The organism is Leptospira mtsangambouensis, assembly GCF_004770475.1.
Classification (GTDB): domain Bacteria; phylum Spirochaetota; class Leptospiria; order Leptospirales; family Leptospiraceae; genus Leptospira_A; species Leptospira_A mtsangambouensis.
Genome location: NZ_RQHK01000017.1, coordinates 173,015 through 403,700, shown reverse-complemented (window position 1 = coordinate 403,700; position 230,686 = coordinate 173,015). Strand labels below are relative to the sequence as shown.

224 protein-coding genes and 2 tRNA genes (2 of these 226 cut by a window edge) are annotated in these 230,686 nt (G+C 37.7%); 130 read left to right on the top strand and 96 right to left on the bottom strand.

Annotated features, from left to right (window positions below):
• The 5 genes from EHR01_RS14310 to EHR01_RS14290 all read right to left on the bottom strand — a co-directional run.
• Nucleotides 1-1,677 carry the 5' portion of an efflux RND transporter permease subunit gene (locus EHR01_RS14310; protein WP_135695608.1) on the bottom strand. 1,524 nt of this gene lie to the left of the window's left edge, so 1,677 of the gene's 3,201 nt are visible here — the first part of the coding sequence; the start codon lies at nucleotides 1,675-1,677; its stop codon lies beyond the left edge, outside the window.
• 11 nt (nucleotides 1,678-1,688) lie between these two features.
• A complete protein-coding gene (locus EHR01_RS14305; RefSeq protein WP_244310127.1) occupies nucleotides 1,689-2,873 on the bottom strand; it encodes an efflux RND transporter periplasmic adaptor subunit in 1,185 nt (394 codons plus the stop codon).
• 29 nt (nucleotides 2,874-2,902) lie between these two features.
• Nucleotides 2,903-3,241, bottom strand: coding sequence for a hypothetical protein (locus EHR01_RS14300; RefSeq protein ID WP_135695607.1), 339 nt, complete (start codon nucleotides 3,239-3,241; stop codon nucleotides 2,903-2,905).
• Nucleotides 3,242-3,378: 137 nt separating this feature from the next.
• Nucleotides 3,379-5,007: an alpha-glucosidase gene (locus EHR01_RS14295; protein ID WP_135695605.1), complete on the bottom strand. Its 1,629-nt coding sequence runs from the start codon at nucleotides 5,005-5,007 to the stop codon at nucleotides 3,379-3,381.
• Between the two features lies 1 nt (nucleotide 5,008).
• A complete protein-coding gene (locus tag EHR01_RS14290) occupies nucleotides 5,009-7,561 on the bottom strand; it encodes a [protein-PII] uridylyltransferase family protein (protein ID WP_135695603.1) in 2,553 nt (850 codons plus the stop codon).
• Between the two features lie 38 nt (nucleotides 7,562-7,599).
• On the opposite strand from EHR01_RS14290, the gene EHR01_RS14285 reads away from it, so the two are divergent.
• The 15 genes from EHR01_RS14285 (at nucleotide 7,600) to EHR01_RS14215 (ending at nucleotide 26,743) form a co-directional block, all read left to right on the top strand.
• Nucleotides 7,600-8,091, top strand: coding sequence for a hypothetical protein (locus tag EHR01_RS14285; protein ID WP_135695601.1), 492 nt, complete (start codon nucleotides 7,600-7,602; stop codon nucleotides 8,089-8,091).
• Between the two features lie 138 nt (nucleotides 8,092-8,229).
• Complete coding sequence (locus EHR01_RS14280; RefSeq protein WP_341867000.1) at nucleotides 8,230-9,393, top strand: glycoside hydrolase family 172 protein; 1,164 nt, start codon at nucleotides 8,230-8,232, stop codon at nucleotides 9,391-9,393.
• Nucleotides 9,386-10,303, top strand: coding sequence for a sensor domain-containing diguanylate cyclase (locus tag EHR01_RS14275; RefSeq protein ID WP_135695598.1), 918 nt, complete (start codon nucleotides 9,386-9,388; stop codon nucleotides 10,301-10,303). The genes EHR01_RS14280 and EHR01_RS14275 overlap by 8 nt, the downstream gene beginning before the upstream one ends.
• 146 nt (nucleotides 10,304-10,449) lie before the next feature.
• On the top strand, nucleotides 10,450-11,481 hold the full coding sequence (gene hrcA / locus EHR01_RS14270; RefSeq protein WP_100743742.1) for a heat-inducible transcriptional repressor HrcA: 1,032 nt from the start codon (nucleotides 10,450-10,452) through the stop codon (nucleotides 11,479-11,481).
• An 11-nt stretch (nucleotides 11,482-11,492) separates the two neighbouring features.
• Entirely contained in the window at nucleotides 11,493-12,065 is a 573-nt protein-coding gene (gene grpE, locus EHR01_RS14265) for a nucleotide exchange factor GrpE (protein WP_135695596.1), read from the top strand.
• Nucleotides 12,066-12,087: 22 nt separating this feature from the next.
• Nucleotides 12,088-14,022, top strand: coding sequence for a molecular chaperone DnaK (dnaK, locus tag EHR01_RS14260; protein WP_135572886.1), 1,935 nt, complete (start codon nucleotides 12,088-12,090; stop codon nucleotides 14,020-14,022).
• Between the two features lie 22 nt (nucleotides 14,023-14,044).
• Nucleotides 14,045-15,169: a molecular chaperone DnaJ gene (gene dnaJ, locus EHR01_RS14255; protein ID WP_135695594.1), complete on the top strand. Its 1,125-nt coding sequence runs from the start codon at nucleotides 14,045-14,047 to the stop codon at nucleotides 15,167-15,169.
• Nucleotides 15,170-15,193: 24 nt separating this feature from the next.
• Nucleotides 15,194-16,156, top strand: coding sequence for a Gfo/Idh/MocA family protein (locus tag EHR01_RS14250; protein WP_135695592.1), 963 nt, complete (start codon nucleotides 15,194-15,196; stop codon nucleotides 16,154-16,156).
• A gap of 8 nt (nucleotides 16,157-16,164) precedes the next feature.
• Entirely contained in the window at nucleotides 16,165-16,722 is a 558-nt protein-coding gene (locus EHR01_RS14245) for a YqgE/AlgH family protein (protein ID WP_208721787.1), read from the top strand.
• A gap of 21 nt (nucleotides 16,723-16,743) precedes the next feature.
• Nucleotides 16,744-17,493 (top strand): SDR family NAD(P)-dependent oxidoreductase, encoded by a 750-nt coding sequence (locus tag EHR01_RS14240; RefSeq protein ID WP_135695588.1) that lies wholly within the window; start codon nucleotides 16,744-16,746, stop codon nucleotides 17,491-17,493.
• A gap of 178 nt (nucleotides 17,494-17,671) precedes the next feature.
• A complete protein-coding gene (locus EHR01_RS14235) occupies nucleotides 17,672-19,096 on the top strand; it encodes a circularly permuted type 2 ATP-grasp protein (protein WP_135695586.1) in 1,425 nt (474 codons plus the stop codon).
• A gap of 9 nt (nucleotides 19,097-19,105) precedes the next feature.
• Nucleotides 19,106-20,074: an alpha-E domain-containing protein gene (locus tag EHR01_RS14230; RefSeq protein WP_135695584.1), complete on the top strand. Its 969-nt coding sequence runs from the start codon at nucleotides 19,106-19,108 to the stop codon at nucleotides 20,072-20,074.
• 2 nt (nucleotides 20,075-20,076) lie between these two features.
• Nucleotides 20,077-23,334 carry a transglutaminase family protein gene (locus tag EHR01_RS14225; protein WP_135695582.1) on the top strand — a complete coding sequence of 1,086 codons (3,258 nt, stop codon included), beginning with the start codon at nucleotides 20,077-20,079 and terminating at the stop codon, nucleotides 23,332-23,334.
• Complete coding sequence (locus EHR01_RS14220) at nucleotides 23,335-25,869, top strand: circularly permuted type 2 ATP-grasp protein (RefSeq protein WP_135695580.1); 2,535 nt, start codon at nucleotides 23,335-23,337, stop codon at nucleotides 25,867-25,869. It begins immediately after the preceding gene.
• A complete protein-coding gene (locus EHR01_RS14215) occupies nucleotides 25,862-26,743 on the top strand; it encodes a transglutaminase family protein (RefSeq protein ID WP_135697363.1) in 882 nt (293 codons plus the stop codon). Before EHR01_RS14220 ends, EHR01_RS14215 begins: the two co-directional genes overlap by 8 nt.
• Nucleotides 26,744-26,882: 139 nt before the next feature.
• Here EHR01_RS14215 and EHR01_RS14210 read toward each other — a convergent pair whose 3' ends face one another.
• A complete protein-coding gene (locus EHR01_RS14210; RefSeq protein WP_135695578.1) occupies nucleotides 26,883-27,245 on the bottom strand; it encodes a Spx/MgsR family RNA polymerase-binding regulatory protein in 363 nt (120 codons plus the stop codon).
• 50 nt (nucleotides 27,246-27,295) lie between these two features.
• Here EHR01_RS14210 and EHR01_RS14205 point away from each other — a divergent pair, with 50 nt between their 5' ends.
• The 6 genes from EHR01_RS14205 to EHR01_RS14180 all read left to right on the top strand — a co-directional run bounded on the left by EHR01_RS14205 (nucleotide 27,296) and on the right by EHR01_RS14180 (nucleotide 35,414).
• The gene (locus tag EHR01_RS14205; RefSeq protein ID WP_135695576.1) at nucleotides 27,296-28,390 is read left to right on the top strand and encodes a UDP-N-acetylmuramate dehydrogenase; all 1,095 of its coding nucleotides are present in this window, start codon (nucleotides 27,296-27,298) and stop codon (nucleotides 28,388-28,390) included.
• A gap of 45 nt (nucleotides 28,391-28,435) precedes the next feature.
• Complete coding sequence (mltG, locus tag EHR01_RS14200) at nucleotides 28,436-29,458, top strand: endolytic transglycosylase MltG (protein WP_135695574.1); 1,023 nt, start codon at nucleotides 28,436-28,438, stop codon at nucleotides 29,456-29,458.
• Between the two features lie 51 nt (nucleotides 29,459-29,509).
• The gene (locus tag EHR01_RS14195; protein WP_135695573.1) at nucleotides 29,510-29,767 is read left to right on the top strand and encodes a hypothetical protein; all 258 of its coding nucleotides are present in this window, start codon (nucleotides 29,510-29,512) and stop codon (nucleotides 29,765-29,767) included.
• Between the two features lie 161 nt (nucleotides 29,768-29,928).
• Nucleotides 29,929-31,701: a hypothetical protein gene (locus EHR01_RS14190; RefSeq protein WP_135695570.1), complete on the top strand. Its 1,773-nt coding sequence runs from the start codon at nucleotides 29,929-29,931 to the stop codon at nucleotides 31,699-31,701.
• A gap of 123 nt (nucleotides 31,702-31,824) precedes the next feature.
• Nucleotides 31,825-32,322: a hypothetical protein gene (locus EHR01_RS14185; protein WP_244310125.1), complete on the top strand. Its 498-nt coding sequence runs from the start codon at nucleotides 31,825-31,827 to the stop codon at nucleotides 32,320-32,322.
• A gap of 107 nt (nucleotides 32,323-32,429) precedes the next feature.
• Entirely contained in the window at nucleotides 32,430-35,414 is a 2,985-nt protein-coding gene (locus EHR01_RS14180) for a TonB-dependent receptor domain-containing protein (protein WP_135695568.1), read from the top strand.
• A 219-nt stretch (nucleotides 35,415-35,633) separates the two neighbouring features.
• On the opposite strand, the gene EHR01_RS14175 is transcribed toward EHR01_RS14180, so the two are convergent.
• Together EHR01_RS14175 and EHR01_RS14170 are read right to left on the bottom strand one after the other, a co-directional pair.
• Entirely contained in the window at nucleotides 35,634-38,366 is a 2,733-nt protein-coding gene (locus tag EHR01_RS14175; RefSeq protein WP_135695566.1) for a hypothetical protein, read from the bottom strand.
• Nucleotides 38,367-38,815: 449 nt separating this feature from the next.
• Nucleotides 38,816-39,643 carry a prohibitin family protein gene (locus EHR01_RS14170; protein WP_135695564.1) on the bottom strand — a complete coding sequence of 276 codons (828 nt, stop codon included), beginning with the start codon at nucleotides 39,641-39,643 and terminating at the stop codon, nucleotides 38,816-38,818.
• A gap of 111 nt (nucleotides 39,644-39,754) precedes the next feature.
• Here EHR01_RS14170 and EHR01_RS14165 point away from each other — a divergent pair, with 111 nt between their 5' ends.
• The 4 genes from EHR01_RS14165 (at nucleotide 39,755) to arsN2 (ending at nucleotide 42,549) form a co-directional block, all read left to right on the top strand.
• The gene (locus EHR01_RS14165) at nucleotides 39,755-40,162 is read left to right on the top strand and encodes an ankyrin repeat domain-containing protein (protein ID WP_135695562.1); all 408 of its coding nucleotides are present in this window, start codon (nucleotides 39,755-39,757) and stop codon (nucleotides 40,160-40,162) included.
• A 71-nt stretch (nucleotides 40,163-40,233) separates the two neighbouring features.
• A complete protein-coding gene (locus EHR01_RS14160; RefSeq protein ID WP_135695560.1) occupies nucleotides 40,234-41,097 on the top strand; it encodes a hypothetical protein in 864 nt (287 codons plus the stop codon).
• A 130-nt stretch (nucleotides 41,098-41,227) separates the two neighbouring features.
• A complete protein-coding gene (locus EHR01_RS14155) occupies nucleotides 41,228-41,929 on the top strand; it encodes a hypothetical protein (protein WP_244310124.1) in 702 nt (233 codons plus the stop codon).
• Between the two features lie 179 nt (nucleotides 41,930-42,108).
• On the top strand, nucleotides 42,109-42,549 hold the full coding sequence (gene arsN2, locus EHR01_RS14150) for an arsenic resistance N-acetyltransferase ArsN2 (protein ID WP_135695558.1): 441 nt from the start codon (nucleotides 42,109-42,111) through the stop codon (nucleotides 42,547-42,549).
• A gap of 138 nt (nucleotides 42,550-42,687) precedes the next feature.
• On the opposite strand, the gene EHR01_RS14145 is transcribed toward arsN2, so the two are convergent.
• The 3 genes from EHR01_RS14145 to EHR01_RS14135 all read right to left on the bottom strand — a co-directional run bounded on the left by EHR01_RS14145 (nucleotide 42,688) and on the right by EHR01_RS14135 (nucleotide 45,561).
• A complete protein-coding gene (locus EHR01_RS14145; protein WP_135695556.1) occupies nucleotides 42,688-44,127 on the bottom strand; it encodes a M20/M25/M40 family metallo-hydrolase in 1,440 nt (479 codons plus the stop codon).
• 69 nt (nucleotides 44,128-44,196) lie between these two features.
• Complete coding sequence (locus tag EHR01_RS14140; RefSeq protein WP_135695554.1) at nucleotides 44,197-44,799, bottom strand: class I SAM-dependent methyltransferase; 603 nt, start codon at nucleotides 44,797-44,799, stop codon at nucleotides 44,197-44,199.
• Nucleotides 44,800-44,868: 69 nt separating this feature from the next.
• Entirely contained in the window at nucleotides 44,869-45,561 is a 693-nt protein-coding gene (locus EHR01_RS14135) for a nitroreductase (protein ID WP_135695552.1), read from the bottom strand.
• 116 nt (nucleotides 45,562-45,677) lie between these two features.
• Between EHR01_RS14135 and EHR01_RS14130 the strand changes: the two genes are divergently transcribed.
• The 4 genes from EHR01_RS14130 (at nucleotide 45,678) to ilvD (ending at nucleotide 51,300) form a co-directional block, all read left to right on the top strand.
• Nucleotides 45,678-46,259, top strand: a complete 582-nt coding sequence (locus tag EHR01_RS14130) for a TetR/AcrR family transcriptional regulator (protein WP_135695550.1) — start codon at nucleotides 45,678-45,680, stop codon at nucleotides 46,257-46,259.
• The gene (locus tag EHR01_RS14125; RefSeq protein WP_135695548.1) at nucleotides 46,256-48,910 is read left to right on the top strand and encodes a TonB-dependent receptor plug domain-containing protein; all 2,655 of its coding nucleotides are present in this window, start codon (nucleotides 46,256-46,258) and stop codon (nucleotides 48,908-48,910) included. Before EHR01_RS14130 ends, EHR01_RS14125 begins: the two co-directional genes overlap by 4 nt.
• Before the next feature lie 32 nt (nucleotides 48,911-48,942).
• Nucleotides 48,943-49,554 (top strand): hypothetical protein, encoded by a 612-nt coding sequence (locus EHR01_RS14120; RefSeq protein ID WP_135697356.1) that lies wholly within the window; start codon nucleotides 48,943-48,945, stop codon nucleotides 49,552-49,554.
• Between the two features lie 69 nt (nucleotides 49,555-49,623).
• Nucleotides 49,624-51,300, top strand: coding sequence for a dihydroxy-acid dehydratase (gene ilvD / locus EHR01_RS14115; RefSeq protein ID WP_135695546.1), 1,677 nt, complete (start codon nucleotides 49,624-49,626; stop codon nucleotides 51,298-51,300).
• A 44-nt stretch (nucleotides 51,301-51,344) separates the two neighbouring features.
• Here ilvD and EHR01_RS14110 read toward each other — a convergent pair whose 3' ends face one another.
• From EHR01_RS14110 to EHR01_RS14100, 3 genes are all read right to left on the bottom strand, one after another.
• Nucleotides 51,345-52,367, bottom strand: a complete 1,023-nt coding sequence (locus tag EHR01_RS14110) for a pirin family protein (RefSeq protein WP_135695544.1) — start codon at nucleotides 52,365-52,367, stop codon at nucleotides 51,345-51,347.
• Nucleotides 52,368-52,422: 55 nt separating this feature from the next.
• Nucleotides 52,423-53,565 (bottom strand): hypothetical protein, encoded by a 1,143-nt coding sequence (locus EHR01_RS14105; RefSeq protein WP_244310123.1) that lies wholly within the window; start codon nucleotides 53,563-53,565, stop codon nucleotides 52,423-52,425.
• An 84-nt stretch (nucleotides 53,566-53,649) separates the two neighbouring features.
• A complete protein-coding gene (locus tag EHR01_RS14100; protein WP_135695542.1) occupies nucleotides 53,650-54,921 on the bottom strand; it encodes a PAS domain-containing sensor histidine kinase in 1,272 nt (423 codons plus the stop codon).
• Nucleotides 54,922-55,053: 132 nt separating this feature from the next.
• Between EHR01_RS14100 and EHR01_RS14095 the strand changes: the two genes are divergently transcribed.
• The 13 genes from EHR01_RS14095 (at nucleotide 55,054) to EHR01_RS14035 (ending at nucleotide 69,252) form a co-directional block, all read left to right on the top strand.
• On the top strand, nucleotides 55,054-56,805 hold the full coding sequence (locus tag EHR01_RS14095) for a hypothetical protein (RefSeq protein ID WP_135695540.1): 1,752 nt from the start codon (nucleotides 55,054-55,056) through the stop codon (nucleotides 56,803-56,805).
• Nucleotides 56,802-58,829, top strand: a complete 2,028-nt coding sequence (locus tag EHR01_RS14090) for a 7TM diverse intracellular signaling domain-containing protein (protein ID WP_208721784.1) — start codon at nucleotides 56,802-56,804, stop codon at nucleotides 58,827-58,829. Before EHR01_RS14095 ends, EHR01_RS14090 begins: the two co-directional genes overlap by 4 nt.
• A gap of 100 nt (nucleotides 58,830-58,929) precedes the next feature.
• Nucleotides 58,930-60,006: an alkene reductase gene (locus EHR01_RS14085; protein WP_135695538.1), complete on the top strand. Its 1,077-nt coding sequence runs from the start codon at nucleotides 58,930-58,932 to the stop codon at nucleotides 60,004-60,006.
• A gap of 302 nt (nucleotides 60,007-60,308) precedes the next feature.
• Complete coding sequence (locus tag EHR01_RS14080) at nucleotides 60,309-60,917, top strand: beta-class carbonic anhydrase (protein WP_135695536.1); 609 nt, start codon at nucleotides 60,309-60,311, stop codon at nucleotides 60,915-60,917.
• Nucleotides 60,918-61,268: 351 nt separating this feature from the next.
• Nucleotides 61,269-61,622 (top strand): ArsR/SmtB family transcription factor, encoded by a 354-nt coding sequence (locus EHR01_RS14075; protein ID WP_004786391.1) that lies wholly within the window; start codon nucleotides 61,269-61,271, stop codon nucleotides 61,620-61,622.
• Between the two features lies 1 nt (nucleotide 61,623).
• Nucleotides 61,624-62,589 carry an SRPBCC domain-containing protein gene (locus EHR01_RS14070; protein ID WP_135695534.1) on the top strand — a complete coding sequence of 322 codons (966 nt, stop codon included), beginning with the start codon at nucleotides 61,624-61,626 and terminating at the stop codon, nucleotides 62,587-62,589.
• 11 nt (nucleotides 62,590-62,600) lie between these two features.
• On the top strand, nucleotides 62,601-62,981 hold the full coding sequence (locus EHR01_RS14065) for a hypothetical protein (protein ID WP_135695532.1): 381 nt from the start codon (nucleotides 62,601-62,603) through the stop codon (nucleotides 62,979-62,981).
• Nucleotides 62,978-64,369: an MATE family efflux transporter gene (locus tag EHR01_RS14060; RefSeq protein WP_135695530.1), complete on the top strand. Its 1,392-nt coding sequence runs from the start codon at nucleotides 62,978-62,980 to the stop codon at nucleotides 64,367-64,369. Before EHR01_RS14065 ends, EHR01_RS14060 begins: the two co-directional genes overlap by 4 nt.
• 13 nt (nucleotides 64,370-64,382) lie before the next feature.
• Nucleotides 64,383-64,802: an iron chaperone gene (locus EHR01_RS14055; protein WP_135695528.1), complete on the top strand. Its 420-nt coding sequence runs from the start codon at nucleotides 64,383-64,385 to the stop codon at nucleotides 64,800-64,802.
• Between the two features lie 197 nt (nucleotides 64,803-64,999).
• Nucleotides 65,000-65,749: a helix-turn-helix transcriptional regulator gene (locus EHR01_RS14050; RefSeq protein ID WP_135695526.1), complete on the top strand. Its 750-nt coding sequence runs from the start codon at nucleotides 65,000-65,002 to the stop codon at nucleotides 65,747-65,749.
• An 80-nt stretch (nucleotides 65,750-65,829) separates the two neighbouring features.
• Nucleotides 65,830-66,717, top strand: coding sequence for a M24 family metallopeptidase (locus tag EHR01_RS14045; protein ID WP_135695524.1), 888 nt, complete (start codon nucleotides 65,830-65,832; stop codon nucleotides 66,715-66,717).
• Nucleotide 66,718: 1 nt separating this feature from the next.
• Nucleotides 66,719-67,954: an SMP-30/gluconolactonase/LRE family protein gene (locus tag EHR01_RS14040; RefSeq protein ID WP_135695522.1), complete on the top strand. Its 1,236-nt coding sequence runs from the start codon at nucleotides 66,719-66,721 to the stop codon at nucleotides 67,952-67,954.
• A 2-nt stretch (nucleotides 67,955-67,956) separates the two neighbouring features.
• Entirely contained in the window at nucleotides 67,957-69,252 is a 1,296-nt protein-coding gene (locus EHR01_RS14035) for an SMP-30/gluconolactonase/LRE family protein (RefSeq protein WP_135695520.1), read from the top strand.
• A gap of 510 nt (nucleotides 69,253-69,762) precedes the next feature.
• Here the strand turns inward: EHR01_RS14035 and EHR01_RS14030 are convergent.
• Nucleotides 69,763-69,833, bottom strand: a tRNA-Gly gene (locus EHR01_RS14030).
• A gap of 83 nt (nucleotides 69,834-69,916) precedes the next feature.
• On the opposite strand from EHR01_RS14030, the gene EHR01_RS14025 reads away from it, so the two are divergent.
• Nucleotides 69,917-71,422, top strand: a complete 1,506-nt coding sequence (locus EHR01_RS14025) for a carboxypeptidase M32 (protein ID WP_135695519.1) — start codon at nucleotides 69,917-69,919, stop codon at nucleotides 71,420-71,422.
• Nucleotides 71,423-71,454: 32 nt separating this feature from the next.
• Nucleotides 71,455-71,781 (top strand): hypothetical protein, encoded by a 327-nt coding sequence (locus EHR01_RS14020; protein WP_135695518.1) that lies wholly within the window; start codon nucleotides 71,455-71,457, stop codon nucleotides 71,779-71,781.
• Here the strand turns inward: EHR01_RS14020 and EHR01_RS14015 are convergent.
• A complete protein-coding gene (locus tag EHR01_RS14015; protein WP_135695516.1) occupies nucleotides 71,757-72,185 on the bottom strand; it encodes a DUF423 domain-containing protein in 429 nt (142 codons plus the stop codon). The two genes, EHR01_RS14020 and EHR01_RS14015, sit on opposite strands and share 25 nt — an antisense overlap.
• Nucleotides 72,186-72,206: 21 nt before the next feature.
• Here EHR01_RS14015 and EHR01_RS14010 point away from each other — a divergent pair, with 21 nt between their 5' ends.
• Nucleotides 72,207-72,542 carry a hypothetical protein gene (locus tag EHR01_RS14010; RefSeq protein ID WP_135695514.1) on the top strand — a complete coding sequence of 112 codons (336 nt, stop codon included), beginning with the start codon at nucleotides 72,207-72,209 and terminating at the stop codon, nucleotides 72,540-72,542.
• Between the two features lie 37 nt (nucleotides 72,543-72,579).
• On the opposite strand, the gene EHR01_RS14005 is transcribed toward EHR01_RS14010, so the two are convergent.
• Nucleotides 72,580-73,341 (bottom strand): hypothetical protein, encoded by a 762-nt coding sequence (locus EHR01_RS14005; RefSeq protein ID WP_135695512.1) that lies wholly within the window; start codon nucleotides 73,339-73,341, stop codon nucleotides 72,580-72,582.
• On the bottom strand, nucleotides 73,338-74,237 hold the full coding sequence (locus EHR01_RS14000; protein WP_135695510.1) for a CPBP family intramembrane glutamic endopeptidase: 900 nt from the start codon (nucleotides 74,235-74,237) through the stop codon (nucleotides 73,338-73,340). The genes EHR01_RS14005 and EHR01_RS14000 overlap by 4 nt, the downstream gene beginning before the upstream one ends.
• A 78-nt stretch (nucleotides 74,238-74,315) precedes the next feature.
• On the opposite strand from EHR01_RS14000, the gene EHR01_RS13995 reads away from it, so the two are divergent.
• From EHR01_RS13995 to EHR01_RS13975, 5 genes are read left to right on the top strand one after another with little or no spacing between them, the layout of a single operon-like run.
• Entirely contained in the window at nucleotides 74,316-75,218 is a 903-nt protein-coding gene (locus EHR01_RS13995; RefSeq protein WP_135695508.1) for a LysM peptidoglycan-binding domain-containing M23 family metallopeptidase, read from the top strand.
• A 46-nt stretch (nucleotides 75,219-75,264) separates the two neighbouring features.
• Nucleotides 75,265-76,440, top strand: coding sequence for an acyl-CoA dehydrogenase family protein (locus tag EHR01_RS13990; protein ID WP_135695506.1), 1,176 nt, complete (start codon nucleotides 75,265-75,267; stop codon nucleotides 76,438-76,440).
• A 5-nt stretch (nucleotides 76,441-76,445) separates the two neighbouring features.
• Entirely contained in the window at nucleotides 76,446-77,477 is a 1,032-nt protein-coding gene (locus EHR01_RS13985) for a phosphotransferase family protein (protein WP_135695504.1), read from the top strand.
• Entirely contained in the window at nucleotides 77,467-77,898 is a 432-nt protein-coding gene (locus EHR01_RS13980; protein ID WP_135695502.1) for a hypothetical protein, read from the top strand. The genes EHR01_RS13985 and EHR01_RS13980 overlap by 11 nt, the downstream gene beginning before the upstream one ends.
• Nucleotides 77,899-78,612, top strand: coding sequence for a histidine phosphatase family protein (locus tag EHR01_RS13975; RefSeq protein ID WP_135695500.1), 714 nt, complete (start codon nucleotides 77,899-77,901; stop codon nucleotides 78,610-78,612).
• A 39-nt stretch (nucleotides 78,613-78,651) separates the two neighbouring features.
• Here EHR01_RS13975 and EHR01_RS13970 read toward each other — a convergent pair whose 3' ends face one another.
• Genes EHR01_RS13970 through EHR01_RS13955 form a run of 4 tightly spaced genes read right to left on the bottom strand, consistent with a single transcriptional unit; the run spans nucleotide 78,652 to nucleotide 81,198 of the window.
• The gene (locus EHR01_RS13970) at nucleotides 78,652-79,338 is read right to left on the bottom strand and encodes a hypothetical protein (RefSeq protein WP_135695499.1); all 687 of its coding nucleotides are present in this window, start codon (nucleotides 79,336-79,338) and stop codon (nucleotides 78,652-78,654) included.
• 14 nt (nucleotides 79,339-79,352) lie between these two features.
• A complete protein-coding gene (locus EHR01_RS13965) occupies nucleotides 79,353-80,369 on the bottom strand; it encodes an aldo/keto reductase (protein ID WP_135695497.1) in 1,017 nt (338 codons plus the stop codon).
• Nucleotide 80,370: 1 nt separating this feature from the next.
• Nucleotides 80,371-80,658, bottom strand: a complete 288-nt coding sequence (locus tag EHR01_RS13960; protein WP_135572996.1) for an acylphosphatase — start codon at nucleotides 80,656-80,658, stop codon at nucleotides 80,371-80,373.
• A gap of 21 nt (nucleotides 80,659-80,679) precedes the next feature.
• Entirely contained in the window at nucleotides 80,680-81,198 is a 519-nt protein-coding gene (locus EHR01_RS13955) for an RNA pyrophosphohydrolase (RefSeq protein ID WP_135695495.1), read from the bottom strand.
• A gap of 72 nt (nucleotides 81,199-81,270) precedes the next feature.
• Here EHR01_RS13955 and sixA point away from each other — a divergent pair, with 72 nt between their 5' ends.
• Both sixA and EHR01_RS13945 read left to right on the top strand, forming a co-directional pair.
• Nucleotides 81,271-81,759 (top strand): phosphohistidine phosphatase SixA, encoded by a 489-nt coding sequence (gene sixA / locus EHR01_RS13950; RefSeq protein WP_135695493.1) that lies wholly within the window; start codon nucleotides 81,271-81,273, stop codon nucleotides 81,757-81,759.
• Nucleotides 81,760-81,822: 63 nt separating this feature from the next.
• Nucleotides 81,823-81,894, top strand: a tRNA-Pro gene (locus tag EHR01_RS13945).
• Nucleotides 81,895-81,989: 95 nt separating this feature from the next.
• Here EHR01_RS13945 and EHR01_RS13940 read toward each other — a convergent pair.
• Complete coding sequence (locus EHR01_RS13940; protein WP_004785337.1) at nucleotides 81,990-82,280, bottom strand: LIMLP_16025 family protein; 291 nt, start codon at nucleotides 82,278-82,280, stop codon at nucleotides 81,990-81,992.
• 134 nt (nucleotides 82,281-82,414) lie between these two features.
• On the opposite strand from EHR01_RS13940, the gene EHR01_RS13935 reads away from it, so the two are divergent.
• From EHR01_RS13935 to EHR01_RS13920, 4 genes are all read left to right on the top strand, one after another.
• Nucleotides 82,415-83,419: an arylesterase gene (locus tag EHR01_RS13935; protein ID WP_244310122.1), complete on the top strand. Its 1,005-nt coding sequence runs from the start codon at nucleotides 82,415-82,417 to the stop codon at nucleotides 83,417-83,419.
• A 240-nt stretch (nucleotides 83,420-83,659) separates the two neighbouring features.
• Entirely contained in the window at nucleotides 83,660-83,938 is a 279-nt protein-coding gene (locus tag EHR01_RS13930; protein ID WP_100743805.1) for a FitA-like ribbon-helix-helix domain-containing protein, read from the top strand.
• Nucleotides 83,922-84,320, top strand: coding sequence for a type II toxin-antitoxin system VapC family toxin (locus tag EHR01_RS13925; protein WP_135695489.1), 399 nt, complete (start codon nucleotides 83,922-83,924; stop codon nucleotides 84,318-84,320). Before EHR01_RS13930 ends, EHR01_RS13925 begins: the two co-directional genes overlap by 17 nt.
• A 38-nt stretch (nucleotides 84,321-84,358) precedes the next feature.
• Complete coding sequence (locus EHR01_RS13920) at nucleotides 84,359-84,889, top strand: DUF1697 domain-containing protein (RefSeq protein ID WP_135695487.1); 531 nt, start codon at nucleotides 84,359-84,361, stop codon at nucleotides 84,887-84,889.
• Between the two features lie 70 nt (nucleotides 84,890-84,959).
• On the opposite strand, the gene EHR01_RS13915 is transcribed toward EHR01_RS13920, so the two are convergent.
• Nucleotides 84,960-85,550, bottom strand: a complete 591-nt coding sequence (locus EHR01_RS13915) for a TetR/AcrR family transcriptional regulator (protein WP_135695485.1) — start codon at nucleotides 85,548-85,550, stop codon at nucleotides 84,960-84,962.
• A 139-nt stretch (nucleotides 85,551-85,689) separates the two neighbouring features.
• Here EHR01_RS13915 and EHR01_RS13910 point away from each other — a divergent pair, with 139 nt between their 5' ends.
• The gene (locus EHR01_RS13910; RefSeq protein WP_135695483.1) at nucleotides 85,690-86,439 is read left to right on the top strand and encodes an SDR family oxidoreductase; all 750 of its coding nucleotides are present in this window, start codon (nucleotides 85,690-85,692) and stop codon (nucleotides 86,437-86,439) included.
• Here the strand turns inward: EHR01_RS13910 and EHR01_RS13905 are convergent.
• A complete protein-coding gene (locus tag EHR01_RS13905; protein WP_135695481.1) occupies nucleotides 86,431-86,907 on the bottom strand; it encodes a crossover junction endodeoxyribonuclease RuvC in 477 nt (158 codons plus the stop codon). The two genes, EHR01_RS13910 and EHR01_RS13905, sit on opposite strands and share 9 nt — an antisense overlap.
• A 132-nt stretch (nucleotides 86,908-87,039) precedes the next feature.
• Between EHR01_RS13905 and EHR01_RS13900 the strand changes: the two genes are divergently transcribed.
• The gene (locus tag EHR01_RS13900) at nucleotides 87,040-88,716 is read left to right on the top strand and encodes an acyl-CoA dehydrogenase family protein (protein WP_135695479.1); all 1,677 of its coding nucleotides are present in this window, start codon (nucleotides 87,040-87,042) and stop codon (nucleotides 88,714-88,716) included.
• Between the two features lie 128 nt (nucleotides 88,717-88,844).
• Here the strand turns inward: EHR01_RS13900 and EHR01_RS13895 are convergent, their stop codons facing one another.
• Nucleotides 88,845-89,099, bottom strand: a complete 255-nt coding sequence (locus tag EHR01_RS13895) for a hypothetical protein (protein ID WP_135695477.1) — start codon at nucleotides 89,097-89,099, stop codon at nucleotides 88,845-88,847.
• A 376-nt stretch (nucleotides 89,100-89,475) separates the two neighbouring features.
• Here EHR01_RS13895 and EHR01_RS13890 point away from each other — a divergent pair, with 376 nt between their 5' ends.
• Together EHR01_RS13890 and EHR01_RS13885 are read left to right on the top strand one after the other, a co-directional pair.
• Nucleotides 89,476-90,258: a hypothetical protein gene (locus tag EHR01_RS13890; protein WP_135695475.1), complete on the top strand. Its 783-nt coding sequence runs from the start codon at nucleotides 89,476-89,478 to the stop codon at nucleotides 90,256-90,258.
• A gap of 17 nt (nucleotides 90,259-90,275) precedes the next feature.
• Complete coding sequence (locus EHR01_RS13885) at nucleotides 90,276-90,938, top strand: hypothetical protein (protein ID WP_135697351.1); 663 nt, start codon at nucleotides 90,276-90,278, stop codon at nucleotides 90,936-90,938.
• A gap of 80 nt (nucleotides 90,939-91,018) precedes the next feature.
• On the opposite strand, the gene EHR01_RS13880 is transcribed toward EHR01_RS13885, so the two are convergent.
• Genes EHR01_RS13880 through EHR01_RS13870 form a run of 3 tightly spaced genes read right to left on the bottom strand, consistent with a single transcriptional unit; the run spans nucleotide 91,019 to nucleotide 93,426 of the window.
• Nucleotides 91,019-91,693 carry an START domain-containing protein gene (locus tag EHR01_RS13880; protein ID WP_135695474.1) on the bottom strand — a complete coding sequence of 225 codons (675 nt, stop codon included), beginning with the start codon at nucleotides 91,691-91,693 and terminating at the stop codon, nucleotides 91,019-91,021.
• A 2-nt stretch (nucleotides 91,694-91,695) separates the two neighbouring features.
• Entirely contained in the window at nucleotides 91,696-92,940 is a 1,245-nt protein-coding gene (locus tag EHR01_RS13875) for a serine hydrolase domain-containing protein (RefSeq protein WP_208721783.1), read from the bottom strand.
• Between the two features lie 12 nt (nucleotides 92,941-92,952).
• Nucleotides 92,953-93,426, bottom strand: a complete 474-nt coding sequence (locus tag EHR01_RS13870) for a TIGR04452 family lipoprotein (RefSeq protein WP_135695470.1) — start codon at nucleotides 93,424-93,426, stop codon at nucleotides 92,953-92,955.
• A 23-nt stretch (nucleotides 93,427-93,449) separates the two neighbouring features.
• On the opposite strand from EHR01_RS13870, the gene EHR01_RS13865 reads away from it, so the two are divergent.
• Complete coding sequence (locus tag EHR01_RS13865; RefSeq protein ID WP_208721782.1) at nucleotides 93,450-94,160, top strand: class I SAM-dependent methyltransferase; 711 nt, start codon at nucleotides 93,450-93,452, stop codon at nucleotides 94,158-94,160.
• 91 nt (nucleotides 94,161-94,251) lie between these two features.
• On the opposite strand, the gene EHR01_RS13860 is transcribed toward EHR01_RS13865, so the two are convergent.
• Complete coding sequence (locus tag EHR01_RS13860) at nucleotides 94,252-94,743, bottom strand: tellurite resistance TerB family protein (protein WP_425269998.1); 492 nt, start codon at nucleotides 94,741-94,743, stop codon at nucleotides 94,252-94,254.
• Nucleotides 94,744-94,863: 120 nt separating this feature from the next.
• Here EHR01_RS13860 and metG point away from each other — a divergent pair, with 120 nt between their 5' ends.
• Genes metG through EHR01_RS13840 form a run of 4 tightly spaced genes read left to right on the top strand, consistent with a single transcriptional unit; the run spans nucleotide 94,864 to nucleotide 99,170 of the window.
• The gene (metG, locus tag EHR01_RS13855) at nucleotides 94,864-96,909 is read left to right on the top strand and encodes a methionine--tRNA ligase (protein ID WP_135695466.1); all 2,046 of its coding nucleotides are present in this window, start codon (nucleotides 94,864-94,866) and stop codon (nucleotides 96,907-96,909) included.
• 4 nt (nucleotides 96,910-96,913) lie between these two features.
• On the top strand, nucleotides 96,914-98,209 hold the full coding sequence (locus tag EHR01_RS13850) for an adenylate/guanylate cyclase domain-containing protein (protein WP_135695464.1): 1,296 nt from the start codon (nucleotides 96,914-96,916) through the stop codon (nucleotides 98,207-98,209).
• A complete protein-coding gene (locus EHR01_RS13845; protein WP_135695461.1) occupies nucleotides 98,209-98,811 on the top strand; it encodes a phosphoribosyl-AMP cyclohydrolase in 603 nt (200 codons plus the stop codon). The genes EHR01_RS13850 and EHR01_RS13845 overlap by 1 nt, the downstream gene beginning before the upstream one ends.
• Before the next feature lie 2 nt (nucleotides 98,812-98,813).
• Nucleotides 98,814-99,170 carry a rhodanese-like domain-containing protein gene (locus EHR01_RS13840; RefSeq protein WP_135695459.1) on the top strand — a complete coding sequence of 119 codons (357 nt, stop codon included), beginning with the start codon at nucleotides 98,814-98,816 and terminating at the stop codon, nucleotides 99,168-99,170.
• Nucleotides 99,171-99,259: 89 nt separating this feature from the next.
• Here EHR01_RS13840 and EHR01_RS13835 read toward each other — a convergent pair whose 3' ends face one another.
• The gene (locus EHR01_RS13835) at nucleotides 99,260-99,733 is read right to left on the bottom strand and encodes a nuclear transport factor 2 family protein (RefSeq protein ID WP_135695457.1); all 474 of its coding nucleotides are present in this window, start codon (nucleotides 99,731-99,733) and stop codon (nucleotides 99,260-99,262) included.
• Nucleotides 99,734-99,784: 51 nt separating this feature from the next.
• On the opposite strand from EHR01_RS13835, the gene EHR01_RS13830 reads away from it, so the two are divergent.
• Complete coding sequence (locus tag EHR01_RS13830; protein ID WP_135695455.1) at nucleotides 99,785-100,306, top strand: SRPBCC family protein; 522 nt, start codon at nucleotides 99,785-99,787, stop codon at nucleotides 100,304-100,306.
• Nucleotides 100,307-100,318: 12 nt separating this feature from the next.
• Here EHR01_RS13830 and EHR01_RS13825 read toward each other — a convergent pair whose 3' ends face one another.
• Nucleotides 100,319-102,196, bottom strand: coding sequence for an alpha/beta fold hydrolase (locus EHR01_RS13825; protein ID WP_135695453.1), 1,878 nt, complete (start codon nucleotides 102,194-102,196; stop codon nucleotides 100,319-100,321).
• A 92-nt stretch (nucleotides 102,197-102,288) separates the two neighbouring features.
• Here EHR01_RS13825 and thyX point away from each other — a divergent pair, with 92 nt between their 5' ends.
• The 4 genes from thyX to EHR01_RS13805 are packed head-to-tail and all read left to right on the top strand — an operon-like array spanning nucleotide 102,289 to nucleotide 106,672.
• Nucleotides 102,289-103,212 carry an FAD-dependent thymidylate synthase gene (thyX, locus tag EHR01_RS13820; protein ID WP_135695451.1) on the top strand — a complete coding sequence of 308 codons (924 nt, stop codon included), beginning with the start codon at nucleotides 102,289-102,291 and terminating at the stop codon, nucleotides 103,210-103,212.
• A gap of 52 nt (nucleotides 103,213-103,264) precedes the next feature.
• The gene (locus EHR01_RS13815) at nucleotides 103,265-103,978 is read left to right on the top strand and encodes a FecR family protein (RefSeq protein WP_135697347.1); all 714 of its coding nucleotides are present in this window, start codon (nucleotides 103,265-103,267) and stop codon (nucleotides 103,976-103,978) included.
• Nucleotides 103,975-105,372, top strand: coding sequence for a hypothetical protein (locus EHR01_RS13810; RefSeq protein ID WP_135695449.1), 1,398 nt, complete (start codon nucleotides 103,975-103,977; stop codon nucleotides 105,370-105,372). Before EHR01_RS13815 ends, EHR01_RS13810 begins: the two co-directional genes overlap by 4 nt.
• 10 nt (nucleotides 105,373-105,382) lie before the next feature.
• Nucleotides 105,383-106,672 carry a protein-disulfide reductase DsbD family protein gene (locus EHR01_RS13805; protein WP_135695447.1) on the top strand — a complete coding sequence of 430 codons (1,290 nt, stop codon included), beginning with the start codon at nucleotides 105,383-105,385 and terminating at the stop codon, nucleotides 106,670-106,672.
• A 111-nt stretch (nucleotides 106,673-106,783) separates the two neighbouring features.
• On the opposite strand, the gene EHR01_RS13800 is transcribed toward EHR01_RS13805, so the two are convergent.
• The gene (locus tag EHR01_RS13800; protein ID WP_135695445.1) at nucleotides 106,784-107,725 is read right to left on the bottom strand and encodes an NAD(P)H-dependent flavin oxidoreductase; all 942 of its coding nucleotides are present in this window, start codon (nucleotides 107,723-107,725) and stop codon (nucleotides 106,784-106,786) included.
• 18 nt (nucleotides 107,726-107,743) lie between these two features.
• Nucleotides 107,744-108,040 (bottom strand): hypothetical protein, encoded by a 297-nt coding sequence (locus tag EHR01_RS13795; protein WP_135695443.1) that lies wholly within the window; start codon nucleotides 108,038-108,040, stop codon nucleotides 107,744-107,746.
• Nucleotides 108,041-108,075: 35 nt separating this feature from the next.
• On the opposite strand from EHR01_RS13795, the gene EHR01_RS13790 reads away from it, so the two are divergent.
• Entirely contained in the window at nucleotides 108,076-110,028 is a 1,953-nt protein-coding gene (locus tag EHR01_RS13790) for a SpoIIE family protein phosphatase (protein ID WP_135695441.1), read from the top strand.
• Between the two features lie 84 nt (nucleotides 110,029-110,112).
• Here the strand turns inward: EHR01_RS13790 and EHR01_RS13785 are convergent, their stop codons facing one another.
• Both EHR01_RS13785 and EHR01_RS13780 read right to left on the bottom strand, forming a co-directional pair.
• Nucleotides 110,113-111,150, bottom strand: coding sequence for a zinc-binding dehydrogenase (locus EHR01_RS13785; protein WP_135695439.1), 1,038 nt, complete (start codon nucleotides 111,148-111,150; stop codon nucleotides 110,113-110,115).
• A complete protein-coding gene (locus tag EHR01_RS13780) occupies nucleotides 111,147-111,752 on the bottom strand; it encodes a hypothetical protein (RefSeq protein ID WP_100720684.1) in 606 nt (201 codons plus the stop codon). Before EHR01_RS13780 ends, EHR01_RS13785 begins: the two co-directional genes overlap by 4 nt.
• Before the next feature lie 99 nt (nucleotides 111,753-111,851).
• Between EHR01_RS13780 and EHR01_RS13775 the strand changes: the two genes are divergently transcribed.
• From EHR01_RS13775 to EHR01_RS13745, 7 genes are all read left to right on the top strand, one after another.
• Entirely contained in the window at nucleotides 111,852-112,670 is an 819-nt protein-coding gene (locus EHR01_RS13775) for an adhesin OmpL37 family surface protein (RefSeq protein ID WP_167482954.1), read from the top strand.
• A 2-nt stretch (nucleotides 112,671-112,672) separates the two neighbouring features.
• Nucleotides 112,673-113,335 (top strand): rhomboid family intramembrane serine protease, encoded by a 663-nt coding sequence (locus tag EHR01_RS13770; protein ID WP_135695437.1) that lies wholly within the window; start codon nucleotides 112,673-112,675, stop codon nucleotides 113,333-113,335.
• Nucleotides 113,335-114,777, top strand: a complete 1,443-nt coding sequence (locus tag EHR01_RS13765; RefSeq protein ID WP_135695435.1) for an MDR/zinc-dependent alcohol dehydrogenase-like family protein — start codon at nucleotides 113,335-113,337, stop codon at nucleotides 114,775-114,777. The genes EHR01_RS13770 and EHR01_RS13765 overlap by 1 nt, the downstream gene beginning before the upstream one ends.
• Before the next feature lie 4 nt (nucleotides 114,778-114,781).
• A complete protein-coding gene (locus EHR01_RS13760) occupies nucleotides 114,782-117,232 on the top strand; it encodes a hypothetical protein (protein WP_135695433.1) in 2,451 nt (816 codons plus the stop codon).
• Nucleotides 117,229-117,651, top strand: coding sequence for an NUDIX domain-containing protein (locus EHR01_RS13755; RefSeq protein WP_135695431.1), 423 nt, complete (start codon nucleotides 117,229-117,231; stop codon nucleotides 117,649-117,651). Before EHR01_RS13760 ends, EHR01_RS13755 begins: the two co-directional genes overlap by 4 nt.
• A complete protein-coding gene (locus tag EHR01_RS13750) occupies nucleotides 117,644-118,783 on the top strand; it encodes a carbon-nitrogen hydrolase family protein (protein WP_135695429.1) in 1,140 nt (379 codons plus the stop codon). Before EHR01_RS13755 ends, EHR01_RS13750 begins: the two co-directional genes overlap by 8 nt.
• Nucleotides 118,784-118,882: 99 nt before the next feature.
• Nucleotides 118,883-119,080 (top strand): hypothetical protein, encoded by a 198-nt coding sequence (locus EHR01_RS13745; protein WP_135695427.1) that lies wholly within the window; start codon nucleotides 118,883-118,885, stop codon nucleotides 119,078-119,080.
• Here EHR01_RS13745 and EHR01_RS13740 read toward each other — a convergent pair.
• Together EHR01_RS13740 and EHR01_RS13735 are read right to left on the bottom strand one after the other, a co-directional pair.
• Nucleotides 119,077-120,204, bottom strand: coding sequence for a hypothetical protein (locus tag EHR01_RS13740; protein WP_135695425.1), 1,128 nt, complete (start codon nucleotides 120,202-120,204; stop codon nucleotides 119,077-119,079). The two genes, EHR01_RS13745 and EHR01_RS13740, sit on opposite strands and share 4 nt — an antisense overlap.
• Nucleotides 120,201-120,821 carry a hypothetical protein gene (locus tag EHR01_RS13735; protein ID WP_135695423.1) on the bottom strand — a complete coding sequence of 207 codons (621 nt, stop codon included), beginning with the start codon at nucleotides 120,819-120,821 and terminating at the stop codon, nucleotides 120,201-120,203. The genes EHR01_RS13740 and EHR01_RS13735 overlap by 4 nt, the downstream gene beginning before the upstream one ends.
• Nucleotides 120,822-120,888: 67 nt before the next feature.
• Between EHR01_RS13735 and prfA the strand changes: the two genes are divergently transcribed.
• The 3 genes from prfA (at nucleotide 120,889) to EHR01_RS13720 (ending at nucleotide 124,305) form a co-directional block, all read left to right on the top strand.
• Complete coding sequence (gene prfA, locus EHR01_RS13730; protein WP_135695421.1) at nucleotides 120,889-121,950, top strand: peptide chain release factor 1; 1,062 nt, start codon at nucleotides 120,889-120,891, stop codon at nucleotides 121,948-121,950.
• A gap of 81 nt (nucleotides 121,951-122,031) precedes the next feature.
• On the top strand, nucleotides 122,032-123,723 hold the full coding sequence (locus tag EHR01_RS13725; protein WP_135695419.1) for a S8 family serine peptidase: 1,692 nt from the start codon (nucleotides 122,032-122,034) through the stop codon (nucleotides 123,721-123,723).
• A 3-nt stretch (nucleotides 123,724-123,726) separates the two neighbouring features.
• Nucleotides 123,727-124,305 carry a hypothetical protein gene (locus EHR01_RS13720; protein WP_135695417.1) on the top strand — a complete coding sequence of 193 codons (579 nt, stop codon included), beginning with the start codon at nucleotides 123,727-123,729 and terminating at the stop codon, nucleotides 124,303-124,305.
• Between the two features lie 25 nt (nucleotides 124,306-124,330).
• On the opposite strand, the gene EHR01_RS13715 is transcribed toward EHR01_RS13720, so the two are convergent.
• The 3 genes from EHR01_RS13715 to EHR01_RS13705 are packed head-to-tail and all read right to left on the bottom strand — an operon-like array spanning nucleotide 124,331 to nucleotide 126,905.
• Complete coding sequence (locus EHR01_RS13715) at nucleotides 124,331-125,941, bottom strand: ATP-binding protein (protein ID WP_135695415.1); 1,611 nt, start codon at nucleotides 125,939-125,941, stop codon at nucleotides 124,331-124,333.
• Nucleotides 125,938-126,543 carry a chemotaxis protein CheX gene (locus EHR01_RS13710; protein WP_135695413.1) on the bottom strand — a complete coding sequence of 202 codons (606 nt, stop codon included), beginning with the start codon at nucleotides 126,541-126,543 and terminating at the stop codon, nucleotides 125,938-125,940. The genes EHR01_RS13715 and EHR01_RS13710 overlap by 4 nt, the downstream gene beginning before the upstream one ends.
• Before the next feature lie 2 nt (nucleotides 126,544-126,545).
• Nucleotides 126,546-126,905 (bottom strand): response regulator transcription factor, encoded by a 360-nt coding sequence (locus EHR01_RS13705; RefSeq protein ID WP_135695411.1) that lies wholly within the window; start codon nucleotides 126,903-126,905, stop codon nucleotides 126,546-126,548.
• Between the two features lie 84 nt (nucleotides 126,906-126,989).
• Between EHR01_RS13705 and EHR01_RS13700 the strand changes: the two genes are divergently transcribed.
• Entirely contained in the window at nucleotides 126,990-127,490 is a 501-nt protein-coding gene (locus tag EHR01_RS13700; protein ID WP_208721781.1) for an MORN repeat-containing protein, read from the top strand.
• Here the strand turns inward: EHR01_RS13700 and metF are convergent.
• Nucleotides 127,455-128,342 (bottom strand): methylenetetrahydrofolate reductase [NAD(P)H], encoded by an 888-nt coding sequence (gene metF / locus EHR01_RS13695; protein WP_135695407.1) that lies wholly within the window; start codon nucleotides 128,340-128,342, stop codon nucleotides 127,455-127,457. The two genes, EHR01_RS13700 and metF, sit on opposite strands and share 36 nt — an antisense overlap.
• A gap of 12 nt (nucleotides 128,343-128,354) precedes the next feature.
• Nucleotides 128,355-129,170, bottom strand: a complete 816-nt coding sequence (locus tag EHR01_RS13690; protein WP_135695405.1) for an SDR family NAD(P)-dependent oxidoreductase — start codon at nucleotides 129,168-129,170, stop codon at nucleotides 128,355-128,357.
• 59 nt (nucleotides 129,171-129,229) lie between these two features.
• Between EHR01_RS13690 and EHR01_RS13685 the strand changes: the two genes are divergently transcribed.
• Both EHR01_RS13685 and EHR01_RS13680 read left to right on the top strand, forming a co-directional pair.
• Nucleotides 129,230-129,985, top strand: coding sequence for a biotin--[acetyl-CoA-carboxylase] ligase (locus EHR01_RS13685; RefSeq protein WP_135695403.1), 756 nt, complete (start codon nucleotides 129,230-129,232; stop codon nucleotides 129,983-129,985).
• Nucleotides 129,986-130,777: a type III pantothenate kinase gene (locus EHR01_RS13680; protein ID WP_004784778.1), complete on the top strand. Its 792-nt coding sequence runs from the start codon at nucleotides 129,986-129,988 to the stop codon at nucleotides 130,775-130,777.
• Here the strand turns inward: EHR01_RS13680 and EHR01_RS13675 are convergent.
• The 4 genes from EHR01_RS13675 to EHR01_RS13660 form a co-directional block, all read right to left on the bottom strand.
• Nucleotides 130,766-131,293: an SGNH/GDSL hydrolase family protein gene (locus EHR01_RS13675; RefSeq protein ID WP_135695401.1), complete on the bottom strand. Its 528-nt coding sequence runs from the start codon at nucleotides 131,291-131,293 to the stop codon at nucleotides 130,766-130,768. The genes EHR01_RS13680 and EHR01_RS13675 overlap by 12 nt on opposite strands.
• Nucleotides 131,294-131,412: 119 nt before the next feature.
• Nucleotides 131,413-132,849, bottom strand: a complete 1,437-nt coding sequence (locus EHR01_RS13670) for a dolichyl-phosphate-mannose--protein mannosyltransferase (RefSeq protein ID WP_135695399.1) — start codon at nucleotides 132,847-132,849, stop codon at nucleotides 131,413-131,415.
• A 7-nt stretch (nucleotides 132,850-132,856) separates the two neighbouring features.
• Nucleotides 132,857-133,195, bottom strand: a complete 339-nt coding sequence (locus tag EHR01_RS13665) for an STAS domain-containing protein (protein ID WP_002975971.1) — start codon at nucleotides 133,193-133,195, stop codon at nucleotides 132,857-132,859.
• 55 nt (nucleotides 133,196-133,250) lie between these two features.
• Nucleotides 133,251-133,868 carry a site-specific integrase gene (locus EHR01_RS13660; protein WP_135695397.1) on the bottom strand — a complete coding sequence of 206 codons (618 nt, stop codon included), beginning with the start codon at nucleotides 133,866-133,868 and terminating at the stop codon, nucleotides 133,251-133,253.
• A 191-nt stretch (nucleotides 133,869-134,059) separates the two neighbouring features.
• Between EHR01_RS13660 and EHR01_RS13655 the strand changes: the two genes are divergently transcribed.
• Genes EHR01_RS13655 through EHR01_RS13645 form a run of 3 tightly spaced genes read left to right on the top strand, consistent with a single transcriptional unit; the run spans nucleotide 134,060 to nucleotide 136,813 of the window.
• The gene (locus EHR01_RS13655) at nucleotides 134,060-135,130 is read left to right on the top strand and encodes a toxic anion resistance protein (protein ID WP_100720714.1); all 1,071 of its coding nucleotides are present in this window, start codon (nucleotides 134,060-134,062) and stop codon (nucleotides 135,128-135,130) included.
• Nucleotide 135,131: 1 nt separating this feature from the next.
• On the top strand, nucleotides 135,132-136,001 hold the full coding sequence (locus EHR01_RS13650) for a magnetosome magnetite crystal formation protein family (RefSeq protein WP_135695395.1): 870 nt from the start codon (nucleotides 135,132-135,134) through the stop codon (nucleotides 135,999-136,001).
• Entirely contained in the window at nucleotides 136,001-136,813 is an 813-nt protein-coding gene (locus EHR01_RS13645) for an inositol monophosphatase family protein (RefSeq protein WP_135695393.1), read from the top strand. Before EHR01_RS13650 ends, EHR01_RS13645 begins: the two co-directional genes overlap by 1 nt.
• On the opposite strand, the gene EHR01_RS13640 is transcribed toward EHR01_RS13645, so the two are convergent.
• Genes EHR01_RS13640 through EHR01_RS13625 form a run of 4 tightly spaced genes read right to left on the bottom strand, consistent with a single transcriptional unit; the run spans nucleotide 136,794 to nucleotide 141,092 of the window.
• A complete protein-coding gene (locus EHR01_RS13640; RefSeq protein ID WP_135695391.1) occupies nucleotides 136,794-137,963 on the bottom strand; it encodes a glycosyltransferase family 4 protein in 1,170 nt (389 codons plus the stop codon). The two genes, EHR01_RS13645 and EHR01_RS13640, sit on opposite strands and share 20 nt — an antisense overlap.
• Nucleotides 137,964-137,965: 2 nt before the next feature.
• On the bottom strand, nucleotides 137,966-139,015 hold the full coding sequence (locus EHR01_RS13635; protein ID WP_135695389.1) for a glycosyltransferase: 1,050 nt from the start codon (nucleotides 139,013-139,015) through the stop codon (nucleotides 137,966-137,968).
• Nucleotides 139,012-140,079, bottom strand: coding sequence for a glycosyltransferase family 4 protein (locus EHR01_RS13630; protein ID WP_135695387.1), 1,068 nt, complete (start codon nucleotides 140,077-140,079; stop codon nucleotides 139,012-139,014). The genes EHR01_RS13635 and EHR01_RS13630 overlap by 4 nt, the downstream gene beginning before the upstream one ends.
• Entirely contained in the window at nucleotides 140,076-141,092 is a 1,017-nt protein-coding gene (locus tag EHR01_RS13625) for an LIC_10202 family protein (RefSeq protein ID WP_135695385.1), read from the bottom strand. The genes EHR01_RS13630 and EHR01_RS13625 overlap by 4 nt, the downstream gene beginning before the upstream one ends.
• A gap of 86 nt (nucleotides 141,093-141,178) precedes the next feature.
• On the opposite strand from EHR01_RS13625, the gene EHR01_RS13620 reads away from it, so the two are divergent.
• Nucleotides 141,179-142,099, top strand: a complete 921-nt coding sequence (locus tag EHR01_RS13620; protein WP_135695383.1) for a GDP-mannose 4,6-dehydratase — start codon at nucleotides 141,179-141,181, stop codon at nucleotides 142,097-142,099.
• On the opposite strand, the gene EHR01_RS13615 is transcribed toward EHR01_RS13620, so the two are convergent.
• A complete protein-coding gene (locus EHR01_RS13615) occupies nucleotides 142,057-143,253 on the bottom strand; it encodes a M48 family metallopeptidase (protein WP_135695381.1) in 1,197 nt (398 codons plus the stop codon). The two genes, EHR01_RS13620 and EHR01_RS13615, sit on opposite strands and share 43 nt — an antisense overlap.
• A gap of 3 nt (nucleotides 143,254-143,256) precedes the next feature.
• Nucleotides 143,257-144,213, bottom strand: a complete 957-nt coding sequence (locus EHR01_RS13610) for a YjgN family protein (protein ID WP_135695379.1) — start codon at nucleotides 144,211-144,213, stop codon at nucleotides 143,257-143,259.
• A 137-nt stretch (nucleotides 144,214-144,350) separates the two neighbouring features.
• On the opposite strand from EHR01_RS13610, the gene EHR01_RS13605 reads away from it, so the two are divergent.
• Together EHR01_RS13605 and EHR01_RS13600 are read left to right on the top strand one after the other, a co-directional pair.
• Nucleotides 144,351-144,671, top strand: a complete 321-nt coding sequence (locus EHR01_RS13605; protein ID WP_135695377.1) for an LIC_11321 family protein — start codon at nucleotides 144,351-144,353, stop codon at nucleotides 144,669-144,671.
• On the top strand, nucleotides 144,647-145,609 hold the full coding sequence (locus tag EHR01_RS13600; protein WP_135695375.1) for a patatin-like phospholipase family protein: 963 nt from the start codon (nucleotides 144,647-144,649) through the stop codon (nucleotides 145,607-145,609). The genes EHR01_RS13605 and EHR01_RS13600 overlap by 25 nt, the downstream gene beginning before the upstream one ends.
• On the opposite strand, the gene EHR01_RS13595 is transcribed toward EHR01_RS13600, so the two are convergent.
• Nucleotides 145,597-146,784 (bottom strand): pyridoxal phosphate-dependent aminotransferase, encoded by a 1,188-nt coding sequence (locus tag EHR01_RS13595; RefSeq protein ID WP_135695373.1) that lies wholly within the window; start codon nucleotides 146,782-146,784, stop codon nucleotides 145,597-145,599. The two genes, EHR01_RS13600 and EHR01_RS13595, sit on opposite strands and share 13 nt — an antisense overlap.
• A 2-nt stretch (nucleotides 146,785-146,786) precedes the next feature.
• Nucleotides 146,787-147,566: an SDR family NAD(P)-dependent oxidoreductase gene (locus tag EHR01_RS13590; protein WP_135695371.1), complete on the bottom strand. Its 780-nt coding sequence runs from the start codon at nucleotides 147,564-147,566 to the stop codon at nucleotides 146,787-146,789.
• 88 nt (nucleotides 147,567-147,654) lie between these two features.
• Between EHR01_RS13590 and EHR01_RS13585 the strand changes: the two genes are divergently transcribed.
• The gene (locus EHR01_RS13585) at nucleotides 147,655-148,878 is read left to right on the top strand and encodes an MFS transporter (protein WP_135695369.1); all 1,224 of its coding nucleotides are present in this window, start codon (nucleotides 147,655-147,657) and stop codon (nucleotides 148,876-148,878) included.
• Between the two features lie 43 nt (nucleotides 148,879-148,921).
• Here the strand turns inward: EHR01_RS13585 and EHR01_RS13580 are convergent, their stop codons facing one another.
• Nucleotides 148,922-149,842, bottom strand: a complete 921-nt coding sequence (locus tag EHR01_RS13580) for a cyclic nucleotide-binding domain-containing protein (RefSeq protein WP_135695366.1) — start codon at nucleotides 149,840-149,842, stop codon at nucleotides 148,922-148,924.
• Between the two features lie 3 nt (nucleotides 149,843-149,845).
• Nucleotides 149,846-150,349, bottom strand: a complete 504-nt coding sequence (locus EHR01_RS13575; protein WP_135695364.1) for a DUF3347 domain-containing protein — start codon at nucleotides 150,347-150,349, stop codon at nucleotides 149,846-149,848.
• Between the two features lie 99 nt (nucleotides 150,350-150,448).
• Here EHR01_RS13575 and EHR01_RS13570 point away from each other — a divergent pair, with 99 nt between their 5' ends.
• The gene (locus EHR01_RS13570) at nucleotides 150,449-150,799 is read left to right on the top strand and encodes a VOC family protein (RefSeq protein ID WP_004784589.1); all 351 of its coding nucleotides are present in this window, start codon (nucleotides 150,449-150,451) and stop codon (nucleotides 150,797-150,799) included.
• A gap of 150 nt (nucleotides 150,800-150,949) precedes the next feature.
• Here EHR01_RS13570 and EHR01_RS13565 read toward each other — a convergent pair whose 3' ends face one another.
• A complete protein-coding gene (locus EHR01_RS13565; protein ID WP_135695362.1) occupies nucleotides 150,950-151,642 on the bottom strand; it encodes an LIC10067 family putative lipoprotein in 693 nt (230 codons plus the stop codon).
• A gap of 69 nt (nucleotides 151,643-151,711) precedes the next feature.
• On the opposite strand from EHR01_RS13565, the gene EHR01_RS13560 reads away from it, so the two are divergent.
• Nucleotides 151,712-152,485 (top strand): enoyl-CoA hydratase-related protein, encoded by a 774-nt coding sequence (locus EHR01_RS13560; RefSeq protein ID WP_135695360.1) that lies wholly within the window; start codon nucleotides 151,712-151,714, stop codon nucleotides 152,483-152,485.
• A gap of 3 nt (nucleotides 152,486-152,488) precedes the next feature.
• Nucleotides 152,489-153,013 (top strand): dCTP deaminase, encoded by a 525-nt coding sequence (dcd, locus tag EHR01_RS13555; protein ID WP_135695358.1) that lies wholly within the window; start codon nucleotides 152,489-152,491, stop codon nucleotides 153,011-153,013.
• A 76-nt stretch (nucleotides 153,014-153,089) separates the two neighbouring features.
• Here the strand turns inward: dcd and EHR01_RS13550 are convergent, their stop codons facing one another.
• Nucleotides 153,090-153,614, bottom strand: a complete 525-nt coding sequence (locus tag EHR01_RS13550) for a DUF2147 domain-containing protein (RefSeq protein ID WP_004785397.1) — start codon at nucleotides 153,612-153,614, stop codon at nucleotides 153,090-153,092.
• Nucleotides 153,615-153,752: 138 nt separating this feature from the next.
• Between EHR01_RS13550 and EHR01_RS13545 the strand changes: the two genes are divergently transcribed.
• A complete protein-coding gene (locus EHR01_RS13545; protein WP_135695356.1) occupies nucleotides 153,753-155,189 on the top strand; it encodes a methyl-accepting chemotaxis protein in 1,437 nt (478 codons plus the stop codon).
• Here the strand turns inward: EHR01_RS13545 and EHR01_RS13540 are convergent.
• Both EHR01_RS13540 and mpl36 read right to left on the bottom strand, forming a co-directional pair.
• On the bottom strand, nucleotides 155,182-158,409 hold the full coding sequence (locus EHR01_RS13540) for a SpoIIE family protein phosphatase (RefSeq protein ID WP_135695354.1): 3,228 nt from the start codon (nucleotides 158,407-158,409) through the stop codon (nucleotides 155,182-155,184). The two genes, EHR01_RS13545 and EHR01_RS13540, sit on opposite strands and share 8 nt — an antisense overlap.
• A 123-nt stretch (nucleotides 158,410-158,532) precedes the next feature.
• The gene (gene mpl36 / locus EHR01_RS13535; RefSeq protein WP_135695352.1) at nucleotides 158,533-159,417 is read right to left on the bottom strand and encodes an RlpA family plasminogen-binding lipoprotein MPL36; all 885 of its coding nucleotides are present in this window, start codon (nucleotides 159,415-159,417) and stop codon (nucleotides 158,533-158,535) included.
• 108 nt (nucleotides 159,418-159,525) lie between these two features.
• Here mpl36 and EHR01_RS13530 point away from each other — a divergent pair, with 108 nt between their 5' ends.
• A complete protein-coding gene (locus EHR01_RS13530) occupies nucleotides 159,526-160,431 on the top strand; it encodes a tetratricopeptide repeat protein (protein ID WP_135695350.1) in 906 nt (301 codons plus the stop codon).
• A gap of 1 nt (nucleotide 160,432) precedes the next feature.
• Nucleotides 160,433-161,356 (top strand): tetratricopeptide repeat protein, encoded by a 924-nt coding sequence (locus EHR01_RS13525; RefSeq protein WP_135695348.1) that lies wholly within the window; start codon nucleotides 160,433-160,435, stop codon nucleotides 161,354-161,356.
• 31 nt (nucleotides 161,357-161,387) lie between these two features.
• On the opposite strand, the gene folP is transcribed toward EHR01_RS13525, so the two are convergent.
• Nucleotides 161,388-162,203, bottom strand: a complete 816-nt coding sequence (gene folP, locus EHR01_RS13520; RefSeq protein WP_135695346.1) for a dihydropteroate synthase — start codon at nucleotides 162,201-162,203, stop codon at nucleotides 161,388-161,390.
• A gap of 94 nt (nucleotides 162,204-162,297) precedes the next feature.
• On the opposite strand from folP, the gene EHR01_RS13515 reads away from it, so the two are divergent.
• The 5 genes from EHR01_RS13515 to EHR01_RS13495 are packed head-to-tail and all read left to right on the top strand — an operon-like array spanning nucleotide 162,298 to nucleotide 168,213.
• Nucleotides 162,298-164,310 (top strand): OmpA family protein, encoded by a 2,013-nt coding sequence (locus tag EHR01_RS13515; protein ID WP_135695344.1) that lies wholly within the window; start codon nucleotides 162,298-162,300, stop codon nucleotides 164,308-164,310.
• A 2-nt stretch (nucleotides 164,311-164,312) separates the two neighbouring features.
• A complete protein-coding gene (locus EHR01_RS13510; protein WP_135695342.1) occupies nucleotides 164,313-165,437 on the top strand; it encodes a DUF1577 domain-containing protein in 1,125 nt (374 codons plus the stop codon).
• 27 nt (nucleotides 165,438-165,464) lie between these two features.
• Nucleotides 165,465-166,778: a histidine--tRNA ligase gene (gene hisS / locus EHR01_RS13505; protein WP_135695340.1), complete on the top strand. Its 1,314-nt coding sequence runs from the start codon at nucleotides 165,465-165,467 to the stop codon at nucleotides 166,776-166,778.
• The gene (locus EHR01_RS13500) at nucleotides 166,775-167,308 is read left to right on the top strand and encodes a phosphatase PAP2 family protein (RefSeq protein ID WP_135695338.1); all 534 of its coding nucleotides are present in this window, start codon (nucleotides 166,775-166,777) and stop codon (nucleotides 167,306-167,308) included. The genes hisS and EHR01_RS13500 overlap by 4 nt, the downstream gene beginning before the upstream one ends.
• On the top strand, nucleotides 167,305-168,213 hold the full coding sequence (locus tag EHR01_RS13495) for a lysophospholipid acyltransferase family protein (protein ID WP_135695336.1): 909 nt from the start codon (nucleotides 167,305-167,307) through the stop codon (nucleotides 168,211-168,213). Before EHR01_RS13500 ends, EHR01_RS13495 begins: the two co-directional genes overlap by 4 nt.
• Nucleotides 168,214-168,278: 65 nt before the next feature.
• On the opposite strand, the gene EHR01_RS13490 is transcribed toward EHR01_RS13495, so the two are convergent.
• The 13 genes from EHR01_RS13490 to EHR01_RS13430 all read right to left on the bottom strand — a co-directional run bounded on the left by EHR01_RS13490 (nucleotide 168,279) and on the right by EHR01_RS13430 (nucleotide 181,079).
• Nucleotides 168,279-169,406 carry a Re/Si-specific NAD(P)(+) transhydrogenase subunit alpha gene (locus EHR01_RS13490; RefSeq protein WP_135695334.1) on the bottom strand — a complete coding sequence of 376 codons (1,128 nt, stop codon included), beginning with the start codon at nucleotides 169,404-169,406 and terminating at the stop codon, nucleotides 168,279-168,281.
• Between the two features lies 1 nt (nucleotide 169,407).
• Nucleotides 169,408-170,340 (bottom strand): UDP-glucuronic acid decarboxylase family protein, encoded by a 933-nt coding sequence (locus EHR01_RS13485; RefSeq protein WP_135695332.1) that lies wholly within the window; start codon nucleotides 170,338-170,340, stop codon nucleotides 169,408-169,410.
• Between the two features lie 57 nt (nucleotides 170,341-170,397).
• On the bottom strand, nucleotides 170,398-171,276 hold the full coding sequence (locus EHR01_RS13480; RefSeq protein ID WP_244310119.1) for a M50 family metallopeptidase: 879 nt from the start codon (nucleotides 171,274-171,276) through the stop codon (nucleotides 170,398-170,400).
• A gap of 18 nt (nucleotides 171,277-171,294) precedes the next feature.
• A complete protein-coding gene (locus EHR01_RS13475) occupies nucleotides 171,295-173,664 on the bottom strand; it encodes a PP2C family protein-serine/threonine phosphatase (protein ID WP_135695328.1) in 2,370 nt (789 codons plus the stop codon).
• Complete coding sequence (locus tag EHR01_RS13470; RefSeq protein ID WP_135695326.1) at nucleotides 173,661-174,929, bottom strand: hypothetical protein; 1,269 nt, start codon at nucleotides 174,927-174,929, stop codon at nucleotides 173,661-173,663. The genes EHR01_RS13475 and EHR01_RS13470 overlap by 4 nt, the downstream gene beginning before the upstream one ends.
• Complete coding sequence (argJ, locus tag EHR01_RS13465) at nucleotides 174,926-176,080, bottom strand: bifunctional glutamate N-acetyltransferase/amino-acid acetyltransferase ArgJ (protein WP_135695324.1); 1,155 nt, start codon at nucleotides 176,078-176,080, stop codon at nucleotides 174,926-174,928. The genes EHR01_RS13470 and argJ overlap by 4 nt, the downstream gene beginning before the upstream one ends.
• A 52-nt stretch (nucleotides 176,081-176,132) precedes the next feature.
• The gene (locus EHR01_RS13460; protein ID WP_135695322.1) at nucleotides 176,133-177,497 is read right to left on the bottom strand and encodes a HAMP domain-containing sensor histidine kinase; all 1,365 of its coding nucleotides are present in this window, start codon (nucleotides 177,495-177,497) and stop codon (nucleotides 176,133-176,135) included.
• Nucleotides 177,490-178,164, bottom strand: coding sequence for a response regulator (locus EHR01_RS13455; protein WP_135695320.1), 675 nt, complete (start codon nucleotides 178,162-178,164; stop codon nucleotides 177,490-177,492). Before EHR01_RS13455 ends, EHR01_RS13460 begins: the two co-directional genes overlap by 8 nt.
• Before the next feature lie 71 nt (nucleotides 178,165-178,235).
• Nucleotides 178,236-178,616 (bottom strand): hypothetical protein, encoded by a 381-nt coding sequence (locus EHR01_RS13450; protein WP_135695318.1) that lies wholly within the window; start codon nucleotides 178,614-178,616, stop codon nucleotides 178,236-178,238.
• 7 nt (nucleotides 178,617-178,623) lie between these two features.
• Entirely contained in the window at nucleotides 178,624-178,983 is a 360-nt protein-coding gene (locus EHR01_RS13445; RefSeq protein ID WP_135695316.1) for a hypothetical protein, read from the bottom strand.
• On the bottom strand, nucleotides 178,967-179,455 hold the full coding sequence (locus tag EHR01_RS13440; RefSeq protein ID WP_279638603.1) for an RNA polymerase sigma factor: 489 nt from the start codon (nucleotides 179,453-179,455) through the stop codon (nucleotides 178,967-178,969). Before EHR01_RS13440 ends, EHR01_RS13445 begins: the two co-directional genes overlap by 17 nt.
• 80 nt (nucleotides 179,456-179,535) lie before the next feature.
• The gene (locus EHR01_RS13435) at nucleotides 179,536-179,910 is read right to left on the bottom strand and encodes a hypothetical protein (protein WP_135695312.1); all 375 of its coding nucleotides are present in this window, start codon (nucleotides 179,908-179,910) and stop codon (nucleotides 179,536-179,538) included.
• A complete protein-coding gene (locus EHR01_RS13430; protein ID WP_135695310.1) occupies nucleotides 179,907-181,079 on the bottom strand; it encodes a PDC sensor domain-containing protein in 1,173 nt (390 codons plus the stop codon). Before EHR01_RS13430 ends, EHR01_RS13435 begins: the two co-directional genes overlap by 4 nt.
• A gap of 12 nt (nucleotides 181,080-181,091) precedes the next feature.
• On the opposite strand from EHR01_RS13430, the gene EHR01_RS13425 reads away from it, so the two are divergent.
• Together EHR01_RS13425 and aat are read left to right on the top strand one after the other, a co-directional pair.
• A complete protein-coding gene (locus tag EHR01_RS13425; RefSeq protein WP_135695307.1) occupies nucleotides 181,092-181,823 on the top strand; it encodes a hypothetical protein in 732 nt (243 codons plus the stop codon).
• On the top strand, nucleotides 181,820-182,485 hold the full coding sequence (gene aat / locus EHR01_RS13420) for a leucyl/phenylalanyl-tRNA--protein transferase (protein ID WP_135695306.1): 666 nt from the start codon (nucleotides 181,820-181,822) through the stop codon (nucleotides 182,483-182,485). Before EHR01_RS13425 ends, aat begins: the two co-directional genes overlap by 4 nt.
• Here aat and EHR01_RS13415 read toward each other — a convergent pair.
• Nucleotides 182,463-183,053 (bottom strand): hypothetical protein, encoded by a 591-nt coding sequence (locus EHR01_RS13415; protein WP_135695304.1) that lies wholly within the window; start codon nucleotides 183,051-183,053, stop codon nucleotides 182,463-182,465. The two genes, aat and EHR01_RS13415, sit on opposite strands and share 23 nt — an antisense overlap.
• Nucleotide 183,054: 1 nt before the next feature.
• On the bottom strand, nucleotides 183,055-183,390 hold the full coding sequence (locus EHR01_RS13410) for an Mpo1-like protein (RefSeq protein WP_135695301.1): 336 nt from the start codon (nucleotides 183,388-183,390) through the stop codon (nucleotides 183,055-183,057).
• Between the two features lie 214 nt (nucleotides 183,391-183,604).
• On the opposite strand from EHR01_RS13410, the gene EHR01_RS13405 reads away from it, so the two are divergent.
• Nucleotides 183,605-183,892 (top strand): LIC10235 family protein, encoded by a 288-nt coding sequence (locus EHR01_RS13405; RefSeq protein WP_004784148.1) that lies wholly within the window; start codon nucleotides 183,605-183,607, stop codon nucleotides 183,890-183,892.
• Between the two features lie 5 nt (nucleotides 183,893-183,897).
• On the opposite strand, the gene EHR01_RS13400 is transcribed toward EHR01_RS13405, so the two are convergent.
• Entirely contained in the window at nucleotides 183,898-184,074 is a 177-nt protein-coding gene (locus EHR01_RS13400) for a DUF1289 domain-containing protein (protein ID WP_135695299.1), read from the bottom strand.
• Nucleotides 184,075-184,160: 86 nt separating this feature from the next.
• Between EHR01_RS13400 and flgN the strand changes: the two genes are divergently transcribed.
• The 7 genes from flgN to EHR01_RS13365 are packed head-to-tail and all read left to right on the top strand — an operon-like array spanning nucleotide 184,161 to nucleotide 189,760.
• The gene (flgN, locus tag EHR01_RS13395; protein ID WP_135695297.1) at nucleotides 184,161-184,673 is read left to right on the top strand and encodes a flagellar export chaperone FlgN; all 513 of its coding nucleotides are present in this window, start codon (nucleotides 184,161-184,163) and stop codon (nucleotides 184,671-184,673) included.
• A gap of 9 nt (nucleotides 184,674-184,682) precedes the next feature.
• On the top strand, nucleotides 184,683-186,596 hold the full coding sequence (gene flgK / locus EHR01_RS13390; RefSeq protein ID WP_100743904.1) for a flagellar hook-associated protein FlgK: 1,914 nt from the start codon (nucleotides 184,683-184,685) through the stop codon (nucleotides 186,594-186,596).
• A gap of 5 nt (nucleotides 186,597-186,601) precedes the next feature.
• Nucleotides 186,602-187,867 carry a flagellar hook-associated protein 3 gene (locus EHR01_RS13385; protein ID WP_231292547.1) on the top strand — a complete coding sequence of 422 codons (1,266 nt, stop codon included), beginning with the start codon at nucleotides 186,602-186,604 and terminating at the stop codon, nucleotides 187,865-187,867.
• A 52-nt stretch (nucleotides 187,868-187,919) separates the two neighbouring features.
• Nucleotides 187,920-188,381 carry a flagellar assembly protein FliW gene (gene fliW, locus EHR01_RS13380; protein WP_208721812.1) on the top strand — a complete coding sequence of 154 codons (462 nt, stop codon included), beginning with the start codon at nucleotides 187,920-187,922 and terminating at the stop codon, nucleotides 188,379-188,381.
• A gap of 3 nt (nucleotides 188,382-188,384) precedes the next feature.
• Entirely contained in the window at nucleotides 188,385-188,624 is a 240-nt protein-coding gene (gene csrA, locus EHR01_RS13375) for a carbon storage regulator CsrA (RefSeq protein WP_012390131.1), read from the top strand.
• A 60-nt stretch (nucleotides 188,625-188,684) separates the two neighbouring features.
• A complete protein-coding gene (locus tag EHR01_RS13370) occupies nucleotides 188,685-189,359 on the top strand; it encodes a lysophospholipid acyltransferase family protein (RefSeq protein ID WP_135695293.1) in 675 nt (224 codons plus the stop codon).
• A complete protein-coding gene (locus tag EHR01_RS13365) occupies nucleotides 189,356-189,760 on the top strand; it encodes an OsmC family protein (RefSeq protein WP_135695291.1) in 405 nt (134 codons plus the stop codon). Before EHR01_RS13370 ends, EHR01_RS13365 begins: the two co-directional genes overlap by 4 nt.
• 10 nt (nucleotides 189,761-189,770) lie before the next feature.
• Here EHR01_RS13365 and EHR01_RS13360 read toward each other — a convergent pair whose 3' ends face one another.
• Genes EHR01_RS13360 through EHR01_RS13350 form a run of 3 tightly spaced genes read right to left on the bottom strand, consistent with a single transcriptional unit; the run spans nucleotide 189,771 to nucleotide 193,761 of the window.
• Entirely contained in the window at nucleotides 189,771-190,598 is an 828-nt protein-coding gene (locus EHR01_RS13360; protein ID WP_135695289.1) for a metallophosphoesterase, read from the bottom strand.
• 20 nt (nucleotides 190,599-190,618) lie between these two features.
• A complete protein-coding gene (locus tag EHR01_RS13355; protein WP_135695287.1) occupies nucleotides 190,619-192,853 on the bottom strand; it encodes an alpha-glucosidase in 2,235 nt (744 codons plus the stop codon).
• 59 nt (nucleotides 192,854-192,912) lie between these two features.
• Nucleotides 192,913-193,761: a sulfurtransferase gene (locus EHR01_RS13350; RefSeq protein ID WP_135695285.1), complete on the bottom strand. Its 849-nt coding sequence runs from the start codon at nucleotides 193,759-193,761 to the stop codon at nucleotides 192,913-192,915.
• Between the two features lie 184 nt (nucleotides 193,762-193,945).
• On the opposite strand from EHR01_RS13350, the gene EHR01_RS13345 reads away from it, so the two are divergent.
• From EHR01_RS13345 to EHR01_RS13330, 4 genes are all read left to right on the top strand, one after another.
• Nucleotides 193,946-194,803, top strand: a complete 858-nt coding sequence (locus EHR01_RS13345; protein ID WP_244310118.1) for an LIC11113 family protein — start codon at nucleotides 193,946-193,948, stop codon at nucleotides 194,801-194,803.
• A 31-nt stretch (nucleotides 194,804-194,834) separates the two neighbouring features.
• A complete protein-coding gene (locus EHR01_RS13340; protein WP_425269997.1) occupies nucleotides 194,835-196,253 on the top strand; it encodes a S1C family serine protease in 1,419 nt (472 codons plus the stop codon).
• Complete coding sequence (locus EHR01_RS13335; protein ID WP_135695281.1) at nucleotides 196,240-197,604, top strand: PDZ domain-containing protein; 1,365 nt, start codon at nucleotides 196,240-196,242, stop codon at nucleotides 197,602-197,604. The genes EHR01_RS13340 and EHR01_RS13335 overlap by 14 nt, the downstream gene beginning before the upstream one ends.
• Nucleotides 197,605-197,667: 63 nt before the next feature.
• The gene (locus tag EHR01_RS13330) at nucleotides 197,668-198,564 is read left to right on the top strand and encodes an ATP-binding response regulator (protein ID WP_135695279.1); all 897 of its coding nucleotides are present in this window, start codon (nucleotides 197,668-197,670) and stop codon (nucleotides 198,562-198,564) included.
• Here the strand turns inward: EHR01_RS13330 and EHR01_RS13325 are convergent.
• Nucleotides 198,561-199,904, bottom strand: a complete 1,344-nt coding sequence (locus EHR01_RS13325) for a hypothetical protein (RefSeq protein WP_135697341.1) — start codon at nucleotides 199,902-199,904, stop codon at nucleotides 198,561-198,563. The two genes, EHR01_RS13330 and EHR01_RS13325, sit on opposite strands and share 4 nt — an antisense overlap.
• A gap of 82 nt (nucleotides 199,905-199,986) precedes the next feature.
• Here EHR01_RS13325 and EHR01_RS13320 point away from each other — a divergent pair, with 82 nt between their 5' ends.
• The gene (locus EHR01_RS13320; protein WP_135695277.1) at nucleotides 199,987-200,613 is read left to right on the top strand and encodes a hypothetical protein; all 627 of its coding nucleotides are present in this window, start codon (nucleotides 199,987-199,989) and stop codon (nucleotides 200,611-200,613) included.
• Here EHR01_RS13320 and EHR01_RS13315 read toward each other — a convergent pair.
• Together EHR01_RS13315 and EHR01_RS13310 are read right to left on the bottom strand one after the other, a co-directional pair.
• Nucleotides 200,591-201,868: an oligosaccharide flippase family protein gene (locus EHR01_RS13315; RefSeq protein ID WP_135695275.1), complete on the bottom strand. Its 1,278-nt coding sequence runs from the start codon at nucleotides 201,866-201,868 to the stop codon at nucleotides 200,591-200,593. The genes EHR01_RS13320 and EHR01_RS13315 overlap by 23 nt on opposite strands.
• 3 nt (nucleotides 201,869-201,871) lie before the next feature.
• Complete coding sequence (locus EHR01_RS13310) at nucleotides 201,872-202,882, bottom strand: phosphatase PAP2 family protein (protein WP_208721780.1); 1,011 nt, start codon at nucleotides 202,880-202,882, stop codon at nucleotides 201,872-201,874.
• 71 nt (nucleotides 202,883-202,953) lie between these two features.
• Here EHR01_RS13310 and EHR01_RS13305 point away from each other — a divergent pair, with 71 nt between their 5' ends.
• The 5 genes from EHR01_RS13305 (at nucleotide 202,954) to EHR01_RS13285 (ending at nucleotide 212,139) form a co-directional block, all read left to right on the top strand.
• Nucleotides 202,954-203,775: a lysophospholipid acyltransferase family protein gene (locus EHR01_RS13305; protein ID WP_208721811.1), complete on the top strand. Its 822-nt coding sequence runs from the start codon at nucleotides 202,954-202,956 to the stop codon at nucleotides 203,773-203,775.
• 103 nt (nucleotides 203,776-203,878) lie between these two features.
• A complete protein-coding gene (locus tag EHR01_RS13300; RefSeq protein ID WP_135695270.1) occupies nucleotides 203,879-207,253 on the top strand; it encodes a methylmalonyl-CoA mutase family protein in 3,375 nt (1,124 codons plus the stop codon).
• 38 nt (nucleotides 207,254-207,291) lie between these two features.
• Complete coding sequence (locus tag EHR01_RS13295) at nucleotides 207,292-208,992, top strand: hypothetical protein (RefSeq protein WP_135695268.1); 1,701 nt, start codon at nucleotides 207,292-207,294, stop codon at nucleotides 208,990-208,992.
• Nucleotides 208,993-209,092: 100 nt separating this feature from the next.
• On the top strand, nucleotides 209,093-209,692 hold the full coding sequence (locus EHR01_RS13290; RefSeq protein ID WP_244310115.1) for a permease: 600 nt from the start codon (nucleotides 209,093-209,095) through the stop codon (nucleotides 209,690-209,692).
• Entirely contained in the window at nucleotides 209,689-212,139 is a 2,451-nt protein-coding gene (locus tag EHR01_RS13285; RefSeq protein WP_135695267.1) for a C1 family peptidase, read from the top strand. Before EHR01_RS13290 ends, EHR01_RS13285 begins: the two co-directional genes overlap by 4 nt.
• A gap of 24 nt (nucleotides 212,140-212,163) precedes the next feature.
• Here EHR01_RS13285 and EHR01_RS13280 read toward each other — a convergent pair whose 3' ends face one another.
• Nucleotides 212,164-212,943 (bottom strand): c-type cytochrome, encoded by a 780-nt coding sequence (locus EHR01_RS13280; protein WP_135697336.1) that lies wholly within the window; start codon nucleotides 212,941-212,943, stop codon nucleotides 212,164-212,166.
• A gap of 897 nt (nucleotides 212,944-213,840) precedes the next feature.
• On the opposite strand from EHR01_RS13280, the gene EHR01_RS13275 reads away from it, so the two are divergent.
• Nucleotides 213,841-214,383: a dihydrofolate reductase family protein gene (locus EHR01_RS13275; protein WP_135695265.1), complete on the top strand. Its 543-nt coding sequence runs from the start codon at nucleotides 213,841-213,843 to the stop codon at nucleotides 214,381-214,383.
• A 121-nt stretch (nucleotides 214,384-214,504) separates the two neighbouring features.
• Here EHR01_RS13275 and EHR01_RS13270 read toward each other — a convergent pair whose 3' ends face one another.
• From EHR01_RS13270 to gcvT, 4 genes are read right to left on the bottom strand one after another with little or no spacing between them, the layout of a single operon-like run.
• Complete coding sequence (locus EHR01_RS13270) at nucleotides 214,505-214,840, bottom strand: (2Fe-2S) ferredoxin domain-containing protein (RefSeq protein ID WP_135695263.1); 336 nt, start codon at nucleotides 214,838-214,840, stop codon at nucleotides 214,505-214,507.
• Between the two features lie 24 nt (nucleotides 214,841-214,864).
• A complete protein-coding gene (gcvP, locus tag EHR01_RS13265; protein ID WP_135695261.1) occupies nucleotides 214,865-217,777 on the bottom strand; it encodes an aminomethyl-transferring glycine dehydrogenase in 2,913 nt (970 codons plus the stop codon).
• Nucleotides 217,778-217,793: 16 nt separating this feature from the next.
• On the bottom strand, nucleotides 217,794-218,186 hold the full coding sequence (gcvH, locus tag EHR01_RS13260) for a glycine cleavage system protein GcvH (RefSeq protein ID WP_135695259.1): 393 nt from the start codon (nucleotides 218,184-218,186) through the stop codon (nucleotides 217,794-217,796).
• Between the two features lie 28 nt (nucleotides 218,187-218,214).
• A complete protein-coding gene (gene gcvT, locus EHR01_RS13255; protein ID WP_135695257.1) occupies nucleotides 218,215-219,357 on the bottom strand; it encodes a glycine cleavage system aminomethyltransferase GcvT in 1,143 nt (380 codons plus the stop codon).
• Nucleotides 219,358-219,404: 47 nt separating this feature from the next.
• Between gcvT and EHR01_RS13250 the strand changes: the two genes are divergently transcribed.
• Nucleotides 219,405-220,424, top strand: coding sequence for a synaptic vesicle VAT-1 family membrane protein (locus EHR01_RS13250; protein ID WP_135695255.1), 1,020 nt, complete (start codon nucleotides 219,405-219,407; stop codon nucleotides 220,422-220,424).
• A 137-nt stretch (nucleotides 220,425-220,561) separates the two neighbouring features.
• On the opposite strand, the gene EHR01_RS19225 is transcribed toward EHR01_RS13250, so the two are convergent.
• From EHR01_RS19225 to EHR01_RS13235, 4 genes are all read right to left on the bottom strand, one after another.
• Nucleotides 220,562-220,732, bottom strand: coding sequence for a hypothetical protein (locus EHR01_RS19225; RefSeq protein WP_167482660.1), 171 nt, complete (start codon nucleotides 220,730-220,732; stop codon nucleotides 220,562-220,564).
• Nucleotides 220,733-220,758: 26 nt separating this feature from the next.
• Nucleotides 220,759-221,340, bottom strand: coding sequence for a hypothetical protein (locus tag EHR01_RS13245; protein WP_100734930.1), 582 nt, complete (start codon nucleotides 221,338-221,340; stop codon nucleotides 220,759-220,761).
• A 67-nt stretch (nucleotides 221,341-221,407) separates the two neighbouring features.
• Nucleotides 221,408-222,550, bottom strand: a complete 1,143-nt coding sequence (locus tag EHR01_RS13240; protein WP_135695252.1) for a suppressor of fused domain protein — start codon at nucleotides 222,548-222,550, stop codon at nucleotides 221,408-221,410.
• Nucleotides 222,550-222,786, bottom strand: a complete 237-nt coding sequence (locus EHR01_RS13235) for a hypothetical protein (protein WP_135634064.1) — start codon at nucleotides 222,784-222,786, stop codon at nucleotides 222,550-222,552. The genes EHR01_RS13240 and EHR01_RS13235 overlap by 1 nt, the downstream gene beginning before the upstream one ends.
• 148 nt (nucleotides 222,787-222,934) lie before the next feature.
• Here EHR01_RS13235 and EHR01_RS13230 point away from each other — a divergent pair, with 148 nt between their 5' ends.
• Complete coding sequence (locus EHR01_RS13230; protein WP_135695250.1) at nucleotides 222,935-223,540, top strand: alpha-ketoglutarate-dependent dioxygenase AlkB family protein; 606 nt, start codon at nucleotides 222,935-222,937, stop codon at nucleotides 223,538-223,540.
• Here EHR01_RS13230 and EHR01_RS13225 read toward each other — a convergent pair.
• Entirely contained in the window at nucleotides 223,522-224,121 is a 600-nt protein-coding gene (locus EHR01_RS13225) for a DUF4269 domain-containing protein (RefSeq protein ID WP_135695248.1), read from the bottom strand. The genes EHR01_RS13230 and EHR01_RS13225 overlap by 19 nt on opposite strands.
• A gap of 198 nt (nucleotides 224,122-224,319) precedes the next feature.
• Entirely contained in the window at nucleotides 224,320-225,372 is a 1,053-nt protein-coding gene (locus EHR01_RS13215) for an SDR family oxidoreductase (protein ID WP_135695244.1), read from the bottom strand.
• Nucleotides 225,373-225,664: 292 nt separating this feature from the next.
• Between EHR01_RS13215 and EHR01_RS13210 the strand changes: the two genes are divergently transcribed.
• Nucleotides 225,665-226,696, top strand: coding sequence for an MBL fold metallo-hydrolase (locus EHR01_RS13210; RefSeq protein WP_135695242.1), 1,032 nt, complete (start codon nucleotides 225,665-225,667; stop codon nucleotides 226,694-226,696).
• Nucleotides 226,697-226,870: 174 nt separating this feature from the next.
• On the top strand, nucleotides 226,871-227,791 hold the full coding sequence (locus EHR01_RS13205; RefSeq protein ID WP_244310114.1) for a type 1 glutamine amidotransferase domain-containing protein: 921 nt from the start codon (nucleotides 226,871-226,873) through the stop codon (nucleotides 227,789-227,791).
• Here the strand turns inward: EHR01_RS13205 and EHR01_RS13200 are convergent.
• The gene (locus tag EHR01_RS13200) at nucleotides 227,760-228,326 is read right to left on the bottom strand and encodes a Crp/Fnr family transcriptional regulator (RefSeq protein WP_135695239.1); all 567 of its coding nucleotides are present in this window, start codon (nucleotides 228,324-228,326) and stop codon (nucleotides 227,760-227,762) included. The two genes, EHR01_RS13205 and EHR01_RS13200, sit on opposite strands and share 32 nt — an antisense overlap.
• Before the next feature lie 198 nt (nucleotides 228,327-228,524).
• Here EHR01_RS13200 and trxA point away from each other — a divergent pair, with 198 nt between their 5' ends.
• The 3 genes from trxA to EHR01_RS13185 form a co-directional block, all read left to right on the top strand.
• A complete protein-coding gene (trxA, locus tag EHR01_RS13195; protein WP_135695237.1) occupies nucleotides 228,525-228,839 on the top strand; it encodes a thioredoxin in 315 nt (104 codons plus the stop codon).
• Between the two features lie 71 nt (nucleotides 228,840-228,910).
• On the top strand, nucleotides 228,911-230,203 hold the full coding sequence (locus EHR01_RS13190; RefSeq protein ID WP_135695235.1) for a discoidin domain-containing protein: 1,293 nt from the start codon (nucleotides 228,911-228,913) through the stop codon (nucleotides 230,201-230,203).
• Between the two features lie 6 nt (nucleotides 230,204-230,209).
• A protein-coding gene (locus tag EHR01_RS13185) for a hypothetical protein (RefSeq protein ID WP_135695233.1) crosses the window boundary here: on the top strand, nucleotides 230,210-230,686 show its 5' end (the start). Its footprint extends 870 nt past the window's final position; only the first 477 of its 1,347 coding nucleotides appear in the window; it begins with the start codon at nucleotides 230,210-230,212; its stop codon lies beyond the right edge, outside the window.

Below are 230,686 nucleotides of genomic sequence, written 5' to 3'. Positions count from 1 at the left end.
TTGTGTTAGTAACAAAAAACCAACCGTAAAACTAAGCAGGATGGATATGATAAAAACTTTTGACCCCGAAAAACGATGCATCAAGTTTACATATTTTTCTGTTAGTTGATCAAAATAATAATTGAACTTATTTAAGAATATATCAATTGGATTGTGTGTTTTTTTATTATGAACATGGGGTTTTAGAATCATTGCGGTTAACACTGGTGTGAGTGTTAAAGCTACAAATCCTGACAATACAATTGAAGTTGCCATTGTTATCGCAAATTGTCGATAGAATACTCCGACTGGCCCTGGTAAAAATGTAACAGGAACAAAAACGGCTGTCATCAAAAGTGTGATGGCAATGACCGCTCCACTAATTTCACCCAAAACACTTTTTACTGATAAGTAAACGCTCAAATGTTCTTCTGACATTTTTGCATGGACTGCTTCGACAACAACGATGGCATCATCTACGACAATTCCGATCGCTAGAACCATTGCAAAGAGTGTAATTAAATTAATAGTGAGACCTAATGCCATCATAAATGAAAAGGCACCTATCAATGACACTGGAACAGCGATAATTGGAATGAGAGTGGAACGCCAGTCTCCGAGAAAAATAAAAACTACAATGGCAACAAGTACAAATGCTTCTACAAGAGTATGGATTACCTTTTCAATCGCTGCATCAATAAAACTTGAGACATCGTAACTGAGTTTGTAATCCATTTGAGGAGGAAATGTTTTTTTAAGTTCTTCTAACTTTGATTTGATGTCCTCGATAACTTCTTTTGCATTACTTCCTTCAGTTTGTTTAAACATAATGGCTGCTGCTGGATGGCCATCAACATCGGAGTAAATATTATAAAACTCACTATCAAGTTCTACTTTAGAAATATCTTTTAAATATAAAACTTCACCACCTGTTTTGGCTCGAATGATAATGTTCTCATACTGGCCAGGTTCGTTGTACCAACCTTCATAGGTGAGAGTGTATTCTAGTGATTGAGCTTGTTTTCCAGAACTTTGTCCAAGTCTGCCTGGTCTTGCAATGATACTTTGGTTTTCAATAGATTTCATCACTTCGGCAGTGGTTACATTGTATGCGCGCATTCGATCAGGATTTAACCAAACACGCATTGCATATTGCCTAGTTCCAAGTATCTTTGCTTGTCCAATTCCATGAATCCGTTTTAGTTCAGGTAGCAAAAAAACTGTAGCGTAGTTATAGAGAAATTTTTCACTCGCATTTGGATCTTTGCTATATAGGTTTACGTACATCAACATACTTGGTTGTACAGGTTGTACAAAAATTCCTTCTAGCCGAACTAACTCAGGAACTCGATACATCATTTGATCTACTCTTGTTTTTACTTGTACTAAGGCATCATTTGGGTTGGTACCAGGATCAAATAAGACTTGTATGATGGCATCACCAGAACTTGTAGATGATGAAATCATGTAGCGCATACCTGCAACACCATTGATAGCTTGTTCAAGAGTAGTAATTGTTGATTGCACTAATACTTGTGCACTCGCACCGGGAAAAGATAAAGTAATGGTAACCCTTGGTGGAGCAATTTCCGGGAATTGTGATACAGGAATATTTTTAATAGAAATTAGTCCTACAAATACAATTAGTACGGATAAGACGATAGCAAGAACTGGTCTTTGGAGAAATTTAGTAAACATAAATGGTTCTCCTAATGTGCAGCTAAATCAAAACTTTTCAGAATTTTTTCACGAGATTCCACTTTGTATTTAATTACATCATCATCATGAACTTTTCCTAGTCCTTCTAAAAGAATGATATCGTTCTCTGTTATTCCTGAATCCACTACGAATAAATGAGGTATTTCATTTGCGATTTTGATCTCAGTGGCTTTGATTTTACCTTTAAGATTTACTATATAAACATAGTGTTTGTCCAAAACTTCAAAGGTTGCTTTTTGAGGAATGATCAATGCGTCATTTAATTTTTCATGAACTACTACATTACCAGTTTCACCGTGGCGCAAAAGTCGATCTGGGTTTGGGAATGTGGCTCGAAATGGTATTGTTCCTGTTTCGCTATCGAATTCTCCTTCGATAGTATCAGCGACACCTTCGTATTTGAAAAGTTGGTTATTCGCCATTAAGAATTTTACTTTTAATGGTTTATCACCTGATTTCCTATCACTTGTAAAATTTAGATAATCTTTCTCGGATACATTAAAGTAGACCCAAAGTTTAGAGATATCAGAGATCGTTGTTAAAAGTGTTCCTTCTTCTACCAAACTTCCCAGACGGACTTGAAAACGGTCGGTAATTCCAGTAAAAGGAGCAGTGACAGTTGCTAAATTGAGATGAATTTGTGCTAAATCCATCGTTGCTTTATTTTTTTTCAATCTAGCTTTAATTAATGATAACTCCGTTTGCGAAACCACGTTTTCCTTAAAAAGTTTTTCTGTATTTTCATACTCGATGGAAGTTGATTCATACTCAGCTTTTGCTTTTTCATATTGTGCATTCACAAGCATAGGCATTACTTGAAATAGTTTTTGTCCTTTTTTGACAACTTTTCCTTCATCCATATAGATGTTGGTTAAGTAACCTTTTTCAAAAGCCCTTACTTCAATGCGTTGAATAGCTTTTACCTGAGCTACATAATTTTTTTCTATCGTTACATCTTGTTTCCAAGGATAAGCAGCTGTTAAGGAATTTTTTTCTTCGTGGTTGCCGGAATGACAGTTTACTAGAATAAAATTTAATAAGAATATACTAATGAAAAATATAGAAAATTTGCGAAATTGCGAGCTCATATGCTCAAAATGAAATTCCATGGTGTCCTCACTTTGCAAACGTAATGTTACAAAAAATGATTTTGATCTAAGATCATCAGGCTGCATAGGTATGCTGCCATTAAAGTGAAAAGATGTTAGATGGAATGGACGGGAGGAGCGCGGTTCTTTGGCTTTTCTAGACTTTCAATTGAAACAGGTTCTAGAGAACCGAAAACAATCATTTCTGAGAAAAAATCAATGGGGAGTGGGAAGTAAGAAGATAAAGCAGAATGAATTTGATTCTGGTGAATAAAATCTAACTTTGCTTCTTCTTCGCTTGGTTCAGAGATACTGTTAACAACACAGTTTAAATCATATAAACTCGATGGATTATATGATTTTGTTTGAACGTTAGAAGTAAAACTAGCCGGGTATCCTTCAGTGTTAGTACTGATGAATATAAGTGAGAATAGTATGATTGCTAATCTACTCATGACAGTTTTTTTCATTCCCCGAACCATCTACTGCCAGGCAATTCCCGAAAGGAGAATTGTCAACAGATTAAAACAATTCTAAATTTGTTCCAAATATTAGAAGAGAATTTGTTCGCTTTGTTATTAAAAAAAAATTTTTATTTCGCAAAAATTACAGCTTCATTTGGGAACAAAACTAAACCACCGAGGTCCAACTCTTTTTCTAATTCAAAAGAGGAAGATCGATTTGCAGAACTAAATAGAATTTCACCTAGAATCCATTTTCGCGGGTAAGATACATTGACGGGCTTTGAAGAAAAGTTCAAAAATATATATGTCTCTTCTTTACCATCTCTTCTCCTGTAATAGAGCGCCTGTTTATCGGGACTTAGAAAAATTTTTAACTTTCCTTTTCTTAAAGACTTTCTATCTTTCCGTAATTGGATTAGTTTTTTATAAGTATAAAACAGCGAATTGGGATCTTCTTTTTGAGATTCTACATTGAGTGTTTGCGCATCCTCATACAATGGCAACCATGGTTTACCTGTCGTAAAACCAGTTGTGTTGGTTCCATCCCAAGGCATAGGAATTCGTTCTGGATCGCGACCAGGATGGAAAGGCCAATAACGTTTTCCTACTGGGTCTTGGATTTTATTGTAAGGAACTTTTTGGCGTTTCATTCCAATTTCTTCGCCATAATAAAGAAAAGGTGTTCCTCGAAGAGTTAACATCATACAGGCGGCCAACTGGGCTCTTGCGATTGTGTCGGTTCCTTTTTCATATCTTGTGATATGTCGTGGAAAATCATGATTGGATAAGGTGTAGTTTGGCCAATTGTCTTCTCCAAGTGCAGATTCAAAATCTTTTACAATTTGATAGAATCGTTCTGCTTTCCAAGGAGAGAAAAGAAACATAAAATTAAATGCTAAGTGTAATTCGTCATTACGGCCACAGTATGTTGCTGGTAGGAGAACGTTTCCTGGAAAATCTTGCATGATCTCACCAACAAACATACGTTTTTCGGAATACGAATCCAAAAGTTTACGCATCCGACGAAGAATTCCATGCATTTCGGGACGATCACGATCGTAAGCATGGACTTGTTTGTCGTATGGTCTTGGCCCTTTCATAAAATATGAGGCATTGTTTCTTAAGAATTCATCTTTCACATATAAGTTGACTACATCCAATCGGAATCCGTCGACTCCCATATCCAACCAATACTTCATCATTTTAAATATAGCATCTTCTACATCGGGGTTTCGCCAATTGAGATCTGGTTGTTCTTTTAAAAAGGAATGGAAATAATATTCTCCAGTTCGTTTGTCATATTCCCATCCAGAACCACCAAAAGCACCTAACCAATTATTTGGTGGACCATTGTGTTTTGGTTCTTTCCAGATGTACCAATCTCTTTTGGGACTATTGACGGAAGATCTGGATTCAATAAACCAAGGATGCAGATGAGAAGTATGATTGACAACAAGGTCCATGATGATCCGAATTCCACGTTTGTGAGCTTCTTTTAACAACCGTTTGAAGGTTTGAGTGTCACCATAAACAGGATCAATTTCTTCATAATCAGAAATATCATAACCAAAATCAAACATTGGAGAAGGGCATACAGGAGATAACCAAATGGCATCAATACCAAGAGAATCCTTGGATCCTGCAAGATAATCCAATCGTTGAATGATTCCTTCTAAATCTCCAATTCCATCGCCATTGGAATCTTGGAAACTACGTGGATAAATTTGATAGATGACTGCTTCTTTCCACCATGCCATATTAAAAATTAATCTCCATGATTCCTTGGTTTTCTTTGACTCTTGCCACCGAAAGGATTCTTTCTTTGATTGCTAAGAGTAATCCTGTATCTTCAATTTTTCTACCATTTTTAGTTTGAATGTGGAATGAGTCATAAGCAAAATCCGCACTGGTTGAGATCCTAACAAAAATGACTTCTAATTCAAAGTCGAGTAATGTTTTAAGAATTCGATACACAAGACCAATGGAATCAGGAACTCTAACTTCTAAAACGGAATAAGACTCAGAAATATCATTAGCAAATTTTACTAGTTCTTCCACCATTCCATCGGGAATTTGTGGAAGGGTTTTCCAAATATTGGTAGTGGATGCTAAATCTTCGATATTGGTTTTTCCTTCGATACATTCGGTTAAAGTAGATTCAATATCGGCAATTTGTTGTTCAGCAATTTCGCCGCTACCATATTCGTCCGTAATTTGTGCCTGTAAGATGAGTTGGTCTTCTTCTGTTCGAAAGAGTCTTAATCCCACCAAACTAAGTCCTAATGAGGATATAGTTCCTGAAAGATAAAGTAACATTTGTTTATCGGGTTTTGCAAAAAGAGATAAAGTTACAAAAGCAGGTTCTCTTTCGGTAATCATACGAAAAGGTAATCCAGAGTTTTGCCATTCATAAAGTAAACTGAAGTGTTGGAAAACACGTCTAGGAGTATTGTAATTTAGATAGGAAGAAGGTCTAATTTTCATTCCAAAGGTTACAATTCGTTCCGCTTCTTCTGCGTTAAGACCTTCTTTTTCGATTAAATAAGTTTCTAAAGTGGTTTCGATCCGTTCTTGGGTGTCAGTTAGATTTTCTTTTTTTTGTAGATAAGTGAGTGTGGAAGTAAAGAGGAAATGTAAAATTTCTTTTTTCCAATTGGTGAGAATCCCTTGGCCCACTGATTTTGTATCAATGATGGTAAGAACATATAAAAGTCTAAGAGTGTTTTCATTAGAAAATTGTTTTGCGAAGGAAGAAATGAGTTTTGGATCGTAAATGTCTCGTTTGGAAGATAACTCAGACATTACAATATGTTCGGCGACAAGGAAACGTAAGAGCTCGGTATCCTCTTCTGACAACCGGAAACGTTCTGCAATGATGAGAGCAAGCTCCGCACCATATTGGCTATGGTCTCCTTCTTTTACTTTTCCCGCATCATGGATGAGAATGGCCAGTGCCAAAATTTCAATTTTTTCACAAACGTTGAATACATCTTGAACCTGTCTATCTTCCCATAAGTCAGCAATGAGAACGTCCAGCTCTCTTAAGATCAAAAGTGTATGTTCATCGACAGTGTATTGGTGGTGGTAACTGAATAGAGGAAAGTTTGTACAGGCTCCAAATTCAGGAATGAGTTTTCCGAGTATATTACATTCATGCATCAAAGTGAGCGTATGTCCAATTCGATTTTTTTTTCGTAACATTTCAAGGAAAGTATCCAAAACAGATTTTTGATTTTTGAAATCATCATCTAAGAAGTGTGATGCGAATCGAATTTGATTTAAATCGATACGAGAAGGTTCTTCTTGGTTACTTTGTGACTCTGCAAAAAATTGAATGATGTCATCATACAAACTGTCAGGATTGGAAAGTTCTTTTTGAATTCGTTTTTTGTTGAAATTGGTTTTTTCGTCTAAATAAGTTCCAATATAAAAATACACATCCTTTTGTGCTTTGTAAAATTGGCTCATAAATGCTTCGAGAGTTTTGATTTCGTTTCTTGCACCAAATCCTAAAAACTCAGCAACTTCAGGTTGGAGTCCTAAATCCAGCCTATCATTTTTTCGGCCACTGATGATATGAAGTGCAGACCTTGTTAATAGCAAAAAATCATAAGCAGACAATAGAGTTAAACTATCACCTATCAAATAAAAATCAAAAATGCCACCATCAGCTGAATCCGCCAGAGGATTGGTTTTTTCAATCCAATACATATGTTGGATATCACGAAGTCCTAATGGATCTGTTTTGATATTAGGTTCAGAAAGTAAAATTGGATTATAAGAATTGATGATTCTTTCTCTAAGATAAGAGAGTTTCCATTCATTAAAAACTTTGATGGTTTTCTCTGGGATTTTTGCTAAAAATTCTGATTTGTATTTTTGAAATAGGATCTCTGAACCTACAAGAAATCGGGAATCAAGAACTGCATGAAAGGTTTCGATTTGGTCTAGATACAAAAATGATTCTTTGATCGTACGACAAGAATGTCCTACTTCCTTTTCATTGTTGTATAAGAATGTATTAATTTTTGAAATAATTTCACCGAGGATTTTTTCAGATAATTTTCCATCGTGAAGATAAAGGATGTCAATGTCGGAGTAGGGAGCAAGTTCCCTGCGACCATATCCACCCACTGCAATGAGACAAAGATGGTCTTTTAATGGGATTCCAGCCGATACCTCGTTGAAAAGAGTTCGAATGGACTCGTCGACAAGATTACTCAACTGGCGTGTGAACAATCGACCGGAAGCAACTGTTTTGGCTTTTGGAAATGTCCGTTGCAGTTTTGCCTTGAGTTCTGATTTCATCATGTTAAGATGGGTTTCCTACCTTATTGGACAACTTTAACATGAATCCGAAGATTAAAATCACAATTCAGTTTATTTTCAGCCATCTTTCCGCTTATCTATTGGTATCAGTCCCTTATTTTCAGTTAGTAATGAAAGAATATTATGAGGGAGAAAACGCTGTATTCCCATTGTTTCTCATTACGGCAAGTGATGGTGCGGCTTGGTCAAGAGCGATGTTTTGGTTGTTTCCGGCACTTATTTTGCAAGCCATCTTAATGGTGAGTTTTGTAATTCTAATTTGGGATTGGTTTCGAACTCAAAGTTTCGGCAAACAGATGTTTGTATTGATTTGGATGAGGACCATGCTTGGAGGTTTTGCTGCCATCTCTCCTGCTGTTGGAAGTTTGGAAGGAATGGTGTTTTTGATTCCAGAGGTATCCATTTCCATTCATTTATATGTAGTTTTCGAAATCTTTTTGCAATCAGTTGTACAGGCAGGGATTTTTTTGATATTAGTGAATCGCGGGAAAACTAATACAAGAACTGGCTAAGGCCATAGGGAAAATAGAATTAAATTTTAAAACTTCAAATAATAAATTAAATTGAGATCTTGTTTTATGCACATTCGTAATTTTCAAATTCCAATTGTTTTGAATCCAAACTTGTTTGGTTTCACAAATAAAAAAATAATGATTCTCTTTTTTGGAATTTTTTACCTTTCCGCTTATCCTTTGTTTGCTGATGGATGGGAGTCTTCTCTTTGGAAAGAGAAATCCTATCGTAACCAAAGAGTATCGAGTGCAGACCCCACAAATGGAAACGATGATTTTATTAAAATTACAAAGAAAAAAACAGTTACCATTGCTGAAATTAAATCTAGGGGAGTGATCAAACATATTTGGATGACACTTGCCAGTAAAGATCCAATGGCCAGAAAAAATGCAGTGATTCGTATCTATTGGGACAATCATCCACATGCTTCCGTAGAAGTTCCGTTAGGTGAATTTTTTGGACAAGGTTGGGGCGAAGAATACATCATGAATTCGGCGCCACTTGTAGCAGCACCCAAAAAAGGAAAGTCAATGAATTCCTACTTCCCAATGCCGTTTGAATCGGGGGCAAGGATAGAAATTGAAAATGAATCTGAGGAAGATATTAGTAATTTTTATTTTTATATTGATTATGAAGAATGGAAAGAACCTTTAAATTCTAATTTACGTTTCCATGCACAATGGAGTCGAAACGTTACAAAATCGAACACAACCAATGGGAAAGAAAACGAATGGGGACTTCTTGGAGAAACAGAAAAAACCGTTTTTAAAAAAGAAAATTACTTCTCGGTTCTCGAAACTGAAGGCAAAGGCCAGTTTGTTGGTCTCAATTTGTATGTAGATTCGCCCACTCCACTTTGGTATGGAGAAGGAGATGATTTGATTTTCATTGATGGGAATCAAACAGAAGCCAATCTAAAGGGAACAGGAACGGAAGATGTTTTTAACACAGCTTGGTCACCGAAAGAAATCTTTATGCATCCTTATTTCGGATATCCACGAGTATCTGATTCTGTTGGTTGGTTAGGCAGAACTCATTTGTATCGGTTTTGGGTGGAATCCCCCATTCGTTTTGAAAAAAATTTCCTATTCTTATTAGAGCATGGGCATGCAAATTCCTTGACCTTAGATTTAATCGCTGTTGCCTATTGGTATCAAGGTCTGAATCCAAAACCAATGAAGGATTTGCCGAAAAAGGATTCTCGGTCGAACAAACCCGAGATTAATTTTCGTCATATCCACAAGTGGCGGGATTCATTCCGAAGCGAAAAAGGTTATGGGGAAATTTGGGGAAATGAATGAGATTAATACGGATGTGTTTGTTAGAGAAATTGTTTCTCAATCAATCGATGCAATTGTCGTTTTAGATACGAATAATAAAATACTATTTAGCAATTTAGCATTACAATCGTTAACTGGTTATTCCAAAGAAGAATTAGAAGAAAAAACTTTTTCTTTTCTCTTTCCTCCGAATGAAAAGGGGGAACAAAACACGATCGAAACATTTGTTAGTTCCAAAGATTCGCATTATATTGCTGGATTTTTAAAAGAGTTGGAACTTGTCACCAAACCAAAAGGTACCATCCCTGTGGAGATTCGGGCCTTTACCATTCGCAACGAAACCCAAATGTTCTATGCTGCCATCATTCGAGATGTTCGCGAACGTAGGCGTCTAGAAGAACAAAAGAATGTTCTCATCAATAGTTTGAAACGTTTGGCTTATATGGATGAACTCACCATGTTGCCAAATCGTCGTTCCTTTTCGGAAAGTTTGCAAAAAACCGTCGCCACGGTCAAACGCCGCAACCGGGAATCCGTACTCGCTGTTCTCGACATCGATCATTTCAAAGTCATCAACGATACCTACGGGCACGATATCGGGGATTTGGTTCTCAAAAAAATGGCCAATATCTTTCTGGATTGCCTTAGGGAAGAAGACACTGTAGGAAGGATTGGGGGAGAAGAGTTTGGTTGTATCCTCCCCGACACAACTACAGAAGGGGCAACCATAGTCCTTGACCGCCTGCGGGAATCGGTAGAAAACCACCGTTTTTTCATCTTTGATAACTATTATCTCAACATCACTCTGAGCATTGGGTACACCAAGGTGCATCCCATCCAAAAGCCAGAAGAGATTTTGAAATTGGCTGACATTGCCCTCTACCAAGCCAAGAACCACGGTCGTAACCAGATCCAAGTTTACCCTGTGTGACATAATTTTAGCAGATCCTAATAAACTCTGCTAAAATTCCAGGCTCTAGTCTTCTTCCTGCTTGACGAAAAAATCCCAAATCCATAAACTTTAAGCATAGTTTAGCACTCTAATCATCAGAGTGCTAAAGGAAGTGCCAGAAGGATATGGATCTATCCCCTAGACATCGATCTATTTTAAAAGCCTTGGTTGAGGAATTTGTATCGGATAACAAACCGGTCGGATCCAAAACCCTTTCTGAAAAATACGATATCGGTGTTTCCCCTGCCACCATCCGCTCTTGTTTGGCGGAACTGGAGGAGATGGGTTTCATCGTGGCAAGGCATACTTCAGGTGGGCGAGTTCCGACAGAACGGGGTTACCGGTTGTATGTGGATAGTTTGGTGACTTTGTTTGAGCTAACCATGCGTGAAAAACAAAGGATCCAGGAAGAGTATCTTCGGATGCAATTTCGTTTGGACCAAGTTCTCATTGCCACATCCAAAGTTTTGGCCTCCCTTTCGCAATCAGCGAGTGTGGTTCTTGGCCCAGAAGGGTCACTGGATACACTCAAACATATTGAACTCATCCATGTAAATGGTGGAGAAGTTCTTATGATTCTTGTGATGCGGTCAGGTACGGTGCTCAATCGAAATATATTTTTCGATTACCATATCTCACAAGAAACCTTGTACCAAATTTCAAGGTATTTGAATGATAACGTCAAAGGTTTTGATGTTCATGAAATTCAAAGTAATCTGATCCCTCAGATGATGATGAAAAAGGAAGGTCCAGAAGGATTTTCCCAATTTGCTCCATCAATTGCGAGAGCAATGGGATCGGACAGTTTGTCCGTTGATAACTTGTATATCGATGGATTAAAAAATTTATACGAAAACTTTAAGGATGAAGAGGAACAATTAGAAAACATCCTGCATCTGTTTGATGAAAAACAGTTCCTCAAAGAGTTTTTTAGCGATTATGTTCCGATGGATGGAGTTTATACCATTATCGGAAAAGACGGTAATGAGAAGTTAGGTGGTGTTACCATCATTACAACCAATTACCGAATGGGAGAAAAGAGGATTGGTTCCATGGGAATCATTGGTCCTCAGAGGATGAATTACAACAAAGCATTACCTTTGATTGAATTCACTTCAAAGTTAGTTTCAGAAATGATTACGAAATTGAGTAGATAGTAGGAGGAAAAATGGCAGAAGAAACAAACGGATCCGTTGATGAACAAAATGTGTCAGTCGAAGAAGGGCAGGCCATTACGGATGAAGCCATTGAACAAGCGGTAGAGGGTGCTGAAAAAGAACTCGATAACGCCAAAAAGGAAATCGAAACTTTAAAAGATTCTTGGTTAAGAGAACGTGCGGAGTTTCAAAACTACAAACGTAGAACCGCAAACGACTTGTTAAATGCAAGAAAGGAATCCATCAAAAAGTTCGCGGAAGGACTCACAGGAGCTCTGGACAACTTGGAACGAGTATCCAATGTTCCTAACCAAACTCCGGAAGTGGTAGCTTTCGTAGAAGGAATCAAGATGGTTCAAAAGGAATTTTATTCCGTATTGGAAAAAGAAGGAATCAAACGTTTAGATCCGAAAGGAATGCCGTTTGATCCTATGCTTATGGAAGCAATTGCTTCTGAGGAAAGTGCAGAGTTTTCGGAGGAGACGGTTGTGGAAACTTACCAAGCTGGTTATTACCATGAAGAAGGTGAGAACAAACAATCCATTCGCCCTGCACGTGTGAAAGTGGGAAAACCACAAAGTTAATATTAGTAAGAAGGAGAAGACTATGTCTAAGGAAAAAATTATAGGTATCGATTTAGGAACCACTAACTCTTGTGTGGCGGTTATGGAAGGTGGAGATCCTGTTGTCATTCAAAACTCAGAAGGGGCAAGAACCACTCCTTCGATTGTTGCCTTTACCGCAAAGGGTGAAACCATTGTGGGCCAGTTCGCAAAGAACCAGGCAATTACGAATGCAGTAAACACAATCCGTTCTGCGAAACGTTTTATCGGTCGTCGTTTTAACGAAGCTGGTGACGAATCCAAGATGGTATCTTACAAAGTGATCCGTGCTGGAAATGATGGTGTGAAATTTGAAACCGTTTCTGGTGAATTCACTCCACAAGAAATTGCAGCACGTGTTCTTCAAAAAATGAAGAAAACTGCGGAAGACTTTCTTGGCCATGAAGTAAAAAAAGCAGTAGTAACTGTTCCTGCTTACTTCAATGACGAACAAAGACAAGCAACAAAAGACGCAGGTCGCATTGCTGGTCTCGAAGTAGAACGTATCATCAATGAACCAACTGCAGCAGCTCTTGCTTATGGTTTTGATAAGAAAAAAACTAGCGCAAAGATCGCCGTATACGACTTAGGTGGTGGAACTTTTGACGTTTCTATCCTAGAACTTGGTGACGGAGTTTTTGAAGTAAAATCCACAAATGGGGACACTCATCTTGGTGGTGACGACTTTGATAACGTAGTTATGCAGTGGATGATCGATGAATTCAAAAAACAAACTGGAATTGATATTTCTGGAGATAAAAACACAGTACAACGATTGAAAGAAGCTGCCGAAAAAGCTAAAATCGAGTTGTCTGGAACATCTTCCACTCAAATCAACCTTCCATTCATCACAGCGGATGCTTCTGGTCCAAAACATTTGGATATGACTCTCACTAAAGCAAAGTTTGATGAAATCACAAGATCTCTTGTAGAAAGAACTCGTATTCCATGTATCAATGCATTAAAAGATGCAGGTCTTTCTGCTAGTGAAATTGATGAAGTCATCCTTGTGGGTGGATCGATTCGTATCCCTGCGGTGCAAGCTCTTGTAAAAGAAATTTTTGGTAAAGAACCAAACAAATCTGTAAACCCGGATGAAGTGGTAGCCGTTGGTGCTGCGATCCAAGGGGGAGTTCTTGCGGGTGATGTAACAGATGTATTGTTACTCGATGTAACTCCACTTTCTCTTGGGATTGAAACTCTCGGTGGTGTGATGACAAAACTCATCGAAAGAAACACAACCATTCCTACAAGAAAGTCACAAGTGTTCTCTACTGCGGCAGACAGCCAAACTACGGTTTCGGTTCATGTATTACAAGGGGAACGTGAGATGGCAAGTGCCAATAGAACCCTCGGTCGTTTTGACTTAGTGGGAATTCCATCGGCACCAAGAGGAGTACCTCAAATCGAAGTGACTTTTGATATCGACGCAAACGGTATTGTTCATGTATCTGCGAAAGATTTAGGAACAGGAAAAGAACAAAAGATTCGTATTGAATCTTCTTCCGGACTCTCTGAAGAAGAAATCAAAAAGATGGTTAAGGATGCAGAAGCTCATGCGGAAGAAGATAAAAAACTTCGCGAAGCTGCTGATACTAAAAACGAATTGGAAGCCATTGTTTACCAATTAGAAAAAACTATCGGTGAATCTGCTGACAAACTCGACGAATCAGAAAAACAAAGAGCACAGGACGAAATCAAACGCGGCCGTGAAGCTATGGAATCTGGTGATGTGGAAAGAATGAAAGCTTCTCGTGATTCCATCCAAGAAGTCGCAATGCAAATTGGACAAAAGATTTATTCACAAGCTGGCCCGGAAGCAGGAGCTCCTGGTGCTGACCAAGCGGGTGCTGCTGGTCAAGGTGCAAGTGAATCTTCTGCTGGTGGCGAAAAGGTCGTTGATGCGGATTACACCGTAGTTGATGAAGATAAAAAATAAATAGAGAAAAAGAAGTAAAACTATGAGCGACCGTGGTTACTACGAAGTATTAGGCGTTTCGAAAGGTGCCTCTGATGATGAGATCAAGAGCGCCTATCGTAAGTTAGCCATCAAGTATCACCCTGATAAAAATAAGGGTGATAAAGAAGCGGAAGAAAAATTCAAAGAGGCTACAGAAGCCTATGAAGTGTTACGTGACGCACAAAAACGTGCAGCCTATGATCAATACGGCAAAGCAGGCGTAAATGCTGGAGCCGGTGGTGGATACGGAGCAGGAGCTTATACAGACTTCTCCGATATCTTTGGCGACTTCGGTGATATCTTCAGTGAATTTTTCGGAGGCGGAGGTGGTGGTAGCCGCGGTGGTGGAAGAAGGTCCGGTCCTCAAAGGGGATCGGATCTCCGTTATAATTTAGAAGTTAGTTTAGAAGATGCCGCTCTTGGAAAAGAATATAAAATTGAAATTCCAAGACTTGAAACCTGTGTGGATTGTTCCGGTTCAGGTGCGTCAAAAGGATCTTCGCCTACCGTTTGTCCTGATTGTTCGGGAACAGGCCAAGTGCGTAGAACCCAAGGTTTTTTTAGTGTAACAACCACTTGCCCTCGTTGTAAAGGAAAAGGAAAAGTCATTTCCAATCCTTGTAAAACTTGTAAAGGCGAGGGCCTAACAGAGAAAAGACGAACCATTCATATTAAAATTCCTGCCGGTGTTGAATCCGGTAGCAGACTCAAAGTTTCTGGTGAAGGAGAGTCTGGCCCGAACGGTGGACCAAGTGGGGATTTGTATGTAGTCACACATATCAAAAAACACCCAACCTTTGAACGCCAAGGGAATGATTTAATTGTTCAAAAAACGATTTCATTGTCTATGGCTTGTCTTGGTGGTGAGATTGAAGTGCCTTCTATTGATGGAAAGACCATCAACTTAAAAATTCCAGAAGGAACAGAGAGTGGACAAATCTTCCGATTGAAAGGACATGGAATTCCTTACCTTGGTTCTTATGGAAAAGGGGACCAACACGTAATCATTAAAGTCGAAATTCCTAAGAAACTTTCTAAAAAACAGAGAGAACTGATGGAAGAATTTGCCCGTGAGTCCGGCGAAAAGGTCGGCAGTGGCGGAAAATCTAAGTTGTTTTTCCGCTGAACTTTTGGAGGATTGAGAGCATCTATGGATAAAAAAGTCCGACTCGGAGTCATCGGTACTGGTCATATGGGCCAATACCACGTAAACGTTGCGAAACAGCTTTCTGATGCTGAACTCATTGGAATATTTGATGCTAACTTGGAACGTGCCACTCAAATTGCTGAGAAACACAAAACAAAAGCGTTTCCAACTGTGGAAGAATTGTTAAAGGAAACGGATGCCATCGTCATCGCAGCACCAACTTTCCTTCATCACAAGATCGCAAAACAGGCGTTAACCGAAAAGAAACATGTTTTGGTAGAAAAACCAATTTCACAAACTGTGGAAGAAGCAAAAGAACTTGTGGCTTTAGCAAAACAAAACAATTTGATTTTGCAAGTAGGTCACGTCGAAAGATTCAATGGAGCGGTATTAGAGCTCGGGAAAATTGCCGAACATCCACTTCTCATTGAATCCAGAAGGATTGCTCCTTACAATAGTCGCATCACTGATGTGGGTGTGGTTTTGGATATGATGATCCATGATATCGACATCGTTCTAAACTTGGTCAAATCAGAAGTGACGAAAGTCAAAGCAGTGGGATCTTCTATTGTTTCCAATCATGAAGATGTGGCTAGTGTGGTTCTTACCTTTGCCAATGGATGTGTGGCTTCCCTAAATGCATCGCGTGCTTCCCAAGCAAAAATTAGAACTCTCAATATTTCTCAAAAAGATTCTTATGTATTTTTAGATTTTACCAACCAAGAAATTGAGTTACATAGACAAGCAAGTTCAACCACTCAACTCGGAACTGGAGAAATCAAATACAGACAAGAATCCATTGTAGAAAAAATCTTTGTTCACAAAGACAATCCACTCAAACAGGAACATGAACACTTCGTAAAATGTATCAAAGGAGAATCCGAACCTATGGTGAAGGGTGATTCTGATATTAAGACATTAGAAGTGGCATATAAAATCCTGGAAGAAATTCACGGAAAGAAATAATGACAGAAATGCCTGATTCAACTCGCGGAAAGTTACTCATTTCCAATTCCAGTGTGATTCAGGATTTTTTTCACAAATCCGTTGTCCTCATGGTGGACCATGACGATGACGGAGCATTTGGTCTGGTTTTAAACAAACCCACCGACCAAACGATGGAATCATTAATCAAAAATCTTCCAGATACCGCTTATTCCAACAAACAAGTGTTTTCTGGTGGACCAGTGGACAATATGTTCGTTTCGATCCTGCATAATGGGAAACAAACTGAAGATCCTGGTGTGGAAATTGTGCCGGGCATTTATATGGCACGTAGTTTTGATACAATGATTGAAGTTCTTTCTTCTGATCAAATTCAATTTCGTGTTTTGCAAGGATATGCAGGTTGGTCTTCTGGCCAATTAGAAAGCGAATTTGAAAGATTGTCTTGGGTTGTGTCTGATTTGGTAGATGAATCAATCGTTTTTAATGAAGACGATTCTGAAGTTGTTTGGAGAGAAGCCCTTCGTAGCAAAGGTGGAATCTACAAATACTTTGTTGACCACACAAAAGATCCATCCCTCAATTGATTCAAACATAGAATCACTCATATGAGACTTTCATCCAAAAAGATAGTGCTTTCTTCTGGTTCCTCTCCTTTAGGAAAGGAACTGTTGCCGCTACTGCTAGCGGAAGGTGCACTGGTTGTCGTTGGTGATTCAAATCCGGAAGAAATTCCAAACCATCCGAATCTTCAAAAATATAAAATTGATCCATCCAAACCCGAACAAATGGAACGTTTGATTGAATCTGCAATTGAAACCTTAGATAAAATTGATGTTTTCATTTTAAACTCAGAACAGATCACGTATGCGGAAGATGAAAAAGAAGATTGGAACAGGTTAAAAATTTTATTCAATGCAAACACTTTAGCACCCATTCACACCATACAACGATTAACCAATTTAATTTCTGTAGGTCTCCACATCATCGTTGTTAGTTCTGATTTAACAAAAGTTCCCACACCAGGATTTGGTCTTTATGGATCTTCCAAATCTGCTTTGGATTATTTTTGGGATTCCTTTCGAGGACAGATGGGAAGAGAGTTCCGATTTTCACGGGTCATTGCGATGGAACCAAAACTTTCGAATGGAAACCGACTGGCAAATCGGGTTTTGCAATCGGTCCTCCGTCCAAAAAAACGTCGGTACGAACATTTTTACCAATTGGGAAATCGGTTTTTATTAAAATTTTTACCTTTTTTAAGTTTTTTCCGAACCTTAGCCTATGCTTTTCGATTAAAACAGGAGAAAAAGAAGAAAATTTCCCAAGTTGATTTGCAAACTTCCTCCGAAAATTAGTCATTTCGTACACATTATAAACACTCACAATCCTTCTCTTCTCCCTCTGCTTAATTTATAAACAGAAATTCGGATCCTCTTTTCTAACTTATGTCTGATGGGGAGGAGATCCATCCTTTCGGGTCATTTCTTCCATTTGGTACAAATATTGCTAACTAAGTAAGCAGAGGGTACCCCTATGTTTATTGCCGACTATAGTGCCAAAAATATATACGATGAGATGTTTTCCAGCGAGGGTTTTCCTCGCAAAAGTTACGACTTTGTAAAAACGAAAATGGAAAGTTTGGGTGGGATCGAACTTGTAAAACGTAGTAGTTCGGCAGAGAGAGCGCTCATGTCGCTTGGGATCACCTTTACTCTGTATGGTGATGGTGGAGAACAAGAACGAATTATGCCATTTGATGTGATTCCTCGTATTGTTCCAAGTGAAGAATGGATCACTATGGAAAAAGGACTGAAACAAAGAATTCAAGCTCTCAATTTATTTTTAACAGATATTTACGGTGAAGGAAAAATTTTAAAAGATAAAATCATTCCTCGGGAATTGATTGAATCGAGTTCTGGATACCTCAAGCAGTGTATCGGAATCAAACCTCCCAAAGATATTTGGATTCATATTACCGGAACAGATTTGGTTCGAGATGGTGCAGGCGCCTTTCATGTGTTAGAAGATAATTTGCGTTGTCCGTCTGGCGTTTCGTATGTATTGGAAAATCGTGAAGTGATGAAACGAACCTTTCCTGAACTTTTTGAAAAGTTAAATATCCGCCAAGTATACGATTATCCTTACCACCTAAGATCCATGTTAGAAAATCTAACGGATGTTGTTGATCCGGTGATTGCCGTTTGGACTCCAGGAGTGTTTAATTCAGCTTATTATGAGCATAGTTTTTTGGCACAAAAGATGGGTGTGTATCTTGTAGAAGGATCCGATCTTATCGTTGAAAATCATAAAGTTTATATGAAAACGACCAAAGGCCTTCGTAAGGTAGATGTGATTTACCGAAGGATCGATGATACCTTTATGGACCAGTCAAGTTTCAGGCCAGACTCTTTACTTGGTGTAAAAGGAATTTTTGAGGCTTTCAAAAGAGGCAATGTAGCTCTTGCCAATGCTCCAGGAACCGGTGTTGCGGATGATAAAGTAATTTATTCTTACGTTCCTAAGATCATTAAATACTACTTAGGTGAAGATCCGATCATTCCTAATGTTCCTACTTATCTATGTTCTGAAGAAGCCGACTTAAAATTTGTTTTGGATAATATTCATAATTTGGTGGTAAAAGCTGCTAACGGTGCCGGTGGTTACGGAATGATCATTGGCCCTAAAGCAAGCAAACAAGAACAAGAGGATTTTAAAGAACTGATCAAAGCGGATCCAAGAAACTACATTGCTCAACCAGTTTTAAATCTATCTACCGTTCCTACTCTCATTGCAGATAAAATTGAATCCCGGCACGTTGATTTAAGACCGTTTATTTTGTACGGAAAGGATATATACGTAATGCCTGGTGGATTAACTCGCGTTGCACTTCGTAAAGGATCACTTGTGGTCAATTCATCCCAGGGAGGCGGTTCAAAAGACACCTGGGTTCTAGGATAAAGGTGTTTTATGTTAAGCCGAGTTGCAGAATCAGTTTTTTGGATGAATCGATACATTGAGAGGGCAGAAAACTACTCAAGGTTTATTGACGTCAATCACCAGTTGTCTTTGGATTTGCATGAAGAGGTTCCGAACCAATGGTTGCCTCTCGTACATACAACAGGAGATATTGAATTATTTGAGAAAAGGTATTCTAGTCCAAGTCCGGTCAATGTCATACGGTTTATGACCTTTGATGAAGAGAATCCGAATTCTATTTTTCAATGTTTATCTAGGGCCAGAGAGAATGCTCGAACCATTCGCGAAAACATTTCTACTTCTATGTGGGAAGTGTTAAATGAGTTTTATCTCTTCGTGAAAGATTATCGTAAAGTGTATTTGGAAAATGCGGAAGCGCATGGGGATACATTATCGATGGGACTTTCTGAGTTCCTGAGTACAGTACGGAAAAGTTGTCAAAGTTTTTATGGATGTTCTGATGCAACGATCTCTCATGATGAAGTATGGAATTTTTCTTTGCTTGGAAGGTTTTTAGAACGAGCCGACAAAACCACAAGAATTCTCGATATGAAGTATTTTATCCTACTTCCTTCTGTTCATGATGTGGGTTCAACATTAGATTTATTACAATGGTTGTCTCTTTTGAAATCGGCCTCTGCACATGAGATGTACAATCAAAAATACAAACGCGTGGATCCAACTGATATTGCTGAGTTTTTGATTTTAAATGAAACCTTTCCCAGATCCATTTTCTTTTGTATTCAAGAGATGCAAGAGGCATTGGAAAAAATATCTGGAATTAAGGAAGGTTTGCCAAGGAACTTAGCGCAAGATGCAACTACAGTTTATTTGAATCGGTTACGATCAGAAAATATCAAATCCATTTTTGATAAAGGTCTACATGAATACCTGGATGATATTCAGATAGAACTCAATCATATAGGTTCCAAAATTGTGGAACGATTTTTTACAAACTAACTATGAGTATACGAGTTGCACTTTCCCATATCACAACCTATCAATATGATAAGTCGATAAAACTGTCACCTCATGTGATACGGTTACGACCGGCCCCACATACAAAGAATCATATTGTTTCTTATTCGTTAAATATCTTACCGGAACAAAAATTTCTGAACTGGCAACAAGATCCATTTGGAAACTATTTGGCGAGGTTAGTATTTCCAGAAAAAACCAATATTTTGCAGGTAGCCGTTGACTTAGTCACCGATTTAAAGGTAATCAATCCCTTTGATTTTTTTGTTGAGGAGTATGCTGAAAATTTTCCTTTCACATACGATAAGGTATTAAAGAAGGAACTAACTCCTTATTTAAAAGTTAAAAAACCAGGGAAGTTACTTGCTCCGTATCTTAAAACAATAGATAAAACGCCGAAAAGAACGGTTGAGTTTTTGGTAGCATTGAATGCAAAAATATACTCTGATGTTGGTTATGTGATCCGAATGGAGCCTGGGATCCAAACTCCAGAGTTAACTCTTTCCTCTAGAATGGGTTCATGCCGTGATTCCGCTTATTTACTAGTTCAAATTCTTAGGAATATGGGCCTTGCTGCCAGATTTGTTTCTGGTTATTTGATCCAATTAAAAGCTGATGTAAAATCTTTAGATGGCCCATCTGGCGCAGAATCTGATTTTACTGATCTACATGCTTGGGCAGAAGTTTATATCCCGGGAGCAGGTTGGGTGGGTCTTGATCCAACTTCTGGTTTATTCACTGGCGAAGGCCATATCCCTTTGGCGGCCACACCAGAACCGGAATCAGCAGGTCCCATTTATGGTTTTGCGGAAAAAGCCAAAGCAGAGTTTTCCTTTCATATGGGAGTGGAACGAATTTTAGAAACTCCTAGAGTCACCTTACCTTACCAAGGTGAAGATTGGGAGCGCATCATTCGATTGGGCGATTCCATTGATAAACGAATTCGAAAAAATGACATACGACTTACGATTGGTGGAGAACCAACTTTTGTTTCCACTGAAAATCGAGAAGCACCGGAATGGAATTTTGATGCCCTAGGTTTTGAAAAATATTCTAAATCAGAACAGCTCATCAAACGACTCGGAAAACATTTTGCCCCGGGTGGACTTTTGCAATATGGACAAGGGAAATGGTATCCAGGAGAACCTGTCCCTCGTTGGGCTATGATTTCTTATTGGCGTAAAGATGGTGAGCCAATTTGGAACCATCCCTATTTACTTGCAGATGATCGTTACACTGGTTCAGCCACAACAGAAGATGCCAGAAGGTTCGTGAGTGCACTTGGAAAATTTTTAAACATTCCTTCCAAATCCATTCATACAGCCTACGAAGATAATTTATATTATCTCTGGCAAGAAGCAAATTTACCTACTGAAACCGAATTGATGTTAGATGGTTTGAATACCTACGATAAAATGGAACGAGAACGTATTTTAAGAGTCATCGATTCTGGTATCCATCGCGAAGTAGGTTATACCATTCCATTGGATTATGATTCCTTTCAGTCTACTTGGATATCGGACGAATGGAGTTTCCGCCGAGGGAAAATGTTTTTGATTCCTGGAGATTCTCCGATTGGTTTAAGACTTCCTTTGCATTCGTTAGGTGGAAAACAATATTATCCTTATTCTGAGGATCCGGCTAATCCCAAGCCAAACTTACCAAAAGCAAAGGAATTGGGCCAATCGCAGTTTCTTTCAACAAACGTTAGTTATTCTATCGATGGGTTTCATACAAGAACCGCACTTTGTGTAGAACCTAGAAATGGGAACATTCGAGTTTTTTTACCACCCATCCGATCATTGGAAGGTTGGCTCAGGCTCATTTATGCGATTGAACAAACTGCTTTAGAAACAGATATTCCTATTGTTTTAGAAGGTTATGAGGCTCCTCATGATCCTAGGCTCAATCGTTTTAAAATCACACCTGATCCAGGAGTGATTGAAGTCAATTTTCATCCTTCTTCTTCATTCGGAGAGATTGTTGAAAAAACCCAAGTGTTATATGAGGAAGCGTATCAACTTCGATTGACTGCTGAAAAATTTTTGATTGATGGTCGTCATTCAGGCACCGGTGGTGGAAATCATATCACTTTAGGTGGGGCCTCTGTTGGAGATAGTCCTTTCTTACGAAAACCTTCGCTTTTACGAAGTTTGGTGGCATATTGGCAAAATCATCCAGGTCTTTCCTATTTGTTCTCTGGAATGTTTATTGGTCCTACCTCACAATCACCACGAATTGATGAAGCACGAAATGATTCTTTACACGAGTTAAAAATTGCATTCCAACAAATTGATTCCAATAGGCATACACCACCTTGGCTTTTGGATCGAGTATTAAGAAATATCTTAATTGATATTACAGGAAATACACATCGAACAGAAATTTCCATCGATAAACTTTTTGATCCTGGATCGCCTACCGGACGTTTGGGGCTGATTGAAATGCGTGCTTTTGAAATGCCGCCGCATTATCAAATGAGTGTAGTCCAACAAGCATTTATGATGGCAATCATCTGTCGTTTTTGGGAAGATCCTTATTATGGAAATCCAATCAATTGGAATACAGAGTTACATGATCGTTTTATGTTACCGTACTTTGTTTACCGAGACTTTAAAGAAGTGATCCAAGATTTACAAAATAGTGGGTTTGGTTTTTTATCAAAAGACTTCGATCCTTTTTTTGAATTTCGATTTCCTCAATATGGAATTTGTTATTTAGATGGAATGGAAATTGAATTACGAATGGCATTGGAGCCTTGGAATGTGCTTGGTGAAGAAAACACTGCACAAGGAACTTCCAGGGGTGTCGATTCGGCCACAGAACGAGTTCAAGTTAAAGTCAAAGGATTTCATCCTGAAAGATATCGTTTGAGTTGTAATGGGTACGAAGTTCCGCTACAACCGACGTCACTTCAAAATGAATTTGTTGCTGGTGTCAGGTTTAAGGCTTGGTCTCCTGTTTTTACTTTACATCCGCAAGTACCTGCACAACAATCCTTAGTGTTTGATGTTTATGATACATGGAATCATAGAGCACTTGGTGGATGTACTTATCATGTTTCTCATCCAGGAGGATTGTCTTACCAAACTATCCCTATCAATGGATATGAAGCAGAATCAAGAAGGATCTCACGTTTTTGGACGCATGGACATAAAATTGGAAAGAGCCTCCCACCAATTCGATTGGAAAATAAAGCCTTCCCATCAACGTTGGATCTTAGGATGGTAACATTCAAGTAGATGATGACACAAGATCCTTATCATTTAATTGGAAATTATAAAACGATTCCTGGAGTTTATGACGAACTCTATGATGCAGAAGGTCAGATTCGAAACAAATATAAGTTCTTAGTCAAATCGTTTCAAGAACTTGGACCAGCAGAACTTGTCAATCGTAGGCGTGATACGGATCGAATCCTTAGAGAAAATGGTGTTACATACAATTTATACCAATCGGACTCGCCAGAAGCAAAAGAAAGACCCTGGGATTTGGATTTGTTTCCTTTGGTTATGGAAAGTGAGGAGTGGCGAGTTTTAGAAAGAGGTTTAAACCAACGCGCGGATTTACTCGACGCCCTTGTGAGAGACGTTTATTCCAAAAGACGTTTGTTATACGAGAAAAAAATTCCTCCAGAAATACTATTAAATGAATCTTCGTTTTTACGAGCTTGTGATGGAATGTATGATTCCAATCATTTCCTAACTAAAAATCCTGCTTTATTATTTTTTGTTTGTGATTTGATTCGTGCGGCAGATGGAAATTTTTATGTTTTAAATGATCGGGTACAAGCTCCTTCAGGTTCTGGTTATTCCCTTGAAAACCGAATTGTTTTATCTCGAATTTTTCCCAGTATGTATCGTGATGCAATGGTTCATAGGGTTGCGGTTTATTTTCGATCTCTCCGCAAATCATTGACTCAGCTTGCGGGTGTTAGTGGGCGTGAACCTGTCATTGTACTTTTAACTCCTGGACCTTCGAATGAAACCTATTTTGAACATGCTTATCTTGCTGGTTATTTGGGTTACACTCTCGTACAAGGTGAAGATTTAACAGTCAGAAAAAATAAAGTGTATATGAAAACCGTAGAAGGTTTACAACAAATCGATTTGATTTTGCGCCGCGTTGATGATGACTTTATGGATCCATTGGAGCTAAGAGGAGATTCTCTTTTAGGAGTTCCAGGACTTTTAGAATCGGTTCGTTCGGGAAATGTTAAAATTGCCAATCCTATTGGAACTGGATTTTTAGAAAACCGAGCACTTTTGCCGTTCTATTCTGATCTATGTCGTTTTTATTTAGGGGAAGATTTAATCCTTCCAATGGCTCCCACGTATTGGATGGGAACAAAAGAACATTTTCAATTGGTATTACAAAATCCAGAGAAATATGTTTTTAAAACCGTATCACGTACTGATGAGGAAAAACCAGTTACCTTTATTGAATTGAGCGGAGAAAGAAAAGATTCTTTTTTGCAAAAACTAAAACTTTCGCCCAATCGTTTTATTGCCCAAGAAATGATTGCATCGGCCACCGTACCTGTATTAGGTGAAAATGGATTTCGGCCAGGAAGAGCCATTATGCGAACCTTTGTTTCCTCCTCCGGCTCTGGTTACCAAACGATGGCAGGCGGTTTAGTAAGAGTTTCCCCTTCTTTGGATGATTTTTTCATTACGAGCCAAAGAGGAGCTTGGAGTAAAGACCTTTGGGTGTTAGCAACGGAAACACAAAAAGAAGAATCCTTACTTGTGGCAAAATCAGACCAAGTGATGATTTCCAGAAAAAGTTCCGGAGTCCCTAGCCGTGTGGCTGATAATTTATTCTGGTTGGCAAGGTATTTGGAACGATCAGAAAATCAAACCAGAGTTATACGAGAAGCAGTTTATAAAATTTTGCAAGTAGAAGATGGGTATGAAAGAGAATCTTTAGAAAATTCATTAAAACTCGTAACCCATGTTACCAATAGTTATCCTGGATTTCTTGGCGATGATGCAGGAGAATTATTTTTAATTCCTTTTTCCGAATTACAACGATTAACTTCAGATCGCGGAGTTGTGGGAAGTTTAGCATTTCATTTACGCAGTTTGGTGATGGCTTCGAAGTCTGTTCGGGATCGCCTTTCCGATGATATGAAAAAGATTCTTTTACATCTTGAAGATCAATCAAACCATCAAATTGAATCTTATGATCAAATCATCGATTTTTTACAAAAAATTGTCGTAAACTTGTCTTCTCTCACCGGTTTATCTTTTGAAAATATGAGTCGGGAAGCCGGTTGGTATTTCCTAAACCTTGGTCGCCGAATTGAAAGATCAATCAATATGATATTGATGTTACAAGGTATGATTCGTTGGGATAGTTTTAGAGACAAAGCCTCATTTGAAACTTTTTTAAGAATTAATGATATTCGTTTAACATATAATAGGCGGTATAGCGGAAAAATTGATCAAGAATCGGTGTTAGATATTCTATTATTTGATACTACAAATCCAAGATCATTCGCATATCAATTGGAACAAATTAATTCTAACATTAAATTTTTACCTGGAAAAAATGACAAGGTTGTGTATTCGGAAGATCGTGCCGCATTACAATTGTATACTCACTTTAAAATGAAAGATATTTCTATTTTCTTTGAATTGGAAAATCCTTTGGAATCTGTTTCGATTTGGTTAGAAGAACTTCATAACTATTTGAAAAATTTATCTGATGCACTGGCATCAAGATACTTTAACTATACCGAAGAACAAACTCGGATCGGTGATGGCAATGGCTGATTTTAAGGTTATTCATAAAACCAAATATAGTTATGATGATACAGTTGCCTATTGTCATAATATGGCACATATGTATCCTTTGACATCGCCACACCAAGATTGTTTTCGGACCCATGTGACTGTGAATCCAAAACCTGTAGTTTCTTCTTTTCGTAGGGATTATTTTGGAAACCAGGTGTTTTTATTTTCAGTAGAAGATCCTCATCGTTTTTTAGAAGTAGTAGTTGAGTCGACAGTACGTACACATCAATCCTTGGGCATTGATTTATACAAATCCACTCCTTGGGAAAATATTTATTCGCTTATCCATGAATCAACTTTAGATGCAGATATTTTATCGATCGAATACATCCTACCTTCTTCGTTTATTGCAGCAAAAGATTCTTATTCGGAATTTGCGCGAATGTTTTTTACTGATGGAAAACCGGTGTTTGTTGCAGCATTGGAGATGACCACATATATCTACCAAACTTTTCAATACGATCCAAAGGCGACGAGTATCAACACTCCCATTGACCAAGTTTTAAACGAAAAAAAAGGTGTTTGTCAGGATTTTTCACATCTAATGATTGCCGCCTTACGTTCATTAAAGATTCCAACTCGTTATGTGAGTGGGTATTTGGAAACGTTACCTCCTCCTGGAACTGAAAAATTACAAGGTAGCGATGCCACTCATGCTTGGGTTTCCGTTTATTGTCCTATGTTTGGTTGGATGGACTTTGACCCAACGAATGGAAAAATCATTACGGAAGAATATATCATTACAGCCATCGGAAGAGATTATGCAGACGTTTCTCCCTTAAAGGGGATTTTGTTTGGCGGTGGAAAACATAAACTAAAAGTCGAAGTGGATGTAATTCGCGAACAAATATGAACTTTCTGGGAGTTTTTTTCGGAAAGTAGGGATTCCGCTTGGGATACTCGATAAGATGTGATAGAAGGAACGCATTGGGTGGCGGGTCTAGTTCCCCACCCTAGTCAGGGCGGGGATACCAAAATCCCATCTGTACCGCTCACCCCAACTTCTCTTTCCATTCCTCTTCCTTAAATCCCACCAAAAACCAACCCTCACCCACAACAAAAGGCCGCTTCACTAAATTTCCATTGGCCGAAAGTTCTTTGTAAACTTGGTCCTCAGACAGATTTCCCAATTTCTCCTTCCAATTTCCCTCTCGGTAATCTTTTCCAGAGGTATTAAAAAGTTTCTTAATATCGCCTAAGTATTGTTTTGCTTTTTTTAATTCAGCCACAGTCGGGGGTGTTTCTCGAATCGGGATTTGTTGGAAATCAACTTTTTTTGATTTCAGATATTTCAGAGCATTGCGACAGGTGCTACATCCTGAATATTCGTAAACTTTGGGATTGGAACGACTCATAAGACTGATTTTCTTACTTACGATTTTTGCGGAAACTTTTTATTGGAACTATGTTGGTCCAGAACAATATTCCGTTGGCCCCGTTCACTACGTTGCGTTTGGGTGGCAAGGCAGATTATTTCATTTCGATCAAAACAAAAGAAGACCTAGCGAAAGCCTTAGATTTTTCTAAAAGCCAAAACCAATCTTTTTATATTTTAGGTGGCGGCTCCAATACAATTTTCCGGGACTCTGGATTTCCTGGAGTTGTGTTTCAAATGAATATTCCGGGAATTCGTTGTTTGGATACAAACGATGAATGTACGTTGTATCAAGTGGGTGCTGGCGTGCCGTGGGATCAATTTGTTGAATATACAGTAAAACAAGGATTAGCTGGAATAGAATGCCTTTCAGGTATCCCTGGGTCTGTTGGTGCATCCCCGATCCAAAATATCGGAGCCTATGGACAAGAAGTAAAAGACTCAATTGTAAACGTTGAATGTATGAACAAATTTGGAGACCTAATGACAATCTCAAATGAAGATTGTAAGTTTCGATATCGAAATAGTGAGTTCAAATCAGGAATTTATAAAGAACATATTGTCGTTTCTGTTACCTTCCAATTATCAAAATTATCTCCACCATGTTTCCGTTATCCGGAAGTTCAAAAAGCATGGGAAAAGATTGAACTAGAAAAGTTTTCTTCTAACAGTTCAAATACGTATAGAATCGACCAAAGAATTGTTCAATTAGAGGCTATTAGAAATTTGGTCATTGACCTACGGAAAAAAAAATCAATGGTATTGGATGAAAATGATCAAAACACCCGTTCGGTGGGATCATTTTTTATGAATCCAATTTTAAATGAAAATGAGATTGTTTTATTTTTAGAAAATGCCAAAAAAAGGGGATTTGACAATCCTCCAATTTATCCAGAATCCGCTGGCTTTAAAAAACTTTCTGCAGCCTGGCTTATTGAAAATTCTGGAATTCAAAAAGGGTCAAAATATCCCGGAGGAGTGGGCATCTCCGAGAACCATTGTTTAGGTCTAATCAATATAAAGGGCACAACTTCTGCACTTTTAGAAATGGCAGAATCAGTGAGACAACGAGTATTTGAAACATTTTTTGTTCAATTGGAAATGGAACCGGTTGTGAGACCCTAAAAAAGATTTGGTAATTGTCGATATAACAAAGAGAATGGGGATGGAATGAATTCGAAACTTAAAAAATACCTGATTCTTTCAGGACTTGGTGTTTCCTTGCTGCTGATTTTAGCTTTGATTGGTTTTTTTGCCGTTGATGAAATCAAAGGTGGGGCTGTCGGCGATGGTCAAAATAAATATGAACTCATCATTGATTCTGGAGAACCATCATCAAGTGTCGTTCGAGAGTTAGCTGCTGCCGGCATGATCAAATCCTCTGTGTATTTTAATTATTTGATGAAGTTCACAAGAGCTGGAAACAAAATCAAACAAGGTGTTTATGATATTAATGATGGGATGAGTTCCCGCAAGATTTTGGATGTCATTATTTCTGGAAAAGTTAAACTAGTTAACTTCACTGTTCCTGAAGGATATAACAACCGTCAGATTGGAGATTTATTAGTCTCAAAAAAACTTGCGATTTCTCGCGAAGAGTTTTTGAAAGTAACCCAAAGTCAGGCACTCCTTACAAAATATAATATCCCTGCAAAAACTTTAGAGGGATACTTATTTCCAGAAACATATTCTGTTCCTTTGAATTATCCCTTAGAAAGAATTACTGAGATGATGATCAAACGATTCTATAAAAAACTAGAATCTATTCCAGAAGCAAAGGATATCAAACCAGCAGATCTTCATTTTCGAGTAGTGTTAGCCTCCATTGTGGAAAGAGAAGCAGTAAGAAAAGAAGAACGACCAATGATGGCAGGTGTTTTCCTCACTCGCATCGAAAAAAATATCAATTTGGAATCATGTGCTACCATTCAGTATTTGTTTGATAAACCTAAAAAAAGGCTTTTTGAATCGGACCTAAAGATTGTTTCCCCTTATAATACTTATATCAATGGTGGATGGCCACCCGGACCAATTTCTAATCCAGGCTTACCGGCGTTAGAGGCCTCTTTTAAACCAATGCAATCAGATAAATTATTTTTCCTTTTAAAACCAGATGGATCTCATTATTTTTCTGCGACATTTAAAGAACATTTGGAAGCAAAAAAAAAGTTTATCGATGTGTTGTATCAATAGAAAAGAAAGATACCATCAAAGTTTTTTTATGTGAATTGAGTATCTTAACTTATGGATGAAAACATAGTTGAACTAAATATCGCAATCGGTGGGATATCGAAGGAACTTTTGGATGTCCAAAAGGCCTTAGATGCCTATCGCGATAAACAAAAATCAAAAGAAGCCGTCGATGAGGAAGCGATTACCTTTGTGAACAAAGCAGAGCTTGTCATCGATAAAGCTGAAAAAGGCGAACTCCAATTAACTGCTGATCAAATTCGTCGCATCAAAAGTAATCTTACAAAAATTCTAAATCGACTCAAGAATTAGCCTCATTCACCAAACCTTCATAAAACCTTCACCAGCTTGTCATTCCCTTGTAATATATAAAGAACATAGTTTTCTATAGCTAGAGGGAGAATTTTTTGCGAATCCCTATCGGGAAGACCCGCTAGCCAAAGAAATTCGATTTTTTCGAAAGAGGATTTAAAATGAAAAATTCATTCAAAAAAAGTCTGGTGCTGCTTTCCATCGTGATGTTGGGATTCACGATGATCAATTGCCCAGGAAAGAAGAAAGATGATACTGCTATGTTTCTTGGCTTAGCAGCATTGCTGAACCAACCAGAATACACTGTTGTCTTAACTGGTACATTGCGTGGAGGGGATACTTTACCTATGAAAGATGGAAAAGTAACCCTTACTGGAGGATACTTATCAAGTGGTCAATCCACTATTTCCGACTTTACTACATGCGCTACAGCTGGTGCACCACCTGCTAGCGGTACAGTAGATGGTGAGTTCACTGTTTTATTTAAAGTTTCATCTCTTACTGGTGTACTAACATTCACTCCAAATGATGCTGCATCTGCATCAAATGCGAATGCGTGTTCGGGGGCAGCTGTGGGGCCGACTTACATATTGGACCTACCTGCTAGTGATTATACAAATGTAACTGGCGCGCCTGGAATATTGTCAGTAAACTTGAACTTAGATGACAGGACAAATACGAACCAAGTCTCCCTATCAGGTAATACTGGTTATTCGATCACTGTTAAAGCAGTTAAAGTCTTTGTTAAAGGAGAATATCCAATTGTTAATCCAACAGTTGGTGAGAATGTTTGTGATGGGCGCAGATTAGCTGGTGGTCCTGCAATTAAATCAGGATCCATTACTGGCTCTGAGACTTGGTCTGGTGGTATCCTTCTCCAAGGAACTGTCACTGTGGAATCTGGTGCAACAATCAATGTTACTCCTGGAACTGCAGTTTTTGGCCAAAGAGGGTCTTCCATATTCTTCAAACAAGGAGCAAAGTTAGTTTCGAACGGAACAGCTGCTGATCCAATTTGTTGGTCTTCTGCAGCAGCACTTGGATCGCGTTTTCCTGGAGACTGGGGTGGAATTGTTGTCATTGGAACAAGTGGTGCATCGAGAAGTTCAAACACAGAGGGAACAAATCCGACCGGTTATGGTGGAAACCTTACTACCGATATTGAAAATTTGAATATGTCTTATAACATTGTAGAATTTGCTGGGAACGAGGTGGCACCAGGAGATGAGTTGAATAACATGTCAATTTATTCTTCTAAGTCTGTCCTTAGTTTTGTGCAAGTCCATAGAGGATTGGATGATGGATTTGAAGCTTGGGGTGGATCTGGGACATGGTCAAACTTATTAGCAACTGGTGGATTGGATGACGACTTCGACTTAGATGAAGCATTCACAGGAACAATGACAAACTTAATTGGTCATAAATACCCATCATCTTGTGGTGGTTCCTTCTCAACCGATCCGCACGGATTTGAAATGGATGGAACTGATGTAACAACTGGCGGTAACTGCGCTACGAATAACCTAGGTCGTTGCACGAACCCAACCATTACGAATGTAACTCTAGTTGGTGCAGGGATATCTGGTGGCCAAGGGATGAGATTGAGAGAAGGATTTGCGGGAACAATCAATCGAGCGATTATCTTCGGTTTTGGTGATGCAGCGGCAGTTAGTACGTCAACATCTGGAACATATCCAGCAGTGACAGCAACCATCTCTAACCTTGCTTACCAAAATGGAAAAACAACTGCGATTACTCCAACTGGTTCGACTACGATCACAGCAACCCCAATTAATTCTGAAGGATCGACAGCAGATTGTGGTTTTGGAGATTCAAAACCTGACTACAGAACGATCAGTTCACTTTCTGGAACTTATGTCGGTGGTGCTTCCACTGAATGGTATAAAGACTGGACTGTTTATCGAGCAAGATAGTTAAATTAAAACTTTACCTAGTGGCCTTACCTAAGGCCACTAGATGTTATGATGCGTAATCTCCTACTTATACTCTCCCTTTTAAGTTTTTCATTTTGTAACCAAGAAGATTGGCGCGAACAAATGGAAGCTGAAAATCAAAAAGTCATTCTTAGAGTCGAAAAAGATCATCAACTTATCAAAGAGAAAGGTTTAAAGAAAGGTGATTGGATTAAGTCTTCTAAATCTAAAGAACTTGCTGTTCAAAATTTTTTGAACGAAGTAATTCAAAATCAATCATTAAACGAATATTATGTGAGCTGGGAAGAAAAACTAAATGTGATTTTTCCGAATACTTTGGGCAAAGGCACTCTTCTCGATACTACACCGTTGGTTGAATATAAAAAAGTTTTAGAAACAAGAGAATCATTTGCGATCACAGAAATCAAGAATCGCATCCAGAGCAAAAAATTTAGAATCTCTTCTATTGATTGGGAAAAACCAAGAATCTATGGTGAGCTTGCAGGTCATAAACCGAAGACAATAAAGATCCTTGTTGGTAATCAAGTTATTGTCCTTGATCAAATCAAAATGGTCTTTGAAACAAAATCAGGTTATAAAGTTGGAGTGATAGGACCTTGATTATTGTAATCTGATTGTAATAATTAGTTCACATAAACGTAACTCAATCTAATCCCCTTTTCATTTACGTACACGTAAATTCTAGAAGCTTGGCTCTGAAGGAATTTATGAAATCAATCAAGACTCTTCTTACTTTATCCTTATTGGTCTTTTTTTCAACTTTTGGCTTATATGCACAAAGTAATGGATCAATTCGAGGAACTATCATTGATTCAGAAAACGGAGAACCGGTCTTTGGTGCTACTATCGTTGTTCGATCAGAGAAAAAATTTGCCAAAACTGATTTTGATGGAAAGTATAATTTAGAACTTCCTCCGGGTACTTATCAGGTAGAATACCAAATGTATGGTTATGGCCCGCAAAACAGAACGATTGTCGTATCTGCGGGGAAACCTGTTAGTATGAATGTAACATTTGGTGCTCAAGTGTTACAAACTGTTGAAGTGAAAGATCGTGCGATCAATGAATCGGATGCTTCCTTACTGCAAGTACAGAAAAAATCAGCAACAGTTTCCGATGCAATTGGTGCAGAATCGATTAAAAAATCTCCAGATTCATCTGCTGGCGATGTGATCAAAAGAGTCACCGGAATTACGCTCATTGGTGGTAAGTATGTATTTGTTCGCGGATTAGGTGAAAGATATTCATCAACTTATTTAAACGATGCTTATATTCCTTCTACAGAACCAGACAAAAGGGTTGTACCACTAGATTTGTTTCCAGCCAACTTAATTAAAAATATTCGTGTCATCAAAACATTTGTACCGGAAGAGTCGGCTGAGTTCTCTGGTGGACTTGTTAAAATTGAAACAAAAGAGTATCCAGACGAATTTACAATGAAGGTTGGATTCGGCGTTGGGTATAATGGGAATACAACACGAAAAAAATGGCAAACATTTGATGGTGGAGATTTTTTTGGAAGACCGACTGCTAATCAAGAACTCCCTTCCGCAGTTAAGGCAGTGCCTGATTTTCTGCCATTTGAGCCAGGGAGTCGTTTTGGAGGAATCAATCCTTCATTAATCAACCTTGGTGCCGTTACCTTTCCTTCACAATGGACACCTGATACGACAAAGGCGCCATATGATAAAAACTTTAACCTAACTGTAGGAAATACTTTTAAATTAACTGAATCTGGGCAAAGACTTGGCGTTATATTTGGAACTACACATTCCGTCGATTATCGATTTAGACGTCAAAAAGATGTAAGATACGTTCCTGGAAACCCTGTTTCTTTAACTGTTAAGGATTTAACGACTGTTACGCCATTACAGACACAGGATGCAGACATTTATGTCGAAGATCGTTTGTTTGGAAACAATTTAAACTTTGCATATGAGCCGATGAGCGGCCAACAATTTTTTCTAAAGAATTTCTATTCAGTTTCATCTGAGAAATCAGTAAGAGAATCTGTTGGAACCAATAACATTGATAATTTTCAATTCTTCTCTCAAACCAATGATTTCATTAGCAGACAATTATTTAATTCAAGTTTCGGTGGAAAACATGCAATCAACTTGGGATCTTTGAGTAGACCACATACACTTGATTGGCAAGTGAACTATGGAGAAGCCAAAAGAGATGAGCCGAATTTGACACAACAAGTATGGCGAAGATCTCAAACAAGTCCGGTAACTACTGTTCCAACAAGGCTTGGGAATAACCCTGATGGTTCGAGGTTTTACTCTACTTCTAATGATACCGTCAGAAGTTTTAGTGTAGCTTATGAGATTCCTTTTGACCAATGGAACGGACTTAAGTCTTCATTTAAATTTGGTGGTTCCGCGTTGGATCGCTTCAAATCATTTACCTTTCGCGAATTTGGATCAAAATCAAACGTAGGAGCCTCCGCAACTGATTTATATCCGGTTCCTGGAGAAATTGTTTATAATCCTTTGGAATTTTTGCGAACAAATAGTACAGGTCTTGCAAATAGGACTTTCTCCGAGAGACAAGTAGAGCCAAATGCTTATGACGCATATCAAAAGTTACATTCCTATTTTTCTCAGTTTGATGTTCCATTGTTCCCAAAGTTTAGATTTATTGGGGGAGCAAGGTACGAAGATTCTTATCAAAAAGTAAAAACATTTGTTCTGAAAGAACAGTTTGATGTTAGAAAACCAGGTTATGGTTGTGATACGGGTTCGGAAGGAGAACGAATTCTTTTAGTAAAGAATAACATTTGTGCCGCTGATAATAACGGTGTTGGTGAAATTCGAACCAAAGATATTTTACCAAGTGCGAATTTTGTTTATGAGTTTCTTCAAGATCAAAATTTACGATTTGGATATACTCAAACGCTGACCAGACCGGATTTTCGGGAAATGTCTCCGTTTGCATTTACTCCATACTTTGGTGGAGATCGTATCCGAGGAAATCCAAATCTCCAAAGAACTTACATTCATAACTTTGATTTTCGTTATGAATACTTTATGGGCGGAGCAAACTACATTGGTGCAGGTATGTTTCACAAAGACCTTTCGAATCCGATTGAGTTAATTGGACAGCCAGTGGCCGGTCAAATTTCACCTTTCTTCACTTATGCGAATGCTAGTCGAGCAACCATACGAGGAGTGGAGTTAGATTTCAGAAGAGAATTCTTCGATCGTTTCCGATTTGAAACTAACGTATTCTTTATTAAATCCCTTGTGAACGTCGTGTCTTGGGAACAATATACAGTTTCTAAAGCTGGATTGTTAGATCCTATTGATAGAAGTTTTTCTTACGATCCCACAAACATTCGAAGACCATTACAAGGACAGTCTGATTTCGTAGCAAACTTGAAGTTTGATGTATATTTGAATAAACTAAAAACAACCACAATTGGTTTATACTACAACTACTTCGGTGATCGAATCTTTGTTGTTGGTGCGAACGGAACTCCTGATGCTTATGAACGAGGAGTAGGTCTAACAGATATTGTTTTCTCCCATAAAATGGACGATAAACTTGATTTTAAATTTGCAGCTAAAAACGTAACAGACCAAAGATTTAGAATCTATGTGAAAGATGAATTACTCAATGAAGAAAAACTTTTCAGATCATATCGTGAAGGGGTTTCCTTCTCTATGTCAATGGGGTATAAGTTCTAAAAACCAATGGCCCCGTTAATGCGGGGTCTCCTTCTTTCGGGAGACTTAGATTTCATTTTAGATATTAAGAGAATCGCCAAGAAAACAGAAGGGTTTTAGTAAAAAAAAATAAATGAAAAGGAAAGCTAAGCTTTCATGCTTAGCTTTCCAAATTGATTCTCCTTTCATTTGTATCTGTCTAGCTTGATACCAAAAAAGTTTTCCTCAAAACACTGAGATTCATTCGTATTTCCTTATCCAACTTCTTTGGCCATCAGTTTGTACTATGTAAGGATTTGTACCAATGAAACAGAAATCGAATACTCCTCCACCGATTTGATTATTTGAATAATCTATTTTTCTAGTAGATCCTACGAAATGGCTCAGATAAGTAACGCCAGTTGACTCCCTCCAGCCTAAGTATATTGTACCTTTAGGATTGAATTCAAGATTTGATGAGTTTACAGTAGTACTCGCAGTAAAATTAAGATTTGTACTTCCAATAGATAACCAGTTTGTTCCATCAAAAGTCTTCACATTTAATTTGCCATCAGAATCGAAAGATATGTAAAGTTTTCCTCCAAATACCTTAAAATCATGAAGGGAAGCATTTAATGTCAGACCCAAATTTAATTCTCCACCAACGGGAATCCATGAAACACCATTCCATTTTTTCACGTAAAGTTTAGATTTGCCTAAGGTATCGATTTCATTAAAGGCAACGTAAGGTGTTGATCCGTCGAATTGAATGTTTACTTTCAATGGAGTATTACTTGTTAAACTAGAACCAACGGGCACCCAGTTTGAACCGTTGAATCTTTTCACTATGATCGAGAAATCAGTGCTCGGAAGTTCTGGGCCGTTCGAATAAAATGAGGTGTAAGCGACCCAAGGATCTGCACCATTCATACCAATCGAATAGCTAAAAATTAATCCATTCAATTCAGAATTTATCATTGAGCCTACAGACAACCAGGTACTGGAACTTGAATCATATTTTTTAACATAGAGTTTGATATCTCCATTGGCAAGTGAGGCATCACCATTTAATACAGGTGCAGTGCTATACAAAACATAGGGTATTGAACCTGCCATCGCCATTGAAAGAATAGCTATCGCATTGTTTCCAAGTGTACCATAAGTGAAGACAGGTGCCAAAGGTGTTAGACCTGATGATTTGGAAATTCTATAAGCACTTAAACGTTCTGAACTTGAAAAATAGGCACTCAATCCTTGCGATTGCTGAAAGACTGCGTATGCAGAATCCCCATCTGAGATTATACTTCCTGGACTTGAACCAAAATGTGTTGCCCCTGGATACGTTGCATCGTTAAAATTGGACCTTACATCAATGAGTTGCCTAGAAAGGATTTGGATGGTTTGGGTTAATTGTATAGCTCCCTCCGCAATGCTCGCGACCATATTGGAAAAACCAACTTTTGCATCCAGAGTATAAAGATTTACAACTAAACTTGTGGGTGTATCTCTATCTAGAGTTCCCAGATCTCCATTGGTAGGAACATTCCAATCTGCATTCAACCAAGGAAAGTAGGTGACGATATTTCCATACCCGTCTTGACCTTCTATCGCAAAATATTTCACATTTCCTTCTTTCATGGAAATAGTTTGTGGCTCATTCGTTTTAGAAAGAGATGCAATCTTATTTCCAAATGCATCAGTTTCATAGAAAGCGAGCGTTTGAACATTCCCTGGTAGAATGGTAAAGTCTTGAGTAACCGAATTTGAAACTGAAGATAACAGCTTTAATTGTACTTTCCCTGAACTAACATAATCACTTTTCGTCGCAGTAAAGAGAGTTCCTGCACTACCTGGTTTATCTAGTTTACCAACATTATTGATTGCCGTTACTTCTTCAGGAAGTAGATACTGTCCCGTAAGATAAGTATTGGTTGCCTCATTTCTGCAAGAGAGAATTAGATTTCTCTGAAAACCTGCACTAATATTTTGAATTCCAGTTAAGTTTGTACGCAAAGTGTTCGGCAAGCAGTTGTGATTCACAGTGTAGCTTGTGACAACGGGAGCTGTAGATTTAAGCGACTTATTATCCCAAGCTTCTATCTTAATATCTAGAGTGGTTCCTGCCAGTTTGTCTGCATTTGTATAGAATGTAGAAGGGATCAAATAGACATATCGACTCGTAGGTGATATCGAGACATTGTTTTCAGGTTGCATTGCTACCTCATTCGTATAGGTCGCAGATGTTGACTTTTTATAAGAAAGTTTGACAGCTATAATGGATCCATCCAAGTCAATGTCTCTAACATCGGCTCGAATATAAATTGGTGCGTCTGCGTGAATCTGAGTTGGGACAGGACTTTGTAGAGTAATAAGGGGCGAGTTATTTCCAGCTGCAGATGGAACTGCAAATAATGCATAACTTGTAAAATGTTCTACTTGAGCTACAAGACTACCTTTTGCATAGTCAATCGATGTTGGGACGCCAACAAAAGACTTACTAGTTTCATCGTAGTAGAACATTTGTTGTGATTTCAGATTTAGATTCTGTTCTGAAATTTTGGATGAATCATAGGTTACGACTAAGGAAGCTGGTTTATCCATTGCAAACTGAGTTCCCGGTGGAGAAAATTTATACCCTTGCCCAAAGAATTTAAATTGGATATTGGAATCTGCTTTTCCAGTTTTTTCTATCGTAATTTCCGTATCCTTATCTAAAGAATTTGGAGGAATTACAAAGCTAAGTTCTTTTCCAAGTTGGATGGTTCCGCCATCATCTGCTTTAATCATCGATGTCACTTTGGTTCCTTCGCCGACAAGCAATGGTACGTTTTGATCGTTAGAACCAATAGTCAGACCTAATAAAGAAAGACTGCCAGTGTCCTTTGACTTGTTTGTTTCAGTTCCAATACAAAATTGTGTGAAGAACATGCTTAATATCAGAAATGTAATTCCAACTCTGATATTGATTTTATTTTTAACCGACGTTAGTGTCATTTTTTTAACCTTTTATCTGAATTTTCTAAATTAATAAATAATAATTTACTGATTTATCTTTTTAGTAATTTATTATACAAAATTTAGATTTTTCATCTAGAAACTTTTGGTCATTCTAGATGCAACGTCAACTTTCAGAGGCTAGGTGGTATAATTGCGATAATATTTTAAAAAAAATGATTAATGAATAAGTGTAATTGTAATTAGATGGTAATGTATTTGTAACTTTTATATTTTCATTTTTACTGACCGTATTGCAATGAGTTAGCTTTTGTAAATGACAAATATCGTAAGTATTTTAAAGCAAAGGGAGATTTGATGGATTCAACTCAATTTATATTCTAAATTGAGTTGAAGTTTTGTTTTCTGCTAAATTCAGTAAAGTTGCAACTAAGAGATCGTTTTCATTTTCTCATTAAAGAATGAAAATTTGAATCGAAAAACTTACCCTATTTCCCCTCCGGATTCACAATAATCGGCAATCCATCTTTTCCATTGGGAACAAAAATCAATTTATTATTTGGATTCTCCATTGCTTTCAATTGAATGTATTTTGGTGTTAAAGATTCAGAAATCATCTTTTGCGCTTTCGCTTGTGCGTCTGCTTCGATAAGAACGGCCTTCGCTCTACCATCAGCAGTGATTTGTTGAATTTCCGCATCTCGTTTAGCAATATTGATTTCGAACTTCATTTGTTCTTGTTCTTGTTGTTTGGTAAGTTTACTTTCGATAGCTTTTAATATGGATGGACTATACTCTACATCATCGATAATCACATCATCAATTTCGACATGTTTATCTTTTAACTTCTCAGCCAGGGACTTTTTAATTTGGGCAGAAACATTCGGTGTTTCTTTGGATATCGAAACCATATTATATGCAGACAAAATATTTCTTATGGCAGTGCGAAATTGAGGTTTGACCACCTTCTCATAGTAACCCCTTCCAATTTCCATTTCCAATTCGTAAATTTCGTTTTCGATTGGCCGGATGATGATGGCAGCACTCACTGTAATTGTTAAATCGTCACGAGTGAGGACTTCTACTTTTTCCTGGTGACTCACCCACTGAATGGAATAAACATAAACACTATTCCAAGGCATATAAGTTTGGACCCTAGATTCTAGGGGTTTTTGGCTAAGACCACTACTATATGGTCGCCACATAAGCCCAACTTCACCCGGACTGATGATGGTGAGGCAGGAAACAAAAAATAGACTTACCCCAATTATGGGAAGGAACCGGAAACTGTTGGGAAAAATGGATCGACGTTTCATAGTTAAACCATTAGACTAAAACCGATGTTACAATTTCTATCCAGTCGATTTTTAATTTCGGCACCACTTTATTTTGTTTTTTTGGCTTTCATCGGAATGAGTGTTTCGTGTATGGAAGACGAATCTGTAGTCAAAGCTCCTAAGAGTTTGGAATTACGTCTCTTTCAGGCAGTCGACAAGGGAAACCTCGAACTAGTCAAAGAACTGTTAGCGGAAGGTGTTTCGATCAACGCAAAGGATTCCCTGGGCAATTCCGCCTTAATCAAAGCAGTCGATGAGGAAGCATTGGCGATTGCCAAATTTTTGATCCACAAAGGTGCCAACGTCAACCTTCGTAACACAACAGGTGAGACCGCACTCTACCGCGCCGTCTATCGCGGTAATTTAGAATTAGTCAAACTACTGGTAGAAGCCGGTGCAGAAACCAAAGTCAAAACCGTAGGCGGAGTCAGCATTGCGGAACTGGCAGAAGAACGAGGGGAAGAAGGGATCTTGAAGTATCTACATTCGCTTAAATAGGAGTTTTCTATTTAAATAAATCCGCATATCCAGTGTTATGCGAAATAGTTCTAAATTTAATACGGTAAAAAATGAAAAAAGAAGTCAAAAAAATCCTACTATTTTTAATTTTGATACTAAACCAAAATTTATTTGCAACAGATAAATTCTACGTACTATACGGAATTAAACTTGGACAGAAGATGGCCATTGCATCTGAGATGCTTGGTAAACCTTTCAAATCCGAAAAATTTCCCGATGGTTTTAGGTATGAGGCTTTCAAAATAAATGATCATATTGTAATCGTGGAAGCAAATAATACAAGACCTGACCTTATATGGGGTATACAAATTCAAGGTAACTCAAATCCAGCCAATCTAGGAATTAATGGATTAAACCTATCTGACAATGATTCAAAAATTATAGAATTATTTGGAAAACCTGACGAAATAAGAGATTCTATTGATGAACTCACTGGCAAAAAAATGCCAGGAATACAATTTTATTCATATGATAAAACTAGCAATTTCAGTATAGAAACTACGAATCATAAAGTCTCAAGTATTAAAATAACTTTCAGTGGATACAATCTATCTGATGAAAATTATGAAATTAAAGAATTTATAGATATTCTCAAATCAAAAGATCTTTATAAAATTTCCTCCAATATTTCATCTGACTTCATTTTAAAAAGTGAAAAAGAATTCAATATACAAAAATCAATAGTGGAAACTTTAAATTCAAAAAATGAAATTAGCGATCTTCTTTTATATTCGCAAAATGGGTTAACCTCAATTACTGAGAAGAGTATTCTCGAAAAAATTCCTATCAAGAACAAAGAAAACACTGTAATTGCTTATTACTTTCGTGTTATGATAGAAAATAAAAACGTTCACATTTTCTTTCTGAGAAGTTTTGAAGGCTGGATCCTCAAAGAAATTAATTTGAATCAATAAGAACCAAAGCGTATAACAGCATGGACAGCACTTGGTCTGCGACACATTCCCCTTGCATTCGCAAGTATAATGTCTAACTTAAGTCGGTTAGTCTAATTCGTGATACGCAATAACTCAAATTTTAAACTTTATGAAAAAAATCAGATTTCTGTTGATAATATTTACAATCTTCTTCGCTTGCTCAACTGCAAGTGAACTAAAACTGGAAAAGGTAGAATTGCAAAAGTCCTCAGACGAAAATAAAATAATTGAAATAAGTCTTGTTAATTTTCCAAAAATGAAAACGGAAATCGAAATTGAACTTCAATCAATTGAATATTTTTCAGAAGATAGTTATAGATTTGGATCAAAATATTCATTTTCTGAAGAAATCATCGGAGATAAAATAAACATCGAAATCCCAAATGGAAAATTTGTTGGGTCGATACAGGTTAAACTCTCAAAAACAATTCCATTTTATAAAAATTACTACGGAATTCACACTATTTATTTTGGGATGAATGAAAAGAGAATTAAGGAAAAATTTAGTAATGAGAAATGTTCTTCTGAGTATTCTTTTAGTATTAAATTAGCTAAATCATTAAAATATCACAATTTTTGTGATGATCTTGATGTTATAAATAAAAAATATAAATTAAAATTCTTAACAAATGATAGAACTGAATTTAATCCTACAAGAACAGTTGCTCTTACATATGCTGGAGTCTCTATCGGATTAACTAAATCTTTTCAGCATTATCCATATGCACCTTTTCTTTTACTTGCTAGTTATTTTGGATTCTTTTTAAATGATGTTGACATATCCTCTGAAATTCAGCAAGAATCTTTGTAAAAATGGTGTACTTTGTATAAAAGTAGGGAAACTCTGGGTTTCGGTACATTCCCGCTTGCTGTCGTGGCCAGTCACTAACGTCCGTTAACGGGATGCAAGGTCATCCTATTTCGACAAACATAATTCTCGTTATATGAAATTTCCTCTAAAATTATCATATGTTTGGGGCGTTTAAAATTATGAACATCTTAGAATTTAAAAATGCCAAAAAAACCGATTTAGAACAAATCATTGTCCTTCTAGAAAAATTTAAGCTTCCTAATGAAGATATTCATGCAAATTCATTAATTCATTTCATTATTGTAAAATTTAACGATCAGATTATTGGTACGGTTGCACTGGAGAGATTCGGCAATTTAGGTTTGCTTCGTTCTCTTTGTGTTGAAGAGAATTATCGAAATGATAATATTGGAAAGTCGCTTATCAATAAAATACTCGATTACGCAAGAGCGGAAAACATCTTGGATGTATATTTACTTACTACTACAGCGGATAAATATTTTTTAAAATTTGGATTTGAAGAAATAAGCAGAGCGAATGCTCCCGATCTTATTCAACAATCTACTCAGTTTAGAGACATTTGTCCATCTTCAGCAATTTTTATGCACAAGAAACTCTAATTTAAATTCTTACTTTGTTGAAATTGAATGAGAAAAGAATTCATGGCAACTCCGCATAACATCGCTTAGTAAATATTCTTTGGCACTCACCCTTATCAGAGTCAGTGCCAACTTTCATCCTTCACAACTCCTGATCGCTTACTGGTTCATCTCCACCAAGGTTTCAAAAAGAATTTTAGTCCCTAATTCTAAGTTATCAATGGTCATGTTTTCATTTTTACCATGCATCCCATCAATATCTTCCGATTTGAGAACCGCAGGAATCAATCCGTATGATTTAATTCCTAACCTTCTCAAGTAGGAATTGTCTGTTTTTCCAGGAGAAAGAAAAGGAGTTACCGTACTGTTTGGAAACTTTTTGACAGACACAGCTGCCAAAGTACTAAAAAGTCGAGTGTTGATAGGAGATACGTCGGTTGGATTGATATCGGTAAAAGTAATTTCCGCATTGTATTTAGCGGCGATTGTTTTTACTTTATTGGCAAATTCTTCAATATCAACACCGGGCAAAGTTCTGATGTCGAGTCTTCCTGAGGCTTCCCCTGCAATTACGTTTTCACCCCCTTCGCCTTCTGTGGTTCTAAAACCTGTGATGGATTTTGTGTTTGTGGTCATTGCCGTTAGGTGACGATTGCTTCGGATGGTTCCGTGTAATAAAGGTTTGATCAATGGGTTTCTGGCATTCTTCAAAAAAAATGAATTTGGAAAGGAACTGATAGTCCCGAGTTGGTAAAAGAATGCATCGGTTTCTGAGGTGATGCGGATATCAGATTCCAGTTCTCTGACTTCATTAAAAAATTGGATTAAGGACAATGCTGGGTATTGAGTTGGAGGCGAAGATCCGTGCCCACTGGTCCCCTTGATTTTGGCTCGTAACCAAATGTTTCCTTTTTCCGCATATTGAATGTTAAAGATAGTAGAACCTGGGATCACAATGTCTCTTGTAGCCACACCACCTTCATTGATTGCGTACTCGTATCCTTCAAAAACTTGTTTTTGTTTTGAAGTCATATACTTGCCGCCTAACTCCGAACCTGATTCCTCATCAGCCAAAGCCAAATACATAATTTTTCTAGTTCTTGGAATTCCAGATCGTTTGATTTCCAGAAAGGCAAGTAATTCCATCACGGCCATACCTTTCATATCAATGGCACCACGTCCCCAAACCCGGCCTTCACTTACCGTACCAGAAAGCGGGTTTACCTTCCATTCTTTAGAATCAAATTCGACTGTGTCCAAATGGTTCGCGAGTATGATTCCTGGCTCGGGATTTGGAACTGTCGCTGGTAATTCTGCAATCAAATTAGGTCTTGTTGGATATTTCGGATCAAAAACAAAACGAGAAGGGATTCCTTCTTTGGCAAGGACCGCTTGGATGTATTTAGCCACCTGAATTTCGTTTCCACGAACGGATGGTATTTTCAATAAATCTGATAAAAGTTTTACCGCTTCCGATCTGCGTGCTTCCCAATTGACTTTGGGATAAGATTGTTTTAGTTCCGCATACTTTACCTTTTGACCGAAGGAACATTGTAAACTTAAAACCGCGAGAATAAATACCGAAACCAAAACCTTCATAAAAATGAATCTCCCTTTCTTTCGGAAAAAGAGAATCATGGATTTTAAAAGTTAAAAGAAAAAACTAACCTATATTTTTCGTAAAACCAAACGAACAATGGCTGCCTTTCCTCTATGGAACGGGCTCTCGTTGAGTTCAATTTCTAAGGCTTCTTCGTATTCAACACTCATTTCGGAAAAATCCATTCGCAAATCTTTTAACTGATACAACATATCAGGATCTTTTGGACCACCAGATGTGTATTTCAATTGGTCAGGAGAAAATGCTTCTAATAATAAAATTCCACCAGATTTTAATGTCCGAACACAATTCCGATGCGCTGTTGTGCGGATCGATTTATGGAAGTGACAATAGATCAAAGCAACCATATCCATTTGTTCTGGAGCATAGGGATAAGTTAAAACGTCAGAAATCTCATAGTGAATGGTGACATTTTTTTCGTTAGCAAGTGCAGTTGCTTTTTGTTTTCCGATTTCTGATTGGTCAAAGGCAAACACATCCCAGCCGAGTCCTGCAGCAAATACGGCATTTCGTCCTTCCCCTTCGCAAGGAAAAAGAATTCTTCCTTTTTTCAAATTAGGCAAACGAGTTCTTAAAAAATCGTTTGGGTCTTTTCCGTAAACATAGTCTTCATTCGCATAACGTTCATTCCAGAAAGTTTTAGAATACATGGTGTCCCTGCTGTTTATTCTTTTGGTCGCATCATCATATACTAAACTTTCTGAATCAGAACTACTTTTTCAATAAAACCGAAGTAAATCTTCTGCAGATTCCCTTGGGGTGTGAAAACGATTGAGTTCAGAATCTGGTTTTGGATATCCAATGCTCAGTCCGAGGATTACCTTTTCTTCCTTTGGAAGTCCCAAATGATTTCGAACTACATCGGGAAATGCACCCAAAGCAGCTTGTGGACAAGTTCCCAATCCTTCCTCCCTTGCTAGAAGAAGAATCGATTGTAAAAAACAACCCAAATCAATTCCGACAAAGAAATTGAAATCAAATTTAGAAGTGATAAAAACTGCAGTTGGTGCTCCAAAGAATTCAAAATTTCGAAGCATAAATTGGTCCCTTGCTTCTTTGTCTTTACGATCAATTCCAGCCACTCCGTAAATTTTCATCCCTAAATCAAACATTCGTTTTTTGGCATCACTTGGATAAGATTCTGGCCAATTGGTTTCTGGTTGGGGGGAGGACTCCCTTGCTGCTTTGGTAAGTTCCAATGCCAACTCTTCTCGCTGATTGCCACTCACAATATGTACCTTCCAAGGTTGTGAGTTTTTCCAGCTGGGAGAACGCAGAGCCTTTTTGAAGATCCTCTGGAGGATTTCATCTGGGACAGGTTCCGGTAAATATTCTCGGATGCTATGTCTAGTTTCTAGGGCCTCCGTTGTTGTTTTGGCAGACTCATGGATGGATATCATTTCAGAATTCATATGGATGCTCCTGGTCCATATACATACCGACCGGTATGTATATGCAAGAACTTTTCATACAGACCAGTTGGTATAATGTTTGCCTAGTTTTTGTAATTTTGGAATTTGTAAGGGATATGAAAAAAGAACCAACTCGTGTACGCCTCTTGCAAGTGAGCAAGGAACTCTTTTTAAAACAAGGGTATTCGGAAACGGGCCTCAATCAAATCGTCGGGGAAGCAGAAACCGTCAAAGCGAGTTTGTACCAACATTTTTCCTCAAAAGAGATGTTGGGTAAGGAAGTACTTAGAATTTATTCGAATGAAAATTTAACTCTTCTCAAATCTCTGATGAAACGAAATCCAAAACCTCTTGATTTTGTGAAGGCTTGGGTTCGGATTCTTTCCCGGGAAGCGAGAGAATCCCAACTCTTTGGATGTGGGATGGCCAATTTCCGAGCACAGATTGCAGCAAACGAATTGGAAATTTTGAAAGAAATTGAGGAAATTGCCCACAAAACCATCGATTGTTTGGCTGAGTACTTAGAAGAGTCTCTGGAAAATGGTCATATTATTTCTAAAGTGGATTGTCGATTACTCGCCAAACAATTATTTTTTGTCTACGAAGGGGTTTTGCAAGGGTACCGTTTGCTTGATGACAAAAGGTCATTGGATGAACTTTACCGAATTGCTGAGAGTTTGATCCCAACTTCTAAATGAAATATACCAAATCGATCATTTATCTTTTTTGTTTGGGATGGTTTTTACCTCTGTACGCAGATGGAAACCTAGAAGTTGTATTCCAAATTGTAAAATCCAATTCTGGTAAACCCGTCACAAATGCTGTTGTAATTTCAAAAAAAGGCAAAGCCAGCGGAGTTTCCAATGAAGAGGGGATCGCCAAACTTCGATTTCCCGAACCTGGGTATTATGAAATAAAAATCTCTACTGCCGACAGAACCGAATCGGTGTTCCGCGAAGTTCGATTTAAAGGGCAGGTGATCCTCGTCACCATCTCAGAAGCAAACCTATCGGGGATTTTAGTCAGCGGAGAAAGAGACAAAACTCCTCTTTCTCGGTATGGACTTGTACAAGACGAAATCAAACGACTCCCTGGAGTTTCTGGTGATTCTTTAAAAGCTCTCCAAACCATTCCGGGTGTTGTGATTGGTACCCCCGTCGGAATTTTACCATCAGTCTTTACAAACATTGGAACCAATTTGTTAACCGGAAATCCATATTCCAATAGTGAAAGAGGAGATTTATCCTTACGCGGTGGTGGGACAAGACAAAACCAATACTATTTTGATGGATTTCCACTTTCTTATCCATTCCATTTGGGAAACCAATCTTCCGTACTAAATAACAATTTAATTAAATCCTTTGATGTATTTACAGGTGCTTTTCCAGCTAAATATGGTTATGCGACTGGAGGGATCATTGCCATTGAAGGTACTGATCGTGTTGATGAAAATAAAACAGTCATCAATATTAATTTGTTTTTATCAGATATTTATAACCAATCCAAAGTTCTGCCGGGTCTAGCAATGATCAGTTCGGGAAGGAAAAACTATCCTAACTTGGTTTTATTACAGGCCTATCCACAAGGGATTCCTGAAGATGCAAAGTATGCAGAGTATCAAGATTACCAATGGAAATTGATTTGGGACATTAGTTCGGAACACCGCCTTTCCATCCAAACGTTTGGAACAAGAGATAGGCAAGCATATACCAAAGCCCAAGCAGATTTGGAAAGGGGAGGGGAAGACCCTCGTCCTCCGACGGGCCTTGATCGAATGTTTCGCACTGATGCCATCCGTTACGTTTGGAAAGGAAAAACATTTCGAAATACATTATCGTACTCACGCACTTCCTTTAATGAATTTTTTGAATTAAGATTTACGAATCCACTAACAGCAGAAAATATTTTTGGATTACAAAATCGAACTGCCGATACCACAACCTATGTTCACAATGCTTTTGAATGGGAACTTTGGGAAGAACATCTTAAATTAGAAGCGGGTGTCCAAGGTCGGTTCCGTGAGACCACTTTAAAAGGAGAGAATATCTCTTCTTATAACCGATTATTTTATAATATCTTTAATGATCTTTTAAATTCCAATGCAGCTTTTCGATCCGTAATCGATGGAGATAGAATTCGATACCGGGAAAAATCTGCTTATGCGGAACTTCCCTTCAAATATGGTGGATTTCGCCTAACACCAGGAGCAAGGGTCGACAACTATTCTGGCAGCAATGAAACCAATTTGGCTCCACGAATCACAGGTGGTTATCTTTTTGAATCCACAAAAACAGGGTTTATGGTTGGCCATGGAATTCATTACAATGCTCCTGTTTCGATTGAGGCCTTGTCTGCAAAGTCAGGAAATCCAAATCTTTATATGGAACGTTCCGAACATAATTCCGTTGGTGTCAGCCAGGAGTTTGCTAACAATTGGCAAATTAAAATCGAAGGTTTTCGGAATATCTTTCAGAATATCATCGTTCCTGATGCCTACATTGTTGATCCATATGCTTTGAACAATGACACTCGGGTTTTTGTAAATGAGACAGCCAAAGTCCTCGCAAATCCCATCACACCCAAAAATCTAAATTATTCGAATGCAGGATATGGTCATTCGGAAGGTGTTGAAATTTTTATTAAAAAAACAAAAGATCCAAGAGAACAATCTGGACTTTTTGGTTGGATTTCTTACACAAATTCAATCACCAAACGAATCAATAACCAAGCTAGATTATCCAGTGATGAAACAAGAAACAGAACTTTATTGAATAATTCCAGAACGCTACTTGCCCAATCAAAAATTGGAACCAACTATATCAATTATTATGATGATAACCAATTTGAAGTAGTTTATAATAACGATAAAGAACAACTTTATGATTTAGATAGAACTCATATTTTAAATATTGTATTTGGTTATAAATTTAATCCAGAGTGGATGGTGGGCGGAAGGTTTCGATATTTTTCGGGTACACCTTATACTCCCATTACAAGTGCTACACGAGCAAACCAAGCAGCAACTTTTGGTTTAAATTTATATTTTCCAAATTATTCTGGAAACTATAACAGTGATCGATTTTTACCATTTCATCAATTTGATTTAAGGATCGATCGGATCGAAAATTATTCTTGGGGTTATATCAATACTTATATTGAATTTGTAAATTTTTATGGCCGTAGGAACCAAGCGGGATTCGAATTTGATAATACAAAAAACTACCAAAGGAATCAAAACCCAGCGCCTACTTATGATACTGTAAATTCTCCATACATTATTTCGCAAACTCCGAATGGAAAATTAGCCTTTATTCCTCTTATCAATATTGGGATGGAGGTACGATTTTGAAAAATACACTGATTGTATTATCGATCATTTTGATGTTAACCTCTTGTTTTGAAAGTGGGGAAGAAAAACAAAAAAAAGAAGAGAACAAACAAACTTTTAACTTAACTACTTTGTATTTAATTCGTGAATCGGGAAATTGTATCAAAACCAATACTTCCTTATCTTCGAATAACCAATTTTGTAGCCGAAGGCCTCTTGGTGTATGCAATGTCAACCAACTCATTGTCACCCAGAGCGAAGTGAATGTTATGATCAATGATGCTCGCATCATCCAAACAAGAACGACGGATTGCCAAGAATCTATTTTACAATCGGGAGTTTTGAGTTTGAAGGCCACAACTACGGCCAATACTGATACCTTTAAATCCCAATATACATTTCGTGTTGCAGAATCTTGCGAATTAGAAGGATTCCAAGTAAGTAATGGAACAAGGTTCGCTAATTTTACTGAAATCCTTTGGTTGGAGTCTGTTCGAGGAAAAATTGCAAAGGCAGCAAAACTCATAGTAGCCAATGGGTTTTTGCCTCAGGCAAATCGTGACCGCGCTAACAGTTGTTTGAATTTGGAATTTAAAGATTGGGAAAAGGACCTTGCACAAGGAAACAATGAAAATAAAATCCTGGTCGAAATCGTTCATCCATAAATCTAAAATCCGCTTTCCTTAACCTCGCCATCTCACATTTTGTCTTTAATCTGAAGGAAATTGAATTTTATGACTTTGAATCGATATAGCCGCATTCTTACCCAAGATGAATCCCTTCCTGCCTCCCAAGCAATGATCATTGGATCTGGAGTTCCTTATGAAGATTTAAATAAACCATTCATTGGAATTGGAAGCACTGGATTTGATGGAAATCCTTGTAACATGCACCTCACCACTCTTGCTTCCTTACAGAAGAAAAGTGTATTAGATACAAAACAAATGGTGGGTTTATTATTTAACACCATTGGGGTTAGCGATGGAATCACGAATGGAAATGATGGGATGCGTTATTCATTGCCTTCAAGGGAAATTATCGCCGATTCCATTGAGACAATTTCTGGTGCTCATTATTATGACGGGATTATCTTCACTGCTGGTTGTGATAAAAATATGCCTGGTGCCATTATGGCAATGTCAAGACTCAACAGGCCATCCATCATGGTTTACGGTGGAACTATCAATGGTGGAAATTACAAAGGCGAAAAATTAAATATTGTTTCTGCTTTTGAAGCTTATGGAAAAAAAATTAACGGCAAAATCACTGAAGAAGATTTTAAAGAAGTAATTAAGAATTCCTGCCCAGGCCCTGGAGCTTGTGGTGGAATGTATACGGCCAACACTATGGCAACAGCAATTGAAGTGATGGGAATGAGTTTGCCTTATAGTTCCTCTTCTCCTGCTCGTAGTGAAGAAAAAAAGAAAGAATGTATGAATATTGGAAAGTATATGTACAATCTTCTAGAAAAGGATATCAAACCTTCTGATATCATCACTCCCAAATCCATTCTAAATGCACTTCGTGTGGTAACCATTCTTGGTGGTTCCACAAATGCTGCCTTACATATGATTGCGATTGCAAGGACAATGGGTATTCCACTTGATTTGGAACAAATTCAAAAAGTAACCGACACAACTCCACTTTTAGCTGATATGAAACCAAGTGGAAAGTATCTTATGGAAGACCTTCACGCCATTGGCGGAACTCCTGCCATCATGAAATTTATGTTACGCGAAGGTTTGATTGATGGATCTTGTTTAACTGTGACTGGAAAAACCATCGCAGAAAACTTGGAAGGACTTCCTGACCTACCAAGTGACCAAGATTTGCTTAGACCTGTCAGTAACCCGATCAAAAAAGAAGGCCATATCCAAGTTCTTTACGGCAACATTGCCAAAAAAGGTGCTGTGGCAAAAATCACGGGCCATGAAGGGGAAATGTTTGAAGGGAATGCCATTTGTTTTGATTCCGAAGTGGAAGCCAACGCAGGAATTCGAGATGGTAAAGTAAAACCAGGCCATGTGGTTGTGATTCGTTATGTAGGACCGAAAGGAGGACCGGGAATGCCGGAAATGTTAAAACCAACTTCTGCCATCATCGGTGCAGGCCTTGGGGATAACGTAGCCCTCATTACCGATGGAAGATTTTCTGGAGGAAGCCATGGATTTGTTGTGGGTCATATCACACCAGAAGCTATGGAAGGTGGAGAATTGGCCCTAGTCCAAGATGGTGACAAAATTCTAATTGATGCGCGTACCAACAAACTTGAGTTAATTGTATCTCCGGAAGAACTAGAAAAAAGAAGGGCAACTTGGAAAAAACCTCCGTACCGGATTACCTCTGGGTATCTTTGGAAATACATCCAGATGGTACAAGATGCCAGTACGGGTTGTTTGACAGACCGTTAAAAATTCACTTTCCCTTTAACTCTCTAAGGAAATTCCCACTCGATTTAGGATTGAGTGGGGATTTCTTCTTTGCCATCGGCATGTCTTGCAAATCTTGATTTGCCAACATGTACTGGATCATAAGAATCCCAAGGCCAACCACCAAACTGTGTTTTGCGGTAATCGTCAAAGGCTTGTTGGATTTCCTCTTGTTTGTTCATCACAAAAGGTCCATACTGAACCACTGGTTCGGCTATGGGTTTTCCTTCTAAAATTAAAATACGAGCAGATTCGGATCCATTTTTTAGTTCCACGTCAATTTCCGACTTTAGATTGTACATATGTTTTCCCGGAACCACAACTCCATCAAGCACTAGGCCTTCTCCACGGAAGTAATATAGGTTTCTATTGTTGCCACTAGAACTTCCGGGAATCACAAAACTGGATTCGGGATCCAAATCTAAAATATAAATGCCCACATCATTTTTCGGATCACCTGCCCAGGAATCTGGAGGTGGATCAAGCGGTTTTTCGCCAAACAAAGATCCTGCGACTGTTTTAATTTTTATTTTTTTGCCTAAAGTATCAGTTACCACTTTTACTGGAATGTCTTCGTTCCAAAACATTTTGAAGTGGGGATCTACAAATTTATTCTTTGCAGGCAGATTCAACCAAATCTGAAATAACTCCAAAGTATTATCACCAGATTCATTCACGAGAGGAAACATTTCCGAATGTTGGATCCCAGCGCCTGCTGTCATCCATTGGACATCTCCATCCCCATACCTTCCAGCAGCGCCTTGGGAATCGGCATGGTCAATCAGACCTCTTTGGACAACGGTTACCGTTTCAAATCCACGGTGGGGGTGGCCAGGAAAACCGGGAATGGTTTCGCCGTGGTACATCCTCCATCCATCTTTGCCAGCAAAGTCCTGGCCAATTTGTCTTCCTTGTAAAGAGGCGTCTGGGCCAAACTTTCCATTCCCTTTGGGATAAAAATCCTCATGGTGTACACAAAACAAAAATGGATCTGAAGTTGGCCATTGGAAGTCTAGTTTTTGGGCATATTCTATCGATTTGTGTTTCATGAGTGAATCCTATTTTTGCGATCAGTATCGCTACTATTAAGACAGTAGTTAAGAATCAAAAGTTTTTCACAATAGAAACATTCACTCCAAAAGAACCATATTCTTTGGCACTTTGTGAGGAATTGAGATTGGGAACTGTGCTGAGTTCCACAGGAGTTTTTCCAGGTCCTAAATTATAACCTGACACTTCAGAGACACTAAAAGAAGACATTTGGTAAAATCCACCGTACTTTAAACCAAAGGTATCAAAGAATTTCCAAACAAGTCCCATCTCAAAAGAAACCGAAGCGCCTCCAAGTCCGCGAGCCAAACCTTCTTTTGATTGAAATATCGTTAAGTCTGTTTTGGTGACGGGAGTACTAAAAACAACTTGGTTACTTGAATTGAGAGTCCCAGTTGATGAATTTTCAATCCCGTATGAGGCCAGCTTTAATTGTCCTGCAAATATGATAAGATCACCCATCATATAAAAGTTCAACCAATCGGTAATTGAAGTCACAAAACCGTAGTTCATTCCATAATTTTTAGTTCGAAACTCAACAGTTCCTGTTGATAAAGCATAACCTTCTGTTACAGATTGTTCGCCAGTTCTTAAAAATGGAAATTTCAATTGAAAGGATTGAAATGGTCCTTTGGAAGATAATTCAGAATAAGAAAAACTAAATTCGTGAGAACTTGTTTCGGTCAGAAAATTTAACGGACCAACTCCTATTTTAAATCCTACTTCATTGATCCCTGATCGAACTCGATCGTTCAAATACAATCCGTTTGTACTAAAACTGGTTCTTGTATCATTGTAATGTTCTCCTTTTGCATAAACCAATCCTATAAAAAAATCTTCAGAGATTTGGTGAGAATATTTGATTCGAGGTGATACTGTTGAAGTTGGTCTTGATTCCGCACTTTCGGTAATAATCCCTGGTGGGTTCAAGTTATTTGCCGTGCCGGAATTGACAAAACTTGCAGCCACACGGGAAGAATTGAGAATACTTGATACCGATTGTGGCCCACCTTCTGATGGTGTTTGTGCAAATTCTCCAGCAAGTTCGATGACTTTTAATCCTGATCCAAGTAGGGAAGAAGATTTTGGTTTTGAATCAGAATTAAGCTCTGGAGGATTGGATTGATTTTGAGCAATAAGAGGTGTGACTAGTAAGGCAAATACTAGATATAAATTTTTGCATATTCGATTCATCATTGGTAAAAAATAAATTTTTGAAAAATTGAATCTAGAAAAAAAGGAAAGTAGAAAGATAATTCGTTTTAGAAATTTAGAATGATGTTAGTTTGTTTTTGTGTGTTGTACTAACTGAATCAAAAAAGTAGAACCCATTCCAGGTTCACTTTCTACCCAAATTTTACCTTCTTGTTTTTCTAAAAACTCTTTGCAGAGAATGAGTCCAAGTCCTGTTCCAGGTTCTTGAGCTGTACCTTTGGTTGAAGATTTTTGATCCAATCGAAAAAGGTTTTCGATTTGTTCCTGATTCATTCCCACTCCCCTATCTTTTACGAAGAAAATAAATTCATTCGCTTGAGACTTTGTTGTGGATTTTTCAATTTCCAAATTTGTATTAGTATGTATTTCTTTGTTATGTTGTAAAACTCCTACCGTTACTTCGGTATTCGCATTACTGTATTTGATTGCATTGGAGATCAAATTACGGATTACAGTTTCAATCATAAATAAATCAGCAAAAATAACTTGGTCCTTTGGAACTCGATTTAAAATAGTAATTTGTTTTTTGTTAGCCGATAGAGCCAAAAGGCCAATCACTCTTTCGACGAGATCAAAAAAATGAATGGATACGGGTTGGTAATTTATATTTCCACTTTGAGATCTAGCCCAATCCAATAAATTTTCTAGTAACGAATACACTAAGTCAGAAGATTCTTCCAACATCTTCAAATAAGTTGTTCTTTCGGTTTCAGAAAATTTAGAATCTTTTTCGCTTAAAATTTTGGTAAATTCCCTTTGGGTGCCAAGTGGTCCACGTAAGTCATGGGCAATGATTGAAAAAAATTTATCTTTTGATGCGTTGAGTTCTGCCAAACGAATTGCAGATTCTCTTAAATTTGTTTCTGCTAATTTTCGTTCTGTGATATTGCGAACAATGGCACAATTGTATTGTTTTCCAGCATATTCAACCAAATTCACCGTAACTTCGATAGGAAAAGAAGTGCCATCCTTCTTTTGGTTAATTGTTTCGATTGAAAATGTTTTACGCTCTAAGATTTCCTGCCAATGTGCGTTCCAAGTTTCAACATCAAACAATGGATCAACTTGGAACATTTGCATGGAAAGTAATTCATCTTTTGTGTAACCATAGTTTTTGCAGGCGGCGTCATTTACGAAAACAAAATTGCCTTTAGAATCTAACCAAAGAATGGATTCAGAGATGGTATCAATTGAAAACTGCGTGAATTGCAGAGCATTGATTAGGTTTGTGTGGCTTACATCTTTGTATTCCAAAGATTGTTTTAAAACTTGGTTTTCTGATTCCAACCTTTTTAGGTCAGCAAACAATGCTTCGAATGTCTTAGGGAGAATCGACATGGATGAAAGGTAAGGTTCAAATTTTGAAAAAAAATGCCAAGAACTAAGTGTTGGATTTCTTTATTTCCTTGGGTATGAATCTGGCTTGACTTACGTAGTATTCCTAGATAGACCTATACTCCCTGAAACGATATGTCTTGTTTATTTTGTCAAAAAGGATCCACCCAATTCTCACGTTTAGAACCGGTTCGTGATGAACGGTCGACATACCAATTTCCGACCGATGATATCGTAGGAAATTCCCTGAATCGATTCAAGGAAATTTATGAATGTAAGGATTGCCATAGCCTTTGGTGGATCAAAACCAGAGGGACTGGTGACCCAAGATCCACCTATCCAGAGTTTTACGAACAGTCAGCAGAACGAATTGATGACCAGCGTTCAGAATTGATTCGTAATCCCACTGTTTCTCGTCTTATGGTCGCAAAGGAAAACTTGTTTCCTTATTCATTCTTTGAAGAAGTTTTGGAAATTCTTTCTAAAACAGAAACAGAAAAACTAAAAGTATTATTCCTCAACCGAGATCCGAATTTACCATCCTCCGTAAAACGCTGGTTACGCCAATGGTTTCAAAAAGTATTTCCCTTGGAGTTCCAAGGAATTCAAAAAAAAGGGTTCCCTAAGTCTTCACATTTACTATTCCAATTGGAGGAAAATGAATCGTTTTTTGCCTCTGAATTCATTGGAAGGGATCAATTTGTATGTATTGCCTATAATGAAGAAAACTATTTTCTACATTCATTTGACCTCACTCAAAAACAAATGCTTTGGAAGGAAAAAATTCAAAAACCGTTTGTAGAGGGGATAGACATTCCAGTTCTTTTTTACCAATCCGGTTACCTTTGTTCTTACCAAGGATTCCAAAAAGGTTCAGAATATTATTCAAAACTAAATCGACCGGATACACTTTGTATTTATCAACTTTCTGGTAAACTCATTCTATCAATCAAACTGGCTTTTCTTTGTTATGAAATCCTTTCCACTGAAGAACGTGATGTTTCAGAAAATCGAATCGTACATAATTTCAATTTTACGATTCTTTCTGATACTTTGTATCTTCCTTACCAATCACAAATCCATGTTTATGATTTGAATTCTGGAAAACTAAAGAAAACAATCGCCTTGCCAAAGTTTGAGATTTTTTCTGGTAGAGCTTTTGAAACAGAGTCCGGAAATCTTTTGTTTCATACATTAAAAGGAATTTTGGGAATCAGCCCAACTGGTGAAGAAGTTTTCCAATATTTTTCACCTTATCATCCTGTGTTTATCGATTCACAATTCCAATTATACTTTTATTATGCAATTGTCGAATCAGCAAATACAGGAAAGAAAAAACTCTTTGAACAAACACATAGTTCGGGAATTTCTTTGGTAAGAGAGTTGGCTTCTCCACCTGTAGAATTTCCTGGTGGGATTTATTTACCTTTTGTTTTAGATGGATCAGTTCTTTTGGATTCTCAACTAAATACCATCAAAGAACTTCCCTTCAGCACAACCGATACTCTTGGACCACATTCATTCGGTAATGCCAAATCACCAGTGATTGTAACAGAAGATCGGATCATCATCACTGCCAATCATTCTGGAATTCGTATGATTGATTTTTTGGGGAATGTAGTTTTTGAAAAACCAATCCAAAGTGAAGTGATTTCTCTTTTTACCTTTGATGGAAAACATACAATTTTAATTTTGAGTTTTTTTGATGAATATAGCGAAGAAGACCAAATTGAACTCATTTTACTCTCACCCAACGGAAAAGAGCTGAAACATAAAATACTCCCCGGTCCCAAAGGGTTGTCGGTGAGTTTTGATGGCATTTGTATTTTTGCAAAAAACAACCAAATGTTCTCCATCGATTTATTTGAGACAGACGAATCCAAATGAAATTGATTCAAATAAAAAGAATTCTATTTGTATTGGTTTTGTTTTTAGTAACTTCTCAAATTGAAGCCGAAGACTCTGTAATCGACATCAAAGATTCTGATTTTTCTCCGCTTTATCTTGCAAATTCGATATTAGTTTTGGAAGATAAAACGAATCGATTGATCTTCGAAGATATTGTATCGCCAAAATATGAATCAGAATTTTTGAAAGTTAAGTCTTCCGAGGAAGCTTTCAATTTTTCATATTCAAACTCAACTTATTGGCTAAGGGTTTCTTTAGAAAATCGAAGTTTTTCTTCTAAAGAGGTTACCTTTGTTGTTTCTTATCCAAGATTAAAAACTTTGGATTTTTATTTTCGTAACCCCAAAAAAATTAAAAAGATTTCTTCAGGTTATTCGGTTCCCATGTTGAATCGCCCTTACCAAAGCAGATTTTTTGTATTTCCCATTTCTTTTCCGGAAAATTCTAATGCGACTGTTTATTTCAAAGTAAAGTCGCCAAACTCCATCAATCTTCCCATTCAGTTATGGAATAAAGATCTCTATGATCGCCATGAAATCAACGATCACGTTATCCAAGCCATTTACTTTGGAATTGCATTTGCGATGGCTCTATTCAATTTGTTTTTGTTTTTTATCCTCAAAGATAAAAATTATTTTTTATATGTTCTAGTGGTCACGAGTACTGCGTTTACGATTGCTTCGCATAACGGAATTGCTTCGGAATATTTATGGAAATTTTCACCTTGGATGGACCAATATTCGGTGAATCTTTTTATTTCCGTTGTATTAATCCTGTTTTTAATTTTTATGCGAAGTTTGTTAAATACCAAACAGATCATTCCCAAACTAGATCGTTTGAGTATAATATTGATTCTGATTCAAATCGGATTGCCTATTTTATATATTTATTCTTTTGAGTTTTGGATCAAAACTTTAGTCTTTAGTCATACCATTACATCACTTTGGATTTTAATTATTGGTATGGTCTGTTCGTTCCATAGGCAGAGAATTGCCTATTTTTTCCTTCTAGCGTTTGCATTTTTGTTTTTTGCTTTGATACTTTCTACTTTGCGCGCATTGGGTTATCTCCCTACCAATTCCTTTACCATTGACGGCCCACAATATGGATCAGCTGCTGAAATGATGTTACTTGCGTTTGCACTGGCGGATCGTTATCATACCATCATCAGAGAAAAAGAAACTGCAGAAGAACAAGTAAAACATAGTTTAGAAAAATCCAATTTTGATTTAGAGGAAAAAGTAAAAGAAAGAACTTTCACGTTAAATCGTACACTCAATGCAATGAAACGAGATCTGTTCGTTGCAAAAAAAATCCAAGAGAATTCCTTAGCCATTGATTTAAACCTCATCAAAGAATTAAATTTAGTGTATCGTTACCTTCCTGTATCGGAAGTGGGTGGTGATTTTTTTGACTTAAGTCTTCTCAAAGACTCAAAGTATAGAATTTTAATTTCTGATGCTACAGGCCTTGGTGTTCATGCTGCCATGATCACTATGGCAATCAAAGGTTTGTATGATCCTATCAAAAACTTTGAATTACCACCTGCTAAGGTTTTGGAGATTTTTAATGAAGAGTTTATGGATAACTTTGTTTCTTTGAATAGCCTTTTGACGGCAATGATCCTCGATATCGATTTGATAGAAAAAAAAATCCAATATGCATCCGCAGGCCATCCTGCAGCTGTGTTGGTGCAGAAAGAAAAAATCCAACTTCTTTCAAAAACGGGAAGAATGATCGGGCTCAAAAAACAAATCCACTATGAACAATCCGAAATATACTTTGAGAAGGGTGATCGGCTTTTTGTCTTTACCGACGGTGTTTTTGAGGCTTTTAACTCGAAAGATGAAGAATTTGGTGAGGAATCGCTTTACCACCTCTTTCAATCCACTCGCGCTCTCAGTCTGGATGGGGTGGTGGACCATCTCCTAAAAACACTACAAAACTTTCTAAATGGTCAGGATCGGCAGGACGACTTAACCATCCTCGGGTTGGATTTATAAATTTTTTTTGGAAATTAGTTTAATATTAAATAAATACAATATCAAATCACTTCATGTTGTAGTCTATTTCCTAAATAGTAAATCAAAATTGGAGAACCTTGTGAAATCATTATTTTCAGAAGCGAAGTTAGGAAACCTTACCTTAAAGAATAAAGTGGTGATGGCCCCCATGACCCGTTCCCGTTCCATCGGAAATGTGCCGGGAGAAATTGTTGCAACTTATTATGAACAAAGAGCTGAAGCGGGACTCATCGTGACAGAAGGAACATCTCCTTCTCCAAATGGTCTTGGTTATGCGAGAATTCCTGGAATTTTTTCAGAAGAACAAACCAATGCATGGAAAAAAGTCACAGACAAAGTGCATGCGAAAGGAAGTAAAATTTTTGTCCAACTTATGCATACAGGTCGTATCGGACATGAGTTGAATTTGCCGAAAGGTGCAAAAGTTCTTGGACCATCGGCAATCCTTGCGAAAGGACAAATGTGGACTGACACAGACGGAATGAAAGAACACTCTACACCGAAAGAAATGTCAAAAGCTGAATTAAAAGAAACGATCGAAGAATTTGTTTTAGCATCTAAAAATGCAATCAAAGCAGGATTTGATGGAGTTGAATTGCATGCAGCCAATGGTTATTTGTTAGAACAATTTTTACATCCGACTTCAAACCAACGAACAGACGAATATGGTGGTTCCATTGAAAATCGAATTCGTTTTATTTTAGAAGTCGCAACGGCAGTGAGTAACGCCATCGGCAAAGAGAAAACGGCCATTCGTTTATCTCCATATGGTGCCTTTAATGATCTTTTTCCATTTCCCGAAACTCATGACGAATATTCATTGTTAGCTGAAAAATTAAATGAAATTGGAATTGTATACATTCATTTAGTTGACCACTCTTCTATGGGTGCTCCCAAGGTAGAACCGGAAACAGTTCAGAACATCAGAAAAGCATTCAAAGGAACTTTAATCCTTAGTGGTGGTTATGATGCAGAACGAGCTGACAAAGATTTATCTTCTGGACATGCAGACTTAGTTGCATTTGGAAAACCTTTTTTAGCCAATCCTGATTTAGTCACTAGATTCCAAAAAAACATTCCATTGGTTTCATTTGATCAAACCACATTGTACACAGCTGATGAAAAAGGTTATATCGACTATCCATTAGCAAGTTAATCGTCATTCACAATAAAATGGAAATATTGTGTTTCTTTTATGGTGCCTCAAATAAAAACAAAAGAGGACTCTTATAGTAGCTGACCGGGCTACTCCGGGGTCCGCATTCGCTCCCGTCACCTACCATCTAACGATGGCAGGTGACCAAGCCCTTCGTATCCCTGGCACAAAAATCCAATCTTAAAGATACATCTCCAGTCCTTTGGCCGTTTGCTAAATCCACTGTACAAATCTGAAACGGAAATCCTTTATCCAAAATTCCTTTTCTTGTCTTCTTCGCTATAGTGGATTTTATTTCCATTATGTCAAACACACTCATCCAACAAGAAACAAGCAAAGTTCATAAAGAAGTCCTCGGTGCGAACGAAAAATATGCATCTGAATTTGGGAAAAAAGGAGAATTGGCCCTTCCTCCGGCGAGAAGTTTTACCATCCTCACCTGTATGGATGCAAGGTTAGACCCAGCCAAATATGCAGGACTTGCCGAAGGTGATGCGCACGTAATCAGAAATGCTGGAGGCCGTGCAAGTGATGATGCCATTCGGTCTCTCGTCATTTCTTATAAATTATTAGGAACTAAAGAATTCTTTGTCATCCACCACTCAGATTGTGGAATGCAACTTTTCACTGATCCTATCATACGGAACCTCCTTTCAAAAAGTTTGAAAACTGCGACCATTGATTCGAACGGATGGCGAAATTTAGAAGAATCAGGTGGCTCCGATGAAGCAAAGTTCATTCCTTTTTTAACTTTTGAAAATTTAGAACAAAGTGTTATTGATGATGTCAAACGAATTCGTAACCACCCTTTGATTCCGAAAGACATTCCTGTTTATGGATATTATTACGATGTGAAAACCGGAAAGTTAGTAGAGGTCAAAGAAGCCACGAAGATTGGTAGGGCTTCGTAAACACAAACCATAAGACCATTCATTTTAAATAGAATCTCCTTTTTAATCCCAGCGAACAACGATTCGTTGGGAACTCTTCCTATTTTCTAATTCATTTTGTAAAAACAACATAAGAGAAATTCGAAACATGAACTTCTCAAGATTAAATTCTCCATTTTGGAGAATTGTATTTTCTTCCCTGGGTTTTTGTGGTAGGTGGACATCAATGGGTGGCGGGTCTAGTTCCCCTCCCTAATCGGGCGGGGATACCGATATCCAATCTGTACCTGCCAAATTCTCCGAACTGACTGCAAAACCCTATTGACAGAAATTTCTGTTCTTTCTAGTTTAACCAAATGGTTAATTATCTAAATGGTTAAATTGCAGGATTCGGAAGAAACGCTCAATGCAACGTTCCAAGCATTGGCAGATCCAACTCGTAGAAAGATACTGATGCAACTTGTATCTGGTGAAGCGACAGTTCTCGAATTGGCAGAACCGTTTCAAATGAGTCTCCCCGGGATTTCCAAACATCTGAAAGTTTTGGAAAAAGCAGGGCTTATTGAAAAAGGAAAGGCAGCGCAGTTTCGACCTTGTCGTTTAAAAGTGGAAGCACTTCAGGAAGCCAATCAGTGGTTAGAACAATATAAAAAATTATGGGAAGAACGATTGGATCGTTTGGATGCATATTTAACCGAATTACAAAAATCCAAAGGAAATTATTAAAATGTTTAATTCAGAAACAATTTTGACACTAGAAGAAAAGATAGTACGCATCGAACGAATGTTTGATGCTCCATTACAGCTTGTGTGGGAAGTTTGGACAAATCCTTTGCATATCCAAAAATGGTGGGGCCCAAAGAGTTTTACAAATCCATCAGTTGAATTTGATTTTAAAGTAGGTGGATCATATAGAATTGTTATGCGATCTCCTGAAGGGGTTGATTATCCAATTTTTGGAAAATTTTTAGAAATCACTCCATTCCAGAGTTTTGTAATCAGTGATTTGGTAGATGAACATCCTGATGAATGGGTGGCGGAAGTTCAAAAGATGGCAGGTGTTACAGGCGATCGAGAAATACTCAATTCAAAGTTAAGAGTGTTGTTCGAAGAAATTGATGGTAAAACAAAAGTTGTTCTCCTCACCGAATTTGCCAATAACCAAATTCGAGATGGATTTGCAAGTTCAGGTATGAAGGAAGGTTGGTCAGAAAGTTTTGAAAAATTAGAAATAAATGCTCTACCTAAACCTAATGAAATCTCCATGGAAAGAAAAATGAATCATTCGCAGGAACTGATTTTTAATACACTTTCTAATCCATTGACGATCGACCATTGGTGGGGACCGAGTGGATTCAAAACAACAACTGAATCTATGGACTTTCGAATTGGTGGGAAATGGATTTTTACAATGGTCGGACCCGATGGGACAATCTATCCAAATGTAATTGAATATAAAGAAATTAGGAAATTCGACTACATGGAATACATACATGGTTCAGGCGATGTAAATAAAAAGGATGATTTTTTGGCCAAAATATTTCTAATTGCTCTCGGCGAGAATCAAACCATTGTAAAAATGCAACTGGCTTTTCCTGATACAAACGTTCGAAATGCGGTGATTGCCTTTGGTGCGATTGAAAGTGGACAACAGACACTTTCAAAACTTGATCAGTTCTTAAATCAAAAATAGGAAAAGTATCTATGTTAAAGAGTTTCATAGCAATTGTTGTTGGATTATTATCCAACGTAATCCTCTCCGTACTTTGTGATACAATTCTTAAGGTATTAAATTTCCTCCCTTATGATCATATGTTTGTATCAACTCCTTTGGTTTTGTTTGTATTAGGATATCGAATTATATTCAGTATTTTTGGGTGTTATTTAACTGCTAAGTTAGCACCGCAAAACCCAATGAAACACGCATATATCTTAGGTGGTATTGGTTTATTATTAGGAATTACAGGTGTTGTATTTGCCGGTCATCTTGGACCTTGGTGGTATGCATGGTCGCTAGTAATTCTCACTCCTCTCATTGCTTATTTAGGTGGTAAACTTTATGTATTACAGGAAAAATCCAAATGACAAGTGCTAGTTTATGGGAAGATTTAAAAAAGGCTCTTGCTGGTTCTGAAGAAGATTATACGGAAGTTAGCATTCGAAAAGCTGTGTTCCTACTCTCAGTTCCAATGGTTTTGGAACTTGTTTTAGAATCAGTATTTGCAGTTGTCGATATTTATTTTGTTGGAGCTTTAGGTGCATCGGCAATCGCAACAGTTGGTCTTACTGAAACTTATTTGTTCCTATTGTATTCCGTTGCAATGGGTTTGTCATTTTCGGTCACTGCGATTATTGCAAGGCGAATTGGAGAAAAAGAAAAAGACAAAGCAGGAATAGCAGCAATTCAATCCATTTGGATCGCCATCCTTGCTTCTGTTCCTTTTGCAATCGCTGGAATATTTTTTTCAAAAGAACTTCTCAAACTAATGGGTGGAGATGAGTGGGTTTTAACAGAAGGGTACCACTACATGCAGTGGATGTTAGGTGGAAATATTGTCATCGTCCTTCTTTTTCTCATTAATGCAGTTTTTCGTGGAGCAGGGGATGCCGCGATATCAATGAGAGTTTTATGGGTATCCAACGGTCTGAATATTGTTTTAGATCCCATTTTTATTTTTGGTTGGGGACCCATTCCTGCTTATGGAATAACAGGCGCAGCAATTGCAACGAACTTAGGTCGTGGGATCGGAGTGCTTTTTCAATTGTGGTTGTTATTCCAAGGCGGAAAACATATCAAAATTTTAAAATCCCATCTAAAAATAGAATGGGAAACCATCCAGGGTATTTTAAAAACCTCACTTGGTGGAATTGGCCAGATGATTGTTGGTATGACATCTTGGATCTTTATCATGAGAATACTTTCAGAATTCGGGAGTCAAACGGTTGCCGGAGCAACCATTGCATTAAGGACGATGATGTTTACCATGATGCCTTCTTGGGGAATGTCTAACGCAGTTGCTACGTTAGTTGGCCAAAATTTAGGAGCAGGCAAACCAGATCGTGCGGAACAATCCGTTTGGTTTACCGGTTTTTGTAATATGGGCTATTTAATTCTAGTCTCCATCATTTACTTTTTTTGGAGTGAAAACCTAATTTCCATTTTCTCAAATGATCAGGAAGTCATCGCCATTGGTGGTAAATGGTTACAAATTGTGTCCTACTCATATTTTATTTATGCATGGTGGATGGCTGCTGGACAAGCTTTCAATGGTGCAGGAGATACAATCACTCCTACAAAAATTAATATTATTTTCTTTTGGGTCATTCAAATCCCTTTAGCTTATCTATTAGGAAAACATTTCGATTTTGGCTCCACAGGGGTATTTTGGTCTATCATGATTTCGGAATCTTCCGTAGGAGTTTTTACTCTTTGGTTATTTACGAAAGGAAATTGGAAACAAACAAAAGTATAGAGAGAATAAAGTTATGAAATCAGAGATAGCAAAATCAATTGATGAATACATAGGAAGATTTCCAAAAGATGTACAAGATATACTTCAAAAGGTTCGAAGTATCATCCAGAAAGAAGCACCAGAAGCATCAGAGGCAATAAGTTATGCGATGCCAACATTTGTACAAAATGGAAACTTGGTACATTTCGCAGCTTATGCAAAACACATTGGTTTTTATGCGCTTCCTTCTGGAAATCTTGCCTTTCAAAAAGAAATTTCTAAATATAAAAACGGGAAAGGTTCCATTCAATTTCCATTGGATGAGCCAATCCCCTATACTCTAATCCAAAAAATTGTTAAATTTAGAGTGAGCGAAAACTTAGAAAAACAGAAGAAGAAAACTCAAAAAAAAAAGACTACAAACTTAAAAAAACCAATCTTGAAGAAATCGTAAACGCTGATTTATTGTTTCTTCGATGTTTTTACTTTTTGTTTTAATAAGAAGCAATCTTTCAGTAACAGGATCTTTAAATTTTATTTCGATTTACAAGAGAAGTTTTATCATAAAAATTAACCCATCTGTTTTCTGAATGAGGATCATAGATGGAGTTTGAAAACAAAAGCATACTTTATTTATGGAACAGTCGCGTTATGTTTGCAACTAATAATATGCAAACTGACTTTCATTCACATTATGCAGCTACATTAGCAATTTCTTTAGAAAAAAATATAACAATCGAAACTGAATTAGGAAAAGAAGAATACCGGGTTGCATTAGTTGGCCCGAATACTTACCATCGAACTATCTCACCTGGAGTAGAAATGGTTGCATTGTTGATAGATCCAGAGACGTATGAATTTGGATCTATTTCAGAATCTATTTCTTCTGGTGAAGTCAAACGTTTAGATATTAAAAAATTTTTACCATTAATCGATTCTTTATGGTCATTGTATTTTGGTGATTTAAATCATCAAGAAGCAACACAACTTCAGATAAGTTTACTTCGAACTGTTTATCCATTTGAAGAATTAAAAACTTCAATCGATCCAAGAATTCAAAAAATTGCTAAAAAAATTCGATTGGAAGTTCCCAATAGCATTCGAATGAGAGAAATAGGAAAAGATTTTTCTATTTCAGAAGATAGATTGATTCGTTTGTTTAAAGAGAATTTAGGAATCCCACTTCGAAGGTATTTGTTATGGGTTCGTATTTTGCGTGCAGTGAAAGAATTAAAGGCAGGCAACAATCTTACCGATGCAGCACATGCAGCAGGTTTTTCCGATTCAGCACATTTCTCAAGGACTTTCAAAGAAAATTTTGGATTTATACCTTCTCTCTTTTTTGGTCACCTCAAAACCGCTGAAGTTCGATTTTGTGAATCGGATGAAAGTTTTCAATAAATCGTAAAAATACCGGAATCGTTCAAGCAGAGATTTTTATATTTTGTTATTCTCTTTTTTTACTAAGGAAAAAGAGACTCATGCCATTATTGCAAGAAAAAGGTTTATTATCAAAATTATCTTCAAAGCTCTCAAAACTAAGTTCCGAATCGATTCGGATTCCAACAGCTGATGAAAAAAATGGATTTTTAAAAGCCCAGAGACTAGCTTACGAATGTGTCACAACCATTGAGAAAGAAATGTTACCAGGTTGGACTGAAAAACAAACAGCAAAAAGAATGGATGAGTTTTTGCGAGATCACGGTGTAAAAGTCTTTCTACATAGACCATTTGCTTGGTTTGGTGAACATGCAAGGTTTGACGGATACAAACGATTCACTCAATTTCATCCAGGTAAAAAACAATTGGTAGAAGAAGAATCTTTTATTTTGGATGTATCACCAGTAGTTGATGGTTATATCGGTGATATAGGTTATTCTTCTTCTTTAATCAAAAATTCCGAACTTGACTCTGGTATGAAATACCTATTGCACCTTCGCGAAGAGATCCCGAAATATTTTAGTTCTACAATGACTCCATCAGAAATTTGGTGGAAAATCGATTCCGACGCAAAACAATCTGGTTTCGACAACGTACATTCGTTATATCCTTTTGCTGTACTAGGGCATAGAGTATATAAAGTAAATCTTCCTAATGTTTCTTTTCCTTTGTTGCCTGTGAGTTTTGCAAGTTGGTTCAGTTTGCAAGGGTCTTATGAATTTTTATCACACAAAGTATTACCTGAATTATTAACTCCCGACCATCAGGGTAATAAAATGGGTTTATGGGCAGTGGAGCCACATTTAGGAAAGGGTAAAACTGGGTTTAAATTTGAAGAGATTTTAGTCGTAGAAGAGAACAAAGCCTATTGGTTAGACAACGAAGTTCCTCACGTAAAAAAATACCAAATGCCAAACGGAAAAAACTAAAATGAAAATTCAAAAACAAAAATACTTATTTTTCCTACTTTTATTCACTATTGGTTGTAATACAAACAATATCAAAATTGGGAAGGCGTACAAATTAGGACCTGTACCGAATACCATACAGGAAGCTACAAAACCAGATCCTTTTTTAGAAAATTTAAATGTCACCATGCCACTGTTACCTGGTCATGATGATCTTATTTTTAACAATCAAGAAAAAGTGGCTTATGCATCCGGGATGGATGGATGGATCTGGAAATTAGACTTCAAATCAAACCTTGGAACTGCGTGGGTAAAACCGCCAGTTAATCCTGCTGGATTACAATTCGCAGACAAAAAGAAAGAATCCATTTTGTTTTGTGCTTCAAAACTCGGTGGGGACACTTATGACGATTCACAAAAAGTAGGTTTGTATGAAGTAAATATCAAAACAAAGTCGATGACTCCTATTCTTCTTTCTCTACCAAAAATAGAAAATTCTGATTTTGAGATTGTTTACTCCGAATCGAAACGCCCTACATTTTCTTTACAGTCATTAAACGAATACAATTCAAGACCTTTCTCTTTATGTAACGATCTCGCCGTTTCAAATGATGGAAATCGAATTTATATTTCAGAGCCATTTGAAAGAGTGAATGCAGCAATGGGAAGTGGTGCCGTTCCAGAGGCTATCGGACTTTATCCACATGGAAAATTATGGATGTATGATAGAAAACAAAAAACTATTTCTCTTGTGATGAATGGTTTTACCTTTGTTGATGGAATCATCATTGCGGAACATTCTGTTACAAAAGAAGAGTCAGTAATCATAACAGAGACAACAAAATTTCGAATCATTAAAGCCAACATCAGTGGGAAAAAAGAAGGTACATTCGAGGTACTTTTCGATAACTTGCCTGGTCTTGCGGATGGATTGGAGCGAGATACAAAAGGAAGGATTTGGATAGGTATCATTAAACCACGGTCCGGTCTCGTGAATTTTATCCATAACAACCCTTGGTTAAAATCATTTTTGCTTTCATTACCGCAACGAATTTTGCCAATCGCAAAGAAAACAGGAATTATGGTATTGGATCCTACTGGAAAAAAAGCACTCTATTATGCGATGCATGATGGCTCAAAAATAAAAGATATATCTGTTGCCGTTCCTAATGAAGATTCAGTTTATTTTCCTTCGTTTGACATATCATCCCGCGGGTTGTATTCGATTTCGACAAATAAGCTTTTGTTAGGTGAATAATTATGTTTTTATTAAAAAGAAAATTATCTAACTTACAAAAATCTTTTCTTTCTTTTTTGGTATTCAACTTATGTTTAGTTTTCATATCCTGCAAAACACCAGAGGAATATTTTAAAAATCAAATCAAAGGTCCTGTCGAACTTCCTTACAATCCCATCGTCGAGTCCATTCGATCAGAGGGAGACCCAATCAAGAATAATGTTACAATCAACGGAAATACACTTCCAGCTCAAGATGAAATCCTCCTTCAAGAAGATTTGAACCGAGCATTTATCGCATCTATTGATGGTTGGATTTGGAAAGTAGATTTAGCAAAAAATACTTCCGAACCTTTTGTGAAAACTCCCCTTCTTCCTGGTGGAATGGTTTTTCATCCCAAGAACCAAGATATCATCTATATGTGTTTGTCGCGTGGAAAAGAACACAAAGATCCACTCGTAGATGGACCAGGTATTTATGAATTAACGATATCAACCAAACGATTACGTAAAATAGGAACACGAGTTCCCCTTGTTGACAAAACCGCTGAGCCATCTGAAGGACAAATCGGAAAATTTTATCCATGGAACAAAGAAACAAAAATCCCAATTTCAAACTTAAATGATACAAACAGTCGTTACGTAGAAAAAGCAGATGATCTTACAATTAGCAAAGATGGAGAACGCATCTATTTTACTGAACCATATGATCATCCGAATTCTATTCTTGGTGTAAGTTCCCAATCAAAACATGAAGTTCTGACATTGGGAAGAAACGGTCATCTATGGAAATATGATTTAAAAGATAACACTGCGAGTTTGATTGCCCATCAATACACTTATCTAGATGGAATTTTGTTAGAATATTCAAACAGCGAAATAGAATCATCAATTCTTTTGAACGAACTATCAAAATCAAGGCTCATTCGCCTTCACCTAACGGGAGATAAAAAAGGCAATGACGAAGTTGTGATTGATGGTCTTCCCGGATTTCCGGATGGTATGGACCGAGATTTTAAGGGCCGAATTTGGATCGCAATTCCAGTGGAGCGTTCTAAATTAATTACTTGGTTGCACAAACATCCATTTTGGAAATCTCTAGTTTTGTATATACCAGAAAGTCTATTACCAGTTTCTAAAAAAACTGGAATCCTTGCTTTGACACCTAATGGAAGTAAGCCTATATACTATGCTATGCATAATGGAAGTTTGTTTTCTCATATCATAGTCGTCGTGCCTGGAAAAGATAAACTATATTTAGCTGTCTATCAAGAAGGATTCAAAGGTTTTGTCACGATGCCATATCCTAACAATATTTAGTTGGTTATTCAGGGCGCCTCGCAAAAAAAGTAAATTCAACTAATATTGATTAAGCGATCTCGCTCTCCGTTCCAATCTTTCCCTTCGGGAAAGGATTTCCACTTCGATCGGTGGCGCAAAGACCAATTCACAATTGTGGATAGATGTACTTTCTTGTGGAAAACTATGAATTTTTAAGAAAAAAAAATCTTTTGAGTTCCGAATCGACTGTTTGATTTAGCGATGTTGTGGTAAGAGGAAGTCATTGGGTGGCGGGTCTAGTTCCCCTCCCTAATCGGGCGGGGATACGGATATCCATTCTGTACTCACATGAACAAAGGGGCTCGCCCTCTCCGCTGTTCGGACGTCGTGTCCTCACTTCGCTCCGAGTCACGGCGCCGCTCGTCGAAAGCCATCGTGGCTTTCTTACTGATTTGTTCGTTCCCTATGGGTCACTCACAAACTAGCTCGCGTCACTGTTCGAGCCAACTTCATCGTATATGTTGTTTGATTGGTTTGGAAGGAATGTCATGCGGGCGAAGGGGCTCGAACCCTCGCCAGAAGCTTGGAAGGCTGCTGTGCTACCGTTACACCACACCCGCGACAGTAAATACATAGTTTTGGTTGGGGGTAAAGGGTCAATGATTTTTGGTTCCAGAAAGTGAGGGAGGAAGAAAATGAGACTATGGCCCTGCCCCAAGCACTCGAAAATTACCGAAAACAATATCGTAAAATCAAATTATTCCAAGATGTGGCTTCCGTTTTGCATTGGGATTCGGAGGTGATGATGCCCGAAGAAGGTCGGGAATACCGGTCCTCACAAATCGCTGCAGTCGCAGAACTCACTCATGATTGGATGACAGACAAATCTTTTTTAAATCAAATCCAAGCTGCGAAAGATTCGATCAAGGAACTTCCTGAATTTGAACGTTCGGTTTGGAATCGTGAATTAGAAGTCCTCATGGAAGAGAAAGAGAAAGCAGATAAACTGCCTTCTGAGTTTGTTTCCGAATTTGCACGAGTCACTAACTTAGCACATGGTGAATGGGCAACGGCAAAAAAAGAAAAAAACTTCCAATCATTTGCAAAACGTTTAGAAGAATTAGTTCAATTATCTAAAAAACAAGCCGATTACTTCGGTTATACGACAGAACCTTATGATGCATTACTCGACAGTTACGAAAAAGGTGCCAAAGCAGAACAAATTCAAATTTTGTTTTCTGATTTGAAGGAATCACTGGTTCCAATTGTTGCTACCGCTCCTAAATTCAAAAATCCATTCCCTGGACCAATCTCTTTAGAGAAACAAACTAAGTTTTGTAATCGATTGCCGTCACTTCTAGGTTTAACAACAAAAGAATCTAGACTGGATACTAGTAACCATCCGTTTTCCACAAGTTTAGGGAAAGGCGATAAACGAATCACAACTAGGTATTCTGAAACAGATCCACTATCTTCCATCTTTGGTGTGTTACACGAAACTGGTCATTCATTATATGAATCTGGGTTGTCAGCAATGCCAGATTGGCCCACACCAATGACAGAATTCTTAAGTTTAGGTATTCATGAATCACAAAGTCGTTTGTGGGAAAACCAAGTGGGGCGTTCTTTGCCATTTTGGGAATTCGTTTATCCCATTTTGTTATCTGATTTTGGTCTCACAGATAAAGAACTTCCATTTAAAGAGTTGTACCAATATATCAATAGCACAGAAAAAACAAAAGTAAGAGTGGAAGCAGACCAGGTAACTTATAATCTGCATATCATTCTGCGATTTGAAATTGAAAGAGATCTCATCAATGGAAAAATCCAAGTAAAGGATTTACCTGAAATTTGGAATACAAAGATGAAAGAAAGTTTTGGCCTATCGGTAGAGAATGATGCAGAAGGTGTTTTGCAGGATATTCATTGGTCGATGGGTGCTTTTGGATATTTCCCAACATACACACTAGGAAATATTTTTAGCTCACAGTTTTTCAAAAAATTTACAGAAGAATTTCCAGATTCGCATAACAAATTTTCTACGAAAGGTGATTTTTCTGACTTACTCGGTTGGCTTAGGAAAAACATTCACTCAAAAGGAAAAATATTTGATGTCGATACACTGATGAAACAGACCACTGGTGAATCAGCAAATTCCAAATATTTAATCTCTTATTTAAACGGGAAAATTAAAGAAGTAGCGAAATAATTTAAATCTGAATTTAAAACTTAAGGAACTATATGTCAGGATCAGAACAAGTATTAGAAAAACTAAGCCAATTATCATATTTCGATAACCTTGCATTATACTATTTATGCATTGAAACTCCTCCACAAACACTTGCCTTAGCATTCATGCAAATGGATGAAAAAATAGCAGGGTCAATGCTTGGTGTTTTGGATGTTCAAAAAAGAAAGTATGTACATGAACTCATGTCCTTACAAAAGGATAGTTCAGAAGAAGCAAGAAAAGCCGCCGCAGAAGGGTTGTTACTCATCGCAGACGGCTTAATTTCTAGAAATTTAATCAGTAAACAAGGGAATTATTTTTTTGGTACAAAGAGATAATAAGACCCAACTCCTAAACTAATCCAACCTACTAAAAAACTCACTCCTCCTAAGGGAGTGATAGCTCCTAAAACCCGAATTCCTGTGATCGCTAGGGCGTACAAACTAAAAGAAAAAATTAAAATTCCCAATAGAAACATCCAGGTAGCAATTTTCAAATAAGTGTTACTTTTATTCGAAGAATCCGATACCAACGAATATTGTAACAAGAGAAATGCGGCAAGTGATGCCAATGTATGATAAAAATGATATCGGTTTCCCGTTTCATAAATTACCATCAAATCGGGGGTTACTATTTTTTTTAGTCCGTGGGCACCAAATGCTCCGATGGCAACAGCTAAAAAACCAGAAAGGCAAATGATAAGGATTAAAACCGCAGAGGATTGCTTCTTGACAAGATTCATTAACGATACTTCCTATTGCCTATGACTTCAGATGCATCCGGAAAGAATACTAAATTTGTAAGAGTTTGGCGACAGCTCAATGTAGAGGATGTAAAAAAACAACTACTCTATATTGATGATCTCTATGGAACTTGTGGAAATTGTAAAAAATTGGGACTTAATTATTTAAAAGATAAAAAATGCCCAGAATGTGGAATTACATTTAAATATCTGGCAACTAAATTAAGTAAGGTGGCAGATATTGGAAAGATTCTAAGTCGAATAGACAAAGAAGGATTAGAATTAACTTTAATTGAAAGAGAAGATTTTGAAAGGTCAAGTGCAGCAGATGCAGCAAGGGACCTATTCAAATCATAAACCACGAATATTAGATCTGGTTGTTAGTTTAAAACGATTAAAATTTAAACGACCAACCAAATTGTGCTGTTTTATTATGAGCTGATGTATCTTCCCAAGCATCAAAGGCTCGAACCGCTCTTGAGACGGCAAGTGCAGCAAATACTCCCACTGCGTTTGGCGAATCCCAAACATTCCCAGCACCTTTGACATTGGCCATATTATCCCAAATATTTTTTTTGGGTAAATTCTCTTGTGCATAAAGGTAAGCACCACCTGCCAAAATCAAATCGCATAATAAATAAATACCCATACTAACAAAAGTATCTCGATTTGAAAAGAGAGGAGAGTTCCATGAATTGTATCCTACGGAAGCCATTGGTGAGATTAAGTTTAAACCTTGAGAGACAACGTGGTATTTTTCTGATAAAGGAACAGCCGATTCATGCGGAGCTTTTTGCAGTAATTCTTGTTCTAAAATTTCTTTCCACATTCTTTCCTGACCACGTCTAGGAGATTCAATGCGAATGATAGAATCAGGAGAAGTTTTTCCAACTTTTCCTACATAGATATTAAAATCATACGGGTTTTTCCAGCGGTTTCTATATCTGTAAACAAACCCTTGTGTTTTTTCATCTGCATAAAAATCCGGATCTAGTTTGTTTAAGAGTGCCACCAAACGAAGGTTTACATCTTCAGGGCCACCTAAAATTTCAACTGTTTCTCCTGCGAATAGAGAACCGATTCCGCTTGTTGGCAATAATAAGAGAAATGAAAAATAGAAAACAAAGGATACGAATCCTTTAAAAATGAAACTCATGACTGCACTCCGGGAAGTTGAAGGTAAGCATTAATTAAACCTAACGAATTGTATGTGGCATGACAAGCCATTGCGATCCAAATATTTCCAGTCTTAATGTAAATGTATCCAAAAAACATACCTACTCCGCATATAATAAACGGAATGGCAACGGAAGTTCCTTCTCCATAATGAAGCCAACCAAAAAGCAAAGAAACTATAAATAAACCTTCTTGCGCAAGATTTTTGTCGATGAAGGCTTTTAGTAAAAAACCTCTAAAAAAGATTTCTTCTAAGATTCCTGTAATGATACCGACAACATAAATTCCCCAGGCTAATAAGTAAGTGTTCCCGTGAATTGCTTCATAAAGTTTTTTTGCAAAAACTCCAGATTCAACAGGGACCGATAGTCTTTCTAATATCAATCCAAAGATAACGACAACGATAAAACAAATAAATCCATTGGCTATCCCTCGAAGTAATATGGGAATTGATAATTCATCCTGTAAATTGGTAACTGGAATTTGTAAGACTTTTTTATAGAGTAAATACCCTAAGCCCACATAACATAAAAACCACGGTATTGAATGACCTAATAGGTAATGCGGTTTTTCGGTAAACACCTTATCATAAAACTGAGACAAAAGTAAACTTGGATTCTCAGTAATTTCTTTCTGAAACTGATCTTTGATTGGAGTTACAATCTTTTCATACTCAGAAAGCATTGTGGAAAAATCCATTTTCCCTTCCCAATATTCTTCATAAAGGGGGAGTATCTGGTCTTCTGGAATCCGATCGCCAAGGACCGTATTGTTCACAAAGGCTAAAAATATGACGGAATAGAAGAAAGAACATACATAGACGAGACCCAAAGAATAAGCGGTGAGCCGGAAGATCTCAAAAAAACGATTCTGCATCTGCCTTACAGTTCCTCAATTTCGGCAAGAATCGTCACCGTTTTTTTGGGAAATGGTCGATATTCAAATTAGAAGATTATGTCTAAAACTGTCAATTTTCCGAAATGCGCTCTGTTTCTGGTCATTCTCAGTGCCTTCTCGTCACTTTTTTCCAGCCCGCTCACTTTGGCAAATTTGGAATATACCAATCCTTCGTTAAAAAATCTTCGCTCTGAAATCAAAGAAAATTTGAGGATCTCCAAGTCCGGTGCTAGGAGAGAAGAACTCATTCCTCTGAAATATTATGAATACAAAGTTCGGAAGGAAGATAATTTTTTTAAAATTATGGCCCGAACCGGAATGGACTTGGAAACACTTTCCTCTGTAAACGAGCTCAGTTCGCCGCATGATTTATCACCAGGGATGGTTTTAGAAATTCCTAATATGCGCGGAACCTTTCATCCTGAAGAAACAACTGGTGATGAAAAAACCAAATTAGCGTTAGCCGAAAAATATAATCTTGATTCCAACAAATTACAATATGATTCCGAAAGAGAAAAATGGTTTTTACCTGGAATCACAATGGGAAAATCCGAAAAATCTTTTTTCTATGGATTTGGATTTCAATTTCCATTAACCGAAGCTAGGATCTCTTCTGGTTTTGGTAAACGAATTGATCCATTCACTAAAAAAGATACATTTCATGGTGGAATAGATTTAGCCGCCGAACAAGGATCAGATGTATTTGCCTCTATGGATGGCGAAGTAATTTTCAAAGGTAAACAAGGTGGTTATGGAAATTTAATCATCTTAAAACATAGTTTAGGATATGAGACTCGTTACGGACATCTTTTTGATTTTAATATAAATGTAGGTCAGAGAGTAAAAAAGGGCCAAAAAATTGGGGAAGTTGGACAAACAGGTAGAGCGACCGGTCCACATTTACATTTTGAAATTAGAAGAAATTCAAAACGAGAAAGACCTATTTTTCGATCTCATTAAAAAAAGATTTTACGTTACTCATTGATTCTTGTAATTCTGGGAATCAATGGACTTTGAAATTCCCCAAGAAGTGGAAACACTTCGTAAAAATATTCGCGACTTCATTACAAATGAAATCATCCCTCTGGAAAAACATTATGATTTTGAAAAAGGTCGAATGCCAGAAGATATCAACCAACAAGCGCGTGCTAAAGTAAAGGCGGCTGGTTTTTGGACTCCGCACCTACCTAAATCAGAAGGTGGGTTGGGTTTAGATTTGATTGGAACATGTATTATTTTTAGTGAACTGGGTCGTTCACCTATTGCTCCTTACATATTTAATTGTGATGCACCTGATGAAGGGAATATGCATTTACTTTCGATTGCTGCCTCTGAAAAACAAAAAGAGTTAATCCTACACCCACTCATCAAAGGAGAATTGCGAACCGGTTTTGCAATGACAGAACCTGGACCAGGAGCAGGTTCGGATCCAACCACCTTACAGACCAATGCTGAAAAACAAGGGGATAAATATATTATCAACGGTCGTAAGTGGTATTGTACAGGTGCCAATGGGGCAAAATATCTAATTGTGATGGCAAAGGTAAATGGGAGTTTCCGAAAAACGACCATGTTCCTTGTACCAACAGATGCAAAAGGATACACAATGGTTCGAGAAATTGAACTTATGGGTTCCCATGGACCAGGTGGGCACTGCGAACTCAATTTTGAAAACGTAGAAGTTCCAGAAGATATGATTCTTGGCAGAGTAGGAGAAGGTTTTCGACTTTCTCAAGAAAGATTAGGTCCTGCTCGCTTAACGCATTGTATGCGATGGACAGGAATGGCAAGACGTTCCTTAGCAATTGCTCGTAGTTATGCGAAAGAACGAGAAGTATTTAATTCCCGAATTGCAGACCACCAAGGAATTCAATGGATGTTTGCCGAACGAGCAACAGAAATTGAAATGGCCTTTCTTTTGACTTTGAAAGCGGCTTGGTTGTTACAAAAAGGGAAAGACGCCCGCCAAGAAACTTCTATGGCAAAATGGAAAGTGAGTGAGTCTTTGTGTAATACCATCGATATGGGAATCCAAATCTGTGGAGGCAAGGGATATTCGAGAGACCTACCTTTGGAATTGTTTTATAGGGATGCCAGAGCCGCAAGGATTGCCGATGGACCATCCGAAGTTCATAAGATGGTCATTGGCCGAAACTACATTTCAGAAAAATGGGACTTCTGAGGAGTATGGAAATTAAGGAATTACGGGAAAAAGTAGAACTCCACTTATCTTCCGTTTGGAAAGACAATGTTAAAGTCTCCCAAATGCAACATTTAAGTGGAGGAGCTTGCCAAGACAATTATGCATTGGACTTGATTTCCAAATCCGGAAAACAGTCGTTAGTTTTACGTACAGACAAAGGAGCGAGTTTACTTTCTTCTTTGTCGAAAAGAGATGAGTTCAAAGTGGCAGAACTTGTTTATAAAGCAGGTGTCAAAACTCCGACTCCAGTTTTTTTGGAAGAAACTTCCGATGTGATAGGTTCTCCTTTTTTTCTAATGGAAAAAATTGGAGGCAAAGCCACCGGACGTTACATCACAAAAGATAAGGAACTAGATTCCTATCGTAAATCTCAGATGGTATCGGATCTGGCAGCAAACTTAGCCAAACTCCATACAGTAAAACCAAGTGCGGTTTCTGATGAAGAACTCAAACAAAAACTAAAATTTGTCACAAAAGAAAATTATGTTTCTATTGCTATTTCGGATCTACGACAATCGTTAGACGAACTTCCTGAATCTCATCCAGCCATAGAACTTTGTTTGTTTTGGTTAGAATCAAATGCTCCTTCGATTGATGATATTGTTCTTGTCCATGGAGATTTTCGTACGGGAAACTTTATGATGAACTCTGAAGGACTCCAAGGAATTTTAGATTATGAATTCGCCCACTTTGGGGATCGCCACGAAGACATTGCTTGGTTGTGTATGCGCGACTGGAGATTTGGAAGGCTGAATAAAGAAGTGGGTGGATTTGGGGATCGCAAAGATTTTTACCAGGCTTACCAAAACACTTCGGGAATCCCAGTGGATCCCTTTAAGGTAACTTTTTGGGAAATTATGGGAAATGTTCGTTGGGCCATCGGGAGTGCACAACAAACAGAAAGACATATATCGGGCAAAGACAAAGGGATTGAACTGGCGGCCATTGGTAGGCGAACCGCAGAAATGGAATGGGAAGCTATGCGACTCATCGAGGAAATCAGTAATGCAATATAGACCAGAAACAAAGGAACTCATTTCCTCCATTCAGGATTTTTTAATGAAGGAACTTCTTCCAAAATTGGAAGGTGATGATTTGTTATCTTATAAAACATTGGTTTCTTGGAATATGTTGGGTGTGATTGCAAGAGAAACAGAATCTTCCGAGTTTGAAGCCGACTTTCATCGAATCCAAAATTTAAATTTAAAAATTTCTGACTTAGAAACTAAGTTTAAATCCGAAGAATTTGCAAATTTAACTCGAAAAGAAAAATACAATCTGCTTCTTACTTGGAACAAAGAATTTGCAAATACAATTCGAAACTTAGCAAAAGATAAAACAAACTCCGATTTAAAACCGGGTGGTAAAATTTGGAATTTTGCAAAAAATCAACTCAAAGAAAATTTGGCCATCTCTAATCCGAGGTTCCAAACATAAATGTCTTTATTGTATTTAGTCCGTCATGGACAGGCAGATCGTCTTGGGAAAAATTATGACCAACTAACAGACCATGGTTGGAAACAAGCAAAATTATTAGGTGAATACTTTAAAAGCCAAAGGATCGAATTTGATTCTGTTTATACAGGCACACTCAATCGACAAAAACAAACTGCCCAAGGCATTATTGAAAGTTTTTCAAACGATTTATTTTGTATCCCTGAACCAGTGGAAAATTCAGCCTGGGATGAATTTGATTCCAAAATGTGGCTTGGTTTGGCAGCTAAGATTCGTCATGCGAATGATAAATTTGCCAAATTATACGAATCTTATAAAAAAGCTTGGGAAGAGGGCAAAGAGGAAACTAGGGATTATTTCCAAGAACTCATTCAAATTGTTTTAAACGATTGGGTTCATGGAGTTTGGGATCCTGTGGAACCTTATACATTCAAAGAATATGTTGAAAAGGTTTCCTTTGGTCCAAAAGAGATTCCGAACAACGTAAAAAGTACATTAGTTGTTTCATCGAGTACTCCCATAGCAATTATGATGGGATTATCATGTAAGATGCAACCAGTTGAATTTCCAGTATTTATGAAATCCATTACCAATTCTTCTCTCAGTGTTTTTCGAAGAGAAAATGGCCATTGGGAGCCCGTGAGTTGGAATAATACCCCTCACTTGCAAAATCCTGATTTGGTAACTTTAGTATAGTTTCCCTTACTATGAATGAAAGCGTTTTGTTATAGATAATTATTGGGCAAAGGAAGAAAGAAGTTTCACTCTGTTTTTTGCTTTTTGTCCCCAACCAGTTCTTGGAAAATTTTTATACAAATGGTCCATCGCTGCGAGTTCTTCTTCGTTCGATTTACTATAACGAATCGTGATTTTTGGTTCTTCTTGGAATTTAAAATCAACTGTGACATGAAAACTTCCCATAAACACAACCGTTCCTGGTTGCAAGTCCACTCTTGATTTTTCGATATCCGCTCGGACAAAATCAATGTCAATTTTCGTGGGTTGTTTTGTGCTTCCAAATGCAAAGTCAGAGGCACCACGATTCAAAAGATGGACTGCATCATGAATTTCATACTGCCCTTCCTTTAAATTTTGAAAATAGTAATAGTGCTCTGAGCTTTCATTGTATTCAAAAGTTTTATCCCCTTTTTTAAGCGTAACCTTTTGAAACCTTGGATCAATCAATTCATCCAAAATCATTTCATCTTTAACAATTGTCATGTGAAGGATGATAAGACTACTCTGTGCATTTTTTGGTCCAAAACTAGAACATTCGGGGAATAGATAGGTAATCAAAAACAAAATTAAAAACTTTCGAAAGACTCCCGAAGTGATCTTTTCAAACTTTGAGATTTTTTTCTCAGTAGAATTCACTTCGTTTTTATCTCTTTCTAAATGATCATCGTATGAATTAGAGTTCATTGTTTTTATTTACCTTAACCCATCGGGTATTGGATCTTCTTTGAAACAAGATTGATTTCCGATAGAATTTCATCAGACAAAATGACATCGGTTGCTTTTAAAGACTCATCCAGTTGGGCTACCGTATTGGCTCCAATGATCGTAGAGGCAACATAGTCATGTTGTTTACTCCAAGCAACAGAAAGGACAGTGGCACTCATCCCGTATTTTTCAGCTATTTTTAACAGTTCCGCAGTGGATGCCAAAGTGTTTTCATTTAAGAAACGATTCGACATTCTTCTTTGTCTCTCTCCCTCAGCCATATAACGAACAAACCGAGCCCCTTCCGGAGGAACAGATCCGTTATATTTTCCAGTAAGGACTCCCCCAGCAAGCGGAGAGTAAGGTAATAAAGATACTCCTTCTTTTCGGCAAACTTGTGCTAACTCATCTTCAAAACGACGGTTTAAAATGGAAAAGTTATTTTGAATGGAATCATAACGAATGAGATTGTATTTGTCGGAAGTCCAAAGACTTTTCATCAGCCCAAAAGAAGTTTCGTTGGAACAACCAGCATAACGAATTTTTCCTTCTTCTTTTAGTTCAGTCAAAACTTCCATTGTTTCGTCATAGGATACATCATGGTCTGGCCAATGTGTTTGGTATAAATCGATAGTCTCAACACCTAATCTTTGTAAGGAGCCTTCAATCGCTCGACGAATATGGTATTTGTCCAGTGCTGTTTTTCCCTCCCGGAGTGGAGGACTAAACCAACCGTGACCAGGCCCTGCCACTTTTGTTGCTATGATGACTCCATCTCGAGGTTTTGTTTTGAGCCACTTTCCAAAAATTTCTTCAGTTCGATGCACCCAAGATTTTTGTGGAGGAACAGGATAAATTTCTGCTGTATCATAAAAATCGATTCCGGCATCGTAAGCACGATCCAGAATTCGAAATGCCTCATCTTCGTTACATGAGGATCCAAATGTCATGGTACCCATACAAATTTCGGATACCACCATTCCTGTTTTGCCAAGTCTTCGTTTTTTCATGTTATTTTTTGATTAAAAAAGTTCTGAATTGATTTTTTGGATCACTCCACTCGATGACATGATCCTTTACTTTTGCTTTTGTAGGTCCTCGTTGCATGGCTCTGTACAAATCTTCAATAAAAAGTTTATCACCTTCTACAACAGCTTCCACTTCCCCATTGGGTAAGTTTTGAGTATAACCTTTGAGTCTCATTTCTTGGGCTTTTTGGAGGACATAGTAACGAAATCCTACCCCTTGTACAGTTCCCCGTATTAAAATTCGCGCTCTTGCTTCTTCTGATTTTCCCAAAGATAGTCTCCTTTCTAGAACTTACTTGGATTTTGAATTCTCTGCAATGTAATTTTGAATGGCAGATTTAAAAAGAGGAACAAACTTCTCATAGACGGCTCGTTTGAACTCGACAACCGATTGGATTGTATCTTCAATTTCCATAAATTGGACTGTTAAAAATTCTTGTTCATGGTGGACCAAATCACATTCATCAATAGTTCCATCCCAATAAAATAGAATCCATCTTTGTAATTGCCCACGAAATTTTTGTAAATGAGAATTGAGACCCAAAGAATTTGGAAAGTCGTAAGGTATCCAATCAGGATATTCCGTTACATAGATTGCTTTTTTGACTCCCAATTCTTCATATAATTCTCGTTTAGCGGCGTCTAAATAATCCTCATCTTCATCGATTCCACCTTGAGGAAACTGCCAAGAACCAGGGAATTGTACGCGTTCCCCTACAATTACTTTGCCTAAAGAATTAAAAACCACCATGCCTACATTTTTGCGGTAGGGTTTGTCTGTCATATTTCTTAGAATGGCTCTATCAGCCATTTTCGCAAGAAATTCCTTAATTTTTTGTTTCTCCGCCAGTCCGTGGTTCCAATCTTGGACTTAGGAAGTACTATGAAGATCATTTTGGTTCGTCACGGTGAGGCTGAAAACGCAACTCCAGCCATTTCCGATTCACAGCGGGATCTAACAGACAAAGGTGTCAGTGATATTCATAAAATCGGAAGGTTTATCAAAAACTCATCCTTAGCAGTCAAACAAGTGTATTATAGTCCTTATACAAGAACCAAACACACTGCTGAGATTCTTTCTGAAGAATTAAAGTATGGTTGTGAAATGGTAGCTTCCGATGACCTATTAGCTGGTAAAGGTTGTAGCGATATTATCTCTTGTTTAGTCAATTTTACAAATTCCGACACAGTTCTGTTAGTCGGTCATAATCCAGACATCACGTATTTTGCTGCAAAACTTTTAGGAAATTCCAGTGCAGCTGAAAATTTAATTTTCCAACCTGGTTCTACCATAGCAATCAATGTGGCTCGGGAGAGATTTGCACACGGTCAAATTATTTGGGCGATTTCTCCAGACAATCTAGGTCTTTGATTTTCTAAATTATCAGTAAGACTTGACCAAGCGTCGATCGTAGGGTTTTTGGATTCCAGAACACGGGGTGTAGCGCAGCGGTAGCGCACTTGTCTGGGGGGCAAGGGGTCGCCGGTTCAAATCCGGTCACTCCGAAGTTCAAAAGTTCTGATTTAAAAAACCCAGCAGGCCTGCGAACAAACCTGCCGGAAGAAAATTCAGGATGGTGAGATACAAAAAAAAACTAAATCTTAAGAAGGTTTGTTTTGGTTTCCTTCTTTCACTTTATCTAAATATTTTACTACGTTGTCTTTGATTTCATCAAAACGAACGATTCCCCAAGCCACACCCATTTTTACTTTTAGGGCATTGTCACTCGTATCACTTTCGCCTTGTTCTTTCAACTTTTGAAAGTTTGTTTCAAATTTGCTCTTTTTCTCGTTTAGGTCAACGACCAGTTTCTCCCAGACTTCTTTGGAAGTTTTTACGGCGCCAATCCCAGCATTTACGATATCTTGCAGCTTGTTTTCCACATTGCTCATCGGATGTTACTCCTTCTCTCTCCATTATTTTGCAGTGCACAATAATGTCCAGAAAGAATTTTCTGGAGGATTCTGAATTCCTGGGCTAAAATGGTCGGATGCGCGTAAAAACCCTAAGGAATCTCTTCACCATTTTGACCCTTGTTTTCTTGTTTGCGAACTGCAGTAGTCCCATCCAAGAAAAACCCATTGCTGGCTGCGAACGAATTCCAGGAACTCCTGGCCCGGAAGATTTGGATCTCATCCGTGATACATCTACAGTCATTGTTTCTTCCCATGAACGCCGCAATGGACTAAAAGATATCGGAGCTTTGTTTGAAGTTTCTTTCGCTAACCCGAATGGAAAATTAGAAGCAAAAAAAATTGAAACCAATTATCCTGAAAATTTTCGACCACATGGGATTAGTTATGCGAAAGTAAAAGGTGTTGATACCTTAGCTGTGATTTCCCATACCTTAGTGGATGAAAATCCGCATACCCTTGAAATTTTTGAACGTTCGAAGTCTGGCAAATGGACTTATACAAAAACTTTGAGTGATCCCACTCTCACAAGTCCTAACGATATTTTTATGAACGAAGCAGGAGAGATTTTTGTTTCCAATGACAATGGAACTAGTAATGCCTTTCGTAAGTATTGGGACATGATCGTTCGTAGTGGAAGAGCAGATGTATCTTATTATGATGGTAAAACTTTCCAGGCCTTAAACGTCCCTGTTATGCTTGGCAATGGAATTTATATTCGTAAAAAAGGAAATGAAGAACTCTTATACAGATCTGTATTTTCTGAAAAAGCCATTCGTGTGTATCAAGTGGAACGAAGTGGTGGAAAGATCAATTTAAAGTATTTGGAATCCATCGCCATAGGCGCGGGCCCTGATAATATTTTAGAAGATGAAAATGGAATGTTATGGCTTGCAGCCCACGATTCCACTTATAAATTCATTCGTCATGTGATGAATCGAACGAATTTAGCACCTACTCGTGTTTTCAAAATCAATCCAGAGAACAAAGAAGTCACTGAAGTGTATGCCAATGAAGGTGCAGAAATTTCAGCCGGAAGTACGGGACTTGTTTTCAAAAACAAACTTTTGATTTCGCAAGTGTTTGAAGATTTTCTTCTGGTTTGTCCAAGGCCATAGGAAAGAAATTAGATATATTTTAGATACGATGGTCTTGGGTAGGCTGTCGTATTAAGTTTTTTTCTATACATGAATTAAAAAAATATTCTTCATCTTTTTTAACTATATTAGCTAAAAAAGATGAAGAATGTAAAGCAAGAGCTGTCTTAGTTTACAATACCTTAAAAATCAGATCAAAGAATGTATGAAAAATGCTTGCAAATTCATGAATTTGAATAGGATTACGATTGGTTAGTAAATATGGCAAATCTTCAAGTTAGAGATATTGATGACAGACTATACGAATCATTAAAGAGAAGGGCGGAGTTGGAACATCGTTCTGTCAGTCAAGAAGTAGTCATGATCATAGAAAGTCATTTAAAAAGAGATAATCTTGAAACAGAGAGACAAACTGTTGAATTTCTAAAACTTACAAATTCTTGGCACGACGAAAAAACTGCGAAAGAAATCATCTCCGACATTCGATCATCAAGATCAAAAAAAAATCGATCAAAGGTGACGGATGAGCTTTTTGATTGATACAGATATTATCATTTATAGTCTTAAGGGAAATGAGAGAGTCCAGAAAAATCTCATCGAAAAAAAGAATTCTTCAAAAGCAATTTCCGTCATTACTTATGGTGAGTTAATCTTTGGTGCGAAAAAATCAAAAAGTAGAGAAAAGAATTTAGCAACCGTATATAGAATTGGAGAAATTTTCCCCGTTGTCGAATTGACTAAAGGAATTGTCGAAACATTTGGAGAAGTGAAAGCCGTATTACAAAAAAAAGGAAATATTGTTGATGATTTCGATTTATTGATCGGATCTACTGCTTTATATCTAAATTACACATTAGTTACCAATAACGAAAAACACTTCTCCATGATTCCCGATTTAAGAATCGAGAATTGGAGTAAATAATATCTATATCAATTTGAGAATCATCCCCTAACACCAACATGAAATATATTGCATTACTCAGAGGAATCAATGTCGGAGGAAACAGAAAGGTCGAAATGAAAAAACTTCGAACACTTTTTGAATCCTTTGGTTACACGGAAGTTTCTACTTATATCAATTCAGGGAATATCATTTTTGAATCAGAAGATGATCAAAAAACAGTTCTCGCAAAAATCACAAAAGGTTTTGAAAATACTTTTGATTTTGAAATTCCCACTCTTGTGAAGACAGAAAAAGAAATGAAAAAAATTGCCAAAGCGATCCCAGAGGAATGGCAAAATGATAACACACAAAGGACGGATGTTGCGTATTTATTTCCAGAGGCAGATTCCAAAAAAATCATCCAGGAACTACCTCTCAAAATGGATTATCTCGATATTCTTTATATGAAAGGTGCCATCATTTGGAATATTAAAAGAGAAAATGTAAACAAGAGCCAACTTGCCAAATTAATCAGTCATAAATTGTATAAAGTAATGACGATACGCAATGTGAACACAGCCAGGTTTTTAGCAGGAGAAACAGAATAAAAAAACAAAACAGAACTTATTTTCTTTTGCGTGATCAGTAGAAAGTTTCGTTTCTACATTGATCATCAGATTAACCTAATCCCTTCAATACCGCTTCAATTGTTTCCACTAACAACGTTTCTCTGTTCTCATGACAGTGTTGGGCCACAAGTTTTGGGTGAGTGAAAGCAGTTCCTGCTGAAATTAGAATTTCTGTCACCAGGTTCACTTCCCTTTTTTTGATCTTCTTTTGGTTCATAGCTTCTGTGACCAAACTCGACATTTGGCTTTGCATATTGGTCAAATGGGTTTGGATGAAGGGTTTGGATTCTTCTGCAGCCATATCGAATGCCTTATACAGTTCAGGATCAAGATTTACCTTTTCCAATTTCATTCGGTGGAGATTTAGAAACCAAGTGAGGATCTTTTGGATGGGGTCTCGTTTTTCTTTTACAAGCAAATCCTGTTTTTCATCTAACTTCACAAGCCAACGTTCGGAAACAGCATCAAAAAGAGCTGTTTTGTCTTGAAAATGTGAGTAGAGGGCCGCATGGCTAATCCCCATTTCTTTGGCAACATCCACCAAACGAACCTTTTCAAAACCTTTGGCCCGCATTTCGCCTATGGCAATTTCCACGGCTTTGTCTTGGATTTCCGAGGCTGTGAGACCTGTTCTTGGCATAAGGAAAGGATCGGATCGAAATCCAGGGGGTCAATCTCAAATTACAAAATGAAAAAAATGTTAGTTTTGAAACTTACGGACTTGACTTTTTGTAACTTACAAAATATTGTAAATGTAACTAAGGAAAAGGTAAAAATTTATGCAATTAAATGGAAATACAATCCTCATCACTGGGGGAACGAGTGGGATCGGACTTGCTCTGGCAAAACGACTCTCCAGTCTCGGAAACCAAATTTTAGTCTGCGGAACTAATGAAAAGAAAATGGAAGAGATTCGAAAATCTTATCCGGGGTGGGGGACTTATCTTCGTGATATTTCGAAACCAGAAGAGAGAGAAAAATTATTCCAAGAAACAACAAAGGATTTTCCTGAACTCAATGTGTTATTCAATAACGCAGGAATCCAACGTTATCCAAAATTAAATGAACTAGAACCTTGGGCAAACTTGGGCAAAGAAATCGATTTAAATTTGGGAGCTCCCATCCATCTTTCGATGTTATTCGCTAAACACCTGTTTGCAAAGAAAAATGCGGCGATTTTAAATACAACATCAGGACTATCACATATCCCTTTGGCTTACGCACCGGTGTATAGTGCTACCAAAGCAGCATTACACTCCTTCACATTGACACTACGATTTCAATTTCGTAACCAACCCATTGAAGTGATTGAAGTTTCACCACCCATGGTCGATACCGATTTAGGAATTCCTAACACTCATACAGCGGGACTAAATTTAAATGAATATGCAGATAGCGTTATAGAAGGTCTGCGAAATGGAGATTTGGAAATCACTACTGGCTTTTCTACTGTCTCTGCCAATGCGAGTCGGGAACAAAAGAATGAAATCTTCTTGTCTATGAACAATGCGAGGAGTGGATCAAACTAAAGATCGACCCACAAAGGCACAAGCGATGGCGTCCCAAGAGTCGTCGTGGCCTTTCAAATCTTTAAATCCTAAAATCATTTGGATTGCTGCCCGGACTTCTTTTTTGGTGGCATTCCCTTTGGCGGAGATTCCTTTTTTGATTTGCGTGGCTGTCAGTGATACAACAGGAATTTGTTTTTCGCCGAGGGAAAGTAAGATGACCCCGCGAGATTCCGAAACCTTCATTCCGGTCGTTGTGTTCTGAACAAAGAAGAGTTCTTCGACCGCGGCCGCCTCCGGTTGGAATTCGGTGAGGATATCCATCAGTTCCTTGCGGATTTGGAGGAGGTTGGTGGGAGAAGGCGTTTTCGGAGCCACTTCAATGGTCCCGTATGTTAACAGTTCGGGGTTACGACGCAGTCCTTCAGGAAAGGAAAGAATCGCATAGCCCACACGATGGGATCCAGGGTCAATGCCGATGATTTTCAATAATTTCTTTCCTTAACCCCAACTTTTGCCCAGTTTGGCCCGACCCGACCCAAAACCTAGTCTAAAAATGAAAATGACAAGGTACTTTCCTTCCGTATAGTGGAAGAAAACCACCGCAGGAACGTTAAACACATGACCGCAACGGCAGTGAAACTCGAAAAATCCCAGGCGGAGAAGGCTCTTAGTGCTCAAGCCGCCCTCCTCAATGATGTAACCAAACGACTCGCTCTGAAAAATTCCGATAACGGCAAAGTATCCGTAAGCAAAATGGACAAAACACAACATGTGTTTTACCAATTGGCTTGGATGACCGCTCAACAACGTGTTGCTGAGAACTTTATCGTTTATGCTTGGGATGCTTCCAAGGGAACTGGCGAGATGGAACAGAAAATGGCCCTTACTTTTGCGGCTGAAACTGTATCCAACATTCGTTCGGAACTCGCAGCTCGCCCTGCAGAGTATGAACTGACTTACCAAGAACTATTCTCCAAACTTTTTTCCGATGAAATCAATACTTACGTAGAAGCAGCATCCAAAATGGAAAACTACGAAGCGATTGTAGACAAGATCGTTGATCTTGGACACTTCGGTGCTTATGGACTTTCCGAAGACCATGAAAACTTCCGCGGAATTTTCAAAGATTTTGCTGAAAACGTAGTAGTTCCTCATGCGGAACATGTCCACAGACATGATGATCTGATCCCACAAGAAATCATCAACGGACTAAAAGACATGGGTTGTTTCGGTCTTTGTATTCCAGAACAATTTGGTGGAATCCAACCAGATGATCGTCCAGACAACATTTCCATGTTAGTTGTAACCGAAGAACTTTCTCGTGGTTCCCTCGGAGCTGCTGGATCCCTTATCACAAGACCAGAAATTATGTCCAAGGCCCTCCTCAAAGGGGGAACGGAAGAACAAAAAAACAAATGGTTACCACTTCTTGCATCTGGTGAAAAATTTGCAGGGATTATGGTTACAGAACCTAACTACGGTTCTGACGTAGCTGGAGTTTCTGTTACAGCAAAAGAAGTAGATGGTGGATTTGTGATCAATGGTGTAAAAACTTGGTGCACATTCGCAGGTTATGCGAACCTCCTTCTTATTCTTTGTAGAACAGAATCTGATCCAAGTCTCAAACACAGAGGTCTTTCTATCATTTTAGCTGAAAAACCATCGTTTGATGGTCATGAATTCAGTTACAAACAAGACGGTGGCGGAACCATCCAAGGAAAAGCAATCGGAACCATTGGTTACCGAGGAATGCACTCTTACGAAGTATCTTTCGAAGATTACTTTGTTCCGAAAGAAAACCTACTTGGTGGTGATGCTGGACGTGGAAAGGGATTCTACTTCCAAATGGAAGGATTTGCTGGTGGACGTATCCAAACAGCAGCTCGTGCCAATGGTGTGATGCAAGCCGCTCTTGAAGCAGCTCTTCGTTATTCCCAAGAACGTAAAGTATTCGCAAAACCAATTTACGATTACACTTTAACTAAGTTCAAAATTGCGAAGATGGCAATGATTGTACAAGCAACTCGCCAATACACAAACTATGTAGCAACACTACTCGATAACCACAAAGGCCAAATGGAAGCAACACTTGTTAAATTGTATGCATCCAAAATTGCTGAGTGGGTGACTCGTGAAGCAATGCAAATTCATGGTGGTATGGGTTATGCGGAAGAATATCCAGTATCGCGATACTTTGTAGATGCTCGTGTATTCTCTATCTTTGAAGGTGCGGAAGAAGTAATGGCACTTCGCGTAGTTGCGAAAGACCTACTTGACCAAGCACTCGCTTCTTAGTTAGAAATTAAGTTTATTTGATGTCGATAGGATGAAAATCCGATCGGCAAAGAGAAAAGAAAAAGCCCGAGCAATCGGGCTTTTTTTATATCTAAATCCAAAAACAATCGTATAGTCTTTTGCTTTAGTTAGCATTCTTCAGGTACGTCACAAAACGCATTAATCATAAACAAATATCCATCAAAATTAGTGCAGATATTTATTCCTAATTTTCGATAGCGTTCCGCATCGGGACTTTTTTCACAAGCAAGCACTGTGGAAAGTAAACATAAATTGGATTCTTTCTTTGCTCTATCACATTTCCCTGTTACATTTGCAATTTCTCGATCGCAATTTGCCAATGTAAACATAAACAGAAGAATTAAGTATTTGATCATTTTCATATGTAATTTCTCGTGAGTATCAGAAACTAAATTTGATTTATTGTCAATTAGATTCAGCAGATGACTTTTGTTTTGCGATGTAAAGTTCAGTCCTTGTATGGATATTACAAAATAAAGGGAATTGTCCATAAAAATACGCATAGAATGGACAATCCTTGGGAATTGCGTGAGTTTTATGTTATAAATTTGGATGGATATTTGTTGAAATATCGATAAAATTCAGAAGGATAATCTCCTATTCATTTTCATTTTGGAAGTCTAACTTGAAATACAGTAATCTTATCTTTGTTACTTGTCATTTTTGTTTATTTTTTTTTAATTTGGTACGATATGAATTTAGAATATTGCAAAATTAAATTTTGAATTTTAACCTAATATGATCCTACGAATATTTTTTTATTTCCTTGTTTTTATTGTTTTGAATCTCTCCTGTAAAACTCCTATGCCTGAGCTGAGTTCGGAGGCAAAACTTTCCAAAAACAAAATGATTTCTATTCGGTGGACAACTACAGATCCCATTCTTGCCAAAGTTTTTAATGAGATTTTTCCAGTTCCACCTGCCATTTTGTTAGATGAAAGTGTGAACATTGCAGATTTATCTACGGTTCCAATGGCAGAACCCGATCCAAAATTTGCGCCAAAGCCAAAACAAGAAAAACCTATAAATCCAAATGAACTCCCAAGGTGGGACCGTGGATTTGAATTGTCTAATATTGATAATCTTACGGTTGTTATTCGAAAAGAAAGTCAAAGACCTTTTTATAGCGTTGGACTGAGTTTACTCGCATTAACGATGTTGTATTATGGCACAATGGAAACAGAAGCAGAACTAGTTTGGACATCCGGTGAAATGAATTTGCATAGAATTTCTTTTTTATCCACTCATGAAACAGTTTGGGCTCCGATGCCATTTTATATTGGTACTGGATCCAGTATTGTCGGACCTGCATTTAATTCGAACCGTTACCCATCTAAATTACAAAAATTTTGCATACAAGAAAAACCAAGTAACCTGAGAGAATCACTGGAACAATCTCAAACAGAAAACTGTAAAGAATATGAAACTTTTTTAAGAAGGTTATTCCTTCAAAATTATGACAATATCCATTCTCAATTAAAGGAATGGGAAAAAAGAAACAGGGATTGGTTCCAACCGTAACGAAGGTAAATTCTCATTTGATTCAAATTCAAAAAATAAAATTCAATCGGATGTTTTTTAATAAACTCGTTATTTTCCTATCTTGTATTTTTTTAACTGCACTCTTTCCTTTGCGGGATCTTCATTCCGTTTCTTTACCAAAAGAAAATTGGAATTTGGTTTTATACGGAGGAATCTTTACGACAACAGACCTAATCCCCATTGTATTTCGCCAAAAAACCGACTACAAAGAATCATATATAGGAAGTTTAGGAATTTCGCGGCCATTCGATTACCGAATTCGTTGGTTTGATTTTTTATGGGAAGGAAATGTCACCAAACATTTCGGAGAGATGAATCATTGGGAAGTGAATGGATTTTACATTGTCAAAATCGATCGAATGTATGGTTCACCATTTAGTTTATCGTTAGGCGAAGGATTGTCTCTTGCTTCTGAGAATCCAAAGTTAGAGAATAAAGCCAAAGGATACTATTTGGATGGTTTACAAAAAGATGCCATCGAATCCAGAGCTTTGCTAAATTATATGATGGTGGAATTTAGTTCTTATTTGCCATTTGAACGAAAAACGGAAGTTTTTATCAGAGTTCATCACAGATCAGGAGTTTTTGGTTTGTATTGTCCTCCAGATCCCAATTGTGGATCCAATTTTGTCAGTTATGGATTCCGAACTACATTTTGACACCACAGAGAATCTACATGAAACTCCCGTGATGTCAAAGTTTGGTGACCTAGATTAATGAAGCAAATCACCGATTGTAGTTAGTTTTTTGCGGGTTCCTTGATCCAATCATATTTTGTATCTTTATGTTTTCCTTCTTCTACCAAGTTTTTTAAATTCAAAAGTGATTCGTAAGGAGTGTCAGTTAAGACTAAATTGATGACTGATTGGGGAACGGACCCACCTGGTTCAAAGTGAGCCTGGTATTCAATTTTAAGTTTTCCATTGGCCTGCGGAATGATACGCCAAACACCTTCAAAGTTTTCCATACGAGTGACTCCAGAAGGAGTTGGGCGTGCATTGGAATCAAGGCGTTTGATTTTCATTACAGTTGCCAGAGTTTTATTGTTTTGTTCAAATCCCCTGTCCATAATCAAATCACGATCATTGACTGGCCAAGGTGCTCCGTTACGAAGATAAACAACTGATTTTTTTTCAGTCCCGGAAAGCACAGTGAGTTCCTTACACTGGTGGTAAAGATTTTTACAAGAAGCCGGGTCAGTTAAGAGAGCGATGACTTGAGAAATAGAAGCATCTACTTCGGTTCGACCTAAAAACTCATCTAGGTTGGAACCTGCAAAAGGACGAGTCAATACTTGGATTCCTTTTTTCCGTTTGGACTCCGACCATTCAGGTGATTGGGCAAAGAGCGAAGATAAATTTGATAGAAAGGAGATTCCTACCAAAGTCATAATTAGGATTTGTTTTTTTGTCATGGTTACTTACCTATTTGTAGATGGATGAGTGGTCTCACTGTTTCTGCAAAGAATAATGAGGTTGATGATGCTGGTAACAAACTCAATCCATTTTTTCTCCCAATATTATTTACAGCAAGGATTGCCATATAATTTCGATTTTTATCTATCCACGGATAAAATCCATTGATTCCAATGCTGTGCGATATAAGGTCTTTATCGCATTCTGCGGGTACATCCGTAGTCGTGCAAAATCTCCAGTTACCAAGTCCGTATTGCCAACGATACCCAAAGGCTGAAAATTGGGAGTAACCTATCTTTGCCCCATTGTATTGGTCTGCCAAAATTTCCGTCACTGAAGTAGTGGATAAAAAATTAGCAATATTTCCTCCTGAGGCATTTTTAGCAGTTCCGTTCATTAGGAGTGCGTTTATCATTCTTGCATAATGTTCTGGAGAAATGGAGAGACCAAAGGCTCCGGCCAAACTTCCGTCCGTGTCTTCTGTTGTTCGGTAGTTTCCTTTCCAAACTGCTTGGCTAGCATCCCAACCCAAAGGTGTGACGATGAGCTGGGTGAAAATGGTATTCCATGTTTTTCCACAGGATATCTCTAACATACGTTGTGCGACTGCCATATGGTTGGAATTGTATTGGAATAAAGCTCCGGGTGTTCCTGTGGATTGATCCCGGATTTCATTGACACAAGTATCTTTTTGTGTGCCTGATGCACCGACTGGCAATGTAGAGATACAGGTGGCCTGTCCTGAACCATTTCCTCCGCCTGCATTGAGACCAGAGGTAAAAGACAATAATTGCCGGAGAGTAATGGTTCCCTTAGTTCCAGTCCATCCGAGGATATCTCCCGTGGTTCGACTCAACGATAAGGTACCACCCGTGGCACAGGTTCCCGTAGTCACTGTCCCGCAGTTTGCAAACGTTCCACTATTGGAATTACAATCAATGGCTCGCATGGCTGTGATGGCAGTTACCCATTTGGATCCAGACGCAATGGGTTTATAGGTATTATAATCTAAAATGGATTGTCTCGCATAAATTCTGTTACCTGATCCATCGAATACTTGAAAACTAGCTCCCTCGTCGGTAGTTTTTGCATACTGATCAAAACAAGTGTCGAGACTAAAACAAGAACCAAATATTCCTGCGACAAGTAACGATTGTGTATCCTTGTCTGTTGCAAGAGGCTTTTGGCAATTCACAATCAAAGAAGAAACAAGAGATAGGAATATGATAGATTGAATTGATTTCATAGTGACCCTCATTTAAAAGCGAATTGGTTCTAATGTGATAATTTTTCCTGTGCGGTCCAGGTCGCAGGAAGCGAATTCCGGAAGTAATAGGGCATCACGAGATGCTCCCCCAACAGTTGTTAAACCATCATAAATAACACCTAGGGCCAATGCACCCTTGGTGCGAATATCTGATTCACACTGTAAAACAGATGATTCCATAAAATACTCTTCATCTTCGATTTTTGTAAGATACGAATACAGGATTTTTGCCAGAAAACCATTGATCAGGAGGAGGGGAGAAATGGGGCCTTGTCCTCCTTTCATCCCAGATTGCGCCAACCAAAAGGAAGAAGCAGTGGATTCTGCTTCAAAAATGGCTTCAGAGATCCGTTTTTTTGCCTCCGAACCTTTGACTGCACCATAGGTGGGAATTCCTATTGTTTCTGTAAGCATACAATTTGCGAGAAACGCAAAGAAAAGAATGGATAGAATAATTTGTCTCATGAATTTTTTATCCTTAATAGAGAATGAAACGATCTGTAAACTTTTCCTTTCACCACATGGTTCGAATTCCAGAGCCAGAACTTATGGAAGATCCTACCCAAGTAGAGTCTTATGCCCACGCTGACTTTGAAACTGCTCATTCCTTTCTGATTCGTAAGTTTCAAGATAGACTTCCTTCCAGGTTTACTCCTGAATCCATTTTGGATTTAGGATGTGGTCCAGGTGATATGTCGTCTAGACTGTATTCACAGTTTCCGAATTCAAATTTTACATTTCTAGATGGTTCCGGGTTCATGTTAGATCTTTGTAAGAAGCGTATGGATATAATGGTTCTAAAAAAAAGAAACAAAAAAATGGAATTTAAAAAAGAACTCATTCAGGAATTTGTTCCTGAATCCCCTTATGATTTAGTATTTTCTAATTCCTTATTACACCATTTGCATGATCCATTTGAATTTTGGGGAGCAGTACAGAGGTCCATTCATTCAGATAGTTTTATTTTTATTTCTGATTTGATGCGGCCAGATACATTAAACATTGCGAATCAACTAGTAGAACGTTATGCGAATGATGAACCTAAGGTTTTAAAAAAAGATTTTTACAATAGTTTGCTTGCTGCTTACCGAATCGAAGAAGTAAAAGAAATGTTGGAGATTGTTAGACTAGATTCAAAATTGAATATAGAACCAATCACAGACCGGCACTGGATTTGTTATTCAAAACCAAGGCTTTAAAGTTTTTAAAATACCTTGGTATTTGGTTGTAGATGGTCCTTTTAAAAACTCGGAATAGGATTCATTTCCTTGGCCCGTAGTAAGAATTATTTTAACTTAGATATTTTTTTTCGACTCTCACTTTGTCCATATGACTGATCTTTAGTTCAGCGGCTAAATCTTCCAAAAATCGAATTTCTTCCTTATTGAGAGAACCGTCGGAAGCAACAATACAGACGGCATCTTCAAAAAAATTCAAAGCATACTCGTCATTGTCGGAAACAACTTTGGTTATGGTTTTCATTGGCAGTGGGTTTTCAAAAGTTTTTGATAAGATGTCTAAAACTTGTTTTTTTTGAGTTTGGAATCCACTTAAAAGACAATCGGGTTCAAATAGTACGTTTACAAGTTCTCCCACAATTTCGCCTTCTTTCTTTTTGAATTGCCCGTCGGCATGGCAGGCATAGGACCACAAACTAAGAAGGACTTTGGCATATTCAATATGAAGGTCACTTTCAATGTCCAGAGTCGATTGGATGGATTCCGGATGATTCTTTTTGTTCCCTTTGACTTGTTTCAAATTTTGAACGATTTTCTTTGCCATAACAATCAGGAATTTTATTGCTTTGGGTTCTTCGTTCAACTTCATTTTTTTACTCTTTTCTTGATTTTTCCTAAAAATGGGCTGAATTGGAACTTCGAATCAGGAAACTGGAATTAATCTATGTCGAAAAATATACTCGTTACAAGTGCGCTTCCCTATGCCAACGGTTCCATCCATTTGGGACATGTATTAGAAGCAGTCCAAACAGATATCTGGGTACGTTTCCAAAAGTTAGTTGGGAACAATTGTTATTTTTTCTGTGCTGATGACACACACGGAACTCCCATTATGATCGCCGCTAAAAAAGCAGGCAAAACTCCCGAGACCATGATCGAAGAAGTACAGAAAGAACATTACAAAGACCTAACTTCCTTTGGTGTTTCGTATGATAATTATTATACGACAAATTCGGAAGAAAACAAAAAATTCTCAGAATCCATTTATCTCACTTTAAAGAAAAAGGGTCATATCGTTGCGAGGAACATTGAACAGTCGTATTGCGAACATGACAAAATGTTTCTTCCTGATAGATTCATCAAAGGAACTTGTCCCAAGTGTGGGGCAAAAGACCAATACGGTGATTCATGTGAAGTGTGTGGAACAAGTTACTCTCCCAAAGATTTAAAAGATTCGTATTGTTCTATTTGTGGAACGACACCAGTCCTTAAAGAATCCAAACATTTGTTTTTTAAACTCCAAGACTTTCAAACCCAACTGCAAACTTGGATCGAAGGCGAAAGTCGATTGAATGAAGGCGCACAGAAAAAATTAAAGGAATGGTTTACATCTGGGTTACAAGAATGGGACATCAGTCGAGACGGCCCATACTTCGGTTTTGCAATTCCTGAAGAAGAGAATAAATACTTTTACGTTTGGTTGGATGCTCCGATCGGATATATGGCATCCTCTATGAACTTTTTAAAAGATGAAAAGAAGTTCAATGAAATTTGGAAAGAAGGAAAAGGGGAAATTGTTCACTTTATCGGAAAGGACATTTTATACTTTCATGGACTTTTTTGGCCAGCAATGTTAATGGGAGCCGACTACCAAACTCCTTCCCAACTCAATGTGCATGGATTTCTAACTGTTAACGGTGAGAAAATGTCCAAATCAAGAGGGACATTTATCAATGCTTCCACATTCGCAAAGTATTTGGATGTAGAACATTTTCGATTTTATTTGGCCTGCCGTTTAGGTTCGGGAATGGAAGATGTGGATATATCATTTGATGATTTTGTTTCAAGAGTGAATTCCGATCTTATTGGAAATCTTGTGAATTTAGTTTCCCGTGTGTCTACCTCCATCTTAGATAAAATGGATCGTAAGTTAGGAAGTCTTTCTGAAGAAGGAAAATCACTTGTTTCTGAACTTTTATCCAGAGAACCAGAAATTCGTGAAGCCTATGAATCACGTAACTATTCTAAGGTGATGAGAGAAATTACAGGTCTTGGTGATAAAGTTAACAAATACGTAAATGATTATGCACCTTGGAACTTAATTAAAACTGATGTTGAAAAAGCAAGGGAGGTAGTCACCACTTCCCTTAATTGTGCAAAGATTCTATTTACTTATTTGGGGCCGGTAACTCCTAAAATTGTAAATTCTGTTGCCCAACTTTTCCAAGTGGAAAGTTTAAGTTTTTTAAACTTGAAAGAAACACTCGAAAACCAAGTTCTTGGGCCTTACCAAATGTTATCAAAACGTGTAGAGGAAAAAAATATTTCACTTATGATTGAGGAAACCAAAGAGGCATTTCAAAAAGCAAATCCAGAGAAGTCTAAATCAGAACCAGGTAAAACAACGGCCTCTGAACCCAGTGCAACTACAGTTTCGGAAGATGGTTTTATCACCATTGATGAACTTTCTAAAGTAGAACTCCGGGTAGGTCAAATTCTGGAAGCAGGACCAGTGGAAGGCGCCGACAAACTTTTGTTTGTGAAAGTAAACCTGGGAGAAAAAGGAATCAAAAATGTTTTTGCAGGGATCAAAGTTAGTTACACAGCAGAAGAACTTGTTGGGAAAAAAGTGGTAGTTGTTGCCAATTTGAAACCAAGACAAATGAAATTTGGATTATCGGAAGCAATGTTACTCGCATCAGGAAAAGAAAAAACTTTATCTTTATTTGTTCCTGATCGTGACGCAAACCCAGGTGATCTTTTAAAATAAACTTATGGCAACAAAGTCAGAACAAATCTTAAGGGAAAAAGAGATCGAAGGGATTAAGTTTAGTCTCTACGGAAAAATTTTAATCTTTTCTTTTTTGACAATTGCTACTTTCTTTGTTGCCCAAACTTTATCTGAATTATTAACAATCGCCTCTATTTCGTTAGGTTTAAATTTAGTTTTATATATTTTATCTAAGTTTTTAAAAAGAGAGAAGTTTGTTTCCTTTGTCGGGTTATTTTGTGTTTTAATAGATTTATTCATCATCACAATCCTTCCGTTCATTTGGTATAATGCCGTCGGTGGAGAGTCACAAGTCCCAAGAACTTACTTAATCAAAACATATTTACACTTTATAATCGCAGCAACATTGGTGATGAATGCCTTTAGTATCCAACCCATTTATCCAATGATTTATGCTTTGGGGGTTGTGGTTAGCCAAGCAGGGATTTTGATTTATGCACAACAAGATCCACGATTTGTCAGTACAGAAAGTTTTAAAGAAGCCTTTCTTGGCCCAGCGGCCCATGTAAATAACTACATTATGTCTATGGGAATCATTGGTGTTTTAGGATTTTTTTTGGCATACCTTACTTATCGTGTTAGGCGAACGGTTTTGGCAGCTGTTACAAACGAAATCAAAATGTCTCAACTTTCCCGGTATTTTTCTCCAAATGTTGCCAACCAAATGGGAGAAGCCAGCGATGATTTCTTTAAGCCAGGTGGAAAGGAATCAACGGTTGCTGTTTTATTCTGTGATATTGCCAATTTCACTCAAATTTCAGAATCCTTGGGGCCTGAAAAAACCATGTCACTTCTTTCCGAATACCATAGTTTTATGTTAGATATTGTTTTTGAACATAGTGGGACACTCGATAAATTTATCGGGGATGGGATGATGGTGACTTTTGGAACTCCTCTTCCTGGAAAAGACGATGCCACTAATGCAGTCCGAGCCGGCGTTAGTATGTTACAAGCGTTATCCGTTTGGAATCAAAAAAGAGAAATAAATGGAGAAAAACCTATCACCATTCGAATAGGGGCTCACTATGGACCTGTTATCGTTGGTAATGTTGGTGTGGAAAAACGATTGGAATACACTGTCATCGGCGATACGGTCAATGCTGCTAGTCGCTTGGAATCTTTAGGAAAAGAATTAAAACGAAACTTTCTGATTTCGAAAGAATTATACGATCATGTCTCCTTAGAGTTCCGACAAAATTTAAAAATCAAATCGATGGGCACATTGTCTCTTCGTGGAAAAACGAAAACAACTGAGATTTTATCTGTGGAGACAAATTGATGATCCAACTTCCAAAAGAAAAAGAGATCACCATCATATCGAAACCTTCTTTAAATTCAAATGAAGTAAGTTTGAAAGTGATGAGTTCCGATCTCGCACAAGATTTTGTAAATCATTTTGATTTTACTAAAAAACAGTTATTTATCGATTGTGATGAAGATGCTTTGTTAGAGATTGATTCCAGCTTTGAAAGTGGCAACAAACGTCTGTTATGGGAATCGGGAAGTTTAAAATTCACGGAAGAAGAATGGAATTCGTTTCAAAATACCATTCCTGCACTTTCTCCCTTCCTAGCACAAGACCTGTCTGGGAAGGACCTAATGTTGGCTTGGGGAAAAAAAGAAAGTCTTCTTTCTGCTGTAACAACTGGGCTTGGAACTTATTATAGTCGTTCTAGAAAAGGAAAGTGGGTGAAAGGGGAAGAGTCGGGACATCTTCAGAACCTTTCAGCGATTTATGTCCATTCTAATCCATTTTTTGTTCAGTACATTACAAACCAAATCGGGGCTGCCTGTCATACTGGATATTATTCTTGTTTTTTTCGAGAGCTTGGACCAAATGATTCTGTTTCGTTCGTCTATTCTAATAAAGTCGGAGAGTGATTTTGAATCGTATTGCGCTAATTGTATTAGTTCTAGTTTGTCTTGTTTTTATTGTTTATAAATTAAGATCCACACTGGGAGTGGACCAGTCTCAATTGAAGGAAAAAATTGATGCCGGTGCTTTGGTTGTTGATGTGAGAACTGTTGCGGAGTTTCAATCTGGACATTTTCCTGGCGCGATTAATATTCCAGTGGACCAAGTCTCCAAACGTTTGGATGAGTTTGGCGATAAAAATAGATCCATCATTGTGTATTGTGCATCAGGTGGTCGGAGCGGGAGTGCAAAATCCTTTTTGGAATCCATTGGATACTCTGATGTTACAAATGCAGGTGGACTCTCCAATATGCCAAATCCATAACAGGCAATACAAAGTAGACATTGGAAAGGGAAGACAAATTAGTTTTGGTTAGAAACCAATTTGAATTCCCTGTTAAATCAACTAACAAACTACATACGTTTTCGTTTCATATACAATTGTAATCCTGTGACTGCTTCTTTGCGGACCTTGTTCCCAAGAGCTGGCCACCAACCTAAAAAATATCCAATAGGACCCATTGCCATTCCGAGCCACTTCCACATCGAAAAATGATCTTTGTGAGTGAAAATCTTTCCGTCCTTAAATGTAAAGTTTGCATGGATTTTGTTTTGAACCAATCTTCCCGTTTTACTAAAACTATAATCAGCTTCCCAGTCTGCAGAACCTTTGGACTCATCCGCTTTGATATTCGAAAATCGAATTGTTAGGTTTTGGCTTCTTTCCAGTAACATAAGCCACATGGCTCCAGCTTCTTTTCCTTTTAAATGACCGAAGGCTGGGTCTTGGAATTCAATTTCGGGATGGTAAAGGGAAACCATAGTTTGGCCGTCCTTGTTTTGGAAAGCTGTGTAAAACTTTTGAATTAACTCTTCGTTTGCATGCATCGTGGAAAAGATTATGATTGATCAATCCAAGACTTAGCAAGAAAAAAAGTTATGAAACGAATTGTTCTCTTTGCTTTTGGAACCAGTTTTTTACTCATCGGGCTTGTTGTTCTTTTTTTAGCAGTCGGTTATTTCCAAGATCCCAAATTTCATTCAAAAACAAGCGAATGGTTAAAGGCTGAGCCTGAGGACATTTGGGCTTATATTACAGATGTAAATGATCTTCCCAATCGCAGAAAGGAAGTGGTAGCGATCAAAATTTTGGAAACTAGAGCAGATGGAATGATCCAAAAATGGGAAGAAACACCTGATATGGGTGGGTATATGATATTTGAACTTCGTGAATCCATTCCTAACAAACTTTGGAAAATCGAACTGATTGATGCTAGTTTTAAAATGCGTGGGTCTTGGACATACACCTTGGAAAGAAAAATTCCAGGAACTGTTGTGACAATTGCCGAAGATTCAGAAATTACTAGCGTTCCTGTGAGAGGGGCATATTTTCTCGCCGGCAGGGATGCCACTCTTCAAAAAGAGATGGAACTCATCCAAAACCGGTTTAGCGGGCGTTAGGGGAATCTTAGATTATTTTAATTCTTGGATCCACTCATCGATCCCTTTACAAATTTTTCTGACCGTTTCTCCATGAAAGATGATTCCAAGGTGGCCTTGTTCGTAATAAGTGATCACCTTGTTTTCTGATTTTAGGTCATTTAGTTCTGTTAAAGTTTCTTCTGGAACAATTTTATCAACCGTACCTACTACACTGTAAATCGGCATATTAAAATTGTTAAGAAAGTTTTCTGTATAATTGATACGGCCATCGTTTGACCAGAAACTTCTTTCATTGGAGATTTGGCTTTGGAAAAACTGCATAATCACAGAAACAGATTCTTCGCAAAATACATCTTCCATGAGAAAATACCACTCAGGAGGAGTGATTTCTTTATATCCCACAAAGTCTTTGATCGTCAAAACTTTGGTTCCAATATTATAACTAAAACTTCTTAAGCTGGAATGAAGATTCAAAATGAGTTTAAAGAATTTTTTTAAGTCAATGGTTTGGATGGTGGCTTGCATCGAAAAACTAGCCATACTCAAAATCATATCTGAGATCATTTTATGCGGTAGCATACTAAACCCGCGTTTCAATGTATCAAGTCCAATGAAATTGGATTTTAAGCTGATATAGTTAGGCGATGTAATAGAAACAATCCCAGCAATGTATTCTTCTGGTTTTGGCAAATTGAATTCTTCTTTTTGCTCTTTGATTTTTTCGTAAGAAGATACATAAAACCGAGGAATCATTCCACCCATACTGTGTCCAAGGACTACGGTTCTTTCACTCGGGTAATGCCAACGAATCCAACGTAAAATTTCAGGAAAGTCATCCTGGATGTAATTATCAACTGTCCATCCTTCTTTTTTTCCATGTTTTGGCATGGTTTGTCTGGATCGTCCTCTCATATCCATTAGAAAAACTCTATAGCCGTATTTGAGAGCAAGTTCTTTTGCCAGTTTGTCCATAACGGAACGCCTGCAAAAAAATCCAGGAATGAGCAAAATATTTTTTCCTGTGTTGTTTAGTTTTTCAGGAGTAAAACTTTTTAATGAAACCGCATAACCATCAGTTGTTGGAATAATGAAGGATGCATCCATTCTATATTCAATATTATACTGATGTGATTTGAAGATAATAGAAGTGACCGGTTCTTTTTGGTCTTTTGTCGTTGTGTAAAATAGGTTTCGGGAATTAGAAACGGTATCCGCTTTTTCGATATTCTTTTGGGCAATGTAATGGTCATTTCCAGATTCCATTTCTTTTGCGACCACAAACTCAATTACATCAAACAAGGAATAAAGTTGGAGTGTGAGAGGACGAATTTTGTCTTCAGGAATAGGATCTTTCGTAATCCCCCAGAGAATCCCGATTGGGTTTTCGTTCACAAAGAGAGGAATTCCAATGGCATGGTTCATCGTTTCAGAAAGTAACACTTTTTTCTCTGGGTGAATTTCTTCTTCTTTGAGATTGATAAAAGTAACTTCTGGCCTTAGACCTTTGTTAAAATCAATGATGGACTTTCGTATAAAACCTGCGGATTCATTTCGAGGGTCAGCCAAATGGATGGGTCTCGACTTTTTGATGTATTCTTCAATTCCAGGAATTTTTCTGCGTTCAGCAATTTCTTTGAGTTTGAAGTGAGTGGCTGTTGCCACAATTTTCATTTCATCTTGGTCGATGACTTCAAAAATGGAAAAGTTAAAAATGGGATCATCGTTGAAGTCAACGAGAGAAACCATTTTATTTGCGAAGGATTGCCAAATATTTTCCAAAAATTGGAAAGTGGTTTTGGGCACCGGAAAAATGTAAATTTTGTCCGGGTTTACCATAAGACTTTTATTGCTGTCTCTGGTGGAAATTTTGATCAAACGATCTTCCAGCGAATTTTCTTCAAGTGCCATTTAGCATCCTTTCTATTTATCAGGCAATACGGGTGCGCTATAACTCTATTTTCGACTTTTCATATGCCTGTGAACTAAAAAATAAAGCTAATATGCAACAATCTGATTTCGAATCCATTTCAAGAGTTTCCGTTCCCGAATTAGACTCCATTCTAGGTAAACCATTCCCGATTCTGGACGATGGCTTTGTTCGGCTTGTTGATTACATGGGCTCAGATGAATCGATCGTTCAGGCAGCACGCGTTTCGTACGGAAAAGGAACAAAAAAAGTAAATGAAGACCGTGGGCTCATTCGGTATTTGATGCGCCACCGCCACAGCACTCCATTCGAAATGTGCGAACTAAAGCTACATGTTCGAGTTCCCATGGATACTTGGCGCCAGTGGATTCGCCATCGTATGGCAAATGTCAATGAATACTCTACGCGTTACTCCGTAGCCATTGACTCGGCTCAAACTACTTTGCCTGGAGAATGGAGAGTCCAATCCATTGGAAACAAACAAGGAAGTGATGGATATTTAGAATCATCCAAGGGTGACCACCTAACAAAAAGAGAAACGGAATTCCAAAAGTTCGCTACTGACATTTATAATGAAAGATTAGAAATGGGAGTGGCTCGCGAACAGGCAAGAAAGGACCTTCCGCTTGCAACATATACAGAAGCGTATTGGAAAATAGACCTTCATAATTTACTTCATTTTTTAGCTCTTCGAATGGATGATCACGCACAGTTGGAGATTCGACTCTTTGCAAAAACCATTGGGGAACAGATTGTGAAAAAATGGGTTCCAAATGCATGGGAAGCATTTGTCGACTACCGTCTAAGTGCTTTGAACCTGACTAAATATGATACACAAATCATCCAAGCTCTGAATACTTCCGGTAAAGAAGGGGCCAAACAAAAGGCAATCGAACTAGGGTTGTTAGATGAACAAGGTTCCACCGCTAAAAAAAGCCGTGAACGTGAGGAATTGGAGTACAAATTGAAAGATATGGGTTTTGCCATTCCTTGGTAAGACCTTGCTCCTGTAAATTTATTGATAAAATTGATTGATAAATTCTATCAATATGGTTGTTAGAAGGATTATGAGCCTCAGAATCCTTCTAACCCTTCTTTCCATCCTCCTAACCAGCGTTTCCCTTTCGGCGGAAGAATTTGCCGTGGCAACATTTACTCGCGGGAAAGTGAGTTTTCTTTCCTCCACTGATTCCTCCAAACTTTGGAAAACACTCAAAGTCAACGACATACTTAAACCTGGGGACCGAATCAAAACCGGCAATGGATCTAAAGTAGATTTTTTGTTTATGGAAACGGAAATTCGAATCCAACCAAACACTGATTTTACGCTAAAAGAATGGAGTACGGAAAATAAAGTCGCAAAAGCCTATGTAGAAAAGGGCGCAGCTTGGTTTCGAGTCAGTAATTTTAAAAAAGGGAATTTTGAAGTTTCAACACCTACTACCACTGCTGGTGTTCGCGGAACCGCATTCGGTGTGTTCTACGAAGAAAAAGAAAAAAAAGGATATACTTGTGTTTGCGAAGGACTCGTAAACATCAATGGGTCTGAATTTTCTAAAGGAACTGGTGGTGCAGTAAAATTAGGTGCGACTGAGTTGGAAAAAAATGATTACAAGGAACTAATCACAAAAGATGGTGCTACCATTAAGTTCAAAGAAAAACGAAAAGACAACCCGATGTTGTCAAGATGTCTCCCTTGTCACAAACCAGTAGGTTGGGAAGATAATAGTTTTACTCCGGACGAAACTTACGGTAAAAAGTGAAATTTTTTTTAAAGGTATTTGTATTTTTATACTTCTTCACCTATCCAGTATTTGGTGAGGAAGTAGTCACAACTAAAAAAGACGAACCGGATGGCTACTATGGATTAAAACTTGGGGCCATTTTAACTCCCACACTTTCTTATCGCATTCGAGACAAAGCTTCTGGTACTACAGACTTATCTCCCTCTGACAAAGCAGGATTTTCTTTACCTTGGACAATGGTAACCATTTCGAAAGAATGGGAAGATACTGGAATCAAGGCCGAATTTTGGGGAGAAATCCTCCGTAACGATGCTTTAACGAACGATACGTTAGCAGATACTGGAAATAAATCCAACCCTTATGTATTTTTGGTTAGGCGAGCAAATCTAGCAAAAACTTTTGAATTAGGAAATACGAAACACCAAATTCAATTTGGTATGTTTGAACTTCCACATATGTTTTCTGTTTGGTCAGGGAACTATGACTGGCGTTATTTTGATAAATCACCATTAGAATCTATGGGTTTTGCAAAAGACCCAGTGGATCTTGGAATCAATTATATTCTTCGTTGGAAATCTTTTTCTGTACAAACAGCAGTTGTCAATGGAGAAGGGTATCGCAACACACAGAATACGACCAATACAGGTTATGATGTAATTGGAAAATTAGGATGGGAACCTACCTGGACTGAAAATTTTAAAACAGGTCTTCATATTTTAGGAAGAGCGTCGAATGCTTTTGGTTATGCGAGTGATGAGTGTCGAGAAGGTAAAACTCGTTGCCTCGTAAGTGATGGTAATCCGGCCACCAGAAAACAAGGAAGTGTTTCTCTAAACCAAGAGCAGGTCATTGCTGTCGAATCTCATCTGGTTTGGAAAGACACTCTCAATTTAGGTTTGGGCGGAATGGTCAAAAAACAATTGGGTGGGGAAATTGTAGATAAGTTAGCTCCATACCAGCCAGCGACTAAAGTGGCAGAATCCACAGGGCGAGGTGCATACCTTTGGACAGGATTGGGCAATGGAATCCTTAGGCTTGTGATGCGTGGAGAAATCGCAACAGGTGGACCCTCACCTGGATTACGGGCCACAGAGAGTGTAGAACGAGAGCCTTGGTTGCGATTCAAACCGGGAACCACTGATCCTCTTTACTCTGACCAGTCTTACTACATTACAAGGCAAATCTTCGGAGAATGGTTTATGACTCCTTCCGCCAGGTTGGCAATCGGATATACGGAGGTACGTTCGTATGATTCTAAAGGAGAACCAAATAAATGGTATGTAGACAGTACCGGGGAGGCATCAAATCGTGTCGAATATATAGAACAGTTTTCTAAACAAACCTCACATCCTATATCTGAATACGGAAGATTGGATCGAAGCATTGTTTTGAAAGCCACAGCCACGTTCTAAGACAGCGAGTATGGTATCTGAAATCCAAACCTTTATTGAATCCCAATTGTCTTCTGGATCATTTTCCCTTTTTAGTTTTTTCTTTTTGGCCTTGGGTGGGCTTTTGGCAGGTCTTTTGCCCTGTGTGTATCCACTGTATCCCATTACCGCAGGGATTTTAAAATCCCGAGTAACGAATCATAAATGGTCACATCCGTTAGTTTACTACGTGGGTCTTGCCACTATGTATGCTGTGTTTGGACTTGTTGCAGGTTTTAGCGGTGGGGCATTCAATTCTTTTTTACGTTTTCCAGAAACACAGGTTCTCCTTGCTATTTTGTTATTTGTTTTAGGTCTTAGTGTTGCTGAATTTTTATATTTTCCTTTTTTTGCAGGTGATTTAAGAAATTCAGCAAATGTTAGTTATGCGAATACATTTTTTTTGGGTTTGGGAGCTGGCTTACTGTCTTCTCCTTGCGTGGGTCCTGTTGTTGTTTCAATTCTTGTCCAACTCATTGCTTACCAAACAGAAGGGATTCGTTTTGTCCCCATTCTTTTTACTTCATTAAAAATGTTTGTTTTTGGTTTAGGTCTTGGGATTCCATTTTTACTCATTGGTGTTTTTGGTTTTGCACTTCCAAAATCGGGAAAGTGGATGAAGTCAGTTCAGTGGATTCTTGCTCTAATGATTTTGTATTTTTCTTTTACTTATTTAGAAAAAGCCTTCGTCCTTTGGGGTTTGGATGCGAGTCTCGCAGCCAAAGTATTTCTCATTTGGACTTTAGCACTTAGTTTTCTCTACTTACAGAAGAAAGAAGGCCTTCCCTGTGAGAAAATGAAACACTCTCTTTTACAGTTAGGTGCCTATACCTCGCTTGTAATTTTAATTCTACTTTTACAATCGGGAGTTTCTAAATTCTCCTCAGCGTCACCTGGTGCGGGATTCAACTCGGTCCCAAAAGAAGTGCATGGAAATTTAGAATGGTTTCGGTCAAAAGAAGAAGCGTATCGGATCGCCAAAGAAACAGGGAAACCGATATTTATCGATTTTTATGCAGATTGGTGTACAAACTGCAAAGAATTTCAAAAACTCACTCTTTCCAACAAGGAGTGGAATGAAACCTTTAAAAACAATGCCATCCTTTGGAAAGTATATGATACCGATCCAATTTTTGAAGAATTTGCAAACAATCCTAATTATCCAGAATTAAAAATTGGATTACCTTTCTTTCTCATCTTGGATGCCGATGGAAAGATGATCTATAAATCGAATGATTATTTAGATACCAAAGGAATGATCGAAACGATTCAGAAATTTTAAGTTTTAACGCTTTTTTGAATGAGATATTGATTTGGAAACTAAGCAAATCAAACAGTTTCTGTGGTTTTGTAAAACGAACCGGTCAGTCTGACCGATTCGCATAGTTATTGTTTAGCGAGGAAGGTTGTTTAAAGTCGACAAGTATTCACTTGCGATTTCTTTTACAATTTCGCCAGCAGGTTTTACTTCGTGGATTTGCGCTACTCCTTGGCCGGCAGACCAAATATCTCTCCAACGTTTGTATTCTTGTTCGATAGCTTTTTCTCCACTGGCGTGACCGGCTGCAATTTTTTTCGGACCATCCTCTAAAATCTCGGGAGAACGTTCTACTGATTTTGATAACCAGTTGGCCGGGATTCCCGAAATTTTTTCAGTATAAACGATTTCATCAGGGCTTGAATCGATTAACATTTGTTTGTATTCATTTTGTGCTCTGGATTCTGGAGTTGCGATAAAACGAGTTCCAATATACACTGCATCGGCTCCTAAAGACAAAGCCGCCGCCATTTGTGATCCAGTGGATATGGCACCTGCTGCAATCACAGGAAGTCCAACTTCCTTTTTTAGGTATGGAATCAATGCAAAAGGAGTGATGGCACCCGCATGCCCGCCAGCTCCTTGGGAGACAGCAATGAGAGCATCTGCCCCAGATTTTGCGACAATGTTTGCGTGTTTGAGGGTGGTTACGTCGCAAAACAAAGTGGATCCATTGGATTTGATTTCTTTCGCAATGGTTCTTGGAGTTCCGAGGCTTGTAATGATGAGTTCGACTTTTAAGTCCATCACCACTTCAAATTGTTTCGCCCAGTTTGGGTTATGTTCTTTATGAAGGATTAAATTGACACCAATTGGTTTTTTGGTTTTGGATCGAATTTCTAAGATACCTTCTCGGAGCTGTTCAGGGGTTCTATAATTTAATGAGGGAAAACATCCGATCCCACCAGCCTCTGAAACTGCGACTACTAACTCCGGATAGGAGACGAGGAACATTGGTGCTGCAATGATCGGTAGATCAATTTTTAACATTTCACTGATTTTTGTTTTGATTTTCATAAGTCTCCTGTTATACGATTATGGTTGGGTCGGTTTTGGAATTAGATTGGGTAATTCGGCAGGATATCTTCCTGTGCGAGGAATACAACTCATGGCAAAACCTTGGATAATGTAACAGAGGGAATCCTTCGAAATACATTTTAGAGATTTTTGGTACTCTTGTCCGTCGATTTCCATTGCTATGGAATAACATTCCATTTTGTCTTCAACGAATAGTTCTTGGGCAGTTTTCTCTTCTTGAGCCACCAGAGTGGAAAGAGACAATAATAGGAAGGAGAGTAGATAAAAAAATGATAGGAATCGATTGCGATTCATTGAACGTATCCTGCTGATCCTATAGGAATCAAATTTTGAAAGAAGTCAAATCATATAAATCGATTCACACTTTCTTACAGTTTGTTCTTTATTTCGGGTTTTTGATCCAACTATTCGGTTGTTTGGATTTGCAATCGGAAGTCGCCCCAGATCGTCAGTTCCAACAGTCGATTTATCTTTTGGACCGGTATTATTATTGGTCTTCCGAGGAAGTAAAAGACCCCACCTCTATTCCAAACAATGTTTGGCAAAAAATGGAACCCAATCGCCTTGGATTTGAAACTTTGAAAGGCGAATATCTTTATGTTAAATTTAGTGATCAGTTTGTTAGACAACTCAAAAGCCCTGTTCTATACGCTGAAATAGCATTGGAACAATTTAAACTTTTCCAAGGAAAAGAATTTGTTTTTGAATCCAGACTCCAAGACCATTTTTTTCCATACATCATTCCACTAAATCAAAACCCTTCTGGTTCGCTTATCATTCAATTTCAATCAAGGTATCATGGGTTTATCGGAATGGATCGAAAGGTATTTTTTAAAGATCATTCGATGGCTCTAGTGGATTTGTTTTTAGAAAACTTTTCTGAAACATTTTTTGCTCCGATTTTACTTGTTCTTTCGATTATTTTTCTTGGATTTTATTTTCTCAGAAAAAGGGAGATAATATTCTTAAATTTTTCTATTCTTCTATTTTCCGCCTCACTTTTAGAAGGATTAAATGGTTTTGTTGGTTCTTCACTCAGTCAGTTCTCTTATATAGTCACTCCGCTAACTTATATAAACTTTGCATTTTTCCCATTTGCACTTTTACTTTTTTTGATTGGGATATTTCCCCCTTTCTTTCGCAATTTATTTAAGATTCTCGCAGGTATTCATATCATAGTTTTTATCATATCGATTGTAAGTAATTATGAAAATGGAATTTCCTTTTTAAACAGTGAAGACGATTACAATTGGGTGATTGTCTTAGAAGCAGTGATTACAATTTTGTCATCCGTTTATGTATTGATAAAGGGCAATAGGAATTTGCGAACAATCACCTTGGGTTTACTTTTTATCGTATTTGCAGGACTAAATGATATTTTGGTTGATCTTGAACTACTTCCACATAGCCAGAGGATCATTCATTTTGGATTTTTTATGATGTTGTTATTGTTTGGATTTTATGTATTCAAACATTATTGGCAACTTTTGCATTCAATTAACAGGATGAATGCGGAGTTGCGTAACAAAAACAAAGAACTACAGAGGTTAATTCAAATCGATAAGGATTTGGCTTTGGCCCACGCACTCCAAAAATCATTATTATCATCAAAATACAATGAAGATGATCGTATTAGAATCATCGGTTTTTCGCAGAATTTAGAATCCGTGGGTGGAGATTACTTTGACCATACAAAAGATAGTATGGGAAATTGGGCGATTCTTATGGCAGATGTATCAGGGCATGGAATTTCTTCTGCAATGGTAGCAGCCATGTCTAAAATGGCTTTTGTTGGAGCCGGTGCTTATTTACAATTCCCATCCAGGGTTTTTCATTCAATGAACAGGCATTTGGTTGGGAAAACAAAAAATCTATTTATCACTGCCTCTTATGTATTTATTGATACGGAATCATATACGGCTACATTCAGCAACGCAGGCCATCCTGGTTTTTTTCTCATTCGAAATTCAGAACCAGAAGTGATTCATTTAAATGTGAAAGGAAAACCATTGGGTTTGTTCTCTCACATCCCTTACGCGGAAGATACGGTCAAACTATTACCTGGTGATAAAATTTTATTATATACTGATGGAATTTTTGATCTGTTGAATGATGAAGGCGAAAGTTTCGGTGAAGATAAACTCAAATCGTTGTTATGGGACAATCGTTATCAAAAATTTCAGGAACTGGCAGCGATTGTTCAAGATTCACTCTTTCGATTTTCTTCAGGTTGGAAATACCAAATGGATGATTTAAGTTTTTTATTAGTCGAGATTAAATAAAATTGAATCGCTAGATTTAAAACTTAAAACTATCCTACTTGGTCTTTTACTTTAAAACAAAAACCACTTTGTTTTCATCAAAAACTATAATTCCGGGTTGATGATAAACCGAATGGGATTTCCTTTTTTTTCTTCCAGTGCATGTAAAAATTCATTTGTATCTTCTAACTTATGAACTCCGCTAATGGACTTGGTTAGACTTAGTTTTTTATCTTTATAAAGTTGGATGAGTTCTGGAATTGCCCTTCTATCAGAACCGTAAGAACCTGTAATACGAATTTGTCTTTCGATCAGAAAAAAAGGCATAGGAATTTCCAATTTGTTTCTGCCAATTCCGACAAGAACAATCCTTCCACCTCGGTTCATCGCTCGAACAGAATTTTCAATATTGGGCATAAAACCAGAAAAGTCGCATAACAAATCAATGCCGCCGGATTTTTCTTTTAAAACTTTACCCACTTGCATGTTTTTTTCGACTAATATGAGTTCATCGGCACCGTATGATTTTGCGTTTTCGAGAGAACCACTATCAATATCGACTGCAAAAATTCTGCCTGCTCCCAATGCTTTGGCAATTGCTACAGCGTGAATTCCCAGTCCTCCACATCCAATGATGGCAACAGTATCTCCTGGTTTAATTTCCCCTTGGTATTTGACGGCATGGTAAGGAGTGGAAACAGCGTCGGCAAGGATGGCACCTTCCGTAAATGGAATTTCATCAGGTAAATTGTGAAGGTAACGTTCTTCGATTTGTAAATACTCAGCAAATCCACCACGTTGGTTAAAACCAAGTACACCGATTTCTTCGCAAAGATTTTCCCTACCCGCCAAACAGTGTTTACATTTTCCACAAGAAGTTCCGGCACTAACAACAACTCGATCCCCTTTTTTGAATCGGGTAACTTGTTCTCCTACTTCCTCCACAACACCCGAAGTTTCATGGCCAGGAACACAAGGGGTATAAGTGGCTTTCATTTTTCCGTGAAGAACCAAATGAATGTCAGAGCCACAAATACCGCAGGCTTTGACTTTGATTTTTACTTGGTTAGAGAGAAGTGTAGGGAGATCTAATTCTTGGATTTCAAGAGATCTTGAACCTTGGGGGAGTACTGCTGCTTTCATTGAAAGATTCCATCTAACTCCGTCAACATATCGCTCGCATCCGTTTCATTTAATTGTTCTAACGTTAATTCGATTGTATCAGTGAGGTAGTATTTATAATTTTTGTATGTAGATAAAAACTCTTTTAGTTTTTCTTTTTCATCATCGGAAAGTCTGTTTTCCAAATTGAGTTTGCATAATGCAAGAACACCAAATGCTGATTTTAACTCATCAGAATTGGAGGCGATGCTAAACAATTCTCGAACGTCAAGTTCAGCAAAAGTAGGAAGTAAATCAGAGATAAGTTCCATCGCACCTATGGGAATGGCACGATCGAGTGATTTGACATAATTCAGTAGTACTCGATAACTTTTGGAATCACCCACATAAGAGAGAAGATACACCATTCCAGAAAGTAAGGACTTATGATAACCCCAACTCAATCGACCAGAGTCGGCTTCCCGAATGATTTGGTAGATCAATGCCCAGATGTTTTTATCCCCATCTGCGGCCAATTTCATCAAATCCAAAAGACGTGATTCCCAGACCGGTTGGTCCATTTCAGATTTAAGGAGGTCGATGGCTTCCAGAGGGGAAGTTGGTAGTGATCCTAACTTTTGCACAGATTCTTCTCCGACATAATACTAGAATATGAGACGTATATGTCTTTTCTTTTTTATCATGCTAATGTTTTCTGCGTACGACCGAAACTATTTGCATAGATGAAACTTTTTTCGGTCATAGTAATGCTCTTTCTGACAGTAATTGGAGAGATGACACCGGATCAGTCCAGTTCCAAGGCAACTCAGTTAATTCGTGTTAGCTACGGACTTAAGGATAACTACGAGTTTCTACGCATTTTAAATTCCACAATCAGCAATCGCGGAACGGACGACCAAAAAAAATACTTCAAACGTTGCGTACAACACCATATCGAATCAGAAATTCTGCATTTGCAAATGGATTTGGGTCGTTCCTATTCTGAACTCCGGAGAACACAAGGTCTACTCATTCAACTGTATATTTATGTATTAGAAGATGAAATCGAAGAACTAGAAGTTGAATTAGGCAGGCTTGCAAGACTTGCCAATGGAAAAGAAAAAACAGAAACAAAATTATACCTTAGATTGGGATACCGTGAAATCGCTGTTGCAAAACAGAAATTACTCGTAGGAAAAAATATTCGGCCTTATTTGTATTTGATGAAACTCCAAGAATTGGCATACTCACTAAAATCGCTGAAACAAGCAGAAAAGTACATTGTCCTTCTTGGATTATTACATGATTCAATCGATGAATTTGATAAAGAAACCAGAACTTTTGCAAATATGGTTCATGAAGTCAACCGAATCATTTTTAACGACCGTGAAAAATACTTACGATTGTTATATGATAGCCACTTTGATTCCTACGGAACTTTGGATTATTATGAACTGATTTGGAAACAACCGGATCTGTATGAATTGGCGACTGGAATCCCTGGATTTGATCCAGCTTATTTCAGAAACCCTGAAGAAGCCAAACCACCAACATTTCAATAGTTATGCGATCATTTATTTGGGAATTTCCCCTCACAGCTGGATTTTCATTATTTCTTTTTTTGTTATACCCAACTGTATCCATTTTTTTTCCTGATTTGATTTCAGTTTATTTTATCGCAACACCTGGCGAATTTGAACCAATCAATTGGATTTTATCTACATTCTTCCACGGATCAGGGGCACATTTGCTTTCGAATTTATTTTTTCTATTACTCCTTGGCCGAGTTGTTGAAAATCGAGTAGGGAAAGCAAGGTGGCTTTTATTTTATTTTATGGCCGGAATACTGTCTGTGTTAGGTGATGCGACTGTTCGGGGTCTGATTTTAGGAGACAGGACTCCCATTGTTGGTGCAAGTGGTGCGATTTCGGGTTTGGCATCTGCTGCCACTTTCTTATCTCCCTTTCGTTTTCCTATCTCCCAAAAAAAATCCATTCCATTCCCGGTTTTTCTTTTTGGTTGGATGATGGTTTATTCTGATATAACCAATTTATTCGCTCGTGATCAAGTAGCACATTGGGCTCATCTTGGCGGTTTTTTTTCGGTCTTTGTAACAAGTTACTTACTTGGAGATAAAGAAAGGAGAGAAATTAGACAGGGCTTTCTTCTCAACTTTACCTTTTTTACATTGACGATCATTCTTCTTTTTTTTATCAACAATAGGTAATGAACTTAAAATTTCGAGCGAAGGATTACACATCCGATGACTCGTTTGAATCAGCTGAATACGAGTATTTTGGCAATGAAACGGAAGGTTGGGAAATCAAACGGAATGGCCAACCCTACCTTCATTTAGGACCTGGTTATATTCCTCTTAAAACGATCTCATGTGGAGTTTGTTCCACAGACATAGACAGACGATTTTTACCTTTCCCACTCCCCCAAATCATAGGGCATGAAGTTCTAGCGGAAGGTCTTGGTGACAACCAAGGAAAACAATTTGTTGTGGAAATTAACGATACCTATGAAGCCCGAGGAGACAAGGACTTGGATCTTTTTTGTAAAGAAGGAATTCCAACCCATTCTCCCGAAAGGCGAGTCCTAGGGATCGACCGTCTGCCTGGTGGCTTTGGCCCTTATATTTTAGCTCCCGTACATGCTGCTATTTCTTTGGAAGGTGTTTCACCGAAAGCCGCCGTTCTGATGGAACCTTTTGCTGCCGCCCTTCAAGCCATCCTTGCTTCCCCTCCCAAATTGGGAGACCATGTGGCTGTTCTTGGACCACGTAGGTTGGGAAGTTTGATCTTGGCAGCTCTTGCTTCATACAGAAAATCGAATCGTTTAAACTTTCGCATAACGGCGATCACTCGCCATGATCATTTGGTCACATTATCCAAAGCAATGGGTGCCGATGAAGTGATTGATCTTCGCAAAACGGATATTAGTGAAATTAAAAATCAATTTGATATTGTTTATGATACCACTTCGACTACTTCAGGATTTGAATCTGCTTTAGAAATTGCAAAACGCGAAGTGCATCTCAAAACAACGAATGGCCAAGTGATGGCAGGGATTGCCCATTTAACCGAACTTGTAGTGGATGAACTTTCGATTCTTCCGTATTCAGAACAAAATGTATCCTTTCATTGGAAAAAAGAAAATCGTAAAAACCAAAACATATTTGTTTTTGGCGGAGTTTCCAAATCAATCAAAGAGAATCTAAAGAATCAATTTACTGTCTACGAAGGAAGTGCCTCAGAAGCAGAGAGTATTCTAAATTCTGATTTATTTTCGAATCGATTGCCTCGATTTGATTTGGTAGTAGTTTCTAATCCAGAGGAACTAAGTTTAGCCATTCGTCCTAATCCAAAACATGAAAATTCATTGGTCCGTCCGCGTGGAGCAATCCTTGTAGATACAACAAGTGAAGATAATTGGTCGGATGACTCGCGTTTGGTCGCCAAGTTCTTTGCAAATCAAAAAGAAATACATAGTTCCCGTTGCGGGGATTTTCATATGGCGATTTCGCTTCTTCGTGACAATCCTGAGATCACACATGCATTAGAAACAAATTTAATCTCCCATCGTTTTTCATCAGACCAACTGGAAGAGGCATATGCAACTGCTAAAGATCCATCAAGTGTTAAGGTAGTTGTCGATTTTAAATAGCTTTATGACAGAAAAAAAACAGATACATACTTCCTTAGGTCCTGTCCTCGTTCCTGTAGAAGATGGCCTTTGGGAGATAGATCTAACCCACCTAAGGATATTTTTTGGACTTTCAATTCTTTCTAGGACCATAGGTGAAGAGATTGGTAACCAATTACATTCTTTACCAGGCGATTTGTCTTTTACCTATAAAATAAATCCAAACATCAATCATGAATTGGTGGATATGCATATCCAACATGTGCAAGTTTTTGCTAGAGCCGGGATTTTAAAAGACTGGGTATTGTTTCGCGAACAATTTGAAGAAAATTTACGTTTTGTATTTGGATCTTTTCAACAGCAGTCGGTAGCTAAAAAAATCCACCCAGAGTTTTATGGAGAAGATCCGAATCGAAATTCCTCGGTGGCACTCTTATTTCCTTTTGAAGCTGAATTTGTTCACTCTTCTGGTTATTATATTCTAATGGAAAGAGTATCCAGTCAATATCGGATTGGGGACTTTTTTCTTCGCATAACAATAGATACGCAAGAAGATGGATGTTTGAATTTATCAAATATCAAACATGAAATTATTAGTGATGCACATACAAGAACTTATATTGCAGGGGCTTCAAAAATCAGTGAATCATTAAGCAATGGAATGATCAACGCCGCTCAAAAAGGGGAGACTTTTTACGAAGAAGAAAATAGCCATTTTAGTAAGGTATTTTCTCAAATCGAAAAAACGCCTCTTGGAAAACTAACAAACATTAATTTTTATTGGGAAGAGCAGTATCGAAATTTGATTTTAAGTTCTGATCCCAGTTTTTCATTGTCCATTCTCAAAAAACTTTTCCTTTTATTAGAAGATTCTTCGGCATCGAAAAAAATTAAAGAAGGAAATACCATTCGAGCCATCATAGGAAAAGTTTCAGTGTATGTTGATCTTTCCCGTTTGGATCGAGTTTTAAATTTTAGCATCAATCAAAAACGAACCTTACTCGACTCTTCCTTCTATTTAAAACGAATGCCTATGTTGGAAGAAATTGCAAATTCCCAAGGACATTCGTTTAATTTTGAAGGTGTTCATGTTTTTTTAATTCACCATATTACATCAGAAATTATTTCACTAATCGAGACATTTAGAAGGCTAAAAGTTAGTTCGTTAGATGTCGCCTTTGTAAAGTACGGCGGAAATATACCACCAGTATATTTAGATATTCTATTGGATATTCCTACAGAAACGTTCTTTATGGCAGGTTTGGAATTCAAACTCACAAAAAACAATACTCCGTATTATGGAGTGTCTCCGTTGTATAGTGACTTTGAAACACATTCAACTTTTCGTCATAAATTAGAAGATGCGAAACTTGGTTTTTTTGATGCGATGAGGCAGTTGGCAGTTTTTCTTTTTTTAAACAAGTTATTAGGCTTAATTGAGAAAAATGAAAAGATAATTTTAATTGAAGATGGCGGTTATGTTGCGCCTGTGTTAAATGAGCGTGCATTAGATGGGCGTTCATTTGGCGATGTACTAGATGAATTTTGGGTAGAAATCAAAGACCGATCCATTCGAGAAAAGTCATTTGCAGAAATTTTAAAAACTGCAGTGATCGGTACTGTTGAACATACACGAAACGGATATGATCGTTTGGTGAAAGTGAAGGCTGAGAGATCCAACTTATTTTTACCTTCTTTTTCCATTGCAATTTCGAATGAAAAAACCAAAGAAGAATCTAAAGAAGTGGCTCGTTCTATACTAAATGCATTGGATAATACTTTGCACGGAATCGGTAAGGTACTTTCTAAACGGAAGGTTCTTTTACTTGGATCCAAAGGGAACATTGGTGGATTTTTAAAACAGTATCTAATTGGCGGATTTCTTCATGAAACCAATTTGGACATTTTAGAAGTAGATCGAAAGTTCGAGTCTGAAACTAGATTCAGCAAAACAAATTTTGCCAATGTATCCGATTCTGAATTTGCAGAAATTGATTTGATCATTGGTGTTACTGGTGAATCCATTATTTTGCCAAAAACTTGGGAATCTTGGATTTTAACAAGTAAACACAAACAATTGTACATTGCTTCTGGTTCCACAAAAACAGTGGAGTTTTCAGATTTTATTAAATGGATCAATGAGTTGAATTTATCCGATAGTCCAAAGTTAGGTGGTGAGGATCTTGTGATTTCTTTTGGTAGAATTCTGGATCCACAAACACAAATGGACTTAGGATCTAAAATTATATTTAAAATAAATAAAAAACAAATTGAGAAAGAAGTTTTTCTAATTAGCGATGGAAGTCCGGTGAATTTTTTGTTTTTTGGTGTTCCTACAGAATCAATGGATCCGATCATTTCGCAACTTGCTAGTGTTTCTTTAGGAATGGTTAATTATTATAAATCTAAAAATCTTCCGAATCCAGATTTATATGCAGTTGATCACCAAATTAATGTTTGGGGAAAGTTTTTGTGAGCAACCACGGTTTTTTTCAAATTACTCAAAAGTTATTTCTTCGGGATGGAAATCAATTATTAGTTCTGCGTGATAGAAAGTCTGGCCATGGAGATTTACCTGGTGGCCGTATGAATGAAGATGAATTTTTTTCGGATTGGACCGAAAGTATTTTTCGGGAAATAAATGAAGAATTAGGCGATCAAATTAAAATTGATGTAAATCCTGAACCAATTTTTATACATAAACATAGGGTAAATGAAGGAAATTTCCCTTGTGTCATCATTGCTTATTCTGCCAAACTATTGGAAGGAAAAATTCAGTTATCTGATGAACATGACTATATGGACTGGGTTGATATAACAAAGTTTAATCCAACCAATCTTTTTTCGGAGTATATGTTGGATGCAGTCCAACTTTATTTAAAAAAATATGCATAATTTATATGTTCCACCATACAAAATTCTCATTTTTATCGTTTTATTTGGTTTTGGTTTTTTCTCTGCATCTATTCTAAAAGATGATCAAACAGCCTTACCTAAGTTTGATATACCTACACCAGACTTAAGTTTTGATTTTAAATTCGATTTTAATTTTAATAAACCTGAAGTAGATGAAGAAATTTTAAAACCTGTTAAAACTTGGACTGATGTAAATCTACAAACCAATGGTGTTGATAGAAAATACGGGAACCTAGTCGGAATTCAACTGGTTTTAAAACCAGAAGACTTTGTAAAAGAAGAATGGTGGCGTGAACGAATTGACGAAACATTGAACAAAGGTAAATCTTCTGGAATCTTTGATCGTAAAACGATTGTGATTCTTCCTGAACATACTGGAACAGGATTAGTGTTTTTAGATGAAAAATCCAGATTTTTAAATGCAGACTCTTTTGATTTAGCTTTGAAAACAAAAGGGGAAAATTTTACAAGTTCCGATTTATTTTATTTAAAAGCCGAAAAAATGGCTGAAGTTTATGTTCGAACTTTTTCTGAATTAGCGAAACAGTACAATGTTCCTATCTTAGCTGGTACGATCATTTTACCAAACCCAAAGATTGTAAAAGGTGGTCTTGTTCTCGATTCCAAAGGGCCACTTTATAATGTAGCCATTCCTTTTTCCGCTGATGGAAAATTAATGGAACCTCTTGTTAAAAAAACTTTATTAACAGAAGAAGAATCAACTATTCTTTCTCCTGGCGAGGCTACTCAAGATCGCGTTTGGATTGTGCCAGGTTGGAAGGTTGCAATATTCATTGGGCAAGAAGTGTTTGATGCGAATCTTTATAACCGACTAGTAGGAAAACCTATTGATGGTTTGATTTCACCTTCCTCTTCTTATCCCGAAATGAAATGGCAATCTTATAATTTAGAAGATTCTAATGTATGGAAACAAGAAGGTTTGGCAAAATACATAAAATCAACTAAGGCCCAAGACCTTGTACAAGTGTTTCTTGGTGGGCAGTTATATGGAAAAAATTGGAATGGGAAAACGTATAATCTTCGCGACTTTTCCAATGAAGATCAGGTGGGATCGGTAGAAACGCCAACGATCTTAAATTTGTACTTTTAATTTTTGGGTGGTACACTCACTTTTTGAATCTTTAATTTTGGGATCGGCACTAAAATCGATTTGACAGGGGATTCCTTTCCACAAAAAATTTTCAGAGTTATGGCGCAGAAGTCCCTTCCTAAAAATGAATTTTATGTAAAATGCCCTTTGTATACGAAAGGACTCTCTATTTGTCCTAGTGCCAAAGACCGTTTACAAACAGAGGATTTGGACAGACTGACGGCCCATTGCATCACAGATACTTACAAAACTTGTGATATTTTCTCGGCTAAAAAGGAAAAAGAACAGGCAGCTTAGCCATCATTCATTTTTCTCACTTTTTTAAAATAATCGTAAATCATCCAATCTTCTGCTGAAAAATTAAGATCGTCCAACACTAGTTCCCCGCGTTTACTTTCGTAGATAATTTTGTCTCCGGCCACACCCCAAAGTCTTTCGATAAAGAATGGAAAATGTTCCTTTTTACCGGAAACCTTCCATTTCATCGGTTGGTTGGGGTCATTCTGATTGGTGGCAATAAATTCATCTTTCCCGCTGAGACGCCAGGAAAATGCTTCGCGAGTGACAATAGGAATTCCTCGATTGATTGAAGGAGTTTTCCCTTGGTGGTAGACAACTTCTTTGAGATAAAGATCACCAATTTTTCCACCGACAACATATCCTGAATTGCCATTATGATAATAAAACCTTGGTAATACGATGTCCTTTGAAAGTAGAGTGACTCTTTTCGTTTCCATATTTAGAAAGAATAAATTATATGAACCGCCGATTCCAGACCAAATGAGAAATTCATTTCCAATAGATGTGATATGGTAATGCGTTTTTAATTTTGGGTAAGGAGTTGGAAACAAATCCCCCGAAATGAATTTTTCTGGTTTAGAACCATTCCCTGTTTTTTCAACGAAGAGTTGATTTTCAAAAAAATATAACAACAAATCACCAGAATTGGTCATTGTCATTCCTGTTTTACATGGAATATGTACGATGGATTCATGTTCGAGTGAAGAATCCGAGGTGGAATATCCAAACAAAGCACAACCACCATACTGTTTTAGAGGATATTGGACTGCCACATAATTTCCATTAGCTGAAACTTGGATGGAGTCTGGTCTAAGTTTCAATTCAATTGAATTTCTGTTATCATTAACCAGATCTTTGAAAAATAAAGTTTTGTTTTCTGTCCAAACAATTTTGGTTCTATCTTCGGAAAGAGCAAATAACCTAGGTTGGTTTGGTTTATTTTTGGATAGAATTTCTGATGTTGATCGATTGGCAGAAAGCCTATCTTGTAATAAAGCCAGTGCTTTTTCGTATTTTTCTTTTGAGATTAAATCTTCTATTTCTGAAACTAAGGATTCATGTTTTGATTGGCAAGAGAAAAGAATAAAGACGATTGAGATTAAAAAAGAAAATAATTTCACTGAGACTCCAATAACTCTCTGATTTCCTCTGCGTGGATTTCTTTGGAAAAAAGATCCATTGCAGTTTGGCCAACACGTTTTGTATCATAATAGGCAAAGGTTCCTGTAACCACTGCACCACCAATTGGGATCCAACGCGCAAATTGTTTACGAATGATGGATTTTGAAATCAGTAATCCTAATTTTTCCAACATGGTTTGGAATACTCTAACGGTGGTTGGGCGAATTAAAATTTTTAAAGATGATTCTTCGATAATTTTACGAAATACATGAGCGCCACCATGTTTGAATAGACAATAGAGTAATAGTTCTTTTGTGACTTGTACTTCTTTTCCATAAAGTGCTGCGATGTCCAAAATCAAATGGCCTTGGATTCGATACATAAAAAGTAATTCAGGAAGGATGCTGAGAATCCCTAAAGGGCCTGGTGGAAGAGAGCAAGTGGCACTGACGAGCCCAGATTTAAAGGAAGCATTTTGGACCAATTCCCGAATCAAATCGTCAGGAGGCTGGATTGTTGGTGCGTAGGGACTTCGATAATCCTCTAAGCCGGCAAATAATTCGATTATGCCGTCTAAAAAACCTGCCGATTGGGCCTGAGATGGTGTTTCGTTCACTGGTTTCTGAATTCCTCTTTAGATTTTAGTTTATCAAAAACAGGCATTCTATATCCTTTCCATAGACATGATAGATAGATTGAAAAAAATTCAAGAAAAATACCTGCGTATCGAGGATGAGCTCTCCAAGGCCACCGCATCTGATACATTGAAGAATCTATCGAAAGAAAGATCTCGCCTAACGCCCGTATATACAAAAGCTGACGAATATTTAAAAATTACAAAAGACTGCCAAGACGCAAAATTACTTCTTGAATCGGAAAGTGATCCTGACATGCATTCCATGTTAAAATCAGAAGTGGATGAAGGCGAAAAAAAATTAGAAGAGTTGGCGAAAGAACTCGAAATTATGTTATTACCTCCCGATCCAAATTCTGGTAAAAGCATTTTGGTTGAAATTCGTGCTGGAACGGGTGGGGACGAATCTGGATTGTTTTGTGCTGATTTATTTCGTATGTACAATAAGTATGCGGACAAACAGGGGATTCGTGCAGAAATCATTGATGCAAGTCCAACGGGTATTGGCGGATTCAAAGAGATTGTTTTTTCCCTTGATGATGATAGGGCCTATGACTTATTTAAATTTGAATCAGGTACTCACCGTGTCCAAAGGATTCCAGAAACGGAATCTGGTGGTAGGATTCATACCTCAGCTGTTACTGTTGCCATCCTTCCAGAAGCAGAAGAAAAAGAAGTGGAAATTCGGGAAAGTGATCTCCGGATAGACGTCTATCGTTCGTCAGGTGCAGGTGGTCAGCACGTCAACACAACAGACTCTGCGGTTAGGATAACCCATATTCCCACAGGGATTGTAGTTGCTTCCCAAGAAGAACGTTCACAAATCAAAAACCGTGATAAGGCAATGCGCGTATTGCGAGCAAGGATTGTCGATCAGATGGCTGACGCCGCAAAACAAAGTGCTGATGCTCTCAAAAAAGCACAAGTGGGGTCTGGAGATAGATCGGAACGAATTCGAACCTACAATTTCCCTCAAGGACGATGTACGGATCATAGAATTGGTTTTACGAGTCATAATTTGTCGGCAATTATGGAAGGCGATTTGGATGAATTGATTGATGCTTTGGTCCAAGAGGACCGGTCGAAGCGACTGGCTGAAGCAAAGGCATAAAAAAGATTTCAAATATCTCTGGAATTCGATTGATTCCGGCTGTTCGACTGTTATAAAGAGTAGGTCAGGAATTTCCTTCAGATGAATCAATTGAAAACTACAATTTCCATTCTAACTTTGGTAAGTGTTTTTTTTGGGAATTGTAATCCAGTCAATAAAAATGACCCTTTCAGTGATGCTCTATTCTATGCTTTCTTGTTTCAGGCGATTGGCAACGCACAAGAAGAAAACTGCAGTTTTTCTCCCGTCAATGCAGATTCACTTTTTAATGACCAATGGCATTTACGCAACATTGGCCAATCGGGAGGAACGGTAGGCGAAGACTCAAATGTCAATCCCGTATGGAACCAAGACATTTCTGGAAATAAGGTGATTGTCAGTGTTGTGGATGATGGCCTAGACACAAGACATGAGGATCTCTCAGCAAATATATCAGTCACAGCCAGAGGACTAAATCTTTTAAATAGTACCATTTTTCCTAACCATACCTACTCCAATAGTTTTCATGGAACTGCCGTTGGTGGTGTCATTGCGGCTCGCGGTGGGAATGGCGTTGGTGTTCGTGGTGCTGCCCCCTGTTCTAAGTTAGTTGGAGTAAATATCTTAGAAAAATCTACGATTTATACTTCAGATGAATACCGAGCAATGATAAACGAAGCTTCTCGTGTTTCCATTTCGAACAATAGTTGGGGGTCTCCAGATGGGTATGGATGGCTATGGCCATCTAGTTCTCTTTGGCAACAAGGTATCAATGAAGGCATCCGAACAGGAAAATCTGGAAAAGGAACTGTTTACGTTTGGGCCGCAGGGAATGGAGCCAACGGCGGAAGCATCCCTGCACCAATCCTTGTGGATAATGCAAACTATGATGGTCAGGCAAATTTTTACGGAGTGATGGCTATCGGCGGGATCGGACAAAATGGAGTGAAAGCAATTTACTCCGAATCAGGTGCAAATCTATGGGTTGTTGCACACACACAGGGAAATAGTGCAACTGCGTATACCACGGCAATTTCTACAACAGATGCTACGGGTACTTCTGGAATCAATGCAGGTGGAACATCGGGAGATTATTCATTTGCAAATTATACAAAAAAATTCAACGGAACATCTTCTGCCACTCCTCTTGCCGCAGGAGTGATTTCCTTATTATTAAGTTATCGTCCAGATTTGACCTGGCGTGATGTAAGAGAGTTAGTTGCTTACTCTGCACGAACCAACGATCCTGGGGATACAGATTGGACAACGAATGCAGCAGGGTTGAATATCAATCATAAATATGGATTTGGTGCCGTAGACGCAGCAAGTTTAATTACCAGTGCAGGTACATGGACTCCAATTACTAAACCACAAATCATTGATACCCAACCATTGTTATCACCAAATACGCCGATCCCAGATAATGATTTAGTAACAGGTGCTACTGTTAATTACAATGTAACTTCTAGTATTACTTACATCGAGTATATTGATGTAGAATTTACATCACACCATAGTTATTTTCCAGAATTGTTCATTCGTATCACTTCACCTAGTGGTACTTCAAGTTTCCTTTCAGAAGCTCATGCTTGTGCAAATCCATATAGTGGCAATTTGTGTTCTTCAGGGAACACCTCCATCGCTTCTATGACAGGTTCAGCAACTTATCGATTTGGATTGGCACGCAACTTAGGAGAAAATCCAAATGGAGTTTGGACCATCAGAGTGTTTGATGCAAGTGCGACTGATACTGGTTCAATCAATGCTGTGCAACTACGCATTTATGGGAGGTAACCAATGAATCAGAAATTCAAAAGGATCGTTCTTATTTATTTAGTAATTTTAGGTTTAGGATTCTTTTTGTTTCCTTTGCAAGCAGACCCAAAAGACCCACCTAATTCAATTACCTTTGTGGAAGGCGGAGTTACTAAAACATTTTATAGAAATCCAAATGTTGTAGCTGAGTTCGTTGACCAAAAACAAGCACAAGACAACCAACTAAACCTACAGGGAAAAAAAGGGATTAAAACAGGTTGGAATGTGCGACCTACTGGAAAAGAGTTATTTGCTAAATCATCTAAGTCGACAACAGCCACAAAAGTTACTGAAGTATATTCAACAGCTGTGGGTATGGGACCTCATATTGTGTTGCCCGGGATTTTAATTGTAACATTTTCGAGTGACCAATCGCAAGAAACTCTAGAACGAATTGCCAAAAAACATGGAGTTCAAATTCAAAACAAGTTTTCTCCTCGTTTGGTTAGTTTTCAAACGGAACCTGGATTTGTATCTTTGGAAAAGGCAAATGGAATTCTGTCGGAACCAAATGTGTTGGAAGCTTATCCTGATACAGCAGTTGAAAAAAGTTTAAAGTAACTTTCGCATAACATATGTGAATTGGTTACATAACGAGGTAAAAATACATTAGTTTCAATATCTCTTGTTTTCTTACAGGTTTGGGTAAGTAGGAAGTGATTCCTGCTAAGAAACTTTTGCTTATATCATCCTTTTGAACATTTGCAGAAATTGCAATAATTGGTACGGAATCACTAGCTCTAACTTGATTGGCGAGTTCGATTTTTCTAATTTCTCTAGTAGCTTCCAATCCATCCATTTCCGGCATTTGCATATCCATCAAAACTATATCAAACTTTTCCGATTTGAATTTTTCTAATGCTACTTTCCCATTGTATGCGGTAATAATTTCGATCGGATATTTGCGAAAAAAAGTTTTGATGATAAAAACGTTTTCTTCGGAATCTTCTGCTAAAAGAATTTTACACTCAGGAAAGTTTTCTGGTTCAGGGAGTTCTAAATTGAGCCAATGTTGGTGGATTCCTGAAATACGTTTGATAAAACCTTCATACGGAATTTCGAAAATAAATTTTGATCCTATAGACACCTTACTGATAACATAAATATCCCCACCCATGAGCTGAATTAACTTTTTGGTTATTGTTAAACCAAGCCCGGTTCCCCCATATTTCCTTGTCGTTGAGCTATCCACTTGAGTGAAACTTTCGAAAATGGATGTCAATTTTTCACTCGGAATACCAATCCCCGTGTCTTCTACGGAAATTTTTAGATTCTTTTTATTTTCGCTTAATAAACACTCTACGGTAATTTTTCCCTTTTCCGTAAATTTCATCGCGTTGCCCAATAAATTGATTAGTACTTGTTGTAATCGAGTGGAATCTCCTGCAATACTCTCTGAAATTTCATCTTCTACATGAAACGATATTTCGATACCCTTTGCTTTTGCTTTCATATAGAATAAAGAGATTGTTTCACTCAATAGGTCACGTATCGAAAAATGGATATGTTCCATTTCCAATTTTCCTGATTCAATTCGCGACAAATCTAAAATGTCATTGATAATATTAAAGAGAGCCTTTCCTGAGTTTCGTAGGACTGTTAAATATTCTTGTTGCTCTTCTGTTAACTCTGTTTCGTTTAAGGTATCAGTCATACCTAGGATTGCATTGAGTGGAGTTCTAATTTCATGGCTCATTGAAGCTAAAAAATCTGTTTTTGCTTGTGATGCTTTTTGTGCTTCGATTTCCCTTAGGTTTGCCAAATTCATTTGTTCTCGCAAAAGTTTTTCACGGACAACCTGTTGAGATACGTCTGAAATTTGGATCATACAAAAATGATCTGTCTCATTTTCAATAGAAATAGGAATGATATGTAAATACTGATAAATACGTTCTTCAGATTCTCTTTTTTTTTCATTATCATATAGAGGAAACGGAAATGGATTTAGAGTATGTGTTAATATGGAGTATTGAGAATAATCCAAACAAAGTTCAATAGATTTATATGTTCGTGTATTTTTGAGTTCAGGAAAAATTTTTAAAAAAGGAGAATTTTCTAAATCTGCTTCTTTAAATCCAGAGTTTTTAAGAAACCAACTGTTGACTAAAACGATATTAAGATTTTGATCCAGAATAAGGATTCCAATTCCGGACTTTTTGATAATTGTTAGTAAATGTTTTTCACTGAGAGTATTCACTGTTTCAACTTTTCTATGAGTACTCTAGAAAGGTTTTTGATACTTTCGAAATTAAGAATGAAAAATATATATCCTTTGATATCTTTACCACTTAGTTTATAGTCGATAAAAACTAAAAGGATTGAGTTGTCTTTTTTGGGATTTCTTCTTAAAAGAAGATCTTCATACTTGCCGGCAAAAAATTCAGGAATATGAGTTTCAATTTTATAATCGGACATTTTTGCCAAATTTGATAAGATGGCATTTAGGATAATATTGCCGATTTCACTTAGTGCATCTTTTTCAAACTGAGAAACTTCATTGAGTGCAACATAGTCTTTCATCATCATTTTGACAATTTCCAAACTTGCACTTTTATGAAATAAAAGAAAAGCTGATCCTTCACCGATTCCACCAATAAACTTTTGTTCTATGGTGCAAACTTCTTGGTTCGCTAGGTATTCAATATTTTTGGCTTCTTCTGTGTTAATGAGTTTTAGACTTGGGACGGTTAATAAAATTTCATCCGAGATCATTTCGCTCATTAACTTTGCGGCCCCACCCAAACTTATATTGAATAACTCACACAAAGAATCTCGTTCTATTTCAGTTAGAAAATTCATATTTAGTCCAGATGTGGGATAATTTTTTCAGCAGTAACGGGTTTTTCTACAAATTCGATTCCAATGGATTTTGCTCTATTTCTAATCGCATCTTGAATGTTTGCAGTAATTAATATGATTTTTGTATCGTTATAATTTTTTTTGAGTTCTTCAGCTAAATCCAAACCGGACAAGATCCCCGGCATGTTTTGATCCAACGTGAAAAAGTCGATGTCTTGATTTTCGGACAACAAAGTTTTGGCATCGTCTGCGGAACTTGCCTCCAAAATCTCCCATTCTGGGTATTTGTCTAAAATAATCTTTCTGATCATTAAACGAGTAACAGTACTATCGTCTACGATCAGTGCTTTTTTTTGTGACATATGTATTGCCTTAATTCCGAACTAGTTTTTATTTGAGACTTATACTTACTAATTGACGGAAAAAAATCCATCTCCCAGCCATTCATGCGTCCCAAATATTTATTATTATTATTTTTATCCCTTTTCTGCCTCTGCAAGTCGAACCAAAAAATCTGCGAAGGAGAAAATTGCAGGAATGGAAAATTTCTCGTTCAATATGAAAACGGTGATCGTTTTGAAGGCGAATTCTTTGAAGATGTCAAACATGGTTCAGGAATTTATCAATATTCTAATGGAGATATTTTTGAAGGTGAATACCAGTTTGGTTATAAAGAAGGAAAAGGTATTTATCGTTATGCGAATGGTGACAAGTTTATTGGTCCCTATAAAAAAGGCAAACGACATGGATTCGGAAAATATCTTTTCTCTGATGGGTTGGTGTTAGAAGGAAATTGGGAGAATAACGAACTACAAGGTCAATCGAGGATCGTAAATGCGAAAGGGAGTTTGGTATTGGAAGGAATTTGGAAAGATAGTCGGTGGATAAGTATCTCACCGACTCAGACGTCCTCAACCAATGCTGTCGAAATTTCTAATCCCGAGTGATTCGTAAATTCTTCTTGTCGCCTTAGACTTGTTAAGCGTATACATGTGGATGCCAGCAATTTTGTGATCCAATAAATCCCTTACTTGTTCTGTGGCCCAATGAATGCCAACATTTTCTGCATAAACATCATCTTCCGCACGAGAAAGAGATTTTAATAATTTAGCTGGGAAGTTGGTTCCAAGTGACAATTCTGCCATTCGAGCCATTCCTTTTCGAGAAGTGATAGGCATAATCCCTGCGATAATCGGAACTTTGATTCCGGCAATTTCACAACGTTCTACAAAATCATAAAAATCGTTATTATTAAAAAATAGCTGGGTACAAATATAATCTACACCTTGGTCTACTTTCCATTTCAAATATTCGATTTCTTTTAAACGATTGGGCGTAGAGGGATGGCCTTCTGGAAAACCAGCTACTCCAATTCCCAACTCTGGAAATTCTTTTTTGATAAACCCGACCAATTCACCAGCAAATTCAAATCCATTTTCTGTTTTGTGAAATTCCGTTTGGCCTTTTGGTGGATCACCACGTAGTGCCATGATGTTATGGATTCCACTTTTTTGGTATCGTTTCAGAATTTCTCGAATTTCATCTTTTGTTGAACCAACACAAGTAAGGTGACTAACAATCGTTAGCCCAGTTTCTTCTTGTAGTTTTACCACAAGGTCATGAGTGAGATCTCTTGTCGATCCCCCAGCTCCATAAGTGACACTTACATAAGCTGGGTTCATTTGAGACAATTCTTGGATGTTTCGGAACAAATCCTCGGAAGCTTCGGCATTCTTTGGGGGAAAAAATTCAAAGCTGATGGTTGTTTGTTTTTTACCGAGGATCTGAGAAATATGCATAAAACCTATCCTCTAAACAGGAATATTTTTCTCAAGTCCCTTGTTGGCTAATAGCCAACCTTTTGATGCTTTTGTTTTAACCGCCAACCAGAGCGAAAATTTGGGAAATAAGGCGGGTAGGATGACAATGGAGGCCCGCAAATAAGACGGAACCAAAACTTCACCAGGATTCTTTTGGATCGCTTTGACAATGGCATCTGCAACCTGAGAAGGTTCAATCACTGGGGTGAAAAGAGAGGGATTGACTCCGTCGATCATTCTGGTATTGACCATTGTTGGACAAATCCAACTAACACCGATTTGGGTATCATAAAGCTCCATTTTTAAAGCTTGGGAAAACCCAACCATTGCGTGTTTCGTTGCTGAATAAGTTACAGTTCCTTCTGTACCAAATTTTCCGGCGATACTTGCTAAATTGATAATTGCCGCTTCTTTTTGTTCCCGCAGGATAGGAAGAGAAAGATAAACCAACTTCATGGGTCCGGCCACATTGATTTGAATTGCCTTACTCCAGACGGAAAAATCCTTTCCTTCGTAATATCCGCTGGGAGCAATCCCGGCATTATTGACTAAAATTTGGAAGGTCAGTTTTTTCTTTTGGATTTGTTTGATTAGAGATTCTATCTCTGATTCTTTGGAAAGGTCGCAAGCAAAGCCGTAAAATTTTCTACCAAGCGATTCCACTTTGGTTTGGATTTCTTTTAGGATTGGTAGTTTGATATCTACACCTATAATATCATTCCCTTCTTTGGCCAATCGTTCTGCTGTTAAAGCTCCGATTCCCATACCACAACCAGTGACAAGTACTGTATTTCCAGATAGTTTCATACTTTCAATCTAATAGATTTTTTACTTTCGTCAATCCGAATCGAAAGAGAAATAGACGCATGGAATATAGATTGTTAAAATCAGAATTGGGTCATAGGCTTCCTACTGTCACTTCCACCAACGAGTGGATTCGTGATGAAAAAATTCCTTTTGGTTCATGGGTGATTGCTGAAGAACAAACTGCGGGGAAAGGCCGCGGACAGAATGTTTGGCAATCGTTAGGTGAAGATCCTTTGATTTTTTCCGGGAAAATTAGAATTTCTGCAGCGGAAATTTCCCTTCCTTTGTTATCCATATTTGTATCCTCTGCTGTTTTAAAAACCACTTATCATTTTTTTCCAGAACGAGAACAAGATACAACCGTCAAGTGGCCGAATGATATCTATCGCGGAGATAAAAAAGTAGCAGGAATATTGGTTCAATCCGAATTCACAAATGGGATTTTTGAAGTGGTGATTGGAATTGGACTCAATTTTTTTGGAAGGAGTATTCCTGAAACTTTGAAAGAGAAGGCTACTTTTTTATGTGACGAACCATTGAGTGAAGGTATTTTAGAAAGATTTGTCAATCAGTTGATTCTAGACATCAACCAAGCTGTGATTTCCTTACTCGACCAAGGACAAATTTTAAAGGATTTGGTTTGGATCGAAGATCATTCCTTATTAAAACACAAAGTCATTGAAACCGAATGGCAATCCAGAATGGTTCGTGGCCGTGTTTTGGGAATTGATGAATTAGGATTCCTTCTCATTATGACGGAAACCGGCGAAAAGATTGAACTTATGGACACTTCACCAAATTTTCGGATTATATAAATGTCAGAATCACCATTATTATTAGTAATCGATGTAGGAAATACAAACACTGTATTTGGAGTTTTTCGTGAAGGTGAGGATACTCCTGATTTTCATAAGAGAACGGTAACTCGAAGGGATCGAACTTCCGATGAACTTGGTCTTTTTTTGAAGGGATTTTTAACACAAGAGAATGTAAAAGCTGATCGAGTGAAAATGGCTATTTATTCTAGTGTTGTTCCTTCTTTGAATCCAATCGTAGAACGAATGTTAGAGGATTGGTTTAATGTAAATCCACTACGTGTTCATTACCAAATGAAACTTAACTTTGGTATTAGTTATCCACGCCCCTTTGAGATTGGTGCAGACCGATTGGTAAACGCAGCCTATTGTGCCAAAACCTATCCTGGAAAAAAAGCAATCCTCGTTGATTTGGGAACTGCCACTACCTTTTGTGTCATTAGCGAAAAACCAGAATATGTTGGTGGAGTCATTGCTCCAGGTTTAAAAATTTCTATGGACGCATTAACGCGTAACACCGCCCAACTTCCTCCTATCGTTTTTGGTTCTCCCAAACGCGTATTAGGTGAATCAACGGTAGAATCAATTCAGGCTGGATTTTTCTTTGGTTGGATTGGACTATTGAAAGAAATTGTAAGAGCGATTAAAGAAGAACATCCTGGTGATTATGTGGTAGTTGGTACTGGTGGTCTTGTTACCACTATTCATGCTTCGCATAACCAAGTGTTTGATGAAATTGATCCAATGATGACTTTAAAGGGTCTCAAAATCCTCGCAGATTTAAATTCCTAATATTTTTTTGCGGTATGCTTCTCCCATGAGTTCATACCCCAATTGATTGGGGTGAATGGGATCAGAGACCGGATACAATGGGATTTCTCCTGGATTCGATTCAAATAACAATTCGATTTCTACAAAATCGACATTGGGTTTTGTACCTTTCAGTTGCCGAAGGATTTGGTTGTTTGAACGAATGATTTCTCGAATAGAAGACATATTGGTTAATGGAATGGTTGTTAAAAGGATCTTTGTAATTGGAGAGGATTGCAAAATAGAGATTAATTCTAATGTTCTCGATTCAAAACCACTGGTTCCATAGACCATTGCATCGTTGGTCCCTAATTCTATGATCCAAAGATCAGTTGGAATTTCAGTCATCCGATTTCGGTTTTGTAACCAGTCTTCTGTTGTATAACCGGCAACTGAAATATCGGTGATTTTGAACTCTTGAGGTAGTTTTGTTCTTAATCCAAAACCATCAGACCACTGCCCTAGAGAGTCTCCAACAATTGTTATGCGTTTCTCCAAAGATAGTCCTCCTAAAAGAGATAAAAAATGATTTGTTGGATGATCGGAATGATAACAACTGAAACAAAAAAGAAAACTGAAGATTGGAACCAATAAAGTTCTGAATAAAAACCGCTCATTCATTTTTTTGTGTACACAATGGTTTTATAGTGTAACCAATGATTACTTGGAACGGGTATTTCCCATTCCTCTCGATTCCATGCGGATTTTTTTAAAATATCTTTGATCACATGGTTGATGAGTTGGTCATCATAAAATACAAAACTATCTCGGGATTGAATGGTTTTGATGTATGCCTCGGAAGGAATGTCTAGTTCTCCCGGAATAAATTCTAAAATATTCAAATCGGGTCTTTTCTTTCGTAAGTCAAAGTACGGATCGGGAAGTGCCTGCAGATAAACAAATTTGGAATTTTTTAAACTCATTTCCAAATGTTGGAAGTGGGATTCAAGAATTTGTTTGGAATCAGTTCGAAACCAATGGATGTGATTTGTATAAAGTAAGCTGGAAAGTGATAGTATGATTCCGAAAAAAGCGATCTTTGAATCAAACCCTTTTGTGTCGCATAACAAAGCCATCCCAAATGCGAGTGGGTACAAAATATGAAAAACATACCATCCTTCGGATGAAGTGTATAAAGACAAAAGAACTGAAAAAATCCAAATCCAAAATACGATCCACTTTTGATTCAATGTCTTGAATTCTTTGAGTGTTCGAAAGGCCAAAAAGACTAAAGCGGTAAGTTCGATTACAATCACAATCAAACGAACTTTGGAAAATCCAAATCCAAAAGAAAAAACTTTTAGTTTGTCAATCAGGGTGAATGTTTGGAGTAAATTTCTTTTGCGTGTGAGTTGAGCACCAAATTGAATTTCAAACCAATCCCAATTGGGATGAATGTAATACAACCAACAAATGATAGGTAGGATTCCTCCGAGAATGAACCAAGGAAAATATCTGATTCCAAAGTTTCTCCATACCAAAAATAAAGTTACTAATCCAAAGGATGCACCGATAGGATGTGATAATGAAGATAAGGAAAGAGCAACTCCAGCTAACAAGGGAGACCAAAAATTCGTAAATCTTTTGTTAGTTGCAAAAAGTAGACTCAGGATAAAGAAAAATGCAGTAAGTCCTTCCATTCTTGCTGCTGTTCCAAAACGGAAAAGTAAAGGTTCCCACAATAAACTGGCCAAAGCAATTTGGCTTGCAAACTCTGAGACGGATTGTCTTCGCAAAAGAATATAAAATCCTAAACCAGTAAGATAAACGATGAAGGCATTCGCAATGCGAACAGTTGTGAGTGAGTCAGGAAAAACAGAGAGTGTGAAGCCAGAGAAAAGAAAATATAAGGGAGGCATCCATAAAGTTTTGGATTCCATACCGGGGATTAGTCCATTTAAAACATTGGTTTGGAAATGACCTTCGGTTGCAAATGAGAGGGAAGGAGAAAAAAACAGAACTTCATCAGGCCAAACAACCGGGAAGATATCCAGGTTGATCCAAACCTGGAAGAAAAAAAGTGCAGAGATAATGAAGAACGAGGCGTAAGCCACGTGGATTTTATTTAGAAAGGGAATTAACGGCTTCTTGTTCCGTTTCAAAAACTTCGAACAAGTCCAGAAGCTCTACTACATCGAATACCTTTTTGACAGGGGGTGTGATGCAACAGAGTTTTAACTTTCTTCCTTGTTTGTCCAATTCTCGAACCATCCCAACAAAGATACGAATTCCAGAAGAAGAGATATAGGAGATAAGCTCTAAGTTGATGATAATATCTCCCTCGCCGTTTTGCACGTCGTCGGCCAATTTGGCCTCCACTTCATCCGAATGGGTAATGTCCAAACGACCGTTAAGGTGTACGAGTGTGTGCTTTCCGATTTTTTTGGTCTTTATTTCCAAGGCGAGCCTACTTGGAGACTAGAATCTCTGAAAACACCAAAGGTTCAAGAAATTTTTACGCTGCTTGGTTTTTGTTTCGGTTAAAAAGTCGCGGATCTGTTCGTTCTTCGACCGGAATGTGCAATAATATTCTTTGCTTGGTGGAGCGAGTGGTTCTATGTCCCAAAAACTCTTGGATTTCCCAAACAGGAAAACCTTTTTTGAAAAGATCTAATGCGATCACATCACGAAGGAAGGGTATGTGGATTTCTCGTGAAATGAGGTTACTTGCATTCTTAAGAATTTTCTGAACTGTTCTCGTGCGTAACTTTCCATAACGGCCAGGGAATAAATAATCTGTAGGAGAAAATTCAGACGAGTAACGATAAAGCTCCAAAGCCAAATTAGGCTCAAGGAAGATCTTCCTTCTTTGCAAACGACCACCGTTCTTTAATTTAAAGATAGTGCGTTCCGCATTGAAGTCAGATATTTTGAGATGGATGAGTTCAGGGAGTGAAAGGCCGGTACATACCAAAAACTTAATGATTAAGTAATGATGGTAATTTCGGTAGCGGAGTCGTAACAACAGAGTTCGTACTTCTGATTGGTCAATCAAACGGTTGTCAAGTGTTGTCACATCAACAGTCAGAACTTGTGGGAGGAGGGCAGGTAATTTCAAATCTTTATTTAGCATATTTTTTCTCGCAGGAATGTATCAGTTATAACAATCCATGCAATCAAATTGTCACCAAACCTCAGTTTTGGATCGAATTTTCAGAGAAATAAATTTACTAGTTCATGTTTTCGCACCTTCGTGTTTTCTGCTTGATTCATATTCAAAAAACGATCCTATCTTTATGAGAAAAGATAAAGGACAGAAACTCAATGGACTCTTTGGAACTGAAAACGAATGACCCGGAACTCCAACTGACAAAGGAAGATTTACAAAAGGTAGAGGAGCTAACTGGACAAATCAAACTCAATAGTCCAAACGATGTAGTTTCCTACGGAGCCTCTGCTCAAGCGAAGGTTTCTGAATTTGCCGATAAGGTTTTATCTGAAATTAAGACTAAAGATTCGGGATATGCTGGTGAACTGTTAAACAATTTATTATTCAAAATCAAAGATTTAAATTTGGATAGTTTTGCAGGTGAGGGTGGGACATTATCGAAGATTCCACTCATAGGTGGTCTTTTTGACGCTTCCAGAAAGTTTTTGGCAAAATTTGAAGATCTGCAGTCCCAAATTGAAAAAATTGTGGATGAGTTACACACTGCACGCACGAACCTAACAAAGGACATAACATTATTGCAGGCGTTATATGAGAAAAATTTGGAATATTTTAAAGAAATCCAAGTGTACATAGCTGCTGGTGACCAAAAGGTAAAAGAACTACGAGACAAAATCCTTCCCGAAATGTTAGAAAAAGCAAAAGCCCAAGGGGATACTTTGGCTTCACAGCAGTACCAAGATATGGTGCAAATGGTGGACCGATTTGAGAAAAAAATCCATGATCTAAAACTTACTCGTATCCTTTCGTTACAAACAGGACCTCAGATTCGACTCATTCAGAACGGGAACCAAGTCCTTGTTGAAAAAATTCAAAGTTCAATTTTAAATACCATCCCTCTTTGGAAAAATCAAATCGTGATCGCATTGGGTTTGTTACGCCAAAGGAAAGCTTTGGAAGCACAAAAAGAAGTTTCCAAAACAACAAACGATCTAATCCAAAAAAATGCTGAAATGTTGAAGTCGGGAACGGTAGAAATTGCGAGAGAGTCGGAAAAAGGAATCATTGAAATTGATACATTAAAATCAGTGAATCAAAAGTTAATCGAAACCATTACAGAAACTTTAAAAATTCAAGAAGATGGACGCCAAAAACGAAAATCTGCAGAACAAGAAATGATCAAAATTGAGTCTGAAATCAAACAAAAACTCTTGGAATCAAAATAGAATGTCAGAAGTACAATTGGAACAAAATCAAGAAGAAAGGAAATGGGCCAGACGTGCCCATCTTTCAACAATTTTAACTTATCCTATGGCTTTATTGCCTTTTCCATTTTTTATCTCATCAATCGGTGCAATGGTTTATCCTTTTGTTCTTTGGCTTTCTAGAAATAAGTCTTCTTATTCCGCAAAGCAATCGTTAGAAGCAATTTATTTGCAAGCATTGTTGTCTCTTGGTTTTTTTGGATTTGGTACTAAGTTTGGTAATGATCGAGTTTTGCTTGTATTTTCATACGTCTTGATGGCCTTCATTCATGTTGTTTTTTTAGGAATTGCCATTTATCGGACCACCATCGGGAAAGCGCATCATTATCCATTTAGTTTTTTTCCATTTCTTTTTTCATCTAACCAAACAAAAGAAAATTGGAATGAACTTAAGAAAAAATTTGAAGATAAAGTAGAGTTTAGTGAATACAAATCACAAATGGAAAAGTTGGATGGATTTCGAATCACGACGGAAAAGGAGTCCAAATCACTTAAGGATCTCAATTTGCAAGGACTATGTAATGAATACTTACATTCTCTTTCTGATTTGCGTGTAAAACTTGCGGATGATCCACTTTCCTATCGAAAAGCCAAACAATTTTTGAATTACTTTCCTGAAACCGTTTCCAAAATATTAAACCAATACAATCAATTGAGTTCTGAAGTTAATTCACCAGAATCAGAAAAAAGAAAAACAGAATTAAGTTCTCTACTAAGCGAGGTCATCAAAACGACGGAGCAAGTAAGAAATAAACTGAAGGCAGATGAGACCCTAAATTTAGATGTTGAGATCACCGCAATGAAGAAAAACATCGAATTTGGTGGGTATTGATGCAATCTGAATTACTTGATAGATCTTATCATTTTTTAAACTTCCTTCCAGAAGTTGCCGAGTTTTTGGTCCAAAAACACAAAGAGTCTGGACTGAAGGTTGATGAAAAGGGTCTGTACAATCTGGTCACAGAAGCAGACTTAAAAGCCGAGTCTATGATTCTGGATGAAATTCAAAAGAACTTTCCTCTAGATGGAATTTTATCGGAAGAACGTGGAAAGATTGATGGTAAATCTGGTTATACATGGGTTGTGGATCCATTGGACGGAACCACAAATTACACTCATGGTTTGCCATTGTATGGAATATCTGTTGGAGTTGTGGAAACAGAATCAATGACTCCTGTCATTGGAATGGTTTTTTTTCCGGAACTAAATACCTATTACCATGCAATCAAAGGGCAAGGAGCTTTCAGAGAAAAAACTCCAATCCAAGTTTCCAAAACAAGTTCCCTGAAAGACTCTCTTTTTGTAACAGGATTTCCTTATGATAGGAACTTGTCTTTAGATACACTCATGCAATATTATAAATCCATTTTGCAAAAATCTCGTGGAATTCGTAGAACTGGTGCGGCCACTCTCGATTTATGTTGGTTAGCTGAAGGAAAGTTTGAAGGTTACTATGAACTTGGATTAAAACCTTGGGATATGGCCGCTGCAGGATTAATTGTCTTAGAAGCGAAAGGAAAAATTACTTCAATGGATGGAAATGATTTTTCAATTTTGATTCCTAGTTTACTTGCTTCGAACGGTCTTGTTCATGAATATTTATTAGCTGAATTTGAAGGGCAGATCAACCGAGTAGTATACTAACCATCTGGTTTAGTTTGTTACGAATCACATCTTTCGTAAAATTTTTCAAAACATATTCTCTTCCATTCCTGCCTAACCGGCAGGCTAAGTCACGGTTTTCCAAAAGAAAATCCAAGGTTCGTTGGAATGAAAGAGAATCCGAATAATATAACCCACCTTGACTTCTTAAACAATGTCCTCGCATTACAGATGAGTTGGCGTTGACCAAAACAGGTTTTTCCTGAATCCAAGCTTCCATTATGGAAATCGAAAAACTCTCAAAAGCAGATGGATTTAATAAAAGAAAGGATTTTTGAATTTCAGAAATTTTTTCCTCTTCACTTACGAATCCTGTAAATGTGATCAAAGGGTCTTTTGGAATTTCCAAAGAGGAAATAGAACCTAAACATTTTATACTTACATCTGTTCTATTGGAATAAAGTTTCCAATTTTCAAAATAATGAAAAAGGTCTGGATATCCTTTGGCCGGTTCAATACGACCGATGGTAATCAATTGATTTGAATTAGAAATTTTTGATTTTTCTTTTTCAAAACGATCAACAAGATACGTTCCAATCAAAAAATAAGAACTAAGTTTTTGTTTTGAATAACTTTCGTAAACTGACAATTCTTCTGGTGCATTGAAACTATAAAAATAATGATTTGAATATGTTTTTCGATAGATAGGAAGGCGGAATGGAGGTTCATCATGGAAGGTCGGAACAATGACAAAAGGTATTTCTAAATTAGGAATACTTGCCACAACCGGATAATAAAGGTATCCTATTAAAATGGCTAGGTCATATGATTTTTGTTCTTTGGTTACATATTTGACTAAGTCTGGGCAAAAAGGTCCTTGTTCTTTTAGAAATTCCCATTGTTCTTTTTCTGAAACAGAATCACCTTTTTCTAAACATTGGTTTAATAGATGGTTCATTTTTTTTATGTTTCGTGTTTGTGTGACAGGAAAACGTTTCACACGAATCGAATTTTCAACTCGGTCCCCTTTGGGAAATTCATTTTTCCAACTTACATAATCTTTAGCAGAAGATGTACAAACCGTTACATCATTAAATTCAGATAAAATGGATGCATAATCGTAAGCTAATTTTTCAGCTCCTCCCGAAGCTTGTTCCAAAAATCGTGCAGTGATGATTAATATTTTTGCCAATTTTAGTTTCTCACAACTTCGAGAATGGGGAGAATACTTGTAGATTTTAAATAATCATCCAATCTAATATTTTGAGCACCAATGATTGAATTTCGGAATTCAGAATTTTGGAACACTGTATCAACTAAAGGAACTAGGGAATCAAAATCTTTAGAATCAAAAAGAATTCCTGAATGATCTAATGTTTCAGGAATTGCTCCTGCTGCAAAGGCAACCACTGGTAAATGGAAATACATTGCTTCCATTAGTGGGACACAAAATCCTTCGTGTTCACTCATAGACAAAAACATATTACTTTCCGAGTAGATTTTCTTTAACATAGTTTCATCTACATAAGAGATAATTTTTACTTCATCAGAAAGATCCAAATGATGAATCATAAAATTCAGTTCATCCAAATAAGATTGTTGGTTTGGATTACAAAAACCTAACATTCGCATAGAAAACTGATTTCCCATTTTTGATTTCCAAGTTCTGGCAAACCGAATCAAATCATCTTGTCTTTTGTTAGGGGCAATGCGGCCTACGAATAAAAAGGAAGGGTAGGCAAAAGTTTTTAATTTAAGATCTCTTGGAACATCTTTCCATTTTTGAAAGTTCAAGTGTAGAGGAAGTAATCTTGCGTTTTTAAATCCAAGTTCTTGGAGTTCTAACAAGTTAAAGTTTGATACTGCAAATGAATGATGAAAGATATCACGAATCATTTCTAAATCTTCTCTACCTTTGCGTAGCAAATAAGAAAATTTAAGATCATAACCTGTAAAAAAATCTTCGGGAGTTACATTGTGATAAATCAGGATTTTTCTGTTTGGAAATTTTAAGATAAAATCTAAGGCTTCACTATGAATGGAATGGTGGTATACCAGAACATCATCTGGTTTGATATTTGCTTTGGTTAGTTTTTCTGCATATTTTCGATCATGTGAAAATACGTTTTCAGCAAATATTTTACCATTATATCCTTCCTTGGATAATAATCGTTTGATCTCTAACATTTCCTGGGAAATTGCATCACCTAACTGGAATCCTGCGGAAAATTGATGTATATTCATTGGATACCTGATTTAAGAATGTTATCAATCACTTCTTGGAACGGAAATTGATTATAAAATTTCAATGTTTTGTATTGATTTCCAATCAAAGAATGTAATTTGTCTGTTTGGTATAAATTCTCTTTTAGTTTTAGCACAAGAGAAGGGTAATCTTTCGTTTGAAAGAGAAAACCAGCACCTTTCATTGTCCCCGGGATTGCACCAGCTGAATAAGCAAAAACTGGGATTCCGCAACCAAAGGCTTCTAAAATTGGCAAACAAAAACCTTCATGTTCGCTCATTGAAACAAAAGCAGCCGATTCCTTGAGGATTGAGATTACTTCTAGGTCAGACTTACCTGTTAAAAAAAGAACTTTTCCTTCTAATTTTTTATTTCGCACAATATTTGTTAGCTTATCAAAGTATCCATCAAAAGCACCAATCACCGAACCCAAACACAAACACTGAGCATCTGGAAATTCCTCGACCCAATATGAAAAAAGTTCGATCAGGTCTTCCCATTTTTTTTGTGGAGAATAACGTCCTACAAAAACCAAAGAATGGTTTTTTATTCCTGTATCTAAATTAGAATTTGTTTCATATAATTTGCAAATAGGTATGATGTAAGGATTTTTGAATTTGTATCCTGAAACAGTTTGGAAGTTAAATTCGGAATCACACCAAATCGAATCGCAAAAGATGGACAAACTTGCGATTTCTAAATATGAAAGAGATTCAAATTTTTCCATTGCTGAATGAATTTCAGGAGTTGTTGTATTTTTATAAAAACTAGCGGGAGTTATATTGTGAAATCTTAATATTTTCCGCCCGGGTAAGTTTTGAAAAAGAAAATACGGATACCCTGCCCCACCGTAGTGTAAAATATGAATATCTTCGTCGCTTGTTGGAAAATCAAAAGAATTTACAAGATGAAATTGGCTGTTTAATGGTTTTCCTTTTCTTGGTAATCTGGTAATGAAATGTGATTTGTATCCAAGTGAGACAAACACTTCTGCAAGTCCAATTGCATCATTCCCAACTCCATCTGAATCCTTCAGTTCATCTAAATGTTGAAAAACATTCATTTATCAAATTTTGTATACTTGTATACTTTTGTATCTTCCGTTGTGGAAAGATCACGAACTTGATTGAAACCGAGAGCTTCTAAGTAACTCGGCAAACGCTCTAAGTCAATTTCTGAAACTTGAAGATCTCGGAAGGGTCGATTGGTTTCACTTGGTTTTGTTGAAACGGAAAAATACAAATGGTTTCCGCTCGATAAAGAATTTGATATTTCTGCAAAAATTTTTTCAATCCAAAACGACGGAAATCGATTTAAAGGTAAGTAAACCAAAACATCAGTTTTTTTCAGAATTTGGTTAAGGGGAAAAAGTTTTTTTTCTAACTGGACTGTTGCTGTAATTCTACTTTGTATGAATTGAAATTCACTTTCATGAGATGTGAAACATTGAAAAGGAACTTTCAAAATGGAAAGTTGTTTTAAAATATCTCCCCACTCTGGAAATAAAACGGTAATTCCCTTTGTCTTTGAAATATCTTCTAAAGCCACTTTCCAAGTTGGGTTGGAACCAGCATCGATAAAGTAAGAATTGACCGCCCAACCAAAGTTAGGCAACTCTTCAGAAGAATCATTTAGGAGATGATCACGGTAAAATCCATCAAACCGATTTTCAATTTGTTCGATTCGTCTACCTAACCGAACCAATTCATGGAGAACTGAAAAAAAAGCACGAATTCTATTTTCAGATAGTTTTTTGTCGATGAGTCCGTAAACAGAGATTAGGCGAATAACGATATATTTAATAGGTCCTTTGATAAACCAAAATTTGGGATTGGAAAACTTGGGGCTGGAGATCCCTTTTTCGAATAAATGGGCTGTTCCGGCAGGATCAAATTTGCGAAACCCTTGTGGGGATTCAGGTTTGTAACTGATCTTTGTGAGTTCTTTCCAATTTGGAGTTTGTCCAGGATCCAATGGGATTTTGGATTCGATTTTTTGGACCAATTCCGAAACATTCAACTGTGGGTCTCGGACTTCGACAAAGGGGGATGGATTGAATTTCTTTTTGTCTTCCACAGTTTTCTTTCTTTTGTTGAGAGGATTTGAAAAATTGGAAGAATGGCAACTAAATCTTAGAGCCGAATCGGAAATTTCCCTTTTCTATGAAAAAAAAACAAACTTTAGTCACCGGAGCCAGTGGATTTGTCGGTAGTTACCTCCTTCCTGCTCTAGAATCGCTTGGTGAATACCAAATCCATTGTTTTCAAGGTGATATTCGTGACCGAGAGGTTGTTGCAAAAAATTTAAAAGAGGTTCAACCAGATATCCTCATCCATTTGGCTGCCCAAGCCTTTGTTCCGATTGCCATCGAAAATCCTTGGGAGACCGAAGAAATCAACGTGGGTGGTACTTTGAATTTAATCGAAATTTTACATCGGATGCAAAGACCATGCAAAATGTTGTATGTTTCTTCAGCAGATGTTTACGGAAAACAAAACCTATCTCTTCTTCCATTAAAAGAATCTCTTTTGCCTAATCCAGTGAATCCTTATGCAGGAAGTAAATTAGCAGCCGAATCTTATTGCCGTCAGTATTCTGCATATAGTCCTTTCGTTTCCATAGTCATCGCTCGTCCTTTCAACCACATTGGAATTGGGCAACGTAAAGAGTTTGTTATCCCCAATTTTTGCTGTCAAATCATTGAAGCCAAACATTTTGGAAAATCATCGATTTCTGTTGGCGATTTGGCACCGACTCGTGATTTTTCTCATGTGGAAGATATCATTAGTGGGTATCTGACATTAATAGAAAAAGGGGAATCGGGTGAAATTTACAATATCTGCTCTGGCGAAGAACGAAGTATTCGTTATATGGTAGAAGAGTTAGTAAAAATTTCAGGTCATGAAATCAAATTTGAAGTGGATGCCGGACGCATGAGAGCATCCGAAACATCCAAAGTTTATGGAGATAATTCTAAACTAAAATCACTTGGCTGGAAAAACAAACATAGTTTAAGCGAAACTCTCCGCCAGATTTACAATCATTTAGAATCGGATTTTTTAAAATCCAAACAAACCGATTGAACTTCTTTCCAGGTTTGGTCAGAGACTATTTTTTTGACGGAACCTTTTTTTCCTGATTGAATCAATTTTTCCAAGGTTTTCATTCTTTCATCTGTTGCTGGATGTGTACTTAAAAAATCCGTAATGGACGATGTAACCACTTGGTCATCCTTGGCATTTGCATCCGGTGGATTTTTTTCTGACTTCGTAATTTCTTTTTCAAGTTCTGACATTCGCTTAAAGAATGTTAGGAGACCAGATGGGGAAAGGTTTTGGTTTTTGAGGTATTCAATAGAAGTTATGTCTGCTTCTGTTTCGAAATCTCTGGAAAACTTTAGGACGAGAATTGTTGAGCCAAGTTCTGTAAATGTTTCCAGAAATTCCATATTTCCTAAACCAGGTCCAACAACTAAAGAGATGGCAAGCGATGTTCCACCAGCTTTTACAAGATTTCGCATATGGTGTCTTTTTTCCACATGAGCCACTTCATGTGCGAGAACTCCGATGACTTCCTCTTGCGATTTAGCATCATTTAACAATCCAGAAAAAAAATAAATTCTTCCATTGGAAAGTGCAAATGCATTGGGGATGGTAGATCCAATCACAGAGACCTTGAATTGGTGCGGACTATTTTTTGGTACGATTTTTTTTAATGCTTCAGCAAAGAACTTGTCGGTAGCTTTTGTATTACATTCTTGAAACTGGGCATCCATCTTCAGTTGTACTGATTCTCCCAGTGACTTGTCCATAGAGACCGGAATCAGGTTGATCACCAGTTCCAAACCTTTAAAATAAAAAAAGCCAATCAAGGTTACGATGGCAACCGATAGAATCCCGAGTACAATTGGGTTCATCTCTCTAATGGAATAAAAAAACGCATGAGCGTGGCTTTGGTTTTTCTTTGATTGGATCCAAAGTGATTCCAACTTTTTTGCATCTTCTTTTGGACAAATGATTTCTAATACGGGACTTTCTCGAATTTCATCGGGACGTAATACCAACTTACAACCTTTATGCGTCAGCGTAAATTCAGTAAATTGAGATATATTTAGCTTATGGGCTGTGTCTGCAGATGAAAAATCAATGGTTTGGCCGTGAATCAAAACAGTCCCTTCCTCAGGGACTGCTGATACTCCGTTAAAATATCGGGATGTGAATGTTTGATTTTGAAACAATGTTTATGAAAGGAAGCCTTCCAGTGCTTCGGCTAGTGCTTCCAATCCCTCCGCAGTTGCATTTGCTGTTGTATCTGTTTGTGCAGAGATAGTTGAGAAATCAACCTCAGCTTCCAAACTTACCGACTCAAGGAAGAGTTTGGTCAAACGAACCACAGCCCATGCAAATCCTATCCCTAAGGTAAATAGGATGATTAAATAGGCGATGATAAAATTTATGAAAATTTTTCCACCAGTGATGTCAGAACGGAATTTTTTTCCCTGAAAGCTTGTTCTGTTCCAGATATAGTTTTGGATGTCTGCTAAAAACCAGGAATAGTAAATTCCGAAAGTCACAATGCTCAAGAGGAAACCTTTTAAATACAAAAAAAAGATTTCCTTACCTTCTGCTGAAAATCCGAAGTTTGTATTTCCGTATCTTGTTTTGCTTTGGATGTAGGCTTCTTTTTCCGCAAAGAACCATGGGTAGTAAATCCCTAACGTAACAATAGTTAAAAGAATCCCTTTTCCGTAGATTTTTGCCACTTCTAAAATTTTTCCATCAAAACCAAATCTTAAGTTACGGTAACCAGTTCTAGACGTTAAATACCTTCTTCCTCCCACGACAATGATAGGGACAAGAGCAAGAAAAACTCCAAGTGTCAAAAGATAACCTACAATCATTCCGAAATAAGGGATGGGAATGTAGTTGAGGATGGTTTGAAAGATATAAATTCCAATGTACAGAACGATGAAAATACCTAAAGCTTTAAGGAAACCAATGAACCTTTCCTTTCCTGTTCCGTGGAAGGAAAAACGTTCTCCTGCCCATTCTAAATTTTCTGCCATGAATTTTTGTACATTGGTTCTGGCCCAAAAGCTATAGATCCCCAAAGTTACAACGGTCAGAAACATATTCTTCAGTAAAATTACGAAGAGCTGTCCTCCCGTAGCGTGGTATTGTAGTCTTGTGTTATTCATTGGTGTCCCCAAAGGATGTTTAGTGGGGAGAGTATAAAAAGAGCAAACAAATGGGTAAAGAAAAATATTTCCTATCCATAAGAAATACATTTCGTACGATTGAACCTAATTCATGACTTTTTTAGGAATCGCCGAACTTGTATACCATTAACCAAGTCTATTTTTACAGAATGCGAACGATTCTGATCTTTCTTTTTTTCTGTGTTATGATTGTTTCTGAAAGTTTTGCTGATTCGAGACAGGAATTACCTCCTACACTTGGAGATTTGAAAGGCCAAGATAAATCGGTTCGCCAACCACCGGAACGCAAAGACAAAAAGGGATGTTGTAAAATCAAATACCCAGCTGGTGGTTATGATTTCTTTCTTGCGACAGAAGATGATTGTCGTGCAAGTTTATACTTTGACAGATTTTTAGGTGAGAATAATACTCTATGCTTTCGTTGGGAAGGGGATTAGAATTTGTCGATCGTATGGGCGTTAGAGAACAAGTATTACAAACATTAGTTAAAATTTTTCCATCTTATGATGCTTCTCTTGCCATCGCAGGTGGTGGTTGTAAGGCCTTTTATGCATTGGGGGTGGGGAAAACCCTTCGTGAATGGGGAGTAAGATTCACAGAAGTATCAGGTGTATCCGCCGGTGCCGCCATGGCCTTGTGTATTCTTTCCCAAACAGAAGAAGAATCAGTAGAATACTTTGAGGAAATCACAAAACGAAACTCAAGGAATTTCCATTTTTCTAATTTTTTACGAGGAGAATCCACTTTCCCTCATGAGGATATGTATCGCCGAACCATACGGTTTGGAATGAAGTTTGATAAAGTTTTAGAATCCGGTGCAAAAGTGTGGATCCATTCGGTAAAAGCACATCCAAAAGAAGATTCTTTGAAAAACAAGTTTCGATTGGCGCGATTGATTTCGGAAACGGGCCGAGCTTTTATTTTGGATGATCGGGACAGGTCAGAAGGTATCCCTGCAAATCGAACAGCTGAGATGATCAAAAAATGGAATATGGAAGATGTCGATTTTACCGAGAAAGACTTTGTAAATCCCGAGACCATAGAACAATTCATTATGAACTCTTCTTCCATTCCCCCTATCGTTGACTTTCAATCTGTGGATGATGAATATTATTTGGATGGGGGACTAACGAATAATATGGTCATTGAAACTTTTTCGCCTAACGCAAAAATCATTGGCATTCACTATGAACAAAATACTATCGTAGGCAAAGACCCAGAACTATTGGCAAAATCTTATTTGATTACCCCGTCAAAACCTTTGCCGATTACTTCTTTCGATTATACCAATCCAAAAGGTGTCAGAGAAACTTTCGAACTCGGAAAGGCTGATGCTTTGGCCCAAAAAGCAGCCATCATTGATTATTTGAGATAAACCTGGAGATTTTCTAATCCACGTTGTAATGTTTCTTCATCGGAAATTAGACTAACGATAAGAAAACAACGATTATGCGAAAGTCCATACCAAGATCCAGGATGAAAAAATACCTTTGTTTGAGACAAAATCTCTAAAACAAAATCTTCATCCTTCTTTTCTAAATCAAATTCAAATAAAAAATACCAACCGGCTTCAAAACCTGGTGTATTTAGAATTTTGGGACATTCTTCTGCAAAAGAAATACATTTGTTCAAGTTTCGCATAACTCTTGTTCGAATACGATTTTGCACCATTGTTTTCCAAGGTATGAGTTCTGGTGTGGCGAGTTGGACTGGGGCATTGACTGAAAGATAAGTATCAGCGATAAAACCTAAATTTTTATAAATTTGAGATCGAAGAGGTTCTGGACTTTTGATCAGGATCCAACCAAGTTTGAGTCCTGGCAGAGCTAACATTTTGGATAAACCATTGCATACCAAAAGTGGAAATTTTGGTGTTAAGGGAATTTGGTGCGGTTCCCCGGAAAATTCATAACCCACAAAAACCTCATCCACTAAAACTGGAATTTGAATTCCTAATTCCTCCCATTCTTTCCAGAACTTTGCAGTCGTTCGAGATCCGGTGGGGTTTGCTGGACTCACAAGGACAATGAGTTTTGTTTTTGTACTAATACAGTTGGCAATAGCTTCAGCAGAATAAGTCCAGGTTCCTGTTTCCTTTTCTTCTTTGAGGGGGTAGTGTACTTCCTTTAGATTTTCAAGGCCAATTAAAAAACTAAATAGAGGATAACCAGGGTTTGGTGTGAGGATTTCATCCCCTGGATTTGTGAAAAGTTTGAAACAATACGAATATGCCTCTGAAGTGCTAGCTGTCAGAATCAGATCCGATGTTTGGATCGGAATCCCATGTTTTTCATATTCGGAAACAATGGATTGTCTTGTTGATTCCAATCCTTCCGCAATGGGTTCATATAGACTGCTATCCAAATTAGAGAATATATGAGATAAAGCAGAAGGAGGAAATTCCAACCCTAACTTGGTAGGATTGGAATTGGTGAGATCTAAGATTTCATTTCCAGAGTTTTCGAGAATTTGTTTTGTTTTGTGGATTTGGTTTTCAGTATCCAAATCACCTAACAAATGGAATCTGTTTGAAAATGAAAATTCTGCCAAATTTACCCTGCTTGGTGCAAATATTTTGCAATTTTACGAACGAGAAATCTTGGTGAGAATCGAACCGACTGTGCCACTAGAAAATTAGCGAAACCAGGAATTTTGATCACTTTTTTACTGAATAAAGCATTGAGTCCAATATCAACTACTTCTCTAGATTTCATAATGAGAAAGGATGATTTTACTAAATTGATTTTGGTCATATTTGCTCTTTCAAAAAATTCAGTCTGAGTTGGTCCTGGGCAAAAACAAGTAACTGTAACACCATAATCCTTTACTTCTTCAGCAAGTCCTTCACTAAGTGAAAGAACATAAGCTTTTGATGCATAGTAATTCGACATCAGTGGACCCGGTTGGTAAGCTGCAGTGGAGGCAACATTCAGAATGTATCCATCTTTTGCTGCTACCATATCTTGCAAAAACAAATGGCAAAGTTCTGCGAGTGTTGTGACATTCAATTGGATTAGTTGGGATTCACTTTCAAAAGAATTTTTATGGAATTCTCCGTTCAGACCAAAACCGGCATTGTTCACCAAACAATGAATCGACAATTTTAGTTTTTTAACCGCTTTGTATAGAATCTCTGCCGATTTGGGTTTGGCCAAATCTTGGGCTATGACGACACTTTGTAAGCCAAATTTGCTTTTGATTTCTGCAGCCAATGCTTTCAATCGATCAGCACTCCTTGCAACTAAAACGGGGGTGTAACCCTTTTCCGCTAAAGCCAAAGCAAAATCCTTTCCCAGTCCAGTGGAAGCACCTGTAATTAACGCGTATTTCATAGAGGGAATTTTATGACTGAATGCAAAAGTTGGCAATTCGAAACTAAATAGTTTTGGAAATTTTGAATGCCTGGTCAATATTAGTTTTATGAGCCAACCTCTTACCCATCCGCTTCATACCATCCAAAAAGAAAGAGCCATCATCTTTATCTTAGCTGCCCTCCAATTTTTACACATCTTGGATTTTGTCATCATGATGCCACTTGGGCCAGTTTTTATGGAGAGTTTCAAAATTAATTCAGCAGCCTTTGGTTTACTAGTTTCTTCTTATTCTATCAGTGCTGGAGTGTTCGGACTCATCGGTGCTTTATTTTTAGATTCCTATGATCGCAAAATGAGCCTTCTTGTTTTGTTCTTTGGTTTTTCTTTTGGGACATTACTTTGTGCGTTTGCTCCTAATTATGGATTTTTACTTTTTGCAAGAGTCGTGGCCGGCGGATTTGGGGGAATGATTGGTGCCACTGTTCTTTCCATCATTGGAGATATCATTCCTGTATTCAGAAGAGGAACTGCCACAGGTGTTGTGATGAGTTCTTTTTCTGTCGCTTCTGTGATTGGAATTCCGATTGGTTTATCTTTGGCAAATAAGTTTGGATGGCATTTTCCTTTCCTCTCTTTGGCGATAGCTGGATTTTTAATTTTGCCTATCGGTTATAAAGTACTACCATCCATTCGTTATCATTTGGATTCTGATGTTCACCCAAAACAATCGCAGTTAAAATCTTTAAAACAAGTAATTGTGAAAAAAGACCATTTGGCCCCATTCATTTTTATGGTGTTTTTGATGTTTGGTGGATTTACGGTTATCCCTTTCCTCAGCCCATTTTTAGTTTCTAACGTTGGTTTGGCGGTAAGTGAGCTTCCTTATATTTATTTTTTTGGAGGACTTTTTACTTTTTTTACAAGCCGATTTATAGGAAAACTCTCAGACAGATACGGAAAACTAAAAATTTACCAAATCATTTCCATCATTGCCGTTATACCTATTGTGATTGTTGTGACTCTAACAAAAACTTCATTGCCAGTAGTGCTCACGGTCACAACTTTATTTATGATTTTGGTTTCGGGAAGGATGGTTCCTGCATTTGCTATGATTACTTCTGCAGTTGAACCGAGGATTCGCGGAAGTTTTATGTCTGTGAATTCTGCCATCCAACAAATTTCATCAGGTGCTGCTTCGTACATTGCGGGACTTATTTTGGTGCAGTCAGCTGACAACCAACTTGTGAATTATGAACTGGTGGGAATGATTTCTGTATTTAGTTTGTTGTTTAGCGTTTATTTAGCGAAAAAAATAAAAATTGCAGGTTAAAGATTTCAAAGATATAGAATAAACTAGCGAAGGTTAGTTTATTCTATAATTCTAATTTTCCAGTGTTAAGAAAATCGATAATCATTTGTTTTTGAGATGGAGTGATCATTTTTCTTTCTAACAATTGGTTTAAAATTTCGGAAGCGGTACCAATTTCCATTCCTGCCATTTCAGAAAAGATAAATTGAAAGTTTTTATCAATTCGGTGTTCCCCAATGAAGTTAATGAGTTTGTCAGTGGTTTCCAAAATCAACTGTTGTCTTTCTATGAGCCCTTCCATGGTGGAAAGGATAATTGAAACTTCTGGATCATCTGCAAACAATTGCATCATATGTTCATAAATTTTAGGCGATTGTAATGGCAATTCATAGATGGAATCACCCAAAGCATTGTATAATGTTTTTTCTTCTTCAAAATCCAGACCAGTATATTTGTTCAGATTGGAAACTATTTCCGAAGGTAAAATCACAATAAACTGACAAGCATACTCTGGCTCTTTGAGATAACGAACAAAATATTGAATTAGATCACAGATCCTCAAATAACTAACAAATGTCCAATATTTGAAACTTCGAATATCAAACATATGTTTTACGGATTTTTCTCTTTTGATGGATTCTCGAATGTTCATATAATTTTCAAAATCACACTTAAAAAGATAACTTAATGTGTGATTAGAAAATGATTCGATGATTTCACGAACAAGCGTTGGTTCACCAATATAGAGAAAATAAGAAATTAATTCTAAATTGTCTTTTGATGTCCAAATGAATTTTTCTAGGGTTTTTGCCGGAATTTGTGAAAATGCAGAAAATCCAATTTTAAAGGTTACTCTATCCTGTAAAAATGCTTCTAATTTATTTTTGGCAATACAATCTTCATCTACGTCTTGTTTAGCGAATGAATGCCTGCAGCTTGGAGGGCAGGCTTCATATAAAGATGTACCTAGAAAACATTTTGGCATAAACTATTGTAATAATTCTCCGCAGTCTCTCATTTCGGGAGCATAGGGATTTTTAACTTCTCTTCCCGTCATTAACCAAGATTTATCTACCATAGGACAGTAAAAACGATTGTACTGAGATTGGTTTGGAACTTCCGTTTTTATTTGGATCAATATTTCCTGAATTTTAGAAATTTTTTCATAACTAGAATCTAAATCGGCACCTGCTGCTGGTAGGTGTGGGCGTAGATTTTCTCCCCAAGACTTTAATTTTGGATGTCCACTGGCAACCATCGCATCCAGGGCTTCTGAAAATATTTTCCAATTTGGCTTAGGATTGTCTTTTAGATACTCTTCGAGAAGGATTTGGTTCTCAGCGAGGAGTTTTGCCGCTAGGTTTTGGTGGGCGGTTTCAAAAGGAACGACCTCTTCCTTGCAAGAAAGGGCAAAAATGGCTAAAACGATGATTGAAATCCGAAATACATTCATATTTTGATTCTTTTTTCCTAAGTTGGAATTGAAATTCAAATTTTAGTTTCGAGTTTGTTTGAGGAGATTGCTTTTTTCTCGACAAAGCCGGTTTTTCAAGCATGATGACAGAAAAGTTCACGAAGGTGTAATTCCATTATGATCATTGTAGAAGGCATTGGCCACGTCAGTATCCCCGTCTCCCAGCTCGACACCTCTATCGATTTTTACAGGGACATTTTTGACTTCGAAGTGGAGACAAAGAAGGCTACTGAGGCAATTCTTTCTCTGGATTCCTTTCGCATCCGATTGGTGAAGGCCGAAGTTTCTGACAGGTCTCTTCCTCTCTTAAGTTTTGTGATGGATGTGGATGATTTCACAGAAGCCATCAGCGAACTCGAGGAAAAGAATGTTAAGATCATCAAAGGACCGGAAGGTACGGACTCTGGAGAGAGCCTAACCTTTGCAGATCCAAGCCAAAACTTAATCGAAATCTTTTACTCCAACTAAATCTTAATCTGATATCATTCCTACCTGTGAATCTCTTGGTCGGTAACGAACCAAGGGAGGTGGGAATCGAATTTACCCTTTCACCAATTTCAAAAAAGTTAAAATTGTTTTGCGTCAGTTTGTAAGACTTAGACTGGTTTGTTAATTTCTTTAAAGAGCCAAACTACAAGTTGCTGATTGAGCAGTAAGGTAGAATTGGGTAGCCACACCTGCTGGAAATGGGATGACCGGATCGTTTTGTAAGACGTAATCAGTGGCCCGACAAGACCGATCAAAAACTCTAACAGTGACCGTACTTTCACATCCGATGGTTAGGTTTCTAGAGGATAACAAGGTATCTGTATGGAAGGCTTTGGTTTCTTGTCCATCAAATTCAATAGACAAACTCTGCCCTTGTTTTAGTTCGATTTCAGAACCGTATTGTTTGTTTGCAACCGTATAACAGTCGATAAAGTATTCCATTCCGGCACAATTAACGCCTGATTTGGAGTTAGGCAAACAAGATCCGCCCGATTTAGATACAGTGATGAAACCAGAAAAAGCACCATCTGGTACTCGGGTGTATAATTCTGTTCCAGTATTGAGACTGATCGTCGCAACAATATCATTAAATCGGATCACTGGATCGATTCCAAAATTTTCCCCTTTGATGACAACTTCAGTAGCCGCATAGGTGGCATTGAGATTGTTTTGGGCAGGAGTTCCAATTTGTGGAGTCACAGAGGATACTACGGGGGGAGAGGTTAATAGGGAAGCAAGAGGATCTTCATTGGAAGAGGTTTTACATGAAAAACTGTTTCCAAGTACTAGTGAGAATCCGATTGTGTATAAAATCCTTCTCATGACTGCTGCTTCCATTATCGGAAAAACAAAACCGATTTCATTTCTATTTTTTCATTCGGAGGAAATTCTATGAACACCGTCACACTCCAAACCCACCATACTTATGTAGCATTGATAGAACTCAGCCGTCCAGAAGCAAAAAATGCCATCTCCTTGCAGCTTCTAGCAGAACTTAGAGAAAAAATCCAAGAAGTTAAGTTGGGTAGGGCACGCGCACTCGTCATCATTGGTAACGGAGATTCTTTCTGTTCCGGGGCGGATTTGAAAGAACGAAAGTCCATGTCTGAATTACAGGTGAAACAATTTTTGACGGACATCAACCTTTGTTTTTCTGAATTATCAAACCTATCCATACCAACCATCGCGGCTATCAATGGATTTGCATTTGGTGGTGGGTTAGAATTGGCTCTATCATGTGATATTCGTTATGCGAGTGAGTCTGCACAAATGGGACTTACAGAAACAAAACTAGGAATCATTCCCGGGGCAGGGGGAACACAAAGACTTTCTCGAATCGTCGGAGAATCCACAGCAATGGAGTGGATTTTTTCAGGGAAAAAGTTAACCGGAAAAGAAGCTATGGCGCGAGGTTTAGTTTCTCAAATTTTCGAACAAGACCATTTGAGGGAATCTTCTCTTGCTTTGGCAAGGGAGATATCGGAATCTGCACCTATTGCCGTTTCTGCTTCCAAAAAAGCCCTGCGCGGTGGGTTGGATTTACCAATGAAATCTGCCCTAGAGTGGGAAAGGTTATGTTATTTTGAAACGATTGGAACAAAAGATAGAATAGAAGCCTTACAGGCGTTTGCTGAAAAAAGAAAACCTAATTTTAAGGGAGAATGATCCGTGATTTTAACTGGAAAAGAAATTTTAAAAAGACTAGGTAACGATATAAAAATCGAACCTTATGATCCTAACTTATTGAATCCAAATTCTTATAATTTAAGATTACATGAAGATCTTTTGGTATATTCAGAATTTCCTTTGGATATGAAAAAACCAAATCCAGTCCAAAATTTAAAAATACCAGAAGATGGATTATTATTAGAACCGGGAAAGTTGTATTTAGGTAGAACCATCGAATTTACGGAGACACATAACCTGGTGCCGATGTTAGAAGGTCGTTCTTCCATTGGAAGACTTGGAATGTTCGTCCATATCACTGCTGGTTTTGGGGATGTTGGGTTTAAGGGATTTTGGACATTAGAAATCCAGGTGACTCATCCTCTCCGTGTGTATGCAGGTGTCCAAATCTGTCAGATTTTTTATCATACAGTGGAAGGGGAAATCAGCGAATACAAATCAGGAAAATACCAGGCCAACCAAGGCATCCAACCTTCCTTATTGTATAAAGACTTTGAAAAGAAATAAGTTCTAAAAGTATTTTAGAAACATTATAATGAGAACCTGCCTCCAAAAACGGGGGGCAGGTGCTTCATGATTACAATTATTTTTTAGCTTTGAACGTACAGTCCCATTTAGGGTCATCGAGATTCACACCACCAAGTTTCACCCAGTTGTTTGTTTTTCCGATAAACGTAATAGAACAAAGGGTTCCCTTTAGATCCAATCGATTTCCACCTTCGAGAGAAGTGAATTTTCCACAGTAGGTTTTTCCATCACGTGGGTTGTAAATCTTTCCGTTTTTATAAACACCTTCTCCTACATAGTCAAATCCAGTAATAAATACCATACCTAAGTTGGGACGGTTTCTAAGTTTTGGATCTTCATTGTTGTGGTCGAGGTAGGGAGTGCCTGGAACTCCTTTATCTTTTTCTTTTTCAGGGTAGGCGTTGTCTTTGATACAAACCGTTTTACCACAGTATTTATCACCGCATTTGAAAATTTCAATGACTGAGTCTTTTTCAGGGGGTAAATACCGGCCTACGGCTACGTCTGCTTCTTGGGCTAGTAGAGAACTTCCGGCGAAGAGAATTGCCGTCCATACACTTAAAACAAGTTTTTGATTCATAAAGATCCTTATTCTATAAAATTGGATTCGCTCATTCTGACAGAATTTTTACCTCTGGCAAGCTGGTTTTTAGAAAAACTCTGTGACAATTCAGAAAATAGTATATAGAAACGATGCTGATAAAAAGATAAAAGTATTATGTTTCATTTTAGATCAAACGACTCTACAAAAGAGTTTTTAATACGGAATCGTAAATCGATCCGTGAACATATCATTCGTAACAGTTCCATTGAGAAATCGAATGATTCTGAGATTTTAAATCTTTTAGAATTACAACGAAAATTAAGAGGTTTGATTACATCCTCTGCTGATGAAATTGCTGTTTCTATTCTCGGAACTTCAACGAACCTTAAAAACATTGAACATTTACAATCCCAATTTGTATCGGGGCTTTCGCATTTTAGTGATATTTCAGCCAATCTAGCCAGTAGTGCGGAAGAATTAGATGCTGTGATTCACTCTGTTTCATTTCAAATTTCAGAAACACTAAAAACCTTTGATGCAACGGGACAAAGAAATATTGAATTAGTTGATAGTTTAGAAAAAACAACAAAGGAAATTGAAACGATCGCTAAACAATCGTTATGGGTGAAAGTTGAAAACCAAAAAAATGAAGTCGAAATTCAACTTTTGTATAACGATCTTCAAAAAATTAACGAAAATATTCAATTGGTAAAAGATATTTCGGATCGTACAAATTTATTGGCACTCAATGCGTCCATTGAAGCGGCCCGTGCAGGTGAAGAAGGAAGAGGTTTTTCCGTGGTTGCGGATGGGGTTTCCAAGTTAGCCGAAAATACCAAAGTAGCAGTCAAAACAATCCAAGAATCTGCTCAACATATTAGATCTCGGTTTTTGGAATTCCAAGAAAATTCAAAAACCAGAACTTCCGTTCTCATTGAAATCATTGAAAAAATCCAAGCCATTGAATCTTCCGTTGTATCTAATAGAAAAGAATCCAAAACAAATTTAAGTGAAATTCAAATTTTGATCACTCAATTCCATGATTTGGAATTTAAACTTCGTGAAGTAGGGGTTGCTTCTCAAAATATTGCCAATGATTCTACAAGTATATCCAACCAAGTTCATGTACTTTCAGATCATAGTGTTCGAACAAAAACTGATTTTGAAGCGATATTTGCCAAAATTGAAAATACTGTAAAATTAATAACGAATCAAAATTCGGTTTGGTTATTGGAATTTATTTTTCAAAGGAGATTAGATCATATCCATTGGGTACAGGCAGTTGACCAAGCAATTGCAACTGGAAATGTAAATCTATTTCCTCAGTTAAACCATATGCTTTGTAAAATGGGTTTGTGGTATTATCAAAGTTCAGTATTGGATGCAAAACAAAAAGCCATTCATGATCAGTTGGAAATTCCCCATCGTGAATTACATACTTGCGCCATCCATATCAAAGAAGCGATTGTTCAAAATGATTCGGTGAAAGTAAAACAAGAAAGATCTAAGTTACAAGAACACTTTAATGAACTCAGTAAAATATTTGATTCCTATATTCAGTATTTAGAAATCAAAACGATGGAAGATCAGGGACTAACCTCAATTAATTGAGGCTAGTCGCTTTTTCTAGTAACTTTGAAAGTTTGAGGACGTTTTTATTTGTTGGATCAATGGATTGAGCCCGAGTTACATAAGTAACGGCTCGATCAACATTCCCGAGCAATCGACTAACGTCAGCAAGGTTAATTAGATTTTGGAAATTTTCCGGATCGTATTTTAATGCCTCTTGCGCTGCTTTTAGTGCACTTTCGTAGTTTCCAAGTTTTTTTTCGGACATTGCTAAGTAATACCAATATTCACCTGAACCTTCATTTTCTTTTAGGAATTCAGTGAGAACTTTTGCTGCAATATCATATTCCTTTCCTTTGTAACTCACAAGACCCAAAAACTTATTTAGTTTTTGGTTGGTTGGATCACCTAGGAAAGCTTTTTTCATGACAGTGATGGCTCTTTCAATTTCACCATTTTGGTAGAGAATTTTTCCTTCTTCGAATGCACCCGAGGTTGTGAGTGCTTCGTCCCAATCATCACCTGGTGTGTCAAAAAAGTCATCAACAGGTTGGTGGGAAAGATCATCCTTTTCCGGAGCATGATGAACTGGAGTCTTTTCGCTCTTAAAAACAACGCTGAGCATGGAGATATCATCTGTGACATCACCTGCTTTTTTGACTAATTTTTCAACTTCATAGATATCACCGTCAGCTTGTTCTACAAATCGCAGAACCATCGTTTCATCTTCGTTGATAGTTCTAACATCTTCATCGGGAGTGAGGTCGATATCGTCACGCCCATCGGATCCAAGGATCAATTGGTCACCAGGCAGAAGTTGGAATGTTTGTACTTCGAATGGATATTCAGAATCCAATCCAAGTTTACGAAGTTTTAATTCATCTTCGATGAAACTTGCTTTTCCATCTCGATAAAGAATGCTGTAAGGGTGTTCTGCGTTAAAATACCATATTTTTCCTGATTCGTCATCAATCAACATGACAGTGGCAGAGATTACCATTGTTCCACTAAAAGACTTGAATACTGCATTTACTTCTTCATATACATCGGTAAGCCATTCTTCCGGTGTTCGATTGAGGATCCGTTTGTTACCTGCAGATCGAGCCATAATGGAATTCATAACCACACCCATTACCAAGGAACCACCGGCACCCTGCATGGATTTTCCCATTGCATCACCGTTCATCACCATGGTATATCGTTGGAAATCATCAGGTTTTCCTAATTTTAAGTTTCCTGTGATACAAATATCACCACCGAGATCTCCGGTTTTATTTCGGAATTCGAAAGTTTTCTTTTGGTGAACAAAGAAGTCACAGCGGATGTTATCTGATTTATTTGCATTAAAAAATAATGGTTTTGCTAGTAAGGAAGTGAGGAAGTAATCACCATCTTGTTGCACTTTCAATCGATGGATCTCATCCATTTTCTCTTGAAGTTCTTTGGTTCTTTCTTTTACTTTTTCTTCTAGATTCTCTGCGTAGTCTTGGAGTTCACGTCTTGCATCTCGAATGGAAGAAACCATCCCGTTGAATGATTCAGCCAAAAATCCGATCTCATCATTTACCTTAATCGGAACTTCTACTTCTAAATTTCCTTGGTTTACTTTTTCGACCCCTGCGAGTAGGGCATACAGTGGATTCACAAGTGCTGATCGAAAGAATAACGGGAATACTACTAATAACACGAACATCACAATGGCAAGGATCACTAGTTCGAGTTTTGCTGATTTGTGCATGTAAGCACGATAGTCACGGTAGTTAAAACCAACTTCTCTGTTGATTTTATTTTTCGCATCATAAGTCATATAAGCAATGTAATGCGAAACGCCATCTAAATCTTTTCTATAGTGTCTGGTTAAATCTGGTTTGAAATATCGGAAGAACTTCAACATTTCCACGCGGAGGTCTGCCCCTGATATTTCTTTACCATCCCATTTACAATCGTTTACATGTTTGAGAATGGCATCACGGAACGTGTCTACGTTTTTTACTTTTTCAACGTATTTGACACCTTCTTCACAGAACTGATCAGGTAAAATGTCAGCAAGTTTGTTCGTGTTGATGAAGGTTCTACGATTGAGTTTTTCAATTAATTTGGAAACTTCCGCTTTTAATTCTCCGCCTTCTGTATCAGGATTCTCTTCCAAAAATTGAATGATTGCATTTTTATAACCTTCAAAGTAATAAGGAGTTTTTGTTAAACTCGCCTTGAGAGTTTTTCTGTAATCCGCTTCACTAATATTGACCACCTCATCATATAATGCCGTATTATAAAGATCTGCTTGTACTAAAGGTAAATCTAAATTAACAGAGGAAGGTAAGTAAGCCTTTTTTAGACTTTGGCCTGAAGAATCGGATTCGATGACAAATAATATATCTTTGGATCGTTCTCCTCCTTCCGCAACACGGAGTGCCTTTTGGATTGCCGTATTATCAAAAGAGGTTTCTTTTTCTTGGTCTACCAAGTAACTGAAGGCTTGCATGATGAGTAGGATTGTCACAAATGAAATTCCTACAATTTTAACCATAAAGGTTGTTCTTTCACTACTGTTGTTGATAAAAGAAATTGTAATGATAAAGAATGTGAAAGTAAAAAGTAATACGAGGGCTGTGAGGTAAGTGGATCGTTCCATTGCACCATCACGGCTCATAACGTTTGTTATGTTTGGCACAACTGCTGCAATGAGTGCAGCAATTAACATAATAAAAAGAGTTCCACGTTTTTCTTTGTTCACGTGGAACAATCGATAACCTGGTAAAACTAAGAAGTTGATAAATGAATAAGCAGCTATGAATAAACTTAAAATCCTGCTTGGTCCTTCTGAATTAAAATCCCAGTGGTGAGCAGTGAAATGGTATTTTCTTTCTCCTTGTGAAACAGTAACAAGAAACCACAAAACAACAACGATGGCAATAGCATGCAGAACAAACAATATAATGGATGCAGCTTTTGGACTTTCGTTATCTGGAAAACGGAAGAAGAACTGACCAAAATGAATGATTCCAAAAATAATGAACCCACCGGTGATCCAACGGTGGTAGGAAGCAATGGGATGGTAGTAAAAAGCCCCTAATAGGTATCCGAATTGGAACAGGCATAAAAACAAACATGCAAGCCCCATATGTTTAGTTGCGACCGTTCTGTCTTTTAGAGAGAAAAAGAATGTAGTCAAGACCGCAAGGAGGACAGTGACAATTAAACTACCGAATGTGTAATAATTTGTTAGTATGTGGTCAACGGATATTATGCTTTCACTCATAGGGTCTTCTAGTTGCTAATTTAATACGAAATCGTAACAGGCAGAAATGCGAAATCAATTCATTTTCCTACCGTCCCGAGCAAATCAGCAAGACAGCCATTTGCTCGGAGGGAATGGTCAAATCTAACGATTGGCGATAAAACAATCAATCCCATCATATTTTAATTTTGATTTGAGAGATTCTGCTTTTGCGCGGTCTGCAAAATCACCAACTTGAACGACGAACTTTCCATCTCGGGGAGTGACGAACACGGATTGGTTGTACTCAGATTTCATGTTTTCTTGGTATTTTAGAGCTCGTTCCTTTTCTTGAAACACTCCCACTTGCACAGTAAATCCTTTGCCGGCCGCAATTGGTTTCACTGCACCTGGTTTTACCGGAGTCAATTTTTCTGGTTTTGCAGGAGCATCGTCTAGAAGGTCTGCGTCATCTAAATCATCCGCAAGATCTTCTTCCCCTTTTTTAAGAACTTTGATCCCAACTTTGGTAACACCTTTGTCCTTAAATTCGAGGATCTCCGCTGTTTTTTCAGATACATCCACAATTCGTTCATCAACAAATGGTCCGCGGTCATTGATCCGAACCACAGCTTCTTTGTTGTTTTCTAGGTTTTGGATTTTGACTACACTACCAATGGGAAGTGTTCTATGTGCGCCTGTCATTTTCATGCGGTCAAAAGGTTCACCACTCGCAGTAGGGCGACCTTGGAATTTTTGTCCATACCAAGAAGATAAACCAACTTCATCAAATTGTGTTGTTGGTTTTTTGGTAGGGATGGCTGCTACACCAGTAGGCGCTGATGTTTTTCCATTGGAATCTAAATCGTCAATGATAGAACGCGCCACTGGGTCATCTGATTTCGTGTTACTTGCTGGTTTTGACTTCCCAGAACGTTCAAAAAAAATATCCTCCGGATCCCCGGATGCACTATAATCTCTACGGGTGGCATCTGCTGAACTGCAGGATACTAGCCACAATATTATGGATAAAAGTATGAGTCTTTGCATAACTTTCCCCTTCCTCTGGACTCTTGTGTGTACCTTTCGGAAGGTTTTTCCATTCGCATGATAAAATTTCTAAGGGGAGATTCGTTTCTGAAACGATAATCGGTCTGTATGGCACAAGAAATCCAAGCTTTATTCAATGAGGCAGTCCGTTTGGAACGAAACGGGGAATGGGATCGTGCCGAATCACAATACAAACTTTTACTCGAAAAAGATCCCAATTACCATTTGGCATTACAAAATTTGGGTGTGGTTTATGCAAAACAAGGAAAACACGCAGAAGCCATTCCTTTGTTTTCTAAAGCCTATAAACTTCATGCAAACGTTAAAAATTGTTATAACTTGGCTGTTTCACTTTATAAACATGAGGAAACAGAAAAAGCGATTAGTTTTCTTAAACAAACCTTAACCTTTGAAAAAAAGTTTATTTCTGCACATCTATTACTCGCGCAAGCCTATCAGAAGTTAGGCAATGATGAGAAAACCGAAGTATATCTAAGTAATGTAATTAAAATCGAACCAAACCATAAATCAGCTTTAGGAGGGCTTGCGATGTTTTATTACGAAAGGAATCGTTTTCCAGAAAGTTTAAAGATGATTGAACGTTATTTGATTTTGTATCCGGGAAATGCTCAGTTAAAAATCATCCAATCAGAAATTCTCGCAAAACAGGGAAATTATAAAGCATCTGCTACTTTGCTTTCAACTATGGTAAAAGAGGATGTGGGATTCACAAATTTTAATGAAAGTTTGCAAGCCGCTTGGAAAGAAGAAGATGAAGTTGTTCATGAAAGTTTAGTTCGTATCCAATCCAAAGCAAAATTGAAGTTAAAGGAATTTCAAACGAAACTGGAACTTTCGAAAGAGAACCCAGAAGAGTTCTCTCCTCCCGATGCGCAGGAAGCATTGGATTTGAGTTTGTTGTATCTTTTCAATGGAAACCCGGAAAAAGCGATGCAATATTTAGTATTTGCTCAAAAGATGAAGGAAAAGACAGAACCAGAAAGGTTACCTTAGATTGAGATTTTGCATTTTTTACATTCTACTCCTTTGTCATACTTTGATTTTATGGGGATGTCGTTATCCCATAGCAAAACAAGATGAATTAGAATCAGATACTTTGTTTTTGGAACTTTCGAATTCTGCTGCCACTGAATGCAATGCAGAAGGTATCCGATTGTCAAAAACCATTCAGTTGGACCAAGCGGAAGTTGTTTGGGATAAATGCATTCAAACCAATCCAAATGAAATTGTTGTCCACTTAAACCGACTACGGTTTTATTTTTTGTTGGATGAATACGAAACTCTGAAACAAAAAATTGCAAAAGAAGCTCCATCTCGCTCGTCAGTCACATATACCAATATTTTAAAAGAATTGGATCTTCGATTGCGAACGGATGAACGAGTGGTCTTATTGGATGCACTTTCTCGTGTGAAAGGATGGGAACTGTATTCCTATGAAGAGTTGGCAAATTACTATTTGCAAACAGGTAACTATTCTTATGCGGAAGGTTATTTTAATCAAATTTTAGAAGTAGTTCCATTTCATGAGAACGCTTTGTATGGAATGGCAGACATTCAAGTACAAAAAAATAATTGGTACAGTTTGCTCGATTATGCAAAGTCTTTAGAAGTGGCTGCTAAAAAAAATAAGGAATTCCATTTTTATTTTACCAAAGCAAATTATGAATTAGGGCGTTATGAAGAAGCCCTGAAATGGGCAGAATCAGCTACCGCTAGCGAAAAAACTCAAATTAGTTTTTTAGAAGTTTGGCGTGATACCTTATTTGTATTGAAGGACAGTCCCAAATGGGACAATCTTTTGCCTTACTATCGTAAGGCGGTTGAAAAGGGCTACTCTGTTCCTGAATCAGTTTTTTTTCCAACTCTATCTAAAGAAGGAAAAGATATTAGGAAAGCTGTTCGTTCGGGTAGAAGTTAAAAATCATAATCAATTTTGACTTGTTAGGAATTCATTCATTTCCTTGGCATAAATTCCATATTTTTTCTGCCTGTCTTAACTTGATTACGTTATGCGTCCGTATGAAAGGAATTTTATTTTTTAATAGATAAAGTTCGCAGGCTAAGGTAGCAAATTCTCTATCTACTGTCGGCAAATTTCCAAGTATATTTCCTAAAAACGATTTCCTGGATACACCTAACATTAGTTGGGGGAATTCCAACTTAAGAATATCTAATTCTTGTAAAACCCGAAAAGAAACCATTGGATTTTCACTAAGAAAAAAACCCATACCTGGATCATAAATTAGGGCCGTTTCTGGAATCCCCATTGATATCAGTTCGGAGCGACGGTCCCTAAAAAAAACTTGGATCTTTTTGATTACAATTTCAGGACTTAAATCTGATTTAAATTTCGCAATATTTTTGTTATGCGAATGCATGATGATGAATATAAGTTCTGGGTATTTTTTAATATAAGAACTTAAAAAACTACGATCACCATCATAGGTAAATCCAGTGATATCATTAAGACAACGTACTCCTGCCTCAATACCCTTTCTTTGTACCTCTGGACGAAAACTGTCTAGGCTGATTCGGACACCTTTGGGAACAAAATGTCTAATGACAGGTTCCACTCGTTTCCATTCCTCTTCTTCAGAGACTAAATTCGCATTGATGTTCGATGATTGGCCCGATACATCCAGCCAATCGGCCCCTTCTTGAAGTAGTTTGGTCCCTTGGTTGATCGCATCATCAGGGTTTAAAAATTTCCCCCCGTCACTAAAGGAGTCTGTGGTAATGTTTAAGATTCCGAAGATTTCGGCCATGAATGAAAAGGTTTATCGGTAAACGCACCCCTAAAAGCCTTATTTTTCCCTTGGCAGAAATTTCCATTTGGTCGATACATAGGAGAGACGGCAGATGAAAAAATTCCTTATTTCCTTAATCATTTCGGCACTCCCAATCCTGGCGCAGCCTTTACCGAAGGTGAAGGATGTAAGGTTCTACCAGCCACTCAATACTCAAAATGTAGAGTACAACCCCATCATTTCTCCTACGGGAAGGTATCTTGTTTTCCAATCCAACCGGCCCGGTGGTGAGGGCGGAATGGATATTTGGATTTCAGAGAACTTAAGTTTTCCTGACCGGATGAAATTGCCAGTTTGGTCTCCGCCAAAGAATTTTCGAGAACTGAACACAACTAATTTTGAAGGGATGTTTTCGATCCTTTTCGATGAAGAGGAAAAACCTTACGAACTTTATTTTACTTCTGTTCGGGATAAAACTCAGGCAGATCCAAAAAAGAATCGGGAAGGATATGATGGTTTAAATATTTATTATACCAAAATTAATCCAAGGACTGGTCTCTGGTCGATTCCGAATCATGTTAGCGAAATCAACTCTCATTTTGAAGATAAAATGCCTGCGATTTCACCTGATGGTTGTTCGATGGTCTTTTCTTCCAATCGACCAGGAGGAATGGGAGGTTTTGACCTTTGGATCTCTAAACGAGAACCAATTACCCAATCAAAGGAAATTAATCCGGACAAGCCAAAAATCAAATGTAGAGACGGGGTTTGGCAAAAACCAATTTCTATTGGTATGTCGATTAATTCCAAGGATGATGAAATTAGTCCCAACTTTCATTGGGATGGGTTGAGATTATATTTTAGTTCTAATCGAGATGATAAGAATCGGAAGTTTAGTTTTTATTATAGTGAATACAATGAATCACAAAATAGTTTTGAGACTCCAGTTTTATTAGGATCTCCATTTAATACCAAGGTACAGTTGTCAGGCGAATCCACGGGATTTCCATTTGATACTCCTGCTGATTATTCCACTTACAGTCTTTGGGAAGAGAGTGATAACGAAGGAATCTCAGTTACCTTTGATGACTTATGGTTTTATTTTTCTTCGAACCGTCCTGGCGGAGAAGGCCAATTTGATATCTATCGAACCATGGTTCCCGAAGACCTACGCCGTACTTATGAATTTGTTTTTCGTGGTCTTGTTTTAGATGGTTCCGAAGCGATTATGATCGGTCTTGATTCCACATTAAAAATCTATGATGATACAAGACCCATTCAGGTGATAACTTCCAAACGAATTGGAGGAGATCTTTCACTTGCCGATGCAGAGAATTTTAGAACGACTATCAAAACCGGAAAACTCTATCGAGTCGAAGTTTCTTCGCCAGGATTCCATCCGACAGAACTGCTTTTGGATTTAAGGGGAAATGTAGGAAAGGACAAAGAACAATATTCTCAGATCATATTACAGCCCATTCGCCCTACCAAAGACGAACGACCTGATAAAACCATCCAAGGGATTCGATTTGTGGTGAAAGACAAAAAAACCGACCTTGTCATTCCCAATGCGATTTGTCATTACTTCGATGATCTTACTCGCAAAGGAAAATCTTTAGAATCTAAAGACAGTCGTTTCGAATTAGAAAAATCACCTACTATGGATTTTGAGATTTTGGTGAGAGCAAAAGGATTTAAAGAAGAAACTTTCTTATTTGCAAAAGATAAAATTCTGTCTATGGAAGGGAAAGAAACTGTCCTTTACCTCAGAAATTTAAATGACTTTGACAGTTTGTACAATACAATTATTTATTTCCCGTTCAACGAACGAACATTGAGCGATGAAGATAAGAAAAAATTGGATCTTTTTGCTGACTTCCTTATCCAACATAAGAATGAAAAAGTTGAAATTGGTGGACATACTGATAATATAGGGAATAAGGAATACAATATCAGTTTGAGTGAAGATAGAGCTCTTTCTGTGTATCAGTATTTGAGATTGAAAGGTGTTCCTAAGGAACGAATGAAGGTACAAGCTTACCATTATTCGCAGCCAATCTCAGAAAACGAAACGGAAGAGGGACGTTCACGAAATAGGCGTGTGAATTTCAAAAAAATAGACTAGCTATGATCAACCGTATAAAAATTCATTTCGACCAAGATAGAGAATACCTCCCGTTAGAGGCGGTGCAAACTTTACCTGAATTTTTCAAACAAATGATGGGTGGAAATGGATTGTTTCTAAAAGGATACGACACACCCATCCGGGTTCGTTTCAAAGGAGAACGTCCTGATGGAGCGCACATTTGGGAATTGGAGACAATCCCAGAACTCATCGAAACAATTTTTACAGTTCAAGCAACACCTAGTTTTCACGTCGAAGTGGATTATGAACTGATCAACCAAAAAGATAACTTACTTCTTGGTAAAATTATAGATCGTAGACAAACCTATGCAACAAGACAAGATCCTAGAAATGAAAAGGTTCGAGGGAACGTTGTTGCTTCAAACTTTTTAGTTGCAAAAACTAATATTGATTTTTCGAAACTAACTGGAGTTAGTTCTCAGGTAATTCTTTCGGACATTCAACGAACGGTTCTAAAGAATTATCCGCAGTCAAAAGTCGTCTTTCTTTCTGTATCAATTCATAGTGATGAAATTGATTTGATGAAAGAACATAAAAAACCAATTTTTATTTTGGATACGGAAACTTTTGAATCATTTCCTTCTCCGGATGTATTTGATCCTAAAAAAACATTTGAAGACGAATTTTTATTGGATGACAAAGTCCAAGAATACAAAAAGAAAAAAATCGGTTCTTTTATTTATTATCCTCTATTTATACAAATGAGAGATATGCATTTTTTTGCATATCTCTCCCTCGAAACTGAAAGACCAGGGATCCCTGGTGAAGTTTTGGATTTGTTTAAAGAGGTTGAACGTACGTTTCAAGAAAGAATCATGGACTCAAATACCCATATTCTTGATGTAAAACAAAACGTACTCAACGTTTCCAGAGGTGGAGTCGCCCTGGAAGTTAATGATATGGAAATTATCAAAGCACTGAAAGTGAAACCAACATTTACCCTGGATATCAATTTCAAATTGCAGGCACCCATTCGAATGGCATTAGAGTTACGCCATTTAGAAGAGGTGAATGATTTTTATCGATTGGGTGGACGGATCACAGGTGTCAGCGGAGATAAAAAAGCCAAAGAGATTTACCATAGTCTCATTGATTTTTTTGGCTAAACTTCGCAGGTTCAATAGGGGCCAAAATTGAAAGAACAAAAACTAACAACAGAAAACTATAAGGGCACTCGGGATTTTTATCCTGAGGATATGCGCCTTCGAAACTATTTATTTTCGGTGATGAAAGATGTCGCCAAATCCTACGGTTATGAAGAATATGATGGCCCCATGGTGGAATCTTTGGATTTGTATAGAGCCAAAACCGGGGAAGAAATTGTAGGAAAACAGATTTATAATTTTGTTGATAAGGGGGATCGTGAGGTTGCGATCCGACCTGAAATGACACCGACTGTTGCGAGAATGGTGGCAAAAAAACTAAGAGACCTTCCTCGTCCCATTCGCTGGTTTTCTATTCCAAATTTATGGAGATACGAACAACCAGGCCATGGTCGCCTCAGGGAACATTGGCAATTAAATGTGGACATGTTTGGCGTGACAAGCCAAAGGGCTGAATTAGAAATTTTATCCTTAGCATGTGATATCCTTTTTGCGTTTGGGGCCAAAAGAAATAGTTTTAAAGTAACAATTTCCCATAGATCACTCCTCGATGAATTTTTGTTAGACGGTTTGAAAGTGAGTCCAAACCAGGCTCATGAAGTTTCCAAAATTTTAGATAAAAAAAATAAAATTACGGAAGAGGAATACGTAGCTCTTGTTTCGAAAACAATTCCGAATGATCCAACAGCAGTTTCAAAGATAAATTTGTTTCTTGCTGCCACTACTGAAACGCTTGATCAAATTCCGGGAATCAAAGAAGAAACAAGAAACACAATTCAAACTTTATTTGAGGACTTAAAAACCATTGGATTAGATGATATTGTATATTTTGATCCTTCGGTGGTAAGAGGTTTTGATTATTATACGGGTTTTATTTTTGAAATTTTTGATACATCTCCACAGAACAAACGTTCGCTATACGGTGGTGGAAGATATGACAACTTAATTGGATTGTTTTCTAATGAAGAGCTGTCGGGTATAGGATTTGGTTTGGGTGATGTAACTCTTCAGAATTTTTTAACTGCACATGATTTGTTACCTGATTTTGCTAATGACTCCACTGTTTACATTCCTCTTTTAGATGAATCTTCTTTTGCAGAAAATCAAAACTTTGCACGGGAACTTCGAAAAGAAAAGATTGCTGTCGAAGTGTCTTTGCTTTCTCAAAAAATGGGAAAACAACTTTCGTATGCTGAAAAAAAAGGATACCGTTGGATTTTACTTCGAGGCGAAGACGAAATCAAAGCAGGCACAGTCACTTTAAAAGATATGGCCACAAGAAACCAATGGACATCTTCTTTTTCTGAAGCACTTCAAAAGATAAAAGAAGAGCTTTCTAAATGAATTTGATTTCTGCCATTGATTTAAAATTTTCGACTTGGATTCAAAAAAATCTCCACCATCCACGTATGAGTTGGATATTGTCTCGTGTCAATCGTGGGGAAATGTTTGCTCTTGTTTTGTTGCCACTTATGTTTTTAAGTGAACTATACAAACCAACGTATATCAGTTTACCATTTGTATTAGTGTTTACCTATCTAACAGATCGTTTGGTTCTTGTTTTAAAAAAATATTTTGCAAGAAAACGTCCCCTAGTCAGTGTTATGGGAAAAGTGGATTCCAATCCAGATATGAAACATTCTTTTCCTTCGGCCCATAGTGCCAATTCCATTGTGGTCTCGACTATATTGGTTTTTGCATTTCACGAAACCCCGTATTTCTTTTTCTTCAGTTTGTTTGCTGGTGTAGGTAGACTTTTAACCCTACATCATTTTGTGAGTGATATCGTGGGAGGGTGGATCATTGGTTTTGGAATTGGACTCTTGGCAGTTTTAGTTCACTATTATCTTTGGCCTTATTTTGTAACTTTATGAAACATATTGGATATTTCGTTTCGTTTTTAATTGTTTATTTGTTTTATTTTCCATTTAAGGTTCTTCCGTATAAATGGTGTTTGGCGTATGGAATTTTTTTAACCAAACTTATTTATCCTCTTGATAAAAAACATAGAAAGGTTGCTGCTGATAACATTCGTTTTGCTTTTCCTGCTTATACAGAAGAACAAATCCAAAATTTAGTAAAGGCTCATTATCGTCATTTGGGTATCCTTCTTGCACATACACTTTGGGCACCTCGGATGACAAGAAAGTGGTTGAATGAAAACTTAGTTATCGATTCTGAAAGTTTACAAATTGAAGAAGAAACTAAAAAACAAGGTGTAGGAGTGATTTTGATTTCAGGTCACTTTGGTACTTGGGAAATTTTAGTTCAGTTTTTAGGAATCAGAATGAAGGGCGGGGGAATTTACAAAAAAGTTAGAAATCCCTTTGTTGACCAGTTACTTCGTCGAATGCGTTCTAAAAATGGGGTAGTCCTTGTCCCAGTGCAAGAATCGACACAAGTGATCAAACTTCTCAAACAAGGATATTGGATCGGCTTTGGGGCTGACCAAAATGCTGGTAAGGCAGGAATCTTTGTTCCTTTTATGAACAGACAAGCTTCTACTTTTGTTGGTCCCGCACTGATGGCTTATTTAACTGGTGCAAAAATGTTGTACTATTCTGTGTTAGCTGGTGAAGGTGGAAAGGTAATTGTTCGAGTTAAGGATTTGGGTTTTGTTGATAAAAAACTCTACCCTTCCAAAGACGATGTGATTCGGCATTATACCGAACTTTGGACAAAAACTCTGGAAGAAGAAGTGAAGTTGTTTCCGGAGCAGTACTTTTGGGTGCACCGTCGTTGGAGAACCCAACCGCAAGCCATCGAAAACAACCAGTAATGGAAAGATTAGAATTCTAAAAAAAGTAAAAGTCTAATCTTTCCTGTCAATCTCAAATCTCGGAGTTATTCTCCGAGAAGTGCAAGTGTCGGTTTGTGACGGATCACTCCATTTTCAGCAATCATACATGCGTTGATGATTTCGTCTTCTAGATTGATGTTGAATTGTTTTTCTTTATTCACAAAAAGTTTTAGGAAGTTCACAATGTTCTTCGCATACATTTTACTTGCGTCCATTGGTTGTGTACTTTGAAGGTTGGAATTTCCAATAACAGTAATGCCTTTGTAAACAATCGTTTTATCGTTTTCAGTTACTTCACAGTTACCACCATTTACAGCTGCTAAGTCGACAATCACAGAACCTTGTCTCATTTTATCTACCATATCTTTTGTAATGAGTAGAGGAGCTTTTCTTCCTGGAATGAGTGCTGTTGTGATGATAATGTCAGCTTTTTCAGCATACTTGGCAATGGCTTCTTTTTGGCGACGTTGGTAATCTTCTGATTGTTCCACCGCATAACCACCAGTATTCGAAGCATCGGCTGCTCCTTCTACTTCCACAAATTTTGCACCAAGTGACATACACTGTTCTTTCACTTCTGGTCTTGTATCAAATACATCCACCACTGCTCCAAGTCGGCGAGACGTAGCAATGGCTTGGAGTCCTGCAACACCTGCTCCGAGGATTAGTACTCTTGCGGGAGTGATGGTTCCTGCAGCAGTCGTTAACATTGGGAAAAAACGGCTATAGTTGGAAGCAGCAAGTAAAACTGCTTTGTAACCAGATACTGTTGCCTGACTACTGAGTACATCCATAGACTGTGCCCGAGTGATTCTTGGGATTGTGTCCATCGAGAAAATTTTAAAAGAAGCGTTTGCGATTTCTTTTACTTTTTTAGGGAAAGCAAGTGGAGAGAGTGTTGCAATATAGATTTTATCTTTTCCAATCTTTTTTGCACTGGCCTCATCCAATGTATGGATTGAAACAACAATGTCTGACCCAGATAGGATTGTATCTCTTGATTCTACAGTTGCACCAACATCTTTATAATCTTGGTCGGAGAAAAAAGCATTGTCCCCTGCAGTTGTTTCAACGGAAACACTGAAACCTAACTTTTTAAGTGGGTCAACTACATCCGGAGTGATTGCCACTCGGTTTTCATAAGATGGTTCTTTGATTACGCCTATTTTCATTTTATACTCTTTTGCTAAAATATTCGATGGTTTTTTTTACGCCTTCCACTAAAGGGACGGTTGTTGAATAATTCAATTTTTCTTTCGCTAAACTTAAGTTTGGTTTTCTTCTGGTTGGATCATCTTGAGGGAGCGGAAGATAAATGATTTTTGATTTACTTCCAGTCTCTTTGATAACTAGCTCTGCTAGTTCCTTTACAGTAAATTCCCCTTCGTTCCCTAAGTTCACTGGTCCAATGAAATTTTCCGTGTTCATCATTTTAATGATTCCGCGAACTAAATCATCCACGTAACAAAACGAACGAGTTTGGCTTCCATCACCGTAAATAGTAATATCTTCGCCACGTAACGCTTGTACAATGAAGTTGCTCACTACACGACCATCATCTGGGATCATTCTTGGGCCATAGGTATTAAAAATTCGGATCACCCGAATGTCTACTCCATGTTGTCGGTGGTAATCAAAACATAATGTTTCTGCCACACGTTTTCCTTCATCATAACAACTTCGGATTCCAATGGTATTTACATTTCCCCAATAGGATTCGGTTTGAGGGTGTTCGAGTGGATTTCCATAGACTTCGGATGTACTGGCTTGTAAGATCCTTGCTTTCACTCGTTTGGCAAGACCAAGCATATTCATCATACCTAAAACATTTGTTTTGATGGTTTTGATCGGATTACTTTGGTAATGTACGGGAGAAGCAGGACAAGCCATATTGTAGATCTCGTCTACTTCTAACTTGATGGGGTCCGTGATATCATGGCGGATTAACTCAAAATTCGGATTTGCCAAAAGGTGTGTTAGATTTTCCTTTCGTCCGGTATGGAAATTGTCCAACACGATGATTTGGTTCCCTTCATTCAGAAGTGTTTCTGCAAGATGGGAACCGATGAATCCGGCTCCACCTGTGATAAGGATTCTTTTTGCCATTGAGATTCTATATTTATGAAGTCTGTGTCCTCGGCAAATGAAAATTTGCGTGAAGGCCTAGGGACTGTTGTCTTTGGGAGGGAAGTCTTGGAACAAATTGGGGGGCAAAACGATTCCACTTTCCGGATCGACACCCCGTTTTTCCAACCAGAGTTTTGCTTCTGGAGAAAGATCTCCCGGGAAACGTTCAAAACTTTCTTCCATTGGTGGAAAATCATGCGATTCTTCATGGCTGAGAGAACTTCGGAGGGACATAAATATGATCCCGATGCTAAGAAGAGACCAAAGGGTGGCGATCATATAACCAAGCACCACAACTACGGTAGGGACTTCTTCATTTTGCAGATCTTCGGGGCCAAGACCGGCCATCCAGAAAGCAAGGATTCCCGCATCTGTTTCTGTCAGTCTTTCTGCAAAGTCAGAGAGATCATACAAAGAATATAGGGAGATACTTGTACCTAAAAAAACTAAGGATAGGATGGAAATTGTTTCACCTAACATCCCTGTGACAAGAATTCCTACTCCCCAAAAGATTCCTGTGAGGTAAGCAAGTTCTCCTAATTTGGAATATAATACGCTAACAGAAATCAAAAACAAACCTAACAAAATCATTGTTTGGCGAGCATGGCGTCCTTGAAAACCCAAACGCAGCAAAAAGGCACCGACAAGTGAGGAACCGATGTAGCCGGCAGAAACAACGAGGATAAAAGAACCACGAAAGGAAGCAGGCACTGCAATTGTTTCCCCACCTTCATTTCCATGGAGGGCGATTCCTTTGACAACTCCACCGCTAAATAAAGCTGCCGTGGCATGACAAATTTCATGAATGAGTACGACAAATTCTTTGAGGTAAGATGTGAATTGGTGGTCCCAAAACGCGACTAAACTCAAAATCAAAGAAAGAAAAATGACAAACTTAACCGGTTTTTCTGCCATCATCGATTTAAATATCGGCTAGTTGGGCGTAAAAGAAAGACCAATAAATGTAATATCATCCGATTGTTCGCGGTTCCCACGAAAATTTGTCATCTTGGCATCCAATAATGTCGGAATTTCTTTTACGGTTTTTTGTGCATTGAAATGCAAAAATTCAATTAAAGTCTCTTCACCAAAAATTTCGTCTCTTTCGCTGAAGGCTTCTGTGATTCCATCCGAATAAAGGAAAAGTTTTGTTCCGGGAAGTAATTTGAGTTCTTGGGCATGATAATCGGTTTCTAAAATTCCTAATACCCTTTGAGTTTTGGAGTGCAATTTAATTTGTCCATCAGCTCGCATTTCGATTAACGAAAGGTGACCTGCATTTACATATTTAAATATATTTTCCTTAGAATCAAAAATTCCACCGAGGAGAGTCATAAACTCATTTCCTTTATAACGTGCTCGAAAAAACGAATTGATTTCACGAAATAGTCCTTCTAAAGAAGTTCCATTTCTGAGTTGTTCTCTCACAATACCTTTGATGGCACTAACTAAAAAACCTGTGCCGAGTCCATGTCCTGCAACGTCACCTAACAAAACGATCATTTTTGTTTGCGATACAGGGATGATGTCTAAATAGTCTCCAGAAATTCCTACAGCTGGTTTGGAAATATAACCATAATCAATCCCTTTGACCTCGCTTGGCAAAATAAGTCGAAGTGTGTTGTCAACGATGGACGCAGTTTGAATGTCTCTGACAATTTTACGCTTTTGAATCTCATCCTCTAACAAACTATAGTTTTCGAGTAACATTCCTGAGATTTTTACGACTTCATTGATGAATTTAAGTTCTCCAATTGAAAAATACTTTTTATCTAATTTTTCTCCAATGAGAATCATTGCTTGGATGTTCTTTTTGTTAGAAGAAGAATCGTAAGCTGGAAATGCTAATTGAACATTTAATCCTTTTAAAAAGTTATACAAGGTTTCACGTAATCCAATTCCATATTCGAGATGGGAAGTAACAGTGACTCGATCTGTACTTTTGAAATAATTCCATATTTCGGATTGAGGCGAAATTCGAACGAAATTTATATTTTTTAAATCGGTACTTGCGAATTGGTCACCAGGAATCAAGATTATGATATTAGAAACGTTCACAGTTTCTTTTACTGTTCGATTGATGGTGAGGATAGTTTTTCGCATGGAAAGTGGAGAAGATAATAGTGCGGTGATTTTATTAATCCCTTCGCTGAGTTTTGGATTTTGTTCAAAAAACCAATAATCAAATAATTCTTTTACTCGAAGTTTGAGTGGAATCAAATAGGCAGTCACCAAAAAAAGATAAATGAGGTTGAATACCCATCGATCTTTTAGATATCGAATGGGAAGAACATAATCCAAAATAAATATAGAACCAATATATGTTCCTAAAATGATAGAAACTAGGATCAAAGTGACAATACTGGGAGTAAAAATTACCAATGAAGGGACAAAGGTATAACGATACGTCCCGTAAAAGAAAGAAAGAATAAACAAAAGATAGGTGATGATAAAAAGAGATCTGTGAACAAAAAACCAAGGGTACCCATCAAAAAAAAGAATACTGATCGGAAGAGCCACATAAAGAAAAATCGAAAAAACCAAAACAATTCTTTTGATCAGAGCTTCTTCTTGTGGTTTTGATTTGATGATATCGTAAACATTTGCAAAAATATTGATTGAGCCAAATAAAACAGTGATAGCATGAGCAACTAAAACCACTCTTTCGATAAGCAACATATCGTATTTTTCTTGTGATGCGATCATAGCCATAATAAAAGAAATCAACACTTGAGGCAAAAGCCATTTTGAATTGATCTCTTTTCCGCGAAGCCTATAGATCAAATGGTATTGTAAAAAACTTCCTAAATATAAAGTTAACACAAATAGGAAAATTGAATTATTAAATGTTAATACAAAAACATTGGAAAGAATAATAAGTCCAAAATTAAAGAAAAAACCAAAGATCAAAGCATCTCTTGTGGAATAATAAAAATAAACGGCGATCGCTAAACTAAAAAATGCCAAAAATAAATCTGAGAAAAAGACTCCCAGAACATCTGTTTTGCGAAGTGTTGTTAGTTTGAAATTTTCTACGTAAATTTCACCTTTATGGTCTTTGATATGCAAGGGAAAGGAATCAATATTTGAAAAATCAGTAATGGACTCAAATTTTTCCAAATCTTCTTGGAGCACAGAGTTTCCCCAGTGGGCACGGTTCCCTTCCCCAATATTGACAATGAGGCCGGATGGATAATGAAAAAAAGGAAGTCTTTTTGCGTTATTCTGAAACCCAATAAATGAAAAAAGGAGAATCAAAAAAAACAAAAGAGAAGAAAGTATGGTGATTGCAAGTTCTCTCATTTGATTTCTGGCTCTTCAAAACTAAATTTGAGTACAGGTTCACCTCGTTGTTGGATGATGATAGGCCCTTTGTCCATATTGATCATATTTTTCCAACCCATACTCGCTACAACTTCTTCAGAATTTCTGGTAATACGAAATTGTTTGCCTTCTTGAACTATATAAAGTTCAGAATATCCAATTTTTCCTATGATCATTTCGTAGTTTTCTTTCCAGTCTAACTTTTGAAAGGTGGATTGAATTAACGATTTTATATCAGAAAATCCTTTTAAGATACGAAGTCTTGATTGAGAATAAACCACACCTAAAATATATGAAAGTATGATGCCGATGTGTTGGTAAGATTTCCCTGCGTTTAGAATGACAAAAAACCAACTTCCATCTTCTACCTGAAAAAACTCGATTAAGTTTCTACTCGTTCTTTTAAATGCAGTGATTTTCCAACCCAGTAGCTCAGGAATAGTTCCTGTTTCCAAAAGGTTTTGTACGCGCACCGCATAAGCTGCTTCCTTTTGGTACTTTTTGTTTTCTGAAATATGATACGAAAGGATATGGTTGTGAATGGTTAGGGCAGATTGTCCAGCGAGAAGTGACAAACTGTGAGCTGCATCCGCATTTGGAATGTTCGAAACCGCAATAAAACCAAATAATTTTTCTCGGAAGATAAATGGGTAAATGTAATTTGCATGAAGTTCCATAAAGTCATTGTTTATGTTTTCATGCGAATAAGTTTCTGCTACAGAAGCCCCATTTCGTTTGCTTAGTAAAAAAGATTGAAAACTTGTTTTGACTGTGATGTCTTTTGTCGGACTTAATTTTTTTTGGCGGCCTCGAAAGTACGAGTGGAAAGCAAAAGTACCATTTTGTGTGAGAACTGCCATCGTCCCAGAATGACTTCCTGTAATTTTCACCATATCGGGGAATACGTTTTTGATCAATGCATCAAAGTTAAACCGTTTGATGGCCTGTCGATATGATTCTGCATCCTCTGTCAGATACTCAGATAAAAATCGAGTCCGAATGTAACGTGTGAGCCTTTCGATGATGGGCAAATATAAAATCAAAGCAAAGGCACTTGTTAATAACAAAGCAAGTTCCAAATGATAAGACATCTGTTCTGGAATTTGCGATAAAATTAGGAAATAAGAAACATATACTAAAAAAATAAATAAAGTACGAGTAAAGATATTGGTTACCGAAAGTTTTAATTGATAACTTGAAGGTAAAAAATATTTGAATGCACTTTTAAATTTATTGGAATTCATGTTGTGTAATATGCGTTTTCCTGGATATATCCTTCGGTAAAATCACAACTCCAAAAAGTTTTTTGAAAAGCTCCAGTATTTAGAATTACAGAAATATGAATTTCTTCATTTGATTTTAGGTATTCGGCTAACTTTGTTTTGGTGTTGTTGTCAGCACCCTTAACAGAAATTCCCCCTAATTGAATTTCTAAAGAGTCGTAAGGAATTGGTTCATCAAACACCTTTCCGATGGCCATCACAAACCTTCCCCAATTGGGATCTCCGCCGTAAATGGCAGTTTTCACAAGAGGAGAATTGAGAATGGATTTTCCAATTTTTGTCACTTGTGCATCATCTCTTCCATGAGAAACTGTGAGTTCAATGAGTTTGGAAGCTCCTTCTCCATCACGGGCAATCATTTTGGAAAGGTCAGTGGCAATTTCTCTTAAATGAGATTCGAAAACATCATCAGCGATGGTTCCAAGAACTCCAGAACACATTAACACCACTGTATCACTTGTGGAAGTATCAGAATCAATTGTGACACAATTATAAGTCACATCCACCACTCGTTTTAAGATTGTTTGTAGATCACCTGATTCAGGAAGATAATCACAAAGAATATAAGACAACATGGTCGCCATGTTTGGCTCAATCATTCCTGCCCCTTTGGCAATTCCAAACATAACCCCTTCACCCGCTTGGTTTGTGATCGTACGATAAGAGATTTTTTTACGAGTGTCAGTTGTCATGATAGCTTCTGCCACTTCTTCTAAATTCCCTGGTCTTAAATCTGCTTTAGCCGTGGAACAAGCGTTAAGTATTTTTTCAATTGGGAGAGGAACTCCAATTACACCTGTGGAGGAGGGGAGGATGTCTTCTGCTGGTATACCTAAAGATTTACCAAGTTCCGTACAAATTTGGTACGAGTTTTGGATTCCCTGTTCTCCCGTGGCAACATTTGAATTTTTTGAATTGATGACAATGGCTTGTAAATACCCATCTTTGATATGGTCACGACCCACATAAATGGGTGCTCCAGGAAAATTATTCCTTGTGAATACGGCTGCCGCCTTACATCGATTTTCTGAATAAATAACTGCAAAATCTAAACTTGTGTCTTTGATCCCTATGTTTTTGCCGAAGGAATAAAATCCCAATGGAAACTTCATAAATAACCTACCGGATACCAATATTCTATCCGGTGATTTCTCTTACGAGAATCTATTTTTTGGGGAATTCAAAGGTGAAAATAGATCCGCCTTCGGGGTTCTGAGAAACGGAAACTTCTCCTGAATGGAGTCTTGCGATGTGTTTTACTATGGAAAGTCCAAGCCCCGTGCCACCTTCTTTTCTGGAACGGTTGGTATCCACGCGGAAAAACCGTTCGAAGATTCGTTCAGCGTCTTCTGCGGAGATACCAATTCCCTGGTCCACCACTTGGATTTGGTTTTTGTCTGCTGTAGAAGAAGTCCTGACAATGACACTGGATCCTTCCGGGCTATAAGCTGAGGCATTGGAAATTAGATTCACCAAAAGGTCTTCGAGAAGAAGTCGGTCTGCTTTCACACGAAAATCGGAAGGGATGTTTAAAACTAAATTCTGTTTTTTCTGGGAGTAAATCACACCTAAGGAATCGGATACATTTTTTACCAAATCAAACAGAGAAAACTCAGTTAGGTTTAAAACTGTTTTATGATTTTCCAACCTGGAAACAGTTAACATATCTTCTACAATCCGTATGAGTCGGTCTGTATTTCGGAGAATGGCATCTAAAAATTTTCGTTCATTCGAATCTTGTGGAAGTTTTAATTTATATTCCAGAGTTTCCGCATAACCTTTAATCGATGTTATGGGAGTTTTTAATTCGTGAGAAGCATTTTGGAAAAATTGTTCTCGGATGAGTTGGTTTTGCCTATCTTCCGTGATGTCTGATAATACACCTATATAAAGTTGGATCATGGAATCAGATTTGATGGGATAAATACGAGCTGTATAGAAATGAAGTCCATCTTGAAACTCTGTTTTTCCTTCTACACCATGATGGATTTTATCTTTAATGAAACTAAGAAGTTCCTTATTTTTGATGGCAGGAACGTAGTCTTTAAATTGGGAATTTTTCTGAATTAAGGTGTCTGAAATATTACGATTTAAAAATAAAAATTTTTCATTTCGATCAATGGCAAAGACACCTTCCTTTAAGTTTTGCAATAAATAATTAAACTTTTCTTTTTCAACTGTTAGATCCAAAAATTGGACTTTGAGTCGTCTGGCCATTTCATTAATGGAAGAAGTCAGAGTTGCGAGTTCTCGAATGTCTGGTGAAGAAAGTTCAACACCAAAATCTCCTGCATTGATTTCTTTGGTTTTTTTCTCAACAGTTGCTAATGGATCTGTGATCCTCATCGCAATGTTTGTGGAAATATAAAACGTACCAAAAATAGAAATTAAAACAAAACCAAATAGAATGAGCGGGCGTACTGCGGGTACAACTAGATCGTAAATATAAAACACACCCAAGGCTAGGGTCAGTAAAACAAGTAAGAGACCCCAGTTGAGTAAAAGTAATGTAGAAAAAAAACTACGCATCTCGGAATCGGTAACCGACCCCGCGAATGGTTTCTAATCTTTCCTTTTCGGAAAGTAATTTGTCCCGAAGCCGTTTGATATTTACATCAACCGTTCTGTCCGTAACAAAAACATCTTTTCCCCAAATTCGATCCAGAAGTTTGTCTCTTGAAAAAGCAACTCCAGGATTTCCAGCAAACAGTTGTAAGAGTTTGAATTCGATTAAAGTAAGGTCAATCTCAGTACCTTCTACAAACACTTTGTGCGCCGTTGGATTGATTTGGATTTTTCCTGTGGAAATGGTTCCTTGGACTTCTTGGCTAGGGTCTGTAGTTCTTCGTGTAACAGTTCTAACGCGAGCAACCAGTTCTCGGATATTAAATGGTTTGCGAATGTAATCGTCGGCACCAAGCTCTAGACCAAGAACCACATCGGTTTCCCCTGTTTTTGCTGTTACCATCAAAATAGGAATATGAGGGTACTTTTCTTTGATACGTTTGCAAAGATCCATCCCACCGATTCCCGGTAACATCAAATCTAAGATAATTCCATCAGGTAAGTGTTTTTCTAAACGTGGGAGGACTTCCATCCCATTATGACAAACTTCGGTCTGGAATCCTTCTTCCTCTAAATGGAATTGGATGAGTCCTGCAATGTCTTCTTCGTCATCTACAATTAGTATTTTCATGAATTAATCCAAAAGTAACAGGGATTCATTACAAAAAGAATACAAAATGATTACAAAGAAACGATATCTATCTATTTGCCGAGCATTTGGTTGATGTCTCGGATGGCCTGGCGCTGCCTGAGTAACAAAAACCCCAGGAATCCAAAAAACAAAAAGAAGGCAAGGCCATAGACCCAAAGCAGGGACCGAAGACGGGCTTGTTCTTTTTCGATGGCTTGGATTTCTTCCAAGTGGGAGATGAGGAAATAAAAATGGTCAGCCTTTGGGTAGGATTTTTTAATTTCTGTTCGCAGGTCCGATACAAGAACTTTGGAATCTTCTTTTGAAAGGGATTCGATGAGAGGGAGCGCCTTATCTAAATCCATTTTTAAAAATTCTTCTGCAGAAGGCAAAGCCTCAGCCGAAAGGGACATGGCAAAACAGAGAAATGGGAGAACAAATAGACCTTTCACGAATATTCTAGACCTCTTCAAATCCAAGTTTCTCTTTCCATTCATTCAGAAAAGGAATTCTTGTGTTGAGGAGTAAAAAGCCAAGTACCAGAGAATAAAAGCAGAAAAACAAACTGGAACTAATCAAAATGGGCAAAAGTAATCCCGTGTTTTCATTGAAAAGCACTGATAAAAACATGGTTCCCATCGGAATCATAAATAACAAAATCGAAAGTCCGACAGAAGAAAATAAAAACTTGAGAGGTAAAATTTGCCCTAACACTCGCAAGCGGATGATTGGCGGTGCTTCCGAATGTTTTAACATTGGATCAGGGTGCCGAAATACTTTGACTGTGTTCTTGGATGGGGTGTTAGACTTCGATTTCATGTGACCACCATTTCCTTAAAAGGTCCTTTCCTCGGGAGATATGGCTTTTGATTGTACCAAGTTTTATATTTAAGTCGGATGCAATTTCTTTGAGAGGTTTGTTTTCAAAGTAATGTAAGAGAATTGGCATTTGGTATGATTTTGGTAATTTGGAAATCAGCGATCGAAGAGTATGACTTGTTTCTTCTTTATCTAAAATTTCAACAACAGATGTTCCCTTTTGATCAGCAACAAACGATATGTCCTCTTGCCAGTCAACAAGAGGTAGTTTTTTCTTTTTGTAAACTTTTGTTAGGCGAAACCTGGCGATTTGAAACAACCAAGTGGAAAATTGTGATTCACCTCGGAACTTACTGAGTGACTCATAGGTTTGTAAAAAAACTTCTTGGGTAAAATCTTCGGCTTCTTCGTTGGTGAGGAAGGCTTTTTTGGCTTGGGAAAATACCATACCTTGGTAGCGCTTCATCAGCACTTCGAATTGGGACACATCTCCTCTTAGGACCGATTGGACAGAATTCCAATCTTCCTCATTGCAGATTCTTTGTACAGGCTCTACCGATACATTTTGTAGAAGGTCAAGAGACCGAGTCCAATTGCGAATGGGATTAACCCTCCTAACATCGCCATAGAACTTCCTAAGACGAGTATAAATACAAACGATAAGGCAAAACCAGTGAATGTCAACAAAAGACCTAAGAAAAAGGAATACAATCTGATGTCAAAACTCCAGGGTTTGTATTGCCCAGATTGAATGAGTGCCATCTTTTGTTTGTGCCACCACTGAAACAAAAAAAACAAAAGTGTGGTACCGAAGATGATCCCTACATTGGGTACTAAATACAAAACCAACCGGTAAGGATCGGATCCGCCCGTTTTTTGAATTTCTGTTAATAAACTTACAATCGTTTCATATTGTTCTGGAGTCACGAAACAGCCTCTCCAATTAAATTCGATGCGTAAGTACTGAGTAAAGACATCCCTTCTGGTTTGTCACATTGGAAAATTTGTAATCCAATATTTGTTGTATTGGACTCTCCCTTTTTTAGACTCCTGAGGCTTCCAAAAAAAGTATAAAGTGAAGAATTGATGACCATCTGAAACGAAACAGGAGAACCCAATGTTCGATTTTCGAGGTTGGTTTCTGTAGGTAAGGTCAAACCGATACCGCGGCCGTCTTGGCTAATATCTCTAACGGGTGTTGTGCGAATAATGGTTTCCCAGTCTTTTGCATAGGCAAATTCCAATTGAAAAACAAATTCTTCTGCTTTTTGGTCTAAAAAACTAAGCAAAGGACCAATACCTTCAGGGCCTTCCAGATTTGATTGGAGTGCTGAATTTCCCAAGTCTGGTAGATTACTTAAGATTTCAAAATAACCAAGTAATACTTTTCCATTAGAAAAAAACGGAAAAATCAAAGTGGATTTTATATTGTTTAATAGAAGTGAATCTAAATAGGAACGTATATAAATTTCGCTTAGTTTTTTAGGGCTAAAAAAACCTCTTTCCGTATAGAAGATTCGTTTATTCGCATCACGTACGTAATATGGTGCTTTGGAGTTGGCAAGTGCTTCCATCAGTTGGGTATCAGCAGCATAATAAAAACCAATTTGAATTTTTTTAATAAAGTAACCATTGTTTGTCAGGATTTGTTCCAAATGGATTTGCCATTGATTCAATGTTTGGTTGATGATTGAAGTTTTTCCATAAATGGAAATCACAGTTCCCAAATCAGCAGTTTGTGCCATCTTCAATTCATAGGCTGAAATGTCTTCTATGGCTGCTCGTTTGGCAGATCGTTCCAGAGGTTCGATGAGGATTTCATAAACCTGGAGCAAATCATCTTGGTAGGGATTCACTGGTTTGACCCGGAGTTCGACTCGATTTTCTTTGAGAACACAAACGAGTGACTTTGGTTTCACTAGAATTGGTTCTGTGGTTGAAATGGTTATATGAACCGATTTTAGGATATCATTGACAGCCATTGGATTTTGGAGAGTGAACTTTTGTTTGGTATCCTTATCTTGGAGAACCGTCGTTGTGAGTTTGGAAACGATTCCCAAAACTGTCCTTTGGTCAGTCAGTCTGTATTTTTTCATGGTCTAAGCAGTATGATACGTAAAATCCTATTTTTTGCCATAGTTTTTCCATCTTTTTTGCCTTTATGGGCGGAAAAACCAAAATACCAATACTTCGGGAAAGCATACGATTTGGGTACTGGGAAGTATATATATTCAGACAATCATAAAGAATATTATAATAATGGAAAGCATCTCTATTCCGACATCCAATACAAAGATGCAGAAGGAAAAGTTTTTGGCACCAAACATATCGAATTCGATAAAAATTCAGAAGTTCCAACTTTTAAAACAGAAGACTTTCGGGATGGTTATACGGAAGGTGCTGACGTAAAAGGAAAGTCCGTTCGTTTATTTTCCAAACGAAAAAAAGAAGATCCACTTTCCGATAGAACCTATACACCTAAGTCTCCTGCCGTGATGGATGGTGGTTTTGATTATTTTGTAAGAAACAATTGGGAACCACTATCAAAAGGGGAAAGGATGTCATTTCATTTTCTTGCACCCATCCAGTTGGATGATTATAAATTCGCCGTTGAAAAAATTAGAGATGGGGAGTGGAAGGGAAGACCTGCTTTGTATCTACGATTGGAAATTGATAATTTTATTTTGAAACAGGTTGTGAAACCCTTTCTTTTGGTTTATGATGTCAGGACCAGGCGGATTTTACAATTTGAAGGACTTTCCAATATCAATGATGAAAATGGGAAAAGTTTGAAAGTAAAAATCGTTTATGATTATCCCAAGGAAGTATTGGAACCTTGACACAAAGGAGTTTTGAACAATTCTTTAAAAACCCTAGGACTTGGAAAGAAGACCTTGTGGCTGTAGGTGGAGATTTCTCCGTTGAGCGTTTGTTATATGCATATAAACATGGGATTTTTCCATGGTCGGAGGATCCTGTTCGTTGGTATTGCCTAGACCCTCGTGCTATTTTTGATTTAAAAAGAGTTCATTTTTCCAAAACTGTCCAAAGAAAAGTAAAACAAAAAAAGTTTCGTATCAGTTATAACGAAGCCTTTTCGATTGTGATGCAAGGTTGTTCTTATAGAGAAAAAGATAATACTTGGATCACTCCAGGATTTATCGAGGGTTATGCGGAATTACATAGATTGGGTTGGGCACATTCGGTAGAAGTATGGAATGTTGAGAATGTTTTGGTGGGTGGGGTCTATGGGGTTGCAATCGGTAAGTTTTTTGCCGGGGAAAGTATGTTTTCGTTTGAGTCCGACGCTGGAAAGGTGGGACTTTTTCATTTGTTCGAAAAATTAAACCAGTCCCAATTTGAACTTTTTGACACCCAACAACTCAATCATGTGACTTGGCAATTGGGTGCCTATGAAATTCCCAAACTATCTTATTTGGATCGTTTGGAGCGTGCGTTAGGTGACGCTCATCCTTGGATCATTCCAACTTCACACGGCTAAATTCATCCAATTCCACTTTCCATAATTTTTGAATCTCTCCAGTCACAGTTTCCCATTCTTTTTCACCTAACTTGGGAGCACGATAGGGATCAAAATGGGGATGGTTTTCCCAAAAAAGATCTAAATCCGCTTTGGGGATGGTAGTCCTAAAAATTTCCGCTTCTTGGATTTCTGCATCCGGATTGTTTTCTCCCTGAATGAAAAAAGGTTTGGAAAGACTTAACGAAAGTCTATGGAACTGGTGGAGGGCCAAGGCATAACCAATGCGAAGGAGAACCAAACTATGGTATTCTGTGTTTGTCTTTCTGTAATCAGAGACATCATTGAAAGTGAGTGCTGAATTACTTCCATAGACGATTTGTACTTCGTGTTTTTGGTCTTTGTCTGTTTCTGTTTCGAACCGTTTGAATTCTTGTCCTAAAATTTTTGGCAAAACTAAATTTGAAAAAACAGAAAGGTTATTTTGGTTCCCATCCCGAAGAGAAGTGATCTCTTGTTTGGAAATATCTTTCGGGTGGCAACCAATAAACAAAACAATAGTTACAAGCAAGTTGAGAACAAGTTTCATCTTAGCCTTTATTTGACTTAATTTTGGCAAATTCAACATCAATGCGACCCGTTAGCATTTTGAAATACATGATCCAATCAGAGATAAAAGAATAAAATGGATAGGTAAAGGTTGCTGGTCTGTTTTTTTCGACAAAAAAATGTCCGATCCATGCAAAGAAATACCCACTAACAAGAGCGTAGGCTAAGATATAGAACTTACCTGTAGATAAAAAACCAAGGATACATCCTAATGCTAGACTTGATCCAACAAAATGAAGAGCTCGATTGAAGGGATGGCTATGTTCCTCTAAGTAAAAAGGGAAAAAATCTTTGAGTGTTTTGTATTTCTTTTCCATACATGACTCCTTGCACTTGATCATAATCAATAATTGATCTTTGCCAAGACAAAAATGATTCTAATCTTAGAGTTTATCCCTAGTTTTTTCGGCTATATTCGATAATTCGGATATGATTTTAAAATTGTGTTGCACGTTAGTGGGTACTGCCTAATGTGCATTAACATTTAGAATCTAACAGAGAGTTAATTTTACAAAGAAAGCAGGAGAATGTATGAAACCAAAATCGATTAAACCGGATGAGCTGAGTAAGATTTTTGCCGAATTGAAAAAAGGTGATGAATCTGCCATCGGTAGTTATTTGGTAAAAGGGGTTCGCCTTCAAATCAGTAAATACAATCTTTCAGGTGCCGAACGAGTTCAATTGTTATACAAACGAAGAAGAGCCCAAGGGATGTGTATTGTATGCGGAAAAAAAGTCACTAAGAAGAATCCATCTACAGACCAACTCTATAGATTGTGTGAAGAACACCGTAATAAGATTGATAAAGGTTCTAAATAACCAATTCATTTGAGAGAGCCTCCCGCCTTTCTTTGCGGGAGCTCACTCCAAACTTTTTCCCTTTCTTCCTCGGTCATCCTAGACCAATTCCCAATTTCTTCAATGGTTCGAAAACAGCCCGCACAGAGCCCTGAATCCGGGTCCATCATACAAACTTTGGTACAAGGCGATTTTAGTGACATAGGCCTGAAAATAGTAAATTTTTATAAATTTTCCTAAGCTAGTTTGGGAATCCGTCGATCCTTCCCATAAGGGAAAAGGAATTCGCATGTTGGATTGGGTAGAATCACTTAGAAGTTTATTTACTAATGAAATAGACTGTTACAAGCGCCTTCTGGAATTGGAAGGCAAAAAAAGAGCGTCCATCCATTCTGCGGACGGAAAAACTCTCGAGTCCCTTGTCAAAGATAGTTATCATATTATGGTAGAAGCCTCCGAATTGGAACGAATTCGGATGAAGACCATCGAAGATGTGTATGAAAAGGAAAAATTCACAAAAGACGAATCATCCATCACACTCACTAGTTTTTTAAATCAAATGGATCGTGAATCCAATTTTAAACTCAAAACCTTTGCATTAGAATTAAAGAAAGTTGTGGCAGATCTGAAAGATGCCATCATCACGAATGAAAAACTTTTAAGAACCAGAAAAGAATTTTTACAAACAACTGTTGATTCTTTGCAAGAGTTATCTAGAGAAAAAGTTTATACCTCACACAAACAACCGACAAGGCGTGGGCAGGGCCAAAAGGGCGCGATCATTTTGAACGCGACTGCCTAGGAGAATCGTATGGGATCAACATTCCAAGGAATTGAAATCGGAAAACGAGGACTTTCGGTCCACCAACAAGCGATCCAAACCACAGGTCATAACATATCCAATGCGGATAACAAACATTATGCTCGCCAACGAGTGGTGATGAATAGTATGGATCCTCTTTATGAACCAGCTTTCAACCGAGCAGAAGTTCCGGGACAAATTGGACAAGGGGTAAAAGTTTCCGAAATCGAAAGAGTTCGCGATAATTTCATTGATGACCGTATCATTGACTCTTCCTCTCTCAAAGAGTATTGGGGGAAAAAGAACGATTATTTATACCAAGTAGAGACTGTTTTTAACGAACCAACAGGAACGACACTTCGTTCTATGATGGATCAGTTTTGGTCATCTTGGGAAGATCTTTCTAACTATCCTGAAGAAACCGCACATAGAGCCGTAGTCCAAGAAAAAGCGGAAGCCCTTGGTTCTCGGATGGAAGATGTGTATCGCAAACTTTCCCTCTTACGTGACCAGTCCAATCGTGAGATCGAATCCAAAGTCAATCATTTGAATACAGTGGCAGAGAATATCAAATCTCTGAACGAAAAAATCACAAAATCACAAGCGTTAGGTGATAATCCTAATGACCTTTTGGACAGAAGGGATGAACTTTTACAAGAACTAGCGGGGATGGCAGACATTACCATCGGTCGCAGTGATGAAGACGAGCTAATGGTTTTTATTGGCCAACAGATCCTTGTCCAAGGACAAAAAGTCCATAAAATCGATTTGGTGGGAAATCCCAATAACGATGGCCTTCTGGATTTAAAATGGTCAGAGACTGGTGATACGGTTTTACTTCGTAAAGGAAGTATCCAAGCTTTATACGAAATCAGAGACCGAATCCTTGTCGAAAAAATCAATGCGGTGGATGCCCTTGCCATCAATGCGATGGATGTGATCAACGAAATCCATAAAGATGGATTTGGTTTGAATGGAAAAACCAATCTTAACTTTTTTGAAAGCCGAGCACTCGCAACCAATACTTTCGGTGAAATTGATACCGATGGAGATGGACTAAACGATAAAACCGCAGTGTTTCGTGTGACAGGTCGTACTTCCATTGATGCGGATCGTCCGATTGGAATTTCAGGAACCATGCGTTTTCTAAAAGCAAGTCCTGGTGGAGAAACTGAGATTTTAGTTCCTTATTCCAAAGATGATACTTTGAATGCTGTCATCAAACGAATCAATCGTTCGGAAACTGGTGTTGTCGCTTACATGTCGCATGACAATCAGTTGGCGCTAAAAGCAACGACAAACCCTCTTGATAAAAAAGAAAACTTTATGATCCGCCACTTAGAGGACTCTGGGGAACTTCTTGTGGGTCTTACAGGAATCTTAACAGCGACAGGGGTTGCTGGATCTTTTGATTACCGTAAGGTAGGTGAGATCAACAAATTCCAAGCCAATGCGCAGGACATCACTCTGACGCCGATGTATCATCCTTCTTCTTTCTTTAAAATGTCAGAAGATGTCAGAAACAATCCGGCAAACATTGCAGCAGCTCGTGGTAAGGATGTGAATGGATCTGGTGATTACAATTCACCTAACGGACAAAAAGACGGATCCAATGCCCTTCTCATTGCAGCTGCCCTTCGTGAAAAGCCGGTGATGTTTGATTATTCCAAAACAACGGATGACTTTTATAACTCACTCATCTCAAGACTCGGAACAGAGGCAAGAGAAGCAAAACAAGAGTATACCACTCAAAATGAACTGATGGTGGAATTAGAAAACATGCGTCAGTCGGTGATGGGTGTGAACTTGGATGAGGAGATGGCCAATATGGTTCAGTTCCAACAATCCTATAATGCTTCCGCAAGAATGATATCCACACTCAATGAAATGTTGGATCTCGTCATCAATAGGTTAGGTGTATAATCATGATCAGAATTACTAACATGATGCAAAACAATTCCTTGGTGCGGAACTTAAACCGCCACCAAGTGGCTATGGACGAAACCCAAACCCAACTAGGTACTGGATTAAAAATCCGCAAACCTTCGGATGATCCGGGTGCGGCCACAAACCAAATGTACTTTCGATCACGACTGAATGAACTTTCCCAATACGAAGAAAACATTGGGGACGGATACCAAAGGTTACAACAGATTGATGGTGTCCTAGACAAAATGGGAGAAATTTTCCAAAGGGCTCGTGTCCTTACAGTTCAGGCTGGAAACGGAATTTACCAAGGAGACAAGGGATTTGAATTGGAAGTGGCGATCGGTAAAGAGATCGACCAACATTTGCGTGCGATTGTGGATCTTGCGAATGCTCGTGATGCTACCGGACAACCTTTGTTTGGTGGTCATGTGATTGAAAGACCTCCCTTTGAACCGATCGAATCCAAAATTAAAGGTCTACAAGGCCTCGAACTCAAGAACCAATACGTGGGTGTAGAGTATCGTGGTGATATCGGAGAACAACTCCGTGAAATCGAAAAAGGCGAATACATTCCGATTACGATTCCTGGGAACAAAGTGTTTTGGGGAACAAACGTGAGTGTCACTTCCAAAGTGGATAACTCTGCTTACCAAGCCACTTCCGACCAAAAGTTTAAAATTGATGGAGTGGAGATTCATATCTCTGTGGGTGATACGATTGACGATGTGATTGATAAAATCAATAACTCACCACTCGAAGTCAAAGCAAGTAAACTTGCCCAAGATAACATTTCTATTTCTTCTACAGCCCCTCACCAAATTTGGCTAGAGGATGTGGATGGAGGGACTGTACTTCGTGACATTGGACTCATTGAACCAAGTGCTAGCGAACCACCGAATAACTTTTCTAAGTCGGCAACGGTCACTGGACTTTCTGTATTTGATGTTCTCATCCAACTACGAAATGACTTAATCCAAAAAGACCAAGAACGAATCGGTGGAAGGGATTTGGGTGATTTGGATTTGGCCTTGGAAAACATCCTTCGTCATCGTTCTACCATTGGTGCTCGTATGAATCGTTTGGAACAACATGAAGAACGAGTCTCTTACGACAAAATGTATATGACAGAACTTCTTGCAAAAAATGAAGGAATCGATTTCCCGGAAACGATTATGAATATGAAGTGGTTGGAAACAATTCATAGTTATGCGCTAAATGTCGGTTCTAAGATTATCAAACCGACTCTTATGGATTTCCTTCGGTAATGGAAACTAAATGACGGTTATATTAGAAAGAAAAGAAAGTACAGGAACTAGAATGTCGGTAACGATTCACACAAAACCTTTCGGAACCATCCAAGTGGACGCAAAACAAATCCTAAAATTCCCACAAGGTTTACTTGGATTTGAAGAATTTGATGAGTATGCCCTCATAGAAGAAAGTCCTGAAAGTCCTTTCAAATGGTTACAGTCCACGAAAGAATCGGGACTGGCATTTATTGTCATCCAACCTGAACTGTTTATGAATGATTATAAACCTGCTATTTCAGATGAAGAACTTCATGACATTGGACTTGTTTCGTGGAAAGAAGGTCTTATTTTTCTAATTGTTACCATTCCTCATGACAATCCCAAAGGAATGACGGCCAACTTACAAGGCCCGATCATTCTAAATGGGAAAGAAGGGAAGGGCAAACAATGTATTTCTCGAGATGAAAATCATCCCATTCGAAAAAACATCATTGAATCTATGGAAGAGATGTCTTCCGGAAAGGTGTAACTCGTGTTAGTTCTTGCAAGGAGGAGCAACCAGTCCATTATGATCGGTGATGATATCGAGATTGTGATTGTCGATATCAAAGGTGACCAAGTTAAGATTGGTGTCAAAGCTCCTAAAAATGTTTCTGTCCATCGTGCAGAAGTATATAAAGAAATTCAGGAAGAAAACAAAAAAGCAGCCGGAACCAATATCAAACCAGAAGATTTGGGCAAACTCGGCGATTTGTTCAAAAAGAAAACTTAACTTGATCTTTCCTTCGATTTAAGTTTCTCTGGAGCCAAACTCCAGGGAGACATTTTAGAATTGAAACGTAGATTTTTAGTCTGGTTGTTGCCGCTCATTGTAGTCTGGTTCCAACGTTTGATTGGCTTCACTTCCAGGTTTCGTTTTTTGACAAACGAACAATACGAAGAATTATTCAAAAACAAAAAACCTTTTATCTATTCGATTTGGCATACGAACGTTTTATACTCTCCTTATTTGCACCGTGGGAAAAACGTAGCCGTTTTAATTTCTGAATCCAAAGACGGCGATTATATCAATCAAGTGGTTCATCGGTTTGGCAACACAAGTGTTCGGGGTAGTAGTTCGAAAGGTGGGTCGAAGGCATTAAAGGCTGTGATCCAACATTTAAAAAAAGGACTACCTGCAGCTTTTACACCTGATGGTCCACGTGGTCCCGCTTTCATTCTCCAACCAGGAATCATCGCCGCAGCCCAAGTCACTCAAGTTCCGATTGTTCCGTTTCATTATGAATGCAGTAGGCAATGGATTTTGGAAAGAGCTTGGGACAAACACAGAGTTCCGAAACCCTTCACTACCTTTGCTGTTTCTTATGGGGAACCCATTTCAGTTCCTCGTAATTTAAATGAAGAAGAGTTTGAACAGATGCGTCTAAAAGTGGAAGGGGCGATGTTAGAGAATCGCAATCGTGCCATAAAAGAAGCCGAACGAATTTTGAATGGAGAATCCAAATGACAGCAGTGTTTGAAGACAAGGTGGTGGTATCCACTGCCAAAACGAAATACGAAACAAAAATTTCAGCAGGAAAACATAGTTGGATTGCTGACGAACCGGCTTCCAAAGAAGGAACGGATCTTGGCCCAATGCCTACGGAGTTACTTGCTTCTTCTTTGGGTGCTTGTACATCGATTACAGTACGAATGTATGCTGATAAAAAAGAATATCCTTTGGATTCTGTGGAAGTTCACGTAACAATCGATAAACGTTCTGCAGAGGATCATAAATTTACTAGAGTTGTGGTGCTTTCTGGGAACCTAAGTACTGAACAACGAGAAAGATTACTTTCTGTTGCCAATGCTTGCCCAGTTCATAAAATTCTTTCTGGAAAAATTGAAATAGAAACCACTCTGGGTTAGTGAATGGTTGCTATACCCAAAGTGGGATGACGGTGGCAGAACCACCATCCCACTCGATTTTGGTGTGGAAATGTTTTCTTTCTCGTATCCTTGGAACCTTAGCACCATTCACATAGAAAGTTCCCCCTGTGTATTCGTGCGTCTCTCGTTCTCTTTTTTTGCTGATTGAATGGTGCATATGACCGGAAAGAACCAAAGGTACTTTTTTCCCAATGGATTTGGCATACTCAATGGCTTCTGTAAGATCCATATCTCCCCAGTCCCCACCTTCTTTTTTAAACTCAGCTCCGTAGATGGAATTTTTGGCAGCACCCAAACCAAAAGGCCCGTTATGCGAAAGAAAGAATAAATTTTTTTCTTTTGTCCCATCGATCAGACGTTTGTACTTTTGAATCGAAGTTTCCATATTGGAAACCATATAGGCTTTTGTTAGATAAGGTCGAAAACTAAGACCACCACCCATCGCATGAGGACGACCCACGATAAGACTTAAATCCTTCTCCTGAGACAAAACTAAGGAACTATAACCATGTAAAGAAATGGGTTTTACAAGTTCCGAAAGATTCCGCATCCTACGGTTTTGGCCAATTTGTCCTGAATGGATGAGAACTTTCGATTGGATCACTTCCCCAATGATAGAAGTTAAACTCATCCCATCCCAATTTCCGGGAATCATATACGCACGTTTGGTGAGACCTTGGAAGGAAAGTTTCCCGAGTTTTGGGTTCCCACGTAGATCTCCTGTAAAGAACAAACAATCGTAATCCGAAGCATTGAAGTATTCGATATCTTTCTGGTTCCAATATCCGTGGATGTCGCCGATCAATGCAAATTTCATTTGGGTATCTCTTTAGTTACTTAATCTTTATTGCGAATGGAACTAATCGAAGAACGGATGAGGCCCTCTGATTTTCCACCCACTCGAATGAAAGCGGGAGGTTTTCCTATTGGTGCAGGGACTTGGATCTTTCTATAACCATCATAAGTGGTTCCTGTCCAGAGATGTAACCATCTGCCACGAGGTAGATACACTTCTTGTACAATATTCCCACTTTCCACTACTGGAGCCACAAGAAGATCATCTCCTAAAAAAAACTGGTATTTGTATTTTAATAAATTTTTATCATCCGGTTCTACCAAATAATTATGACGGACAACAGGGATTCCTGTGATTGATGCTTCTTCCACCAAACTTTGGATATATGGTTTAAGTGCAAAATGGATTCTTGCAATTTTTGCAAAAAGAGTCACTGTATCTTCATCACCGAGGGATTTGGTTCCATCTGGTTTGGTATAGGTATATACCTGCCAGTTTTTGAGAGGTTTATTTCCTTCGTGGGTTCTAAAAACTGGTGTAAAGGCAGAAGCTTCGGCCCATCGCAAAAGAAGTTCTTTGGACCTATGGTAGTTACGAAGCGGATTGGAAATGGTCGTGTAACCGCCAATATCACTATGATTTAACGCATAACCACTGATCCCGGAACTTGTGAGCCCAACAATTGAAGAGGGGAGGCCGTCATTGGTTCCGAAACTTACCATTTGGTCTCCTTCCCAAAAGAGAGTAGAATGTGCATTGGAATAACTATATCCAGCCCTTGTGAAAAATACGATTTTTCCTTCCATCCCGGCTTCTTTTATGGCTTCTCGATTGATCTTTGCCCAATCTACCGGATAACGGTTGTGATAGATTTTGGCGTCGATTCCAGAATATAGTTTGGCATCGTAAGGCAACCACTCTCCAAAATCGGCCATCCAACCTGATAGACCCATTCCAATCATATTTTTTTTGATTAGGTCTTTGGTCCAACGAACGGCGGCTGGGTTTGTTAGGTCAATGAGGTAAGCGGGAAAACCAACCGTTTGGATGAGATAATCTTCTCCTTTGGTATTTTTTACCAAGTAACCTTTTGTTTTTGCTTCTGTTAAGAGTGGGTTTGTAAAATCATCTCCCGGTTTTTTAGGATCTGTATCAGCCAGGAAGGAATTAATGTAACCTAACACCTGTACGTTTTGGTCATTCATTGATTTCACAAATTTTTTAAATTCAGGATACAAAGTATCATCTGCATACCAACGCCATTTGAGTTGGTCTCCAAAATTTGTGACTCGGCGTCCACACCAATCTTGGATCCAAAGTGCTGTCACAGGATTTCCTGCATCTTTTGCTTGTTTGACGATGTCAGAAACTTTTTCAGATCCTCCTTGGACACCAAGCCAAGTGCCGTAAGCCCAATCTGGAAGTTTTGGGAATCTACCTGTTTTTTTGGTATAAGCTTCAATCAGAGATTTGGAAGAAGTTCCGATCCAAATGGTTCCGGTCAGTGATTTTTCGGATTGGAAATCCCAAAACTCCACTTTGGTTTTTTTGGAATCACTGAAGTCAAAATTCGCATAACCGCTGTTTTCAAAAAAAACAGAACGATTTTCGGAACTGATATAGTGAGGGATGGGAGCGTAAGTTGTATATGCGTTTCCACCGGCACCAGCCATAAGATTGGCTCCAGTTGTGATTGGTTGGTCACCACGACCCACACCTTGTTCTTCCGTAAATAAAAAGGGGGTTTTTCCTTTGAGTTCATCATAGGTAAACTGTTCCCCTAACCCAAATATCTTTTCTTCAGGATGTGAAACATAGTGTAGGTGGATTCTATTTAAGGAAGGATCAGAAAGAGTAATCTTAAATTCTACTTCCGTATCTGATTTGGTTTGGAAAAGAAGTTGGTAATCGGTGGAACAATCTTTTCCAGTTAACTTCCCTTTGATGGTAATTTTTCCCGGTTCCTTTTTTATATCGTCTACGGATTGTTTGTTGCAAGATTTTTGCAAAGTTTCTTTGAATTGGAACGATGCCATCCGGTATTTGGAGATGGTATCCTTGGTGAAAGACAAAAGGAATGGTTCTTCGAGGGAAAGTTTAATAAAGTCTTTAGAAAGAGACTGGTTTCTTAACGTGAATTCATTTGTCGATTGAATCCATTGTACTTTTTGTGTGACAGAATAAGATTCTTCTGGAATCGGAAGATTCGAAACGATGCGGGAAGCACATTCCAAAAAGAACAGTGATAGAGATAGGGAAATAAAACGAAATACCATCGACCCCTCCAGGAGCAGAGATTAGTGGATCGATGGATTGAGGATTCGTAAATTCTTTTTTAAACTTTCTTGCGATCTAATCCGCCCACACGTGGTGCTGCGGCCGCCCCTTGTTTGACACCGAATACTGCTACCGCTTGTTTGGGTAAGCTTGATTTTCTCCATTCAAACCAAGAACCTTGGTAGGTGGTGACATCAATATAACCGGCTTCGCGGAGCATTAGAGCGAGTAAACAAGAGCGAGCTCCATTGTAATCATAAATCACAGTGGGTCGTTCTGGCATAAAAGGAAATCCATTGAGGCGTTTTTTGAAAAGAGAACGTTCGATGAGATTTGCTTCCCCATCATATAAATTTCTCCAATCCCATAAAAAAGCGCCTGGCAAACGACCACAAAGAGTTCCTTCTTCAGGAGCTGTAAGTCGTGGCAAACGTCCTTCGTATTCCTCCATGGTCCTTGCATCAAAGATTTGGAGTTTGGTAAGATTTCGTTCCATAAAGGCTTTGTCCACGACACCTTCGATGGGTTTTACTTTGTCTGCGATTGGAGGTTCAACTTTGAACTCACCTTTGGCTTTTTTTCCTGTGGCTGGCCATTTTTGGCCAAGAACATAAGCGTCTTTGATTCCCATCCCACGGAGTAAATACACCATCCGAGTAGAAAACATTCCCATTCCTTCATCGAAAACAATGATTCGTGTTTTTTTTGATTTTTGAAATTCTTGTACGACTGCGACCATCGGTCCGTACAATTTCTTTTGGGATTCTGGATCGGATCCGAATGCTTTTTTGATAAATGGATAGTAGTAGGCACCTTCCAAAGTTTCCTCTTCATACGCTGATTGTGAACGACAATCGATGAGGAAGTCACCAGGTTCTATATCGGTTTTTAGAAAGTTCCAGTTCAAAAAAGTATTCTCCTATTTCTTACATTACTTTTCCACCCCTCGAATTTTTGAAAGTCTGAAAACCAAAAAAAAAGTTCATCTCTGGTTTGAGACATAATGAGAAAAGAAATCAATGGGATGCCAGTTGATTCTAGCGGGGGAACCAGCCGATAATTGGTACAATCGGTATTTCATGATTAGGCAGATGCACATATACTTTGGATTGATTTTGTTTCTTTTGGCAACAGGAGTTGTTTTTGCGGACCGCACAAAGATTTACCCATCGTTGCATTCGCTAAAGATGGAAGTGGAATCATGGAAGGAAAAAAAACCATCCACTCAAATCAAAAAACAGATTCGTTTGCATCAAAGTTTTCTGATGGAGGATGAAACTTGCCGTATAGAACCTACCTCTCACATTTCATCCGTCACATACTTTCGATTTAGTTGCCAATCTGATTCGGAACCTCTCCTCATCCAATTCCGTTCCAATCAAAAACGGAAAATTGAAGTTGGGAAATTTCAATTGAGAGCCATCCATCATATCGGGAAAAAACAGTATTTAGAAATTGAAACCGGTCTTGTCGTAGGTGAAACAAAAACTCAAGCCCGATTGAATACGGATGATACCGAATTGGATTATCCTTCAAAAAAACAAATCCCTGTTGTTACAGAAAACAAACCAACCACTAACTCATACAAACCCATTCAAAATCCGAATTTATTTTATTTTAAATCCATATCCCAAAATCCAAAAAGAAGAAAGGAAGTTCCTTCCAATATTGAAGTGTTTTTTGATTCTTCTTGTCCATTGGAGTTTATCGAAAAGGACCAAAGTTTTTATTGGGATCAAACCGTTTCCTTTGTCTTTCGTATCACATGCATTCGTGATTCAGCTTATAGTTTGATCCGTGTGCCATCAACAGCATCCGGTGATTTGGTTTCCTCAAATACGATTTGGAAAGATCCAAAACCTGGTGATCACGTTTTAGGAACTGCTGTCTTAAAAAAGATCACTGAAACTCAAACCTTTTGGGAGAAAATCGTTTTGTATTATGAATAGATTATTAAAATTCAGTTTTATCTTTTTTCTTATGAGTTATTCACTTTGGGCTCAAGTAGATCCCGAACCTGCAGTGGATTCTATATTCCGTTCCGTGGTTCTCATTCGTAATGAGGGGTTTAATACAGAAAACAAAACACAACCATGGATGAAAAAGAATTTGTATACTGGATTTGGATCAGGCCTTGTTTTGCCTAACCAAACCATTTTGACAAATGCACATGTGGTTCGTGATGCAAAACGAATTCTTGTCAAAAGTAGTTTTACTAAAAAAGAATATTTAGCGGATGTTAAATATATAGGTTATGATTGTGATTTGGCTTTATTACAAGTAAATGATCCAGATTTTTCAGAACAAACCACAACACTTTCTTTTTTAGAAGGGATCCCTAATTTAGGATCGGATGTATTACTTTTAGGTTTTCCAAATGGAAATGATAGTTTGTCAGTCGAAAAAGGATCTATCCTTCGTTTTGAAAAAAATCGCTACACCTACTCCGGATTAGACTATCGTAATGTTTTAAAAATCAATGCGAATATCCAACCAGGAAATTCTGGGGGCCCTGCCGTTCAAAATGGGAAAGTGGTTGGTCTTGTATTTCAAATTAGTACTTTAGAACAAGGGATTGCTTATCTGATATCAAATGATATCATTCGTCACTTTTTAGAAGATATTACAGATGGAAAGTATGATGGATTTCCTAACATTGGATTCACTTTTCAAAATGGAAATCCAAAAAGTTTAAAACAAGCAATGAAGGTTCCAGCCAATCAATCTGGTATTTTTGTGAACCGAATTTATCCTTCTTCAACGTTTTCAAAAGTCTTAAAAGAAAAGGATTTTGTTTTTGCAGTGGATAATTTACCTCTTTCGAATGATGGAGAAATTACCGAGTCCAATAAAAAAGAATTCATCATCGATTGGATCGAAAACAAACAATTAAATTCCAAAGTTGCGGTCAGTTATTACAGAGCAGGCAAACGTTATGATGCGGAAGTGAATCTGCAAAAAAACTATGCGCTGGATTTGTATCGTGATTCTACGGAAGATTATTTTTTACAGGCAGGATTTGTTTTCCAGCCCATCACAAGGTCCTTTTTCCATTCAGAAGATGGAGATTTGGATAGTTCTCTAAAATACCATTATAGTTATTTCATTCAAGATTTGTTGTACAGATATACAACCCGGGATATCGTGCTGAGTTATACATTCAATGATCCTGAAACTTCAAAGTATAAAAAGTATAAATACAAAGTTGTTGAGTCGATTAACGGAAAAGTACCTAAAGATTTAAATGAATTTAAAACCATTTGGAAAGAAGGCAAAAAAGGATTTATTGTCCTTAGGTTTCGAGGTATGGATTTACCCATTGTTCTTAGGCCAGAGTCTATTTACCAAATGAACCAACGTGTGAAAAAAAGATATGGTGCAAATTATGAAGAGTTTTAAATATATTTTTGTAATTGTTTCGGTTTTTGCCACCTTACTTCCCGTTGGCGCCGAAGAGTTTGAAGACAAACGTGTGATCGAATCCAAGATTACATTTCAAAAAACGAGCCACCAAAATCCTTGGCTTGTAGGAGAACCTTATTCCAGAAAGTTAAATTTACTTTATATCGGAAAAGGACTTTTTTTTGGAGTCACACTACCCAAACAAAATCCAGTATTTGCTGAATTTGAGTCTTTTGATTATTCTGTTCCCAAACTAGGGATCAAATCCTATGATGAAGAAACTGGATTTATTCTTTTGGAAACAAAAGAGATTCCCAAACTCCCTAAATCAGTGGTTTTGGATTCCAAATTAGCAACCAAACATTGCCCGACGGGTAAGTCTCGTTACGTATTTCTTCCGTTTTCAAAAACACCAATCAAAGTATTGCTCTTCGATAAAAAAACATCAGAAGAATCCGATTTTTTCTTCAAAAATCAAGTGTTATGCGGTGTGACAGTAGGGGAATATTTGATTCCAACAGAATATGTTGAAACTTTTTACAGGACAGAAGGAAAACCTTTCCCCCACCCAGGGTTGGTGTTTGATGTCAATTTGACTCCGTCGGAACGTGAGTATTATTCAAAAAATAATACAAATCCTCTTTTAGTAACGGAAGTGATCCCCGGTGTTGGACCTGCATACAATCTGTTTCCTGGTGATTTGATCACAGAAGTTAATTCAATTCCTCTTTCTAAAATTGATGATTGGGATCGTTCGGATAAAGTTTATGATTTGATATTGCGTAAACCAAGTGGAGTATTGCGAGAGTTAGGCGAAACTGTGCAGTTAAAACTTCATAGAAATTTTCAGAATCAGAATGTAAGTTATGATTTGCGGGCATACGACTCTAATGATTTTTTAATTCCAGAAGAAGCCAAAAAACGAAAACCTCTGTATTTGATTGTAGGTGGATTTTTCTTTACGGAACTTACAAATGCATATTTGAAGGAATTTGGTTCTGAATACCGAGTTAAGTCGGAAAAAAAACTAGTTTATCTTTCTGACTACTACCAAAAAAAAGTCCACCCTGTTCGCGAAAAAATCGTGATTTTAAGCCGTGTTTTTCCCCTAGAAGGGAACCTAGGATACCAAGAATTTCAGGATTTGGTACTAGAGAAGGTAAACGGAACACGGGTCACTTCCCTTAGCCAATTAAAAACCCTTCTTCAGTCGGAAGAGACCACCTACTATGCGTTTGAGCTATCCGGTGGAAAGATCGCTTTTTTTACACGTAGGGAAATTTTGGATCTCCAACAAGAGTTACAACTGACTTATAAATTGGGCCGTGCCTACAACTTAGAAGACTAAAACTTAAAAATAGATTTACAATTGTTATAGATTGGAGTTCCCTTTACTCTAAGACTCCATTCTATGAAAATCCTTTTTGTTGATGACGAAGATACAATCCGCGAATTGTTCTGGGAATACTTCAAAGATGAATTTAATGTCACTCTTGCTTCCGACGGACAAGAGGCTCTTGCGATTTCTAATCAGAATACATTTGACCTTATTATTTCTGATATCAGCTTACCGAAATTAAATGGAATCCAATTCATTCAGAAACTGAGGGCAGACGGAAATCAAACTCCTTTTTTGGTGATTACTGGAGATAGTGACATTCAAATTGCCATCGATGTGTTCAGAATGGGAGCGGTAGATTTTTTTCTGAAACCGTTCCGAATGGAAGCTCTTCGGTCTCGGATCAAAAAATTTGAAAACGCAGACATAGATTTAAGCCTACTCTTTAATAGTGGTGAAATCATTCAGTTTAGTGATGACTGTAGAATCAAACTTCGCCCACAAATTAAAAAATTAAATTCTTATATTGCTTTCATCGTTAAACAGATTTTAAATTCACCTTTAGCCACTCAAGAAGATTTGATATCCATTAAAATTGTTTTGTATGAACTCTTGGCAAATGCTATTGAACACGGCGTGGCAGGTGTAAGTTATGCGGAAAAACAAGAATGTTTAGAAGCCAATGAAGATTATTTTAAGTTAGTGGATTCTCGTTGTGCAGAAAACAATTCTTTTGTCTTCGTAGAAATATCTATGGATGATGTTGGGATTACCATCGTCATTCGTGATGAAGGAAATGGATTTGCTGTCAGTCAAATTCCTAATCCAGTTGTTAACCCAGCTGCCAACCTAGTCAGTGGAAGGGGAATCTTTCTTGCTAAGATGAATATTGATTCGATTGTTTATAATGAAAAGGGTAACGAAGTTCGGTTTTTCAAAACTTGGTACAAACTGATGCAACCCACTTAAAATTGGACTCCAAGAGAAACATAAAACCGTAAGTATTCTTTTTTAGGCATTTCTTCTGCGAATGGTTCAGTGATGAGGACACGAGTTTGGCGAGGGTCCATCATCGTATACGAAGCACTGACTTGAGCAAATAATTTTCCATATTCGTTAGATAAAAAACTTAGTTTCCCTATGACTTCACTGCCTTTGCCTAAGGCAGAGTCGGATCGATTCAAAAATAAATCAGTGCGAAAAAAAGTATTCCAATCCATACCCATTTGGATTCCATAAATTCGATTTCCTTTGTTTTCAAAGTTGGGATTTTCTTTTGAAGGAACATCTCGAAACTGCGGTGGGTTTACTAAGTCCAAAGATTGGTATAATAAAAATGAAGAATATCCACCAAGGACTCTTGGTTCGGCAAAATTTGACGCATAACCATCGCTATTTGAGTCTAATCGTTCTTTTGTATCTTTTTTGGTAACAAGGCCGGCCAAAGCAAAACTAAATTTTTCACCTTGGGAGTGAAGAGACAAATATCCTAAATAAGAATTCGTTGCAATTTGTTTTTCTGACCAAGGAGTAGAGGAAGATTTTGACTCGCCAAGAAGCCGAATGCCCACCAAATCCAAAGCCCAAGTTTCCCAAAATTTTTTCGATTGGAACTCCATTCCACTGTAGGAGTAACGACCAGAAACTCTTTGGCCTGATAGAATTTGTCCATTGGTATTATGGTTGGGATCAGAAAGTACATAATGAAAAAAACGAAACTCTTCCCAAAACAAAGTTTTTTCAGAACTGAGAAGGCCACCATAAATTTCCCTACGGTAACCGACCCAAGGAGGCCCAAACCAGTTTTCCCATTCGGGTTTTGCATTTAAGCGAATTCCTGTTATGCGAAGACCAGAGGAATGAGAAAGGGAAACAGATCCATAATTTGCCATTCCCACAAAAAAGAAACCAAACCTGTCCAATCGATTGAACCCACGGCCAACTTCTAAATCCATCTGAATGCCTGATATTTTTTTGGATGCTAAACCTGTGAATTCGGAATCATAAATCGTTTTTACTTCTTTATTTACGATCCTTCCTTCGGAAAGGCCGACTCTTGGTGCAACGAGGACAGCCAAACTCCAACCTTGGTTCACAAAATAAAATAAACTAGGAGTTGTGAGGATTCCTTGTGAGTCATAACGATTTGCCTTTTCTGAATCCAGTCCTCCCTTTTGGGATCGGAACTTACCACCAGAAATGAGTTCTGATTGGAAACCGAATTCTTTGGTTCCGTCCTTAGGAATCTTTTGGATTCTTTCTTGGACCACCACTCGTCCGAAATGGCGGTTGGCCCGGTCGTCATCCATTACCGAGTCAGAGTAAGACTCAGCCGAAAGACTGGAAAAAAAAGAAAGAAAGAGAAAGGAAACTATCCCGATACTTGTAGGGATGAAGAAAATACTTTTGAAATACAGACATGGATTTCTTCTCATTTTCCCTCTTCTGTTGGTTATTTTTTCATATGGAGAAGCTGACACTCGTTTTTCTCATGACTTGAGCCGGTTTTTTGAGAAGACAGACCATAGTAAAGAAGAAGCAGTCATTTACGTATATTTGACAGAAGCTGAAAAAACAAATTTTTCGGTTCGCAGAAGAAAAGAACTCTCACGAGCCATTGTTAGATTTTCACAAAAATTACAATTCCCCGATGGAACATTGTTAGGTGGATATAAGCCAAATTCATCCTTGTTTTTATTGGCATGGGCAAAAACAAGATCGGAATTTCGAACAAATCCTTTGTATGGGTATGGAATTTTGAGTTTGTCTGAAATGTTTGTTCGAGAATTTGAAATGTCCTCTGGAACAAAAATCAATCGGGATTATGACGTCCAAAACGATTCAATCCAATTGAAGATGGTAATTTTAAAATTAAAAGAATCTTTGGCTGCAGGAAAATCGGTCAAAGAATCATATTTAAAAATATATGAAGGTAATACTTCTCCAAATGAATGGGAATTGTTAGAAACTAATTATAAAAAAATGTATGAGTTTGTTACTTCCGAAAATAAGCCATAAAGTAACCGGTTAATAATAACCAAGATACAATTTGGCCAAGAAAAAGTGATATAGCGGCTCCATTGGCACCCCAGTCAGGAATGATCCAATAATCGAAGATGGCACCGAATAACAAACGAAGTAATGCAAGCCCAGCGAGAAGTCTAGGCAATCCCAAAGCAAAGAGTGCAGTTCCTAAAGGTGCAAACACTAATTGAAGTAAAAAATTAGGATATAAAATTTTAAATACAGAAATTGAGTTTGTATATTTTGTTCCGAATAACAATGTTAAGATGGGCTCTGCGAGTAATATTCCGGGTGATAAGACAATCGCAATCATCCCACCCAAAAACACTGATTTTTTTAGAACATTGGGAAATTCTTCTGTTTCAGCAAGCCTTGCCAATTTTGGAAAAATGATTGAGTTGAAAGTAGCAAGGATAATGATAAATCCACTAAATAGTTGTAATGCGGTTCCGTAATCGGCGACAATTTCGGGTGGGTGAAATTGATTTAAAAAGAAAATTTCCAAACGATCCGATAGGATGGCAAAAATTGAGGCAGCAAAAGCCCAAAGATTAAAGAGTAAAAGTTTTTTTTCATTGGTTCTGACTTCAGAAGCTTCTGCTGTAAAAGAAATCTCTTCTTTGCCAAAAAAGAAAAAGAATAAAAATAAAACAAAAATAGGAGCAATACAAAAAACTGCGAGAATATCCATATATGTGAGAGGATGGATACTTGATTCAGATAAATAGATTAACAATAGAAGTCGAACTACGTTTGGAAGTGGATTCCAAAGAGAAAGAGATTTGTATTTCCTGTAAGAAACAAATAAACTTTCGAAGTAGGAAATAAATGAGATGATGATCCCACCAAATAACAAAAGTAACAAAACGAAGAAGTTTTCATCACTCGTTAGGTAGGCCACCAAACAAACGATAGATAAAAATAAAAAAGAATAAAATTTAATTCTTAATGATGCACTTAGAATGGCACCTGGGTTTTCTTTTTTCTCCGCCATTGGAGATATGTATTTGATCAGTGCATTGGGAAGACCAAATTCTGCAACCGCCAGAACCACCGGTAAAAATCCTAAAAAGTATTGGAGTTTTCCGTTTTCCGCTTTGCTTAACAAATTTACGGAATAAATCATAAACACCAAGTTGGTGATGGCGGATAAAGCTTTGGAGCTACTAACAAAGAAAGAGTTTTTGAGAACTCCTTCTTTTAATAGTTCTGATTTTAGAATCTGGAATATCTTTTTTAATTTTTGCATGTATTAGTTTTGCAAAAACTTTCCTTTTTGGATTTTTTGCAGAACCAAAGGGACGATGGCTACTAGTGCAAATCCAACGACCAAATAACGCATGTATCTGAGAAATAAATCATCTTGCCAAACCGATGCTTTAATGATGTTGCCAGGAATTATATAGAGTACCGTGATCACAATGGCTAAAACTAACAAACGAACTAAAACAGTATTCCAAAAAATGCGGAATTCTTTGGTTCTGAATGAGAAACTAAATTTAGGAAGGGTCCAATCTAAAAACTCAGGTTTGCTAAATCTTGGATAAAATAGAACTCCTAACCAAAAACCTCCAAGAGCTCCACTTGCCATAAGTAATCCCCTTAAGCTGTAATGGTGTTCTTCAGAGAGGTAAGGAGAATCTAAAGCGATTGGTGCAAGTGTAAGGACAATCCCAAGCAAACCTAAGGTTCTATAATTTTTTGTTTCGATAAAAATCCGTTTTTCATCTTTCGAATAAAATTGATTGAGAAACCAAATAATCGTTAGTAAATGAATGATACCTAATCCAAATCCTAAACCAACATCTCCTAGGTAGTGAACTTTCAAATACATCCGAGAGAGTGGCATAACAAGAATGATAAATAGAGAAAGAATTCGAAACCAAAGTTTGGGGATCCTATAAGCTAACAATCCCCAGACGACTACTGCCGAGTATACATGTCCCGAAGGTAAACCAAATGCTTTTTCATCAAAGGCTTCGGGGTAGGGAAAGGGTCTTGGACTTTCTAAAAAAAACTTAAAAATGTAAACGGCGATTCCAGATGTTAATAAACTTAACGAAAGTTCGAGGGCGAGTTTTGGGCGATAGTAAATATATACAAAAGAGATAATACTGAGGAAAAAACTACTTCCTCCCAAATAGTGACAGATTGTAGAAATTGTGAAGAAGACTCCACCGAGAGTGGGATCCCAGATATGCAGGGAATCCAGGGGAATGGAAGAGAACCAAAGGGAGTTCTGTGCTAGGAGGAGTTCTTTCATAGGAATTTCCATCTAAGATGAAAATCCAACTTGATTTCATAAAGTTTTATTTTGAAATATGTGATGATTCTATGGATTCTAACCAAAACCCCGCTGATATTTTAGAAAGTCTCTTTGTCATTCCCAGGGAAGTTCCCAAAACCATCCTCCGTAACCTCCTGGAGCTCATTTATGACGTCAAAGTGGCTGGATCCGAAAATATTCCCGAATCCGGTGGGGCTCTCATCATCTCCAACCATACCGATTATTTGGACATTCCGGTCCAAGGAGCCTTTGCAGACCGAAAGATCGTTTATTTAGGCAAATATGAGCTTTTTCACCCCCAAGAAGAGATTATGGCCATCATCAATCACAAAAGCTCTCCTTTTAACTACCCGCCCCTTAGCCTCACGAAACCAGTTATCGAGGTTTTGGTGAATTCTCTTGGCAGCGTGGTGAAAAAAAACCTGATCAATTGGGGGAGTATGCCCATCATTCGCAATGCCGCTAAGGATTCGGAAATGGACAAACGGGCCGCCATGGATTACTACGAAAAACTCGAAACCTATATGGTGGATCTGATGAAGGAAGGGGAACTTCTTTCCATTTATCCGGAAGGATCTCGTTCGGAAACAGGGGAATTACAATCCTTTCGGGCAATGGCGGCAAAACTTGCCATCCGTGCTGGAGTTCCCATCATCCCATCTGGAATCGTTGGTGCTACCAATATGTCTAAACCGAAGGCTTTCCTCACAGGAGATGCTTTTAAAACGAAAATTCGCTACCAGATTGGAAAACCCATCCTTCCTTCGGAGTTTCCAACCGGACCAGAGAAAAAAGCGGCCAAAGAACTGACAGAAATTTTGGAAAATCGAGTGCGGGAACTGATGAAACAGGCGGAATCCATACTTTAATCTCGACCTTTCGGGAAAATTATGACATAGTTTCCAAAGCTATGTCATTCCTGTCGCATTTTGCTATTGAATCCATAACAATCCTTTTAGAACGTTGTTCTCTATGACCACCGAAATCCTAACTTACACCCCCCAAAACAAAATTCGCTTTGTGACGGCGGCCTCCCTCTTTGATGGCCACGATGCCTCCATCAATATCATGCGGAGGATTTTGCAACAAAGTGGGGTGGAAGTGATCCACTTGGGCCACAATCGGAGTGTCCAAGAGATTGTCCAATGTGCCATCCAAGAAGATGTCCAAGGGATTGCCATCACCAGTTACCAAGGTGGTCATGTGGAATATTTCCAATACATGATTGATCTTCTAAAAAAAGAAGGGGCTGGTCATATACGAGTGTTTGGCGGTGGTGGTGGGACCATTCTCCCTTCGGAAATTGAAATCCTTCACAAATATGGTGTGGCTCATATTTATTCCCCTGATGAAGGGAGGACTCTTGGTCTGCAAGGGATGATCAATGATGTGGTCAAACAATCTGATTTTCCTACTCCACTTTCGTTTAACGGAGATTTGGCGTCACAAATCCAAAAGAAAAATTATTTAGCACTGGGACAAGCCATCACGCAGATGGAATTTTCGCTTCTGCAAGAAAAAACAAATTATTCCATCAATTTAGAGTTTCCTCCACCGAAAAAAAACATTCCGGTTCTTGGGATCACAGGGACTGGTGGTGCTGGTAAATCTTCCTTAACTGATGAACTCGTACGTCGGTACTTACATGATTTTCCAGACAAAACCATTGCGATTCTTTCAGTAGACCCATCCAAAAGAAAAACAGGTGGGGCCCTCCTCGGAGATCGGATACGTATGAATTCCATCTTTAACGAAAGAGTGTATATGAGATCGTTTGCGACAAGAGAAGCAAACATTGCCCTCAATCGCAGTGTGAAAGGTGCCATCCAAATTTTAAAATCTGCTGGGTATGACCTTATCATTGTTGAAACTGCCGGGATTGGTCAAAGTGATTCCGAAATTACTGAAGTCGCCGATGTTTCGTTATACGTGATGACACCAGAATATGGGGCTGCGACCCAATTAGAAAAAATTGATATGATCGATTATGCAGATGTGATTTCGATCAACAAATTTGACAAACGTGGTGCCCTTGATGCCCTTCGTGATGTCAAAAAACAATACCAAAGGTCTCGCAATTTATTCAATGATCCAGTCGATGTGATGCCAGTGTACGGAACCATTGCGTCGCAGTTCCAAGATGCCGGGACAGATGAACTATATGCCCATTTGATTGGAGTTGTGATTGAAAAAAACAAATTGGATTGGAAAACAAATACCATAAAAAACCAATTAGGAAGAGAGGCATCCGTAGTGCTTCCTCCTGACCGGGTTCGGTATTTAACAGAAATCAAAGAAGAAATTGATCGAAATGCTGATTGGATTTCAAAAGAAGCAGAAATTGCAAGATCCGCCTACCAACTGAAAGGTGCCATTTCTGTTTTATCTAAAAAGGGAAAACCAACAACTGACTTAGAATCAGAATACCAATTGTTATGGGATTCTTTGTCACTTGATTCACGAAACATTCTGGATACATGGTCGGAAAAAATTGAATCGTTTCGTAAGGAACAGTATTCATATTTTGTTCGTGGGAAAGAAATCAAAGTTGATAACTATACAGTTTCCCTAAGCCATTTAAAAATTCCTAAAATTGCCACTCCTCGTTTTGTGGATTGGGGTGATATTTTACATTGGTCTTACCAAGAAAACTTTCCAGGTTTTTTTCCTTATACGGCGGGAGTGTATCCTTACAAACGAAGTGGAGAAGATCCCACTCGTATGTTTGCAGGAGAAGGTGGACCCGAAAGAACGAATCGTCGTTTTCATTATTTGAGTTCAGGAATGCCCGCCAAACGACTGTCAACTGCTTTTGACTCAGTGACTTTATATGGGGAAGATCCAGACATTCGTCCTGATATTTATGGAAAAATTGGAAATTCTGGTGTGAATGTTGCCTCACTGGATGATGCCAAAAAACTGTATTCCGGTTTTGACCTTTGTGATCCTTCCACTTCTGTATCCATGACCATCAATGGACCTGCACCGATGGTGCTTGCATTTTTTCTAAACGCAGCCATTGACCAAGCTTGTGAAAAATACATTCGCTCCGAAGGCAAAACAGAAGAAGTGAAATCCCAAATTCAAAAAATCTATGCAGCCAAAGGACAAGAGGTTCCAAGTTTTGGAGATTCACTTCCAGAAACTAACGATGGTTTGGGTCTTTTGCTTCTTGGTGTGACGGGTGATGAAGTATTACCTAAAGATGTGTATGCAAAACTTAAAAAAGAAGCCCTTTCTCAAGTGCGAGGAACAGTACAAGCAGACATCTTAAAAGAAGACCAAGCTCAGAATACTTGTATTTTTTCTACAGAATTTGCCTTAAAGATGATGGGAGACATCCAACACCATTTCATCCAAAATGCAGTTCGAAATTTTTATTCTGTTTCGATTAGTGGATACCATATTGCTGAGGCAGGTGCCAATCCCATCACCCAAGTTGCCTTTACGTTAGCCAATGGATTCACTTATGTAGAATACTACTTAAGTCGTGGGATGGACATCAACGAGTTTGCTCCGAACCTTTCCTTCTTTTTTTCCAATGGGATTGATCCTGAGTATTCAGTGATTGGACGTGTGGCTCGTAGGATTTGGGCCAAAGCGATGAAGTTCAAATATCGTGCGAATGAGCGGTCTCAAATGTTAAAGTATCATATCCAAACATCGGGTAGGTCTTTACACTCTCAAGAAATTGATTTTAACGATATAAGAACCACGTTACAGGCGTTATATGCCATTTATGACAATTGTAATTCTCTTCATACCAATGCTTATGATGAAGCCATCACAACACCAACAGAAGAATCGGTGCGAAGGGCAGTGGCGATTCAGCTCATCATCAATCGGGAGCTTGGTCTTGCCAAAAATGAAAATCCGTTACAGGGTGCTTTCATTATTGAAGAACTTACTAACCTTGTGGAAGAAGCCATTCTAACCGAATTCAACAGACTCACCGAAAGAGGTGGAGTGCTTGGTGCGATGGAGAGGATGTACCAAAGGAATAAAATCCAAGAAGAGTCCCTTCATTATGAAACCTTAAAACATACAGGTGAATACCCGATCATTGGTGTGAATACATTCCTCAATCGAAATGGATCGCCGACTGTCATCCCTGGTGAGGTGATTCGTTCGACAGATGAGGAGAAAAGGCAACAAATTGGAAATTTGAAGGCGTTTCAAAAACGAAATGAAGGCAAAACGGAGATAGCCATTACAAAATTAAAACAAGTTGCCCGTGCAAAAGAAAATATCTTTCAAGAGTTACTTGAAACAGTGAAAGTGGCGTCCTTAGGGCAAATCTCTCATGCTTTGTATGAAGTGGGAGGTCAGTACCGCCGCAACATGTAAACAAAGGAAAGGGTAGTGCACCTACCCTTGGTGAATTTATGATTTCTTGGGATTTGATCAAAAAACACAAACTAGGAATTCCATTACTCTGGGACATAACAATGGTTTTTGTTGTCCTTGGGAACTTAGCCCTCATCATTTTTGACCTAAGTTATTTAAGTTTACGGCCGTTTTACTTTCACAAGTTTCCAGAAATTTTGGAACTTTATGACAAACCAATTTTAGGGATTGAGACTCACAGAACCACCACCGCTTACACTGATTTGGTGGATGATTTAAAATACTTAACGCAACTACGTGATGATGATTTTCGAGAAAACCAAAGAAAAATCACAAGAGAAGAAATCTATAAAACTCTAACTTCTTTAAAATCGCAAGTATCAAATGAAAAGTTTGATTCCTTATATGCTAACTTTGAGTCGGCCATTCAAATTGAAGATGTCCAAGTTCGAAGAAAAAAAGTGGAAGAGACTTTGGTTCAACTCAATGATTTTTTTAGTGTTTTAGAAGAAACAGATGAAATCACAACTCTTGGTGAACTTTCTGAAAAATATGCTTTTATCAATCGTTTGAGTGTTGAGGACAATGAATCTAAAGAAATTTTGTCTATTTTTCAAAAGATGGACAAACGGATGTTAGAGATTGTGGAAACCAATCCTTTTGCTATGTCTGGGCAAACAAAATTTTTAACCGAGATTCAAACTACCATCAAAAATGAATACCAAACTCACAAAACAAAAGCCCGCGATATCAAGTTAAGACAAGAATTGGATCCTGTTTTAAATAGAGATCGAATTCCATCCACGGTGGTAGCCTTTGCTTGGTTTTGGAGAGACCAAAATAGATCTCTTGAACAAAAAATTGATTTTTTTAATTCTCATTTTAGGGAGTATTTTGCCCTTAATTATTACCGAGCCATCGCATCTGATGGAAGTCCTGTTAACAACTACTTGCTGTTAGATGCTCCGTTTTTATTTTTCTTTTTGGCTGAATTTATTCTAAGTTGGCTTTTGGCGATTAAAAATAGAACCTATATAGCTTGGTTTTTGTATCCCATTTATCATTGGTATGATGTATTGGGACTCATTCCGATTGCAACCTTCCGTTTTTTCCGTTTGGTTCGGGTTTATAAAATTTATTTGATGTTACAAACCAATCAGTTCACTCGTATTTTAGGAAATGATTTGATTAGTAAAACTTTGCGGTATTATTCCAATATCATCAAAGAAGAGATTTCTGATATTGTTACCATTCAGATCCTTACAGAAACACAAAATGAAGTAAAATCGGGGAACTCTCTAGACCAACTTGTCAATGCGATTGATCAAAACCGCGATGAACTAAAAAAAGTCGCGATTAAAAATATTGCTAAATCAGCACAAAATCCAAACTTACAAGCGTTAATCCAAAATTTAGTAACTGAAATTTCGGAGCGAGTTTCTGCGAATATGAAACCTATTTCGTTATTGCCTAAAGAGATGCAAGCAAATCTTACAAAACAAATTAGTTTAACGATTTATTCTGCAATTTCACAAGCAACGGTTGCGATGGCAACAGATCCTTCGGGCAGAAAGTCGATTGAGAATTTAATTGATTATCTAATCGATGAAATGATTCTCATTGCGCAAGATCCCGATATGGTAAAACTCAATACGAACATTACTGTCGCACTCATTGAAAATATGAAGAAGTCGATCGGTGAGAAAAAATGGTTAAAAGCAGAAATTGGCAGTAGCTAAAATTTGTCTTTTTAGAAGCTCATTTTTTAAACTTTCGAACACTGTTTTATCATCAAAAAAGTCTTGTTTTCTTTTGAAAACAAGATGGGATCGATCCACTTTGAATTTTTTTGTAAATATATTTCTGATCTTAGTTTTTCTTATTGTGACTGGCGGGAAAACGACCGCAGAACCAAAAGAAAAAGCCGATCGAATTCAGTCCAAAGTTTCTGATTCAGAACGAAAAGATAAATCAAAGATAAACACTAAGTCAAAATCAAAAGATAATAAACCAGGATCTTTGGTGCTTAAAAACAAAAAGGGACTTTGGAAACCAATGGAACTAATTTGGGAAGAAAGTTCTGGTGCTGTCTCTCCTGAGTTTCGATTTGCAAAACAATTTCAATTAGTAACAAAAGAGAATAAAGTCATTCTAAATCGTCGAGTGGTAGAGAAAGGGAACTTGGTTTTAAATGAATCAAAGGAAATTTCGCCGCAATTATACCAGAAATGGATGGAATCTCTGTTTCATTACAAAATTTACCAACTTCCGTTGGAAGATGTTCCCAAGGAACAAATGACAGGTGTCAGTTATAACTACGTATCATTTGGTTTTGGTTCCACCAAATCAAAGTTTTATTATCAATTGGAAGAGCGAAATCTTCCAGACTGGAAAGAAAAAAATAGTATCATACAAATCATTGAAAGGATGAAACCATGAACCTAAAACAAAATTGGAAAACGATAGGGCTTTGCCTTGTAATCACAACTGCAATCTTTGCAGAAGAGTTTGATCCCAGTAGTGTTCGTTCTCCTGGATGCAAATCGGGAACTTTTTCTTGCGGATACATTCCTAGTTCTAAAGAAATCCAAGATAGTATTCCTCTCAAAAGAGATTTTAATTCCTTTGAAGAATTACCAAAATCCACCGATTTATCTTCGCAGATGCCTCCTGTGGGAAACCAAGGAAGACAAAATAGTTGTGTTGCATGGGCTACAGGTTACGCAATCAAATCATATCTATTAAAAAACAAAGGACAGGCTTCCGAATACGATCCACCGTTTGCAGGTGGGAAGGGAAATTTTGTTTTTTCACCAGCTTTTATCTACAACCAACAGAATGGTGGAGAAGACAAAGGTTTATATTATTATAAAACAATGGAATTTTTGAAGACTAGTGGAGTCGCTCCCTGGAGTAGTATGCCTTATTCTGATAAAGATTACCTAACCCAACCTTCACAATCTTCAAAACAGGAAGCACTTAAATATAAAATTAAATCCTTCTCCAGGCTTAACTTTAAAAATCCAGATGAAATTAAACGAGTATTAGCTGGAAAGAATGTTGTGATGGTTGGAATGATCATTGATGACGCTTTTTACAAATTAAAAGGTTCCACTATTTATGATGAGAATGAAGGACAGAGTTACGGTGGACATGCCATGACGATAGTCGGGTATGATGATCAAAAAAAATCCAAGTCTGGAAAGAAAGGTGCGTTTAAATTACAAAATTCTTGGGGAACCAATTGGGGTGATAAAGGATTTGGTTGGGTTTCTTATTCCATGCTTGCCAAAGTTGGGCAAGAAACATATGCCATTATTGATGAACCTGCAACACAAAGCACACCAAACCTTAATACAATTCCAACAAAAAAACCGATTCTTCCACCGAACGAAATCAAAGTTTCAAAAGGAGAATTTGATTCAAAAATCATTTTAACATGGAAAATTCAAGATCTAGCGGTTGCTTATTTAATTCAAAGAAAAGATGAATCTGAATTTTACGATCTTGCATATTCTGATAAACCAAGTTTTACTGATTTGACAGTTCCACCTAATTCTACTTATGCGTATAGAATCATTTCAATAGGTGCAGAAGAAGTTTCGGAGGTATCCTCGGTAGTAGAAGGTTTTACTTCTGCAGAAACAAATCCAAATGGGAGTTTAGGGCAAGTTGTTGGTTTAACTGGTCTAGTTTATGTAAGCGGAACTTTGCCAAATGTAGAATTAAGTTGGTCTGAATTGGATGGGGCAAGTGGTTATACAATCGCACGAGCAGATTCATCTTTAAAATGGAAAAATATTGGGACAAGCAAAACTTCCAACTTTATCGATTCGTCACCCAAAATTGGTGAATCAAATTTTTATCGTGTGAGTGCTCTCGTCCAATCCAAAACATCTGGGGATTGGAGTGAGACGGCAGTGGTTGATGTTGCAGATCAAACTTCATTACCCAATCAAGTGTCTCATTTAACAGCAACAAATGGTGATTTTTCGAATAAAATTATTTTAACCTGGAATGCGGCACCAGGAGCCAAAATTTATTATTTATATCGATTTGATGAAAGAGCGGAACCTTCCGGTCAATTTGAAATCTCCGGAACAACATTTACAGACACTGACCAATCGATTCAAAATGGAGACCAATATTTATATACAATCATTTCAGCAAATGATTTTGGTTATGCAGAGCCAAGTGAAGTTGTCATTGGAAAAACCGATCCAAATCTAACGAAAAGAGCAGGTGGTGCGACTCTCAATCCTCCAAAACAATTAACTTCCAATTCGGTTGGAAAAGATAAACTTGTTACATTAAAGTGGGATTCAGTAAAGGATAGTTTCGAATATTATATTTATCGTAAACACTTAAAAGGAACAGGAAAGGTTGGAAAACTTGAGTTTGTATCTTCCGTAGACGGTAAAAAAAATTCTTATAGTGAAACGTTTCCTGGAAACTCTGGTGATTTATTTTTATACTCAGTTCGTTCAAAATCAGAATTTGGATCTGAATCAAAAGATTCTAATTTTGTTTCTGTATTTTGGAATGAGCCCAAAGCCCAAGTGAAAAAAAGGGCAATTTCATTAGAAGAATTACCTTCTTCCTTTGTCGGCACTTGGTCTTCCATATATTGGAATCCAAAATCTGGTCCCCAAGTGGTTGGAATCGAAATTTCAGGGAACGGACAAGATTTTGTCGCAAAATTAAAGTTAAATGACAAAGAGGTTCGTCAATTTAATGGAACTTGGATTCCTGGAAGCCAAACTCTAAAGGCAAATGGATTTTTGTTTGAAATTTCAAAATCTTTGGAGGGAAACTCTTTGGCTCAGTTCCAATCAGTCAAAGACTTTGAAAACGGTTTGGAACTGAGTTTTACTAAAGAGAAGTGATCTTATACCAATAAGTTTGATAAACTATTCAATTGTTTGTAAATACATCCAGAGTGCTTTTAATTCAGTATCTGTTAGTTGGCCTAAACTTTTCCAAGGCATTGGAAATTTCATTTCTGAACCATCGGGACGTTTTCCCGTTCTGATAGTTTGGATAAAATTTGCTTCCGTATAATGGTTGATTCCGCTTTTGCTAATATTCTGTGCAGGTGGCCATTCTGGTGGTGCTCCTTGGATGGGCCCACCTTTTAAATTAAATCCGTGGCAGCCTGTACAAGTTGAAGCTACATACTTTCCATACTCTATGGAAACAGAAGGTGTAATATTTGTCAGGTGAGTGATTTCATGGTTAATGATTTCAGCTGATACAAAAACCGGAATTTCACCAATTAAAAATAAAAATCTACCTAACAGTCCGGGTTTTACTTCTCCTTGGGCTTTATCGATCCCAGGCAAAGAACGCAAAAATGAGATTAACTTTCCAACATCTTCATTGGTCATACCTTGGAAGTCTGTAGAAGGCATAAAGATTAATGCTCTTCCATTTTTTCCAACACCGTGGCGAATCGCAATTGCAAGTTCTTCATCAGTTCTATCAGATAAAATTCCTCCTTTACCTGCTGTTAGGTTAGATCCAGAGAGAGTACCAATGGCAGGATCCTCTATGAAGGTTTTTCCACTTCCATCAACGTCATGGCAGTCTCCGCAACCTCTGGATTGGTAGAGACGTTTCCCTTCAACGATGTCAACAGATTTGGAAAATTTGGGAATGGGAATAGATTTCACTGTATAAGTTTTGTTCATTCGAGAAGAACTCAATGCATAAATCGTCGTGACTAACACTACAAGAATGCCCACTAAGGAGAGAAAGGTGATCGTGAAGATACGGGAAATTTTTTTCATAGGTGGAGCAAAGAGACTAAGGAAGATGTTTTTGGTCAAGGGGAATTGGGGGTGTGGGTACAGATTGGATATTTGTATCCCCGCCCGATTGAGGGTGGGGAACTAGACCCGCCTCCCAATGACTACCTTTTATCACAAAGTCTCGATTCTTGCGAATCAATCTCCTTTTTGATAAGAATTTTTTAGGGAAAGTTCATAGTTTCAGATAGAAATTAGAGTTAAGACCTGGTGATGGTCTGGTGTCCTTGCGTTAGTATTTAACTAAATTTCTGGGAAGCAGTTTTGACTAATGAAAGTATTTGAAAATTAATTTGCGACTTCGAGAAAAGTAATCACTTAAACATTTAAAATATATGTAATTATTTTCTATTTTACTAACTAACATTAATAGTTTTTCAAATGAGTATAAAAACAGTTCTTTCGAATAATAAACCTCTGCTTTTCTTAATTGTATTCGGGTTGTTTTATTTTACGTTTGCTATTTGGATGAATATAGATAGAACCATCAAATTTTATTTTATATGAAAACAGAATTGAATATATTAAAATATTAGAAGAATTTCCTGGCTCTTTATTTTATCTCTCAACTAATAAGTTTGTTCTAAAACAACAAATGGAAATGAAACAGAATCTTTCTCATGCATTCAAGGATACATTTACATTTTTTCCCTTTGAAATCATTCGGAATCTTCCTTAAACAAAATATATAGGGTTTGGATTGCTTTACTGGACTGTATTGAACGGTGATTTTTTGAATTTCTAAAATATGAGAACTTTATGAAATAGGAAAAAGTTAATATGAGAAAAATTATATTAGATCTAGCTGTAACATTAGATGGTTTTATTGAAGGTTCTAATGGAGAAATTGATTGGTGTATCATGGATGATGATATGAACTTTGACGGTTTCTTGTCCACAATTGATACAATTTTTTATGGTCGGATAAGTTATGACAACTGGGGTAACTATCAACCGGTAATCGATGCTACCCAAGCAGAAATCAAACTTTGGGAAGGAGTTCATTCAAAGAAAAAATATGTATTTTCAAATCATCCAAAAATTGATAACAACGCCGAATACATCAGCACAGATATCCTAAAAAAAGTGGAGGAGATAAAAAAGCAGGATGGAAAAGACATATGGCTTTACGGAGGCGCTAGTCTTATTAAAACATTTATAAATCATAATCTTATCGATATTTATCGTATTTCAATTCATCCTATTGCTTTGGGAGGTGGGAAGCCATTGTTTGAAGATTTAAAGGAAAGACTCAATCTTACCTTGATTGAAACAAACAGGTTTAAGTCAGGAGTAGTTCAGGTTATTTACGACAAGAGCTAACAAGTCAGAATATTATTATCAAAAATAACAATAAGCGATGAACTCGAATTTTAAAAATAATACTTAGTAGGTAGTTTCGGAGAACGGCAGCTAAGTTGATTTGGATCAGAATCTACTGATTCTATTTCTCTTCCGCTACCGCATCATCTGCGACGATTAGGTGTTGGTATTTTTCAGGTTGGTTGGTTTTAAGATAAAATTCTAAAATTGCGTCTACGTCAGCTTCTGTTTTCATCGCAAACCATTTCCCTTCGGGATAAGAAACTTGGATGGGGCCAAGTTCACATCGGTCCAAACATCCGGATTTTTGGACTCGGAATTTGTATTGAATTCCTGCTTTGGCCGCTTTTTGTTTGAGGAGTTTTAAGAGTTCGATAGAGCCTTGGTTTCCACAAGACACCCGTTCTCCGGGTGCCCTTTGGTTTTCGCAGACAAAAACATGTTTTTCGTAAAACATTGGTTTTTCTTTTCCTTAATTTTCCTAAACGGCGTAATCTTCCATAGGAATACAAGAACAAACTAAGTTACGATCCCCGTACACATTGTCCACACGACCAACACTTGGCCAGAATTTACGTGTGCGTAACCAAGGAAGAGGGTAGGCTGCTCGTTCTCTTGGATACGTATGGTTCCAGGAATCACTGATGACCATATCTGCCGTATGAGGAGAATTTTTAAGAGGGTTATCTTCTTTGGATAGAACTCCCGACTCGATGTCTTTAATTTCTCCTGCAATGGCCAACATAGAATCAATAAATCTATCGAGTTCTTCTTTGGATTCCGATTCTGTTGGTTCTACCATAAGAGTTCCCGGAACAGGGAATGACATAGTTGGTGAGTGAAATCCGTAGTCGATCAATCGTTTTGCGATGTCTTCTACTTCCACAGCACTTGTTTTTTTGAATCCACGCATGTCCAAAATACATTCGTGAGCCACAAGGCCCTTGTTTCCGCGATATAAAACTGGAAATGAAGATTCTAATTTTTTAGCGATATAGTTTGCATTGAGAATGGCAATCTTTGTTGCAAATTGTAATCCTTCAAATCCAAGCATAGCAATGTATGCCCAGGAGATCACAATGATAGATGCCGATCCCCAAGGAGCAGCAGAGACCGCCCACTGGCTGTTATTCGATCCATTTTCCACAAGGCTATGTCCTGGAAGGAAAGGTGCTAAGTGTTCGGCAACACCGATTGGTCCAACACCAGGCCCACCACCACCGTGAGGGATACAAAAAGTTTTATGGAGGTTTAAATGGCAAACGTCGGCACCTATATCGCCAGGTCTTGTGAGACCAACTTGTGCATTCATATTGGCTCCATCCATATAGACTTGCCCACCGTTATCATGAATGGTTTGGCAAATTTCTTTGATGGAGGCTTCGAACACACCATGAGTGGATGGATAGGTTACCATGAGTGCACCTAAGCTGTTTTTGTATTCCACAGCTTTTTTCTTTAGGTCATCCACATCAATGTTTCCGTTAGTATCACAATTCACCGGAACCACTTTGAATCCTGCCATCACTGCGGATGCGGGATTAGTTCCGTGAGCAGAAATTGGGATGAGACAAATGTCTCTATGCATATCGTTACGACTTTGGTGGAAGTTACGAATGGCAAGTAAACCTGCATATTCTCCTTGCGAACCAGCGTTAGGTTGGAGAGATACTTCAGCAAAACCTGTGATTTCACAAAGCCATTTTTCTAATTGGCTAAAAAGAGTTCGGTATCCTTCGGTTTGATTTTCAGGAACGAAAGGATGGATATTGGATAGTTCTGGCCAAGTCACAGGATACATTTCCGTAGATGCATTGAGTTTCATCGTGCAAGACCCAAGTGCAATCATAGAAGTGGTGAGTGATAAATCTTTCGATTCCAATCTACGGATGTATCTGAGCATTTCTGTTTCTGTATGAAAACTGTTGAAGACCGGATGGGTAAGATAAGAAGACTTACGTTCCAAAAGTTCAGGAATTTTCCATTCTTCTTTTGAAGTTAAGTCTTCCAGTTGGAAATGTAACGATTTGTTTTCGTTAAAAATTTCCAAAAGGTCACTTATATCTTTTAGATTAGTTGTTTCATCTAAAGAAATACTGATCACATGACCAGAAACCTGTCTGATATTGATTTCTCTTTCTTCTGCATAATGAATGATCTCAGCAGAGGAAATTTTAGAGAGTTCCACACGAATGGTATCAAAGTATGGATTAGAAATGATTTTGTATCCGAGTTTCTCAAGTCCAGTGGCAAGGATAGTTGTCATACGATGCACTCGTGATGCAATTTGTTTTAAACCTCTTGGCCCATGATAAACAGCATACATCGAAGATAATACCGCAAGTAATACTTGCGCTGTACAAATGTTAGATGTTGCTTTGTCGCGACGAATGTGTTGTTCCCGTGTTTGGAGGCTTAGGCGGTAACCAGGTTTTCCTTGTGAATCTTTAGAAACACCGATGAGGCGACCTGGCATGTTTCGTTTGTATTCTTCTTTGGTTGCAAAGTAACCTGCATGTGGTCCACCAAACCCAAGTGGCAATCCAAATCGTTGAGTAGTTCCGACAACCACGTCTGCATTCATTTCACCCGGTGCTTTTAAAATGGTTAGTGCTAAAAGATCAGCAGCAACAACCGTTTTTGCCCCTACTTTGTGAAGGCTTTCAATAAATTCACTAAAATCATAAATGGTTCCATCAGTGGATGGGTATTGGACAATCGCTCCAAAAAAATCATTGGAAGGAACCATCTTTTTAAAAGAACCCACAACAATGTTGATTCCAAGAGGAATCGCGCGAGTGCGGATCACATCTAAAGTTTGCGGGTGAACCGATTGTGATACAAAGAATGATTTTCCTTGCGAATCCTCTTTTAAAGAGAAAAGCATGTTCATCGCTTCTGCTGCTGCTGTTCCTTCATCCAGAAGGGATGCGTTAGCAATTTCCATTCCTGTCAAATCAGTGATCATGGTCTGGAAGTTGATGAGAGCTTCCATACGTCCTTGTGCAATTTCCGCTTGGTACGGAGTGTACGCAGTATACCAACCTGGATTTTCCAAAATATTTCTTTGGATTACGGCAGGAGTGATACAAGAGTAATATCCAAGACCCAAATAAGATCTGTAGATTTTGTTTTTTGAAACAATTTTCTTCAGTTCTCTTTGGAGAGCGTATTCCCCAATCGGATTTGGTAAGTTGAGTTCTTTTCGTAAACGAATGTTTTCCGGAACCGCATCATTAATGAGATCATCCAAAGCCTTGTAACCAATTGTGTTTAGCATGGAAGAAACTGTTTCTTCTGTCACACCGACATGGCGACGGAGGAAGGTATCACTTGGTTCTAATGTTTCTTCGTAAGGGGAATGGAGAGGTGATGAAGGTTTTGCGGAACTCACTTTAGAAAAACTCCTATTAATCTAATTTAGATACGTATTCTTTGTATTGTGCTGCGGATAAAAGATTTCCGAGTTCAGATGTTTGGATGTTTTTTAATTTTACCATCCAAGTATCAAATGGTTCGGCATTCACTGCTGCTGGATTGGAACCAAGACTTGCATTTGTTTCCACCACTTCGCCAGAAATTGGTGAATACAAATCTTCGGCTGCCTTTACGGATTCAATGGTTCCAAGACTGTCTTTCGCTTTGATTTGTTTTCCAGGTTTCGGAAGGTCAATGAAGACAATATCACCGAGTGCATTTTGTGCAAAGTCAGTGATTCCGATGAGAGCCACTTCCCCTTCGACTTTGACCCATTCATGTTTTTCCGTATAATAATATCCGTCTTTTGCTTGTGTATCTGCCATGATTTTTCCTCTTCTTTTTTACTTTCGATTAGCGATTGTTTCGAACACTGCCTTGGATGAAAGCGCCAGTCTCCACTTTTGCCAATTTCTTCTGCCCACGAATCTCCACAAATACTTCCACTTGGTTTTTGGCGAATTCGGTGTCGAGAATGGCAAGTCCTAGGGATTCTTTCCGACTTGGAGAGTGAGTTCCCGAGGTAGATTTGCCAATTTCTTTCCCATCACTTGAGAAAATTTGGAAATTTTCCCGTAAAACCCCCGGTTCCATCAGGCGAATTCCCACAACTTTCCGTTTGGGGCCATTCTTTTTGTCTGCGATGATTCGAGTATATCCTAAGTAAGGGGATGGTTTTTCTTTGACAATAAAGTTGATTCCCGATTCTACAGGGGTCCATTCTGCATTGAGTTCATGACCGTACAGTGGGTATTTTGCTTCCAGTCTCAGTGTGTCGCGTGCGCCGAGACCTACGGGAACCAAACCAAACTCTTTTCCAATTTCTAATAATTCTTTCCAGAGAGTGACACCGAGTGTGTTTGATGTATAAATTTCAAATCCATCTTCTCCCGTATAACCTGTGCGAGATACAATGATGGTTTCTCCTTTCCAATTCATTTCTTCAAAATGATAATAAAGGATGGAACTTAAGTCCTTACCAAGATACTTAGAAAAAATTTCATCTGCTTTTGGGCCTTGTAATGCAATTTGATGCCAGTTTTTGCTATCATCAACAACAGTAACGTTCCCTTTTTTATATGTTTCTAAATGTTTTGTTACTGCAGGATAGTTGGAAGCATTGGAACAAATCATATACTTTGATTCACTGAATTTATAAACAGTGATATCATCTACAAGCCCACCAGATTCATTTACCACTGCATTGTATTGCACTTGGCCTACTTTCATCCCTGAGATGGTGTTGCAAGTGACTGATTCTAAAAAAGATAGAACATCCGTTTCATCTCCGGTGACAAAAATTTCACCCATATGGGATACATCAAAGAGTCCCGCAGCCGATCTTGTGGCCAAATGTTCTTGGATGATTCCTGTATATTGCACAGGCATGTCCCATCCGCCAAAAGGAACCATCTTGGCCCCCATTTCTTTATGAATTGTGTGTAAAGGTGTTTGTTTTAGTTCCACGGCTTTCTCTCGATCAGACTCTAAAACCATTGAAAAATGGTTTCATCGTTATGGAATTGAATTTTTTTTAAGATATTATGTTAAGAGAAGTCTATCGCATCGAAAAAACCGGATCCATCGACAACCTGCATCGTAAAAATGAACCTTTAAGACCACCGGAAGGTGATGAAGTCACCATTGAAGTAAAAGCCATTGGTCTTAACTTCGCTGATGTATTTTCGATTTATGGTTTGTATTCAGCAACACCCAAAGGAAGTTTCATCCCCGGTTTGGAATTTGCTGGAAAAATCGTGAAAATAGGCGAAAAAGTGAAGAATTTTGAAGTCGGTGACTCTGTGTTTGGTGTGACTCGCTTTGGTGCATACACAACACATCTTAACATTTCTGAAAAAACTGTCTTTGCACTTCCAAAAGATTGGTCAATGCAAGATGGTGCAGCCTTTGCTGTACAAGCACTCACTGCATACTATGCACTAGTTCCATTAGGACAAGTGAAAGAAGGTGATCATGTTCTGATTCATAGTGCAGCTGGTGGTGTTGGGATCATGGCAGGTCATATTGCGAAGAAAAAAAAAGCAATCACCATCGGTCTTGTAGGTGATTCTGTTAAGTTTTCGATCTTAAAAGAGGTTGGTTATGATTATTTTCTCATTAGGTCTCCTAATTTTAAACAAGAGATGCATAAAATTTTATCAGATTATCCATTAAAAATCGTTTTAGAATGTTTAGGTGGTCGTTATTTTCAGGACAGTTATGATCTCTTAGCACCAATGGGAAGGCTTATTACCTATGGTAGTGCGAACTTCACACCATCACATTCATTCCGAAATTGGTTTTCGATTGCCTATTCTTACCTCAGAAGACCAAAAATTGATCCATTATCCATGATTTCAGACAATAAATCGGTGATGGGATTCAATTTAATATGGTTGTGGAATGAAATTGATGAACTTCGAAAACATTTTTCCGATTTAATGATGTTATCACTACCAAAACAAACCATTGGGCATGAGTTTCCCTTTGATTCGATACATGATGCACTCCGTACATTTCAATCAGGACAAACAATTGGTAAGATCGTTATCAAAGTTCCGTAGAATGTGTATTAGTCTGTTTTTTTATTTTGAATAAAAATTCATGCAAAAAATAAAATTTCTTTACATTTAAAATGATATGATTTAATTATGTCGTATCAATTCACTCTCTGTTTGCCAAGGACAGCCGTGATTTGAAATCAAAAGATAAGGACGATCACAATGGTTGCTAAAAAGAAAGCCGCAAAAAAGAAAGCCGCTAAGAAAAAAGCTGCAAAGAAAAAATCTAAGAAATAACTTAGATTCGATTCTTCCTTCGAAACTCTCGAAGTAAGATTGTGTGAACCCGCAAGACCTGCGGGTTTTTTCATTTATAGAGGTGAGTTCTTAAGAAAAATTAGGCAATTGCCCTTGTAAAACCCCTTCTAGACATCAAAAATCCCGATTTTTTATCCGAATTGGCTCTTTCCATACCAATGAATTGAAAATGATCCTTCTTATTGATCGAATCAAAGAGAGCTTTCATCAATGATTCAATGTTCGGATGCACAACATTTTTATAACTTTTGCGTGAATGATCCTTACCCCAGATCTCTAAATGGTCTGTATCTGGCATTTTGAGGATAAGAGAAGGGAGATCATAACGTTTCATCAGCACATTGCAAACGTCTTCGAAACCATACTCCGTAATGGAATTAAAATCAAAAAATACAAGTAAGTAGAGGATATTGGTAGGTTCCAATCGTCCATTTTCATCCGAAATTTTCTGAATCCCATCTAAAACAACATAGCGCAAATTCTTTGTTTGGATCCAAAGTTTCTGGTCTTCGTGGCGTTTGAGGTTCACTTCTTCTGAAAACCGCTTTTGGAATACGGTAGAGAGGAAAAATCCGGAAGAATCTTGTCTTTCTTCGAGGATTCGTTCTAAAGAAAAGGGTTCAAACTCTAAATTGAAGTACTTTGTATACGTCTCTGCCATATCAATTAGAGTAACGGACAGATTTTAGAGTTTGAATCGGATTTTTTTACAATAAAGATCTAGAAAATTAGAATTCTAACATCCTTCGTTCGCTGTCGTGAAAGAAACTATAACCTTCTTTCTTCCAGGTTTCCCAAAATTTTGCAGAACCTTCTCTCATAAAACAAATTCGTTCTTCAGTGGCAATGGGAGTTAATAAGAGAAAATTAGCGCGTTTTCCATTCTCAGTGATGAGTCCATGTAGGTTTGGTAGAGATTCTTTAGAGCCTTGTTCTATTTCGTCTGTGACGTTGCGTAGAACGAACCAGTTGAAGTCTAGATAGAGTTGGTCTGGATCTTTTCTTGGATTTTGAATTGTATGAGAATGACCAAACCAAATCCCTGTATTCCAAGGAAACTTTACCATCTCACCTAAAACATGTTGGATCCATGTTTCTGATTTATCTTCTGAATCTTTTAAAAGTTGGATGGCAAAAACAAGTTCGATACGAGAAAAGTTTTCGTATTCTTTATGATAGAGTTCGATAGAAGGTTGGTTTTGAACACTCATCCCAATCGTGGAAAAGATTTTGATTCCAGGAAATTCTTTGGGTAAAAAAGAAGCGATCCCAAGTGAAGGATACTTTCCTCCATCGGCAGACCAATACTTTTCATGTTTTCCAAGTTTTGATTCTAAAAAATCCAATCGTAGTTTTTGTGCTTTCTTCCAATGATCTTTTTCAGCAACAGATTCCCAAAATTTTCGATTGGTCCTCACTCGTTCGGCAATCACTCCATTTTCTGGATCACCAAGTGGAGAAGCAGTAGGAGCTTCTTCTTTTGCAAACTTCGCATACCCATGAATCCCTTTGATCCCTGACCAAGAAGGAAGATAGGCTTGTAGTTCTTCTTCCACAAACAAAGCAACACCATCACCTTCTTCTGACCAAATGAAATGGATTTGGTCCTCTGTGAGTGAACTTTGTGCGTTTGGATCTGTAATTTCTGATTTGGTCAAAACTGGTGCAAGACCCGCATCAAAATCTTCATCCACACGAGCCTCAGGTGCATCAATTAAGTTACGCACCCAAAGTGTTTTCATGGGCCACTCAGGGTTGTTATGTGATTGTAAGTAAAGGTAAATGGTTCTTCCATCATCTTCTAAAAAGGCAGTAAAAGAACCGTAAGGATTTGCTTCTTGGTATAAAACTTTTGGGGTAATGGGATTCATTAAAATTTATGCGGAACAACTCTCTCTTTAAATTTTGCCAGAAGTTTGGAAATGGTTTCATCCATTCCTTCTTCAAAATAAATATCTGGATAATATCCAGAGGCATTTCTTAGACCAATGAGTTCTGGTTCATTCCACTTCCTATAACTTTTGAGTGAGTTCCAGACTTCTTCCGAAGGCGAATGGTTTTCCTTTTTTGCGTCGATGAAAGATTGGATCGTGCGAGTTGGGGTCATACGTGTATAGATTCTTTGGTCTCGGAGGGAAACCAACTAAAATTTTAGACTGTTTCGACAGTCGGTGTCGATTTTCATTGGATTTCTTTGGTCACTGGGTGAAAAATTACAGTGACTTACTTTTTTCAGGCGATCCATTTCGAAATCCATGCACTTGTTTCACAAATCTGAATCGGAAAATCTTTTACCTTATGACGGGGTTTTACTCTATATCCCACATTTTCTCCCCACGGAAGAATCCGATCAGGTTTATCTTTCTCTTATGGAGGGGATTGCATGGAAACCGGACGAGGCAATCCTCTATGGAAAACACATTACTACCAAACGGAATGTGGCTTGGTATGCGGAAAAAGGTTTTTCCTACCGTTATTCAGGAACCACAAAAACTGCCTTACCTTGGTCGCCGGAACTCATCGAATTAAAAGCCAAAGTGGAATTGGCATCTTTTGAAAAATTCAATTCTTGTCTTTTAAATTTATACCATGATGGGAGCGAAGGAATGGCTTGGCATAGTGATGATGAAACTTCGTTACGTCCTAATTCTACGATAGCTTCTGTCAGTCTGGGAGCCGAACGGATCTTTCGTTTTAAACATAAAAAAAATGGAGAGCAGGTGGAGTTGCAGTTAGAACATGGAAGTTTGTTGTTAATGAAAGATGTCATCCAAAGACATTGGTTACATTCTCTTCCCAAAGCGATGAAGGTCAAACGACCAAGGATCAATTTAACCTTTCGTCAATTTGGTATGATGTGATATCCACGTTGTAAAAGTAAGTCTCGAAACTGTTCGTCCGATTTTTGATTCCATTGTACTAGTGTTTTATAAGGATCACCTTTTAAATCCAATACTTTACAAAACGCTGGTTCTGTTTTGATTCCTTGTTTTTTTAAACTACGTATTTCTTCTCGGAATGTTGGATCTGCCAAAGTTAAAAATCGATTTTCCACCATCATATGAATCCAAGCATATTGTTCCGTTGGTTCCACCGATTGTCCAAAAATTTCATAACGGAACTTCTTTGTTTCAAATCGACAAATCAAAGTGACTCGAAGTGCAATTGTTTTTTCAGAAAAACTATAATTTGGTAAATTTCGAAACTTAGCATAACAAATCTTTTGTAAATGAGCAGGGATATTGAATTTTACTAAGATATCCACGTCACTGGAATCGGTATCAATATCCAACGGGATGGTTCCGGCCAAAGTAGGTTTGAAACCATGTAAGGATTTTAGAATTTTCCAATCTTCTAAATCCTTGGCAAGTTCCTGTTGTTTGGGCGTACCAAATTGTAAGTAATCAATTTGTTGGAACGGATTGGGTAGCAAAGATTGCATATTATGTCTCGTGCACTCGGTCTCGGCCCCCACCCTGAATGGGTGGTGGAGGCGGGCTTGTGGGAGTTCATTCACGGCCCAACTCCTACCATAAATTCAAACTCTTGTCTCTTGGGAATTCAATCTCGCCAAAAAATCTTAAGAAAACTTCGTAGTTTCACCAATCCCTACTTCATACAAACAAATCACGAAAAAAACTCATAACAATCCTGAACTTTCCATTTGATTTACGTGGTCGATAAAAGTTTCTTTTAACGGGCGATAGGTGATTCCTAAATCCTTTTTGCTATACTCATTATTTAAGTTTAACGGTTGGCCAATATTATTTTTTGTATAACCCCAAGATAATCCAAAAAAAGGACCAATCACATAAACAAGAGCCTTCGGAAGATTTCCCGTAGGAAGAGAATATTTGTTTCCAAAGTTTTCTTTGATGATTTTAGCAACACCTAACATCGGCATTACTTCTGCTGAAGTGATATGCCTTCCTTTTGCACTAGGAGTAAAACCTGCTAAAATATGTGCCTTTGCAACATCTCTCACATCGACAAATCCCATTTTTGTATCGGGAACACCTGTGCGAAAAACACCTTTCAACATATTTTTCATAAACTCAACACTGGTTCCATCCAAACGTTTAGAAAGAGAAGGTCCCATTACAAAAGATGGATTGATCACAACTAAATCCCAACGTGTTTGTTTTTTTTGAATTTCCCATGCTTCTTTTTCGGCCAAAGTTTTAGAATAAGCATATGGTTGGTGAGTGAGGTTACTTGTCGTATTCCAATGTTCTTCAGTAAAGGTTTGGTTCGGAACTTGTAACGAATCAATATTGTCGCCAAGAATGGAAGCAACACTGGATGTTAGAACAACTCGTTTAACAGATGAAATACGATTGCAAGATTCCAGAACATTTTTTGTTCCTTGTAAAGCAGGATCAATCAATTGTTTTTGTGCATCTTTGACACCTGCAACAAAGAATGGGGAGGCAGTATGGATTACAAGTTCGACACCTTCAATCGATTTGTCAAAACTTCCATCGACCATAAGATCTGCTTCAAACAAACTTAGTTTGTCTTTAAACTTTTCTTTTAACTCTAGTAGATGTTCAATTTTCGAAGTGTCTTTTAAACTTCGAACTGTTGCTCTTACTTGTTTTCCATCTTCTAACAAATATTTGACGATCCAAGATGCGATGTATCCCGATCCTCCTGTAACAACGATTGGTAATTCTGGGTTGATCGATTTCATATTGAATTTTAGACTAAGTTCCGATCTCTATCGCAAACAAATCCAGCGAAACCAGTAAAACCAAATCCAAATTTTATCGAACCAAGAACCCTTCATTTTCATTTGTTCTTTTTTGGGCGAGGCCCAGTGGGCCCGGGTTTTTCCGGAGTCCGCGTTCGCTCCCGTCTCTGGATGTGCACTTTGTGCCCACCAGAGACCAAGTCCTCCAAATCCCTCTCGCTTGCGATCCAATCGACTTCAAAACTAGAAATGGTTTGCCATAACGATTTTTTAGTTTTTCATTTTGGTGGTTATGCTAGACCGAACCAATTCATTTCATCCCCAAAGATTTTTTGGATTTCCATTTTTTGTATCACTCATTCTTTTTTCTTCTCATTGTGCCTTTCGTCCTTCAGGAAATCTAAATCATTATGATTCTTACTTTCCTCATGACAGTAAAACGAATCCCATTCCAAAAGGAAAACTCCGTGCTACGTTTTTAGGAACTTCTTCAATTCTGTTAGATGATGGTGAAACTCAAATTTTAACCGATGGATTTTTTTCTAGACCATCCTTATGGAAAACTGCTTTTTCCAAAATTGAATCTGATCCTAAGACCGTTTTGTCAGTCATCGAAAGAGCAAAGATCAATCGGCTTGGTGCCATTTTTGTCTGTCATTCTCATTATGATCACGTCATGGATGCACCGCTTGTGGCAAAACTAACAAAAGCAAAATTGTATGGTTCTTCCTCTACTCTTAATGTAGGAACTGGAGCTGGGTTACCGACTGATCAAATGCAAAAGTTTGTAACAGGAAAACCAATCGCCATCGGAAAGTTTACCGTTACCGTATTGGAATCCAAACACACTCCACCTTTCCGTATTTTTGGAAAAACAAATGCAACAGATCCAAACCATCCAAACATTGAAACTCCTCTCGTCCAACCGGTAAAAGCATTGGACTTTATTGAAGGTGGAACTTTTGATTTTTTCATCCAACATGGGAAAAATAAAATTTTCATCAAAAGTAGTACAAACTTTATAGAAGGAGTCTTGGACAAGTTACAAGCAGATGTTTTATTTTTAGGAATTGCTCAACTTTCTTTGCAACCGGTTTTATTCCAAGATGAGTTTTACAAACAAAATGTTCAGACACTAAAACCCAAACTATTGATTCCCGTACATTGGGATAATTTTTTCAAACCACTCTCGGAACCACTGGAACCCAATCTTCAGTTGGGAGATGATTTTGATGCCAATATGAAATCGATTTTAAAAAGAACAGAAAAAGAAAAAATAGAAGTTAAGTTGTTACAAGGTTTTGAAACCATCGATCTGTTTTAGATACAAAAGTTGATTCCTTCCTAGATTCGAAACATCGTATCATCTGATTGTTTACGAAATCTTATTTTGTAAGTTTTTAACTTAAGTTAAAAATAAGTTAATGATTTTTGACCTCTATTAGAAGAGTCCTTATCATTTAGGTAGAGGACTCATCAAATCTAACTTTTGAGAGTCATGACCATGCAGAATCCGAATCCAAACCAAAACTATTTTTTACTTTCCTATTACCAGATTTTAAAACGAATCGAACCCTGTCGTTTTACGTTTTTTGAAATGATCCGAATGCCAATCATATTGATTATTTCTATGGTAGTATTTCAATTTTCTCTTTTTGCAAAGTCAGAACCAAAACCAAAAGTTTTAATTGTCATGAGTGCTGCTAGTACACTTTTGTTAGATGAAAATCAAAAACACCCTACAGGAGTGTTTCTAAACGAACTCGCCCATCCTTCCATTCATTTGAACCAATCCGGTTTTGACTTGGAGTTTGCCACACCAAATGGCAAAAAGGTTACACTTGATCCAGAAAGTTTAAAAGATAAATATTGGAACTCTACAGAAGAAAAAGAAGAAGCCATTCGTTTTTTAACTTCACTCTCTTCTTTCCAAAACCCAATGACACTCGAATTGGCTATTAAAAATAATCAAAGTTATATCGGGTTACTCATTCCTGGAGGACAAGGTTTGATGACTGACTTGTTGTATGATAGAAATCTTCCCATTTTACTTTCAAGATTTCAAGAACAGAAAAAAACCATTGGTCTCGTTTGCCATGCACCGGCTTTGTTACTCACACTTCCTTCTGGTTCTAAGGGAGAAGGATTTTTGTTCCAGGGTTATCATGTAAACTCTGTTACAAAAATAGAAGAATGGTTTATCGAAACATTTGTGATGAAAGGAAAACCTAAAGTTAGAAAAATTTCGGATTTATTAAAAGAACGCGGAATGATATATGAATCTTCTATATTTCCGGCAAGTGGATATGCCACAAGAGATAGAAACTTAGTCACTTCACAAAACCCCTTCTCGGGAGAAGAGTTCACCAAACTGTATTTTGATGCACTTAAGGATTCTTTAAAAAAATTCTCTTTTTGATCCGGCTGAGTGCTACGTTTGTAATACCCAAATAGGCAGCTTGGTCTATTTGGGAAATTCGATCCAAAACATGAGAATATTCCTGAATGAATTTTTTGTATCTTTTTTCCGGTTCAAAGAGTAAAAAATCAGCAACACGTTCTTCCTTTTTTAAATACAATTTCGAAAGGAATTGGATGAGAAAATTTTCATATCCGTTTTCTTTTTCCATTTTAGATTTGAATTCGTTTTTTGTTAATACAATCACTTCACTTGGTTCTATTGCAATGATGGAATAGGGAATGGGTTGGTTTTCCAAGACACTTGGTAAACTTCCCAAAAGTCCATCTTCGAAGATAAAGGATTTGATCCATTCCTTTTTTCCATGTTTATAAATGAGTTTGAATCCACCACTGACAACCAAACCAACGCTAAATAAAGGAATTCCCTTTTTAGCAAAATATTCTTTTTTCTTTAGTTTGATGGTTTTGCCGTGAGTCATAAAAAACTGACGGATTTCTTCAGAACCTATGTGTTTGGGTAAGACAACTTTCATTGAATCTGCGTTTTAAGATCAATGTTTCTTCAGAGTCTGTCTACTGATTCTTTATATTTAGTATTTTTATAAGGATACAAAATTGAAGTACAAATTAGTTCGATTCAATCCTAAAAATAGTAAGGGTTAGGTAAAAAATTTCGACAATTTCCATATACCTGGCAGGGTATATGTGTCTAAACCATAGGAGTGAAATTTATGTCGGAAAATTTACCTAAAAGTTTTGAAGAGTTGGTACAAACACATGACAAACCGATCCTTGTGGATTTTTGGGCTCCTTGGTGTGGTCCTTGTCAAATGGTGGCTCCAGAATTGGAAAAATTGGCAAAAGACTGGAAGGGGAAAGTTTCGGTGATCAAAATCAATACGGATGAAAAACAAGACATTGCAGGCAGATATGGTATCACAGGAATCCCTACAATGATTTTGTTCAAAAATGGAAAAGAGATTCATCGCATTTCAGGTGCTATGCGAAGTGAAGAAATAAAAAAAGTATTTGGCGGAATGATCTAAGATCAGGTCAATTTTTTACTTGTCTAAGCCGAAAGCGTTTTGGATTCTTTGTATCTGTCGAGGTACAACCTTTGAAAAAAATAATCCTAACACTTTTGGTTTTTCTTGTTCTATTTTGTAAAAATAGTCCGATTGAAAATTCCATTGTCATAGAAAGAATCCAAGCAGCTTCTTCTGCTGATGGCACAAGCCCTATCAATGTATTCATCTCTGGCAAACATTGGAAACCAGAATCCAGCCTCGATGGAATCACGATTTTTTTCTCCAATGGTGCCAAATGGAACCAACCTGGAAAAACAGACGGCCGCGCTTTTTTTACTGAAATTTCTATCGAATGCCAAGAAAAAAAAGGATATGTTGCCTTTTATAAGGACGGCAGTTATGCGACTAATTTTGACTGCACTAAAGAAACTCCCAAAAAAATAAGATCAAGCGGAGTTCATGTCATTTACTTATTACCAGACTCTGGAAATGGTATCAAAACTGTTTCCTTTTTCCAAAATGGAAAAAAATTAGATGTATTGTATCCTGAACCGATTACGGGTCAAGTGACTGCTAGCAGTACACTTCCAAATTATCCCGCCTATAGTTTGTTTGATGGTAGTATCGATTTTGCTTGGGTAGAAGGTGCAAAAGAAAATGGAGAAGGTGAATCTTTTCAAATTGAATTAGAAGACAACATTGATTTATCAGGATTGGAAATATTTAACGGTTATCAAAGATTAGATGCTTTGTTTTATAAAAATGGGTCGGTGACAGAGTTAACGGTATCTAATGAATCAGACTCTTTTCCGATCAAAATTGCTGACAAACAAGGTGGGCAAAGGATTTTTTTCCCAAAAACAATATCAGGGAAAAAATTTACATTCACCATCCAAAAAGTTCGACCAGGAAAAACTTGGAAAGACACTGTCGTCGCAGAAATCATCTTACTTGGTGAAAAAGGAAAACGATTCACTGTCGTTGATAAAAATGCTGATGAGTTTAAAAAGTCAGTTCTTTCGAAAACAAAAAATACCATCCTTTCTGGATTTGTAAATAAAGCAGTTTTTGGGGATGTATCGGAAGGTCGTTTGGATTATGTATTTCGTTCTAATGGTTCTTTTGTGATCTGGAAAGATGATGTGTCCGAAAAACGAGTATTAGATGGCAATTGGGTTTTACTTGATGCTTCACCTACGGAAGCTAAAATTAAAATTTTTGGAAGGGACCATAAAGTTGTCACACAAAGTTTAGATTCCAATAGTCCTTATGCAGAAACCACAGAAGAAAAATCGACAGTTATTTTTGGTGATACACTCACAGTTAAAAAGTCGGCAAGAGGATTGCAGATGATTGGCAAAAAAGTCCAAATCACAGACTAAATTCCTTTGTTCGGCAAGGATATTTATTGGTATGGTGTCCAAGCAATTTCCCTTTTAGAATCGGGGAAATTGCATTCACCAGACAATTCACCTGTATTCCATATTGTCGCTTTTTTGTTTCAGATATTTGGGGTTAGCGATGAAACTCTATTATTTTTCCAGATACTAACTTCTGTTTGGCTTGTCACTTCTCTCTTTTTTGCTAGGCATTTGGTTTTTTCTGTAATTGAAATCTCAAACCCAAAAATCAATTTCATTCCCAGTATTTTGGTATTTGTTTTAAGTTTTTTATATCCCAAACAAAGTTGGGCATTGGGTTTTTTGATTCTTAGTTTTGGATTCTCTTTTCCCATCCCAACAATATCATCATTATTCTCAAAAACACCATCACCAACATCATCTCCATCTTTTGCTTTTACATTGTTTCGATTCCGACTGCGATGGATTGCCTCTGGGATGTTTTTTATATTTGCTTTTTGGTTT

Bases quoted from the DNA above. Each gene is read 5' to 3' on its own strand.
- EHR01_RS14305 (WP_244310127.1), bottom strand. From the start codon at position 2,873: ATGCAGCCTGATGATCTTAGATCAAAATCATTTTTTGTAACATTACGT.
- EHR01_RS14300 (WP_135695607.1), bottom strand. From the start codon at position 3,241: ATGAGTAGATTAGCAATCATACTATTCTCACTTATATTCATCAGTACT.
- EHR01_RS14295 (WP_135695605.1), bottom strand. From the start codon at position 5,007: ATGGCATGGTGGAAAGAAGCAGTCATCTATCAAATTTATCCACGTAGT.
- EHR01_RS14290 (WP_135695603.1), bottom strand. From the start codon at position 7,561: ATGATGAAATCAGAACTCAAGGCAAAACTGCAACGGACATTTCCAAAA.
- EHR01_RS14285 (WP_135695601.1), top strand. From the start codon at position 7,600: ATGAATCCGAAGATTAAAATCACAATTCAGTTTATTTTCAGCCATCTT.
- EHR01_RS14280 (WP_341867000.1), top strand. From the start codon at position 8,230: ATGATTCTCTTTTTTGGAATTTTTTACCTTTCCGCTTATCCTTTGTTT.
- EHR01_RS14275 (WP_135695598.1), top strand. From the start codon at position 9,386: ATGAATGAGATTAATACGGATGTGTTTGTTAGAGAAATTGTTTCTCAA.
- hrcA (WP_100743742.1), top strand. From the start codon at position 10,450: ATGGATCTATCCCCTAGACATCGATCTATTTTAAAAGCCTTGGTTGAG.
- grpE (WP_135695596.1), top strand. From the start codon at position 11,493: ATGGCAGAAGAAACAAACGGATCCGTTGATGAACAAAATGTGTCAGTC.
- dnaK (WP_135572886.1), top strand. From the start codon at position 12,088: ATGTCTAAGGAAAAAATTATAGGTATCGATTTAGGAACCACTAACTCT.
- dnaJ (WP_135695594.1), top strand. From the start codon at position 14,045: ATGAGCGACCGTGGTTACTACGAAGTATTAGGCGTTTCGAAAGGTGCC.
- EHR01_RS14250 (WP_135695592.1), top strand. From the start codon at position 15,194: ATGGATAAAAAAGTCCGACTCGGAGTCATCGGTACTGGTCATATGGGC.
- EHR01_RS14245 (WP_208721787.1), top strand. From the start codon at position 16,165: ATGCCTGATTCAACTCGCGGAAAGTTACTCATTTCCAATTCCAGTGTG.
- EHR01_RS14240 (WP_135695588.1), top strand. From the start codon at position 16,744: ATGAGACTTTCATCCAAAAAGATAGTGCTTTCTTCTGGTTCCTCTCCT.
- EHR01_RS14235 (WP_135695586.1), top strand. From the start codon at position 17,672: ATGTTTATTGCCGACTATAGTGCCAAAAATATATACGATGAGATGTTT.
- EHR01_RS14230 (WP_135695584.1), top strand. From the start codon at position 19,106: ATGTTAAGCCGAGTTGCAGAATCAGTTTTTTGGATGAATCGATACATT.
- EHR01_RS14225 (WP_135695582.1), top strand. From the start codon at position 20,077: ATGAGTATACGAGTTGCACTTTCCCATATCACAACCTATCAATATGAT.
- EHR01_RS14220 (WP_135695580.1), top strand. From the start codon at position 23,335: ATGATGACACAAGATCCTTATCATTTAATTGGAAATTATAAAACGATT.
- EHR01_RS14215 (WP_135697363.1), top strand. From the start codon at position 25,862: ATGGCTGATTTTAAGGTTATTCATAAAACCAAATATAGTTATGATGAT.
- EHR01_RS14210 (WP_135695578.1), bottom strand. From the start codon at position 27,245: ATGAGTCGTTCCAATCCCAAAGTTTACGAATATTCAGGATGTAGCACC.
- EHR01_RS14205 (WP_135695576.1), top strand. From the start codon at position 27,296: ATGTTGGTCCAGAACAATATTCCGTTGGCCCCGTTCACTACGTTGCGT.
- mltG (WP_135695574.1), top strand. From the start codon at position 28,436: ATGAATTCGAAACTTAAAAAATACCTGATTCTTTCAGGACTTGGTGTT.
- EHR01_RS14195 (WP_135695573.1), top strand. From the start codon at position 29,510: ATGGATGAAAACATAGTTGAACTAAATATCGCAATCGGTGGGATATCG.
- EHR01_RS14190 (WP_135695570.1), top strand. From the start codon at position 29,929: ATGAAAAATTCATTCAAAAAAAGTCTGGTGCTGCTTTCCATCGTGATG.
- EHR01_RS14185 (WP_244310125.1), top strand. From the start codon at position 31,825: ATGGAAGCTGAAAATCAAAAAGTCATTCTTAGAGTCGAAAAAGATCAT.
- EHR01_RS14180 (WP_135695568.1), top strand. From the start codon at position 32,430: ATGAAATCAATCAAGACTCTTCTTACTTTATCCTTATTGGTCTTTTTT.
- EHR01_RS14175 (WP_135695566.1), bottom strand. From the start codon at position 38,366: ATGACACTAACGTCGGTTAAAAATAAAATCAATATCAGAGTTGGAATT.
- EHR01_RS14170 (WP_135695564.1), bottom strand. From the start codon at position 39,643: ATGAAACGTCGATCCATTTTTCCCAACAGTTTCCGGTTCCTTCCCATA.
- EHR01_RS14165 (WP_135695562.1), top strand. From the start codon at position 39,755: ATGGAAGACGAATCTGTAGTCAAAGCTCCTAAGAGTTTGGAATTACGT.
- EHR01_RS14160 (WP_135695560.1), top strand. From the start codon at position 40,234: ATGAAAAAAGAAGTCAAAAAAATCCTACTATTTTTAATTTTGATACTA.
- EHR01_RS14155 (WP_244310124.1), top strand. From the start codon at position 41,228: ATGAAAAAAATCAGATTTCTGTTGATAATATTTACAATCTTCTTCGCT.
- arsN2 (WP_135695558.1), top strand. From the start codon at position 42,109: ATGAACATCTTAGAATTTAAAAATGCCAAAAAAACCGATTTAGAACAA.
- EHR01_RS14145 (WP_135695556.1), bottom strand. From the start codon at position 44,127: ATGAAGGTTTTGGTTTCGGTATTTATTCTCGCGGTTTTAAGTTTACAA.
- EHR01_RS14140 (WP_135695554.1), bottom strand. From the start codon at position 44,799: ATGTATTCTAAAACTTTCTGGAATGAACGTTATGCGAATGAAGACTAT.
- EHR01_RS14135 (WP_135695552.1), bottom strand. From the start codon at position 45,561: ATGAATTCTGAAATGATATCCATCCATGAGTCTGCCAAAACAACAACG.
- EHR01_RS14130 (WP_135695550.1), top strand. From the start codon at position 45,678: ATGAAAAAAGAACCAACTCGTGTACGCCTCTTGCAAGTGAGCAAGGAA.
- EHR01_RS14125 (WP_135695548.1), top strand. From the start codon at position 46,256: ATGAAATATACCAAATCGATCATTTATCTTTTTTGTTTGGGATGGTTT.
- EHR01_RS14120 (WP_135697356.1), top strand. From the start codon at position 48,943: ATGTTAACCTCTTGTTTTGAAAGTGGGGAAGAAAAACAAAAAAAAGAA.
- ilvD (WP_135695546.1), top strand. From the start codon at position 49,624: ATGACTTTGAATCGATATAGCCGCATTCTTACCCAAGATGAATCCCTT.
- EHR01_RS14110 (WP_135695544.1), bottom strand. From the start codon at position 52,367: ATGAAACACAAATCGATAGAATATGCCCAAAAACTAGACTTCCAATGG.
- EHR01_RS14105 (WP_244310123.1), bottom strand. From the start codon at position 53,565: ATGATGAATCGAATATGCAAAAATTTATATCTAGTATTTGCCTTACTA.
- EHR01_RS14100 (WP_135695542.1), bottom strand. From the start codon at position 54,921: ATGTCGATTCTCCCTAAGACATTCGAAGCATTGTTTGCTGACCTAAAA.
- EHR01_RS14095 (WP_135695540.1), top strand. From the start codon at position 55,054: ATGTCTTGTTTATTTTGTCAAAAAGGATCCACCCAATTCTCACGTTTA.
- EHR01_RS14090 (WP_208721784.1), top strand. From the start codon at position 56,802: ATGAAATTGATTCAAATAAAAAGAATTCTATTTGTATTGGTTTTGTTT.
- EHR01_RS14080 (WP_135695536.1), top strand. From the start codon at position 60,309: ATGTCAAACACACTCATCCAACAAGAAACAAGCAAAGTTCATAAAGAA.
- EHR01_RS14075 (WP_004786391.1), top strand. From the start codon at position 61,269: ATGGTTAAATTGCAGGATTCGGAAGAAACGCTCAATGCAACGTTCCAA.
- EHR01_RS14070 (WP_135695534.1), top strand. From the start codon at position 61,624: ATGTTTAATTCAGAAACAATTTTGACACTAGAAGAAAAGATAGTACGC.
- EHR01_RS14065 (WP_135695532.1), top strand. From the start codon at position 62,601: ATGTTAAAGAGTTTCATAGCAATTGTTGTTGGATTATTATCCAACGTA.
- EHR01_RS14060 (WP_135695530.1), top strand. From the start codon at position 62,978: ATGACAAGTGCTAGTTTATGGGAAGATTTAAAAAAGGCTCTTGCTGGT.
- EHR01_RS14055 (WP_135695528.1), top strand. From the start codon at position 64,383: ATGAAATCAGAGATAGCAAAATCAATTGATGAATACATAGGAAGATTT.
- EHR01_RS14050 (WP_135695526.1), top strand. From the start codon at position 65,000: ATGTTTGCAACTAATAATATGCAAACTGACTTTCATTCACATTATGCA.
- EHR01_RS14045 (WP_135695524.1), top strand. From the start codon at position 65,830: ATGCCATTATTGCAAGAAAAAGGTTTATTATCAAAATTATCTTCAAAG.
- EHR01_RS14040 (WP_135695522.1), top strand. From the start codon at position 66,719: ATGAAAATTCAAAAACAAAAATACTTATTTTTCCTACTTTTATTCACT.
- EHR01_RS14035 (WP_135695520.1), top strand. From the start codon at position 67,957: ATGTTTTTATTAAAAAGAAAATTATCTAACTTACAAAAATCTTTTCTT.
- EHR01_RS14025 (WP_135695519.1), top strand. From the start codon at position 69,917: ATGGCCCTGCCCCAAGCACTCGAAAATTACCGAAAACAATATCGTAAA.
- EHR01_RS14020 (WP_135695518.1), top strand. From the start codon at position 71,455: ATGTCAGGATCAGAACAAGTATTAGAAAAACTAAGCCAATTATCATAT.
- EHR01_RS14015 (WP_135695516.1), bottom strand. From the start codon at position 72,185: ATGAATCTTGTCAAGAAGCAATCCTCTGCGGTTTTAATCCTTATCATT.
- EHR01_RS14010 (WP_135695514.1), top strand. From the start codon at position 72,207: ATGACTTCAGATGCATCCGGAAAGAATACTAAATTTGTAAGAGTTTGG.
- EHR01_RS14005 (WP_135695512.1), bottom strand. From the start codon at position 73,341: ATGAGTTTCATTTTTAAAGGATTCGTATCCTTTGTTTTCTATTTTTCA.
- EHR01_RS14000 (WP_135695510.1), bottom strand. From the start codon at position 74,237: ATGCAGAATCGTTTTTTTGAGATCTTCCGGCTCACCGCTTATTCTTTG.
- EHR01_RS13995 (WP_135695508.1), top strand. From the start codon at position 74,316: ATGTCTAAAACTGTCAATTTTCCGAAATGCGCTCTGTTTCTGGTCATT.
- EHR01_RS13990 (WP_135695506.1), top strand. From the start codon at position 75,265: ATGGACTTTGAAATTCCCCAAGAAGTGGAAACACTTCGTAAAAATATT.
- EHR01_RS13985 (WP_135695504.1), top strand. From the start codon at position 76,446: ATGGAAATTAAGGAATTACGGGAAAAAGTAGAACTCCACTTATCTTCC.
- EHR01_RS13980 (WP_135695502.1), top strand. From the start codon at position 77,467: ATGCAATATAGACCAGAAACAAAGGAACTCATTTCCTCCATTCAGGAT.
- EHR01_RS13975 (WP_135695500.1), top strand. From the start codon at position 77,899: ATGTCTTTATTGTATTTAGTCCGTCATGGACAGGCAGATCGTCTTGGG.
- EHR01_RS13970 (WP_135695499.1), bottom strand. From the start codon at position 79,338: ATGAACTCTAATTCATACGATGATCATTTAGAAAGAGATAAAAACGAA.
- EHR01_RS13965 (WP_135695497.1), bottom strand. From the start codon at position 80,369: ATGAAAAAACGAAGACTTGGCAAAACAGGAATGGTGGTATCCGAAATT.
- EHR01_RS13955 (WP_135695495.1), bottom strand. From the start codon at position 81,198: ATGGCTGATAGAGCCATTCTAAGAAATATGACAGACAAACCCTACCGC.
- sixA (WP_135695493.1), top strand. From the start codon at position 81,271: ATGAAGATCATTTTGGTTCGTCACGGTGAGGCTGAAAACGCAACTCCA.
- EHR01_RS13940 (WP_004785337.1), bottom strand. From the start codon at position 82,280: ATGAGCAATGTGGAAAACAAGCTGCAAGATATCGTAAATGCTGGGATT.
- EHR01_RS13930 (WP_100743805.1), top strand. From the start codon at position 83,660: ATGGCAAATCTTCAAGTTAGAGATATTGATGACAGACTATACGAATCA.
- EHR01_RS13925 (WP_135695489.1), top strand. From the start codon at position 83,922: ATGAGCTTTTTGATTGATACAGATATTATCATTTATAGTCTTAAGGGA.
- EHR01_RS13920 (WP_135695487.1), top strand. From the start codon at position 84,359: ATGAAATATATTGCATTACTCAGAGGAATCAATGTCGGAGGAAACAGA.
- EHR01_RS13915 (WP_135695485.1), bottom strand. From the start codon at position 85,550: ATGCCAAGAACAGGTCTCACAGCCTCGGAAATCCAAGACAAAGCCGTG.
- EHR01_RS13910 (WP_135695483.1), top strand. From the start codon at position 85,690: ATGCAATTAAATGGAAATACAATCCTCATCACTGGGGGAACGAGTGGG.
- EHR01_RS13900 (WP_135695479.1), top strand. From the start codon at position 87,040: ATGACCGCAACGGCAGTGAAACTCGAAAAATCCCAGGCGGAGAAGGCT.
- EHR01_RS13895 (WP_135695477.1), bottom strand. From the start codon at position 89,099: ATGAAAATGATCAAATACTTAATTCTTCTGTTTATGTTTACATTGGCA.
- EHR01_RS13890 (WP_135695475.1), top strand. From the start codon at position 89,476: ATGATCCTACGAATATTTTTTTATTTCCTTGTTTTTATTGTTTTGAAT.
- EHR01_RS13880 (WP_135695474.1), bottom strand. From the start codon at position 91,693: ATGACAAAAAAACAAATCCTAATTATGACTTTGGTAGGAATCTCCTTT.
- EHR01_RS13875 (WP_208721783.1), bottom strand. From the start codon at position 92,940: ATGAAATCAATTCAATCTATCATATTCCTATCTCTTGTTTCTTCTTTG.
- EHR01_RS13870 (WP_135695470.1), bottom strand. From the start codon at position 93,426: ATGAGACAAATTATTCTATCCATTCTTTTCTTTGCGTTTCTCGCAAAT.
- EHR01_RS13865 (WP_208721782.1), top strand. From the start codon at position 93,450: ATGAAACGATCTGTAAACTTTTCCTTTCACCACATGGTTCGAATTCCA.
- EHR01_RS13860 (WP_425269998.1), bottom strand. From the start codon at position 94,743: ATGGCAAAGAAAATCGTTCAAAATTTGAAACAAGTCAAAGGGAACAAA.
- metG (WP_135695466.1), top strand. From the start codon at position 94,864: ATGTCGAAAAATATACTCGTTACAAGTGCGCTTCCCTATGCCAACGGT.
- EHR01_RS13850 (WP_135695464.1), top strand. From the start codon at position 96,914: ATGGCAACAAAGTCAGAACAAATCTTAAGGGAAAAAGAGATCGAAGGG.
- EHR01_RS13845 (WP_135695461.1), top strand. From the start codon at position 98,209: ATGATCCAACTTCCAAAAGAAAAAGAGATCACCATCATATCGAAACCT.
- EHR01_RS13835 (WP_135695457.1), bottom strand. From the start codon at position 99,733: ATGCATGCAAACGAAGAGTTAATTCAAAAGTTTTACACAGCTTTCCAA.
- EHR01_RS13830 (WP_135695455.1), top strand. From the start codon at position 99,785: ATGAAACGAATTGTTCTCTTTGCTTTTGGAACCAGTTTTTTACTCATC.
- EHR01_RS13825 (WP_135695453.1), bottom strand. From the start codon at position 102,196: ATGGCACTTGAAGAAAATTCGCTGGAAGATCGTTTGATCAAAATTTCC.
- thyX (WP_135695451.1), top strand. From the start codon at position 102,289: ATGCAACAATCTGATTTCGAATCCATTTCAAGAGTTTCCGTTCCCGAA.
- EHR01_RS13815 (WP_135697347.1), top strand. From the start codon at position 103,265: ATGGTTGTTAGAAGGATTATGAGCCTCAGAATCCTTCTAACCCTTCTT.
- EHR01_RS13805 (WP_135695447.1), top strand. From the start codon at position 105,383: ATGGTATCTGAAATCCAAACCTTTATTGAATCCCAATTGTCTTCTGGA.
- EHR01_RS13800 (WP_135695445.1), bottom strand. From the start codon at position 107,725: ATGAAAATCAAAACAAAAATCAGTGAAATGTTAAAAATTGATCTACCG.
- EHR01_RS13795 (WP_135695443.1), bottom strand. From the start codon at position 108,040: ATGAATCGCAATCGATTCCTATCATTTTTTTATCTACTCTCCTTCCTA.
- EHR01_RS13785 (WP_135695439.1), bottom strand. From the start codon at position 111,150: ATGAAAGCAGCAGTACTCCCCCAAGGTTCAAGATCTCTTGAAATCCAA.
- EHR01_RS13775 (WP_167482954.1), top strand. From the start codon at position 111,852: ATGAAACTTTTTTCGGTCATAGTAATGCTCTTTCTGACAGTAATTGGA.
- EHR01_RS13770 (WP_135695437.1), top strand. From the start codon at position 112,673: ATGCGATCATTTATTTGGGAATTTCCCCTCACAGCTGGATTTTCATTA.
- EHR01_RS13765 (WP_135695435.1), top strand. From the start codon at position 113,335: ATGAACTTAAAATTTCGAGCGAAGGATTACACATCCGATGACTCGTTT.
- EHR01_RS13760 (WP_135695433.1), top strand. From the start codon at position 114,782: ATGACAGAAAAAAAACAGATACATACTTCCTTAGGTCCTGTCCTCGTT.
- EHR01_RS13750 (WP_135695429.1), top strand. From the start codon at position 117,644: ATGCATAATTTATATGTTCCACCATACAAAATTCTCATTTTTATCGTT.
- EHR01_RS13745 (WP_135695427.1), top strand. From the start codon at position 118,883: ATGGCGCAGAAGTCCCTTCCTAAAAATGAATTTTATGTAAAATGCCCT.
- prfA (WP_135695421.1), top strand. From the start codon at position 120,889: ATGATAGATAGATTGAAAAAAATTCAAGAAAAATACCTGCGTATCGAG.
- EHR01_RS13725 (WP_135695419.1), top strand. From the start codon at position 122,032: ATGAATCAATTGAAAACTACAATTTCCATTCTAACTTTGGTAAGTGTT.
- EHR01_RS13720 (WP_135695417.1), top strand. From the start codon at position 123,727: ATGAATCAGAAATTCAAAAGGATCGTTCTTATTTATTTAGTAATTTTA.
- EHR01_RS13710 (WP_135695413.1), bottom strand. From the start codon at position 126,543: ATGAATTTTCTAACTGAAATAGAACGAGATTCTTTGTGTGAGTTATTC.
- EHR01_RS13705 (WP_135695411.1), bottom strand. From the start codon at position 126,905: ATGTCACAAAAAAAAGCACTGATCGTAGACGATAGTACTGTTACTCGT.
- EHR01_RS13700 (WP_208721781.1), top strand. From the start codon at position 126,990: ATGCGTCCCAAATATTTATTATTATTATTTTTATCCCTTTTCTGCCTC.
- metF (WP_135695407.1), bottom strand. From the start codon at position 128,342: ATGCATATTTCTCAGATCCTCGGTAAAAAACAAACAACCATCAGCTTT.
- EHR01_RS13690 (WP_135695405.1), bottom strand. From the start codon at position 129,170: ATGAAACTATCTGGAAATACAGTACTTGTCACTGGTTGTGGTATGGGA.
- EHR01_RS13685 (WP_135695403.1), top strand. From the start codon at position 129,230: ATGGAATATAGATTGTTAAAATCAGAATTGGGTCATAGGCTTCCTACT.
- EHR01_RS13680 (WP_004784778.1), top strand. From the start codon at position 129,986: ATGTCAGAATCACCATTATTATTAGTAATCGATGTAGGAAATACAAAC.
- EHR01_RS13660 (WP_135695397.1), bottom strand. From the start codon at position 133,868: ATGCTAAATAAAGATTTGAAATTACCTGCCCTCCTCCCACAAGTTCTG.
- EHR01_RS13655 (WP_100720714.1), top strand. From the start codon at position 134,060: ATGGACTCTTTGGAACTGAAAACGAATGACCCGGAACTCCAACTGACA.
- EHR01_RS13650 (WP_135695395.1), top strand. From the start codon at position 135,132: ATGTCAGAAGTACAATTGGAACAAAATCAAGAAGAAAGGAAATGGGCC.
- EHR01_RS13645 (WP_135695393.1), top strand. From the start codon at position 136,001: ATGCAATCTGAATTACTTGATAGATCTTATCATTTTTTAAACTTCCTT.
- EHR01_RS13635 (WP_135695389.1), bottom strand. From the start codon at position 139,015: ATGAATATACATCAATTTTCCGCAGGATTCCAGTTAGGTGATGCAATT.
- EHR01_RS13630 (WP_135695387.1), bottom strand. From the start codon at position 140,079: ATGAATGTTTTTCAACATTTAGATGAACTGAAGGATTCAGATGGAGTT.
- EHR01_RS13620 (WP_135695383.1), top strand. From the start codon at position 141,179: ATGAAAAAAAAACAAACTTTAGTCACCGGAGCCAGTGGATTTGTCGGT.
- EHR01_RS13610 (WP_135695379.1), bottom strand. From the start codon at position 144,213: ATGAATAACACAAGACTACAATACCACGCTACGGGAGGACAGCTCTTC.
- EHR01_RS13600 (WP_135695375.1), top strand. From the start codon at position 144,647: ATGCTTTCGTTGGGAAGGGGATTAGAATTTGTCGATCGTATGGGCGTT.
- EHR01_RS13590 (WP_135695371.1), bottom strand. From the start codon at position 147,566: ATGAAATACGCGTTAATTACAGGTGCTTCCACTGGACTGGGAAAGGAT.
- EHR01_RS13585 (WP_135695369.1), top strand. From the start codon at position 147,655: ATGAGCCAACCTCTTACCCATCCGCTTCATACCATCCAAAAAGAAAGA.
- EHR01_RS13580 (WP_135695366.1), bottom strand. From the start codon at position 149,842: ATGCCAAAATGTTTTCTAGGTACATCTTTATATGAAGCCTGCCCTCCA.
- EHR01_RS13570 (WP_004784589.1), top strand. From the start codon at position 150,449: ATGATCATTGTAGAAGGCATTGGCCACGTCAGTATCCCCGTCTCCCAG.
- EHR01_RS13565 (WP_135695362.1), bottom strand. From the start codon at position 151,642: ATGAGAAGGATTTTATACACAATCGGATTCTCACTAGTACTTGGAAAC.
- EHR01_RS13560 (WP_135695360.1), top strand. From the start codon at position 151,712: ATGAACACCGTCACACTCCAAACCCACCATACTTATGTAGCATTGATA.
- EHR01_RS13550 (WP_004785397.1), bottom strand. From the start codon at position 153,614: ATGAATCAAAAACTTGTTTTAAGTGTATGGACGGCAATTCTCTTCGCC.
- EHR01_RS13545 (WP_135695356.1), top strand. From the start codon at position 153,753: ATGTTTCATTTTAGATCAAACGACTCTACAAAAGAGTTTTTAATACGG.
- EHR01_RS13540 (WP_135695354.1), bottom strand. From the start codon at position 158,409: ATGAGTGAAAGCATAATATCCGTTGACCACATACTAACAAATTATTAC.
- mpl36 (WP_135695352.1), bottom strand. From the start codon at position 159,417: ATGCAAAGACTCATACTTTTATCCATAATATTGTGGCTAGTATCCTGC.
- EHR01_RS13530 (WP_135695350.1), top strand. From the start codon at position 159,526: ATGGCACAAGAAATCCAAGCTTTATTCAATGAGGCAGTCCGTTTGGAA.
- folP (WP_135695346.1), bottom strand. From the start codon at position 162,203: ATGGCCGAAATCTTCGGAATCTTAAACATTACCACAGACTCCTTTAGT.
- EHR01_RS13515 (WP_135695344.1), top strand. From the start codon at position 162,298: ATGAAAAAATTCCTTATTTCCTTAATCATTTCGGCACTCCCAATCCTG.
- EHR01_RS13510 (WP_135695342.1), top strand. From the start codon at position 164,313: ATGATCAACCGTATAAAAATTCATTTCGACCAAGATAGAGAATACCTC.
- EHR01_RS13500 (WP_135695338.1), top strand. From the start codon at position 166,775: ATGAATTTGATTTCTGCCATTGATTTAAAATTTTCGACTTGGATTCAA.
- EHR01_RS13495 (WP_135695336.1), top strand. From the start codon at position 167,305: ATGAAACATATTGGATATTTCGTTTCGTTTTTAATTGTTTATTTGTTT.
- EHR01_RS13490 (WP_135695334.1), bottom strand. From the start codon at position 169,406: ATGAAAATAGGCGTAATCAAAGAACCATCTTATGAAAACCGAGTGGCA.
- EHR01_RS13485 (WP_135695332.1), bottom strand. From the start codon at position 170,340: ATGGCAAAAAGAATCCTTATCACAGGTGGAGCCGGATTCATCGGTTCC.
- EHR01_RS13480 (WP_244310119.1), bottom strand. From the start codon at position 171,276: ATGGCAGAAAAACCGGTTAAGTTTGTCATTTTTCTTTCTTTGATTTTG.
- EHR01_RS13475 (WP_135695328.1), bottom strand. From the start codon at position 173,664: ATGAGAGAACTTGCAATCACCATACTTTCTTCTCTTTTGTTTTTTTTG.
- EHR01_RS13470 (WP_135695326.1), bottom strand. From the start codon at position 174,929: ATGAATTCCAATAAATTTAAAAGTGCATTCAAATATTTTTTACCTTCA.
- argJ (WP_135695324.1), bottom strand. From the start codon at position 176,080: ATGAAGTTTCCATTGGGATTTTATTCCTTCGGCAAAAACATAGGGATC.
- EHR01_RS13460 (WP_135695322.1), bottom strand. From the start codon at position 177,497: ATGCGTAGTTTTTTTTCTACATTACTTTTACTCAACTGGGGTCTCTTA.
- EHR01_RS13455 (WP_135695320.1), bottom strand. From the start codon at position 178,164: ATGAAAATACTAATTGTAGATGACGAAGAAGACATTGCAGGACTCATC.
- EHR01_RS13445 (WP_135695316.1), bottom strand. From the start codon at position 178,983: ATGAAATCGAAGTCTAACACCCCATCCAAGAACACAGTCAAAGTATTT.
- EHR01_RS13430 (WP_135695310.1), bottom strand. From the start codon at position 181,079: ATGAAAAAATACAGACTGACTGACCAAAGGACAGTTTTGGGAATCGTT.
- EHR01_RS13425 (WP_135695307.1), top strand. From the start codon at position 181,092: ATGATACGTAAAATCCTATTTTTTGCCATAGTTTTTCCATCTTTTTTG.
- EHR01_RS13415 (WP_135695304.1), bottom strand. From the start codon at position 183,053: ATGAAACTTGTTCTCAACTTGCTTGTAACTATTGTTTTGTTTATTGGT.
- EHR01_RS13410 (WP_135695301.1), bottom strand. From the start codon at position 183,390: ATGGAAAAGAAATACAAAACACTCAAAGATTTTTTCCCTTTTTACTTA.
- EHR01_RS13405 (WP_004784148.1), top strand. From the start codon at position 183,605: ATGAAACCAAAATCGATTAAACCGGATGAGCTGAGTAAGATTTTTGCC.
- EHR01_RS13400 (WP_135695299.1), bottom strand. From the start codon at position 184,074: ATGTCACTAAAATCGCCTTGTACCAAAGTTTGTATGATGGACCCGGAT.
- flgN (WP_135695297.1), top strand. From the start codon at position 184,161: ATGTTGGATTGGGTAGAATCACTTAGAAGTTTATTTACTAATGAAATA.
- flgK (WP_100743904.1), top strand. From the start codon at position 184,683: ATGGGATCAACATTCCAAGGAATTGAAATCGGAAAACGAGGACTTTCG.
- fliW (WP_208721812.1), top strand. From the start codon at position 187,920: ATGTCGGTAACGATTCACACAAAACCTTTCGGAACCATCCAAGTGGAC.
- EHR01_RS13365 (WP_135695291.1), top strand. From the start codon at position 189,356: ATGACAGCAGTGTTTGAAGACAAGGTGGTGGTATCCACTGCCAAAACG.
- EHR01_RS13360 (WP_135695289.1), bottom strand. From the start codon at position 190,598: ATGAAATTTGCATTGATCGGCGACATCCACGGATATTGGAACCAGAAA.
- EHR01_RS13355 (WP_135695287.1), bottom strand. From the start codon at position 192,853: ATGGTATTTCGTTTTATTTCCCTATCTCTATCACTGTTCTTTTTGGAA.
- EHR01_RS13345 (WP_244310118.1), top strand. From the start codon at position 193,946: ATGCACATATACTTTGGATTGATTTTGTTTCTTTTGGCAACAGGAGTT.
- EHR01_RS13340 (WP_425269997.1), top strand. From the start codon at position 194,835: ATGAGTTATTCACTTTGGGCTCAAGTAGATCCCGAACCTGCAGTGGAT.
- EHR01_RS13335 (WP_135695281.1), top strand. From the start codon at position 196,240: ATGAAGAGTTTTAAATATATTTTTGTAATTGTTTCGGTTTTTGCCACC.
- EHR01_RS13330 (WP_135695279.1), top strand. From the start codon at position 197,668: ATGAAAATCCTTTTTGTTGATGACGAAGATACAATCCGCGAATTGTTC.
- EHR01_RS13325 (WP_135697341.1), bottom strand. From the start codon at position 199,904: ATGGATGACGACCGGGCCAACCGCCATTTCGGACGAGTGGTGGTCCAA.
- EHR01_RS13320 (WP_135695277.1), top strand. From the start codon at position 199,987: ATGAAGAAAATACTTTTGAAATACAGACATGGATTTCTTCTCATTTTC.
- EHR01_RS13315 (WP_135695275.1), bottom strand. From the start codon at position 201,868: ATGCAAAAATTAAAAAAGATATTCCAGATTCTAAAATCAGAACTATTA.
- EHR01_RS13310 (WP_208721780.1), bottom strand. From the start codon at position 202,882: ATGAAAGAACTCCTCCTAGCACAGAACTCCCTTTGGTTCTCTTCCATT.
- EHR01_RS13305 (WP_208721811.1), top strand. From the start codon at position 202,954: ATGGATTCTAACCAAAACCCCGCTGATATTTTAGAAAGTCTCTTTGTC.
- EHR01_RS13300 (WP_135695270.1), top strand. From the start codon at position 203,879: ATGACCACCGAAATCCTAACTTACACCCCCCAAAACAAAATTCGCTTT.
- EHR01_RS13295 (WP_135695268.1), top strand. From the start codon at position 207,292: ATGATTTCTTGGGATTTGATCAAAAAACACAAACTAGGAATTCCATTA.
- EHR01_RS13285 (WP_135695267.1), top strand. From the start codon at position 209,689: ATGAACCTAAAACAAAATTGGAAAACGATAGGGCTTTGCCTTGTAATC.
- EHR01_RS13280 (WP_135697336.1), bottom strand. From the start codon at position 212,943: ATGAACAAAACTTATACAGTGAAATCTATTCCCATTCCCAAATTTTCC.
- EHR01_RS13275 (WP_135695265.1), top strand. From the start codon at position 213,841: ATGAGAAAAATTATATTAGATCTAGCTGTAACATTAGATGGTTTTATT.
- EHR01_RS13270 (WP_135695263.1), bottom strand. From the start codon at position 214,840: ATGTTTTACGAAAAACATGTTTTTGTCTGCGAAAACCAAAGGGCACCC.
- gcvH (WP_135695259.1), bottom strand. From the start codon at position 218,186: ATGGCAGATACACAAGCAAAAGACGGATATTATTATACGGAAAAACAT.
- gcvT (WP_135695257.1), bottom strand. From the start codon at position 219,357: ATGGTTTTAGAGTCTGATCGAGAGAAAGCCGTGGAACTAAAACAAACA.
- EHR01_RS13250 (WP_135695255.1), top strand. From the start codon at position 219,405: ATGTTAAGAGAAGTCTATCGCATCGAAAAAACCGGATCCATCGACAAC.
- EHR01_RS19225 (WP_167482660.1), bottom strand. From the start codon at position 220,732: ATGAAAAAACCCGCAGGTCTTGCGGGTTCACACAATCTTACTTCGAGA.
- EHR01_RS13245 (WP_100734930.1), bottom strand. From the start codon at position 221,340: ATGGCAGAGACGTATACAAAGTACTTCAATTTAGAGTTTGAACCCTTT.
- EHR01_RS13240 (WP_135695252.1), bottom strand. From the start codon at position 222,550: ATGAATCCCATTACCCCAAAAGTTTTATACCAAGAAGCAAATCCTTAC.
- EHR01_RS13235 (WP_135634064.1), bottom strand. From the start codon at position 222,786: ATGACCCCAACTCGCACGATCCAATCTTTCATCGACGCAAAAAAGGAA.
- EHR01_RS13230 (WP_135695250.1), top strand. From the start codon at position 222,935: ATGCACTTGTTTCACAAATCTGAATCGGAAAATCTTTTACCTTATGAC.
- EHR01_RS13225 (WP_135695248.1), bottom strand. From the start codon at position 224,121: ATGCAATCTTTGCTACCCAATCCGTTCCAACAAATTGATTACTTACAA.
- EHR01_RS13215 (WP_135695244.1), bottom strand. From the start codon at position 225,372: ATGAAATCGATCAACCCAGAATTACCAATCGTTGTTACAGGAGGATCG.
- EHR01_RS13210 (WP_135695242.1), top strand. From the start codon at position 225,665: ATGCTAGACCGAACCAATTCATTTCATCCCCAAAGATTTTTTGGATTT.
- EHR01_RS13205 (WP_244310114.1), top strand. From the start codon at position 226,871: ATGACCATGCAGAATCCGAATCCAAACCAAAACTATTTTTTACTTTCC.
- EHR01_RS13200 (WP_135695239.1), bottom strand. From the start codon at position 228,326: ATGAAAGTTGTCTTACCCAAACACATAGGTTCTGAAGAAATCCGTCAG.
- trxA (WP_135695237.1), top strand. From the start codon at position 228,525: ATGTCGGAAAATTTACCTAAAAGTTTTGAAGAGTTGGTACAAACACAT.